This is a genomic window from Microcystis protocystis FBCC-A270 (assembly GCF_050500235.1).
In the GTDB taxonomy this organism is placed as follows: domain Bacteria; phylum Cyanobacteriota; class Cyanobacteriia; order Cyanobacteriales; family Microcystaceae; genus Microcystis; species Microcystis ichthyoblabe_A.
Genome location: NZ_CP191407.1, coordinates 4,498,126 through 4,728,811 on the forward strand (window position 1 = coordinate 4,498,126; position 230,686 = coordinate 4,728,811).

At 43.5% G+C, this 230,686-nt stretch carries 206 protein-coding genes, 1 tRNA gene and 18 pseudogenes (1 of these 225 cut by a window edge); 139 read left to right on the plus strand and 86 right to left on the minus strand.

What is annotated here, in order from left to right; translation table 11 throughout:
* Window positions 1–201: 201 nt before the first annotated feature.
* The 3 genes from ACQY1X_RS22005 to ACQY1X_RS22015 all read right to left on the minus strand — a co-directional run bounded on the left by ACQY1X_RS22005 (window position 202) and on the right by ACQY1X_RS22015 (window position 1,687).
* Entirely contained in the window at window positions 202–828 is a 627-nt protein-coding gene (locus ACQY1X_RS22005; RefSeq protein WP_002747032.1) for a TetR/AcrR family transcriptional regulator, read from the minus strand.
* Window positions 829–1,053: 225 nt separating this feature from the next.
* Entirely contained in the window at window positions 1,054–1,476 is a 423-nt protein-coding gene (locus ACQY1X_RS22010; protein WP_016516458.1) for a hypothetical protein, read from the minus strand.
* On the minus strand, window positions 1,469–1,687 hold the full coding sequence (locus ACQY1X_RS22015; protein ID WP_002747030.1) for a hypothetical protein: 219 nt from the start codon (window positions 1,685–1,687) through the stop codon (window positions 1,469–1,471). The genes ACQY1X_RS22010 and ACQY1X_RS22015 overlap by 8 nt, the downstream gene beginning before the upstream one ends.
* A 206-nt stretch (window positions 1,688–1,893) precedes the next feature.
* On the opposite strand from ACQY1X_RS22015, the gene ACQY1X_RS22020 reads away from it, so the two are divergent.
* The 4 genes from ACQY1X_RS22020 to psbC all read left to right on the plus strand — a co-directional run bounded on the left by ACQY1X_RS22020 (window position 1,894) and on the right by psbC (window position 5,841).
* Window positions 1,894–2,370, plus strand: coding sequence for a YbjN domain-containing protein (locus tag ACQY1X_RS22020; RefSeq protein ID WP_130758437.1), 477 nt, complete (start codon window positions 1,894–1,896; stop codon window positions 2,368–2,370).
* The gene (locus ACQY1X_RS22025; protein WP_002778839.1) at window positions 2,333–3,094 is read left to right on the plus strand and encodes a lipoate--protein ligase family protein; all 762 of its coding nucleotides are present in this window, start codon (window positions 2,333–2,335) and stop codon (window positions 3,092–3,094) included. Before ACQY1X_RS22020 ends, ACQY1X_RS22025 begins: the two co-directional genes overlap by 38 nt.
* Window positions 3,095–3,419: 325 nt before the next feature.
* On the plus strand, window positions 3,420–4,475 hold the full coding sequence (gene psbD, locus ACQY1X_RS22030) for a photosystem II D2 protein (photosystem q(a) protein) (protein WP_002737445.1): 1,056 nt from the start codon (window positions 3,420–3,422) through the stop codon (window positions 4,473–4,475).
* The gene (gene psbC / locus ACQY1X_RS22035; RefSeq protein ID WP_002801320.1) at window positions 4,459–5,841 is read left to right on the plus strand and encodes a photosystem II reaction center protein CP43; all 1,383 of its coding nucleotides are present in this window, start codon (window positions 4,459–4,461) and stop codon (window positions 5,839–5,841) included. Before psbD ends, psbC begins: the two co-directional genes overlap by 17 nt.
* A 62-nt stretch (window positions 5,842–5,903) precedes the next feature.
* Here psbC and cobD read toward each other — a convergent pair whose 3' ends face one another.
* The 3 genes from cobD to ACQY1X_RS22050 all read right to left on the minus strand — a co-directional run bounded on the left by cobD (window position 5,904) and on the right by ACQY1X_RS22050 (window position 7,724).
* Complete coding sequence (gene cobD, locus ACQY1X_RS22040) at window positions 5,904–6,968, minus strand: threonine-phosphate decarboxylase CobD (protein WP_002790903.1); 1,065 nt, start codon at window positions 6,966–6,968, stop codon at window positions 5,904–5,906.
* Between the two features lie 31 nt (window positions 6,969–6,999).
* Complete coding sequence (locus tag ACQY1X_RS22045) at window positions 7,000–7,284, minus strand: HU family DNA-binding protein (RefSeq protein ID WP_002739253.1); 285 nt, start codon at window positions 7,282–7,284, stop codon at window positions 7,000–7,002.
* 287 nt (window positions 7,285–7,571) lie between these two features.
* Entirely contained in the window at window positions 7,572–7,724 is a 153-nt protein-coding gene (locus tag ACQY1X_RS22050; protein WP_223211012.1) for a hypothetical protein, read from the minus strand.
* A 109-nt stretch (window positions 7,725–7,833) separates the two neighbouring features.
* On the opposite strand from ACQY1X_RS22050, the gene ACQY1X_RS22055 reads away from it, so the two are divergent.
* The 3 genes from ACQY1X_RS22055 to ACQY1X_RS22065 all read left to right on the plus strand — a co-directional run bounded on the left by ACQY1X_RS22055 (window position 7,834) and on the right by ACQY1X_RS22065 (window position 9,347).
* Window positions 7,834–8,319: a DUF4168 domain-containing protein gene (locus ACQY1X_RS22055; RefSeq protein ID WP_002738674.1), complete on the plus strand. Its 486-nt coding sequence runs from the start codon at window positions 7,834–7,836 to the stop codon at window positions 8,317–8,319.
* A 76-nt stretch (window positions 8,320–8,395) separates the two neighbouring features.
* Window positions 8,396–8,872 (plus strand): urease accessory protein UreE, encoded by a 477-nt coding sequence (ureE, locus tag ACQY1X_RS22060; protein ID WP_002747017.1) that lies wholly within the window; start codon window positions 8,396–8,398, stop codon window positions 8,870–8,872.
* Between the two features lie 271 nt (window positions 8,873–9,143).
* On the plus strand, window positions 9,144–9,347 hold the full coding sequence (locus tag ACQY1X_RS22065; protein ID WP_016516461.1) for a hypothetical protein: 204 nt from the start codon (window positions 9,144–9,146) through the stop codon (window positions 9,345–9,347).
* Between the two features lie 6 nt (window positions 9,348–9,353).
* On the opposite strand, the gene ACQY1X_RS22070 is transcribed toward ACQY1X_RS22065, so the two are convergent.
* On the minus strand, window positions 9,354–10,001 hold the full coding sequence (locus ACQY1X_RS22070) for a Uma2 family endonuclease (RefSeq protein ID WP_430015147.1): 648 nt from the start codon (window positions 9,999–10,001) through the stop codon (window positions 9,354–9,356).
* 72 nt (window positions 10,002–10,073) lie between these two features.
* The gene (locus ACQY1X_RS22075) at window positions 10,074–10,676 is read right to left on the minus strand and encodes a DUF928 domain-containing protein (protein WP_199309477.1); all 603 of its coding nucleotides are present in this window, start codon (window positions 10,674–10,676) and stop codon (window positions 10,074–10,076) included.
* On the opposite strand from ACQY1X_RS22075, the pseudogene ACQY1X_RS22080 reads away from it, so the two are divergent.
* The 3 genes and pseudogenes from ACQY1X_RS22080 to ACQY1X_RS22090 all read left to right on the plus strand — a co-directional run.
* Window positions 10,630–10,851: pseudogene (locus tag ACQY1X_RS22080) on the plus strand (transposase); the annotation flags it as partial. The gene ACQY1X_RS22075 and the pseudogene ACQY1X_RS22080 sit on opposite strands and share 47 nt — an antisense overlap.
* 147 nt (window positions 10,852–10,998) lie before the next feature.
* Window positions 10,999–11,115, plus strand: a pseudogene (locus tag ACQY1X_RS22085) (transposase); the annotation flags it as partial.
* 733 nt (window positions 11,116–11,848) lie between these two features.
* A complete protein-coding gene (locus tag ACQY1X_RS22090) occupies window positions 11,849–12,130 on the plus strand; it encodes a hypothetical protein (protein ID WP_002790909.1) in 282 nt (93 codons plus the stop codon).
* A gap of 23 nt (window positions 12,131–12,153) precedes the next feature.
* Here the strand turns inward: ACQY1X_RS22090 and ACQY1X_RS22095 are convergent, their stop codons facing one another.
* Window positions 12,154–13,134, minus strand: a complete 981-nt coding sequence (locus ACQY1X_RS22095; RefSeq protein ID WP_002738968.1) for an aspartate carbamoyltransferase catalytic subunit — start codon at window positions 13,132–13,134, stop codon at window positions 12,154–12,156.
* An 83-nt stretch (window positions 13,135–13,217) separates the two neighbouring features.
* Between ACQY1X_RS22095 and ACQY1X_RS22100 the strand changes: the two genes are divergently transcribed.
* The 8 genes and pseudogenes from ACQY1X_RS22100 to ACQY1X_RS22135 all read left to right on the plus strand — a co-directional run bounded on the left by ACQY1X_RS22100 (window position 13,218) and on the right by ACQY1X_RS22135 (window position 26,339).
* A complete protein-coding gene (locus ACQY1X_RS22100) occupies window positions 13,218–13,820 on the plus strand; it encodes a GUN4 domain-containing protein (RefSeq protein WP_002739340.1) in 603 nt (200 codons plus the stop codon).
* A 301-nt stretch (window positions 13,821–14,121) separates the two neighbouring features.
* A complete protein-coding gene (locus ACQY1X_RS22105; RefSeq protein WP_002750991.1) occupies window positions 14,122–15,579 on the plus strand; it encodes an efflux RND transporter periplasmic adaptor subunit in 1,458 nt (485 codons plus the stop codon).
* 5 nt (window positions 15,580–15,584) lie between these two features.
* Window positions 15,585–16,079: an ureidoglycolate lyase gene (locus ACQY1X_RS22110; RefSeq protein WP_430013559.1), complete on the plus strand. Its 495-nt coding sequence runs from the start codon at window positions 15,585–15,587 to the stop codon at window positions 16,077–16,079.
* Between the two features lie 446 nt (window positions 16,080–16,525).
* On the plus strand, window positions 16,526–17,476 hold the full coding sequence (locus tag ACQY1X_RS22115; RefSeq protein WP_430013560.1) for a hypothetical protein: 951 nt from the start codon (window positions 16,526–16,528) through the stop codon (window positions 17,474–17,476).
* A gap of 21 nt (window positions 17,477–17,497) precedes the next feature.
* Window positions 17,498–18,532, plus strand: coding sequence for a hypothetical protein (locus ACQY1X_RS22120; protein WP_430013561.1), 1,035 nt, complete (start codon window positions 17,498–17,500; stop codon window positions 18,530–18,532).
* 21 nt (window positions 18,533–18,553) lie between these two features.
* Window positions 18,554–19,576, plus strand: a complete 1,023-nt coding sequence (locus ACQY1X_RS22125) for a hypothetical protein (RefSeq protein WP_069475326.1) — start codon at window positions 18,554–18,556, stop codon at window positions 19,574–19,576.
* A 26-nt stretch (window positions 19,577–19,602) separates the two neighbouring features.
* Window positions 19,603–19,980 (plus strand): annotated as a pseudogene (locus tag ACQY1X_RS22130) (hypothetical protein); the annotation flags it as partial.
* A 134-nt stretch (window positions 19,981–20,114) separates the two neighbouring features.
* Window positions 20,115–26,339, plus strand: a complete 6,225-nt coding sequence (locus ACQY1X_RS22135) for a cadherin domain-containing protein (protein WP_430013562.1) — start codon at window positions 20,115–20,117, stop codon at window positions 26,337–26,339.
* Here the strand turns inward: ACQY1X_RS22135 and ACQY1X_RS22140 are convergent, their stop codons facing one another.
* Window positions 26,340–26,465 carry a hypothetical protein gene (locus ACQY1X_RS22140; RefSeq protein ID WP_002738347.1) on the minus strand — a complete coding sequence of 42 codons (126 nt, stop codon included), beginning with the start codon at window positions 26,463–26,465 and terminating at the stop codon, window positions 26,340–26,342. It abuts the gene before it with no gap.
* Window positions 26,466–26,847: 382 nt separating this feature from the next.
* Here ACQY1X_RS22140 and ureA point away from each other — a divergent pair, with 382 nt between their 5' ends.
* The 3 genes from ureA to ACQY1X_RS22155 all read left to right on the plus strand — a co-directional run bounded on the left by ureA (window position 26,848) and on the right by ACQY1X_RS22155 (window position 28,463).
* Complete coding sequence (gene ureA, locus ACQY1X_RS22145; RefSeq protein WP_002738360.1) at window positions 26,848–27,150, plus strand: urease subunit gamma; 303 nt, start codon at window positions 26,848–26,850, stop codon at window positions 27,148–27,150.
* Between the two features lie 19 nt (window positions 27,151–27,169).
* Complete coding sequence (locus ACQY1X_RS22150) at window positions 27,170–27,496, plus strand: urease subunit beta (RefSeq protein ID WP_002738732.1); 327 nt, start codon at window positions 27,170–27,172, stop codon at window positions 27,494–27,496.
* A gap of 82 nt (window positions 27,497–27,578) precedes the next feature.
* Entirely contained in the window at window positions 27,579–28,463 is an 885-nt protein-coding gene (locus tag ACQY1X_RS22155; RefSeq protein ID WP_024970817.1) for an S-methyl-5'-thioadenosine phosphorylase, read from the plus strand.
* A gap of 226 nt (window positions 28,464–28,689) precedes the next feature.
* Here the strand turns inward: ACQY1X_RS22155 and ACQY1X_RS22160 are convergent, their stop codons facing one another.
* The gene (locus ACQY1X_RS22160; protein ID WP_002739411.1) at window positions 28,690–29,646 is read right to left on the minus strand and encodes an RNA polymerase sigma factor, RpoD/SigA family; all 957 of its coding nucleotides are present in this window, start codon (window positions 29,644–29,646) and stop codon (window positions 28,690–28,692) included.
* 562 nt (window positions 29,647–30,208) lie between these two features.
* On the opposite strand from ACQY1X_RS22160, the gene ACQY1X_RS22165 reads away from it, so the two are divergent.
* Entirely contained in the window at window positions 30,209–30,847 is a 639-nt protein-coding gene (locus tag ACQY1X_RS22165) for an LON peptidase substrate-binding domain-containing protein (RefSeq protein WP_002739408.1), read from the plus strand.
* Window positions 30,848–31,031: 184 nt separating this feature from the next.
* Window positions 31,032–31,634, plus strand: coding sequence for a Crp/Fnr family transcriptional regulator (locus ACQY1X_RS22170; protein ID WP_002748318.1), 603 nt, complete (start codon window positions 31,032–31,034; stop codon window positions 31,632–31,634).
* Window positions 31,635–32,057: 423 nt separating this feature from the next.
* Here the strand turns inward: ACQY1X_RS22170 and ACQY1X_RS22175 are convergent, their stop codons facing one another.
* The 3 genes from ACQY1X_RS22175 to ACQY1X_RS22185 all read right to left on the minus strand — a co-directional run bounded on the left by ACQY1X_RS22175 (window position 32,058) and on the right by ACQY1X_RS22185 (window position 34,412).
* Window positions 32,058–33,266, minus strand: a complete 1,209-nt coding sequence (locus tag ACQY1X_RS22175) for a 4-hydroxy-3-methylbut-2-enyl diphosphate reductase (protein WP_430013563.1) — start codon at window positions 33,264–33,266, stop codon at window positions 32,058–32,060.
* 94 nt (window positions 33,267–33,360) lie between these two features.
* Window positions 33,361–33,834 carry a CRR6 family NdhI maturation factor gene (locus tag ACQY1X_RS22180; RefSeq protein WP_002738641.1) on the minus strand — a complete coding sequence of 158 codons (474 nt, stop codon included), beginning with the start codon at window positions 33,832–33,834 and terminating at the stop codon, window positions 33,361–33,363.
* Window positions 33,835–34,247: 413 nt separating this feature from the next.
* Entirely contained in the window at window positions 34,248–34,412 is a 165-nt protein-coding gene (locus ACQY1X_RS22185; RefSeq protein ID WP_223210779.1) for a hypothetical protein, read from the minus strand.
* Between the two features lie 581 nt (window positions 34,413–34,993).
* Here ACQY1X_RS22185 and ACQY1X_RS22190 point away from each other — a divergent pair.
* Window positions 34,994–35,863: a bile acid:sodium symporter family protein gene (locus tag ACQY1X_RS22190; RefSeq protein ID WP_430013564.1), complete on the plus strand. Its 870-nt coding sequence runs from the start codon at window positions 34,994–34,996 to the stop codon at window positions 35,861–35,863.
* Window positions 35,864–35,907: 44 nt separating this feature from the next.
* Window positions 35,908–36,504: a hypothetical protein gene (locus ACQY1X_RS22195; protein ID WP_430013565.1), complete on the plus strand. Its 597-nt coding sequence runs from the start codon at window positions 35,908–35,910 to the stop codon at window positions 36,502–36,504.
* Window positions 36,505–36,527: 23 nt separating this feature from the next.
* On the opposite strand, the gene recA is transcribed toward ACQY1X_RS22195, so the two are convergent.
* The 3 genes from recA to ACQY1X_RS22210 all read right to left on the minus strand — a co-directional run bounded on the left by recA (window position 36,528) and on the right by ACQY1X_RS22210 (window position 39,244).
* Window positions 36,528–37,595: a recombinase RecA gene (recA, locus tag ACQY1X_RS22200; protein ID WP_002739007.1), complete on the minus strand. Its 1,068-nt coding sequence runs from the start codon at window positions 37,593–37,595 to the stop codon at window positions 36,528–36,530.
* Window positions 37,596–37,722: 127 nt separating this feature from the next.
* The gene (locus tag ACQY1X_RS22205; protein WP_430015148.1) at window positions 37,723–38,676 is read right to left on the minus strand and encodes an aldo/keto reductase; all 954 of its coding nucleotides are present in this window, start codon (window positions 38,674–38,676) and stop codon (window positions 37,723–37,725) included.
* A gap of 412 nt (window positions 38,677–39,088) precedes the next feature.
* On the minus strand, window positions 39,089–39,244 hold the full coding sequence (locus ACQY1X_RS22210) for a hypothetical protein (protein ID WP_430015149.1): 156 nt from the start codon (window positions 39,242–39,244) through the stop codon (window positions 39,089–39,091).
* 163 nt (window positions 39,245–39,407) lie between these two features.
* Here ACQY1X_RS22210 and ACQY1X_RS22215 point away from each other — a divergent pair, with 163 nt between their 5' ends.
* Window positions 39,408–40,730: a pentapeptide repeat-containing protein gene (locus tag ACQY1X_RS22215; RefSeq protein WP_430015150.1), complete on the plus strand. Its 1,323-nt coding sequence runs from the start codon at window positions 39,408–39,410 to the stop codon at window positions 40,728–40,730.
* A 209-nt stretch (window positions 40,731–40,939) separates the two neighbouring features.
* Here the strand turns inward: ACQY1X_RS22215 and ACQY1X_RS22220 are convergent.
* Window positions 40,940–42,158, minus strand: a pseudogene (locus ACQY1X_RS22220) (ISAs1 family transposase).
* Window positions 42,159–42,507: 349 nt separating this feature from the next.
* On the opposite strand from ACQY1X_RS22220, the gene ndk reads away from it, so the two are divergent.
* The 6 genes and pseudogenes from ndk (at window position 42,508) to ACQY1X_RS22250 (ending at window position 50,952) form a co-directional block, all read left to right on the plus strand.
* Complete coding sequence (gene ndk, locus ACQY1X_RS22225; protein WP_042790998.1) at window positions 42,508–42,957, plus strand: nucleoside-diphosphate kinase; 450 nt, start codon at window positions 42,508–42,510, stop codon at window positions 42,955–42,957.
* Window positions 42,958–43,546: 589 nt separating this feature from the next.
* A pseudogene (locus tag ACQY1X_RS22230) lies at window positions 43,547–44,431 on the plus strand (RluA family pseudouridine synthase); the annotation flags it as partial.
* Between the two features lie 312 nt (window positions 44,432–44,743).
* On the plus strand, window positions 44,744–46,906 hold the full coding sequence (gene dnaK, locus ACQY1X_RS22235; RefSeq protein WP_430013568.1) for a molecular chaperone DnaK: 2,163 nt from the start codon (window positions 44,744–44,746) through the stop codon (window positions 46,904–46,906).
* Window positions 46,907–47,058: 152 nt separating this feature from the next.
* Window positions 47,059–47,934 (plus strand): DnaJ C-terminal domain-containing protein, encoded by an 876-nt coding sequence (locus tag ACQY1X_RS22240; protein WP_430013569.1) that lies wholly within the window; start codon window positions 47,059–47,061, stop codon window positions 47,932–47,934.
* Window positions 47,935–48,038: 104 nt separating this feature from the next.
* On the plus strand, window positions 48,039–49,181 hold the full coding sequence (locus ACQY1X_RS22245; RefSeq protein WP_002738734.1) for a quinone-dependent dihydroorotate dehydrogenase: 1,143 nt from the start codon (window positions 48,039–48,041) through the stop codon (window positions 49,179–49,181).
* A 181-nt stretch (window positions 49,182–49,362) separates the two neighbouring features.
* A complete protein-coding gene (locus ACQY1X_RS22250) occupies window positions 49,363–50,952 on the plus strand; it encodes a DUF3352 domain-containing protein (protein WP_430015151.1) in 1,590 nt (529 codons plus the stop codon).
* On the opposite strand, the gene ACQY1X_RS22255 is transcribed toward ACQY1X_RS22250, so the two are convergent.
* The 6 genes and pseudogenes from ACQY1X_RS22255 to psbA (ACQY1X_RS22280) all read right to left on the minus strand — a co-directional run bounded on the left by ACQY1X_RS22255 (window position 50,926) and on the right by psbA (ACQY1X_RS22280) (window position 56,076).
* Complete coding sequence (locus ACQY1X_RS22255; protein ID WP_430013570.1) at window positions 50,926–52,173, minus strand: bifunctional folylpolyglutamate synthase/dihydrofolate synthase; 1,248 nt, start codon at window positions 52,171–52,173, stop codon at window positions 50,926–50,928. The genes ACQY1X_RS22250 and ACQY1X_RS22255 overlap by 27 nt on opposite strands.
* 83 nt (window positions 52,174–52,256) lie before the next feature.
* Window positions 52,257–52,982, minus strand: a complete 726-nt coding sequence (locus tag ACQY1X_RS22260; protein WP_002759138.1) for a 2-phosphosulfolactate phosphatase family protein — start codon at window positions 52,980–52,982, stop codon at window positions 52,257–52,259.
* A 567-nt stretch (window positions 52,983–53,549) separates the two neighbouring features.
* Window positions 53,550–53,684 (minus strand): annotated as a pseudogene (locus tag ACQY1X_RS22265) (ISAs1 family transposase); the annotation flags it as partial.
* Between the two features lie 490 nt (window positions 53,685–54,174).
* A complete protein-coding gene (locus tag ACQY1X_RS22270; protein WP_002739429.1) occupies window positions 54,175–54,513 on the minus strand; it encodes a type II toxin-antitoxin system PemK/MazF family toxin in 339 nt (112 codons plus the stop codon).
* Window positions 54,503–54,742, minus strand: coding sequence for a hypothetical protein (locus ACQY1X_RS22275; RefSeq protein WP_002738503.1), 240 nt, complete (start codon window positions 54,740–54,742; stop codon window positions 54,503–54,505). Before ACQY1X_RS22275 ends, ACQY1X_RS22270 begins: the two co-directional genes overlap by 11 nt.
* 251 nt (window positions 54,743–54,993) lie before the next feature.
* Window positions 54,994–56,076 carry a photosystem II q(b) protein gene (psbA, locus tag ACQY1X_RS22280; RefSeq protein WP_002731626.1) on the minus strand — a complete coding sequence of 361 codons (1,083 nt, stop codon included), beginning with the start codon at window positions 56,074–56,076 and terminating at the stop codon, window positions 54,994–54,996.
* 275 nt (window positions 56,077–56,351) lie between these two features.
* Between psbA (ACQY1X_RS22280) and msrB the strand changes: the two genes are divergently transcribed.
* A complete protein-coding gene (gene msrB / locus ACQY1X_RS22285) occupies window positions 56,352–56,768 on the plus strand; it encodes a peptide-methionine (R)-S-oxide reductase MsrB (protein ID WP_002791726.1) in 417 nt (138 codons plus the stop codon).
* 52 nt (window positions 56,769–56,820) lie between these two features.
* On the opposite strand, the gene ACQY1X_RS22290 is transcribed toward msrB, so the two are convergent.
* The 4 genes from ACQY1X_RS22290 to ruvA form a co-directional block, all read right to left on the minus strand.
* Window positions 56,821–57,024 (minus strand): phycobilisome linker polypeptide, encoded by a 204-nt coding sequence (locus ACQY1X_RS22290; protein ID WP_002739162.1) that lies wholly within the window; start codon window positions 57,022–57,024, stop codon window positions 56,821–56,823.
* Between the two features lie 189 nt (window positions 57,025–57,213).
* Window positions 57,214–57,699 carry an allophycocyanin subunit beta gene (apcB, locus tag ACQY1X_RS22295; RefSeq protein WP_002738786.1) on the minus strand — a complete coding sequence of 162 codons (486 nt, stop codon included), beginning with the start codon at window positions 57,697–57,699 and terminating at the stop codon, window positions 57,214–57,216.
* 79 nt (window positions 57,700–57,778) lie between these two features.
* On the minus strand, window positions 57,779–58,264 hold the full coding sequence (locus tag ACQY1X_RS22300; RefSeq protein ID WP_002744263.1) for an allophycocyanin subunit alpha: 486 nt from the start codon (window positions 58,262–58,264) through the stop codon (window positions 57,779–57,781).
* Window positions 58,265–58,588: 324 nt separating this feature from the next.
* Window positions 58,589–59,218, minus strand: a complete 630-nt coding sequence (gene ruvA, locus ACQY1X_RS22305; RefSeq protein WP_002739332.1) for a Holliday junction branch migration protein RuvA — start codon at window positions 59,216–59,218, stop codon at window positions 58,589–58,591.
* 63 nt (window positions 59,219–59,281) lie between these two features.
* Here ruvA and ACQY1X_RS22310 point away from each other — a divergent pair, with 63 nt between their 5' ends.
* Window positions 59,282–60,511, plus strand: a complete 1,230-nt coding sequence (locus ACQY1X_RS22310) for a site-2 protease family protein (RefSeq protein WP_430015152.1) — start codon at window positions 59,282–59,284, stop codon at window positions 60,509–60,511.
* A 105-nt stretch (window positions 60,512–60,616) separates the two neighbouring features.
* Here ACQY1X_RS22310 and ACQY1X_RS22315 read toward each other — a convergent pair whose 3' ends face one another.
* Window positions 60,617–61,765 (minus strand): substrate-binding domain-containing protein, encoded by a 1,149-nt coding sequence (locus ACQY1X_RS22315; protein ID WP_430015153.1) that lies wholly within the window; start codon window positions 61,763–61,765, stop codon window positions 60,617–60,619.
* Window positions 61,766–61,985: 220 nt separating this feature from the next.
* Here ACQY1X_RS22315 and ACQY1X_RS22320 point away from each other — a divergent pair, with 220 nt between their 5' ends.
* On the plus strand, window positions 61,986–63,011 hold the full coding sequence (locus tag ACQY1X_RS22320) for a cyanophycinase (RefSeq protein WP_002738663.1): 1,026 nt from the start codon (window positions 61,986–61,988) through the stop codon (window positions 63,009–63,011).
* A gap of 77 nt (window positions 63,012–63,088) precedes the next feature.
* Window positions 63,089–63,691, plus strand: coding sequence for a chromophore lyase CpcT/CpeT (locus tag ACQY1X_RS22325; RefSeq protein WP_002738654.1), 603 nt, complete (start codon window positions 63,089–63,091; stop codon window positions 63,689–63,691).
* An 11-nt stretch (window positions 63,692–63,702) separates the two neighbouring features.
* Here the strand turns inward: ACQY1X_RS22325 and ACQY1X_RS22330 are convergent, their stop codons facing one another.
* Window positions 63,703–63,876 carry a hypothetical protein gene (locus ACQY1X_RS22330; RefSeq protein ID WP_002739017.1) on the minus strand — a complete coding sequence of 58 codons (174 nt, stop codon included), beginning with the start codon at window positions 63,874–63,876 and terminating at the stop codon, window positions 63,703–63,705.
* Between the two features lie 153 nt (window positions 63,877–64,029).
* Here ACQY1X_RS22330 and ACQY1X_RS22335 point away from each other — a divergent pair, with 153 nt between their 5' ends.
* Both ACQY1X_RS22335 and ACQY1X_RS22340 read left to right on the plus strand, forming a co-directional pair.
* Complete coding sequence (locus ACQY1X_RS22335; RefSeq protein WP_002777020.1) at window positions 64,030–64,398, plus strand: hypothetical protein; 369 nt, start codon at window positions 64,030–64,032, stop codon at window positions 64,396–64,398.
* A 43-nt stretch (window positions 64,399–64,441) separates the two neighbouring features.
* Entirely contained in the window at window positions 64,442–66,253 is a 1,812-nt protein-coding gene (locus ACQY1X_RS22340) for a sodium:solute symporter family protein (RefSeq protein WP_430015154.1), read from the plus strand.
* Window positions 66,254–66,563: 310 nt separating this feature from the next.
* Here ACQY1X_RS22340 and ACQY1X_RS22345 read toward each other — a convergent pair whose 3' ends face one another.
* Together ACQY1X_RS22345 and cynS are read right to left on the minus strand one after the other, a co-directional pair.
* On the minus strand, window positions 66,564–67,211 hold the full coding sequence (locus tag ACQY1X_RS22345) for an NAD(P)H-dependent oxidoreductase (protein WP_002750834.1): 648 nt from the start codon (window positions 67,209–67,211) through the stop codon (window positions 66,564–66,566).
* Window positions 67,212–67,372: 161 nt separating this feature from the next.
* On the minus strand, window positions 67,373–67,810 hold the full coding sequence (cynS, locus tag ACQY1X_RS22350; protein ID WP_002738671.1) for a cyanase: 438 nt from the start codon (window positions 67,808–67,810) through the stop codon (window positions 67,373–67,375).
* Between the two features lie 185 nt (window positions 67,811–67,995).
* Between cynS and psbA (ACQY1X_RS22355) the strand changes: the two genes are divergently transcribed.
* Together psbA (ACQY1X_RS22355) and ACQY1X_RS22360 are read left to right on the plus strand one after the other, a co-directional pair.
* Window positions 67,996–69,078: a photosystem II q(b) protein gene (gene psbA / locus ACQY1X_RS22355; protein WP_002731626.1), complete on the plus strand. Its 1,083-nt coding sequence runs from the start codon at window positions 67,996–67,998 to the stop codon at window positions 69,076–69,078.
* 535 nt (window positions 69,079–69,613) lie between these two features.
* On the plus strand, window positions 69,614–70,564 hold the full coding sequence (locus ACQY1X_RS22360; RefSeq protein WP_430013577.1) for an NAD-dependent epimerase/dehydratase family protein: 951 nt from the start codon (window positions 69,614–69,616) through the stop codon (window positions 70,562–70,564).
* A gap of 463 nt (window positions 70,565–71,027) precedes the next feature.
* On the opposite strand, the gene ACQY1X_RS22365 is transcribed toward ACQY1X_RS22360, so the two are convergent.
* Together ACQY1X_RS22365 and ACQY1X_RS22370 are read right to left on the minus strand one after the other, a co-directional pair.
* Window positions 71,028–71,699 (minus strand): choice-of-anchor R domain-containing protein, encoded by a 672-nt coding sequence (locus ACQY1X_RS22365; protein WP_430014705.1) that lies wholly within the window; start codon window positions 71,697–71,699, stop codon window positions 71,028–71,030.
* A 630-nt stretch (window positions 71,700–72,329) separates the two neighbouring features.
* Window positions 72,330–73,004: a choice-of-anchor R domain-containing protein gene (locus tag ACQY1X_RS22370; RefSeq protein ID WP_430013578.1), complete on the minus strand. Its 675-nt coding sequence runs from the start codon at window positions 73,002–73,004 to the stop codon at window positions 72,330–72,332.
* Window positions 73,005–73,214: 210 nt separating this feature from the next.
* Between ACQY1X_RS22370 and ACQY1X_RS22375 the strand changes: the two genes are divergently transcribed.
* The gene (locus tag ACQY1X_RS22375) at window positions 73,215–73,970 is read left to right on the plus strand and encodes a cobalt-precorrin-6A reductase (RefSeq protein WP_430015155.1); all 756 of its coding nucleotides are present in this window, start codon (window positions 73,215–73,217) and stop codon (window positions 73,968–73,970) included.
* A gap of 299 nt (window positions 73,971–74,269) precedes the next feature.
* Here ACQY1X_RS22375 and ACQY1X_RS22380 read toward each other — a convergent pair whose 3' ends face one another.
* Window positions 74,270–75,097: a DUF3598 family protein gene (locus ACQY1X_RS22380; RefSeq protein ID WP_016514764.1), complete on the minus strand. Its 828-nt coding sequence runs from the start codon at window positions 75,095–75,097 to the stop codon at window positions 74,270–74,272.
* Between the two features lie 37 nt (window positions 75,098–75,134).
* On the opposite strand from ACQY1X_RS22380, the gene panD reads away from it, so the two are divergent.
* The gene (gene panD / locus ACQY1X_RS22385) at window positions 75,135–75,554 is read left to right on the plus strand and encodes an aspartate 1-decarboxylase (protein ID WP_002758245.1); all 420 of its coding nucleotides are present in this window, start codon (window positions 75,135–75,137) and stop codon (window positions 75,552–75,554) included.
* A gap of 74 nt (window positions 75,555–75,628) precedes the next feature.
* Window positions 75,629–76,816 (plus strand): TRC40/GET3/ArsA family transport-energizing ATPase, encoded by a 1,188-nt coding sequence (locus tag ACQY1X_RS22390; RefSeq protein ID WP_287231710.1) that lies wholly within the window; start codon window positions 75,629–75,631, stop codon window positions 76,814–76,816.
* A gap of 375 nt (window positions 76,817–77,191) precedes the next feature.
* Here the strand turns inward: ACQY1X_RS22390 and ACQY1X_RS22395 are convergent, their stop codons facing one another.
* Window positions 77,192–77,521, minus strand: a complete 330-nt coding sequence (locus ACQY1X_RS22395; protein ID WP_002738864.1) for an NAD(P)H-quinone oxidoreductase subunit M — start codon at window positions 77,519–77,521, stop codon at window positions 77,192–77,194.
* Between the two features lie 184 nt (window positions 77,522–77,705).
* On the opposite strand from ACQY1X_RS22395, the gene rpsO reads away from it, so the two are divergent.
* From rpsO to ACQY1X_RS22430, 7 genes are all read left to right on the plus strand, one after another.
* Window positions 77,706–77,975 carry a 30S ribosomal protein S15 gene (rpsO, locus tag ACQY1X_RS22400; RefSeq protein ID WP_002741886.1) on the plus strand — a complete coding sequence of 90 codons (270 nt, stop codon included), beginning with the start codon at window positions 77,706–77,708 and terminating at the stop codon, window positions 77,973–77,975.
* A 24-nt stretch (window positions 77,976–77,999) separates the two neighbouring features.
* Window positions 78,000–78,464, plus strand: coding sequence for a PAM68 family protein (locus tag ACQY1X_RS22405; RefSeq protein WP_002738795.1), 465 nt, complete (start codon window positions 78,000–78,002; stop codon window positions 78,462–78,464).
* 58 nt (window positions 78,465–78,522) lie between these two features.
* Window positions 78,523–79,578, plus strand: a complete 1,056-nt coding sequence (gene aroF / locus ACQY1X_RS22410; protein WP_002750796.1) for a 3-deoxy-7-phosphoheptulonate synthase — start codon at window positions 78,523–78,525, stop codon at window positions 79,576–79,578.
* 65 nt (window positions 79,579–79,643) lie between these two features.
* Window positions 79,644–80,297, plus strand: coding sequence for a Uma2 family endonuclease (locus ACQY1X_RS22415; RefSeq protein ID WP_430013580.1), 654 nt, complete (start codon window positions 79,644–79,646; stop codon window positions 80,295–80,297).
* A gap of 7 nt (window positions 80,298–80,304) precedes the next feature.
* Window positions 80,305–80,961, plus strand: a complete 657-nt coding sequence (locus ACQY1X_RS22420; protein WP_069475708.1) for a Uma2 family endonuclease — start codon at window positions 80,305–80,307, stop codon at window positions 80,959–80,961.
* 381 nt (window positions 80,962–81,342) lie between these two features.
* The gene (locus tag ACQY1X_RS22425; protein ID WP_430013581.1) at window positions 81,343–82,701 is read left to right on the plus strand and encodes an SUMF1/EgtB/PvdO family nonheme iron enzyme; all 1,359 of its coding nucleotides are present in this window, start codon (window positions 81,343–81,345) and stop codon (window positions 82,699–82,701) included.
* Between the two features lie 662 nt (window positions 82,702–83,363).
* Window positions 83,364–84,785, plus strand: a complete 1,422-nt coding sequence (locus ACQY1X_RS22430) for an SUMF1/EgtB/PvdO family nonheme iron enzyme (protein WP_430015156.1) — start codon at window positions 83,364–83,366, stop codon at window positions 84,783–84,785.
* A 66-nt stretch (window positions 84,786–84,851) separates the two neighbouring features.
* Here ACQY1X_RS22430 and aspS read toward each other — a convergent pair whose 3' ends face one another.
* The gene (aspS, locus tag ACQY1X_RS22435; protein WP_430015157.1) at window positions 84,852–86,639 is read right to left on the minus strand and encodes an aspartate--tRNA ligase; all 1,788 of its coding nucleotides are present in this window, start codon (window positions 86,637–86,639) and stop codon (window positions 84,852–84,854) included.
* Window positions 86,640–86,859: 220 nt separating this feature from the next.
* On the opposite strand from aspS, the gene ACQY1X_RS22440 reads away from it, so the two are divergent.
* The 3 genes from ACQY1X_RS22440 to gorA all read left to right on the plus strand — a co-directional run bounded on the left by ACQY1X_RS22440 (window position 86,860) and on the right by gorA (window position 91,148).
* Window positions 86,860–87,642: an aldolase/citrate lyase family protein gene (locus ACQY1X_RS22440; protein ID WP_430015158.1), complete on the plus strand. Its 783-nt coding sequence runs from the start codon at window positions 86,860–86,862 to the stop codon at window positions 87,640–87,642.
* Between the two features lie 453 nt (window positions 87,643–88,095).
* Window positions 88,096–89,505: an IS4-like element ISMae7 family transposase gene (locus tag ACQY1X_RS22445; RefSeq protein WP_430014707.1), complete on the plus strand. Its 1,410-nt coding sequence runs from the start codon at window positions 88,096–88,098 to the stop codon at window positions 89,503–89,505.
* 290 nt (window positions 89,506–89,795) lie between these two features.
* Window positions 89,796–91,148: a glutathione-disulfide reductase gene (gene gorA, locus ACQY1X_RS22450; RefSeq protein ID WP_430013585.1), complete on the plus strand. Its 1,353-nt coding sequence runs from the start codon at window positions 89,796–89,798 to the stop codon at window positions 91,146–91,148.
* 212 nt (window positions 91,149–91,360) lie between these two features.
* Here the strand turns inward: gorA and ACQY1X_RS22455 are convergent, their stop codons facing one another.
* Entirely contained in the window at window positions 91,361–92,113 is a 753-nt protein-coding gene (locus ACQY1X_RS22455) for a slipin family protein (protein ID WP_002745305.1), read from the minus strand.
* A gap of 232 nt (window positions 92,114–92,345) precedes the next feature.
* On the opposite strand from ACQY1X_RS22455, the gene ACQY1X_RS22460 reads away from it, so the two are divergent.
* From ACQY1X_RS22460 to ACQY1X_RS22470, 3 genes are all read left to right on the plus strand, one after another.
* The gene (locus ACQY1X_RS22460; RefSeq protein ID WP_430013586.1) at window positions 92,346–92,831 is read left to right on the plus strand and encodes an allophycocyanin; all 486 of its coding nucleotides are present in this window, start codon (window positions 92,346–92,348) and stop codon (window positions 92,829–92,831) included.
* 222 nt (window positions 92,832–93,053) lie between these two features.
* The gene (locus ACQY1X_RS22465) at window positions 93,054–93,566 is read left to right on the plus strand and encodes a hypothetical protein (protein WP_430013587.1); all 513 of its coding nucleotides are present in this window, start codon (window positions 93,054–93,056) and stop codon (window positions 93,564–93,566) included.
* Window positions 93,567–93,590: 24 nt separating this feature from the next.
* The gene (locus tag ACQY1X_RS22470) at window positions 93,591–94,100 is read left to right on the plus strand and encodes a tetratricopeptide repeat protein (RefSeq protein WP_430015159.1); all 510 of its coding nucleotides are present in this window, start codon (window positions 93,591–93,593) and stop codon (window positions 94,098–94,100) included.
* A gap of 364 nt (window positions 94,101–94,464) precedes the next feature.
* Here the strand turns inward: ACQY1X_RS22470 and ACQY1X_RS22475 are convergent, their stop codons facing one another.
* A complete protein-coding gene (locus ACQY1X_RS22475) occupies window positions 94,465–95,619 on the minus strand; it encodes an ISL3 family transposase (RefSeq protein ID WP_430013357.1) in 1,155 nt (384 codons plus the stop codon).
* A 223-nt stretch (window positions 95,620–95,842) separates the two neighbouring features.
* Here ACQY1X_RS22475 and ACQY1X_RS22480 point away from each other — a divergent pair, with 223 nt between their 5' ends.
* Window positions 95,843–96,094, plus strand: a complete 252-nt coding sequence (locus ACQY1X_RS22480) for a hypothetical protein (RefSeq protein WP_430013589.1) — start codon at window positions 95,843–95,845, stop codon at window positions 96,092–96,094.
* Window positions 96,095–96,128: 34 nt separating this feature from the next.
* Here ACQY1X_RS22480 and ACQY1X_RS22485 read toward each other — a convergent pair.
* A pseudogene (locus ACQY1X_RS22485) lies at window positions 96,129–97,343 on the minus strand (ISL3 family transposase).
* 161 nt (window positions 97,344–97,504) lie between these two features.
* Here ACQY1X_RS22485 and ACQY1X_RS22490 point away from each other — a divergent pair.
* Window positions 97,505–98,845 (plus strand): cation:proton antiporter, encoded by a 1,341-nt coding sequence (locus tag ACQY1X_RS22490; protein ID WP_430014708.1) that lies wholly within the window; start codon window positions 97,505–97,507, stop codon window positions 98,843–98,845.
* A 403-nt stretch (window positions 98,846–99,248) separates the two neighbouring features.
* Complete coding sequence (locus tag ACQY1X_RS22495) at window positions 99,249–99,596, plus strand: NADH-quinone oxidoreductase subunit K (RefSeq protein ID WP_002796737.1); 348 nt, start codon at window positions 99,249–99,251, stop codon at window positions 99,594–99,596.
* 39 nt (window positions 99,597–99,635) lie between these two features.
* On the opposite strand, the pseudogene ACQY1X_RS22500 reads toward ACQY1X_RS22495, so the two are convergent.
* Window positions 99,636–100,963: pseudogene (locus tag ACQY1X_RS22500) on the minus strand (RNA-guided endonuclease InsQ/TnpB family protein).
* A gap of 90 nt (window positions 100,964–101,053) precedes the next feature.
* Between ACQY1X_RS22500 and ACQY1X_RS22505 the strand changes: the two are divergent.
* From ACQY1X_RS22505 to ACQY1X_RS22540, 8 genes are all read left to right on the plus strand, one after another.
* The gene (locus ACQY1X_RS22505; RefSeq protein ID WP_193977232.1) at window positions 101,054–102,490 is read left to right on the plus strand and encodes a cation:proton antiporter; all 1,437 of its coding nucleotides are present in this window, start codon (window positions 101,054–101,056) and stop codon (window positions 102,488–102,490) included.
* Complete coding sequence (locus ACQY1X_RS22510; protein WP_002738904.1) at window positions 102,487–102,870, plus strand: Na+/H+ antiporter subunit E; 384 nt, start codon at window positions 102,487–102,489, stop codon at window positions 102,868–102,870. Before ACQY1X_RS22505 ends, ACQY1X_RS22510 begins: the two co-directional genes overlap by 4 nt.
* On the plus strand, window positions 102,867–103,118 hold the full coding sequence (locus ACQY1X_RS22515; protein WP_002739224.1) for a hypothetical protein: 252 nt from the start codon (window positions 102,867–102,869) through the stop codon (window positions 103,116–103,118). Before ACQY1X_RS22510 ends, ACQY1X_RS22515 begins: the two co-directional genes overlap by 4 nt.
* Window positions 103,115–103,384, plus strand: coding sequence for a monovalent cation/H(+) antiporter subunit G (locus tag ACQY1X_RS22520; protein WP_002752066.1), 270 nt, complete (start codon window positions 103,115–103,117; stop codon window positions 103,382–103,384). Before ACQY1X_RS22515 ends, ACQY1X_RS22520 begins: the two co-directional genes overlap by 4 nt.
* Before the next feature lie 8 nt (window positions 103,385–103,392).
* Complete coding sequence (locus ACQY1X_RS22525) at window positions 103,393–103,935, plus strand: DUF4040 domain-containing protein (RefSeq protein WP_002738849.1); 543 nt, start codon at window positions 103,393–103,395, stop codon at window positions 103,933–103,935.
* Window positions 103,935–104,597, plus strand: a complete 663-nt coding sequence (locus ACQY1X_RS22530) for a Na(+)/H(+) antiporter subunit B (RefSeq protein WP_002738825.1) — start codon at window positions 103,935–103,937, stop codon at window positions 104,595–104,597. The genes ACQY1X_RS22525 and ACQY1X_RS22530 overlap by 1 nt, the downstream gene beginning before the upstream one ends.
* Window positions 104,598–105,144: 547 nt before the next feature.
* A complete protein-coding gene (locus ACQY1X_RS22535) occupies window positions 105,145–105,927 on the plus strand; it encodes a pentapeptide repeat-containing protein (protein ID WP_272103550.1) in 783 nt (260 codons plus the stop codon).
* 48 nt (window positions 105,928–105,975) lie between these two features.
* Complete coding sequence (locus ACQY1X_RS22540) at window positions 105,976–106,428, plus strand: hypothetical protein (protein WP_272103548.1); 453 nt, start codon at window positions 105,976–105,978, stop codon at window positions 106,426–106,428.
* A 17-nt stretch (window positions 106,429–106,445) separates the two neighbouring features.
* Here the strand turns inward: ACQY1X_RS22540 and ACQY1X_RS22545 are convergent, their stop codons facing one another.
* Both ACQY1X_RS22545 and gatB read right to left on the minus strand, forming a co-directional pair.
* Window positions 106,446–107,096, minus strand: coding sequence for a ParA family protein (locus ACQY1X_RS22545; RefSeq protein WP_430015160.1), 651 nt, complete (start codon window positions 107,094–107,096; stop codon window positions 106,446–106,448).
* A 297-nt stretch (window positions 107,097–107,393) separates the two neighbouring features.
* Entirely contained in the window at window positions 107,394–108,866 is a 1,473-nt protein-coding gene (gene gatB, locus ACQY1X_RS22550) for an Asp-tRNA(Asn)/Glu-tRNA(Gln) amidotransferase subunit GatB (protein WP_430015161.1), read from the minus strand.
* Window positions 108,867–109,476: 610 nt separating this feature from the next.
* Between gatB and ACQY1X_RS22555 the strand changes: the two genes are divergently transcribed.
* On the plus strand, window positions 109,477–111,006 hold the full coding sequence (locus ACQY1X_RS22555) for a pyruvate kinase (protein WP_430013591.1): 1,530 nt from the start codon (window positions 109,477–109,479) through the stop codon (window positions 111,004–111,006).
* 302 nt (window positions 111,007–111,308) lie between these two features.
* On the opposite strand, the gene ACQY1X_RS22560 is transcribed toward ACQY1X_RS22555, so the two are convergent.
* Window positions 111,309–111,503, minus strand: a complete 195-nt coding sequence (locus tag ACQY1X_RS22560) for a hypothetical protein (RefSeq protein WP_002738625.1) — start codon at window positions 111,501–111,503, stop codon at window positions 111,309–111,311.
* Between the two features lie 236 nt (window positions 111,504–111,739).
* On the opposite strand from ACQY1X_RS22560, the gene ACQY1X_RS22565 reads away from it, so the two are divergent.
* From ACQY1X_RS22565 to ACQY1X_RS22580, 4 genes are all read left to right on the plus strand, one after another.
* Window positions 111,740–112,315, plus strand: coding sequence for a hypothetical protein (locus ACQY1X_RS22565; RefSeq protein WP_002738922.1), 576 nt, complete (start codon window positions 111,740–111,742; stop codon window positions 112,313–112,315).
* 1 nt (window position 112,316) lies between these two features.
* Window positions 112,317–113,996 carry a glycosyltransferase family 39 protein gene (locus ACQY1X_RS22570; RefSeq protein ID WP_430015162.1) on the plus strand — a complete coding sequence of 560 codons (1,680 nt, stop codon included), beginning with the start codon at window positions 112,317–112,319 and terminating at the stop codon, window positions 113,994–113,996.
* An 11-nt stretch (window positions 113,997–114,007) separates the two neighbouring features.
* Window positions 114,008–114,217 (plus strand): hypothetical protein, encoded by a 210-nt coding sequence (locus ACQY1X_RS22575; RefSeq protein WP_002752080.1) that lies wholly within the window; start codon window positions 114,008–114,010, stop codon window positions 114,215–114,217.
* Window positions 114,218–114,578: 361 nt separating this feature from the next.
* Window positions 114,579–114,977 carry a hypothetical protein gene (locus ACQY1X_RS22580; RefSeq protein WP_287230906.1) on the plus strand — a complete coding sequence of 133 codons (399 nt, stop codon included), beginning with the start codon at window positions 114,579–114,581 and terminating at the stop codon, window positions 114,975–114,977.
* Between the two features lie 106 nt (window positions 114,978–115,083).
* Here ACQY1X_RS22580 and ACQY1X_RS22585 read toward each other — a convergent pair whose 3' ends face one another.
* The 5 genes from ACQY1X_RS22585 to rpmH all read right to left on the minus strand — a co-directional run bounded on the left by ACQY1X_RS22585 (window position 115,084) and on the right by rpmH (window position 117,722).
* Complete coding sequence (locus ACQY1X_RS22585) at window positions 115,084–115,578, minus strand: protein jag (protein ID WP_002739254.1); 495 nt, start codon at window positions 115,576–115,578, stop codon at window positions 115,084–115,086.
* A complete protein-coding gene (gene yidC / locus ACQY1X_RS22590; protein ID WP_002739053.1) occupies window positions 115,578–116,726 on the minus strand; it encodes a membrane protein insertase YidC in 1,149 nt (382 codons plus the stop codon). Before yidC ends, ACQY1X_RS22585 begins: the two co-directional genes overlap by 1 nt.
* A gap of 84 nt (window positions 116,727–116,810) precedes the next feature.
* A complete protein-coding gene (locus ACQY1X_RS22595; protein ID WP_002763099.1) occupies window positions 116,811–117,206 on the minus strand; it encodes a PH domain-containing protein in 396 nt (131 codons plus the stop codon).
* On the minus strand, window positions 117,196–117,558 hold the full coding sequence (gene rnpA, locus ACQY1X_RS22600) for a ribonuclease P protein component (protein ID WP_130758085.1): 363 nt from the start codon (window positions 117,556–117,558) through the stop codon (window positions 117,196–117,198). The genes ACQY1X_RS22595 and rnpA overlap by 11 nt, the downstream gene beginning before the upstream one ends.
* A gap of 26 nt (window positions 117,559–117,584) precedes the next feature.
* A complete protein-coding gene (rpmH, locus tag ACQY1X_RS22605; RefSeq protein WP_002739276.1) occupies window positions 117,585–117,722 on the minus strand; it encodes a 50S ribosomal protein L34 in 138 nt (45 codons plus the stop codon).
* Window positions 117,723–117,813: 91 nt separating this feature from the next.
* Between rpmH and ACQY1X_RS22610 the strand changes: the two genes are divergently transcribed.
* Both ACQY1X_RS22610 and ACQY1X_RS22615 read left to right on the plus strand, forming a co-directional pair.
* A complete protein-coding gene (locus ACQY1X_RS22610; RefSeq protein WP_430015163.1) occupies window positions 117,814–119,778 on the plus strand; it encodes an amylo-alpha-1,6-glucosidase in 1,965 nt (654 codons plus the stop codon).
* A gap of 90 nt (window positions 119,779–119,868) precedes the next feature.
* Entirely contained in the window at window positions 119,869–120,510 is a 642-nt protein-coding gene (locus tag ACQY1X_RS22615) for an HAD-IA family hydrolase (RefSeq protein ID WP_430015164.1), read from the plus strand.
* A 94-nt stretch (window positions 120,511–120,604) separates the two neighbouring features.
* Here ACQY1X_RS22615 and grpE read toward each other — a convergent pair whose 3' ends face one another.
* Entirely contained in the window at window positions 120,605–121,327 is a 723-nt protein-coding gene (gene grpE / locus ACQY1X_RS22620) for a nucleotide exchange factor GrpE (protein WP_002742600.1), read from the minus strand.
* Between the two features lie 240 nt (window positions 121,328–121,567).
* On the opposite strand from grpE, the gene ACQY1X_RS22625 reads away from it, so the two are divergent.
* The 3 genes from ACQY1X_RS22625 (at window position 121,568) to ACQY1X_RS22635 (ending at window position 126,205) form a co-directional block, all read left to right on the plus strand.
* Window positions 121,568–123,583 carry a GspE/PulE family protein gene (locus tag ACQY1X_RS22625; protein ID WP_430013595.1) on the plus strand — a complete coding sequence of 672 codons (2,016 nt, stop codon included), beginning with the start codon at window positions 121,568–121,570 and terminating at the stop codon, window positions 123,581–123,583.
* A gap of 159 nt (window positions 123,584–123,742) precedes the next feature.
* Window positions 123,743–124,849, plus strand: a complete 1,107-nt coding sequence (locus ACQY1X_RS22630) for a type IV pilus twitching motility protein PilT (protein WP_123231223.1) — start codon at window positions 123,743–123,745, stop codon at window positions 124,847–124,849.
* Between the two features lie 141 nt (window positions 124,850–124,990).
* Window positions 124,991–126,205 carry a type II secretion system F family protein gene (locus ACQY1X_RS22635; RefSeq protein WP_430015165.1) on the plus strand — a complete coding sequence of 405 codons (1,215 nt, stop codon included), beginning with the start codon at window positions 124,991–124,993 and terminating at the stop codon, window positions 126,203–126,205.
* A gap of 220 nt (window positions 126,206–126,425) precedes the next feature.
* On the opposite strand, the gene ACQY1X_RS22640 is transcribed toward ACQY1X_RS22635, so the two are convergent.
* Window positions 126,426–128,996, minus strand: coding sequence for a TIGR03960 family B12-binding radical SAM protein (locus ACQY1X_RS22640; RefSeq protein WP_430015166.1), 2,571 nt, complete (start codon window positions 128,994–128,996; stop codon window positions 126,426–126,428).
* Window positions 128,997–129,247: 251 nt separating this feature from the next.
* Between ACQY1X_RS22640 and ACQY1X_RS22645 the strand changes: the two genes are divergently transcribed.
* From ACQY1X_RS22645 to ACQY1X_RS22675, 7 genes are all read left to right on the plus strand, one after another.
* Window positions 129,248–130,030 carry an ABC transporter ATP-binding protein gene (locus tag ACQY1X_RS22645; protein WP_002752097.1) on the plus strand — a complete coding sequence of 261 codons (783 nt, stop codon included), beginning with the start codon at window positions 129,248–129,250 and terminating at the stop codon, window positions 130,028–130,030.
* 46 nt (window positions 130,031–130,076) lie between these two features.
* The gene (locus ACQY1X_RS22650; RefSeq protein ID WP_430015167.1) at window positions 130,077–131,408 is read left to right on the plus strand and encodes an MlaD family protein; all 1,332 of its coding nucleotides are present in this window, start codon (window positions 130,077–130,079) and stop codon (window positions 131,406–131,408) included.
* A 100-nt stretch (window positions 131,409–131,508) separates the two neighbouring features.
* A complete protein-coding gene (wecB, locus tag ACQY1X_RS22655; RefSeq protein ID WP_430015168.1) occupies window positions 131,509–132,612 on the plus strand; it encodes a non-hydrolyzing UDP-N-acetylglucosamine 2-epimerase in 1,104 nt (367 codons plus the stop codon).
* Between the two features lie 3 nt (window positions 132,613–132,615).
* Window positions 132,616–133,101 carry a crossover junction endodeoxyribonuclease RuvC gene (locus tag ACQY1X_RS22660; protein WP_002739294.1) on the plus strand — a complete coding sequence of 162 codons (486 nt, stop codon included), beginning with the start codon at window positions 132,616–132,618 and terminating at the stop codon, window positions 133,099–133,101.
* 269 nt (window positions 133,102–133,370) lie between these two features.
* Window positions 133,371–133,622 carry a hypothetical protein gene (locus ACQY1X_RS22665; protein ID WP_004161953.1) on the plus strand — a complete coding sequence of 84 codons (252 nt, stop codon included), beginning with the start codon at window positions 133,371–133,373 and terminating at the stop codon, window positions 133,620–133,622.
* A gap of 69 nt (window positions 133,623–133,691) precedes the next feature.
* Window positions 133,692–134,036: a type II toxin-antitoxin system RelE/ParE family toxin gene (locus ACQY1X_RS22670; protein ID WP_232306098.1), complete on the plus strand. Its 345-nt coding sequence runs from the start codon at window positions 133,692–133,694 to the stop codon at window positions 134,034–134,036.
* The gene (locus ACQY1X_RS22675) at window positions 134,033–134,356 is read left to right on the plus strand and encodes a helix-turn-helix domain-containing protein (RefSeq protein WP_002752110.1); all 324 of its coding nucleotides are present in this window, start codon (window positions 134,033–134,035) and stop codon (window positions 134,354–134,356) included. Before ACQY1X_RS22670 ends, ACQY1X_RS22675 begins: the two co-directional genes overlap by 4 nt.
* On the opposite strand, the gene secF is transcribed toward ACQY1X_RS22675, so the two are convergent.
* The 3 genes from secF to ACQY1X_RS22690 all read right to left on the minus strand — a co-directional run bounded on the left by secF (window position 134,353) and on the right by ACQY1X_RS22690 (window position 137,862).
* Window positions 134,353–135,285 (minus strand): protein translocase subunit SecF, encoded by a 933-nt coding sequence (gene secF / locus ACQY1X_RS22680; RefSeq protein ID WP_430013598.1) that lies wholly within the window; start codon window positions 135,283–135,285, stop codon window positions 134,353–134,355. The genes ACQY1X_RS22675 and secF overlap by 4 nt on opposite strands.
* Window positions 135,286–135,445: 160 nt before the next feature.
* Window positions 135,446–136,852 carry a protein translocase subunit SecD gene (secD, locus tag ACQY1X_RS22685; RefSeq protein WP_430013599.1) on the minus strand — a complete coding sequence of 469 codons (1,407 nt, stop codon included), beginning with the start codon at window positions 136,850–136,852 and terminating at the stop codon, window positions 135,446–135,448.
* A gap of 26 nt (window positions 136,853–136,878) precedes the next feature.
* The gene (locus ACQY1X_RS22690; protein ID WP_002739046.1) at window positions 136,879–137,862 is read right to left on the minus strand and encodes an alpha-ketoacid dehydrogenase subunit beta; all 984 of its coding nucleotides are present in this window, start codon (window positions 137,860–137,862) and stop codon (window positions 136,879–136,881) included.
* A 310-nt stretch (window positions 137,863–138,172) separates the two neighbouring features.
* Here ACQY1X_RS22690 and ACQY1X_RS22695 point away from each other — a divergent pair, with 310 nt between their 5' ends.
* The 12 genes from ACQY1X_RS22695 to ACQY1X_RS22750 all read left to right on the plus strand — a co-directional run bounded on the left by ACQY1X_RS22695 (window position 138,173) and on the right by ACQY1X_RS22750 (window position 146,346).
* A complete protein-coding gene (locus ACQY1X_RS22695) occupies window positions 138,173–139,741 on the plus strand; it encodes a YcjF family protein (protein WP_430015169.1) in 1,569 nt (522 codons plus the stop codon).
* A gap of 80 nt (window positions 139,742–139,821) precedes the next feature.
* Window positions 139,822–140,418, plus strand: a complete 597-nt coding sequence (gene yqeK / locus ACQY1X_RS22700; protein ID WP_430015170.1) for a bis(5'-nucleosyl)-tetraphosphatase (symmetrical) YqeK — start codon at window positions 139,822–139,824, stop codon at window positions 140,416–140,418.
* 55 nt (window positions 140,419–140,473) lie between these two features.
* Window positions 140,474–140,878 (plus strand): ribosome silencing factor, encoded by a 405-nt coding sequence (rsfS, locus tag ACQY1X_RS22705; protein WP_002739249.1) that lies wholly within the window; start codon window positions 140,474–140,476, stop codon window positions 140,876–140,878.
* A 5-nt stretch (window positions 140,879–140,883) separates the two neighbouring features.
* Complete coding sequence (locus ACQY1X_RS22710) at window positions 140,884–141,387, plus strand: CGLD27 family protein (RefSeq protein WP_002752122.1); 504 nt, start codon at window positions 140,884–140,886, stop codon at window positions 141,385–141,387.
* Window positions 141,388–141,409: 22 nt separating this feature from the next.
* Complete coding sequence (locus ACQY1X_RS22715) at window positions 141,410–142,363, plus strand: asparaginase (protein WP_430015171.1); 954 nt, start codon at window positions 141,410–141,412, stop codon at window positions 142,361–142,363.
* A 142-nt stretch (window positions 142,364–142,505) separates the two neighbouring features.
* Window positions 142,506–143,336, plus strand: a complete 831-nt coding sequence (gene dapB / locus ACQY1X_RS22720; protein WP_002739420.1) for a 4-hydroxy-tetrahydrodipicolinate reductase — start codon at window positions 142,506–142,508, stop codon at window positions 143,334–143,336.
* 151 nt (window positions 143,337–143,487) lie between these two features.
* A complete protein-coding gene (locus ACQY1X_RS22725) occupies window positions 143,488–144,345 on the plus strand; it encodes an Rpn family recombination-promoting nuclease/putative transposase (RefSeq protein ID WP_430015172.1) in 858 nt (285 codons plus the stop codon).
* Entirely contained in the window at window positions 144,333–144,428 is a 96-nt protein-coding gene (locus ACQY1X_RS22730) for a hypothetical protein (protein WP_002749813.1), read from the plus strand. The genes ACQY1X_RS22725 and ACQY1X_RS22730 overlap by 13 nt, the downstream gene beginning before the upstream one ends.
* Window positions 144,429–144,623, plus strand: a complete 195-nt coding sequence (locus tag ACQY1X_RS22735) for a DUF2887 domain-containing protein (RefSeq protein WP_081330820.1) — start codon at window positions 144,429–144,431, stop codon at window positions 144,621–144,623. It abuts the gene before it with no gap.
* Entirely contained in the window at window positions 144,572–145,330 is a 759-nt protein-coding gene (locus ACQY1X_RS22740; protein ID WP_430013609.1) for an Rpn family recombination-promoting nuclease/putative transposase, read from the plus strand. Before ACQY1X_RS22735 ends, ACQY1X_RS22740 begins: the two co-directional genes overlap by 52 nt.
* Window positions 145,323–146,132, plus strand: a complete 810-nt coding sequence (locus ACQY1X_RS22745; RefSeq protein ID WP_430015173.1) for an Rpn family recombination-promoting nuclease/putative transposase — start codon at window positions 145,323–145,325, stop codon at window positions 146,130–146,132. The genes ACQY1X_RS22740 and ACQY1X_RS22745 overlap by 8 nt, the downstream gene beginning before the upstream one ends.
* Window positions 146,133–146,136: 4 nt before the next feature.
* On the plus strand, window positions 146,137–146,346 hold the full coding sequence (locus ACQY1X_RS22750) for a hypothetical protein (protein ID WP_430015174.1): 210 nt from the start codon (window positions 146,137–146,139) through the stop codon (window positions 146,344–146,346).
* Between the two features lie 65 nt (window positions 146,347–146,411).
* Here the strand turns inward: ACQY1X_RS22750 and ACQY1X_RS22755 are convergent, their stop codons facing one another.
* From ACQY1X_RS22755 to ACQY1X_RS22770, 4 genes are read right to left on the minus strand one after another with little or no spacing between them, the layout of a single operon-like run.
* The gene (locus tag ACQY1X_RS22755) at window positions 146,412–149,696 is read right to left on the minus strand and encodes a tetratricopeptide repeat protein (RefSeq protein ID WP_430015175.1); all 3,285 of its coding nucleotides are present in this window, start codon (window positions 149,694–149,696) and stop codon (window positions 146,412–146,414) included.
* A 59-nt stretch (window positions 149,697–149,755) separates the two neighbouring features.
* Window positions 149,756–150,952 carry an LL-diaminopimelate aminotransferase gene (locus ACQY1X_RS22760; protein ID WP_430015176.1) on the minus strand — a complete coding sequence of 399 codons (1,197 nt, stop codon included), beginning with the start codon at window positions 150,950–150,952 and terminating at the stop codon, window positions 149,756–149,758.
* A 16-nt stretch (window positions 150,953–150,968) separates the two neighbouring features.
* The gene (locus ACQY1X_RS22765) at window positions 150,969–151,331 is read right to left on the minus strand and encodes a thioredoxin family protein (RefSeq protein ID WP_002774854.1); all 363 of its coding nucleotides are present in this window, start codon (window positions 151,329–151,331) and stop codon (window positions 150,969–150,971) included.
* 45 nt (window positions 151,332–151,376) lie between these two features.
* Complete coding sequence (locus tag ACQY1X_RS22770; RefSeq protein ID WP_002774855.1) at window positions 151,377–152,255, minus strand: ABC transporter permease; 879 nt, start codon at window positions 152,253–152,255, stop codon at window positions 151,377–151,379.
* 198 nt (window positions 152,256–152,453) lie between these two features.
* Here ACQY1X_RS22770 and ACQY1X_RS22775 point away from each other — a divergent pair, with 198 nt between their 5' ends.
* Genes ACQY1X_RS22775 through cobT form a run of 3 tightly spaced genes read left to right on the plus strand, consistent with a single transcriptional unit; the run spans window position 152,454 to window position 154,186 of the window.
* A complete protein-coding gene (locus ACQY1X_RS22775; protein ID WP_002739069.1) occupies window positions 152,454–152,687 on the plus strand; it encodes a hypothetical protein in 234 nt (77 codons plus the stop codon).
* On the plus strand, window positions 152,675–153,085 hold the full coding sequence (locus ACQY1X_RS22780; RefSeq protein WP_130756749.1) for a type II toxin-antitoxin system VapC family toxin: 411 nt from the start codon (window positions 152,675–152,677) through the stop codon (window positions 153,083–153,085). The genes ACQY1X_RS22775 and ACQY1X_RS22780 overlap by 13 nt, the downstream gene beginning before the upstream one ends.
* Window positions 153,086–153,112: 27 nt before the next feature.
* The gene (gene cobT, locus ACQY1X_RS22785; protein ID WP_069474195.1) at window positions 153,113–154,186 is read left to right on the plus strand and encodes a nicotinate mononucleotide-dependent phosphoribosyltransferase CobT; all 1,074 of its coding nucleotides are present in this window, start codon (window positions 153,113–153,115) and stop codon (window positions 154,184–154,186) included.
* A 187-nt stretch (window positions 154,187–154,373) separates the two neighbouring features.
* On the opposite strand, the gene dps is transcribed toward cobT, so the two are convergent.
* The 5 genes from dps to ACQY1X_RS22810 form a co-directional block, all read right to left on the minus strand.
* Complete coding sequence (gene dps, locus ACQY1X_RS22790; protein ID WP_002738563.1) at window positions 154,374–154,907, minus strand: DNA starvation/stationary phase protection protein Dps; 534 nt, start codon at window positions 154,905–154,907, stop codon at window positions 154,374–154,376.
* A gap of 258 nt (window positions 154,908–155,165) precedes the next feature.
* Window positions 155,166–155,393 carry a type II toxin-antitoxin system HicA family toxin gene (locus tag ACQY1X_RS22795; RefSeq protein ID WP_002739431.1) on the minus strand — a complete coding sequence of 76 codons (228 nt, stop codon included), beginning with the start codon at window positions 155,391–155,393 and terminating at the stop codon, window positions 155,166–155,168.
* Window positions 155,394–155,395: 2 nt separating this feature from the next.
* Window positions 155,396–155,602, minus strand: a complete 207-nt coding sequence (locus ACQY1X_RS22800; protein WP_002739432.1) for a type II toxin-antitoxin system HicB family antitoxin — start codon at window positions 155,600–155,602, stop codon at window positions 155,396–155,398.
* Window positions 155,603–155,817: 215 nt separating this feature from the next.
* Window positions 155,818–156,177 carry an HNH endonuclease gene (locus ACQY1X_RS22805; RefSeq protein ID WP_430013613.1) on the minus strand — a complete coding sequence of 120 codons (360 nt, stop codon included), beginning with the start codon at window positions 156,175–156,177 and terminating at the stop codon, window positions 155,818–155,820.
* 348 nt (window positions 156,178–156,525) lie between these two features.
* Entirely contained in the window at window positions 156,526–157,257 is a 732-nt protein-coding gene (locus ACQY1X_RS22810) for a glutathione peroxidase (RefSeq protein WP_002738486.1), read from the minus strand.
* Window positions 157,258–157,460: 203 nt separating this feature from the next.
* On the opposite strand from ACQY1X_RS22810, the gene ACQY1X_RS22815 reads away from it, so the two are divergent.
* Both ACQY1X_RS22815 and ACQY1X_RS22820 read left to right on the plus strand, forming a co-directional pair.
* Window positions 157,461–158,411, plus strand: a complete 951-nt coding sequence (locus ACQY1X_RS22815; protein WP_430013614.1) for an undecaprenyl-diphosphate phosphatase — start codon at window positions 157,461–157,463, stop codon at window positions 158,409–158,411.
* A gap of 154 nt (window positions 158,412–158,565) precedes the next feature.
* Window positions 158,566–159,279: pseudogene (locus ACQY1X_RS22820) on the plus strand (transposase); the annotation flags it as partial.
* A gap of 5 nt (window positions 159,280–159,284) precedes the next feature.
* Here ACQY1X_RS22820 and ACQY1X_RS22825 read toward each other — a convergent pair.
* On the minus strand, window positions 159,285–160,271 hold the full coding sequence (locus ACQY1X_RS22825) for an IS30-like element ISMae39 family transposase (RefSeq protein WP_430013615.1): 987 nt from the start codon (window positions 160,269–160,271) through the stop codon (window positions 159,285–159,287).
* A 99-nt stretch (window positions 160,272–160,370) separates the two neighbouring features.
* On the opposite strand from ACQY1X_RS22825, the pseudogene ACQY1X_RS22830 reads away from it, so the two are divergent.
* The 6 genes and pseudogenes from ACQY1X_RS22830 to thiD form a co-directional block, all read left to right on the plus strand.
* Window positions 160,371–161,108: pseudogene (locus tag ACQY1X_RS22830) on the plus strand (transposase); the annotation flags it as partial.
* Between the two features lie 139 nt (window positions 161,109–161,247).
* Entirely contained in the window at window positions 161,248–162,462 is a 1,215-nt protein-coding gene (locus ACQY1X_RS22835; protein WP_193979949.1) for an ISL3 family transposase, read from the plus strand.
* 240 nt (window positions 162,463–162,702) lie between these two features.
* A pseudogene (locus ACQY1X_RS22840) lies at window positions 162,703–163,744 on the plus strand (IS630 family transposase); the annotation flags it as partial.
* A 269-nt stretch (window positions 163,745–164,013) separates the two neighbouring features.
* The gene (locus ACQY1X_RS22845; RefSeq protein ID WP_430015177.1) at window positions 164,014–164,835 is read left to right on the plus strand and encodes a cell division protein FtsQ/DivIB; all 822 of its coding nucleotides are present in this window, start codon (window positions 164,014–164,016) and stop codon (window positions 164,833–164,835) included.
* A gap of 192 nt (window positions 164,836–165,027) precedes the next feature.
* Complete coding sequence (ftsZ, locus tag ACQY1X_RS22850; protein ID WP_002778450.1) at window positions 165,028–166,275, plus strand: cell division protein FtsZ; 1,248 nt, start codon at window positions 165,028–165,030, stop codon at window positions 166,273–166,275.
* A gap of 6 nt (window positions 166,276–166,281) precedes the next feature.
* Window positions 166,282–167,082 (plus strand): bifunctional hydroxymethylpyrimidine kinase/phosphomethylpyrimidine kinase, encoded by an 801-nt coding sequence (gene thiD, locus ACQY1X_RS22855; protein WP_002738816.1) that lies wholly within the window; start codon window positions 166,282–166,284, stop codon window positions 167,080–167,082.
* A 273-nt stretch (window positions 167,083–167,355) separates the two neighbouring features.
* Here thiD and ACQY1X_RS22860 read toward each other — a convergent pair.
* The 3 pseudogenes from ACQY1X_RS22860 to ACQY1X_RS22870 all read right to left on the minus strand — a co-directional run.
* Window positions 167,356–167,736, minus strand: a pseudogene (locus ACQY1X_RS22860) (ISL3 family transposase); the annotation flags it as partial.
* Window positions 167,737–167,854: 118 nt separating this feature from the next.
* Window positions 167,855–168,022: pseudogene (locus tag ACQY1X_RS22865) on the minus strand (transposase); the annotation flags it as partial.
* A gap of 241 nt (window positions 168,023–168,263) precedes the next feature.
* A pseudogene (locus ACQY1X_RS22870) lies at window positions 168,264–168,941 on the minus strand (transposase family protein); the annotation flags it as partial.
* 354 nt (window positions 168,942–169,295) lie between these two features.
* On the opposite strand from ACQY1X_RS22870, the gene ACQY1X_RS22875 reads away from it, so the two are divergent.
* A complete protein-coding gene (locus tag ACQY1X_RS22875; protein ID WP_430013616.1) occupies window positions 169,296–170,168 on the plus strand; it encodes an FkbM family methyltransferase in 873 nt (290 codons plus the stop codon).
* Here the strand turns inward: ACQY1X_RS22875 and ACQY1X_RS22880 are convergent.
* Complete coding sequence (locus tag ACQY1X_RS22880; protein WP_262382432.1) at window positions 170,154–170,288, minus strand: hypothetical protein; 135 nt, start codon at window positions 170,286–170,288, stop codon at window positions 170,154–170,156. The genes ACQY1X_RS22875 and ACQY1X_RS22880 overlap by 15 nt on opposite strands.
* Before the next feature lie 523 nt (window positions 170,289–170,811).
* On the opposite strand from ACQY1X_RS22880, the gene ACQY1X_RS22885 reads away from it, so the two are divergent.
* The 5 genes and pseudogenes from ACQY1X_RS22885 to ACQY1X_RS22905 all read left to right on the plus strand — a co-directional run bounded on the left by ACQY1X_RS22885 (window position 170,812) and on the right by ACQY1X_RS22905 (window position 176,135).
* A complete protein-coding gene (locus tag ACQY1X_RS22885) occupies window positions 170,812–171,690 on the plus strand; it encodes an Hpt domain-containing protein (protein WP_430013617.1) in 879 nt (292 codons plus the stop codon).
* Between the two features lie 361 nt (window positions 171,691–172,051).
* Complete coding sequence (locus ACQY1X_RS22890) at window positions 172,052–174,037, plus strand: BamA/TamA family outer membrane protein (protein WP_430014709.1); 1,986 nt, start codon at window positions 172,052–172,054, stop codon at window positions 174,035–174,037.
* 99 nt (window positions 174,038–174,136) lie between these two features.
* Complete coding sequence (gene lpxC / locus ACQY1X_RS22895; RefSeq protein ID WP_002738636.1) at window positions 174,137–174,949, plus strand: UDP-3-O-acyl-N-acetylglucosamine deacetylase; 813 nt, start codon at window positions 174,137–174,139, stop codon at window positions 174,947–174,949.
* A gap of 560 nt (window positions 174,950–175,509) precedes the next feature.
* A complete protein-coding gene (locus ACQY1X_RS22900) occupies window positions 175,510–175,803 on the plus strand; it encodes a nucleotidyltransferase family protein (RefSeq protein WP_002738918.1) in 294 nt (97 codons plus the stop codon).
* Window positions 175,800–176,135: pseudogene (locus ACQY1X_RS22905) on the plus strand (HepT-like ribonuclease domain-containing protein). Before ACQY1X_RS22900 ends, ACQY1X_RS22905 begins: the two are co-directional and overlap by 4 nt.
* Before the next feature lie 139 nt (window positions 176,136–176,274).
* Here the strand turns inward: ACQY1X_RS22905 and ACQY1X_RS22910 are convergent.
* Window positions 176,275–176,925 (minus strand): annotated as a pseudogene (locus tag ACQY1X_RS22910) (Rpn family recombination-promoting nuclease/putative transposase); the annotation flags it as partial.
* Between the two features lie 192 nt (window positions 176,926–177,117).
* Between ACQY1X_RS22910 and ACQY1X_RS22915 the strand changes: the two are divergent.
* From ACQY1X_RS22915 to ACQY1X_RS22925, 3 genes are all read left to right on the plus strand, one after another.
* Window positions 177,118–178,116, plus strand: coding sequence for a hypothetical protein (locus tag ACQY1X_RS22915; protein ID WP_430014710.1), 999 nt, complete (start codon window positions 177,118–177,120; stop codon window positions 178,114–178,116).
* Window positions 178,117–178,482: 366 nt separating this feature from the next.
* Window positions 178,483–178,680 carry a DNA-binding protein gene (locus ACQY1X_RS22920; RefSeq protein WP_430015178.1) on the plus strand — a complete coding sequence of 66 codons (198 nt, stop codon included), beginning with the start codon at window positions 178,483–178,485 and terminating at the stop codon, window positions 178,678–178,680.
* Window positions 178,681–178,697: 17 nt separating this feature from the next.
* A complete protein-coding gene (locus tag ACQY1X_RS22925; protein WP_430013618.1) occupies window positions 178,698–179,063 on the plus strand; it encodes a type II toxin-antitoxin system death-on-curing family toxin in 366 nt (121 codons plus the stop codon).
* Window positions 179,064–179,260: 197 nt separating this feature from the next.
* Here ACQY1X_RS22925 and gatA read toward each other — a convergent pair whose 3' ends face one another.
* The gene (gene gatA / locus ACQY1X_RS22930; protein ID WP_430015179.1) at window positions 179,261–180,712 is read right to left on the minus strand and encodes an Asp-tRNA(Asn)/Glu-tRNA(Gln) amidotransferase subunit GatA; all 1,452 of its coding nucleotides are present in this window, start codon (window positions 180,710–180,712) and stop codon (window positions 179,261–179,263) included.
* Between the two features lie 135 nt (window positions 180,713–180,847).
* On the opposite strand from gatA, the gene ACQY1X_RS22935 reads away from it, so the two are divergent.
* The 3 genes from ACQY1X_RS22935 to hetL all read left to right on the plus strand — a co-directional run bounded on the left by ACQY1X_RS22935 (window position 180,848) and on the right by hetL (window position 183,133).
* Window positions 180,848–181,858, plus strand: coding sequence for a DUF6398 domain-containing protein (locus tag ACQY1X_RS22935; RefSeq protein ID WP_430013620.1), 1,011 nt, complete (start codon window positions 180,848–180,850; stop codon window positions 181,856–181,858).
* A gap of 197 nt (window positions 181,859–182,055) precedes the next feature.
* Window positions 182,056–182,418: an ArsR/SmtB family transcription factor gene (locus ACQY1X_RS22940; RefSeq protein WP_002738764.1), complete on the plus strand. Its 363-nt coding sequence runs from the start codon at window positions 182,056–182,058 to the stop codon at window positions 182,416–182,418.
* 52 nt (window positions 182,419–182,470) lie between these two features.
* Entirely contained in the window at window positions 182,471–183,133 is a 663-nt protein-coding gene (gene hetL / locus ACQY1X_RS22945) for a heterocyst differentiation pentapeptide repeat protein HetL (protein ID WP_430015180.1), read from the plus strand.
* Between the two features lie 111 nt (window positions 183,134–183,244).
* On the opposite strand, the gene ACQY1X_RS22950 is transcribed toward hetL, so the two are convergent.
* The 3 genes from ACQY1X_RS22950 to ACQY1X_RS22960 are packed head-to-tail and all read right to left on the minus strand — an operon-like array spanning window position 183,245 to window position 185,064.
* Window positions 183,245–183,382 (minus strand): photosystem II reaction center protein K, encoded by a 138-nt coding sequence (locus ACQY1X_RS22950; RefSeq protein ID WP_002739211.1) that lies wholly within the window; start codon window positions 183,380–183,382, stop codon window positions 183,245–183,247.
* Window positions 183,383–183,432: 50 nt separating this feature from the next.
* The gene (tgt, locus tag ACQY1X_RS22955; protein ID WP_002738723.1) at window positions 183,433–184,557 is read right to left on the minus strand and encodes a tRNA guanosine(34) transglycosylase Tgt; all 1,125 of its coding nucleotides are present in this window, start codon (window positions 184,555–184,557) and stop codon (window positions 183,433–183,435) included.
* 45 nt (window positions 184,558–184,602) lie between these two features.
* Complete coding sequence (locus ACQY1X_RS22960) at window positions 184,603–185,064, minus strand: hypothetical protein (RefSeq protein ID WP_002738355.1); 462 nt, start codon at window positions 185,062–185,064, stop codon at window positions 184,603–184,605.
* A 463-nt stretch (window positions 185,065–185,527) separates the two neighbouring features.
* Here ACQY1X_RS22960 and ACQY1X_RS22965 point away from each other — a divergent pair.
* From ACQY1X_RS22965 to ACQY1X_RS22975, 3 genes and pseudogenes are all read left to right on the plus strand, one after another.
* Window positions 185,528–186,288, plus strand: a pseudogene (locus tag ACQY1X_RS22965) (RNA-guided endonuclease InsQ/TnpB family protein); the annotation flags it as partial.
* Window positions 186,289–186,347: 59 nt separating this feature from the next.
* A complete protein-coding gene (locus ACQY1X_RS22970) occupies window positions 186,348–187,781 on the plus strand; it encodes a TM0106 family RecB-like putative nuclease (RefSeq protein ID WP_272103575.1) in 1,434 nt (477 codons plus the stop codon).
* Window positions 187,782–187,883: 102 nt separating this feature from the next.
* The gene (locus ACQY1X_RS22975) at window positions 187,884–188,126 is read left to right on the plus strand and encodes a hypothetical protein (protein WP_002738501.1); all 243 of its coding nucleotides are present in this window, start codon (window positions 187,884–187,886) and stop codon (window positions 188,124–188,126) included.
* Window positions 188,127–188,136: 10 nt separating this feature from the next.
* On the opposite strand, the gene ACQY1X_RS22980 is transcribed toward ACQY1X_RS22975, so the two are convergent.
* The gene (locus ACQY1X_RS22980; protein ID WP_430015181.1) at window positions 188,137–188,517 is read right to left on the minus strand and encodes a hypothetical protein; all 381 of its coding nucleotides are present in this window, start codon (window positions 188,515–188,517) and stop codon (window positions 188,137–188,139) included.
* 240 nt (window positions 188,518–188,757) lie between these two features.
* Here ACQY1X_RS22980 and mtnB point away from each other — a divergent pair, with 240 nt between their 5' ends.
* A complete protein-coding gene (mtnB, locus tag ACQY1X_RS22985) occupies window positions 188,758–189,375 on the plus strand; it encodes a methylthioribulose 1-phosphate dehydratase (protein WP_123231240.1) in 618 nt (205 codons plus the stop codon).
* 48 nt (window positions 189,376–189,423) lie between these two features.
* On the opposite strand, the gene ACQY1X_RS22990 is transcribed toward mtnB, so the two are convergent.
* Window positions 189,424–189,494: transfer RNA gene (locus ACQY1X_RS22990), tRNA-Cys, on the minus strand.
* 134 nt (window positions 189,495–189,628) lie between these two features.
* Here ACQY1X_RS22990 and ACQY1X_RS22995 point away from each other — a divergent pair.
* Window positions 189,629–189,964: a hypothetical protein gene (locus tag ACQY1X_RS22995; protein WP_036402579.1), complete on the plus strand. Its 336-nt coding sequence runs from the start codon at window positions 189,629–189,631 to the stop codon at window positions 189,962–189,964.
* A gap of 194 nt (window positions 189,965–190,158) precedes the next feature.
* Here ACQY1X_RS22995 and ACQY1X_RS23000 read toward each other — a convergent pair whose 3' ends face one another.
* Window positions 190,159–197,991: a Calx-beta domain-containing protein gene (locus ACQY1X_RS23000; protein WP_430015182.1), complete on the minus strand. Its 7,833-nt coding sequence runs from the start codon at window positions 197,989–197,991 to the stop codon at window positions 190,159–190,161.
* Between the two features lie 160 nt (window positions 197,992–198,151).
* Window positions 198,152–199,084 (minus strand): Rpn family recombination-promoting nuclease/putative transposase, encoded by a 933-nt coding sequence (locus ACQY1X_RS23005; protein WP_430013624.1) that lies wholly within the window; start codon window positions 199,082–199,084, stop codon window positions 198,152–198,154.
* 27 nt (window positions 199,085–199,111) lie between these two features.
* Between ACQY1X_RS23005 and ACQY1X_RS23010 the strand changes: the two genes are divergently transcribed.
* From ACQY1X_RS23010 to ACQY1X_RS23025, 4 genes are all read left to right on the plus strand, one after another.
* Window positions 199,112–199,369 (plus strand): hypothetical protein, encoded by a 258-nt coding sequence (locus tag ACQY1X_RS23010; RefSeq protein WP_430014719.1) that lies wholly within the window; start codon window positions 199,112–199,114, stop codon window positions 199,367–199,369.
* A gap of 94 nt (window positions 199,370–199,463) precedes the next feature.
* A complete protein-coding gene (locus ACQY1X_RS23015; RefSeq protein ID WP_002738971.1) occupies window positions 199,464–199,676 on the plus strand; it encodes a DUF2281 domain-containing protein in 213 nt (70 codons plus the stop codon).
* Window positions 199,667–200,101, plus strand: coding sequence for a type II toxin-antitoxin system VapC family toxin (locus ACQY1X_RS23020; protein ID WP_430013625.1), 435 nt, complete (start codon window positions 199,667–199,669; stop codon window positions 200,099–200,101). Before ACQY1X_RS23015 ends, ACQY1X_RS23020 begins: the two co-directional genes overlap by 10 nt.
* A 680-nt stretch (window positions 200,102–200,781) precedes the next feature.
* Window positions 200,782–203,427 carry an efflux RND transporter permease subunit gene (locus ACQY1X_RS23025; protein WP_430015183.1) on the plus strand — a complete coding sequence of 882 codons (2,646 nt, stop codon included), beginning with the start codon at window positions 200,782–200,784 and terminating at the stop codon, window positions 203,425–203,427.
* A gap of 248 nt (window positions 203,428–203,675) precedes the next feature.
* On the opposite strand, the gene ACQY1X_RS23030 is transcribed toward ACQY1X_RS23025, so the two are convergent.
* On the minus strand, window positions 203,676–205,100 hold the full coding sequence (locus tag ACQY1X_RS23030) for an FAD-binding domain-containing protein (RefSeq protein ID WP_430015184.1): 1,425 nt from the start codon (window positions 205,098–205,100) through the stop codon (window positions 203,676–203,678).
* A 465-nt stretch (window positions 205,101–205,565) separates the two neighbouring features.
* Between ACQY1X_RS23030 and ACQY1X_RS23035 the strand changes: the two are divergent.
* Together ACQY1X_RS23035 and ACQY1X_RS23040 are read left to right on the plus strand one after the other, a co-directional pair.
* Window positions 205,566–205,750, plus strand: a pseudogene (locus ACQY1X_RS23035) (IS1/IS1595 family N-terminal zinc-binding domain-containing protein); the annotation flags it as partial.
* A 97-nt stretch (window positions 205,751–205,847) separates the two neighbouring features.
* Entirely contained in the window at window positions 205,848–206,576 is a 729-nt protein-coding gene (locus ACQY1X_RS23040; RefSeq protein WP_069474752.1) for a carbonic anhydrase, read from the plus strand.
* A gap of 26 nt (window positions 206,577–206,602) precedes the next feature.
* Here ACQY1X_RS23040 and ACQY1X_RS23045 read toward each other — a convergent pair whose 3' ends face one another.
* The 5 genes from ACQY1X_RS23045 to rimP form a co-directional block, all read right to left on the minus strand.
* Window positions 206,603–207,172: a low-complexity tail membrane protein gene (locus ACQY1X_RS23045; RefSeq protein WP_002738450.1), complete on the minus strand. Its 570-nt coding sequence runs from the start codon at window positions 207,170–207,172 to the stop codon at window positions 206,603–206,605.
* Between the two features lie 149 nt (window positions 207,173–207,321).
* A complete protein-coding gene (gene infB / locus ACQY1X_RS23050; protein WP_430015185.1) occupies window positions 207,322–210,354 on the minus strand; it encodes a translation initiation factor IF-2 in 3,033 nt (1,010 codons plus the stop codon).
* Between the two features lie 111 nt (window positions 210,355–210,465).
* A complete protein-coding gene (locus ACQY1X_RS23055; protein WP_024970683.1) occupies window positions 210,466–210,747 on the minus strand; it encodes a YlxR family protein in 282 nt (93 codons plus the stop codon).
* Complete coding sequence (nusA, locus tag ACQY1X_RS23060; protein ID WP_002738721.1) at window positions 210,744–211,940, minus strand: transcription termination factor NusA; 1,197 nt, start codon at window positions 211,938–211,940, stop codon at window positions 210,744–210,746. The genes ACQY1X_RS23055 and nusA overlap by 4 nt, the downstream gene beginning before the upstream one ends.
* A 144-nt stretch (window positions 211,941–212,084) precedes the next feature.
* Window positions 212,085–212,555, minus strand: a complete 471-nt coding sequence (gene rimP, locus ACQY1X_RS23065) for a ribosome maturation factor RimP (RefSeq protein ID WP_002756173.1) — start codon at window positions 212,553–212,555, stop codon at window positions 212,085–212,087.
* 213 nt (window positions 212,556–212,768) lie between these two features.
* Between rimP and ftsH the strand changes: the two genes are divergently transcribed.
* Complete coding sequence (gene ftsH, locus ACQY1X_RS23070) at window positions 212,769–214,664, plus strand: ATP-dependent zinc metalloprotease FtsH (RefSeq protein WP_149107547.1); 1,896 nt, start codon at window positions 212,769–212,771, stop codon at window positions 214,662–214,664.
* 84 nt (window positions 214,665–214,748) lie between these two features.
* On the opposite strand, the gene ACQY1X_RS23075 is transcribed toward ftsH, so the two are convergent.
* On the minus strand, window positions 214,749–215,537 hold the full coding sequence (locus ACQY1X_RS23075) for a response regulator transcription factor (RefSeq protein ID WP_002739319.1): 789 nt from the start codon (window positions 215,535–215,537) through the stop codon (window positions 214,749–214,751).
* Window positions 215,538–215,918: 381 nt separating this feature from the next.
* Between ACQY1X_RS23075 and ACQY1X_RS23080 the strand changes: the two genes are divergently transcribed.
* On the plus strand, window positions 215,919–217,214 hold the full coding sequence (locus tag ACQY1X_RS23080; RefSeq protein WP_002739113.1) for a Glu/Leu/Phe/Val family dehydrogenase: 1,296 nt from the start codon (window positions 215,919–215,921) through the stop codon (window positions 217,212–217,214).
* Between the two features lie 131 nt (window positions 217,215–217,345).
* Window positions 217,346–220,078, plus strand: a complete 2,733-nt coding sequence (locus ACQY1X_RS23085) for a cation-transporting P-type ATPase (RefSeq protein WP_430015752.1) — start codon at window positions 217,346–217,348, stop codon at window positions 220,076–220,078.
* 277 nt (window positions 220,079–220,355) lie between these two features.
* Here the strand turns inward: ACQY1X_RS23085 and ACQY1X_RS23090 are convergent, their stop codons facing one another.
* The gene (locus ACQY1X_RS23090; protein ID WP_430015186.1) at window positions 220,356–223,460 is read right to left on the minus strand and encodes an efflux RND transporter permease subunit; all 3,105 of its coding nucleotides are present in this window, start codon (window positions 223,458–223,460) and stop codon (window positions 220,356–220,358) included.
* Between the two features lie 76 nt (window positions 223,461–223,536).
* Window positions 223,537–224,214 carry a C40 family peptidase gene (locus tag ACQY1X_RS23095; RefSeq protein ID WP_002738550.1) on the minus strand — a complete coding sequence of 226 codons (678 nt, stop codon included), beginning with the start codon at window positions 224,212–224,214 and terminating at the stop codon, window positions 223,537–223,539.
* Between the two features lie 650 nt (window positions 224,215–224,864).
* Here ACQY1X_RS23095 and ACQY1X_RS23100 point away from each other — a divergent pair.
* The 6 genes from ACQY1X_RS23100 to ACQY1X_RS23125 all read left to right on the plus strand — a co-directional run.
* Entirely contained in the window at window positions 224,865–226,253 is a 1,389-nt protein-coding gene (locus tag ACQY1X_RS23100) for an LCP family protein (protein ID WP_002778390.1), read from the plus strand.
* A 2-nt stretch (window positions 226,254–226,255) separates the two neighbouring features.
* A complete protein-coding gene (locus ACQY1X_RS23105; protein ID WP_430015187.1) occupies window positions 226,256–226,756 on the plus strand; it encodes a pentapeptide repeat-containing protein in 501 nt (166 codons plus the stop codon).
* A 127-nt stretch (window positions 226,757–226,883) separates the two neighbouring features.
* The gene (locus tag ACQY1X_RS23110) at window positions 226,884–227,471 is read left to right on the plus strand and encodes an anthranilate synthase component II (RefSeq protein ID WP_043998719.1); all 588 of its coding nucleotides are present in this window, start codon (window positions 226,884–226,886) and stop codon (window positions 227,469–227,471) included.
* A gap of 210 nt (window positions 227,472–227,681) precedes the next feature.
* Entirely contained in the window at window positions 227,682–228,887 is a 1,206-nt protein-coding gene (locus ACQY1X_RS23115) for an RNA-guided endonuclease InsQ/TnpB family protein (protein ID WP_016516525.1), read from the plus strand.
* A gap of 212 nt (window positions 228,888–229,099) precedes the next feature.
* Complete coding sequence (locus tag ACQY1X_RS23120; protein ID WP_002739400.1) at window positions 229,100–229,909, plus strand: MBL fold metallo-hydrolase; 810 nt, start codon at window positions 229,100–229,102, stop codon at window positions 229,907–229,909.
* Window positions 229,910–229,988: 79 nt separating this feature from the next.
* Window positions 229,989–230,686, plus strand: partial view of an ABC transporter permease gene (locus tag ACQY1X_RS23125; RefSeq protein ID WP_002739216.1) — the 5' end (the start) only. It continues 940 nt past the right edge of the window; 698 of the gene's 1,638 nt are visible here — the first part of the coding sequence; its start codon is at window positions 229,989–229,991; the stop codon falls past the right edge of the window.

Below are 230,686 nucleotides of genomic sequence, written 5' to 3' on the forward strand. Positions count from 1 at the left end.
AAGTTAAAGAGGTCATTCTGTTATTCTTACTTCCCCTCCCGACGACCGGCTACTGACTCCTGACGACCGACTCCTAACCCCACCAATAAACTTTTTGCCGTAAACCCTACTTAAGTAAGCTAAAACGGATTTTAACCGCCTATCCTTAGATTAGCTGTCTCGGAGTCTCGGAGTCTCGACTAGGAAATTAATTTTGCACGACTACTTAACTAACACTCCATTCAGAAAAATTTCGGCAATACCTTCGGCCATTTCTTGTAAAGCTAAGGGGGAAGCATTACTATCTAAAATAGTTTCACTAGAAAAACCGGCAATTGCGAACATTCCTAGAAAAACCTGGGCTACAATTTTCGGATTCATGGGACGATAGATACCACGATCGATCGCTGTTTGAAAAAAAGCCTCAGCCACATCGGTCATTTTAGCAATTACCTCCGATTGAATCCGCTCTTTTAATTCGGGGTGAAATTGTGCCTCTATAAAACAAACTCGCAATAAATCGCTATTTTCTCGCATTCTCAACACCCTACGTCGCATCACCTGCGCTACCGCTTTATAACTGCCCATTTCGCTCAATTCCGTCAGCAAGTCGGTGAGAATGTCCACCCATCCCCTAGTGGCCACTTCGATTAAAATCGCCTTTTTGTTGGGAAAATAACGAAATAAAGTTCCTTCTGCCACATTTGCTTTTCCTGCTAGGTCTTTGGTCGTGGTTCCTTCATAACCCTTAGCGGCAAATAAACGTAAAGCGGCCTGTAGAATACGACTACGGGTATCTTCTTCCCCAGAATTGGTCTCAGTTAGGGAACGTTGAAAAAGACTTTGCATAATTATTGACAGCTAGAACGGGATAGAGCCATTGTCATCGATCAAGTTAGGTGTTTACTCAAATGCTTCATAAAATTTTGAGTAATTGGGATTAGAGATTGTTCGGTTATCGTTCCGCAGACTTCCCCAGAAATCAAGCTAGAAGCTTGTCCACCTAGCTAAAATCTTAATGAGTTTCATACGGTCGCTGTGCAAGCGGATAGTTAGACCGTAGCTCACCCCTTTTTATACAACCGTTCTGGGGCGAACTGCAAATTCAGACTGCGAACGGGAAAAACAAACATCAAACTCAAAAAGGAAATTAGCCTGCCCCAAAATTAAAGGTGTACTAGGAGCTTGAGTCCAGGCAAATGCTAGATTAACGGTGGGGAATGGGTTAACTTGGCCTTCAACAACGACGGCACGAGCTTGACAATGGGCTAAGTTCCCAGCCAAGATAACCGAAAGATTTTCATTCTCCCAGATAAAGCCTAGTTGTAGGCCCAACTCGTAGGGTAGAACGTTGACACTTGCTCCCGTATCAATCAAACCTTCGGTGTTTAAGGAGCGCCCATTCAGACCCAGCGTTATAGGCACATATGGCATTCGGTCAACCATGCTGGAACTGGTGTCAATAATTTTGTAGGGAAATTTTTGACCATCAAGCATTCTGTTCTTTTTGTTTTGTAGCCAGAAGGTTCATTAAGGTGTTGGCCGCTTCAGAACAGCCATAGGGAGACCAGATTGGGTACTCTTGACCTTCTACAAAAAAGTCTCCGTTCTCTTCTTTGACAAGCTCAGTGGCCAAGAATTGCATTAGTCGCAGCTTGTCAATTTTTGAAAGTTCCTGGATTTGAGATTTGAGTTCAGCCAAGGACATTTTGAGAGCCTCTTTTCTGAAATTTGGTGGCAAGGTAATGATACTGGCTTCTGGTTCAGGTACAGACCAGCAATCAATATTCTACCATCCAGACTGCTGAAAAATATCGTCAGTGCTGGGTTGTAACCAGTATTTTCCCCGATTTTTTTGACTTTTTACTTTTCTCTTGGGATAAGATTGTGATCGATCGAGTTTAGGGAATTTTTATGACCACAGAAAGTTTAGCGACTTCAGAAGCAATAGAGTCAATGACCGATGAATTTCTGGCTAGTACGAGCAGTCACCAAGAAATGATTGAAATGGTTATTTCTACTCTGCAGCAGAATGATACTGCTATGGTACAACATACAGAAAAAGGTTATCTGTGGAAGTTTCAGTATGGTAGCGTTGAGGTATTTGTGCAGTTAACTGGGGAAAGCGATGATGATTTTCTCACGGTGTGGTCTTCTGTGCTGAAATTGCCTGTTCAGGATGAATTGGGATTAACCCGCAAGTTATTAGCGATGAATTGTGCCGAAACCTTTGAATCTCATTTTGCCATTATGAATGATCAGGTGGTGGTGATTTCTCAGCGTACTGTGGCCGATTTGTCTCCCGGGGAGATTTCCCGAGCAATTACTCTCGTGGCGACGGTAGCAGATAATAATGATGAAATGTTACGAGAATCCTTTGGTGGCAGCTAAAATTTGGCGTTATATCCCTCCAATTATCTCATCGGCAGAGCTACAAATGGCGATCGATTCTTGGTTACTAGAACAACACCGTTGTGGTCATCATCCCCCGACTCTGCGTTTTTATCAATGGTCGCCCCCAGCTATTTCCTTGGGCTATCATCAACGGCAATATCCCGATTTTTGGCGTGATTTGACTTGGCAAGGTCAAAAAATCTCCCTAGTTCGTCGTCCTACCGGTGGCCGGGCCGTACTACATCAGGGGGATTTGACTTATATGGTGGTAAATTCGGGGATGAAGGGGAATGTTAGGAAAGTTTACTGTCAAATCTGTCAATTTTTAATCACAGGCTGGCAAAATCTCGGTCTAGAATTGTCCTACGGTGCTGCCGGCCGGGGATATATCCATTCTGCTAACTGTTTCGGTACAGCTACCGGTGCGGATTTAGTCGATAATTGGGGAAATAAATTTATTGGGAGCGCCCAACTGCAACGGGGTTCCTCGGTTCTCCAACATGGTTCGATGGTGTTAGAGCAAGATAATTCGCTGTTTGAGCAAGTTTTCGCCAGTGCTGCCCCTCAAAAGCTCAATTTAGCCCCAGATTTGACCCTAGAGACAATTATCGCTACCCTGAAAACCGCCGCCGAGGAATGCTTTGATTGTCAATTGCTAGAGCAACCCCTAGAGGATTGGGAATGGCGATCAATTAAAAAAATGAATATAAATACTCATTGACAAAAAAGTTTTTGTGTGTATAAAAAATCAATTATGAGTCAAGTTGTATAGATTTGTAATTTTTTGCTAATAATAGTTAAAGGTAGATAGAGGCCGCAAGGAACCAAAGTCTTACCGAACTCGAAATTATTGTCTAGCTTGTGCTAGTTTAAGAAACGTTAATCTTTTACAGTTTGTGAGGATTAACGAGCGATCGCAGCTAGTTTAGTTAAGCTAATCCAGTCAATCGATCGCGCCATCTTATAAGACAATGGGAGTAATCCCAGACTCAAAAAAGTTAAGAAATCTTGCCCGTGATTTCAGTTAAGCAAGAGGAAAAATACCCATGACCATTGCTGTCGGACGCGCCCCAGAAAGAGGGCTGTTTGATGCTCTCGATGACTGGCTCAAAAGAGACCGTTTCGTCTTCATCGGTTGGTCTGGTTTACTACTCTTCCCCTGCGCCTTCATGGCCCTAGGTGGATGGTTAACCGGCACCACCTTCGTCACCTCCTGGTACACCCACGGGTTAGCCAGTTCCTACCTGGAAGGCGGCAACTTCCTGACTGTAGCCGTCTCCACCCCCGCCGATGCCTTCGGTCACTCCATCCTCTTTCTCTGGGGACCGGAAGCCCAAGGTAACTTCACCCGTTGGTGTCAAATCGGCGGTTTATGGCCCTTTGTCGCTCTCCACGGTGCTTTCGGCCTGATTGGCTTCATGCTGCGTCAGTTTGAAATCGCCCGTTTAGTCGGCATTCGTCCCTACAACGCCCTCGCCTTCTCTGGCCCGATTGCGGTGTTCGTCAGTGTCTTCCTGATGTACCCCCTCGGTCAGTCTAGCTGGTTCTTTGCCCCTAGCTTCGGCGTGGCTGGTATCTTCCGTTTTATTCTCTTCTTCCAAGGCTTCCACAACTGGACCCTCAACCCCTTCCACATGATGGGTGTAGCTGGTATCCTCGGTGGTGCGCTTCTCTGTGCTATTCACGGAGCGACCGTAGAAAATACCCTGTTTGAAGACGGTGAAGGTTCCAACACTTTCCGAGCTTTTGAACCCACCCAAGCGGAAGAAACCTACTCCATGGTCACTGCGAACCGTTTCTGGTCGCAAATCTTCGGCATCGCTTTCTCCAACAAACGTTGGTTACACTTCTTCATGCTCTTTGTCCCCGTGACTGGTTTATGGATGAGTGCTGTGGGTGTGGTGGGATTAGCTCTTAATCTACGGGCCTATGACTTCGTTTCTCAGGAATTGAGAGCGGCGGAAGACCCGGAATTTGAAACCTTCTACACTAAAAATATTCTGCTTAACGAAGGTCTGAGAGCTTGGATGGCTCCCCAAGACCAACCCCACGAAAACTTTATCTTCCCTGAGGAGGTTCTCCCGCGTGGTAACGCTCTCTAATATCCCTACCGCTAGTGGTCGTGACCAAAGTTCCACCGGCTTCGCTTGGTGGTCTGGTAACGCTCGTCTTATCAACCTCTCCGGTAAACTGCTCGGCGCTCACGTCGCCCACGCTGGTTTAATCGTTTTCTGGGCCGGGGCAATGACCCTGTTTGAAACCGCCCACTTTATCCCCGAAAAACCGATGTACGAACAGGGTTTAATCCTGCTCCCCCACTTAGCTACCCTCGGTTTTGGGGTCGGTCCGGGTGGTGAAGTAGTCGATACCTTCCCCTACTTCGTCGCTGGTGTTCTGCACTTAATTTCTTCGGCTGTACTCGGTTTTGGTGGTATCTACCACGCTATCCGCGGACCGGAAACCCTAGAGGAATACTCTAATTTCTTCGGTTACGACTGGAAAGACAAAAACCAAATGACCAACATCATCGGTTATCACCTAATTCTCTTGGGTTGTGGTGCGCTGTTGTTGGTATTTAAAGCCATGTTCTTTGGCGGTGTCTACGATACCTGGGCCCCCGGTGGCGGTGATGTCCGCATCATCACTAATCCTACCCTCAACCCCGCAGTTATCTTTGGTTATCTGACCAAAGCTCCCTTCGGTGGCGAAGGCTGGATTATCAGCGTCAACAACATGGAAGATATCATCGGCGGTCACATCTGGATTGGCTTAATCTGTATCGCTGGCGGTATCTGGCACATTCTCACCAAACCTTTTGCCTGGGCGCGTCGCGCTTTCATCTGGTCTGGAGAAGCCTATCTGTCCTACAGCTTGGGCGCTCTTTCCATGATGGGCTTTATCGCCGCCGTTTACGTTTGGTTTAACAACACCGCCTATCCCAGTGAATTCTACGGTCCGACCGGCATGGAAGCTTCCCAAGCTCAAGCTTTCACCTTCTTGGTGCGTGACCAACGCTTAGGTGCTAACGTCGCTTCTGCCCAAGGCCCCACCGGTCTAGGTAAGTACCTGATGCGCTCTCCCACTGGCGAAATCATCTTCGGTGGTGAAACCATGCGTTTCTGGGATTTCCGCGGTCCCTGGTTAGAACCCCTCCGCGGTCCTAACGGTTTAGACCTCGACAAAATCAGAAATGACGTACAACCCTGGCAAGTGCGCCGCGCGGCTGAATACATGACCCACGCTCCTTTAGGTTCCTTGAACTCTGTGGGTGGGGTTATCACTGACGTTAACTCGTTTAACTATGTGTCTCCTCGCGCTTGGTTGGCTACCTCTCACTTCACCCTCGCCTTCTTCTTCCTGATTGGACACCTCTGGCACGCTGGACGCGCTCGCGCCGCCGCCGCCGGTTTCGAGAAAGGAATTGACCGCGAGACTGAACCCGCATTGGCAATGCCTGACCTCGACTAATTTCGGTTAGTTCGATGGCAGCGGCTCCCGTCTAGTTGGCGGGAGCCTTTTTGTTGTTAATATCAGACATTGACATCCTCAGACGCAGCTAAAACACTCTCTAAAGCCGATAATAATCGTTGATTTTCTGCCGGTAAACGGACAGCGACCCGAAAATAATTGCTGCCCAATTCGGGGAAACTGAGACAATCGCGGATAAAAATTCGATGATATTTTAATAAAGCTTCCTGTAGGGGTAAACAGGAAGATTGAGATTGTACTAAGAGGAAGTTAGCGGCACTGGTTTGGGGCTGTAATTGCGGAAAATTAGCTAATCCCTGCCATAAATCCTGGCGGGCTGCCGTTAACCAATCCCAAGTTTGTTGTTGAAAATCCCTATCTTCAATTGCCGCAATAGCGGCAACCACAGCCAAATTATTCACCGACCAAGGATCGCGCCATCTTTGCCATTGTAACAGGCGATCGGGATGAGCGAGGACGTATCCTAGACGCAAACCGGGGAGACTGTAAAATTTAGTTAGGGAACGCAAAATCACGAGATTGGGATATTCCGGCAACAGAGATATTAAACTCTCCTGTTGTGGCGGGGGTAAAAAATCCATAAAAGCTTCATCCACTACCACCAAACCAAATTGCGATAGATAGGGACGAATGGCCGCCACCGTCCAGAGTTTCCCGGTGGGATTATGGGGATTATTAAGTAATAAGCCTTGTTTTTCGGGATTAACCGGCTTTAAACTGGTTAAATCTAGGGAATGTTGGCAGATTTTTCCACCAAAACTTTTTAAGGCCCGTTCGTAATCGTTAAAAGCGGGTGTTAGTACATAAACACTATCAAATGAGGCCAATTCCCGACCAGCCCAGGTTAATAACTCAGCCGTACCATTGCCCGGGAGAATCCAATCTGGTCCGATATTGTGCCATTGACCGAGGGCAGAACGCAACTGCCAATACGCGGGGTCAGGATAACGAGTCAGACTGGTTAAATGGCTTTTAATAGCGGTTAGGGCGCTTTCCGGTGGACCGAGGGGGTTGATACTGGCAGAAAAATCGAGAATAGAGGAAACCGGACAGCCAGCAATTGCGGCCGCCCAGTCAAGATTACCACCATGTTTAGGTCTAGGCAAAAGACTTACAGCGAACGAAACTCAACAGTAATTATTCCTTATCCGGAGCCACTCTGTCTTTAAACAGTTTACCCGCCGAGAAAGCCGGGACGCGAGTAGCCGGAATCTCCATCTTATCGCCGGTTTTTGGGTTGCGTCCTTCCCGGGCCTGACGTTCCCGGGCCTCGAAGGAACCGAATCCTACTAGGGTTACTTTGTCCCCCTCAGAAACCGCATCGATAATGGTTTCGATGGCGGCAGTGAGAACAGCATCTGCTTGTTTTTTGGTCACAGAGGCTTTGAGAGCGATTTGATCGATTAATTCACCTTTATTCATGCGCTAACTCCTTTTTTTGCGGTTTTTCTGAGTTTAGGGTGGTTGTCAGTAGTTTATTATGGTTCCCCTGTTGAGGACTCGCCAGGATCGAGATCACTAAATAAAGCCTCAAATCCTCATTGGCTATATATTCCACTGCATTATTCTAAGCGGGAATTGTCTCGATCGGAATCGCTGAAACCTTTAATTTATCTAGATTTCCCCCCGATTCCCCGGTAAGAGGAGAGACAAAAGGGAATAAGCGAGAGATTTACGGCGATATAAGCTAATAAAAAGAGATTAGCAAGCTAAATTGCCGATAAATATTCTCTAAAAGCGATAGGCATCCTAACTTCCCAAAAATCGTTCATCGGTTCTCTCCCAGATTTTTGACTAATTTTGCCCCCAAAAACGTTAAAAAAGTTTACCAAAGCAATTTCTGCCCAAAAATTAAGGTTCATACCCAGGAGATATTCGCTAGAATTGGAACTTATGATCGTTAAAAATATTCAAAAAAGCAGGATTTAACTGGAAAGTTTGCTATCATTATCTATTCAGCGACAAACTCGCATGGTGATTTACTGCTATCCCCTAGCCGATCTAGGTCAAAGCTTAAGACGTTCTTTTATCGTGACTTTTTTGGCAGTAATCGCCATTCTTGGCGGTGTGATTCCCGAATTTTCTTGGACGACGGCGGTGGTTAGTTTCCGGTCTTCCGCTTATACTCAAGATTTTACGGCTGACCAAATTAAACGTTATGCGACCGCAGTTTTGTTGATCGAAACCCAAAGAAAACAAGCTTATCAGGCAATTTCGCAAATTTTAGGCAAAATTCCCCCAGCAATTACCTGTAACCAACGGGAAAGCTTTAATAATCTTCCCGCTAATGCCCAAAAAATTGCCGTCGATTATTGTAATAACTCAAAAAAGATTGTCCAAGACAGTGGACTGAATGCGACTGAATTTAACGCCATTACTAATCGGGTTCGTAGCGATGATAACTTGAGACGACGGGTACAAAATGAGATGATTCGTCTGCAGCGGGAAAATAAATAGAAAAAGTTCCTCAGTTTTTCCGGTCAAGTTGGAGTCAGGGCTACAATAAGAATGTTTTTTCCCATTGACCAATATCATGTTAACTTTTACCGAGCGCTTACCCCCCCGTCATACCGCTAGTCCACCTCCCCCAGAAACGGTGGTTTTTAGCCTCCTACTTACGGCCGAAGAACGCACCCGCAGCCGTTATCGTCTCGACAGTCCCGAAGGTTTTTCCCTCTGTTTTCGTTTACCTCGCGGCACCATTCTACAGGATCGCGATTTCCTGCGGGGAGAAAACGGCGAAATTGTTCAAATTATCGCTAAACCCGAACCAGTTATCACTATTACCGCCCCTTCAACCGATTTACTCCTCAAAGCGGCCTATCACCTCGGTAATCGTCATGTAGCCCTAGAAATTAACCCCGATTATCTGCGTCTGGCCCCCGATTCTGTCCTACAAGCAATGTTAGAAGGTTTGGGATTAACTGTAACTGAAGAAATCGCCCCCTTTAACCCCGAAATCGGCGCTTATCAGCATTATCATGACCTGGAAGAGGCAAAAAAGGGATAGTTAGCTAATCTTGCCCAATGCCCTTTCTGATTTAGAGTAAGCAAAAATCAAACTCGGTTTCGACTTACCTCTTTTCCTACCATAAATTGTAGTTTTTGGGCATTATCTTAACAAAATTTAACTGACAAGAAAACAGTAACTTTTTAACAGCCTCTACGGGATATTTTCTTAATCAAGAGGCTCTCATTCTGCTAGTTTCTAGAATTTTAATCGGCCTCGGTGAATTGATTAATCATCAAAGTAAAAATCGAACTACGAGGAATGAATAATCATGGTACTTTCAGAACTAGCACCAACGGCTGTAACCTCTGTCCTGTCTGATTTATCCACACCCACTGAGGTTAAAAAATTCCCTGCTCAAAACAATGATCTAATCTATTTTTGTGAACTAGATTCTAGTAATAAACTGATCATTGAACCGCAAGGGGTTTATACAACTCTCGACGGACGAATTTATCTTAGTCGAAAATGTTAGGATTTTTCAACTATTATCTATATTTTCCGTCAGCCAATTTTTAAAGTTTCTGATGGCTTCACTTCTCCCTACTTGTTGACTTTGTTTAACAAATTGATTAATTAATTCAATAATCGGGATCTGAGGAAAATTGGGACTGCTTAAAGACTCAATATATTCTCCTTCTTGTAATAAATTAATCTGTAGGCCACTTTGAGTATAACGCCACAGTTCGGGAACACATAACTGTCGATAATTATCTAAATAAGTACGGGAAGTAATATCAATTTCTAGGACTAAATCGGGGGGGGGATCACTTTCTAAATTAAGTCTATTTTTGCCAATAACGGCTTGATAGTTTTTAATATAAAAACAGGCATCAGGTTCAACCGCTTGATTCATCCGCTCGTTTTTAAATGTTGTTGATCCTAACGGTTCAAAATCAATATTGAGTGCTTCTAACAAAAACTGAACCATATAACTAATGATTTCTTTATCTTTTTCATGTTCGGGTAAAGGTACCATAATTTCTAATATTCCGTTACTGTAGGATAACCGAGAAGCACGACTTTCTCCTAATTCTGATAATATTGTCTCAAATTTTTGCCAGTTAAGCTCTTTTAAAAGTAACTGTTGACCGGGATTGACGATAATTTGTTCTAAGGCTAATTGCATGGCTTTAGCTGAAAATGTTGATTTCTTAGTTTAATTATACCCTTACTCATAGGATTGCAACAAAAATTAAGCCTATTTGTAATATTCTGCCAGTTTTATTAAAGTGTTATTTCGTCGAGTAATAATTTTGGCATCAACCCCTTCAGATGGATCTAAATGTTCAGATTCTACAAGAGATTTAATAAAATTGGAAACTTGAGGGTTTAATTCTCCTTGATGGGTTGAAGATAAGCTCGTCATTAAAGCATCATACCATAACCCATTTTCGGCATAGCGTTCTGCTTGTTCAGTTTTTTGAATTGGTGGTTGACTTAAATGAATGGGTATTTCAACCACTCGGAATTCTGCTCGTTGAATCATCCAAACGTCAGGACTTTGACGAATAGCGACTTGCCATAAATACTTTTTACCCACTTCTAAAGGGGTTTGATTACTGGGAAAAGAAAAGTTATGAATTCCTCCTTTTTGTTGAAATCTTAACGTTTCTCTCCTTTGTTTAATTTTTCCTTGCTCATTAAATTCAAATAAGCGAAAATCTACCTCATAATCCGTATTTTGATTACCCACTATGCAGACAAAAGAAGGGGTAACAGATACAGTTTGACCGACATAAACTTGCGATGCAATATTGGAAGAAGTATATAAAGTGTCTCCAAAACTTGGGGAAATGCACAAATTAAAAGAGTAATTTAGAGAAGTATTTGAGAAAAATACGGAGGGGAATGAGGGATTATTTGCCTTGAGCGATTGGATAAAAAAGGCGATGGCTTACTTTCCTAAAAGCTGCCAGACAATTCGTCGCTGGATTGACGAAATAACTGCCTATTTTGATAACCGAACAACCCAGGGAGGCTCTCCCAGGTTTGGTGGGTAAAATGTATTCTAAGATACATTCCTCCTAGCGAGGGGGTGGAACGAACCACAAAGACACAAAGGACACAAAGATCGATCATATAGTAAGTTAAACTTATCACACAGAACCTAGAAGAGCCCCCAGGGAACAGTGGAAGGAATTAACAATAAACTGAAGGTGATTAAAAGGAGAGGCTATGGATTTAGAAACTTTAAAAACTTTAGTCTTAGATGTTTATTAAATTGGCATTTTGCTAGTTGATTTTATATGGTAAGTTCGGAAGAACCCAAATTACCTCATTTGTTGAGGGGGGGACTGGATGAAATAATTTACTTCCTGATCCCGATCCTGCTACTTTAGGAGGGATAGGATTAGGTTTACGCTGGTTAGTGGCTAATGGTTTAACTGTTCGTTTAGATTACGGGATTCCGTTAGTTTCTGTCGATAATTCCGGAAATTCACTGCAAGAACAAGGGTTTTACTTTTCGGTGAGGTATAGAAAAGCATTCTAGCATATTCTGAGAGAATTATAATAATAGTTCTCAATTAACTTAATCCGAATCTTTATCTTTTGTCGCTTGGTTAATTTCAGCGTTTTTCTCAAAGATGAGGTATAATCAATGTGGTTTGTGCTTCGAGGCGAGCGCTCTGTTCAAACCCTCATTCTGTAAGGCTTCTGGGGTTGATGATCGCACTTTTTGATTTCAAAAAAGCCTAAAGATATTATCCAACCAGGTTTTTAGATTTATTCAGCCAAACCTAGTTAAAAAAGAGAGGAGTAGGTCGCCATATCTAGTCCCTTGAGAACGGAATTCGGTATCGGTCAAAGTTTCTAGAAAAGCCCTAGGGATAGCTTGAGTATTTATACTTATTGCCATCCAAGTATGCTTCCCCTAAGATATAGTTGATCGGTAATCGCGCCGAACTAATTACCGAAAATTTGGGTTTAAAACCCCTTGAATGATGTTTTTATTGTATTCAGGAAGTTGAAAAAATGAAGACCAAATCGATCATAAGCTTACTATCTCTTAGCATTATAGGAATGTCAATCTATGCAGGTCAAGCTAATAGCAGTGATTATCGAGCTTTGACCCCGGAAGAAAAATCGCAGTTGACCGATGCTTTGCTAAAACAGGGCTGTAGGAATCCTAAAGAGATGAAATTTGATGTTGAGACTAACCAGTTTGAAGCAGAAGATGCTGTGTGTGAGGGAGGAAGAAAGTATGATATTTACCTTGACAAAAACTTTAGGATTGTTTCAATGAAACCAGACTAAAAGAGCAAATCCCTGAGAAGCTTTTACCGGTCGCCGCGAAGATTACCAATGAGGTATAACAAAGCCATTCTAACAGCAACACCACTGGTAACTTGTTGGGAAATCAGACTAAAATCGGGATCGTCCATCAAATCGGAACTAATTTCCACTCCCCGATTCACAGGACCTGGATGAAGTACTTTCACCCCTGGTTGACAGGATTGCAAACGAGGACGAGTAATGCCAAAACTTTGATGATATTCGCGTAAACTGGGCAAAAGATTGGCAGTCATTCGTTCTTTTTGCAGTCGCAGGGTCATCACAAAATCGGCCTTTTCTAAAGCTGGTTCTAAATCCCAGTGGAGAAATAGGCGATCGCACAATTCCCCAAAATATTTCGGCAGTAGGGTAGGGGGTGCGGACAAATGTACTTCCGCCCCTGCCGTGGTTAAACTCCAGATATTGGAACGAGCCACACGAGAATGGAGTATATCCCCGACAATAGCGATTTTTTTGCCCTCTAACAGTTCTAAACGGGGATTTTCCTCATCTAACAGACAACAGATCGTAAACAGGTCTAAAAGTCCCTGGGAGGGGTGTTCGTGTTGACCGTCCCCAGCATTAAGAATACTGACCCCCGACTGCAAACGATCCATTTCTGCGGCAATTAAATCGGGAACCCCCGACTGTTGATGTCGGATAACAAAAATATCCGTACCCATGGCCACATAGGTTAAAGCGGTATCGAGAATCGTTTCCCCCTTAGTCAAACTGGAACTACCCGGGGCAAAATTGAGAACATCGGCCGAAAGACGTTTCGCCGCTAGTTCAAAACTACTACGGGTGCGGGTGGAAGGTTCAAAAAAAAGATTTGTCACCACTTGACCTTGTAGGGCCGGCACTTTCTTGGTACGTCGGGAAAGAACTTCACGAAAACTAGAGGCCGTTTGTAGCAGGGTTTGGTATTCTTCCGGTTGCCAGTCTTGCAATCCCAAAATGTGGTGTCGGATCCAAGTGAAAGCCATAGGAGTTGAGGAGGCGGTAAAAACGGCAAATTTCGTCTATGCTATTGTAGGATTTCTTTGCATCAAGTTAATAAATAGGGTTTATGAGAATTAATTTTTCCTTGTGTCAGGTCACTCTCGCGATCGCTTTATTTCTCAATCCCTTGCCGGCGATCGTTGCCCAGACTGCCACCTCTGGGGAAATGGTATCACCGACCACGGGCATTAATTACACTCGCCTGAAAAATTTCCTCGCTCAACAAAATTGGCGACAAGCTAACGATGAAACCCGTAATTTAATGCTGAAAGCGACCGGACGGGAATTACAGGGCTGGTTTACCATGGAAGACCTGCAAAAATTGGCCTGTTGGGATCTGCAAAAGATGGATCAACTCTGGAAAGAAGCTTCCGGGGGTCGTTTTAGTTTCAGTACCCAATTTCGTATTTTTATCGAGACAGGTAATCGACCGGGGCGCTTAGTGGCGATCGAAAATTTTCAAACTTTTGGCGATCGCATCGGTTGGCGTAAAGATGGTGATTGGATTATTTTTAAAGAAAATCTTAACTATACCCTCAATGCTCCCGTCGGTCATCTGCCGGCGCCCCGGGACGAATATCAGATCGCCGGTGGTCGTCTAGAATACACCACCCTCGCCCAAAGATTAGTCACCTGTAATATTGTTAGCTTAGGGCAAAGCAAACAATAGACCTCTTGTAAAAATCAAAAATTGTTGTTAGGGTTAGGAGTCAGTAGTCAGTAGTCAGTAGTCAGTAGTCAGGAGAATTAAGAATGAACAATAATCAATTAAATAGTCTATTTACGGATTTTATGCAATTTAATCCTTATTTTTGCCGTTTTTGAACCCTCAAAAATTAATTATGCCATAGGTTTAATAATCACGGCGATCAATTCTGTAGAGTAAAATTTAAGGAAAAGCTTCTCTCCTCACCTTCCCTTTTTTTCCGATTTACTAGCACTTTTTCTGCCAAAACTCCCTAAATTTAACAATGATTAAACGATCCGTTAACGTATCGAGAGCGATCGGTTCGTCGATCGCCGTTTCCCTAATTGTCACTGGTTGCGCCCCCCAGGGCCCCCAGGCCACCGGACCGGCGGCTGTTCCCGTCAAACTGCAAACCCTCGGCACCGACAAATTAGTGCAAAGTAGCGAATTTGTCGGTACTTTGATCGCCCAACAGCGTGTTAGCGTCTCTCCTCAGATTACTGGTCGGATTCGCTCTATTTTCGTTAAATCTGGCGATCAGGTAACTCAGGGACAAAAAATCGCCGAATTGGATCCCGAACAACAACAGCAACAGGTAAACGCCGGCATCGGCCAGGTAAATTCGGCCAAAGCGAACCTGAATGCGTCTGAGGCGGATTTAAGGCAAAGACAAGCGCAAGCGAGGGCAAATAAAGCCCAAATTGCCCAGAATCGGGCAAATGTGGCCAATGCTGAAGCCAATGTTAAAAGTCAGATCGCCACCTTGAGCGCCGCCGAAGCCGATTTACAGAGAGCGAGAGCTAATTTAGATTTGGCGGAAAAAAACCTAACAAGAGCCGAATTTCTGGTTAAACAAGGCGCACAGCCCCAACAGGACTTAGATGATCGCCGCCGCGACATTCAGGCCGCCAAGGCAGAAGTAGAGGCCCGGTCTCAAAATCGTGATGCGGCCCGTCAACAGGTGACGGCGGCTAGAGCTACCCTACAGGCAAACAAAGAAGCATTAAATATCGCTATTCAAAACGAATTAGCCTCAGGGCAACAGGTGGCGGCGGCGGCGGCAACAGTGAACAGTCGTCAAGCGGCAGTAGCCAGCGCTGAGGGACAATTAGGGGCGACGCGTCAGAATTTAGTTTTTAACACCATTACCGCCCCGATTGATGGTTTTGTCGGCGATTTTAATCAAAGAAAAGTCGGCGATATTATCTCCCTGGGTGAAGAATTAACCTCGTTAACTAACAATAAAACTTTGGAACTAAATGTGCAGATTCCCGTGGAATTACAACCGCGTCTGCGCGTCGGGTTGCCCGTGGAAATTATTAATCCCGATGGCAGCCCGGGGGTTCGCGGTCAAGTAACTTTTATTTCCCCCACCGTTTCCCAAGCTACCCAATCGGTTTTAGTGAAATTTGCCTTTACTAATGATGGCAGTCTTCGCAATAACCAATATGTGCGGGCGCGGTTAATTTGGGATCAAAAACCGGGGGTATTAGTTCCCACCACGGCAGTGACTAGCATCGGGGCGCAAAATTTTGTTTTTGTGGCCGAAAAAGAAAAGGCTAAAGAAGGTCAAGAAAATGCCAAGGAGCGTTTAGTGGTTAGACAAAAACCCATTCAAGTCGGCACGATTCAAGGGCAAGCTTATCAGGTTATTTCTGGAGTAAATGCCGGGGAAAGAATTGCTGTTAATAATATTCTTTCTCTCCGAGATGGTACAGCTATAACTGTTAGTCAGCAGTAATTTTTATGAGTAATTCGATTACCGTTCGTCCCCTGGCATCGCAACTAATTACCGCCGAGAGTTTCCGTCCCTACGGTCAATTAATAACCCCTGGCCATGACGGGAAACTGTTTGATGAAAGCGATGCACAACTGCATTTAAAAAATGGTGTGCCACGTTTTTATATTATGCATTTACAGACTCGCGGACGTAAATTTAAGCGAATTACTCGTCATAGTCAATGTACCCAATGTCTTGGTTCTTTGGGGGGACAAGAGTGGTTTTTAGGAGTGGCCCCCCCTAGTCCTCATCCTCAACCAGATTTAGAAAAATTAAAGGTTTTTCGCATCCCCGGGGACTGTTTTATTAAATTAGAGGTGGGAACTTGGCACGCTGGCCCACTTTTTGATCAACCAGAGATCAATTTTTATAATCTCGAATTGAGCGATACTAATATTATCGATCATTTTACCTATAATTTTGCCCAAGAGCAGTCAATAGAATTCGAGATTGTTGATTGAAAAAATTAATTTTTTTACCTAGGTTTTGCTGAATGTCGGTGAAAGCTGACAGGGAGAAAATGTGAGTTCGATGAAGTTAAAAAAGGGCAGAAGGTAGAGCAGGGAAGTCTTTTGCCTCTAAATCCAGAGAAGGCTTAATAGGATGATAAGTGTAAGCAATGAGACTCCCTAAAAGGTTAACTAGAAAATTCCAGATACTACTTTGAATTGGCACTATTTGTCGATTAAGTCTGAAAACGATGACCTATAGTCATTTCAGATAAGTATGATACAGTCTAGACCGACAAAATCCTTAGGAACTCTGGGATTGATATTCTCAATCTTAATTGAAATGACTATAGGTTGCTCTAATGGGAAGTTTTGTGACGACAAGTAGCATTGATGATATTTATGGGGAATAATAGATTTAGATGAGTGCCTAACTTTCCAATTGGTAGCGACTTGCCATGAACCCAACAACCGCCAATTATGATGAACCTTGGAAAGAAGCATTAAGCGAGTATTTTGAAGCGTTTTTATACTTCTTCTTTCCTGAAGTTCACCAACTAATTGATTGGACAAAAATTCCCGAATCCCTAGAAAAAGAACTCAAACGAATTACCGCTTCAGCAAAGACAAAAAAACGTTTCGCTGACAAACTCTATAAAGTCTGGTTACTCAGGGGTGAAGAAGTCTGGATTTTGATTCATATTGAAATTCAAAGTCAGTACGAAGAAAATTTCCCTCAGAGGATGTATATTTATAACTATCGTGCCTTTGATTTGTATCAGAAACCGGTTATCAGTCTCGCTATATTAGGAGATGAACGAGTAAATTGGCGACCAGATTCCTATAATTATACCATTGCTGGTTGTGAAGTCAGCCTCAAATTCCCAACAGTCAAATTACTGGACTACGAGGAAAGCTGGTCAGAACTAGAAACAAGTAGCAATCCCTTTGCTATAATAGTCATGGCACACCTGAAAACAAAAGCGACTACTGGGAAGCTGCCAGAACGGGAACAGTGGAAGTGGAGGTTAATCAGGGGATTATATGAAAAGGAGTTCGAGAGGGAACAGATAATTAAACTGTTTGAAATCATCGACAATATGATGACTTTATCCCCTGAATTACAGTCAAGTTTAGAGAGTAAAATTAAACAATTTGAGGAGGAAAGAACCATGCCTTTAATGAGTAATATGGAGTTACGAGGAATAGAACGCGGTAAGGAAATTGGAGCATTAGAAAAGGCTCGTAACTATATTAAAACGGTGCTGAAAACGCGATTGGGTGACATTCCAATAGACATTGAGCAAGCTGTGGATAAAATTGCTGTATTATCGATTTTAGACGAGTTACTGAAATCGGCATTAACCGTTAATTCTTTTGATGAGTTGCATCAACTTTTAGAACAATAGTCTCAGTAACTTTCTTCTCCAATGAACCCAACAACCGCCAATTATGATGAACCCTGGAAAGAAGCATTAAGCGAGTATTTTGAAGCGTTTTTATACTTCTTCTTTCCTGAAGTTCACCAATTGATTGATTGGACAAAAACTCCCGAATCCCTAGAAAAAGAACTCAAACGGATTACCGCTTCAGCAAAGACAAAAAAACGTTTCGCTGACAAACTCTATAAAGTTTGGTTACTCAGGGGTGAAGAAGTCTGGATTTTGATTCATATTGAAATTCAAAGCCAGTACGAAGAAAATTTCCCTCAGAGGATGTATATTTATAACTATCGGGCCTTTGATTTGTATCAGAAACCAGTTATCAGTCTCGCTATATTAGGAGATGAACGAGTAAATTGGCGACCAGATTCCTATAATTATACCATTGCTGGTTGTGAAGTCAGCCTCAAATTCCCAACAGTCAAATTACTGGACTATGAGGAAAACTGGTCAGAACTAGAAGCAAGTAGCAATCCCTTTGCTATAATAGTCATGGCACACCTGAAAACAAAAGCGACTACTGGGAAGCTGCCAGAACGGGAACAGTGGAAGTGGAAGTTAATCAGGGGATTATATGAAAAGGAGTTCGAGAGAGAACAGATAATTAAACTGTTTGAAATCATCGACAATATGATGACTTTATCCCCTGAATTGCAGTCAAGTTTAGAGAGTAAAATCAAACAATTTGAGGAGGAAAGAACCATGCCTTTAATGAGTAATATGGAGTTACGAGGAATAGAACGCGGTAAGGAAATTGGTAAGGAAATTGGGGAGTTACGAGGGATAGAACGCGGTAAAGAAATAGGCAAGGAAATTGGTAAGGAAATTGGTAAGGAAATTGGAGCGTTAGAAAATGCTCGTAACTATGTTAAAACGGTGCTGAAAACGCGATTGGGTGACATTCCAATAGACATTGAGCAAGCTGTGGATAAAATTGCTGTATTATCGATTTTAGACGAGTTACTGAAATCGGCATTAACCGTTAATTCTTTTGATGAGTTGCATCAACTTTTAGAACAATAGTCTCAGTAACTTTCTTCTCCAATGAACCCAACAACCGCCAATTATGATGAACCCTGGAAAGAAGCATTAAGCGAGTATTTTGAAGCGTTTTTATACTTCTTCTTTCCTGAAGTTCACCAATTGATTGATTGGACAAAAACTCCCGAATCCCTAGAAAAAGAACTCAAACGGATTACCGCTTCAGCAAAGACAAAAAAACGTTTCGCTGACAAACTCTATAAAGTTTGGTTACTCAGGGGTGAAGAAGTCTGGATTTTGATTCATATTGAAATTCAAAGTCAGTACGAAGAAAATTTCCCTCAGAGGATGTATATTTATAACTATCGTGCCTTTGATTTGTATCAGAAACCGGTTATCAGTCTCGCTATATTAGGAGATGAACGAGTAAATTGGCGACCAGATTCCTATAATTATACCATTGCTGGTTGTGAAGTCAGCCTCAAATTCCCAACAGTCAAATTACTGGACTACGAGGAAAGCTGGTCAGAACTAGAAACAAGTAGCAATCCCTTTGCTATAATAGTCATGGCACACCTGAAAACAAAAGCGACTACTGGGAAGCTGCCAGAACGGGAACAGTGGAAGTGGAGGTTAATCAGGGGATTATATGAAAAGGAGTTCGAGAGGGAACAGATAATTAAACTGTTTGAAATCATCGACAATATGATGACTTTATCCCCTGAATTACAGTCAAGTTTAGAGAGTAAAATCAAACAATTTGAGGAGGAAAGAACCATGCCTTTAATGAGTAATATGGAGTTACGAGGAATCGAACGCGGTAAAGAAATTGGTGAGGAAATTGGGGAGTTACGAGGGATAGAACGCGGTAAGGAAATTGGTAAGGAAATTGGAGCGTTAGAAAATGCTCGTGATTTTGTGAAAAAAGTTTTGGAAAACCGACTAGGCGATATCCCTGGAGATATTGGACAATGTCTCAATGATGCTTCAGTTATTTCGGTTTTAGAAGAGATGTTAAAAGCCGCACTTATAGTAAATTCTTTTGAGGAGTGTAGGAAGTCTTTTAGTATCATCATAAATAAGTAGTGTGGGTAATACCTACCTTACTTAGTAAACTGTTTGAAATCATCGACAATATGATGACTTTATCCTCTGAATTGCAGTCAAGTTTAGAGAGTAAAATTAAACAATTTGAGGAGGAAAGAACTATGCCTTTAGTAAGTAATATGGAGTTACGAGGAATAGAACGCGGTAAGGAAATCGGTAAGGAAATTGGTAAGGAAATTGGTAAAGAAATTGGCGCGTTAGAAAAAAGCCGCGATGACATCAAAACAGTTTTAACTGTGCGGTTTGGACAGATTTCTTCAGAAATTGAAGAGATAATCGGCAAAATGACTAACCCTACTATCTTAGAAGAGCTACTAAAATTAGCAGCTACCGCTAATTCTCTCGCAGAATTTAAGCAGTCTTTGGCAAGAATCCAATCCTAGAACTTCTTTAGAAAACGGGTTTCTTTGAGAAACCCGTTTTCTTGTAATAAATGTTAATTTATGTTACAGGGGTCTTGAGAAATTTGCGCTTGTTGAGCTAAAACTATTAGCAATAAACCTCTGCTGTTAATGTCATGACTTCTTCTCTTTTGCCGATTCTTCCTGCTGTTGACGATGTTTTGTTCAATTTTGCTCAATCTGATGGCTTTTGGGCGAATTTGGCTATCGCTTTTGGCACAAGTTATGATGTGGTTAAGGCGACAGAACTACAACAGCAGTGGAAAAGCCGAAATTTTAGTCAAATTCCCCCAATTGAGGTACTCAGTGATGAGGTTTTAGGGACGGCGAATGGTGCCTATTCCAGCAGTACCAATAAGATTTATCTATCAGCATCTTTTTTAAATACGGCCTCGTCAGCAGCGATAGTTAATGTAATTTTAGAAGAAATTGGGCATTATGTGGATGCTCAAATTAATCAGGTGGATACGGTGGGGGATGAGGGGGAGTTATTTTCGGCGTTGGCACGCGGGGTAAGTTTAAGTCCTTCGGGGTTGAGTCGGATTCAGACGGAAGATGATCATGCAGTGGTAGTAATTGATGGGCAAGAAGTTCTGATTGAGCAAGCCAGTCTTTCGGGCAGTGGTGGTGTAGGTGGAACTAACAAAACTCTTCAACTCGATCCTCTACCCCAAGGACAAACCGAAAGAAATGTTACTCTTACCTATTTCTACGAGCATTATTCTATTCCTGATCAATTTCAGGTCAGATATGCAGGAAAGGACATTGTCAATACTGGAGGACTTGTTTCGGGAAGTAAAACTGGAAATGTAACATTTAAGCAAGTGCAAGGGCAAGACTTTCTCAATATCGTTGTTACTGCTCCTCAATCAGGAACAGCTTGGGATTTTTCTGTTTCTACTGACAATGCTCAAATAAACTTCAATGGTCTTGTAGGAGATGTCATCAAACTCGATTTAGGTAAGCAAAGTGGGAATGTTACGCTGAAATCCCTACCAAATTCCTCCAAAGGTAAGTTGATTAATGAGAAAGGAGAAAATGCCATTGTAGGGAGTGTATATACAACTTTATACTATGTCCCTACTGTAAATGGTGCAATCTCTAGTTATGGTCAAGATAAGGGACATCCTGGGATAGGTCAAGTCACGTTTGATGTTGAAGATCAGGATCAGAAGTCTCTGACTGTCAGTGTGAATGTTACCGATGGTTTTTCTAAGACTGATGGAAGTAATCCAGTAAAAACTGGAACTGGAAAGCTTGATATTTATACTCAACAACAGCGACTAGCTTACCTTGGGTTTCCTGACAGCAGTGGCAGTCCTTTAGTTGTTGATGGAGTAACGGGGAAGAATACTAAATGGGCAAAGACTTTGTACGATATAGCAGTGAATCCAGCCACTTCGGGAAGGGGAAGGGTCTTTAACCTACTTGAGAATCCTAAGAATTTTAATGCTTATATTAATTCTCCAAATGCACCTAAGTGGAATTTATTGACGAGTGTTCCTGGAGTTGTTTTCAGTGGTACTGCAAGAATCTATGGAATGGATTTGTCCGGTCGTTTTATCCAAAGGGCGTCTACTAATTTTGGGACAACTCTAACTTCAACTGGGGTTACCGGAAAAGATGGAGATGGTTCAGGTTCTGCTGGGAGAAAAAAAGGTAGTAAAACCCATGATGCTGGACGCAGTATTGATATAGATGAAATTCCAGGTAGCTACTTTTTCAAAGTCAGGAATGGTTTTGTGGCATCTCCTGGTGGAAAAATTGTTGTAAAAGATGGCAATTCTTACAGGGCAGGTGATCCTAACAATCCTAATGATCGGGCAAACGGATTGAGCTATTCTACACTTACCTCACAAACCAATGCAACAATGGTAACAGCGATTGCAGGTCTAATTGAATATTCCCAGACCCGACAAGCAGTCCAATCCCTAATAGATGCGTTTACCGGAGCATCTATCATTTTTTACAACGATCCAAGATTTTTAGGAACTGGAGTAGTACAGTACTCAAAACCGCACTATGATCATATTCATTTCGGCATACCTTCGCCAATTAGTTCTTCTTTTTCTCCAAGACTAGCTAATCAAAATGAGACTTATATTTCTTCTGAAGATAGTTTTCAGTTGCCTCTGGCTTCAACATTTATAACTGCAAATAGTGTTTTGGATAGTGCTATTGACCTAGGGAAAATTGATGGAACAACCACAGTAACTGGAAACTTGAGTTCTTCCGATACAGAGCGTTACTATAAGTTCACGCTTGGAGATCCGGGAAGTCCCGATGACTATGATGAGGCTTATTTTATTACCACTAGAAACTTATCATTGCTTCTAGATAATCTATCTGATGATGCTGATATAGAAATATTTCAAGATTTCAATGGTGATGGAATTCGTCAGGATGATGATGTTTTATTTTCTTCCACAGAGTCAGGTACTTCTCCAGACTCCATATCTTTGACTGATATACCAGAAGGCAATTATTTCATCCGCGTTTTCCCCAAGGCATCTGGTGGTGGTAGTATAGATTACCGACTATCTGTAACTGTTCCCCCGCTACCAGTTCCCCCTGACAATGCGGGTAATACTACCACTAATGCTCAGGATTTAGGAACGCTCAATGGAAGTATTACCCGATCTGACTTCATCGGTACGGTTGATTCCGATGACTATTATCGCTTTAACCTGACAACTGTGAGCGATTTTAATCTGGAAGTTAATGGATTAGATCAGGGCGATCTAATTGCCACTTTGGGACAAGATACTAACAATAATGGGGTCATTGACTTTGATGAAACTCTTGCCATATCGGACGCTGAAGGAAATGACCCAGAAGTGATCGATATCAATGGGTTAGCTGCGGGAACTTACTATGTTTGGCTTTCTCGCAGCAGTGGTAATACAAACTACAACCTCAATCTTTCTGCAACCCCGTCAGTTATTCCACCTGATAAAGCAGGTAGTACCCTTACCACTGCCTTCAATCTTGGCACTTTAACTGCTTCCACCCAAAACGATTTTGTTGGTAATGTTGATCCGATTGACTATTACCGCTTTACCCTGACAAATCCTAGTGGAGTTACCCTCAATCTTAGTGGCTTATCAGCAGATGCCGATTTAGAATTGTCTCAAGATAAAGATGGAGACGGTGTAATCTCTTCTGATGAAGTGATTCAGCTTTCTGAAGGAACAGACAATCAAGATGAAAATATTAATATTACGGCATTACCCGCAGGAGACTACTTTGTAAAAGTATCCCAATACGAAGGTGACACCACCTACAATCTTGCTCTCACACCAACAGCAGCCACTGGAGTAGATCTACAAGTGAGTGTGACTCCAGTAACTAATTCTCTTACTTTAGGAGATCAAGTCAGCTACACCATTACCGTTAAAAATATCGGTGCTTCTAATGCAACAGGAGTCACACTCAGCGATAACTTGCCCCTTGAAAATATCCTTGATGTGTCTGCTGTTGCCAGTAAAGGTACGACAAGTATTTCTAGCAGTGCAATTACTGCAAATATTGGCAGCCTTAACGTCAATGAATCAGCAACAGTAGTTGTTTCAGGCAGATTGGTTGGTTCGGGTTCAACCAGTAGTTTGATTCAAGTCTCAAGCGCACAAGCAGACTTTAATCCAGACAATGACTCAGTAGTACAGCGTTTCAACGTTGCACCTGGTACAATTCAACCTGCTGATTTGGAACTTTCTCTAACTTCAGATAAAACGACAGCGAATATTGATGACCTAGTTACTTTCAAAATAACTCTAACCAATAAAGGTCCAGGGGCTGCAACATCAATTCAGGTAAAAAATGTTTTGCCTCAAGGATTAACTCTTGTTTCGTCAAATCCTCAACAAGGTTCTTACAACTCCACATCTGGCATTTGGGAAGCAGGGAATATCGCCAAGGATAATCAAGCTTTCGTAGATATCGTTACCAAAGTTACTTCTGGAGGAAGTCTTTCTAATACTGCTGAAGTGATTGCAGTAACTGAACCTGATCCTGATTCTACTCCCAATAACAATAATCCCAATGAAGACGATCAAGCTTCAGTTATTGTCACTATTGGCACCGATGAAACTCCCGGTAATCAAGCTCCCACAGATTTAGCCTTAAGTGCAACCACAGTAAATGAAAATGTCCCTGTTAATACAGTGATTGGAACATTTTCTACCACAGACCCCGATACTGGGAATACCTTTACCTATAGCTTAGTTGCAGGAACAGGAGATACAGATAACTCAGCATTCTCGATTGTAGGGAATCAATTACAGATTAATAATTCTCCCGATTTTGAAACCAAGAATAGTTACAGTATTCGGGTAAAAACCACTGACCAAGGGGGACTAAGTTTTGAGAAAACCTTGACAATTACTGTCAATGATGTTAATGAAACTCCCGGTAATCAAGCTCCAACAAATTTAGCCTTAAGTGCGACAACAGTAAATGAAAATGTCCCTGTTAACACAGTGATAGGAACATTTTCTACCACAGACCCCGATACTGGTAATACCTTTACCTATAGTTTGATAGCAGGAACAGGAGATACAGATAATACTGCCTTCTCGATTGTAGGGAATCAATTACAGATTAATAATTCCCCGGATTTTGAAACCAAAAATAGTTACAGTATTCGAGTAAAAACCACCGACCAAGGGGGACTAAGTTTTGAGAAAACCTTGACAATTACTGTCAATGATGTTAATGAAACTCCCGGTAATCAAGCTCCCACAGATTTAGCATTAAGTGCGACAACAGTAAATGAAAATGTCCCTGTTAACACAGTGATAGGAACATTTTCTACCACAGACCCCGATACTGGTAATACCTTTACCTATAGTTTAGTTACAGGAACAGGAGATACAGATAACTCAGCATTCTCGATTGTAGGGAATCAATTACAGATTAATAATTCCCCAGATTTTGAAACCAAAAATAGTTACAGTATTCGAGTAAAAACCACCGACCAAGGGGGACTCAGTTTTGAGAAAACCTTGACAATTACTGTCAATGATGTTAATGAAACTCCTAGTAATCAAGCTCCCACAGCCCTAATTTTCCAAAATGCTGTCACCGAGTTAGCTGAAAATGTCAATGTCACACCAGAATTTAAAGTCGCCGACCTCCTGATTGAAGATGATGGTTTAGGAACCAATAATCTCTTCCTCACGGGACGGGATAGGGAGCGCTTCTTAATTCAGAATTCAGCCCTTTTCTATGTCGGTTTTACCCCTAATTTTGAAGCCCAAAATAGTTACGAAGTCACCGTCAATGTCGATGATACAACCGTTGGTGTCACCCCCGATCTCACCCAAACCTTCACTTTAAACATCACCGATGTCAACGAAGCTCCCACAGCCCTAATTCTGGCCAATAGCACCAATGCGATCGCTGAAAATACCGATACCAGTCAAGGTGTCAAAGTTGCCGATATTCAGATCAGCGATGATGCCTTGGGGACCAATAGCCTTTCTTTGTTGGGCAGTGATCAGAGCAGTTTCCAGATTCGTGGCCGGGAATTATTCTTCATCGGTAAGGCTGATTTTGAAGCCCAATCCCTCTATAACTTGACAGTTGCGGTAACGGATACTACCCTCAACCCGGCTCCCAATGCCACGCCAGACGCAACGGTTAATTTCACCCTAGAAATTACCAATCTACCCGACCAAGCCGTTAATCCCCAGGCCCTCCAATTTAACAATACGGGTAATGGACAAGGTTCTCTGGTTTTCAACTTTAGTAACTTGCCCGGTAGCATACAGGTGACAGCCATTGAGGAAGGACTTAGACAGACGGGAGCTTTCTTTAATAACGTTGTCGGTCTCTATCCAGTGGCCGATGATAACGGAGCCGTTTTTGATAGCCTCGATTTAGATGGAGATGGCAACGTGACAGAGTTAATTCAACCCGGTCAAGCGGGTTATGCGCGTACCGCCTTAAGTCAAGCAGTGAATAACTTCTTTTTGCGGGCCAGTGGGGAAGGGGCAAACCAAAGCACCACCGCCGCTGAATTTGGGGATGTGTTGTTGGAAGGGGGGCGACGCTACGCACCCTTTGTGATTGCCAATGGGGGCAATCTGGGAGAAAGTCTGCAAGGGAGTGTTCAGGCATTTTTGACCAAGAATCCCGATAACGTGGCGGCTACCCTAGAAAACTATATAAGTCATGAAGTGGCCTACTTCTCCTTTGGGGCGGCAAATCCCGATGGGGCGGAACATTTACGGTCAAGGGGGAATAATATCTTTGGCTTTGAGGATTTACCCGGTAACTTACCCAATATCAGTGATAACGACTTTAATGATGGGATTTTGGCGTTTAATTTTATTGCTTAATCATCCCTTGCTGGTTTGACAAACCATTTCCTCTGGGAGTTGGCGGTGGTTGTCTTTTTCTAACTGCGAATCACCGTCATTTGTCGCCCCACAGGCCTCATTGCCGTTTCTGATTAATGGTGGCATGGCTGGCTTCCAATCCAGCCATGATTTATATAGCGTTTTTCAGTCTGCTGAGGTACAAAAGTTATGGGTTTTAGGCAAAAGGCAAGATGCAAAAGGCAAGATGCAAAAGGCAAAACGGAAGAAAATAGGTGTACCTCACTAGCTTGGGAAACGCTATAGTTATTTCAAATAAGAACGAGACACTAGCCTGAATTATTCACCAATTGCCAGCCGTTTTTTAGCCAGATCGCTGAAAGACTTTCCTAGCAAGACTTTTAAGTATCTTCCCAAATCTTCATCAATAAAGCAGGCTAAGTAAATAAAATTTCACAACTCGATCGCTACAACTATCCCGCCAACAACTACAATAACCCTAGGCATCTGTGTGAAAAAAGGCCCATCTATGCAACTTTCGCCCCAAGAAAAAGATAAATTACTCATTTTCACGGCGGCACTGCTCGCCGAAAGACGCAAAAACCGTGGTATCAAGTTAAATTATCCCGAAGCGATCGCCTATATTAGCGCCGCCATCCTCGAAGGTGCGAGGGAAGGTCGTAGCGTCGCTGAATTGATGAGTTACGGCACCACTTTGTTAACCCGCGAGGAGGTAATGGAAGGCATCCCGGAAATGATTACGGAAGTACAGATCGAAGCGACTTTTCCCGATGGTACTAAATTAGTTACCGTTCACAATCCCATTCACTAACAGGAGATTTTTAGCAGTTATGATTCCGGGAGAAATTATCACACCATCCGGAGCGATCGAGATTAATGTCGGTCGCGACACCCTGCGTATCTCTGTGGCTAATACAGGCGATCGACCGATTCAAGTGGGTTCCCACTATCATTTTTATGAAGTTAACCAGGCCCTGGAGTTCCAGCGCGAATTAACCAAAGGAACCCATCTGAATATTCCCGCAGGTACGTCCGTTAGATTTGAACCGGGAGACACGAAAGAGGTGGAATTAGTTACCATCGCAGGTACTGAAGAAATTTATGGCTTTAATGGTTTAATTAATGGTTCTCTCAAAGGCAAGAAAAAGAAAAAGTAGGGTCTTAACGGAAAAATTATCATAGTTCGATCGCTCAATTGTGGTAACATCAAGGCAACGATAACTAATTCTTTCCAAGACTATGACGACGGTAAAAATTGGCATCATTGGCGGCAGTGGTTTGTATAAAATGGATGCCCTCAAGGATGTGCGGGAAGTATCCCTCGATACTCCTTTTGGTTCTCCTTCCGATGCTTTAATTCTCGGTACTTTAGAGGGAACAGAAGTTGCCTTTTTAGCGCGTCATGGCAGAGGTCACCATTTTTTACCGACCGAATTACCCTTTCGAGCTAATATTCACGCTCTCAAACAATTAGGGGTTGAATATATTATTTCCGCTTCGGCCGTTGGTTCCCTCAAAGCCGAAGTTAAACCCCTAGATTTAGTCATTCCCGATCAATTTATTGACAGAACTAAAGAGAGAATAGCGACTTTTTTTGGGGAAGGAATTGTTGCCCACGTGGCCTTTGGTGATCCCATTTGTCCCCAATTAGCAAACATTTTAGGGGATGCCGTCGCTAGTTTAAACCTACCAGAAGTTACCCTGCATCGGGGGGGTACATACATCTGTATGGAGGGGCCGGCTTTTTCTACTAAAGCGGAATCAAATCTCTATAGAAGTTGGGGCGCAACCGTCATCGGTATGACCAATTTAACCGAGGCAAAATTAGCCCGAGAAGCGGAAATTGCCTACGCTACCTTAGCCCTAGTTACCGATTACGATTGTTGGCATCCCGATCACGATCATGTCACGGTAGAAATGGTGATCGAAAATCTCCACCATAACGCTATTAATGCCCAAAAAGTTATCCAAGAAACGGTGCGCCGTCTAGCAGCTAATCCCCCCGTTTCCGCCGCTCATTCTGCCCTTAAATACGCTATTCTTACCCGTCTAGATTCTGTTCCCGTCGCCACTAAAGAAAAATTAGCTCTCTTTTTGAAAAAATATGAAGAAGTAGAGAAATAAGAGCCGAGAAAAGTCGCCGATAAATCTAGAAATGGGTCATTTTTCTCGCTGTTATTCAGACGATCAATTTGACCCTTAACGAAGGCAGGAGGCCGTCGGCAGGAGTCAGTATTCAGGAGTCAGGAGATAGGAGATTATTTTATTTATTCTCCCCACACCCCACACCCCACACCCTACACCCCACACCCTACACCCTGTCCCCACGAACAGCTTTTTGCCGCAAACCCTAACTAGCTAGATATTCTCTGATCTTGGCCTTGCGTTTTCTTAATTTAGCGATCGCTTCTCGTTCGATCTGACGGACGCGTTCACGACTGATATTGAGTCGAACGCCAATTTTTGCTAGGGTGAGGGGCTGCCCATTATCTAAACCAAAACGCAGACAAATCACTTCTTTTTGTTGAGGGGTGAGGTCTGCCATCAGTTTTTCTAAGTCCACTTGCAGGGAAGAATAGGCAGTGTAATCTTCCGGGGAAAGTCCCGTATCTTCCAAGAGTTCCCCTAATTCCGTGTCTTGATTGTCCCCCACCTTTAAGTCAAGGGAAAGGGGTTGACGGGACCTTTCCAAGTAGTCTCGCACCTGTTTAGGAGTTAAGTCTAATTCCTCGGCTAATTCGGCAATGGTGGCAGCGCGACCTTTATCTTGAGCTAGTTGACGCTGGGCCTTTTTGATTTTATTCAGTTTTTCGGTGATGTGGATGGGCAGACGGATGGTGCGACTTTTTTCTGCGATCGCCCGGGTGATGGCTTGGCGAATCCACCAATAGGCATAGGTGGAGAAGCGATAGCCTTTGGTGGGATCGAATTTTTCCACCCCTCTTTGCATCCCAATGGTTCCCTCTTGGATCAGATCTAATAGATCTAGATTGCGTTTTAGGTATTTTTTAGCGACGGAAACCACTAGACGCAGGTTCGCTTCTACCATCTTACGTTTGGCGAAATCCCCTGCCCCCAATTCTCGACGCAGTTGTTCTTCACTAATTTCCGCCGCTTCTGACCACTGGCGATCGCTGGGGTCGCTGCCGAGTTTCGCCCTTAGGGATTCTTTGATTTTTTCCAGAAAAATTAATCTTTGTACCTGTTTCGCGTAGAGAATTTCTTCTTCATGGCTGAGAAGGGGAACTCGGCCAATTTCTCTGAGATAGGCGCGAACTGGATCGGTGGGGTTTTTCGAGGTTTTCATGAGTGCGCGTCGGTTGAGGGTTGATATTCAGGGATTGATGGCGTTTTTCAGATTGCTTCCCCAGGGCAGTAAAGGAGATGCTATCAGAGTTTTTTCTCGTTTTGTAAAGAGATAAGTGAGTGGTTACTCAACTATAGAGAGAAATCTCATTGACTATTTAATTGCCTCTATAGTCTTTTTTTTGGCTATATATAGATTTTATGGGCATAAATGGCGAGTAGTGAGAAGCTTGGTTATTTAACTAATATTACAACAATTATTAAATATTGTAAAGTTTATGAGAAAAAAATCACCCCTCTCAGGAAAGCACCAATGAAGAGGAGGTTTGAGTATCTCTACTCATAGATTAGCCAAAGGTTTCCGATCAGGATGCAATCTAGATGACAAAATCAGCAATTTTCTCAGATAGCGATCGCAGGGTAGGCAGTGAGGGAAGTATTTTCAGTCAACAGTGAACTGAAAACTCACAGCTGACGACCGTCTCCCGTCTATTGCCCTTGCCTAGCGGTTCAGGGGGGATTGTGTAAAAATAAGAGAAGATCGGTTTTTTTTTACTAAACCTATGGCCACTTCTTCCATTGCCGTTAGAGAATTACCTCTCTTTCCCCTACCCGAAGTTGTTTTATTTCCGGGTCGTCCCCTGCCCCTACACATCTTCGAGTTTCGCTATCGGATTATGATGAATACGATATTGGAAGAAGATCGCCGTTTTGGGGTCTTAATGGTAGATCCGGCCACGGGAGAAATCGCTAAAGTGGGCAGTTGTGCGGAAGTTGTCCGTTGTCAACGTCTTCCAGATGATCGCTTAAAAATTCTCACCATCGGTCAACAGCGCTTCCGTGTCCTAGAATACGTCCGGGAAAAACCCTATCGTGTCGGTTTAGTGGAGTGGATTGAAGATGTCCCCACCACCCAAGATCTGCGACCTCTGGCCAAAGAAGTGGATCGACTGCTGCGGGACGTGGTTCATCTATCAGCCAAATTAACCGCTCAAAAAATTGAACTCCCCGACGATTTGCCTAGTCTTCCCCTGGAATTATCCTACTGGGTGGCGGGTAATCTCTACGGTGTGGCCGGGGAACAACAAGCTTTATTAGAAATGCTCGATACAGTCAGTCGTCTCCAACGAGAATCGGAAATTCTCACCTCAACCCGCAATCATCTGGCCGCTCGCACGGCTCTTAAAGATGCTTTAAATTAATGATCTGTAGGTTTTTCAGCTGCGGCAGCGGATGTTATTTCAGTGAACAGTGATCAGTAAACAGTAATCGGTGAACTGATCACTGATAACTGATTACTGTTAACCTGGGGATTACCTAATGTTTACCTTGATACAGTAAAGTGGGGTTAAAATTGTTAGCCCCTCGCCTAGGAGAACTTTGATCATGTTGCTCACCTATAATCCCAACGTCTCACCCTTCCGAGAAGACTATAGCGAGAGTCGTCGGCTCCACTTTTATGAGCGCGGGGAGAATATTCCTCTGGTGGCTGATGGAGTCTGGCAAGTTTATCGGGGTATGGCGCAACTAAGTCAAGTATCTGAGAGTGGAGAGGAAATTTTACTAGGTTGGGTTCATTCATCCCACTTTTTCGGCTTAAATTTGACTCATCTGGAATCTTATCACGCCAGAGCCTTGTCGGAACTGTACCTAAAATGGTACACGATCACCGAAGTGGAAAATTCGGCGGAATTAACCAGGATGATGTTAAATCAAATGATCCGTCGTCAACAACAAACGGAATCGCTCCTTGCGATCGCAGGACTGAAACGAGTGGAGGAACGTCTTCAGCAGTTACTACAGTTATTAAAGCGGGAAATGGGAGAACCAATCGCCCAAGGCAGTCGTTTAAAGATACGTTTAACCCATCAAAATCTCGCCAATGCTATCGGCACCACAAGGGTAACGGTGACGCGTTTGTTAGGGGAATTTCAGCGTCAGGGATGGGTGAGCAGCGATTGCGACCGCCATTTGATTATTCACCATTAATCCCTCTTCTGTCACTCTAGGGAACGGGAAAACATAAATGACAGGGAAAAACGGATTCTAACAGAGAATTTATTCATCGATTAAGTTGATTATATAGAAAAGAAAAGTAGTGAATTAGTCCAGGGGTAAAGAAAAACCATAGCCAAGCTTTTCAGCGATTCAAGTAACCGAAAGGCTCGATAAATAACCAGGGTAAGCTCATCTTAACAATCCTTGACAAAATGGACTTGATGTGAGTTGCTTACCCGGAGAGTGCTTCAGGCATATTTGATGAGAATTAGCCATCTCAATTGTTAAGCAAAAATCGACCCGTTTAGTCGATTTTGTAACTATTTTGATTGACTGGTATCACTTGAACTGCCCATGCGGATCACAAAATTGGCCAATTGTCAATAGCGTTTGAGATGCTCTCACCCTGGCTAATTAACCCTGGACTAAAGAAGATTTGAGCGCAAAAATTTTCTCGATTACCTCTTCTACCACCTTATCGGGAGTGGAAGCACCAGAAGTCACTCCGACGATAATTTTTCCCTCATTTAACCAGTTATCAGTGATGATTAAATCGCCACCTAAAGGTTTATGTTCGATGCGATTACCGGGGAGAATGCGCTCGGCACTATCGATATGATAGGAGGGAATGGCACGCTCGAGCGCTATTTCCTGTAGGTGAGTGGTATTAGAGGAATTATAACCGCCAATTACCACCATTAAAGAAAGCGGTTCTTTCACCAGTTCAAACATGGCATCTTGACGCTCTTGAGTGGCATCACAGATGGTATTAAAACTCATGAAATGATCTTTAAAATTGATCGGTCCGTACTTTCTCAACATAGTATGCTCGAAGAGTTTGCCAATTTCCTCCGTTTCACTTTTCAGCATTGTGGTCTGATTGGCAATACCGATATAATCTAGATCGCGATCGGGATCGAAACCCTGGGAATGGGCATTTTTAAACTTCTCTAAAAACTCATTTTTATCACCACCGTGGAGAATATAATTAGCGACATAATTAGCTTGAGCCAAATTTAAAACGATTAGATAAGTGCCAGCAAAAGAGCTAGTGGCGATCGTTTCTTCGTGATTATATTTCCCGTGAATAATCGAAGTGTGGTCGCTTTTTTTGTGTTTTTCCACGGAATTCCACACCTTAGAAACCCAGGGACAAGTAGTATCCACAATCATGCAACCCTTATCGTTAAGGATTTGCATTTCCGAGGCACTGGCCCCAAAAGCAGGTAAAATCACCACATCCCCCGATTCCACCACAGTAAAGTCTTTTTGGCCATTTTCCATCGGAATAAAACCCACGGCCATGGAGCGCAGACGCTGATTAACCGAGGGATTGTGAATAATTTCGTTAGTAATCCAGAGACGTTCCTGGGGAAAATGTTGACGAGTTTCGTAGGCCATAGCAACAGCGCGTTCTACCCCCCAACAAAAACCAAAAGCTTGAGCGAGATAGATCGTCACCTCACCCCGTTGTAAACGGTAATTATTTTCACGAATTTCTTGGATCAGGTCGCTTTGATACTCATTGGTCATCGCATCCATTACTTCTTCTTTGTGACCGAATCCCTTGCGGTTATAGTTATCCGATTGCTGTAGGGTGCGTTTAAAGGATTTTGTATCCATGATTCTCTGATAGGGGTATTGGTGGTGCTAAATTGGGCGAGACAGTAGCTTGCCATATATTTAAAATACCTTATCTAGTCAGCGCAGGAAGCTTTTAGAGACTAGAGAGAAATTCCTCGTCGATATCGTAACCAAACTGTTGAGCGAAAAATTTTAAGCGAGATAAAGCAGGAATTTGCTGACTTTTCAGCCAATCAGACAAAATAAAGAGTTTTTGCATCACAAAAATCTCTAAAGCTTCGGGATTATATTGAATTCCTTCCCCGCGATGGAATTGATGGGGGACCAACATAGCAGCATAACGGGCGATTTCTCCCTGTTTTGGGTCAAGAATAAAGATTAACCAAGGATAAACTGCATCCAAACGCAAAAACCACAGCCTGACTTCCGGTATCTCCGATAATTCCCGCATATCACCCTCCGCACGAGGATAATCTATCTCTAATTGTAGAGCTTGTTCCAATTTTGCGATCGCTGCCCGCGACTGATAATCTTGAATAATAGTCTCTAAAGATGAGAGATCGAGATTTTGAATCTGATTGGGGTTAAGAGCGATTTTGACAGTCATAGGAGCAAATAAAAGGTTATATCGGGCAAAATTACCGTTTTTTATCCCTAGATCACAATGATCTATCTCAGAAAATACTCTCAATCGGGACAAAAAAACTGGCTATGACTATTCTCTCACTCCAGAGCGAGAGAGGGAAACCAGACAAAAATCCTCATGATTGGATTTCTCCCACAATTTAACCTCCCCTGCACACCGGGGTTTTTTAGATTGATAACTATTAGGGTGATATTGTCCTCGTTTGCTCATCAGTTCCGCTTGACAAAGAGCTAATCGATGACTAATTACTATTGATAGAGTTCCTATTCTCGATTAGCAGCAAGGGAGCCAGTCTTTTACTCAAAAATGAGCCATGCTAAGGATAATTATTTTAGAGGATTTAACCCTTTTTCTCTTAACTTAATTAAGTTCAATCAATCGGGATTATCAAAGAGAGTTATATCGGGTAAATTAGCTACTTTATCAATTACTTTACCCTGAACAAATCCTCGAACTCGATCGCGCAAAGAAGCAAAGAGTAAACCGGTAATCGTGCTGAGGGAATCGGTGAACAAGCTCAGGAAAATTAATCCGCTCACACTTGCGACTACATTTAAAACAAACAACGGTTGAGTCTTGTCTGACGAATAATACACATTATTACAGTCCCCGGCGCTCGAACCAGGGATAAAGGTACAATAGAACTGTAGAGATCTGGAGGGTTGCTATGTTTACACACAACTTAGATGACAAAAAACTGTCCCTCGATCTAGAAGGGAAAACACCGCAAAAACTCACCTATCGTTCACCAAAAATCTACCACCTTGATCGCCCTAGCAATTTATCAACAGAAAGGAATTCAAGGACGGCGGGATTTAGAAGGAAAATTTGCCCTCGTTATTCTTGATGGAAGTCCTGCGGCAAAATTCCCTAGGCATTGGTGATGTCGAAAGTGGCAGTCGCATCAGCAGTTCCCTAGCTGTGATCCCATGGTTGCCACCAAGCAACTGAAGTAAGACGAGGATATCATCCCGGATCGGCAAGGGAAACTGGACTAAAATCCCCAAGGTTGGATTTCTCCCACAATTTAATCTCCCCTGCACACTGGGGTAGTCAGCAAAATCGAGAACTAGGGACACGAATTATGGGAAAATAAGCTCATCTTCTCCGCTTTTATCCCATGCAAGCCAACTTTTTTACTAATATCCTCTTACCCGTTGCCCTAGGCGTTTTAATGTTAGGCATGGGATTAGGATTAATTCTCGCCGATTTTCAGCGTATCACCCGTTATCCCAAAGCAGTCCTGATCGGTTTAGTCAATCAAATTATTATTCTACCGATCGTCGGCTTTATTATTGTTTCTCTTTTGCCTCTCCGGCCAGAAATTGCCGTCGGTTTAATGATTGTCGCCATTTGCCCCAGCGGCCCTTCCTCCAATGTTTTAACCTATTTAGCTAAGGGAGATGTGGCTCTTTCTGTTACTTTAACCGCTTTTAGCAGCATCATCACCATTTTCACAATACCTTTTTTAGCTAGTTTCATTCTCCAGCATTTTATGGGAGAAAGTGCCGCCATCTCCCTACCCATTGGTTCCACTATGGCGCAGATATTTTTGATTATAGTTTTACCCATGGTTATGGGTATGACCATCCGCCATTACTTCCCTTTACTGGCGAAAAGTCTGGAACCGATAACTAATCGTTTGGCTGTGATTTTTCTAGCAGTTATTATCTTCTTATTAATCCTGAGAGAATGGGAACGTTTACCTTTATTTATCGCTCAAACTGGCCTGGCAGTGATTATTTTAAACACGATTGCTTCCCTAATTGGCTTTTTCAGTGGTCGTTTATTTCAATTAACTATTGCCCAAAGAATTTGTATCGCAATTGAAGTGGGTATTCAAAGCGGCACTTTAGCTATTGGCATTACTGCCGGTTTATTAAAGAATCCCGAGCTAGCCATTCCCGCAATGGTCTATAGTTTATGGATGTATGTCAGCGCTTTTGTCGCTGTTTATTATGGTCGCAAAAAAGCAGCTTTGGCAAAATAGCTAAATGGAGTGATAGGATATAGCTAAAAAACTGATAACTGATTATGTTAATTGGTAAATATTTAACCCTAGAAGAATTATCTACCTGTTCCCAAACCTATCAAAAGTATGCATCACAAATCGATCCCTATCCAAAAAATCCTGCAACGATAACCGCTTGGCAAAATCTCGCTCACTTTATTATAGATCCAATTATTGATAATTTTGGTCGAGAAAGATTCCAATTAACCTACGGATTTTGTTCCAATGATCTGAGAAAATTTCTCCAAAAAAAAGACCCGATCACTGGCTTAAAAAACGGTAGAATCGATCCCAGTCGTGATCAACATTGCGGCCACGAAATTAATCAAAAGGGTCAATATTATTGTCAGCGATTGGGGGCAGCCTGTGATTTTCGGATTATCAATTTAACTAGCGATCGCCTGATAGATTGGATTTTAACCGCAAAATTACCCTTTGATTCTCTCTATTTTTACGGAATTAATCGCCCAATTCATATCAGCTATGGACCCCAACATAAACGAGATCTATGGACTTTTACCACTAAAGGAACACCGACTAAAAAAGGTTTACAATCATGGTTAGAAGCCGCTAAATCTATCGATTCTGAAGCTAAAAAATCCCCCAAAATAGGGGGATAACCAAGACTTAAAACCGTCTTCTTTTAGATTTCTGGTTCCAGATCGTCCTCCTCGTCTTCATCGGCCGGTTCCGTGGGTAAAGGAACCGAACCCATGTCTAATTTATCCCGCAATAACTTCTCAATTTCTGCCGCTACTTCTGGCCTTTCTTCGAGATATTTAACGGCATTATCGCGACCCTGGGCAATATTTTCGCCATTATAGCTATACCATGCCCCTTTACGAGTAACCACGTTAGTTTGTTCGGCGATATCGAGCATACAACCCACCTGGGAAATGCCTTTACCGAAGATAATATCAAATTCAGCAATCCGGAAAGGAGGCGCGACTTTATTTTTAGCCACCTTAACTTTAGCCCGAATTCCGTATTCCCCTTCCGTGCCTTTTTTCAAAGTTTGAATGCGACGGATATCTAAACGTACCGAGGCATAAAATTTTAAGGCCGTTCCTCCAGTGGTCACTTCAGGATTGCCGTAGGTGACACCGATTTTTTGCCGCAGTTGGTTGAGGAAAATCACCACACAACCGGATTTACCAATATTACCGGCAATTTTTCGCAGGGCTTTACTCATCAAACGGGCCTGCAAACCCACCTGATTATCCCCCATTTCCCCCTCAATTTCCGCCCGCGGCACTAAAGCGGCCACCGAGTCGATGACGACGATATCCACGGCCGAAGAACGCACTAACTGGTCAACTATTTCTAAGGCTGCCTCCCCCGTATCCGGTTGTGCTACCAGTAAATTATTGATATCTACCCCTAAATCTTCCGAATAGGTGGGATCTAAAGCGTGTTCCGCATCGACAAAGGCCGCCACTCCCCCAGCTTTCTGCACTTCTGCGATCGCATGGAGGGCTAAGGTGGTTTTTCCAGAACTTTCCGGCCCGTAAATTTCGACGATGCGGCCCTTCGGTAAACCGCCACCCAACGCCATATCTAGGGTTAAAGCACCACTAGGCACGGTTTCCACCCGCATCCGGGTGGCGTCTCCTAAACGCATAATCGAACCTTTGCCAAAGTTGCGCTCGATTTGATTTAAGACTAAACCTAAGGCCTTATCTCGATCGGAATTATTTGTCATTGTCGCCATTAATTTTCTCCCCAGTTTTCTTAAGTAGTACAGCAGTATGCAAAGATTGTAGCCTGTTTTAATCTTGATCACCAAAAAGTTAGAGACTTTTTCCAGAATGGTGATCAAAAATTAAAAGTTTTGATTTTTACAGCCAAGGCCGGCTCATCTGTTCTAATTGCGTCACCTCTCGCGCTTCTAAACTCCATCCTAACGCCCCGGCATTTTCAATCGCTTGGGCCGCAGTTTTTGCCCCCGGAATGGGAATCACATCCCCTTGGGCGATTAACCAATTGAGGGCGACTTGTGCGGGGGTTTTTTGGTATTTTTCGCCCAATTCTTGCATTACCCTTAAAATTGGGGCTATTTTCTCCAAACCTTCTTTTTTGAACCGCGAGTCAACTTTTCTGGCTCCATCGGGCAAATTCTGGCTTTCTGGGCTATATTTACCCGTCAGTAGTCCTTGAGCGAGAGGGCTGTAGGCGAGGATGGTGACACCTAATTCCTTGGCCGTGGCTAAAATTCCCTTAGTTTCTATTTTGCGATACAAAAGCGAATACTGCACCTGATTGACCGCTAAGGGAACCTCTTTTTTCGCCAAAATCTGGCTTGCTTGACGCATTTGCTCGGCGGAATAATTACTTACACCCACGGAACCAATCCGGCCGCGTTTTACTTCTTCCCCTAGGGCATTCATTAGGGTTTCTTGGCTAATTAGGAAGGTGAAGGGCCAATGTACTTGATAAAGAGCCATTTTATCGGTTTTTAGACGGTTTAAGCTCTCGGTAATGGCATTATGCACCGCATTCGCCCCCAATCGCCACGGTACGGGGGCAAATTTGCTGGCAATATCGATGGGAATATCGGTCTGTTGGGTAAATTTTCCTAAGAGTCGTTCCGATTCCCCCAGTCCATAGACTTCGGCAGTGTCAAAAAAGGTGATTCCTGCCTCTACTGCCGCTTTAAAGGCCTCCTCTACCTGACTAGCTCCGTATTCCTTGCCATAGTTCCAGAATAGTTTATCTCCCCATGCCCAAGTCCCAATTCCCAAGGCACTGACGGAAATTCCTGTTTGTCCGAGATTAGCGGTTTGTCTAGTCATATTCCCTACAAAGAATGACAGCGTTTCCCATTAAAGATGAAGTGTAACCTATATTTGGTCTGACTCACCACTAACCCCCTTTTTTGATTCCGGGAAATTCGCACCCATAATTAATGGGAAAGGACTTGACTTTGCCGGCGACTTGCGCTATGCTTTTCTCATAATGGGAATCCGTGCAAAAATTTTTTAGATGCAAAGATTTCTATTATGAATAAAATCTTTTAAAAATATTATCCCAAAATCTCCCGACAAAAGCAAGCAAAATTTTGCCGATAATTGTTAAGTTTTGTTAACAAAGAAATACAGAGATCAGCAAGGTAAAAAAATCGAAGTCTCTTGCTGATCCTGTTTGTCGCCTAAGCTATGATTAGGTTAGGCGAATTTGGCGCTTTGACTAATTGTTAGTGCTAACTTACGTGGTTTCAACAATTGCCGTCGGTTGGCAGGGAGTGGGTTGAAATTTCTCTGGAAAAGAGAAGCCTAAAAATGATGCGATCGCAAATATGGTGCTGATAATTTTGGCAAGACTAACAACGTCTTCTCTATACTTTAACCAATATTTATACATAATCATCAATCCTTTTACTTAGGAGGTGAACTATCTCTAGATTAAAAAAAATCTGATTATTTGTCGTTACTCAAAAGTCATGAAAATGGTACTTTTTTTAGGTACTCTCAAGTAACCTGACAGGGTACTGAAAAGTAATCTTAAGTCCTGTTACCCTTAAAAAATGATGATAAATGAACTAAAAATGACTGAAATTAAACCCCTTTCATGGACTGAATTAGAAATGCTGGTTAATGATCTGAAAAAAGAGCATACAAACAAGGGATTAACGGACGTGGAAACAAAAATATTAAAAGGTGTTTTTGATGATAAAACATATCGTGATCTAGCGGAAGAAATTAGGACAGAAGAACAGTCAATCAAGAATGCGGCTTCTAGTTTATTTAAAATCTTGTCAGCGCAAACAGGTGAAAAGATTGGAAAGACTAATCTGATTACTGCTTTGGCAAGGTATAGAGATAATTCTCAGACATTTGATCATAACAATAAACCTCAACCTCAGCAATCAGATAAAGTTTTTGAATTAGTTATTGAGGTAGATATAGACGACCTGACACCAGAGAAAATTGATAAGATTAACAACCTTATTCAAAAAATCGCCAGAGACAACACGATCAAGCCTATTATGAAACTTAAAGGCAGTATTCGGCTATTTTTAGAAGGTTCAGAAGATGGACTACAGCGCCTAGCAGATTTACATCAATCGGGGGAATTGCAAGCCCTTCTCAATGAACTTAAATCAGACGATATACCCGAAATTATCGTCAAAAAAGCAGAGTTCACTACAGATGCAAAAGTTATTCAAAAAGCCGAGTTAATTAAAGCAATTCGAGAGGGAACAATCGATAAGACAACTCTACAACAAGTTGATTTAAGTGGGGCTGACCTGAGAAGGGCTAACCTGAGAGGGGCTAACCTGAGTGAGGCTGACCTGAGTGGGGCTGACCTGAGTGGGGCTGACCTGAGTGAGGCTATCCTGAGAGAGGCTGACCTGAGTGAGGCTGACCTGAGTGGGGCTGACCTGAGTGGGGCTAACCTGAGAGGGGCTAACCTGATATGGGCTGACCTGAGTGGGGCTAACCTGAGAGGGGCTAACCTGATATGGGCTAACCTGATATGGGCTAACCTGAGAGGGGCTAACCTGAGTGAAGCTGACCTGAGTGAAGCTGACCTGAGTGGGGCTGACCTGAGTGGGGCTATCCTGAGTGGGGCTGACCTGTGGGGGGCTATCCTGAGTGGGGCTATCCTGAGAGAGGCTATCCTGAGTGGGGCTTTCCTGGGTTGGGCTATCCTGAGAGAGGCTGACCTGAGAGAGGCTGACCTGAGAAGGGCTGACCTGAGTGAAGCTGACCTGAGTGGGGCGAAAGTTGAAAAGGCTATCTTTATCGGTGCAACGGGGATCACCCGTGAACAAAAACAGGATTTAATTCGACGAGGGGCAATTTTTGGGGATAATTCTAACGATCGCAGTAAAGTATTAGTTTAAAACAGCCTTTGATCTCCACCTTCAGCAGAGATTTAGGTAGGGTTGGCTGAATAAATGTGAAATATAGACGAGATAAGGGGTTTGGCGGCCTGTTTGACCAAGCAGCTGCAAGATTTTCAAGCTGGTGGCTCAAAAACCTTGTATCTTAACCAGCGATCGCCCCTACTTTTTCAGCCAACCCATAATTAATCAGGGTAAGAGCATCTCAATTAGGCTTGACAAAAGGCTTTCAGCACAGCCATCATATAGTCATTATCCATGGCCGCCCGTTTACTTTTTTGTGCCAGACCACGTCGGTAAGTAGATTCCTGGTTAAGAGCGTTAAGTGCTACTCGTCTCAAGAAGGCTCCCATTACGAGGGCTGTGACCGGAGCGAATCCGAGATTTATCTTCATTAAAAGTAACATCTAAAATCCAATGAGCCTGATTTTCAATGCCCCAATGTTTACGAATAGCATTACCTATTTTTTGAGCATCAGCGGGGAGAGAACTGAGATAAAATTGGACTTCACAAGTGGTTTTATTCCAAAGATGACGAACTCGTTTAACCATGATAATACTTTGAAGTCCTTGCCATTGAGCCTGTTGATAAAGACCGCCGAAAGCTTCTAAGGGTACAGCCCAACACCAACGTTTTTCGAGGCGATGATGACCTTTTTCCAGACGGTAATCATAACTAAATTGAATACCATCAAATTGATGTGCTTGAGCTTGCTCAAACCAGTTTTTGACCTGAGTATAAAGAGTCGGATGATTAGCTTTAAGGGCGACAACGTAGTCAGCTTTTTTGGCTTGAATATGATTAATAATCGCCGTTTGAGTTCCCAGAGCATCAAGGGTGATAATTGCCCCTTGAAGGTCTAACAGTTCTAGTAAAGCGGGAATAGCAGTAATCTCATTGGATTTATCTTCCACCTTGACTTGTCCTAAAACTAATTTCTGCTCCCCCGCCCAAGCCGTCACTAAATGCAAGGCTTTAATTCCTTGATTACGGTCGTAAGAACCTCTGAGACTTTTCCCGTCTATGGGAACTATTTCCCCCGAAAGAGAACCGATTAAATGGGGCAGCCATTGAGACAAAACTTTGGCCAAAACTTCCGGGTTAATCCGTTCAAAAACCCGCCGAAAAGTATCATCAGAAGGAATGCCATTAGGTAATTCTAAAAACTCAGATAACCAAGACTGCTTACTGAGTCCATAATTTTCCATGTCTTCCCAACCTTCGGCTCCTGCTATAACGGCTAAAATAGCAATGACTAAAATATCAGTTAATAAATGTTTTTGGGTTCGGGACACTCTCGGGTCAGGAATATCTTGAAGATAAGTCAATAAACTAGCTTGAATTTCATTGATTGATGTTAAAGGAAGCTCAGGTTTTAGTTGAGCTTTATTTCCGGTGGGGAGAACGGGAGCAAAACCTTTACCCATGAGCTATTTCCTCATTAATTTTCATCAACAACAGTGAGACTAAGGCTAATTATAAATTATACAGAGGTAGCAGCGGCTAAGTCTGGGTACTGGCAGTGCGGGACGGTGCTATGGCGATTTGATTGCCCTATTCAGAAATCTTTGTCAACTACAATGATTAGCCGACAATGAATCGCCGATAGCTGATAGCAGGCGTTGGGTTTCATACTTCAACCCAGCCACTTAACTGCTGTAAATCCGACAGCAAGCTGACTCAGCAATTTAAGCGAAAATTCTGCCATTCTCTAGAATGCCATTCCGGGTTAATCTGGGTTTTGTGACAATTTATGGCTAAATTTTAAGAGGCAGTATGGAACGCACTTTCTTAATGATTAAACCCGACGGTGTACAACGCAATCTGGTGGGGGAAATTATTCAACGCTTTGAAGCTAAAGGTTTTACGCTGGTTGGGTTGAAAATGATGCAGGTTTCTAGCGAATTAGCGGAAAAACACTACGCTGTTCATAAAGAAAGACCTTTTTTCCCTTCGTTGGTCGATTTTATTACTTCCTCCCCCGTGGTGGCTATGGTTTGGCAAGGAGAAGGAGTAATTGCCTCCGCTAGAAAAATTATTGGCGCCACTAATCCCCTCAATGCCGAACCTGGTACGATTCGCGGTGATTTTGGTATTAGTGTCGGACGCAATCTTATCCATGGTTCCGATGGTCCAGATACCGCCAAAGATGAAGTTAGTCTCTGGTTTAGCGATGCAGAATTGGCTAATTGGACTCCCTCCATCACTCCCTGGGTCGTAGAGTAAATCCCTTTGAAGCAGTCAGGAGTCAGGAGATAGGAGTCAGTATTCTCCGAGTCAGCTTTTTTCTCCCTTCTCCCTTCTCCCCTCTCTGCAATAACTACTGCTGCATACTTTGTGCTTTTTGTCAAAAAAACTTTTTTTTTGCAACAAAACTACACAAAAAAAAGATCATCGTTGTGGGTGAAATTGACTGATTTACCTGTCTGAATTAGGATCACTCTCTAGGTGTGGCAAGGGTTTCAACCATTGCTGCCTAAGAAAGCACAAAATACCCCATTATGAAATTCAGTAAAATCGCTGTAACCATGATAACATCGTTGTCAAATAAAAATCTTTCTCAATTAATTCTTAAGAATTTGTAAATATTGCGAAATGTTAATTTAAATATTCTCAAGTTTTTGGAGTCAATAAATAACTTTTGCTTATCTTTGTCTAACATTGAGTTAGGAGATAGGAGTCAGGAGATAGGAGATTATTTTATTTATTCTCCCCACACCCCACACCCCACACCCTACACCCCACACCCTACACCCTACACCCTACACCCTACACCCCACACCCCACACCCCACACCCCACACCCCACTTCCCCAATGGCCAATCAAGGTTGGATTTATCGAGATAAAATTAGCAAAAATCAGGCAGGATTAAGCCTATTAGCCTACTATGCGGGCAAATATCCCCATTCTAGCCCAGAAGAATGGCTCGATCGCATTTTATCAGCAGCAATTCTCGTCAACGGTCGTCCCGCTTACCCCGATACAGTCTTAGAAATCGGGCAGCAATTGACCTATCAGCGCCCGCCTTGGACAGAACCGGATGTACCGCTCTTTTTTGAGGTACTCTACGAGGATACCGAGGTGTTAGTGGTGGCGAAACCTTCGGGATTACCCGTGTTAGCGGGGGGTGGATTTCTCGAACATACTCTCATCCATTTGGTACATCAGCATTATGCCGAGGTCACTCCCTATCCAATTCATCGTCTTGGTCGCGGCACTTCTGGCATAGTCTTAATGGCGAAATCAAAGCCCGCTAGAGCTAAATTGAGTCAACAGATGCGAGAGGGGAAAATTACCAAAATATATCGAGCTTTAGTTGGTCAGGGCGACATACCGGATAATTTTAGTATTAATCAAGCGATCGGGAAAATCGCCCATCCCATTTTAGGCTACGTTTACGGTGCGCTCACAGATGGGTTATCGGCCCGCAGTGATGGTCGAGTCTTAAAAAAACATCCCGATAGTACACTATTAGAAGTAGAAATTTTTACGGGCAGACCCCATCAAATTCGCATTCATCTGGCCTTTTTTGGCTATCCCTTAATCGGTGATCCCTTGTATGGTCTGGGGGGATTACCGCGACCGGATGCAGTGCCAGGAGATTGTGGTTATTATCTCCATGCCAATCAAATCGTTTTTAATCATCCCAGTACAGGGGAAAGAATCTCTATTTGTTGTCCAGCGCCGCCGGAATCAGTTATCAGTTATCAGTTCACCGAGAAAACTCCCCACATCCTACACCCCACACCCTACACCCCACACCCTACACCCCACACCCTGCCACCACCGAAAAACTTTTTGCCGCAGACCCTATTTAAAACTCCCCAAGCTCGATCGCCAGCGATCACTAAAAGACTACTTCGGTAATCACACCCTGAATCGCCCCGAACCGAGAGCGAGAACCTAAGACAATTCGATACAATATTGTCAACAAGCATTAAGCGATTTAAACTATCGATCGAAGGTAAAAGTCCCGAAGTTATCGAAATCTAGGGGGAGACAAAAACAAGCATGGGTAGAGTAGTAGGCATTGATCTAGGGACAACTAACTCCGTCGTCGCCGTGATGGAAGGCGGAAAGCCAGTGGTCATCGCCAACTCGGAGGGCATGAGAACCACCCCTTCTGTGGTCGGTTTTAATAAAGATGGCGAGTTAGTCGTCGGTCAAATGGCCCGGCGACAAGGGGTACTCAATCCCCAAAACACCTACTATGCAATCAAACGCTACATAGGTCGTCGCTACTCGGAATTAAACCCCGAATCGAAGCGCGTCCCCTACACCATCCGCCGGGATGAGATGGGCAATATCAAGATTAAATGCCCCCGTCTGCAAAAAGAATTCGCCCCCGAAGAAATTTCCGCCCTAGTTTTACGCCGATTAGCCGAAGAAGCCAGCCGTTATCTAGGGGAAGAAGTCACCGGGGCCGTCATCACCGTCCCCGCCTATTTTAATGACTCCCAACGTCAAGCCACCCGGGATGCGGGCCGAATTGCGGGGTTAGAAGTGATGAGGATTCTCAACGAACCCACCGCCGCTGCCCTAGCCTACGGTCTCGATGAACAGGAAAGCAAGAAAATCCTCGTTTTTGACCTGGGGGGCGGTACTTTTGATGTTTCTATCCTGGAAGTGGGTGACGGCGTTTTTGAGGTGAAAGCCACCAGTGGCGACACCCAATTAGGCGGTAATGATTTCGATAAAAGAATCGTCGATTGGTTAGCCAATCAATTTTTGGAACAGGAAGGCGTGGAGCTGCGCCAAGACCGGCAAGCACTACAAAGACTGACAGAAGCGGCAGAAAAAGCCAAAATTGAACTATCTGGGGTCAGCGTCACCGATATTAATCTACCCTTTATCATCGCCACGGAAGACGGACCCAAACACATCGAAACTCGCCTGAGTCGGGCCCAATTTGAGGAATTATGCGGCGATTTAATCAGTCGTCTCCGTCGTCCTCTCAAACGGGCCCTTTCCGATGCCGGTTTGTCCCCCGTCCAACTAGACGAAGTGGTACTGGTGGGCGGCGGCACGCGGATGCCGGTGGTGAAGGATTTAGTGGGGAGTTTTATCGATAGGGAACCCAATCAAAATGTTAACCCTGATGAGGTTGTAGCGGTCGGGGCGGCTATTCAAGCGGGAATTTTGGGCGGCGAGGTCAAAGACGTGCTGCTCCTCGATGTGACCCCTTTATCCTTGGGTTTAGAAACCATCGGCGGTGTGATGAAAAAGTTAATCCCCCGCAATACCACTATTCCCGTCCGCAGATCTGACCTTTTTTCCACTTCCGAAAATAATCAAACTGTGGTGGAAATTCATGTTTTGCAGGGGGAAAGGGAAATGGCCAGCGATAATAAATCCCTGGGACGTTTTAAATTAACCGGTATCCCCCCCGCACCCCGGGGCATTCCCCAAGTGCAGGTGTCCCTCGATATCGATGCTAACGGCATTCTACAAGTCACCGCTAGGGATAAAATGACCGGACGGGAGCAAAGTGTCACCATTCAAGGCGCTTCTACCCTCAGCGAAGGGGAAATTAACCGCATGATCGGTGATGCTGCCCGATTTGCCGAAGCAGATCGTACCCGTCGCGAAAAGGTGGATAAACGCAATCGCGCCCGCTCTCTGGTGGATCAAGCCCAACGACGCTTAAAAGATGTTACTCTCGATTTTGGTAATGAGTTCACCCGTTCCTATCGTCGTCAAATTGAGTCTTTGAGTACGGAAATTATCGACGCTTTGGAGAAAAATGATGACCGTCGCATCGATCGCGCCCAGGCAGACCTACAGGATGTTATCTATGAATTAAATCGCGAGGTACGCCTACAATACGACGAGGAAGACGAGGGCTTTTTTAGCGCTATTCGCAAGACTTTTACTGGAGATAAGGAAGATGATCTTCCCTCCGAACCGCGTCGCGATCGTTATCGTCAGGATTATCGTCCCAGTACACCGGGTTATCAAAGTGATTATCGACCCAATTATTCGGCTAATCAAGATAGTTATCGCCCCCGCAATCAGGACAATTACTATAATGGCCGCGATAGCGATTGGCAAAGTCCCCCCCCTTCGGAGGAAAAAAGTTATAACAATAGTAAAAGTACCCGCAGCAGCGGCAATCGTTCCCGCAATATTCCCCCCCAAAATAACTGGGATGATGACGATGATGATTGGTTTTAATCAGTGATCAGTAAACAGTGATCAGTAATCAGTAAAAAGACAGTGGGAAACTACTATTTAATACTGCTCGCTTAATACATACTGCTCACTTAAAACTCAAATCTGATAACTGATAACTGATAACTGATAACTGATAACTGATAACTGAATATATGCCACAATTAGTTAATTATTATGATGTTTTAGGAGTATCTCGCACGGCTACTGGTGACGAGATAAAAAAGGCTTTTCGACGACTGGCGCGTCAATATCATCCTGATGTTAATCCGGGGGATAAATCGGCCGAAGAAAAGTTTAAAGATATTAATGAAGCTTATGATGTTCTCTCCGATGAAGAAAAACGGGTTGAGTATAATCGTTCCTTGACGGGGATTAAGCGCCGCGGGATACGTCCGGGGGAAAAAGCCAATAGTAACGGGAATGGAAAAATACCCCGTACAGAACAGGATTTATGGAAGTTTAGAGATTTTAATAACCTTAATACTAAGCGCGCTAAAATTGCCTCCTCTCCCCGTTTAACTCGTCGAGATGTGGAGGCAAAATTGACTTTACCTTTGGAGAAAGCCTATCAAGGTGGCCGACAAAGAATTCGTCTGGAAGATGGTAGATCAATAGAGGTTGATATGCCAGCATCTATGATCGATGGGCAGAAAATTCGTCTCAAAGGTCAGGGTATTGAAGGGGGTGATTTATATTTAAAAATAACTATCGCTAGGCATCATTTTTTTAGGATTCAAGGTTCTGATATTGTCTGTCAAGTACCAATTACTCCTAGCGAGGCAATTGTGGGCGGTTTTGTGGAAATTCCCACCATTGACGGGTTAGTTAAAATGATGATTCCTAAGGGAGTTAAAAGCGGTCAAAGATTACGTTTGGCTAATAAAGGTTATCCCACTTCCCAAGGAGAAAGGGGCGATCAATTAGTGGAAATTATCTTAGTTAATCCTCCCAATCCTAGCCCAGAAGAATTAGAACTTTATCAAAAAATACGGGCGATCGAAACTTTTAATCCTCGTCAAGGTTTATAAAGATTATGCTAGGTGGGTTACGGCAAATTGGAAATTTTTTGTCAAAAACATAACTTGTTCTTGCCTAACCCACCCTACACCTAACCCTTAATTCCTGTCTTTTTATGATCAATATAATTGACACAATTAAACCTTTTTATCCTCTAGCTTTCAAGGCTATTCGGGGCAATTTAGAAGGAACACAAAAACAATTATTAAATACTCTGCAAAAAATCGATCGCTCGCGGGGGGAATTTTGGGGACAATGGCTAATCTCACAATTATCAGAATCCCTCAGTTTTAGCGATTCTCGCCTATCGCAAAGCCTCTGGGGGTTAAATTTCCCCAATCCCGTCGGATTGGCGGCAGGATTCGATAAAGACGGTTTAGGGGCAGGACTTTGGCATAATTTCGGCTTTGGTTTTGCCGAGGTGGGTGCTGTCACCCTAGAAGGGCAACCGGGCAACCCAAAACCGAGATTATTTCGTTTACCGGAAGATTTGGCGGGATTAAACCGTATGGGGGCAAATAACCTCGGTGCGCCGGTTCTAGCGGCAACTCTCCAACAATCTTGGCAACGACAACCCCGACAGATTCCCATCGGTATTAACCTCTGTAAATCGAAAAATACGCCCCTAGAAAAGGCCCCGGAGGACTATTTAGGCAGTTTTCGCTATTTATTCCCCCATGCTGATTATTTTGTCGTTAATGTTAGTTCTCCCAATACTCCCGGTTTGCGTTCCCTGCAAAGTGGGGAACAACTCGATAAAATCCTCGACATTTTACAAACAGAAAATCAAGGCAGAAAACCCCTATTAGTGAAAATTTCTCCCGATTTAGAATGGGAAGATATCATAATAATTATTGACCTAGCTTTCTCCTATCAATTAGCTGGAATTGTCGCTACTAATACCACCACTAAACGCACGGGATTAAAAACCACAATTCTGCCCGAAACCGGTAAACCAATCACTGAAGAAGCAGGGGGAATTAGTGGGCAACCTTTGCGGGAACGTTCCACAGAAGTGATCCGTTTTATCTATCAGCAAACCCAAGGCAATTTACCAATAATTGGAGTGGGAGGCATTTTTTCTCTCGATGATGCTTGGGAAAAAATTACCGCCGGTGCGAGTTTATTACAGATTTATACCGGTTGGTTATATCGAGGACCATGGCTAGTATCAAATATTTTACAAGGATTAACAGAAAAACTAGAGGTCAATGGGTTGACTAACATTAATCAAGCGGTGGGGTTGAAATCTGACTAAGGATGAGCCAATTTTCTCTGGTAATTAGCAATAATTTCGGAAAAATTAGCTGAAATGTTGTCTGTCACCTTTGGGGATAAGATAAGATAATTAGGATAACTACAATAGGACTAATCTAGAGACTACAACCGCAGACAAATCGATCGCCAAGTATGGAACTTTTTAACCAAACCACAATTCTATGTCAAAAAAATCATTTTTACCCGGTTGTTTAGTCGTCCTAGGACTAACAGCAGTAACCGCAGGAGGTGTCTATCTTTATCTACGAGGACAGCTACCTTGGCAAAGATTCACCCCCTTGCAATCGGCAAAAGTTATCCCAGAAACTGCCTTTGCTAGTAGTTTTGTCTCCACGGATGCAAAAGCTTGGTCAGTGTTAGCTAAATATGGTACACCAGAATCGCGAACTGCGGTTAGTCAGGGACTAGAAGAATTACAAAAAAATATCTTCACTGATAAGATTGATTATCAACGGGATATCGAACCTTGGATCGGTAGTATTAGCTTTGCTTTTCTTCCCGCAGCTACCCCCGGACAATCGGAATTATTAACGGTTATCGGGATCAAAGATAAAATTAAAGCGTCAGAATTCCAGAAAAAACTAGGACAACAAGTTAATCGCAAAACTAGCACCAGTGACTACAAAGGTATTACAATTACTTCTATAGATTGGCAGGATAATACCACCATTTATACTGCCGTTACTGGTGATTTTTTGTTGATATCCTACGATAAAAAGGTGTTAGAAGCGGCGATCGATACCTATCAAGGACAGCCATCTTTTAGCAGTAAACCGGAAGTGAGAAAACTGCTTTCCCAATCCCTCAACCTACCCAATACCCTAGCGACAATTTATATTGATGATTATGCCAAAATCTTGGAACCAGATGCTAATTTATCTCCCCAAAGTCGGCAAGAATTAGCAAAAATTCAAGATATTGTCGCAGGAGTGGGTGTCACCGATACGGGATTACAATTACAAATGGTGGCTAAACTTGCTCCTGAAACTATTTCTAACCTACCTTCCCCTAGCAGAAATCAAGTTTTAAATTATTTACCCGGAGATACCATCGCACTTTGGAGTGGGAATAATCTTAAACAGGGATGGGAAGAAGCAGAAAAACAGTCCCAAACTAACCCAGAATTACAAGCTTTTCTGCGTCAGATCCGTGAGAATTTTCAGATGGCAACTCTTGACGCGGATAAAGAAGTTTTTAACTGGATGGATCGAGAATTTGCCTTCGGAATTATCCCTAACCAGCAAGCAGTGGGAGGGTTAGGTTTTGGGGGAATGATGATCTGGCAAACTGGCGATCATAAAGCGGCAAAAACTACCCTCGATAAGTTAAATGAATTGGTGAAAACTGTTCCCTTTATCACCATAAAAAACAGTCAAATTTCTGGCCAAGATGTGACTGAATGGAAAGCGGAAGAACAAGCTATTTTAACCTATGCTTGGCCTAATAATGATACCCTAAAAATGACCGTCGGAATTCCCTATCAACCCCAACCGAATCAACCGATTAGCAAAAGTGAGAATTTCCAAGCATCGATCGCAAATTTGCCTAAAAATAATCTCGGTTATTTCTTCATCGATGTGGAGCAAATTATCGCTAAAGCAGGGGGAATTAATAATCTTCCTGCCACGGAATTAACCCCGGAAGCAAAGGCCTTTTTAGAATCGGTACGCGGCATCGGAATTACTGCCACTATGCCTGATAAAACCACCAGTAAAATTGATGTTTTATTTTCCCTGAAACAAACTCCCTAAAAAGTAACCAACTAAATAAAGCGATCCACAGAGAATTATCTGACTATCGGCAGATTCTTGGATGGCTTTTTTTAGTCCTAAAAATACATCAGAACAAGTCTCTAGGTGAGATAATTCTGAACAAATTGAAGCCGCTAATTCCGCTAAGGTTTCAGGATTAGCACTGCTATGATCAGGAACAGGAACTAAATATAAACTATCGCCTTTTCTTAATAAAGCTTGGAATATTTCCCGATGATCTTTGGTCGATAAAATTCCCATCACCCAGATAATTTTTGGAGCCTTTAAACTATCTACATAATGCCTTAAACCAATGGCAGCAGCGGGATTATGAGCGCCATCTATTAAAATTTCTCGCTGACACCAATTAACGGTTTGTAAACGTCCTAACCAGCGAGTTTTTGCCATTCCTTCCCGCACGACTTCATCGCTAATTTGCCAACCTTGCCGACGTAAAATATTAACAACAGCGATCGCTATAGCCGAATTAGTTAATTGAAAATCTCCCGCTAAGGATAAAGGGTATTCTAAACCTTGATATTTAGCCCGATTATCGGCAATTTTTTCGGCAGCTTCTACCCATACCGTTGGACAATTTAACAGCTTGATTCTCTCCCTAACTACTCCCTGCGCTGATTCCGGTAATTGTCCGATAACTGCGGGACAATTCGCTTTTAATATCCCCGCTTTCTCCCCGGCAATATCGGCAACCGTGGGACCTAAATTTTGCCAATGTTCCCGACTAATAGAAGTGATGACAGTAACTAAAGGTTGAGCGCAAACATTAGTCGCATCCAATCTTCCTCCTAAACCCACTTCCATCACGGCAATATCCACCTTTTCCTGGGCAAAATACAGCCAAGCAGCGGCAGTAATTACCTCAAATTGAGTAGGACTTTCCTGCTGGGGATCGATAAGCGATTGTATATATTTAAGCAGGTTTTCTAAAGTCGCGGTTTCAATATTTTCGCCATTAATAGAGATTCTTTCTGTCCAATCAATTAAATGGGGAGAAATATAACGTCCGACTTTGTAACCGGCGGTACTGAGAATAGAGGATAGATAGGCACAAACTGAACCTTTGCCATTAGTTCCCGTGACATGAATAATCGGAATTTTATCTTGGGGATTGCCTAAAATCTCCAGCAGATTTTTTATTCTTTCTAAACCGAGATTGACACCAAAACGCTGAAAAGATTGCAGTAAAGAATCGATAGTCATGGTTAGCAAACTATAAATAAAGGAATCCGGCTAGGATCGATACTCCTACCGGCACTGATGACCCTTTCTGTGGGTAGTAATGTCTAAAGTTTGACTAAAATGCTCGGTTCTTTTTGGATCGGTAAAACATCAAGAGAGTCAATATTAGCGCAGTATTTTAAATCTTCTTGACAGTGGAGACGCAAGAGGCGCTGACCATGACTACAACTGTGGAACATTCCTAAAAGATCATTTTGCCATTGACGATAAAGAGCGATCGAGGCGATAACCTCATCATTACCGATCGCCATTTGCCCCGATTGTTCTTGTAGCGCATCGGCGATCGCTCCAGCACAGGCCGTATCTTCCAAAGAATAACCCCCTTCCCAACCAGAGCCAACAATCCAGACGGTTTCGGGCTGCCTATCCAATAAGTAATTAACGGCAGCTTGCCGATTGATCATGGCCGCAGTGATCACGATCGGGGATTCTTCCACTCTTTGCAGAGCGCGAGTGCCGTTAGTGGTACTGATAAACAGACGACGACCTTTCATTAAATCAGGGGTACAATCGAGGGGAGAATTGCCCAGATCGCAGCCTTCCACTTTCGCGCCGCCTCTTTCTCCTGCTCGGAGACGTTTTTCTGGTTGCCAGGTATCGCTCACCTGCATCAGGGTTTTCAGATCGCTAAAGGTTTGCACTGCTTCCGCACCGGCATTGAGGGCAGTGGCGATCGTGGTTGTCGCTCTTAAAACATCGATAACGACGGCGCAATCGGGTAGAGTATGGACGGGGGTAAGTTCGGGAGTATGATAAATGAAAACCTGCACGAGTTATACCAAGTAAAAAGTAAAAGGGGGAATAAGCTCAACATACCGCCGCTCGGCGTTGCGCTGGCAGAAGAAAGACAAGGCCGATTTTATCACGATGGATGTCAGCTAGTTAAGCTGTTCTTAATTCAAATTGCTTGTTGAGATCAGGCAAGGGGGGGCTAATCTCAGAATAAGCGGTTTAAATACGTCTTAGCTTATTACTTGAAATACCCACGCGGGGCTCTTCTGGTTTATGTGTGGAAACGAAGCCTATACTGATAGTTTCTTCGGCAAAATAGTCGTAAAAGTCCTTCTCAGTCAACATTTCACGATTCCATAAGCAAAAATTATCACACAAAGTCGAGAAGAGCCGTATAGCTGATTTTGAGTCAATAAATTTGATCGAGGATTCTCAAGTTTATCTTTTTTTAATCAAAAGAGTTAGTCATAATAACTAATCTTTAATCTTCTGCCAATATTTATTATGAATAGATTGATAAAGCCTGTTCCCAAGCCACTAAAAGCCTATCTCTCTTGAAATTGTCTGAGAGTACATCCTGTTAATTTAGCTAATTTTTCTGCTTCTTACGTCGATAAAACTATCAGTTTTTCCCAACGTTCAGCTAACCACCTCTGTCCCTCCGTTATTGAGAGAAAACCCAAACCTCTGAAAAGATTCAATCCTATGGTTGTGAGAATTGACCAATTGCTTGCCGGCTCTTCTCGACTTTGTGTGATAATTTTTGCTTATGGAATCGTGAAATGCTTATCGGGTAACACTTTTAGGACTATTTTGTCGAAGAAACTATCAGTATAGACCTCGTTTCCACACAGAAACCAGAAGAGCCGAGGTTTAAAGACTGATTCGAGCCAATTATTTTTATTAATAAACATTTTACACAATTCATACCAGGTAAGCAACAGAGCTACGCCACTACTACCGAATCATTACCGATTCCCTTTTAAATCTTCGCTATTTATAGAGGAATATGAGTAATCCGGTCTTGATAATCTTGGGCATCTCCTAATCAAGCAATGAGAATTACTTAATACTGATTAATAATTTTCTGCCGCTGCCCTTTCTGCCTTTAATTTCCGCATTTTCTCCACAAAAGCGGGGGGTTCATACTAAATCCGTTGAGTATAGGCTAGTTATACAGAGAAAAACAAACGTTCGCCTCTAGCAAGATTTACCTAATTTAAAGGTATATTAGGAACGTAGAATATCGGACAAAATATCTATAATTAAAGTTTGAGTTTTTAATGATAATGAGCCTAGTTCACGCTGAATCAGTGAAGATCGAAGTGTTACTAAATGATCAAGTCTGATGGCTGAGGATTGGCGAAGACCACTTATCATAAAATCTGGACTTTCTGGTCTCAGAATAATATCTGTACGAAGGGGATTTTCGGGAATACGACTGGTGATCAGAGCAAAGATAATGTGTTGATAGCCTCCAATTTTATTGGTTAAGCAATAAGCGGGGCGAACTTTACTGGAAGATAAATCGTCGAAGGGAAATTGAATTAAAACGATTTTACCCTTCATTGCTTACAGGTTGTCCATCGTTTAGAGTATAAATATCTTCTTCGGTATCATGCAGAAAAGCAAAGCTAGGGTTATGAGAAACGGCATCTAGCCAGTTTTTTTCGTTCAGTTCATCCTCCGACATCAAAAGAATGACGCGCACAAACCGATCTTTTTCTTGGGGAATAGGATGATCAAGTTGAATTTGCCCTTGGGTATTGAGGATACCAGTGGTTTCAATCGCACGCATAGCAAAGTCTAAAGGGAGTAACTCGATTCTAACATTAAAAATGTGGCTACTATGAAATTAGGATTAAAGGAACGGGGAATGGGGAACAGAGTAAAGTAAATGTTTACAGATAGTTCTAACAATCCAAAAAAAGACTTCAGGATGATCAATCCAAAATTATCAAATCATCGCCTAATTCAGCAACGCTTATCATAATTCTAACAACAAAAAAGCACCCCCTCGCGGGAGTGCCTTTTCGTTCAGACTAGAACTTAACCATTGATAGCAGGAGCAGTCAGAGCTACAGGAGCCTGTTCACCACTAGCCAAGTCTAAGGGGAAGTTGTGAGCATTACGCTCGTGCATTACTTCCATACCGATACCAGCGCGGTTTAACACATCAGCCCAAGTACCGATTACACGACCTTGAGAATCGAGAATCGACTGGTTGAAGTTGAAACCGTTGAGGTTAAACGCCATGGTGCTAACACCCATTGCCGTAAACCAGATACCGATTACCGGCCAAGCACCCAAGAAGAAGTGCAGGGAGCGGCTATTGTTGAAAGAAGCGTATTGGAAGATTAAACGTCCGAAGTAACCGTGAGCGGCAACGATATTGTAGGTTTCTTCCTCTTGACCGAATTTGTAACCGTAGTTCTGAGATTCGATTTCAGTGGTTTCACGCACTAAGGAAGAAGTTACTAGAGAACCGTGCATCGCGGAGAACAGAGAACCGCCGAACACACCAGCCACACCTAACATATGGAAGGGGTGCATCAGAATGTTATGTTCTGCTTGGAACACGAACATAAAGTTGAAGGTTCCAGAGATTCCTAAAGGCATACCATCAGAGAAAGAACCTTGTCCGATGGGGTAGATTAAGAATACAGCAGTAGCGGCGGATACAGGTGCAGAGTAAGCTACACAGATCCAAGGGCGCATTCCTAAACGGAAAGACAGTTCCCACTGACGACCGAGGTAGCAGAAGACACCTAGTAAGAAGTGGAAAATGACTAACTGGTAGGGACCACCGTTGTATAACCACTCATCTAAGGAAGCAGCTTCCCAGATGGGGTAGAAGTGGAGTCCAATCGCGTTGGAAGAGGGAACAACAGCACCAGAGATGATGTTGTTTCCGTAGAGTAGAGAACCAGCTACAGGCTCGCGAATACCGTCGATATCTACAGGAGGAGCGGCGATAAAGGCGATGATGAAGCAGGTGGTGGCGGTGAGCAGGGTGGGGATCATGATCACACCGAACCAGCCGACATAAAGACGGTTGTTGGTGCTGGTGATCCACTGGCAGAACTGCTCCCACAGGGAAGCGCTCTCGCGCTGTTGTAGAGTTGTGGTCATTGGTTTATGATTCCTATTAAGTTATCGAGGTACGATTGATTGATGATGTCTCTATCTTAAGGAGTTTGTAACGGTTTGTAAAGGGGTTTGACAATATTGTTACTTATACCATTGATAAGCTGAGGTTATGTTAAGTCTATAGGGTTTCCTGGCCAAGTTTTCCTTTTGGGGAGTACGTCGTCAGAAGGCGATGCTAAATCAGGTCATACTTCATGTTTATGAAAAAAACCTAGATCTCGAACTCAGGTTAGACTAAAAAGGGAAATTTAATCATAATGGCGGTTGTCCTGACTATGGTAGAAAAAGTTCGTAAAACCGAGGCGGAATGGCAGGCCCAGCTAACTCCCGAACAGTTCCAAGTTACTCGCAAAAAGGGAACAGAACGGGCTTTTACGGGTAAATATCACGATAATAAAGAAAAAGGTATTTACAAATGTGTCTGCTGTGGTACGGAGTTATTTACTTCTGACAGCAAGTATGATTCGGGTACTGGTTGGCCGAGTTTCTGGACTGCTGCTAACGGGGCCAATATTAAGTACGAGCGAGATGTTAGTTTTTTCATGGTGCGGACAGAGATTGTTTGTGCCGCCTGTGATGCTCATCTCGGTCACGTTTTTAATGATGGTCCACCCCCGACGGGAAAACGCTATTGTCTCAATTCTGCCGCTTTGCAGTTTGAAAAAAATCCCTAAAGCAAAAAGAGGTCTGGAAAGACCTCTTTTTTTAAGTTCTAGTGGCAGCCGATTACAGTAAACCTGTATTAGTTCCCGGTTTGCCAGTGGCTAACTGCACTTTGACAATTTTGCCGCCCATTTTCATGATGCGTTGTTGCTCACGAAACCAATTATCGTAGGGAACGAGTTTGGTAAAATAGGTATTTTGTAATTCCCGTTGTGTCCGAATGCGGCTTTGGCTTGGAACACAAGCGGTGATTTTGAACATCCGCATGGATTGACTTCTCCTAATCGCTGAAAAACTTGTCGCTCAAACTAACGAAGGCCTTTTTCTAAAATAACAAAGGTCGGGAGTCAAGGATCAATACTAGCTCGTCAAAACCTATCTTGGACAGATTCAGCCTTTAAAGACCTAGCACTCATCCTCGGCTTCCCGAACCTATTTTGTCCGAGTTCGTTATTTCTAGCTTAAGCCAGAGCTAATGTAGTCGAAGTAAATCCCCATTTCTTTACCCGCATCAGCACCAACTAAACTAGCGGTGACTTCTTTCATCGCTTGGATAGCTTGAACGGTGGAGGAGATGGGTACACCTAAAGAGTTGTAGGTTTCTTTCAGTCCGTTGAGAACGCGCTCGTCGAGGATAGAAGGATCTCCAGCTAACATAGCGTAGGTAGCATAACGGAGATAGTAGTCGAGGTCACGGATACAAGCGGCGTAACGACGGGTGGTGTACATATTGCCACCGGGACGGGTTACGTCAGAGTATAACAGGGACTTAGCCACAGCTTCCTTAACGATACCGGCAGCGTTGGCGCTAATGACACTAGCGGCGCGCACGCGCAGTTCACCGGTGGCGAAGTAGCCTTTCAGTTTGCCGAGAGCAGAAGCGTCAAGGTATTTGCCTTGAACGTCAGCAGAGTTGATAACAGAAGTAATTGCGTCTTGCATGGTGGTTCTTCCTTGGGTTTTGCTTAATCTTAAGAGGTTTACGGGGGGTGTGTCTAGAACAATTCACAAAGGAATTATTCTACGACATAGAGCCGATCACGTAATCGAAGTAGGAAGAAGCTTCAGAAGCATCGTCAGAAGACATAAGACCAGTAGCAACTTCTTTCATTTCGCGAACGCTTTGAGCTACGGCACCGATGTCGGTTCCTAAAGATTTGTACATTTCACGCACACCGACTAAACCGATTTCTTCAATCGGGGTGACATCACCAGCAACTACTCCGTAGGTGATTAAACGTAGGTAGTAGTCCATGTCACGCAGACAGGTAGCGGTCATTTCTTCGCCGTAAGCGTTGCCACCGGGGGAAACGATGTCAGGACGTTTTTGGAATAAGCGATCGCCAGCTTGTTTGACGATGGTTTCGCGAGCGCCAGTCAGGGTTTCAGCGATGCGTAAACGAGCGGCACCACTGGTAACGAAGGCTTTAATTCTGTCTAGTTCGCCGGGGCTGAGGTAACGAGCTTCAGCATCAGCATTCACGATCGATTTCGTGACGATACTCATTGATGGATTCCTCCCAACTAAGTGAGATTAATAAACTTAATCTGACATTTTATAGCAGTCGTGGTCACTACGCTTAAGTTATCTCGTTTCCGCCTCAGCGTCTCAAGACTTCCCTAGCTAGAGCGACCTAACGCAACTATTTTGCGGCATCTGGTTCACCTTCTCACTATTTTCGTAATACTTTTTAACATTTGCCCTGAGAAAGGAGCACCGGAGTGGGGTATGAGGTGTGGGGTGTAGGGTGTAGGGTGTAGGGTGTAGGGTGTGGGGTGTGGGGAGAATACAATGAAACTGTCTCCTGTCTCCTGCCTCCTGACGACTGATTTAGCCTAGCCAATTAATTGCCCCTTTAATCCAGTCTTCTGGCTGAGTATTTTTACTGAATAAAGCATCTTGACTGAGGACTGCGATAGCTCGATCGATCTCCTCCCGGCTGTATCCTAAAGCTAAAAGGGTCATCTGCACATCTTCGAGGATTTCCGCTGCCGGTAGTATTGCCGTGGTTGTCGTCGTCGCTTCTTTTAGCTGTCGCCATGCTGCCAATTTAGTTTTTAACTCTAAAGCGATTCTCTCTGCTGTTTTTAAGCCGACTCCGGGGGTTTTGCTCAAAATTTTGGTATTTCCTGTCACTATCGCCACCACAAGTTCCTCAATCCCCAAGGTATCGATTAAAGCTAGGGCTAATTGCGCTCCAACTCCATTGACGGAAAGCAGTTGACGAAACAGATCTCGCTCTGGGGCGGTGCCGAAACCGTACAATAAAGGCTGCTCCTCGCGAAGGAGTAGGTGAGTAAAAATCTGACGACTATCATTGTTATCTTTGCCGATGTCTAGGGCTAATCGCGAGGGAATTTGGATTTCGTAACCGATCTGGTTTACGTCTAAAATCAAGATCAGTCGGTTATTGGGGGTTTTGATCACCTCGATCGCTTGTCCGCGTAAATAATTAATCATTAATTTAGTTCTCCTACGAAAATAACCGAACCACAGCAATGACGGTTTTTACTCCCTGAAGGAATGCCGGAGAGATTTTCATTTTTGTTACAATTGTTAACAGAAGTGAATGGCGTAATTGATAACCTAATCTTCTTGGCGTTAGTCCCCAATAATTGGAGAAGATACAAAATGAATGGCAACATTAGAGTCGGGAATCTCTTTGGAATTCCCTTTTATATTAATCCTTCTTGGTTCTTTGTTCTGGGGTTAATTACCTTAACCTATGGGGGAGATTTAAGTCAGTTTCCCCAGTTAACGGGAATCATGCCCTGGCTCTTAGGATTTTTTGCCGCTATTCTCCTATTTGCCTCCGTGGTTGCCCACGAATTAGGTCATAGTTTTGTTGCCATCGCCCAAGGTATTGAAGTCAAATCAATTACCCTCTTTTTATTCGGTGGTTTGGCAACTCTCGGCAGAGAATCGAAAACTCCTCTAGAAGCTTTTCTCGTAGCAATTGCTGGCCCTTTAGTTAGTTTACTGCTCTTCGGTATCTTCCTAATTATTGGTCTCAATATTAGCTTAAATGGGCCGATGGCGGCGATTCTTTCTCTGCTTGCCTATATCAACCTCGCCCTAGGGTTATTTAACCTAATCCCCGGTTTACCTTTAGATGGTGGTAATATCCTTAAAGCCATCGTTTGGCAAGTAACGGGTAATCCCAATAAAGGGGTTTTATTCGCTAGTCGCTTCGGTCAATTTTTTGGTTGGTTAGCGATTGTCATCGGTGCGCTATCAATTCTCGGAATCAGTCAATTTGGCAGTTTTTGGACGCTATTAATTGGCGTTTTCCTCCTACAAAATGCTGGCTTTTCCGCTCAATCAGCTAAGGTTCAAGATTTCCTAAGTCGCTACACCGCTAAAGATGTTATCTCTCCTAATAGTCCTGTAGTGCCGATTAATTTAACCCTGCGCGATTTTGCTAATAATTATGTTATCGGTAAACAACAATGGTCTAAATTCCTAGTTACCGATAGCGAAGGTAAACTATTAGGAGTGATTAATTTAGAGGCTCTGAAAACAATTCCCACTTCCCAATGGACCCAGGTAAATATCGGCCAGTTATTACAAACTAGCGAAAGTCTCAAACTGGTTTTGTCTAATACTTCCCTCCTAGATGTGGTGAAAATTTTGGAAGGAGAAAATTTATCTCAAGTGACAGTGGTAGAGGAAAACGGCAGGGTTTTGGGGTTAATTGAGAAAGCTTCTATCCTTACTTTTCTCGCCCAAGAAACCCAAAGTCAAGCTGCTTAATCAGTTATCAGTTATCAGTTATCAGTGAGCAGTTATCAGTTATCAGTTAGGTAAATGTAATTTTCACCTCAATATTCTCGCAGAATTTTGTCTAGTATCTCCTGACTATACTAACTGTCGCATTGCTTGCCATAATTGCTCGTATTCTTGCTCGGTTGCTGGCGATAAAGGGTTGAGAAAATCGCTTTTTTTGACTGCTTCTGGATTGACAAGTAAAGGATTATTTCTAATATCTGGGGAAATTTGGTCGGGATTTTCAGTGAGAATTAGGGGTGATAATCCAGAGGTAAATAAAGAAATTTTAGTGGCGGATTCTGGTTGCCAACAAAAATCAATCCATTGCTGGACAAGAGAATTAGGAGTAGTTAAAACTGGTTTTACCCACACATCCGACCAGAGAGAAGTACCAGATTTGGGGACAACAACTTTAATTTTATTATAGCGATTGCTCACTGGTAAAATATCATTAGACCAACCCACAGACACCCAGACATCACCGAGTATCAGGGGTTGTAAATAATGTTGAGAACTATAAAATTTTACCTGTTTTTGTAAAGCGAATAGCTGGTCTTTTAGTCCCATAACTTGCTTTAAATCACTAGAATTATAAGAATAACCCAATTTTTTTAGGGTTAAACCGATGACTTCGCGACGATTATCAATTAGGGCAATTTTACCGGTTAATTCTGGTCGCCATAAATCAGACCAATCCTGTGGTCGCCAGTCAAATTGAGCGAATTTTTCCTCATTATAGGCAATTACTGTCATTCCCCAACGGTAGGGCGCACCCCAGACTTTACCCTCTGTTTGCGGTTGTCCTTGAGCATTGCGAGTCATATTTTCTTGCCAACGGGGGGGCAGTTTTGACCAATTAGAGAGTTGAGAAGTATCTAGGGGTTGAATTAAGCCGTTGCTAATCGCTTTTCCTAGCCAAGCATCCCCTAGGGTGACTAAATTACCCATCGCTGGGTTTTGTTCCCTAAAAGGGATAGGAATCGGAAATTGTGAGGCTGGTTGATCCTGATTTTTTAACCATTTTTCCAACAATTTTAACAGCTCTTTCAGCTGCCTTTCCGACTGAAAATTGACTTTTTTTTCGGCAATAGTTTTCTGAAAATCTGTTAGTAATCGCGGCGGAATCGAACCGGACAGGAGAAAAATGCTCGGCTCGCCGCTTCTGGAAGCGCAGCCATTTAAACCCCCCGCTAAGGCGATTGTACCTAATCCTTGCAAAAAAGAACGTCTATTTAACATATCGCCCGCCGATTCTCAACTTTAACAGTAATAATTGCCAGTTTCTAGCCTTGAATTATTATAGGACGATTTTTAACAGAATGTAAACTAGGGAGTTTTGCCGCTACCGATTTCAGCCATAGAGAGGCTTTGTTGTTAACTTTTATGGTATAAAACTCTGATTTTGTCCTAGTTAAAGCTAGGATAGAAGGAGTAAGCTAAGGGGAGAGGTTATAAGACTATGTCAAACAATCATGATCGAGATTTCCATTATTCTTGTCGTTGTGGAAAAGCCAATTTTCAGTCTGTAAAACATCGATCGGGTATTTTATTAATCGGGGGAGCGGAAGGAGGTAAGTTAGGAGAAGATCAAGCGACCACATGGTTATTAAATCGAGCTAAAGGCGGTAATTACTTAGTGCTGCGCTTTGGTGATCTTGGCGGTCAAGCCGATTGGATTTGCGACAATTATCCCTCCCTGATCGGCTCGGCAGCGGAACTATCAATTGATAGTCGTGAAGGGGCGAATCATCCTGATGTTATCGAATATATTCGTAATGCCGATATCCTTTTTTTTGCCGGTGGTGATCAAAATCAGTACGAGGATTTGTGGGAAAGCACAAAGGTGGAAACAGCGATCAATTATCTGATCAACGACAAAAAAGTTCCCGTGGCGGGAACCAGCGCAGGAATGGCTATTCTGGGGGATTTTTACTATGCGCCTACTCACGAAGGAGTACTGAGTTCAGAAATATTAAATAATCCCTTTCACTTCAACACCAAAGACTTCTATCGGAGTGATTTTATTCGGGTTCCTTTTCTCAAAAAAGTGGTGACAGATACCCATTTGGATCGACTCAATCAAGATCATCCCGAAACAAGATATGGTCGCCTTTTTGGTTTTTTAGCCCGTAATGTACACGATAATCACAATCAACTACCTGCCTACGCTATCGGTTTAGAAGAAGGTGCTTTTCTGGCGATCGATGAGCATGGTATCGCCAAAGTCTATGGCAACGGCACCGATAAGGGACAAGATGCCTATTTTCTGCAAACTAACGGGACTCTACCCGAACAGATGGAGCCGGATCGGCCTTTAATCTGGAATAACAACGGTCAAGCGGTGAAAGTCTATCGCATCGCAGGAACCCCCTCCGGCAGCGGTGAATTTGACCTCAAGGATTGGTCTAGTGCGGCTGGCGGTGGCTGGGAATATTGGTACACTAAAGGGGGAATGGCAGGGGTTAAGCGGGTTCCGGTAGCCTGAAGGTCATTTTTGTCAAAAAAGTGATTTCTATGGGTGTTAGGATTAATTTTGAGGCAATAAGGAGAATTTTTTGAGCTATGACCCCTGAATTAATCACTTTTGGTCGGTATCTCGCGGGTGAATTTGAAAATCAACGGCAAGCGCAAGCAGAACCGGTGTGGTACGTTCACCTGCGTTTATGGTTACGTCCGTTGCCTTTATTTCGGGAAGACAGCATCGCGCTTTTTGCCGAACAGGCCAGTATCATCAATTTAGACCAACCCTACCGACCGCGACTGTGGCGATTAACGCGCTCGGAATCGGGAGGGTTAGAGGTTAGGCACTATATGTTTAATGACCTGAAATCCGTGCAAGGTGCGGGCAAAAATCCCGATATTTTGCGAAAAATTAGCTTAGAAGACCTAACTTTCCTGCCTACTTGCACTTTAGCGGTCAAAGTCCATACCCTCGCTGATAATCAATACCAGTTTATCGCCCAACCGCAACCGGAACAGCACTGTCAATTCACCTATGAGGGTACAACCTATCAGGTGGCTTTGGGTTTCGAGGTGACGAGTCATAGCCTAAAAACCTACGATAAAGGTCTAGATCCCGGCACTGGCAAGGGAATTTGGGGCGCTCTGCTCGGCCCCTATCAATACGAGAAAAAACAGGATTTTTCGGCAGAATTGGAGGTGTGAGGAAGATTGCATCACATTAGGTCAAAATGACGGCAGATAACACCGCAAACAGCCGCTAAAGCGGTAATTCCTAAAGCTGTACCGATGTCTTGTCCTTGATTGACGGCAAAAGAAGTGACGATTCCCGCACCTAAACCGGCTGTGATTGCTGCTCCGAGAAAATCTTTATCTGAGTTTTTATACATAGAGATAAGGCCAAATTTCCACAAAATCGTGTTTTTTACCTTATCATCCTCTTTTGAGCAACTAATCACCCAGGGGCGGAATTGCAATCAAGCTTTAGATTTAGCCACGTTTCTTAACATTAAGCCGGGTCAGATAGATAGGGGGTAAAATCGATGAAATTAGCTAAAATCTCTTTTTCTGGCTTTTTAATGCTGATTATCTCCCTTTTGCTAATACTGAGTTTTGTTAATGCCAGCAAGGCACAATCGGATACGGCGGTAAGATCGGAGTTAATTAGTCTCCGCAATCGAGTTGAGCGCCTTGAAAGTCAGGTCCGAGGAATATCCATCCGCGGGGAAAATGCCGCTCCGATTCCCCAACGGCGATCGGGAACGGGTATAGTAAATGGGGAAGTAGTCGGGGAAAGTGACCCACTGTTCCAGCGTTTAGCCACTTTAGTAATTGAACTAAAGGAAGATTTAAAAAAGCTGGAGCAACGGGTGCAAATCTTAGAAAAAGAAACCGTTAGCCAGAAATCGTAGTCAATTGATGCTATAACGATCGAAAGTTAAATTGATCCAAACTATGCAGTTAATTGATTATGTAATTGTGCTGCTTTATCTGGCAGGAACCCTAATAATCGGGATTATCGCCGAGAAAAAAGCTTCTCAAGGTCTAGAATCCTACTTTTTGGGTAATCGCAATTTGCCCTGGTGGATGTTAGGGGTGTCGGGAATGGCGGCTAACACCGATTTAGCGGGAACTATGGTCATTTCTGCCCTAATTTACGCCGTCGGACCCAAAGGACTATTTATCGAAATCCGCGGCGGTGTTGTCCTAATTATGGCCTTTCTCATGGCTTTTATGGGCAAATGGAATCGCCGGGCCCAAGTTATGACCATGGCGGAATGGATGCAATTTCGCTTTGGACCGGGAAAACAGGGAAATTTTGCCCGAATTATTAGCGCCGTCGCCACTCTCTTATTCTCTATCGGTGCGATGAGTTATTTCTCCGTTGCGGGGGGGAAATTTTTAGGGCAGTTTCTGGGTATGGATGATCGTCTTGCTTCGGTGATATTAATTCTTCTAACCTTGATTTATACGGTGGCCAGTGGTTTCTATGGTGGGGTAATTACCGATTTATTTCAAGGGTTTCTGATTTTTGTGGCGGTCATTTATGTATCGACAGTGGCCTTTTTTACTGTTAATCTTCCCGATAGTTTCACGGTAGCAATTCCAGGGGCAGCAGAGCCAAAAACTTGGAATTTAAGCGACTGGTCTAGTATTTTCCCTTCGATGACTTTGGATTTACCCGGAGATTATGCCATCTTTAATTTGTTTGGTGGGGTGATTTTCTTTTATTTAGTTAAAACCATCATCGAAGGTTGCAGCGGCAGCGGTGGTTATATGTTACAACGATACCTAGCGGCCAAAAGCGATCGAGATGCCGGTTTATTATCTTTATTCTGGATTATTCTGCTTTCTTTCCGTTGGCCTCTAGTCACAGCTTTTGCGGTTTTAGGTATTCACTACGGTTTAACCGAAGGCACGATTACAGATCCAGAAAGAATTCTGGCCACGGTGATTACTCAATACATTCCGGTGGGGATGAAAGGGTTATTAATTGCTGCTTTTTTAGCGGCGGCTATGTCCACTTTTAACGCAGTTATCAACGCTAGTGCCGCCTATTGGGTCAAAGATATCTATCAAGCTTTTTTGAAACCAAATGCGGGAGAACAGGAGTTAGTTTTTCAAGGTCGTCTGGCCTCGGTTTTTGTGGTCGTAATTGGCTTAGTTTTGAGTTTTAATATCCAAAATGTCAATGATATTTGGGGTTGGTTAACCACGGGATTAGGGGTAGGATTAGCAGTTCCTCTCCTATTACGTTGGTATTGGTGGCGCTTTAATGGTTATGGTTTTGCAGTGGGAACTTTAGCAGGAATGATTGCGGCTATTGCCTCACAAGCGATAATTTTACCTTTCTTTCGTCACAGTCAATATCAGGAACTTATTCTCTTTCTTGTGCCGAGTTTGTTCGCTTTAGCTGGCTGTATTATCGCTACTTTGTTAACTCCTCCCACCGATAGTTTAGTTATGGAAAATTTCTATAATGTTACCCGACCTTTTGGCTTTTGGGGAGAAGTCCGTCACAGTGTTAAACCTAACCTACAGGCAAAAATTAAAGCGGAAAATCAACGGGATATCATCGCCGCTTTTCTCACCGTTCCTTGGCAATTAGTCCTCTTTATGATGGGGATTGTTTTAATCATCAAGCAGTGGCAAAGTTTGAAGATTTTGGCTTTGGTTTTTCTTTTGCTTTCCATCGGTCTCTATTTTACTTGGTATCGACATTTATCTAAGGAAATTACCGTCACTAAAGACAGAGATTTAGGTTAGGCAGTTATCAGTTATCAGTTATCAGTTATGAGTAAGATCTCGTTCCCAGGTTCTACCTGAATACTATTTTAAGGCAGAGCCTTAGATATTGTGTTCCAAGGCAGAGCCTTGGAACAAGGGAAACTCGCAATCCAAAATCTAAAATCTAAAATCCCAAAAAGAGTGGAGGAGCGGGTATCATTTCTCCACGAAAATCTAGTAATTGCACTAGAATTAAATAAGCAATCGCAATCGCAATCGCTCTAGTAATGATCGCAACCAGTTTTCCTCGATTCATAAACAATCCCTCAACTGATATAGTCTTATTGTACTAATGCCAGACAATAACATCATCGCAATCAAAGCGAACTTTCTTCAACAGTTGATATTTGTCTTCTAAGGAGCGATAGCCGAGAGCCACTGCTGCTACTGCTGCATAGCCGCTACCTTCTAATTGCAGAATACGATCATAAGCCGCTGGCTCGATTCCTTCTAGTGGACAAGCATCAATATCGAGCAAGGCGGCGGTTTCCATCAGCATTCCCATCGCAATATAACTCTGTCGCTGAGACCACCATTGAACAATTGCTGAGCGTGGCCCATTAACTAAATCTGACACCATCAGATTCTTATAATTCTCCAGAGAAGCGACATCTAATTCTCGAACTTGAGCTATTTTTGCAACGAATTTCTCGACATATGCTACTTCAATTTTGGTAAGAGTAGCAAGTACCACATAGTGGGAGCAATCCTCTACTTGAGTTTGATTCCAACTGACCGGAGTAAGTGCCGCACGAATTTTTGGATCTTGAACGACAATAAATTTCCAGGGTTGCAAACCATATGAAGAAGGAGCCAGTCTCAAGCTTTCTTCTAAGATAAACCAATCTGCTTCAGAAATTTTTTTAGACGGGTCAAATTTTTTGACAGCGTATCTCCACTGAAGCTTTTCTAAAATTTCTTGAGGTTGAATCGTCATTATATCTCCTGGGCGATTGAGCGCTGGAATCTATTTTAAATTCTCTCAAAATCTGCAAAAAAAAAGCAAGCAAAATTTTGCCGTCAATTGTTAAGTTTGGTTAAGAAAAATAGCAAGAGCGGCAAGGAATAGAAATCCCTTACCGTTGACTTTGGCCGGACTCACCACTTCTTATAGGGTAAAAACTTACCCGACATGGTAATTTTAACGCGATCGCCTTTAGGGTCTTCCTCCTTATCCACGTCGAGGGTAAAATCGATCGCACTCATAATACCATCGCCGAATCTTTCATGAATCACCGATTTTAGGGGCATTCCATACACCTGCATGATCTCGTAGAAACGATAAATCAGGGGGTCGGTGGGGACAACCGGACCCAATCCCTTGACAGGATACTCGGTTAAGGATGCGACGATTTCGGTTCCCAGTCCCAAAGCTGCCACAATTTTCGTTGCTTCCTCTGGGGAGGCGCTCGCTTGCCGGTAAAAAACAGCGGCAATCCACACCTCATCTCGTCCTAGAATCGCTTCTAGGTCAGCGAAACTCAGTCCTTTTTCCTTCTTCGCTTCCAATAGTTTTGCAGTAATTTCGGGTATCATCGCTTATTTTTGCAGAATTTGTCTGCTTCTAGTTTACCTGAACATCAATTATATAAGTAAAAGTTATGACATTGATAAAAAAACATTTCTTAAAACCCCTTTACATAACTATAAAAAGCCGATAGTATTAACTCATGTCAAACAACGAACCTTGACAACCTAATACATACAGAAATTATCCAACCATGACTACAACTCTACAACAGCGCGAGAGCGCTTCCCTGTGGGAGCAGTTCTGCCAGTGGATCACCAGCACCAACAACCGTCTCTATGTCGGCTGGTTCGGTGTTATCATGATCCCCACCCTGCTCACCGCCACCACCTGCTTCATCATCGCCTTTATCGCCGCTCCTCCCGTAGATATCGACGGTATTCGCGAGCCTGTAGCTGGTTCTCTGCTCTACGGAAACAACATCATCTCCGGTGCGGTTGTTCCCTCTTCCAACGCGATTGGACTCCACTTCTACCCCATCTGGGAAGCTGCTTCCTTAGATGAGTGGTTATACAACGGTGGTCCCTACCAGTTAGTCATTTTCCACTTCTTACTAGGTGTCTTCTGCTACCTCGGTCGTCAGTGGGAACTGTCTTTCCGTTTAGGAATGCGTCCCTGGATCTGTGTGGCTTACTCTGCACCTGTATCCGCCGCTACTGCTGTATTCTTAATCTACCCCATCGGACAAGGTTCTTTCTCTGATGGTATGCCTTTAGGAATCTCTGGAACCTTCAACTTTATGTTCGTGTTCCAAGCAGAACATAACATTCTGATGCACCCCTTCCATATGTTAGGTGTGGCTGGTGTGTTCGGCGGTTCTCTGTTCTCCGCGATGCACGGTTCTCTAGTAACTTCTTCCTTAGTGCGTGAAACCACTGAAATCGAATCTCAGAACTACGGTTACAAATTCGGTCAAGAGGAAGAAACCTACAATATCGTTGCCGCTCACGGTTACTTCGGACGTTTAATCTTCCAATACGCTTCTTTCAACAATAGCCGCTCCCTGCACTTCTTCTTGGGTGCTTGGCCGGTAATCGGTATCTGGTTTACGGCAATGGGTGTTAGCACCATGGCGTTTAACCTCAACGGTTTCAACTTCAACCAGTCGATTCTCGATTCTCAAGGTCGTGTAATCGGTACTTGGGCCGATGTGTTAAACCGCGCTGGTATCGGTATGGAAGTAATGCACGAGCGCAACGCTCACAACTTCCCCTTAGACTTAGCTAGTGGTGAACAGGCTCCTGTAGCTCTGACCGCTCCCGCTATCAATGGTTAATTCCTAGTCTGAACGAAAAGGCACTCCCGCGAGGGGGTGCTTTTTTGTTGTTAGAATTATGATAAGCGTTGCTGAATTAGGCGATGATTTGATAATTTTGGATTGATCCTCCTGAAGTCTTCTTTTGGATTGTTAGAACTATCTGTAAACATTAGAGTTCTTGCATAATTAATTTTTGATAGTTTAAAAATGAGAAGAATAGGCATAAAATTGCATAAAATCCCTGAATAGAGCATTTAATTGATTAATGATCATTCTTAATTCTCCTGACTACTGATACTAAATCCAGTTATTAAAAACTGATTATTTATTCCCCTTTGCCTTTTGCCTCTCCTCATAACTAGCCTGTACTCAACGGATTTAGTATGACTACTGGCTCGTGACTCCTCACCTAAAGAAAGATTTTTGATTTTTGCAAGAGATCTAATCTATCGATTTTGATCCCTAAAAGCTGACAGCGGACGGCGGAAATTAATTGCGGTAAAAAGAACAAAAATGATTACAATCGATACAAAATATCAACGACTAGGATTAAATGGCTACTCATATTGTTACTGGTGTCGCGGGTTTTATAGGTTCTAGCTTGGCAGAAAAGCTTTTAGAACAAGGAGATCAGGTGATCGGTATCGATCAATTTAACGATTATTACGACCCCAGTTTAAAGCGCCAAAATGCCCATATTCTAGCAAAATATCCCGAATTTAAGTTAATTGAAGCGGATATACAATCCCTCGACTGGAGACAACTGTTGCAAGGAGTAGAAGTATTATTCCATCAGGCAGCCCAAGCAGGAGTCAGAGCAAGCTGGGGTGATGGATTTCGTCAATATACCGAAAGGAATATAAATGCTACTCAAATTATCCTTGAGGCCGCTAAGGAAACCCCTTCTTTACAACGGATGGTTTTTGCTTCCACTTCCTCGGTGTATGGCAATGCGGAAACGATGCCGACTCCGGAAACCCTTTGTCCCCAACCAGTTTCACCCTACGGCATCACCAAATTAGCGGCAGAAAGACTCTGTTGGCTATATCACCAGAATTTTAACGTTCCCGTCACTGCCTTGCGTTATTTCACCGTTTATGGACCGCGGCAACGTCCCGATATGGCTTTCCATAAGTTTTTTCAAGCAGCGATCGCTGGTAAACCAATCGGCATCTACGGGGATGGCAAACAAACCCGCGATTTTACCTTCATTAGCGATGCTGTAGCCGCTAATTTAGCCGCTGCCGTCGTGCCGGAAGCGGTGGGTGAGGTGTTTAATATTGGTGGTGGCAGTCGCGTGGTTTTACTGGATGTCTTGGATACCATGGAAAAAGTCATCGGTAAACCGATCGAGCGACTGCATCAAGGATTGGCCCGGGGAGATGCCCGTCACACCGCCGCCGATGTCACCAAAGCGCGTACTATTCTAGGTTATAACCCCCAAGTCTCTTTAGCCGAAGGATTAACCCAAGAATGGCAGTGGATTCAGGGATTATATTGTTAAGTTAATTAGGGTTGGCTGAATATCAGTGGAAGCCTTGCTAAAAAATGGTTTCAGGGTTCCGCTTCCCAGTGCGCGAGGTTATTGTCTGAGTAACGCACAGAAAAGGGGTTTCTCCGAGAAATCCCTTTTCTACTCAAAAACTATCATATCCCCCCGCCTACCGGCACCCCCCTTATCAAGGGGGGCAGGGGGGATCGAACCCAAAATCTATCTTCAATTTAATTATAACCAGCCACTTATGTAATTAATTGTGTCCAGCTACTTAGAAACCATTTTTTTCAATTCTTGGCTCTCTCCCTTGTGGTGAGCAGTAGAGAAAGACTTTTTCTCGATTACCTCGTTTCCAGAGGTTCTAGCTCTTGTGTAACCTATCGGGGAAGGGAGGGAGACGCTGACTTTTCCTATTGTCAGGTGGAACCTTGGCACGAGACAAGAGAATCGAGTCGCCCCCACCCTACTGTTCCTATTTCCGTTTCTTCAGGCTAGAAGCTAACCCTAATCCTCCCAATCCTAACAAGGCAACCACGGAACCCGGTTCAGGGACGCTAGTGGGAGGAGCGTTCTCTGTTCCCTCAAGGCTAAATTGTAAAGGGCCACCCGTAGGAAGAATAATCCAAGATGCTGATTGATCGGAACTGGCAACGAAACCATCATCAATCGTCCAACCAGGGAGTCCTGTTTGATTGTTAGAGTTAGCAACACCCCATAAATACCCCAATCCAGTAAGTGAAGAAATACCACTGACTAACCAGTAAGTGGTATTAGCGGCTAATGCTTGCGGAGTAGTCAGGGTAAAGGTGTTATTGGCGAGAGTGGTAGTAATGGAAGCAGGGTTAGTAAAATTCGTTATCACAGTACCAGGTTGTCCACTGTTGTCGCTATAGAGACGAAGAAACAAGTTGGGACTGGCGCTGCTGATTTGTTGGAACAAAAGAGTAGCAGAATTAAGGTTATAACTGCCACTGCCAGTTGTAAAGCTTTTTCCTGTCCACTGGAAAAATGATACAGTCTCAAAAAAACTATTTGATTGACTTAAGTTCTCAACGAGGGTGACAGCAGAAGCTTGTTGTCCTAAACTTAGGGAAAGAAGGAGAGCAAGGCTACCCCCCCCCGATTTTTGCCAGAATTTGCTGATTTTGGGTCATTTTTGGAAGTCCTAAAGACAAAAAGGTTGAAATTGTTCTTGATTGATGATCTATCTTCTGAGCATCTGCTCGGAAAAAAGGTTTGTAGTAACTTAGCACAGATTAACTCGCTAGGTTGTACGGCCTCGTCCGCAGAATATAGAATTTAGTGTAGAAATGTCAAGTTTTTAAGATAGGTAGATGATAAGTACCTAAGCAAAATTAATTACACATTTCGATAAAGCTTTTGCCTCTTGCCTATTGCCTCTTGCCTGTCTTCACTAGGAAATTTATTTTGCATGACTACTTAAGTAGGGTTTGCGGCAAAAAGTTTGTTGGTGGGGGCAGGGTGTGGGGTGTGGGGTGTGGGGTGTGGGGTGTGGGGTTTTACCCATTTTCAGGCGGTCAATTACCTAATTTTCAGGGAAAAAGTGCCTAAATTTCCCCCCGATCACTCCCATATCCGGTACTTTTTGATTTCAAAAAGTCTAAAAGTCTTACCCAACAAGGTTTTTAGCTTTATTCAGCAAACCCTACATATATAACCTATCAGGTAAGGGAGGGAGACACTCCTTTTTCCCATTGCCAGATGGAACCTTGGCACGAGACAAGAGAATCGAGTCGCCCCCACCCTACTGTTCCTATTTCCGTTTCTTCAGGCTAGAAGCTAACCCTAATCCTCCCAATCCTAACAAGGCAACCACGGAACCCGGTTCGGGGACGCTAGTGGGTGGAGCGTTCTCTGTTCCCTCAAGGCTAAATTGGTAAGGCCCACCCGTAGGATCAGTGTCCCAAGATGCTGATTGATCTGAACTGAAAACGTAACCATCACCAATCGTCCAACCGGGTAGTCCTGTTTGATTGAAAGATTTAGTATAACCCCAATAATACTCCCCTCCACCAGTTGTACCACTGACTAACCAGTAAGTGGTATTAGCGGCTAATGCTTGCGGAGTAGCCAAGGTAAAGGTGTTATTGGTGAGAGTGGTAGTAATGGGAGTAGGGTTAGTAAAATTCGTTATCACAGTGCCAGGTTGTCCACTGTTGTCGCTATAGAGACGAACAAACAAGTCGGTACTGGCGCTGAATTCTTGGAACAAAAGAGTAGCAGAATTAAGGTTATAACTGCTACTGCCAGTGGTAAAGCTTGATCCTTGCCACAAGTAGTCAAAGGTTATACCTCCTGTGTCTGAATTTGATTGACTTAAGTTCTCAACGAGGGTGACAGCATAAGCTTGTTGCCCTAAGCCCAAAGAAAGAAGGAGAGCAAGGCTACCTCCCCCGATTTTTGCCAGAATTTGCTGATTTTTAGTCATTTTTGGAACTCCTAAAGACAAAAAGGGTGAAATTGGCCTTGATTGATGGTCTATCTTCTGAGCATCTGCTCGGAAAATAAACTTTGTGGTAACTTAGCACAGATTCCTCGTTTTTGGGAAAAAGTAGAGTGACCTAACCCCCAAAATCTCTTTCCTTTGCAAGGGAAGGTAGGAAGATGGAAAATTAGTTAACCTTTTGGCGATTGCTAGATGACTAAAAATAAAAGAGTGCTGATTTTAGGGGGAACAGGGGAAGCGGCGGTATTAGCGGCTAAAATTGCGGCAATTCCGGGTATAGATGCCATCGCTTCCTTTGCCGGTCGCACGAGAGAACCGATTACTTTCACAACTCCCTCTCGCCGGGGGGGGTTTGGTGGTGCCACTGGGTTAGCCAATTATCTGCGGCAAGAAGGCATTGATTGTTTAATTGATGCCACCCATCCCTTTGCCGCACAAATTTCCTTTAATGCCGCTCAAGCCGCCTCGGATTGTGGTATTCCTCGATTAATGTTAAGTCGTCCAGCTTGGGAAAAAGTATCTGGAGATAATTGGATTGAAGTAGAAAACAATCAAGCGGCGGCGAATATTTTACCAGAGTTAGCACCGAGGATATTTCTCACTATTGGTCGGCAAGAACTGGCAAGTTATGCACATTTAAACAATATCTGGTTTTTGATGCGGATGATTGACCCTCCGGAACCAGATGCCATCGTACCGATTGGAAAATTATTATTGGAACGGGGGCCTTTTTCCTTACAGTCAGAGCGCTCTCTTTTACAAGAATATAAGATTGGGGTGATCGTGAGCAAAAATAGCGGCGGTGATGCCACTTACGCCAAAATTATCGCCGCTAGAGAGTTGGGAATAACCGTGGTCATGGTACAACGTCCACCTGTACCTGAAGGAGAAAAAGTGGCGGATGTTCAAAGTGTCCTAGCATGGTTAGAAAAAAGACGGCTCTCTTGATGAGACCTCTTGCAAAAATCAAAAATCTTCCCTTAGGTGAGGAGTAGGGGGCTAGTATATTAGTAAGTAGTCGTGCAAAATTGATTTCTTGGTTAGGATAGGCACTCATGCAATAGGCAATAGGCAAAAGTTTTATCGAAATGTGTAATTAATTTTGCTTAGGTACTTATAATAGACTGGAACTTAATATAGCACTTTTCACATCACTGAGGTATCGACAAGTTTTGCCAACAAAGGGTTTAAGCCCCTTGCCTATGGCTCATGCTAATGAAAACTGCTATAGTATAATAGATAATAGTCTAATAGTTTTCTTTTTCCTCCGTCACCAGAGTAATACCCGTCCATTCTCCCTTCTGATCATAAGAACGAATTAGGCGCTGTCTTTGAGTAGGAGAAAGTAACCAACCTACCTCTAAAACAAAAGGATGACCGGCAGTAATTTTCAGAGGTGTATTACAGGAAGCTCCATCGGGCAGCAGTAGAATTTGCATCGGCAGCGGACTATTTTCAAACACCAATCTTTGTCCCTCAATACGAGCGCTAGAAGTGATTTGATGATCACCAAAAGTCAAAGTTTGCGAGAGATAATTATCCCCCTGACGCTCGATCGAGATATGGGTAGAATAGGCAGCAGAATTATAAAAATCCCGTCCCGTTGTCACTGCTTGTCCTCGCCATTGACCCAGTAATTGCTCCACCGTTAACATCGGTCTTTCTGGTGACTGAGAATCAACTAATTTTTCCCGAATTAAAGTCAAGCGATCGAACTCACAGCGTTCATTAAATAACTGTACGATTCTTAATCGTCTTTCTCCAGAGATTAAGCCAAATTCTGCTCCGAATTGTGAGGAAAAACTACTAAAATATAGAGAACCTTGACAAAAAGCTCCCGTCTGGCTAAATAGAATACCCTGATGCAGAGAACTATACTCTAAAATTAAATCTTCCGGCTCTCGATCGCTGTAGAGACGGCGAACCAATTGACGAATCGATTGATTATTATTAATGCCTTGCAAAGATACCAAAGTCGGGGTATCTTCGATCAAGTCGCCTTGGGGAGACAGACGAGTAAAAGAACCTTGCCATTGACCGAGATTTTTTAGTAAACATTCCCACTGGGAGAGCATAATAATTGAGGTAATTGGGGGAAATAGGAAAAAATACATGGGAACAATTCGATTAATGCACGCCAAACTCCATCGAGTGCGCGTCAGCGAGGCTAACGTCGATTATGTCGGCAGTATCACTATCGATCGAGAATTGATTGAGCGGGTCGGTATTTTGCCCCTTGAAGAGGTGGATGTGGTCAATCTTAGCAATGGTAAGCGCTTTTCCACCTACGTTTTTCCTGGCCAAACCGGGGAAATTTGCCCTAACGGTGGTGCGGCGCTGCTCTGTCAACCCGGAGATATTTTGATTATCTATGCCTACGAACAACGTCCGAGGCAAGAAGTTCTCGAAAACGGTCATTTTGCCAAAGTTCTCGTCGCTGATGCCGAAAATCGCTGTCAGCAATTTTTTGAACAGAGCCTAATTCCCCGGGGTGATGGTCAAGGAGTTGAATTTTATAGCCAAGAATGCTGATTCTTGTCCTCAATTTGTTAACTTTCCCGTCATAATAAGAATAAGTAATGTAAACTTTCTTAGAATCAGCCCCCATGCGTGTAATTCTCATGACCGGTAAAGGAGGCGTGGGTAAAACCTCCGTCGCCGCCGCTACAGGACTCCGCTGCGCCGAACTTGGCTATAAAACCCTAGTTCTCAGCACCGATCCCGCTCACTCTCTCGCTGACAGTTTCGATCTCGAATTAGGTCACGATCCTCGTTTGGTACGTCCCCATCTTTGGGGAGCAGAATTAGATGCACTAATGGAGTTAGAAGGCAACTGGGGCGCAGTAAAACGTTATATTACTCAGGTATTGCAAGCTAGGGGTTTAGATGGAGTGCAAGCGGAAGAATTAGCGATTTTACCCGGAATGGATGAGATTTTCGGCTTAGTTCGCATGAAACGCCATTACGATGAGGGTACTTATGATGTGTTGATTATCGATTCCGCACCCACGGGGACAGCTTTACGATTGTTGAGTTTGCCAGAGGTGGGCGGTTGGTACATGAGAAGATTTTACAAACCTTTACAGGGAATGTCGGTGGCATTGCGACCACTGGTGGAACCTTTTTTTCGACCGATCGCCGGTTTTTCCCTACCGGACAAGGAAGTTATGGACGCTCCCTACGAGTTTTATGAGCAGATCGAGGCTTTGGAAAAGGTTTTGACCGATAATACTCAAACCTCGGTACGTTTGGTGACAAACCCCGAAAAAATGGTGATTAAGGAGTCTTTACGCGCCCATGCCTATCTAAGTCTCTATAATGTTTCTACCGATTTAATTATTGCTAATCGGATTATTCCCGACAAAGTAACCGATCCTTTCTTTGCTCGTTGGAAAGAAAATCAACAGGGTTATAAACAGGAAATTTACGATAATTTTCATCCCTTACCAGTTAAGGAAGTTCCTCTCTACTCCGAAGAAATGTGTGGTTTACCCGCTTTAGAAAGACTGAAAGAAACTCTTTTTGCTGGGGAAGATCCGACTAAGGTTTATTACCACGAAAACACCATTCGGGTAGTTCAACAGGAAAATAACTACAGTCTGGAATTATATTTACCCGGCATACCCAAGGAACAGATACAACTAAATAAAACTGGAGACGAGTTAAATATTCGCATTGGTAATCACCGTCGTAATTTAGTTTTACCCCAAGCTTTGGCAGCCCTGAAACCTTCCGGAGCAAAAATGGAAGATGATTACCTGAAAATCTCTTTTAGCAACGTGGTAAAAGTGTAATTTCCCTAGATTGGGTGGGAAGTGGGGAGGTTTTCAGTGATCAGTAAACAGTGAACAGCGAACTGAAAACTCAAATCCTATCTCTGATAGCTGTCTCCCCTCAACCGTCTCGACTAGGAAATTAATTTTGCACGACCACTTATCTCTTGGATTTGGTGGGTAAAATGTACTCTAAGATATATTCCCCCTAGCGCGGGGGTGGAACGAACCACAAAGACACAAAGGACACAAAGATCGATCCTATGTAAGTTGAACTTATCACACAGAACCTAGAAGAGCCATTGTTCCCTCACCCCAATTCGTGAAATTCCTCATTGCTGCGATGCAAATTCCCCACCTGCCTAGGTGTCCGGGTGGGGACTGACGCGGGATCGTTCACCCTAATTTTGGTAAACCCATACTATAGTTCTGGACTCTGGCATTGAGATTATAGCTGATTTCGCCTTTTTGCAGGAGAGAACGGATAAAATGTTCCAGATCTGAACCGATGCGACGGAGATTATATTCGCTCAGTTCTTCCCCATTGTAGGACTCTACCAATTCATCAAACTTACTATAAACCTTATTGAGAGCCACTTCTTCCCAATTAAATTCATTATCGGGATCCACATCAAGAGTCAAAACATTGTTACTCTCGATTAATTGATTATTTTTTACTTCAGCCGTATAAATGCGAATATGACGGGTCGTGGATTTTAACAGCATGGAATCTTCAGGGTAAGTTAGACGCTATGTCTAAGATTTTGCCATGATTTGCGGCAATGGGGAAATGGGGTGTGGGAAGTGGGGAAGTTGTCTCATCACCCTATCACCCGAACAATGTTTACGGATCGACCAGAAACGTGATACTATAATAGATTGCAGTGTTTAAGCAGAGATCACGAGTCCTATGGCCTTAACCCAGACCAAAAAACAAGAACTAATCAGCCAATATCAGTCCCACGAAACCGATACAGGATCATCGGAGTTACAGGTAGCTTTCTTAACCGAGAGAATCAACCAACTGACCGAACACCTGAAAGCTAACCCAAAAGACCACGCTTCCCGCCGGGGATTACTCCAGATGATCGGTCGTCGTCGGGGACTGTTAACCTATATTCAGAAGAAAGATCAACAACGTTATCAAACCCTGATCGGTCGTCTCGGAATTCGCCGTTAAGCTTACCCCCCTTGCATCCCTACCATGGCCTCTGAATCGAAATCGACGGAGAAAAAAGAGCGTCTTCCCTTTGAGCCGCGCCAAAATAAGCGAAAAACCCCGAAAATTGCCCCTAGTCCCGTGCCACCGCCGATAAAGAATCGCTCCGAGGAAACCAGCTTAAAGGCAATTCCCCAAGCGGTCAGTCAACGGATGGCCAAACGGATGGCGGTATTTTGTGGCATTCCGACAGTATTGGGGATAACTTCCTTTTTTGGCTTCTACTGGATTATTAGCCACAATCTTCTCGAAATCCCTTCCTACGTCGCCATGCTCGTCAGTTTAAGCCTATTTGGTCTAGGTTTTATCGGTCTGAGTTATGGCATCTTCTCCGCTTCTTGGGACGAGGATCGGGTGGGGGATTGGCTAGGATGGCAAGAATTTCAAGCTAATTTTGGCAGAACGATCGCTGCTTGGCGGTCCGGCAAAAAAGAAGTGGAAGAAAAATAGATAACCTCTAGAAATCGTCAACAATAGAGATTAAAGGAAAAAATAAAGGGTTAATGCCATGATTATTGTCATGAAAGTTGGTTCCCCGGAAATTGAAATCGAGCGCGTCAGTGCCGAATTCGAGGCATGGGGATTAAGTCCCGAAAAAATCGTCGGTAAGCATAAAGTTGTCATCGGTTTAGTCGGAGAAACCAGGGAATTAGACCCCCTACAAATCCAAGAATTAAGCCCTTGGATCGAAACCGTCCTGCGAGTCGAACAACCCTTCAAACGCGCCTCTTTAGAATACCGTCACGGGGAATACAGCGAGGTTTTAGTCCCCACTCCTAACGGTGTTATCCCCATCGGCAGAAATCATACCGTTAGCATTGTCGCCGGCCCCTGTTCGGTGGAAAATGAGGCGATGATCGTGGAAACTGCCAAACGAGTGGCAGCAGCCGGAGCGCAATTCCTCCGGGGTGGTGCCTACAAACCCCGCACTTCTCCCTATGCTTTCCAAGGTCACGGGGAAAGCGCTTTAGAATTACTAGCGGCGGCTAGAGATGCCAGTGGTTTGGGTATTATCACGGAAGTAATGGACGCGGCGGATCTCGATAAGATTGTCGAAATAGCCGATGTGGTGCAGGTGGGGGCCCGCAATATGCAGAATTTTTCCCTCCTGAAAAAAGTTGGGGCGCAACCGAAACCAGTCCTACTCAAGCGCGGCATGGCGGCCACTATTGAAGATTGGTTGATGGCGGCAGAATATATCCTCGCGGCAGGAAATAGCAATGTCATTCTCTGCGAACGCGGTATCCGCACCTTTGACAGTAAATATACTCGCAATACCCTAGATTTATCCTGTATTCCCGTTTTAAGAACTTTAACCCACCTGCCGATCATGATCGATCCTAGCCACGGTACGGGTAAATGGGAATATGTCCCGACCATGGCCATGGCTTCCCTGGCAGCTGGGGCTGATTCCTTGATGATCGAGGTGCATCCTAACCCAGCGAAGGCCCTATCTGATGGGCCGCAATCCTTGACCCCCGACCGATTCGATCGATTAACTCAGGAGTTAGCGGTCATTGGTAAGACGATCGGGCGTTGGCCCCAGGTTCCGGCACTGGTTTAATTAAGATGGTCAGGGGGTGAATCAACCCCCTTTTTTGGGCATAAATTTCGCTTTTCGGGGCAGTTATGGTGACAGTTCCTCTGGAGTTAAATACTGAGCAAATTAGGGGCGAAAAACGGGTAGTTTTTAATCATCTCAGTTGGTTATCCTATCGGCAAATTTTACAGGCCCTAGGGGAAAATAATCGCGCCCATTTATTTTATGATCGTGGCACTTTAGAGATTACTATGCCCCTAGAAGAACACGAGTTTTATCGAGAATTAATTGGACGTTTTATCTATTTTTTAGTGTCCGAATTGGGTTTAAAAATTAAAAGTCTGGGTTCCACAACTCTAGCTAGGGAAGATTTAGAACAAGGGGCAGAACCCGATAATGCTTACTATATTCAAAATCAAGCTAAAGTGCTAGGAAAAAGAATTAATTTAACTGAAGATCCGCCCCCAGATTTAGTGGTGGAAGTGGATATAACCCACACGGATATTAATAAATTAGCACTTTATGCCCGTTTGGGAGTGCCGGAATTATGGCGTTTTAATGGACAAATCTGGCGCATTTATCGGTTAGAAAAGGAAGGTTATCAGGAAGAAGAATTTAGTCCCACTTTTCCCCTAGTTCCGAAAACTAAACTCTATGAATTTTTAGCCACTGCTCAAGAGGATGAAGTCAGGGCAGAAAAGAATTTAAGAGCATGGGTTGTTAGTCAACTAGCTGAAAGTTGAGGTAATTATGGTGACAGTTCCTCTGGAGTTAAATACTGAGCAAATTAGGGGCGAAAAACGGGTAGTTTTTAATCATCTCAGTTGGTTATCCTATCAGCAAATTTTACAGGCAATAGGGGAAAATAATCGCGCCCATTTATTTTATGATCGTGGTACTTTAGAGATTACTATGCCCCTAGAAGAACACGAGTTTTACCGAGAATTAATCGGATTATTTATTCGGATTTTGGTGGTAGAATTGGGTTTAAAAATTAAAAGTCTGGGTTCCACAACTCTAGCTAGGGAAGATTTAGAACGGGGGGCAGAACCTGACAATGCTTACTATATTCAAAATCAAGCTAAAGTGCTAGGAAAAAGGATTAATTTAACTGAAGATCCGCCCCCAGATTTAGTGGTGGAAGTGGATATAACCCACACGGATATTAATAAATTAGCACTTTATGCCCGTTTGGGAGTGCCGGAATTATGGCGTTTTAATGGACAAATCTGGCGCATTTATCGGTTAGAAAAGGGGGTTTATCAGGAAGGAGAATTTAGTCCCACTTTTCCCCTAGTTCCGAAAACTAAACTCTATGAATTTTTAGCCACTGCTCAAGAGGATGAAGTTAAAGCAGAAAAGAATTTAAGAGCATGGGTTGTCAGTCAACTAGCTAAAAATAATTAACTAGGGTTTGCGGCAAAAAGTTTGTTGGTGGGGTTAGGAGCCGGTCGTCAGGAGACAGGAGACAGGAGAATTAAGAATGAGTAATAATCAATTAAATGGTTTATTTAGGGTTGGCTGAATAAATGTGAAATGTAGGCAAGGTAAGGGTTTTGTGGCTCTTCTCTTGAAACAGGTGCCAGATTTTGAGAGAATCGTCCTTCAAAACCTTGCGTCTTCATCGGCCTGCGTCCTGTAGGGGCGAAGCATTCGGGCAATAACCTATCGGTGAAACTGGAGATTTTCTATCCGAATGCTTCGCCCGTACTTTTTCAGCAAGCCCTATTTAGAGATTTTCTGCCAGTTAATCTGGCTCTCCCCTACTTGTGGTCATAAGAAAAAGTTATGAAAAAGTCAGAGATTCAAATTTTCCTAGCTCACGCTAGTGAGGACAAACCAGCAGTTTTGGCACTGCATGAGCGCCTTAAGCAAGCGGGATATAAACCTTGGTTGGATGAAAAAGACCTGATTCCGGGTCAAATTTGGCGAGATGAAATTCCGAAAGCGATTAAAGCTAGTCAGATTTTTCTCGCCTGTCTGTCAGGGAAATCGGCTAATAAGCAGGGATACATCCAACGGGAGTTGAGGATTGCACTTGATACCTTGGGAGAGATGCTACCGGGGACAATTTTTTTTATTCCCATGAGGTTAGAAGAATGCGAAATTCCTGATCTGCGACTTGCAGAAGTTGGCTTGAATCTGCGAGATATTCACCGGCTTGATTATTGGGAAGAAGACGGATTTGAGCAACTAGAAAGAGCAATTGGCTATCAGTTCAAGCTTGAACCAGAAGAGCTAAAACAACCCTTATCAATATTTAACTTTGAGATCGTGCGAGTAAATGCTAAGGGTGAGCAAATTAACAAAGAGTCGAAACAGTCCCAATATTTCAGGGAAGATCTGGGCAAAGGCATCACCCTAGAAATGGTTGCCATACCGGGGGGAACTTTCCTGATGGGAACAGAAGATGAGGAAATCGAAAGACTGGTTAAAAAATTTAATTGGGAAGGATTTAGAAGGGAAAGACCACAACATGAAGTAACTGTCCCACCCTTCTTTATGGGTAAATACCCCATCACCCAGGCCCAGTGGAAAGCGATCGCCTCTCGCACGGATTTAAAAGTTAAACAAGACCTTGATTTCAAGCCAGCCTATTTTAAAGACCGTCCCGATAGCGATCGCCGTCCCGTGGAACAAGTCAACTGGTACGATGCGATCGAATTCTGTGCGAGATTATCAAAACTAACGGTTCGGGAATACCGACTACCGAGTGAAGCGGAATGGGAATACGCTTGTCGTGCTGGAACCACCACCCCGTTTTACTTTGGGGAAACCATTACGGGGGAATTGGCTAACTACAATGCCAGTAATACCTACGCCGATGAACTGAACGGAGAATATCGAAACGAAACAACTCGCGTGGGACAATTTCCCCCAAACGCCTTTGGACTGTACGATATGCACGGCAATGTCCGGGAGTGGTGCGCCGATACTTGGCACGATAACTATGACGGTGCGCCGACGGATGGCAGTGTCTGGATAGAAAATGGTAATGATAATCGTTCTCCTCTGCGGGGCGGTTCCTGGGGCTACAATCCTACTTACTGCCGTTCCGCGATTCGCTACGACTACTACTTCCGCCGCGTCAACCGCATCAACAATTACGGTTTTCGGGTGGTGTGCGGTGCTGGGAGGACTCTCTAACCCTTTTTCCTTTTTCCCCTTTTACCCTCATTCCCTATTTTTTCTTTTTTCTTTTCTTTCCCGCCCTTAGGCGGGTCGATTTTGTAGGGGCGAACTCGACCCATTTGGTCGATTTTTGCTTAACAATTGTCAAGGATTGTTAAGATGCGCTTACCCTGCACTTTTCCCCTAGTTCCGAAAACTAAACTCTAGGAATTTTTAGCCACTGCTAAAGAGGATTAAGTGAGGGCAGAAAAGAATTTAAGAGCATGGGTTGTTAGTCAACTAGCTAAAAATAATTAACTAGGGTTTGCTGAAAAAGTTTGTTGGTGGGGTTAGGAGCCGGTCGTCAGGAGTCAGGAGACAGGAGAATTAAGAATGAGTAATAATCAATTAAATGGTTTATTTAGGGTTGGCTGAATAAATGTGAAATGTAGGCAAGGTAAGGGTTTTGTGGCTCTTCTCTTGAAACAGGTTCCAGATTTTGAGAGAATCGTCCTTCAAAACCTTGCGTCTTCATCGGCCCGCGTCCTGTAGGGGCGAAGCATTCGGGCAATAACCTATCGGTGAAACTGGAGATTTTCTATCCGAATGCTTCGCCCGTACTTTTTCAGCAAGCCCTATTTAGAGATTTTCTGCCAGTTAATCTGGCTCTCCCCTACTTGTGGTCATAAGAAAAAGTTATGAAAAAGTCAGATATCCAAATTTTCCTAGCTCACGCTAGTGAGGACAAACCAGCAGTTTTGGCACTGCATGAGCGCCTTAAGCAAGCGGGATATAAACCTTGGTTAGATAAAAAAGACCTGATTCCGGGTCAAAACTGGCGTTCAGTCATCCCCAAGGCGATCGCAGATAGTCAACTGTTCATCGCTTGTCTCTCCCAACGCTCGATTGCTAAACAAGGATTCGTGCAGCGGGAATTTAAAATGGCCCTCAATCAATATGCTGACAGACCGCCGAATTCAATCTACCTCATTCCGCTGAGATTGGATGAATGCGATATACCCGACCTGCGACAGGAGGAGTATGGGTTGAACCTGCGAGACCTCCACTGGCTTGATTATTGGGAAGAAGACGGATTTGAGCAACTAGAAAGAGCAATTACCCATCAGTTCAATCCTGAACCGGAAGAGCCAAAAAAACCCGTAATCGTTCCAGAAGAACCAAAACAACCGGTAATCGTTCCAGAAGAACCAAAAAAGACCGTAATCGTCACGCCACCGTTATCAGTATTTAACTTTGAGATCGTGCGAGCAAATGCGAAGGGTGAGCTAATTAAAAAAGAGTCGAAACAGTCCCAATATTTCAGCGAAGATTTGGGCTACGGCATCACCACCCTAGAAATGGTTGCCATACCGGGGGGAACTTTCCTGATGGGAACGGAAGGCGAGGAAATCGAAAGACTGGTGAACAAATTTAACTGGGAAGGATATAGACGGGAAAGACCACAACATGAAGTAACGATTAAACCCTTCTTCATGGGCAAGTATCCCATCACCCAGGCCCTGTGGGAAGAGATCGCCTCTCGCACGGATTTAGAAGTTGACCTTTACCTAGACCCTTTCAAAGCCCGTTTCGACAGCGATCGCCGTCCCGTGGGAAAAGTCGACTGGTACGATGCGATCGAATTCTGCGCGAGATTATCGAAACTAACGGGAAGGGAATACCGACTACCGAGTGAAGCGGAATGGGAGTACGCCTGTCGTGCTGGAACCACCACCCCATTTTACTTTGGGGAAACCATTACGGGGGAATTGGCTAACTACCGTGCCAGCGAAACCTACGCCGAGGAAGTGAAGGGAGAATATCGAAAAGAAACGACTGCCGTGGGACAATTTCCTCCCAACGCCTTTGGACTGTACGATATGCACGGCAATGTCTGGGAATGGTGCGCCGATACTTGGCACGATAACTATGACGGTGCGCCGACGGATGGCAGTGCTTGGATAGAAAAGGGAAATGATAATCGTTCTCCTATGCGGGGCGGTTCTCGGTGCAACAATCCAGATAGCTGCCGTTCCGCTTACCGCCGCAGCCTCAACCGCCTCGACGACGACAGCGGCAGCGGTTTTCGGGTGGTGTGCGGTGCTGGGAGGACTTTGTAGCAGAAAAGAATTTAACTTAGTGTCAACAGACTTGCAAAAATTAGGTGGGCATTGCCCACCCTAATCTTAGGATGGCGGTTTGTAGGTAGAAGCAACGGATAATTCCTTTAATTGCTTCGCTGCCACTGTTGAAGGTGCAGAAGTGAGTAAACAACTAGCTTGCTGGGTTTTCGGGAAAGCAATCACATCGCGAATCGATTCTTCTCCTGCTAACAACATCACCAAGCGATCTAAACCGTAGGCGATGCCACCGTGGGGAGGGGTTCCGTATTCAAAAGCTTCTAACAAAAAGCCGAATTTATTATAGGCTTCCTCTGGGGATAGACCGATGGTGGCGAAGACTTTTTCCTGTACTTCCCGTTGATAGATCCGCAAACTGCCGCCACCGATTTCAATACCATTAAAAATCATATCGTAGGCTAGGGCGCGAGCGTGGGCTAGATCGTCTAAATCTTCGGGATTAGGGGCAGTAAAAGGGTGATGCAATGCTTCTAGGCGTTTTTCCTCGGCGTTGTATTCAAACATCGGGAAATCCGTCACCCAGAGGAGGTTGATTTTCTCGGGATCAATTAATCCCAATTGTTCCCCTAAAACTAAGCGTAGGCGGGATAGGGATTTATTGACTGTATCGGTATCTCCTGCCCCAAATAAGAGCAGATGCCCCGGTTTTGCGCCAGTCTTCTCGATTAAAGCCTGTTTTTGTGCCTCTGTTAGGTTATCTTTAATCGCACCGATGGTATCAAAATCGTAATCTTCGCGCACGCGGATGTAGGCGATTCCCTTCGCACCCGCATCGGTGGCTTCTTTGAATAAATCCCCACCCGGTTTGATTCTGACGTTAGAAATCGCCTCGTTACCGTTGGGAATCGGTAAAACTTTCACCGTCCCACCACTAGCGATCGCACCTGAAAACACCTTAAATCCCGAATCGGCAAAAATCTCCGCCACATTGACCAATTCCAAGCCAAAACGAGTATCGGGGCGATCGACCCCATAGCGATCCATAGCCTCAGCATAGGTTAAACGGGGCAGGGGCAGGCTTATATCGATATTTTTGACTTTTTTGAAGATATGAGCGATCAAAGCCTCATTGAGGGCTAAAATCTCAGGTAAGGAGAGAAAACTCATCTCCATGTCCAACTGAGTAAATTCCGGTTGACGATCAGCGCGTAGATCTTCATCGCGGAAACAGCGAGCGATTTGATAGTAGCGATCCATTCCCGACACCATTAATAATTGCTTAAATAGTTGCGGTGATTGGGGTAAAGCGTACCATTGGCCCGGGCTGACACGGGAAGGGACTAGATAATCCCGCGCTCCTTCGGGAGTCGATCGAGTTAAAATTGGCGTTTCCACTTCGATAAAATGCTGTTCATCTTCGAGAAAACGGCGCATTTCTTTGACAACTTGGTGACGTAGTTGTAAATTCTGACTCATACGCTCCCGGCGTAGGTCTAGATAACGGTATCGCAAGCGCACATCTTCCCGGACCGATTCACTTTCGGAACTGGAGACGACAAAAGGCAATTGTTTAGTAACCCCGTTGAGAATCTCGATGCTAGTGGCGTAAATTTCGATTTCTCCGGTGGCAATGCGCGGGTTAAGGGATTCGGGGGGACGTTGACTGACTGTTCCCGTCACCTTGAGGACATACTCGTTTCTGACGGTTTCAGCGATGGGATAGGAAGCGGGAGTTCGTTGGGGATCACTGACGATCTGGACAATACCACTGCGATCCCGCAGATCAATAAAAATAACGCCACCGTGATCGCGACGGCGATCGACCCAACCGAAGAGGGTGACACTTTTTTCAATTTCGATCGCGCTAAGGTCGCCACAGTAGTGAGTTCGCATAGTCTAACTAGAGAATTACTTATATTACGAATGTAGTATAGAAAGGATGTGGCCAGAAAAAAATCAGACGGCCTTGTTCATTATGCCGGTATTTTGTCGCTTTTGTCCTCTTGTTTAGGGTATTTTTATGGTCTTCTAGTCCTCAGCTATCGGCTTTTCGCAGATGGGCTATAATCAACAAGGCTCCTCTAGCAGTTACCAATTTTGAACGATTAAAAACATGAATTGCTTAGAAAAAAAAATGGTGCAACTGTTAAGAGAACTCAGGGAAGATCACCATGTTTCAGGGGTAAAAGCGGAATTCGAGACGGAAGGAACCCGACTGACGGAAGCGATGCGGTTGAAAGAAATTAGTCTGAAAGCGGGGGTGGATTTTAATCTGAAAATCGCCGGTTGCGAAGCGATCAGAGATATCTTTGATGCGGTTAATTTAGGAGTTGATCGCTTGATTGCTCCCATGGTAGAAACAGCCTACGCTTTACAAAAATATCTGCGGGCAGCTAGGAGGATTTTAGCTGATCAAGGGGTGGAAGATGTGGAGTTATTAGTTAATATCGAAACGATTACTGCCTGTGATAATTTTCAGGAAATGTTGGCGATTCCAGAGATAAAATCTCTCCATGGTATCGTCATCGGACGGATGGATTTAGCCTGTTCTTTGGGATTAACTCGCCGGGATGTGAATAGCGAGCAAGTTTTGGATCTGGCTTTACCTTTGGCAAAAAAAGCTAAGGCCGCCGGTTTGACTGTTGCCATTGGGGGTGGGGTTTCACTAGATTCTTTACCGTTTTTCAAAATGTTCTGCCAAGGACATTTTGACCGCTTCGAGACGCGCAAAGTTATCTTTGATTGTCCCCAAGCTTTGGATAATTTCAGTTTAGCTTTGCCAAAGGCGATCGAGTTTGAATTACTCTGGCTAGAGAATAAGAAAAATTATTATGGTGCTATTGTTCGTGAAGATGACTGGCGTTTAGAAATCCTCCATAATTTACTTTTTGGTTAAAGATATTGCTCCTTCGATCGACCGCTCAAAACCTAGGCAGCAAAGTTATACGGATGTGGATTCATTGGCTCTTCTCGACTTTGTGTAATAATTTTTGCTTATGGAATTGTGAAATGCTTATCGGGCAAGACTTTTATGGCTGTTTTGCCGAAGAAACCATCAGTATAGACCTCGTTTCCACACAGAAACTAGAAGAGCCAAGAAAGCCACTTATTATGAATAACTTCTGTTAAGTAAGTAGTTATAATTAAATTGAAGATAGATTTTGCCTCTGATCCCCCCTGCACCCCTTGATAAGGGGGGTGCCGATAGGCGGGGGGATCCCCCCTGCCCCCCTTGATCTATCCATTAGTCAGATCTTTCTTAACAAAAAGAGAAGAAACTTAAAAAAAGGGGAAACGATTGATAGGTATAGTTTTGAAAGAAGGAATTAAGGTGGAGGTAAGCAAAAAAATGGAGAAATGGGCAGCCCAAGAATTACAGTATGCAGACCTAGGGGACACCAGAAGAAAGAAAAGGTTAATCAGTATCGTAGAAAACTTGGCCAGCCAACCTAGTACAAGTGTGCCACAAGCTTCGGGAAATCTAGCCGCAGCGAGTGCCACCTACGACTTTTGGAATTCCCCCTATTTTCACCCCTCAGATATAATTGCCGCCCAAGCCAAAAGTACAGTAGAAAGAATCAAAGAACATCCAATAGTTTTGGCAGTGCAAGACACAACAAGTTTAGACTTTACGACGCAAAAAGCCAAAAAAGGAATGGGTTATCTAGATTATAAAAAATCCTTTGGTCTCAAAGTTCATACCACCTTAGGAGTGTCACCGCAAGGAATAGCTTTAGGACTGATTAATCAATATGTCTGGGCAAGAGAAGAAAAGAATTTAGGGATTGCCAAGCAACGCAAAAAAAGAGAAACCGAAGAAAAAGAAAGTCAAAGATGGTTAGATTCTTTGTCAGAAACACAACAACAAACACCCGAAGAAATTCAAGTAGTAACAATCGGAGATTGTGAGGCAGACATATTTGATTTATTTGCCCAATCAAGAAGTCCTAACTCTCATTTATTAATCCGAGGAACTCATAACCGAAAAGTTAACTATCTCGAAGACAAGCAAAGGTCAGGGCATCCAGAACCTAAATATTTACATCAATCCATCAGAGAAATAAAAGCCTGTGGTAGCCTAGATGTGCAAGTAAAACGCAATCCTAATCACGAGGCTAGACTAGCTAAACTAACAGTTAGATTTGCCAGTTTTGAAATACAAGTACCTAAGCATCACTCGAAAGCGAACCCTCGTCAACCGGTCAAATTACAGGTAATTTTAGCTGAAGAAGAAAATCCGCGTCCTGGAGTTAATCCTATCAGTTGGCTCCTCTTAACTAGCCTAGACATTAGTAGCTTTGAATCAGCGATAACCTGTGTGCGCTGGTATAGTTATCGCTGGTTAATAGAACGCTATCATTTTGTTTTAAAAAGTGGTTGTGGATTAGAAAAACTGCAATTAGAAACGGGTCGTAGAATTGAGATGGCCTTAGCTACCTATTCAATTGTAGCTTGGAGATTACTCTGGTTAACCTATCAAGCACGCTTACACGGAGAGGAGAGTTGTGAAAGTTTTTTGGAAGAACATGAATGGCAATCTTTGTGTGCCACTATTCATAAAAAGAGTCCGCCACCTGAAAAGCCGCCCTCCTTTCGAGAAGCGGTCAGAATGATTGCTTCTCTTGGGGGGTTTTTAGGTAGAAAAGGTGACGGTGAACCAGGTGTTAAAACTATTTGGTTGGGACTGCGAAGGTTACATGATATCAGCCAGACTTGGAAACTATCTCATCAAATTAGTCCCCCCATAGAACCCCCTTGAGCCATCTTGCACACTTTTCTCTTTTTGTCAAATTTTATGTTAAGAAAGATGTGACTAATGGATAGCTTAATAAGGGGGGCAGGGGGGATCAAAGACAAAATCTATCTTCAATTTAATTATAACCAGCTACTTAGTAAATAAATTGGCTCTAATTTAGCAGCATTAGTGACTATATTGTGCTAGTTACTCGATAGATTCAGTTAGGGATTGATCCGAGATATTCGCTCCCCTTTTTGCCCAGAAAGTTTTTTGATTCCGTCAAATTTCTATACATTCGCGAGGATATTTTTATGAGTTATGATTTTGATTTATTCGTGATTGGTGGTGGTTCTGGGGGTATTGCCACCGCTAGACGGGCAGCCGAATACGGGGCAAAAGTGGGATTAGCAGAATATGATCGCTTGGGAGGAACCTGTGTTAATCGCGGTTGTATTCCTAAAAAATTAATGGTTTATTCTAGTCGTTTTCCGCAACTATTTAAGGATGCGGAAGGTTACGGTTGGAGTCCGGTAGAGAGTCAGTTAAATTGGCAAAAATTAATTAGCGCGCTTAATCAGGAAACTATCCGTTTAAATGGCATTTATCAAAAGATGCTCGATAATTCTCAAGTGACGATTTTTCCTAATTATGCCAAGTTTCTTGATAGCCATACCCTAGAGGTGGGAGAGGAGAAAATTACTGCCGATAAAATTTTAATTGCCGTGGGGGGACATCCGGTTAAACCCGATATTCCAGGGATCGAACATACGGTAGTTTCTGATGCCATGTTTCAACTGCCAGAACAACCGAAAAGAATTATAGTTTTAGGGGCGGGATATATTGGGGTAGAATTTGCTGGTATTATGCACGGATTAGGGACGGAAGTGGTGCAGTTAATCCGTAAAGACAAGATTTTAAGAGGGTTTGATGAGGATATCCGCGATGAGATTCAAGCAGAAATGATCCGTCAGGGAATTAAAATTATGCCCGAAACTTTCCCCACTTCGATCGAGAAAACTGCTGAGGGTTTAAAAGTACATATTCAGGGTAAAGAAACCTCAGAAATGCTCTTTGTTGATGCCCTAGGTTTAGCCGCTACGGGAAGAATTCCTAAGCTGGAAAAATTGGGCTTAGAGAATGTCAATGTCGAGGTAAAAAAAGGGGCAATTGTCGTCAACGAGTATAGCCAAACCAGTGAAGATAATATCTATGCCGTGGGCGATTGTACCGATAAAATTAATTTAACTCCCGTGGCGATTAATGAGGGGCGAGCTTTTGCCGATACAGTCTTTGGTAATAAACCCCGGTTAATGAGTTATGAAAACGTTCCTTCGGCAGTATTTTCTACTCCTGAAGCGGCGACGGTGGGATTAACAGAATTGCAAGCAAAAAAACAATATGGTGACACGGTAATTAAAGTTTATCGGTCTAAATTCCGCCCTGGTTACAATGTTTTACCAGGCCGAGAGGACAAAACTTTGATGAAATTAGTTGTCCATCAGGAAAGTGGTAAAATCCTTGGGGCGCACATGGTGGGAGATCACGCAGCCGAAATTATTCAAGGAGTAGCCATTGCCGTAAAAATGGGGGCGACAAAAGCCGATTTTGATGCCACTGTCGGCATTCATCCCAGTGCTGCCGAGGAATTTGTCACCATGCGTTAATTAAGTAGGTAGGCGTTAAAAATTATCAGACACCCCCCTTATCAAGGGGGGAATAAGGGGGGATCCCCCCGCCTATCGGCACCCCCCTTATCAAGGGGGGCAGGGGGGATCAAAAACAAAATCTATCTTCAATTTAATTATAACCACTTACTTAAACCAACCTAACACACTGGAGAAAATTAACCTTTTTGGCTATTGACAACTGAGCCATTTTATGATTTTTTTTCAGTTAATTTTTGAGCGAGATTTAATATATCGGAGGGAAGCATAATCACGGTACTGGTGTTATTTTCCGCTCCAATTTCCGTTAACATTTGTAGGCGGCGTAATTCCAAAGCGGCGGGATTTTCCATGATTAATCGGGAAGCTTCCGCTAATTTTAGCGAAGCTTCCTGTTCTGCGGCAGCTTTAATCAAACGGGCCCGTTTTTCTCGCAATGCTTCCGCTTCCTTGGCCATAGCTCGCTGCATACCAGTGGGAATTTCCACATCTTTCATCTCCACCCGTTCGATATCGATGCCCCAAGGTTCGCTAATTTCATCGACAATTTGTTGAACCGCTTGATTAATTTTGTCTCGTTTTTGCAAGACATCATCGAGATGATTTTGACCGACGACATTTCTTAAAGTGGTCATGGCCGCTTGATAAACGGCCGCGGGATAGGATTCGACTTTATTAATCGCTTTGCTAGGATCGATAATGCGATAGTAGAGAACCGCATTAACCTTAATTGTGACATTATCGGCGGTGACAGTTTCTTGCGGGGCGATATCGACGGTTTTGGTGCGAATGTCCAGCTGCATTTTTTGGTCAACTAGGGGAATGATCCAGTACAGTCCGGGGCCTTTGGTGTCTTGATAACGACCTAGGCGAAAGATAACACCACGCTGGTATTCTCGATCAATTTTAAAGCCATTTAACCCCAGAATGCCCGCTATCAACAGCAAGGGTGCCAGAAATTCCATATTAATTACCACTTATCGGGTTCAAGTTAATCAGTGTGCGGTGACATCTCAATTGCCATCTCCTCGCTCCTGACCACTAATACATTCATTCTAGAGAGTAACCGGGCTGTCGGGGAAACTCATAACGAAATATTACAATTTTTAGGAATTGCCCACCCAGCAGGGATGACTCGACTTCCAGACCCCGACCTGAGATAAACTACAGAATGTTATCAGAATTTACCTTGATATTATGAGCGTAGTTAGCCAAGTCATCCTCAAAGCCGACGACGAACTTCGTTATCCTAGTAGTGGTGAACTACAGGGTATCGGGCAATTTTTAAAAACTGGCGAGCAGAGAATTCGCATTGCCGAGACTCTCGCTGAAAATGAGAAAAAAATCGTCGATCAGGCTCAAAAACAACTGTTCAAGAAACGTCCCGATTATAGAGCGCCGGGGGGTAATGCCTACGGTCAGCGTCAATATAATCAATGCTTGCGCGATTATGGTTGGTATCTGCGTCTAGTTACCTATGGGGTATTAGCCGGAGATAAGGGTCCGATCGAACAAACTGGCCTGATCGGGGTCAAAGAGATGTATAACTCTCTTAATGTTCCCATCCCCGGCATGGTGGAGGCGATTCGTTGTCTCAAGGAGGCCGCTTTAGGTCTTTTGACTCAAGAAGATGCCGTGGCAGCAGCCCCCTACTTCGACTTTATCATCCAGTATATGTCCTAAGCGATCGGGACAGTCCCAGGGGCCTGAAGTCTGAAAAGGGGCAATTCTCCCCTCTTTCAGGGTTCAGGCTTGACTTTTTTCGGTGGTCAGTAAACAGTGATCAGTAAGCAGTAATCAGTGAAAAGACAGTAGTAAACTGGCATTTGATCAGACTCACTTAATACATACTGCTCACTTAATACTCAAAACTGATAACTGATAACTGATAACTGATAACTGATTATGTTTTGGCGCATTATACTACTTACTTTTCTAATACCATCGGTCTATGGGCTGTTTGGCTGGTCGATCGCCCAGGAGCGTTTATCATGGAGTGATTGGTTACTTGCCCGTGGTGATGAGATGAATTGGACTCTCACTAGCGAATGGCTAGAAATCATCATCTATATCCTAGCAGTAGCGGTTATCCTCTTAATTGCCCTAGGATTAACTCTGTTTAGTAACTTAATGCCGCTATTTTTCCGCAGTTGGTTTAAAAATGATATTAGCGCTGTATTATCAATTCTTGGCTGGTCCTTGGCGGTAGTCTTTATCTTCCACAAGTGGGCGGTATTTACTCGAGCTTTAATTCTGTTAGCTGCTGCTATCCTCGGTCGTCTAGAACTTCAGGAAGCGGGTTACAATAGGTGGCAAGTTTTCCTGACGATCACCATTCTCTGCTTAGGTAGTTTTAGCTTGGGAATTTGGGCTTATCATCTTTGGGGTCACGAATTTCATCAAGTTACTACTGATTAATCTTATCTCTAATCTTGAAAAAGTATGCCCAAAAAAAATAACGATACCCTCAAACGAGTCTTAATTGTTTCCTCTGGTTTAGTATTTTTGGCTTTAATGGTGGTGCCAACTTTAGGTTTATGGAAAAATAATAATTCTAATTCCCCCCAAGGCAGTCAACCCGGGCAAGAGGCAACTATTGCCCCCGAAAAATTACAAGAAATGGTCAAAGGTTACGAGAAAATTCTCGAACGCGAACCAGATAACCCCACTACTTTGCAAGGACTAGCCCAAGCTCGCCTACAGTTAAAAGATTTTATCGGAGCTAGAGAACCTTTAGAAAAGTTATATCAAAAATATCCCAACAATCTGGAAGTTATGCTTGTTCTTTATGGAACAAGATTACAAACTCAAGACGTTTCTGGAGCGAAAAGTCTCCTGGAAAAATTAGTCAAAAATTATCCCCAAGAACCGAAGTTTAAAGAAGAATTAACTCGTTTAAATCAAGCGATTGCGGCAGCTTCCAAACAGCAAACCCCAGAACCTAAAAAGTAATGAAAAAAGAATTAATGGCTCTCCTAGACTGAGTAGGATCGATTAGTAACAAAACGCCAATTTAGGAGGACTCTTCGCCTAAAGTTATCAAAGTTGTTTAACCGATAAGCCTGACTGCTTGACATAAGTGGGTGAAAGCTAGTAGCAGAGGAACTGGGAGAAAAAAGGGTAGAGAGATATAATTGGTTGAAGTAATCACACTTTCGCGCTCCTTTAAGTTTTGATAAGCTAAGACGCATTTAAAACGCTTATTCTTAGATTAGCCGAACCTTCCCCAATCCCTTTACTGTTGCCTTTTGACTCTTGCCTCTTGCCTCGTCTCAACAAGCAATTGGCTCTCCTGGTTTTCGTGTGTTAATTTTTGTTATAAATTAAAGCAAGCAAACAGCTTAAGTCGAAGATGTTCAAAATTGGTAAATCCATAACTCATTCTTTTAATAAGCTTGATTTTGGTATTCATTCCCTCAATTAATCCGTTGGTTGTATGATTTTCAAAGTAATTACAAATACCAGGCAAATGCTTCTGGATCATGCTGGCACTACTTTGATATAATATCCCGCCTATTCTTATCCATTTTTCCAATTTTCTCTCAGCACCTCTGAACGTTCTACTACTTTGATAAATTTGTCTAATTTCTTCTTTCATTTCCCAGGCTATTCCCAAGCAGGGATGTTCTTTCAGGATAACTTCTAGTTGTTGTTTTTGCTCGTCCTTTAAGTCCTCTTTATTCTTCCATAATAAATGAGGTAATCCTTTTTCATGCACCCCCATTAACTTTCTCAATTTATTAAGCTCGTCATTAATGATATCCATTACATGAAAACGGTCATAGATGATTTTAGCATTGGGAAATAATTCCTTGCTCACTGCTGTAAATCCTGACCACATATCGACGCTCACTTCTTTCACCTTCTCCCGAACTGCGTCTGGCTGTGCCTTTAAGGCTTCCATTAATTCTTCTTGCTTATGTCCTTTAATCACATCTAGTAAAATTTTTTTGTCCAGATCTACGACCGTTGTTATGAAATCTTTATGTCCTTTTAAGTTACTAAATTCATCCAAGCTTATTCGTTCTGGTGCTTCCCACTCTTCCTTTTCTAGTTCTTTAGCACAGTGATTAAATATTAACTCAACTTCTGACCATCCTAACCCTTCTTCTCGACTTATTTCTTCGATGCTACAATTTTTTACTCTCTCATAAATCATCGATTCATAGCGAATTGTCTGAGGCTGTCTTAATCTCATAAAACTCAGTCTTTCGCTGATATACTTTTGGCACTTTTGACAATGAAACTGGCGGCGTGGTACTTCTAAATATACCGGATTGCCTAATATTGACAAATCTCTGACTAGATTATACTCTGTCTGATTGATTCTGTCCAAGGTTTGATGGCAATTCGGACATTCAATTGTTTCATTTAAAAGAGCGAGCTTTAGGAAAATTGTCTGAGCAATTTTTTGATAATTGACCACTGTTACATTTGGTAAATCGAGGAGTTGATCAAAATTTATCCACATAACCCACCTCCTGTTCTGTGTTACTATTATACCATGCTCACACAGAACCTAGAAGAGCCAGCAATTTAAATTACGAACAGCTTAATCCATATTTTTGCTAATAAACATAGCAAAAGTATGGATAATTTCTTGACCTAAGATCACATCACATTTTATTCTTTTTTCCACTTCTATCTAAAAATCGAGAAAAAAGCAAGACCTTCCGTTATACCATAAAAAAATCATGCAAGAAGTCTATTATAGAACCAAAACAATCTATTTGCCACCCGAAAAATTCTTGATCAATAGGACTCGATCGAGGATAATTAGAGAAAGTATCTTTGCTGGTGAAATTGAGCAGATTAGTCTAGGAAAACCCTGCCCTAGACAAAGTAAAGATCAGAAAATCCTACACCATCAATACTCTAACGATCGCTTGGATAGTCGTTCCCTTTTTGAGCGGCTTTATTGGCTATTTACTGTCTCGCTGGGCTAAATATCTGTGGCTCTTCGTTACTCTTTATGCTAAATCAACATACAAGATGCCAAGACAACATACTTCTAACCCAAAAATTCCGAAAGTTTCTAAAGCCATAGGCTCTCCGTTTTATTAGTTTAAGTTTATTGTTGATTCCCTCGACCATCCCATTCGTTGTCCTTCGCTCGAAATAACTAATTATTTCTCCAAACCAGTTTCGGATTGTTTGACAACTCTTAGTAAAAACACTGGAGGATTTTGCCAACCATTCCGAGATGGATAGCATTCCCTCTGTCGGATTCTCTGAGGTTTCATAAATCTTTCTAAATTCTTCCTTTAATTCCTGCATCTTTTGCAAATTTGGGAATTTTTCTTTGATAGCTTCTAGTTTGATTTTTTGAGTTTCCGTTAAATCTTCTTCATTTTTTAACAGACTATATTTACTTCGCTTTAAAATTTCTAGCTTTGCTTCTTTTTCCGTTTTCTGTTTTTTATTTTTCTGCGCTTCTACGGCTCTTTTTTCCGCTCTTCTCTGTTCGTCTAACTCTTGATTAATTTGTTTCATTACATGAAATCTATCGGCGACTACCTCGGCCGATGGCATCAATTCTTTCACCAAATTTTTATAGGGCAACCAAAAATCTATGCTGACTTCTTCAATTTGCTCTAACACCTCTTTTCCCCAGCCTGTCAGCGTTTTCCTCAATTCTTCTTGTGTTCGCTTCTCTAGAATAGCTATTAGTTTTCCCGTATCTAAATTTACTAAAACTGCACAGTAATTTTTTTGCCCTTTGACTAGAGCGATTTCATCAATTCCTAGTCTTTTTAATTCCGATAGGTCTGGCTCTGTAATTTCTTCGGCGATGTCCTCTATCATTCTTTGAATCTCTTCTTCCGTTACGTCATTTCTTCGGCTAACATTTAAAATATCTCCTTCTTTTAATTGTTCGAGTATATTCTCGGCTAGTCTTTTCGTATAGGTTCGTTTCTTGGCGACAAAATCTAACTCTTCGCTAAAGGGTTTCTGACAATTACCGCACTTAAATTGACGACGATTAACTTGTAGGTACACTGGTTGACCTGAGATTGGTAAATCTTTGACTAAATGTCGATGATTTTGGTGGAGTTTATCGCTCTCTAACCCACAACGAGGACAGATTGCTTTTTGATTTTTCGATTCGACTGGTCAAACTATACCGATATTTTCTAGGTGTCGATAGCCTTGAATACAGGTTCCTTGTAGGTTCAAAAATTTGTCAAGTATCATAAGTAAAATAATCTCGTTTTTGGCAATTATATCAAATCTTAACTCAATTGTCTATCTTTTGGCATTAACCTGTTTGTGCCTTAAGTCCTTCCCTGTATGGATTTCAGCTACTTTTGAGCTTAGGTACTCTCATCGAATTTTATTTTAAGTTAATTATTTGCATAACAATTCCCGAAGAGCCATATCTGTCCTTAATTACTTCTGTTATCTCTCTCGCCTATTCTCTCCTTCTATTTAGCCAATCCGCCCCCATAACCCTCAACCTACTGGATAATTATGGCGTGAAACTGGTAGCCGATCAGTTAAGTGCCTATTTTATCCTCACTAATGCCCTGGTGACGATGGCGGTGATCCTTTATAACTGGGAAAGTAGCAAAACCGCCTTTTTTTACGCCCAAGCTATCATTCTCCACGGCAGCATTAATTCTGTCTTCGTCTGTGAAGATTTTATTAGCGTTTACGTTGCCTTAGAAGTAATTAGTATTGCCGCTTTTCTGGTGATTGCCTATCCTCGCAGCGATCGCTCTCTCTGGGTTGCCCTGCGTTATCTGTTTATCAGCAATGTGGCGATGTTATTTTACCTTATTGGCGCAGTTTTAGTCTATAAAGCCAATAATTCCTTTGCTTTTGCTGGTTTAAAGGGCGCACCTCCCGAAGCCTTGGCTTTAATCTTCATGGGATTATTAGTCAAAGGGGGAATCTTTGTCTCGGGATTATGGCTACCGATGACACACTCGGAATCGGAAACCTCTGTCTCGGCGCTGATGTCAGGGGTGGTGGTAAAAGCGGGCATTTTTCCCCTCCTGCGCTGTGCTTTAATCCTAGAGGATTTGGATGGACTAATTCGGCTTTTAGGGGTGCTAACGGCGATTTTTGGCGTACCCTATATGATTTTTGAAAAGGATAGCAAGCGGATGTTAGCCTTTAGCACGATCGTGCAGCTGGGTTTTATTTTGGCTGCCCCACCGGTGAGCGGTTTTTATACCCTTACCCACGGATTAGTTAAATCTTCCCTATTTCTGTTAGTGGGAGTTTTACCCAGTCGCAATTTTAAAGAATTACAGCAACAAGCGATCCCTAATTCCCTCTGGATTGCCTTAGTGGTTGCTAGTTTTTCCATCTCTGGATTCCCCCTATTATCCGGTTTTGGAGCGAAAGCGTTAACGATGAAAAATTTAGTCCCTTGGCAAGAGGTAGCCATCAATTTAGCAGCCTTAGGTACAGCGATCGCCACTGCCAAATTTATCTTTTTACCCCACGCAAAAGTTACCACTGGGAGAAAGTTAACCTTGAGTGGATGGTTAGGAATAATACTATTGTTAACTGCCTTATTTGTAGCCAATGCTGTCTATTTCGATGCCTACAATCTGGGAAATATCAGCAAAGCTTTAGGGATTATTGCTATCGGTTGGGGGTTGTATCTAGGGATATTTAAAAAGCTGTCCTTACAATTATCGGTTCTTCGGTTTGTCTTATGCAACGGACAGGATCATAAGAGATAAAACCTTTATAGAGAAAGACATTTGCTGATTTTTGTCAATTGTTTTCGATCTAGAGCGAACTAATCAATTAAATCTCTTGCCAGACAAGGATTTAGTCGATTTATGCCCCCCTATCGAACCATAACAAGTAACGAAGAACCCAATTATCAACAGCTTGGGAACAATTTGATAATCTCGTCGGTATGATGGCTGTTATATTAATGCTGTTGTTCCTTTCAATTCTAGCCCAATTAGCTCCCTCATTCCTAGCTTTTAGCTAATAGTAACTATAGATCTTCACCAATTCACCGATGATTCAAGGAAGAAGCGGCAAAGCCTGAGAATTTTTTGATCAATTGGGACTCGATCGAGGATAATTAGAAAAAGTATTTTGACTCATAACCAAATCTAATCAAGAAGCCCAGTGACGATTCCCCTGCTAGAGTTGTTTGTATTCGCCACCGTTTTGTGCGGATTTTTAGGAACATTCCTGAAAAAAAACTTAATCATGAAGATTATCGCCATGGATGTCATGAGTACGGGCGTTATCGCCTACTATGTGGTGATTTCTTCCCGTGACGGTTTATTTACTCCCATCCTCGGTACAGTTAAACAGCAAAATTACGCCGATCCTGTACCCCAAGCAGTGATTTTAACAGCGATCGTCATCGGTTTTTCCATTCAGGCGTTAATGCTGGTGGGAGTGATGAAATTAGCCAAAGATAACCCCACCCTCGACAGCAGTGAGATAGAAAAAAATAACACACCTTGACATCCTCGCCGCCGTAAAACGGACGGCGATTCCCAAACCTCACGATTTAGGTTTCTGCTTCTTTCCCTTGCGGGGTTCCGCACCTGCCTTAACAGATTTACTCTGTTCTGGTCTTATGGTCGCTCTACAGACGGCTCTTCTGGTTTCTGTGTGGAAACGAGGTCTATACTGATAGTTTCTTCGACAAAATAGTCCTAAAAGTGTTACCCGATAAGCATTTCACGATTCCATAAGCAAAAATTATCACACAAAGTCGAGAAGAGCCTACAGACTGACACCGCAAGCCCTGCGGCCAAAATATTTTTACTAGCGTTAACATCTCGGTCATGGTGTGTTCCACAGTCTGGACAGTCCCATTCTCGAACATTTAACGGCATTTTCTCAGCAATATACCCGCAATTACTACACCTTTTAGAGCTAGGAAACCATCTATCTATTTCGATGTAATTTCTCCCATACCAACGGCATTTATAGGCTAATTGTCGAGTGATTTCTCCCCAACTAACGTCAGATATTGCCTGAGATAATTTCGGGTTTTTGACCATATTCTTGACGGCTAAATTCTCAACCATAATCGTTTGGTTTTCACGAACTAATTGAGTGGTTAGCTTGTGTAAATGGTCTTTTCTACTATCGTTAATTTGAGCGTGAATTCTGGCTACTGTGATTCTCGCTTTTTCCCGATTCTTTGAGTCTTTTTTCTTCCTAGAAAGATTTTTTTGTGCCTTTTGCAGTCTCCGATAATGTTTCTTAAAATGCTTAGGATTAGATACTTTGTCACCATCGCTGGTAATCACAAGGCTACTAATTCCTAAGTCAATTCCGATGGCTTTATCGGTTACTGGTAATGGCTTAATCGTTGGGTCATCAAATCTAATTGAAATATGCCAACGTCCAGAAGGATGTAATCTGACTGTTACTGTACTTGGCTCACAGCTTTCTGGGATTTGTCTTGACCATCGAATAGGTAAAGATTCTGTGCATTTGGCTAAATAGATTTGTTTGTCTTTAAATTTAAAAGCAGATTTGGTAAATTCGGCACTTCCTCCCTGATGTTTTTTCTTAAAGTTAGGATACTTAGTACGACCAGCAAAGAAATTAGTAAAAGCTGTTTGTAGGTGTCTTAACCCTTGTTGTAAAGGTACACAGCTAACTTCATTGAGAAAGTTTAATTCTTCTTGTTTTTTCCACTCGGTTAGCATTGAAGACGTTTCAGCATATCCTACTCTTTCTTGTCTTTCATACCAAGCTTGTGTTCTGAGATGGAGAGCTTTATTGTAAACTAATCTTACACAGCCCAAAGTGCGCCGCAATAGCGACTCTTGTTCTGGTGTGGGGTAAAATCGAAACGAATAGGCTTTTTCCATGCCTCACATTCTAGAATATATCTTCTAAATGCGCTAGTATTTAACAGTAAAGCCAACCTAGAACAACGGGGTTTCAGACCCAAATTTTCGATGAATACTTTAACGATCGCTTGGATAAGTTTACCCTTTTTGATCGGCTTTATCATCTATTTATTGCCGCGATTAGACAAATATCTGGCTCTCGCCGCCACTATTATCTCTCTCGCCTATTCTCTCCTTCTATTTAGCCAATCCTCCCCCATAACCCTCAACCTACTGGATAATTATGGCGTGAAACTGGTAGCCGATCAGTTAAGTGCCTATTTTATCCTCACCAATGCCCTGGTGACCATGGCGGTGATCTTTTATAATTGGGAAAGTAGCAAAACCGCCTTTTTTTACGCCCAAGCTATCATTCTCCACGGCAGCATTAATTCTGTCTTCGTCTGTGAAGATTTTATTAGCGTTTACGTTGCCTTAGAAGTAATTAGTATTGCCGCTTTTCTGGTGATTGCCTATCCTCGCAGCGATCGCTCTCTCTGGGTTGCCCTGCGTTATCTGTTTATCAGCAATGTGGCGATGTTATTTTACCTTATTGGCGCAGTTTTAGTCTATAAAGCCAATAATTCCTTTGCTTTTGCTGGTTTAAAGGACGCACCTCCCGAAGCCTTGGCTTTAATCTTCATGGGATTATTAGTCAAAGGGGGAATCTTTGTCTCGGGATTATGGCTACCGATGACACACTCGGAATCGGAAACCTCTGTCTCGGCGCTGATGTCAGGGGTGGTGGTAAAAGCGGGCATTTTTCCCCTCCTGCGCTGTGCTTTAATCCTAGAGGATTTGGATGGACTAATTCGGCTTTTCGGGGTGCTAACGGCGATTTTTGGCGTGTCATACGCAGTGTTTGAAAAGGATAGCAAGCGGATGTTAGCCTTCCATACTATTTCCCAGTTAGGTTTTATTTTAGCTGCCCCGGTAGTCAGTGGTTTTTATACCCTTACCCACGGTTTAGTTAAATCTTGCCTATTTCTGTTAGCGGGAGTTTTGCCCAGTCGCAATTTTAAAGAATTACAGCAACAATCGATCCCTAATTCCCTCTGGATTGCCCTAGTGGTTGCTAGTTTTTCTATCTCTGGATTCCCCCTATTATCCGGTTTTGGGGCGAAAGCGTTAACGATGAAAAATTTAGTTCCTTGGCAAGAGATTATGATCAATCTTGTGGCGGTGGGGACGGCGATTTCCTTTGCTAAATTTATCTTTTTACCCCACGCGGGTGGCGAAAGTAAACAGAAGTTAACTATCGGTTTCTGGACAGCAATAATTCTGCTCCTTGCCGCCCTATTTTTATCCAATGCCGTCTATGTTGAAGCTTATAATATCCCCAATATTATCAAAGCTTTAGCCGTCATCGGTGCCGGGTGGTGGTTATATCTGGGAGTTTTCAAAAAGTTATCCCTAAAATTATCGCGGGTCTGGGAACAATTTGATCATCTCATCGGTATGATGAGTATAATGTTAGTTCTATTATTTTGGATGGTTTTAGCATGATTGGACATATAATTCTGCGTTTAACTATGTGGTTTTTACTCACCGCTAATTTTACCCCCGCTAATATTATGATCGGGGTGGCTATTGCTTTTCTTTTGCCCCGTAATTTCGCCTCTAGCGAAACTTTAGGCGATTGGTTAAAGGTAATAATTAAAGTCTTTATAGCTATTCCCCAAGCTTATAAAGAAGCGTTTGAAATTATCTTTCGTCCCCACAAGGAAGAAGAAATTATTTTAGAGAGAATTTCGGGTAAACGTTCACCCAGATTGGCTTTTTGGGATATATTTCTGATTACCTTTACCCCGAAAACTATCGTCACCGAATACAAGGAAAATGAGGGTTATGAAGTTCATGTAATTAAACGGAGTACCCAGGGATGAATATTGTTCTCATTGCCATGATTGTCGCCCTATTAATTCCCCTTTATGAAGTGGCAAAAAATGATGACATCTGGCAAAAAATGGCCGCCTTTGCCAGTGCTTCCAGTAAATCATCGATTATTATTCTAGTGGTGTCGGTTCTGCGGGATGATTGGATGATTGGAGTGGTAGCAGTGATTATTCTCAGTGTTGGTAATGCCGGTTTTATGTTATTAGCACAAATTCTTAAACGATTGAACGAATCATGATTGACATTTTCAGTTATATCTGCATCGCTATCGGAGTTTTTTTCTGGTTTTGGGGAACGGCGCATCTTTTAGACAAGCGCTCGGTATTATATAAATTACATGGTCTATCTGTCGCTGATACTTTGGGTTCGATGGCGATTATTTTCGGGCTACTTTTGAAAGTTCCCCAAAATTGGCCTTTATTATTATTGGCAATAATTTCCCTAGCAATTTGGAACACCATGTTAGGCTACGTTTTGGCTTATACTTCTAGCGATCGAGAGTAGAATTAAAGATGAATGAAAGTTATCTCTATGTTATTGTTGCCCTCTTGCCTTTAACTGCGGCGATGGTGATGTTACAATCTAATCCCTACCAAGCTTTAGTAATTCGCGGGGTTTTAGGGGCAATAGCCGCTTTAGTTTATGCTTTATTAGGGGCAGCAGATGTATCTTTAACCGAGGCTTTGATGGGAACCATGTTAGCCGTAACTCTCTACGCGGTGGCGATTCGTTCCTCTTTAGTGATGCGTTTAGGAGTAATTGCCGAGGAAACCGATACAGTTTTAGAACAGTTAAAAACTCAACTACAAACGGTTTTAAGTAAACGTTTTATGCGTTTAGAATTAGTTGCCTACAGTGATAAACAAGCTTTGCAACAGGCACTTATAGATAAGGATATTCATGCCGTCTGTATCCGTCAAGACAATCCAGAAACCATCCCCTACGAAACCACAATTAGATTACCCTATCTCTACGATATTTTTAAAAATGAATTAACGGCAGCCAACACGATTTTAACCTGTATTGAAACCCCAAAATTAGAGGAGAAACACTAATGAAATGGATTTATACTCTAGCCGCTATTGCCTTCGCTGTCAAAATGGTAATTATTCCCAATACTGCTTCCTCTATATCATCCTTAGAAATTGTTGAATCCCTGGTGCGCGATGGCGGTGTTCCTAATGCGGTTTCGGTGGTTATTTTTCGTAATCGTCTCTACGATACCATCTATGAAGTGGTTGTTTTTACCATTGCCATTATGGGGGCGAATTTTCTTTTAGCCACCGAAAAACCCGCCAGTAAAATCCATCAATTTACCGACCAACCTTCAATTATTTTAGCCCGTTTAGGGTCAACAATTGCCGCTTTAGTGGGCATTGAATTAGCTATCCGCGGACATTTAAGTCCGGGGGGAGGTTTTGCCGCCGGAGTCGCCGGAGGTACAGCAATTGGTTTAATAGCAATTACCTCGTCTCCCGAATGGATGCAAGCAATTTATCGCCGTTGGCAAGCGGCAACATGGGAGAAAATTTCCGTCTTAGTTTTTATTGTTTTAGCCGCCATTACTCTCTCAGGATTTGAGTTACCCCACGGGGAATTAGGGGCGCTATTTAGTGGCGGTATTTTACCGATACTAAACATTTTAGTCGCCGTTAAAGTAGCTTTAGGTTCTTGGGCAGTAATCCTCGTTTTTATCCGTTATCGCGGTTTATTGTGAGAGGTTAATATAGTCATTTCAATTAAGATTGAGAATATCAATGTCGGGGTAAGCGCATCTTAACAATCCTTGACAAAATGAACTTTATGTGAGTTGCTTACCCAGAGGACGATTCAAGCATATTTGAGTAGAATTTACCATCTCAATGGTGAAGCAAAAATAGACCAAATGGGTCGATTTCCTAACTATTCTAATCGACTGGTATCACTTGAAAGTCCCACGCGGATCACAAAATTGGCCAATTGTCAATAGCGTTTGAGACGCTTTCACCCTGCTCGCTTCCCCACTTCTCTCTCCCTAACCCCCAACAGCAAAAATTAAGTTTTGTATCAAAAATTTGCTAATTTTGCTGTTATGTGCTATACAGTTACGCGTCAAAACAGGATAGAAAAACGAGATTTTCTTAATTACCAGACATTTTCTCAAATTTTATGGCAACTCTCCCAGAGTCAAATTATCCTGAAAGAAATCCTCTCCTAGAAAATCCGACAAGACTCAGAGAAATTGTAGCCATTAATGCTTTTATCCTTGTATTAGGACTTCGATAATGAAAGAATTGGAGCGATACTATAAAGTTTTAGGGTTAGATCATGGGGCATCTCTCGATGAGATCAATCAAGCCTACAAAGATTTGGTGTTTATTTGGCATCCCGATCGCATTCCCAAAGATAATCAGCGTCTTTTGGAAAAAGCCACCGCTAAACTGCAAGAAATTAACCAAGCTAGGGAACAATTGCGGCAAATTCATCAAAATTCTCCTAAACGCTCCAATTCCGCCCCTAAAACTGAAACACAGCCCGCCCACGCCTATAAAACTGCTTCTCCCTATCAGCCTCACCCTAGCCAACCCGGCCAAAATTCCCAAACCCACAGTCAACAAACCCACAGTCAACAAACCCATAGTCAACACAGCCACTCCCAGAATAACCATCAGGTTCACAATCATGGCGCCTGGCGCCCTCACTATCGGGATTTAAACGGAGCCGATTTACAGGGAGCTAACCTGAAAGAAAAAGATCTCTCTAGTCGCAGTCTCATCGGGGCTGATTTAAGCCATGCCGACTTAAGCGATAGTTTCCTGCACAAAATTAACCTAGAAAAAGCTAATCTGTACAAAGCTAATCTTTTTCGCGCCAATCTCCTCGAAGCGAACCTTAAGGGCGCAAATTTACAGGAAGCCAATCTCATCGGGGCGGATTTAAGCGGGGCGGATCTGTCGGCGGCGGATTTACGCGGGGCAAAAATTGGCTTTGGTAAACGTATTATGGTGAAATTAACCGGGGCAATTTTAACAGGAACAATTCTCCCCGATGGTTCGATTCATCAATGAATAACCTCCTGCTAATTTTGATTTTTCTTTAATAGGAACTATCACCCGATGGGCATTTATTACACAATCGCTGCTGTTTTTCTAGGAATGCAATTAGCCACAGGAGAAAATTTATCGGCGGTAAATCATGATTTTCTCCGACTGCAAAAAGCTCTAGAAAAACATAATTTTATCGTCAAAATTGCCCCGCCACCAGTGCGAGGAGCCTACGGTTTATTTGATAGTAAAACTAGAATTATTTGGATTCATCCCCTAGTTTTTGACTTAGGTATTGCCCGACCAACATTAATTCATGAAGCTGTCCATGCCGCTCAACTTTGTCATGGAGGCAAAACAGTTAAAGCTCTTAATTTAGCCATAGAACCACCAGCAATGACCAGAAGATTTTTTATGAATTATCAGGGTTTTAGCAGACAAATTGAAGCCGAAGCCTATACTATTCAAGTTCAGCCCGATGGTCTAGATTTAGTCATTTCTTTACTACAAAAATATTGTCCTTAGAAAACCTGTTCATAAATCTACCAATCCCGTTCTAATTCTTCGGCCACACGACGATAATCGGCGCTGGCTTCCTGGGCATTTTTACCGCGCCAATTGGTAATAACAACCCCGTCTAAAACGGCTTTTTCGTGGGCCTTATAATTTCTGACAAAAGCATGACAGGCAGGAATACCTAATTCTAATAAAGTATTTTGTGCTTCTAAAGTTTCCTTAAGACTACGAGAATCCACTTTTGTTAATAAAACCCGATAGGCAATTCCTAGGGGTTTAACTGCCGTCCGTACCGTGTCAATTAAAGCCATTAAATCCATCGGTGCGGGAGGAGTCGGTAAAATTAAATAATCTGATTCTGCTATTACTGCCGTAAGTAATTCGGAGCGCAAAGCTGGTGGTGTGTCAATCACGATCAGATCGTACTCGATAATTTGACGCAATTCTCCTAATTTCTCTGTATTAATTTGCTTGGCTAAATCAAATACCATACCCGCTTGATTTCTTTCTACCCACCAAGTGGAGGAACCCTGCGGATCTGCATCCACCAGCAAAACACGCTGATTCTCCCCCCAAATTGCCGCTAAATTGACCGCAGTTGTGGTTTTACCCACACCACCTTTACCATTGACAACAGCGAGAATTTTTGGGCTATTAGACTTTAATTGCGAGGTCATTTTCAGTTATTAGTTATCAGTTATCAGTTAAGTAAGTAGGCGTTAAAAGTTATCAGATGCCCCTCTTATTAAGGGGGGATCCCCCCGCCTACCGGCACCCCCCTTATCAAGGGGGGCAGGGGGGATCGAACCTAAAATCTATCTTCAATTTAATTATAACCAGCTACTTATCAGTTACCAGTTATCAGTTATCAGATTTGAGTTTTAAGTTCACTGATTACTGTTTACTGATTACTGATTACTGAAAAAAAGCTCCCCACTGATTACTGTTTACTGATTACTGATCACTGAATATAACTAACCAGAAAGTTTTTGATCTAAGATTTGGCTAGTTAATTTAGGATCGGCTTTACCGCCGCTTTTTTTCATGACTTGACCGACAAAAAATCCCTTAAGATTGGTTTTACCAGCCCGGAATTTTTCTAACTCACTTGGATGGGCGGCGATAATTTCCTCGATCAGTTTTTCGATCGCAGAACTGTCAGAAATTTGTATTAATCCTTTCTTTTCCACCAGCGCTTTGGGTGAACCGCCTTCGGTGAGAAGTTCCGGTAAAATTTCCTTAGCAATTTTGCCACTAATTGTTCCCGTTTCAATCAGTTTAACTAATTCGGCTAAGTCTGACGCTTGCAGGGAAATTTCTGTGATCGTCAGCTTATTATTATTCAAATAAGCGGCGATATCTTGACTGATCCAGTTAGCGACTAATTTCGCATTGGCCCCCGCAATTACAGCAGTTTCAAAATATTCGGCCACGGTGCGATCATCGGTTAAAACCCTGGCATCGTAGGCGGAAAGACCAAATTCTTCTTCATAACGACGACGTTTACGAGCGGGTAATTCCGGTAATTCTTCTGCCCAAGCTTTTAACTGTTCGGGGGAGACTTCCAGGGGGGGTAAATCCGGTTCGGGAAAATAGCGATAATCGCTAGAACCTTCTTTTTTCCGCATACTAATCGTCCGTTGAGTAGCTTCTTCCCAAAGACGGGTTTCCTGTACGATTAGTTCGCCATTTTCGATCGCTTCAATTTGTCGATCGATCTCGTATTCTATGGCTTTTTGGATAGCACTAAAGGAGTTCATATTTTTAATTTCTACCTTAGTCCCGAACTTTTTAGTGCCTTTTTTGCGAACAGAAATATTGACATCGCAGCGCAGGGAACCCTCCTGCATATTGCCGTCACTGATGCCGAGATAACGCACTAAACGCCGTAATTCTTGGGCATATTCCGCCGCTTCGGCCCCGGTGCGTAAATCCGGTTCCGAGACGATCTCCAATAATGGTACACCTGTACGATTAAAATCCACGAGGGAATGGGTGGAACCGGAGAGACGTTCGCTGCCAGCATGAACCAGTTTTCCCGCGTCTTCTTCCATGTGCAGACGGGTAATGCCGATAATTTTGCGGCTAACTTCCTTAGTTTTTTTATCGACGATCTCGATTTCTAGTTGACCCTGTTCGACAATAGGGAGATCATACTGGGAAATTTGATAATTTTTCGGCAGGTCGGGATAAAAATACTGTTTGCGATCGAATTTGCTATGAGGTGTAATTTTACCATCGATAGCTAATCCCAGTTTAACGGCACTGGCCAGGACTTCTTGGTTAAGGACGGGTAATACCCCCGGATAACCCAAACAGATGGGACAGACGTTAGTATTGGGGGGACTATCGAAGTTGGTGGGACAGGAACAAAATATCTTGCTTCTGGTGTTCAGTTGACAGTGGGTTTCTAAACCGATAATTGCTTCGTATTCAGTGGCAGACATATTTTCTCGCTCTCGCCGACACAGGAATGATCTGTTTAATCATTATAGTCGCGATTCTGGATCATTCCCTCCCTTCATAAAACTTAATACTGTAGTTACTAATAACTTTATGCACCTTTAATATAGCTCAAAAAAGATAATTTATTCAACCAATGTCCGCCATTATTTTAATAATATCAAAGGTATAAGACAGGGAAGCTTATCGATAATTTTTCACCGATAAACCTAGCTTTTTTAGTAGCGACCACCGACCAGCGACTCCCGAAAACGAAAACTTCCCAACTCACCATGAAGATAACCGCCACAAATCGTAGCAAAAATTAACTTCTAGAGGCGGGATATTCGCTTAGTATAGAAACAGAGAGATTATGTCCAAGAACTGACCCCATAGCCGGACAAAAGCAATATAAGCGGCGAAAGTGAGCATTTTCTAGGCAAATATTGCCTTAGTAAGTAGGTGGATGTTAAAAATTGTCAGATACCTCCCTTATTAAGGGGGGATCGGCACCCCCCTTATCAAGGGGGGCAGGGGGGATCAAGGACAAAATCTATCTTCAATTTAATTGAAACCACTTACTTAATTGACGATTTTTACTTTTTACTTGATTTTATGTCTTTAACTCTCTCAGAACAACTCAAACGAGAACAATTATCCTACCCTCAAACTCTCCTCCATCATCTGCAAAAGTTACGGCATTTTGTGACAGTAGAAGGAGAGGAGAAATTGCAGCAGTGGAAAAACCTGATTGAAAAGGATAATTTTCAACCTAGCACCCGTAATTTAGCCTATTATCTCGCCCTGAGACAAGAAGATATCCGGGATTTACAATTAGCTTTAATGCCCTGGGGATTATCTTCCCTAGGCCGGATTGAATCGAAAGTTTTACCGACTCTCGATGCGGTAATTGCCACTTTAGGGGCGGTTTGTCATCAAGAAGCCTCATTATTACCCAAACATCCCCCTTTAGAGGCATTTTTCCAAGGAGATCAACTTTTAGCCTCCCATAGCGCCGAAGTTTTTGGTCTGTCTTCCCCCCGGCGTCGGGTGCGAATTATGGTGACAATGCCGACGGAGGCGGCAACCGACCCCGATTTTATCGCCCAATTACTGCGTTGCGGGATGGACTGTATTCGCATTAATTGCGCCCATGATAGCCCGAAAGAGTGGCAGGGAATGATTGAAAATCTGCGCGAGGCAGTCAAAAATCCCGAAAATTTAGTCAATGGACATACCTGTAAAGTTTATATGGACTTAGCCGGTCCAAAAATCCGTTTAGAAGAGATTTTAGCCCCCCAGTCCCAAACCAGACTATATCAAGGGGATTTTCTCCTCTTAACCACCCAACCGCCCCATACTGCCCATCCTCAGTATTTTCAGGCTAATTGTTCCCAACCGGAAATTATTCCCCAAATTCCCGTCGGGGCGAAAGTTTGGATTGATGATGGTCATATCGGGGCTGAAGTTATTGCCATAATGCCAGAAGGTCTCTTACTAAAAATTACCCACGCCAGGGAGAAAGGGGAAAAACTCAAAGCAGATAAAGGCCTAAATTTCCCCGATACCGTCTTAAATATCGATCCTTTGACCGCAAAAGACCGGCAAGATTTAGATTTTATTGCCGAAAATGCCGATATTATCGGTTACTCTTTTGTACAAAAAGCCAGCGATATCGAGACACTACAGCTAGAGTTACAAAGTCGTTTGGGGGATGCTTGGCGACAAAAAGCAATTGTGGCCAAAATAGAAACACCTTTAGCCGTGAAAAATCTACCCGAATTAATCATCCATGCCGCCGGTAAACAACCTTTTGGGGTGATGATTGCCCGGGGTGATTTGGCTGTAGAAATTGGCTATCAAAGATTAGCAGAAATTCAAGAGGAAATTCTCTGGTTATGCGAAGCGGCCCATATTCCAGTAATTTGGGCTACCCAAGTCCTAGAAAATCTGGTCAAGAAAAGTATTCCCTCCCGGGCCGAGATTACCGATGCCGCTATGGCCGAAAGGGCTGAATGTGTCATGCTGAATAAGGGGGAATATATCCGCGAAGCGGTGACAATTCTCGATGATGTTTTACAAAGAATGCAGACCCACCAAGCTAAAAAAACGCCCCAATTACGCGCTCTCCATTCTTGGGTTTAGGCAGTTTCAGTTATCAGTTATCAGTTATCAGTTATCAGTTATCAGTTATTAGTTATCAGTTATCAGTTCACTGTTTACTGTTTACTGTTTACTGTTTACTGACCACTGAAAAAACTCCCACTCCCCCACACCTTTTCAACAGGATTGAGAATCAGAGGCTCTTCTGGTTTCTGTGTGGAAACGAGGTCTATACTGATAGTTTCTTCGACAAAATAGTCCTAAAAGTGTTACCCGATAAGCATTTCACGATTCCATAAGCAAAAATTATCACACAAAGTCGAGAAGAGCCAATCAGAGGCAAATTAACGCATATTATTGACCGCACCGCTAACCAAACCAGCGCTAACATAGCGACCATAACCATCAAGACGGTTTTGTTGAGCGATTCGGGAGGGATTATTGACGAGATCGGCAACTCCCACACCCATCATCACCACGGAGATAACTGCGATTAAGTAGTTACGGACAAAAGTTGGATTTTGGTGGCTGACTAACATGGTTGTTACCTCTCTTTCCTGTCGATAACCTTAGAATACGAGAGGGTTTGGGGTGATGTCAGTCCCATAATTCCGGGTGACAGAAGTGGAAAAAAGTGGAATCCACAGATAAGCTATGATTTTTTGTCGATTAGAATCGGTAAATAGGGAATCGGGAACAGGAAAAGGGCAATATTCGTCGCTTATATGGTTAAATAATCAGTAAATTGCCTAAAAACTGACATATTCTCCAGAATATGACCCTAGAAACAGCGATTATGACCATAAAATTTTTCTGGCCTTTAGTTTTAGGATTATCTATTGTTATTATTGACAATGGGCAATATTTGAGAGCAGAAACGGTAACTTTGAGCGCCAGTCAACGGCAACAACTGCGATCGCTAGATGCTAAGATTATTTTACCTAACTATATCCCCCCCGGATTTCGGGCCAGCGAGATTAAAATCCTCGCAGAAGAGGGGAAAGGATACGCAGTCCTCTTTGAAAATGCCGAGAATAGCTGTTTTTTGGTGGAAGGAATCGAAAACGCCAGGGGCGATGATGGTTTAGAATTAGAGGGAACCCTAGCGCTCAATTCCCCACTATTTGGAGAAGGATACTGGCTTAATTATGGTACACCCAAAGACTCGGAATTAAGGCAACAATTCCCCGAACCCGATTTATATTCCGATTGGATGAAAATGGGAGAATATTTTTATCGTCTCAGTGGGGCATTAATTGCCCGGGAGGAGTATGATTATCCTAATTGCCGTCAAGATATTTCCCCATCGGAAGCGGTTAAAATAATCGAATCTTTTGGAGATAACAATTAAATTGAATTTATCTACAGTCATTTCTAATCTAAAACAAAAAGGCAAGGAGCGGTTAGCTTGGTCTGATTTTTGTTGGTTAGGATTAGTAATAATTTTGGGACTGGTTATTAGGTTAACACAATTAACGAGCAAACCTCCCTGGACGGATGAATTTGCCACTATGGTTTTTAGTATTGGCAATAATTACCAGATAGTGCCGTTAAATCAAATAATTTCCCTAGACACTTTATTAGCACCTCTCCAGAGCAACCATCAGGCAACTATTGCCGATGTAATTAAATTAGTTATTCAGGAGGACAATCATCCACCTTTATATTTTATTTTCGCCTATTTCTGGAATAAATTATTCTTTGATCGGGGAGAATATGTATCTTTAGCAGGAATGCGATCGCTGGCAGTATTTTGGGGAGTTATTTCGATTCCTCTAATTTATTTTATCAGTAAATTGGTCTTTAAATCTGGCTCGATCGCTTTTCTGTCGGCGATTTTAATGGCGGTTTCTCCCTACGCGGTTTTTATCTCCCAAGAAGCGCGTCATTATACTTTAGCGGTTGTATTTGTCCTCATATCTTTAGGCTGTTTTCTGAGGGCAAGCAGCAAAATTATCGACCATAAGAGAATATCCCATACTTTGGTTTTTTTCTGGTTAATTGTCAACTGTCTAGGGTTATTAGTCCACTATTTTTTTAGTTTAACTATCCTAGCGGAAGTGCTAACTTTATTATGGATTTTATTCAAGCAAATCAAACAAAAAAACTTTTGGATAACTAATTGGTGGCGTTTAAGTTTAGTTTTTTTAGGTAACTTGAGCTTTATTATTATTTGGTTTATCAGCTTTGTACCCAAAGATTATGGCAATCAGATGACTGGTTGGATTCAGAGAGACAATGATAGTTTTTTAGCCGTAATTAGCCCCTTTTTTCAGTTACTGGGAACATTAATAACTATGCTTTCCCTGCTCCCCGTTGAATCAGAATCTTTAATAATTATCTTGATTTCTGGGGCAATAATGATCGGTTTTTTTCTCTGGATTATCCCACAATTAAAAACAGCATGGCTAGACTCCTATAAACCAGAATTAGGCATTCTCTCGGCATTTTTTCTCAGTTCAATTGCCATTTTCTTTGTCATCACCTATCTGCTTTCGATCGATATTACCCGGGGAGCTAGATATAGTTTTGTTTACTTTCCCTCGGTAATTTTAATTCTGGCAATTTTATTAGACAATTGTTGGCAAAGGCAGCAGAAAAGAATAGTAATTATTGTAATTATCATGGCTTTAGTTAGTTCCCTAAGTGTGACTTTTAATTTAGGCTATCGTAAGTATTATCGCCCAGATAAATTAGTTACCACTATCGAAAATAATAGCCGTTATCCGTTAGTAATTGCCACTAGCTATAGGAGTTTGGTGCAGGTGGGAGAAATGATGGGAATTGCTTGGGAATTTAACCAAAGATTTCCCGATAAAAACCCTAAGTTTATCTTAGTTAACCCAGAAGAAAAGCCAAATTTTAATCGGTCATCTTCTCCCCCTTTTGAATTATGGTTAATCAATTTCCATTCTTCAATAGATTTATCGGACTGTCAACCTTCAGAGTTGTCCTCCAATTATGTAACAGGTTATCAATATCAAAAGTTTCTCTGTGGGCGATCGATGAATTATAATAATAAAGTTAAGTAGGGCTATTAACTATGATTATTTGGGTAAATGAACAGATTGATCCCTGTGGTTTAGTACAAGCTTGTATTGCCTGTCAAGACGAACAAGCGGCAAAAGATTGTCATCAAAGTTGGTTAACCAATCTTACGGACGAACAAAAACAAGCGGGATGGGTAGCAGTTTTAAGAACCGTAGAATCCTGGGATGATGTACCAGTAAATGCTCTGAAGTTAAGTTATTAACTAGGGTTTGCGGCAAAAAGTTTGGCGTGGGTGTGGGGTGTTTTTAAAGTTGAATAGGGAGTTAATCCCACTATTAACAACGTCAATCGATGACAAAATTTTGGCTGCCAGAGCTTTGAGAGCAAAAACAGGCGAAAAGACAGAAGAGAAAGGAGATATCTGGCTAAAATAACGTCAGTTCGGGTTAAGCAGATCTTGCCATGACTTTCAGGAAAGAATAGGACTGACTGGCTACGGTAAAATTAGGGTTTCGGCTTATCTCGAACTGAGGTTAAAATAAAAAATATTTCAGTTATCAATAGTAAAGCCCACTAAAATGATAACTGTCCTTCATTCCTACTCAAAACAGGGGCTATTTTTCGTGAATATCAGAAAAGAAATCACTTTATTGATGATGTGCATGGCATTTTCGGGTACATTTTTCGGTGAGGTTTTCGCTGCTCCACGTCTTGACTGGCACAGTGCCGATTTTGAAGGTCTGCGAGTAATTGCCGAGTCAGCTTGGAAGACCGAATACGAAGCAAAGAAACGCGGGGAAGAACTACACTTCAAATATGGATTTCAAAATCTGGGTATTCTTTGGATTCCTTACTATAGTAATCTATCGGGAAAATCGCTCTATCAAACAATTATCGTTCCAGAGGGCAATTGTGATCGATTTTTACAAGAGAATATTCGACGAATCAATCGCGATGCCTACTGCTTTACACCCAGTAATCGTGGTTTAGCTCCCAACCGTCGAGGTGGTCGTATTTTCTAATTTTATATCTCCATGGCTGTGGTAATTCTCAACTCAATTTTAGAGTGAGCAAGAAGGCTAAAGCCTAAAATAAAAAAGAGGGCAGGTTTTACCCCACCCTTTGATCCTACTTTAAACGAATTACTAACCGGCGATCGGGTTCCACGCCGCGACTTTCCGTGGTTAAATCGTTTTCTTCCTGAAAAAAGGCATGGATTTGGCGACGTTCCGCCGAAGATAGGGCTTTTAATTCTATTTCCTGTCCTGTTTGCCGCACTTGCGTCGCCGCTTGATTAACCCAGTCGAAAAGTTCTGACTGTCTTTGTTGACGATAGCCATTGATTTCGACAATATAGAACTGATGTTCTGCCGACTCGACACCAATATTCAGAATCGTATTAGCTAGGGATTGAATCGCATCCAGTCCCTCACCCTTGTTAGCGAGGAGGAGTTCCACTTGTTGGGGACTCAATTGACTGCTATCAATAATTAACCAACAGGAGGAAGGTCCAGTTCCCAATTCCTGCACACCAATCTGGACATCTGTGGGCATGGCCATCAACTTTAGCAGTTTTTCCAGCCATTGTTTAGCTTTCTCGCTATTTTGCTCCCATATACTCATTACGATGTTTTTTCCTTTTTCTTGCTAGAACGTTTTTCAAAGGGGAGAGCATCGCGGGATTTTTCGGTTTTTTCCTGTTCCGCTACCAATTTTTGCAGGTTTTCCGGTAAAGGTTCCCGCATCAAAATTACCGTTTGAATAGTTTGGAAGATGTTCGCAGTTAGGATATACATCAATACCCCCGCCGGTAAGGGGAAAAACAGGAACATCATACTAAAAATTATCGGGGTGATTTTATTCACCGTTTGCTGTTGTTGGGCTGCTCCCCCCGAAGGAGCGCCGGCGCCGGATAACTCTTGGTTAACATAGATACTAATACCGAAAGCGATCACCATCGCCAAGATATCCCAGTGAATTTCACCATTGGCACCGGTTGCCCCAATTCTTCCCAGGGCCTCAATAAAGAGAAAACCCGTATTAGCGGCAATCCCCGGCACGATAACTTTAATACTGGCATCTCCGGGGGCTAAAGCGACGATAGAACCGTCTTCATTAACTTGCACCAGTTCTTGACCTTTAACCACCTCGTAGGTGGGTTTTAGGTTATTTTCGGGTGCTTCCGTGGCTAATTGGCTTAAAGACTTGCCCTGGTCGTTTTGCAGGTCGATTTTTACCTGTTCTCCCGGGGCGATTTTATTGCCTTGGGGTAAAAAAGCGGTGATGGGATAGTGGAGAGACTCGTCAATATAAACGTTTTGGGGTTTGGTGCCATAGGGTTGGCGCTGGACGAGGGCGATTTGTTCGCTCGGTAACACCTGTAAATCGACGGTGTAGTTAATATCCGAGAAGGGGGAACCCCGCAGCGTCGCAAATAAAGCCAAAAGAATCGGCATTTGTAATAACAGGGGTAAACAACCGGCCAAGGGATTGCCCAACTCCTGCATTAATTTGCCCATTTCCTCCTGTTGTTTTTGGGGGTCGTTTTTGTAACGTTGTTGAATTTCTGCTTGTCTTTCCTTCATTAAGGGTTGAGTGATTCGCATTTTTCTCATATTGCGAATCTGGCCGGCGCTTAGGGGAAAGACGGCAAATCTGACCACCAGCGTTAAAGCAATGATGGCGAAACCGTAACTATGCACAATCCGAAAGAAAAAATCTAGGATTGGCAACATGATATTTGTGGAAATAAATCCGACTCCAAAATCCATGGCTTTAATCTATGCCTTCTCGTTTAATGGGGGTTCACTTTGACAAATCTAATTTATCGAATCGCGGTGATCGATTATTTTGTTTTATTGACTGATGATCGATTCTAGGGGACGACCGGTTTTATCGGCGACTCTTTCGGCAATGTAGTCATGAATTTCCCGGAATTTCGGCATCGCGCGCATTTCTAAACGACTTCTATCCTTGAGAGTTACGACAATGTCTCCCCAAATACCAATTCCTCTCGGCATTTTTGCCACTTTTGCCACTTCTGAATAGATAATATCTGTGCGATCGCGTCCCATCCAACCCCCAGTGATTGAAATCCGCCGATCGGTTATCTTATATCTTAACCAGATTGCCCGCACCACTGCCCCAACGGTTAAAGGTAAACAAATCACTGTAAATCCTAGCAGTATATTGATGATTAGGTCGCCGATGTGCGGACCGCCTTCATAAAAAGTTTCTTCTTTAATGCCCATGAATTATATTGGCCTTCACTAACAACTGCTTTAATTCTCGCAAAAAATGTTCATAATTGCACTCGATCGCCCCGGGACGGATAATGATTATTCCTCGCCATCCTGTCGCTATTTCTGGCAATAACTGCCGAATTACCGCTCTTATTTGCCTTTTTAGTCGATTACGAACCACCGCTTTTTTACTAACTTTCTTGCTAATCGAGATGCCAAAACGACTGGGAAGAGCCTTATCCGGGCCAGAATCCTCTAAACTAATTAAGGTTAAGTGGGAACCGTGATAACGCTTCCCTGTTCCATAGACAGCTTGAAAATCCTGTCGATGTTTTAAGCGATGAACTTGGGGTAATCCCACGAAAATTAGTCGGTTCCCAGAATAACCTAAACACTTAAACGATAGCGTCCTCTTTTCCGACGAGCTTTAATCACTTTACGTCCGTTGACGCTACGCATTCTCGCTCTAAATCCGGAAGTGCGCTTCTGTTTGCGCGTGGTTCCTTCTAAAGTACGTTTACTCACTGCTGATTTTTCTCCTTAAGATAGAGTTAGTCTATAGATATTAAAGACACAATTTTTGATTATAACAAAATTCCTAGGAATTTGGAAGCCTATGGTCAAGCTCCGTTTTGGTCGGGATATCTGTAATTGTCTCCCGGTGGCTGAAAAGCGCGAATGGTTAGTCACTAATGGTATTGGGGGTTTTGCCTCGGGAACTGTGGCCGGATTGCTAACGCGCTGTTATCATGGCCTGTTGATCGCTGCTTTGGCTCCACCGACGAAAAGAACACTTCTAGTGACTAAAATCGATGAATCGGTACAATATAACCAGAAACTCTATCATCTGGCCAGCAATCGCTGGTTAGGTGCTACGATCGAACCGCAAGGCTATATTAATATCGAAAGTTTTCATCTGGAAGGGACAATTCCCGTCTGGACTTTTATCTGTGGGGATGCCTTACTAGAAAAGCGTATCTGGATGGAACAGGGAGAAAATACCACCTATACCCGCTATACCTACCTTCGCGGCAATTCTCCTTTAACCCTGAATCTGACTGCTTTTGTCAATTATCGTGATTTTCACGGCAATACCCAGGGTTTTAACTGGCAAATGGCTATTAGTCCCCTAGAAAAAGGAGTAAGAGTGATTGCCTATGACAATGCTGTACCTTTTTATCTATTAATCAGTCAGGGACAGGTTTTTCCCGCTCATATCTGGTATTATCGCTTTGATTTGGCCGTGGAACGTTATCGTGGTTTAATCGATCGGGAAAATCATCTCCATGCCGCCAGTTTTTCGGCTACTCTTAAAGTGGGAGAATCGGTGACAATTGCCGCTAGTACCCGTCCCGATCCGAATTTAGACGGTCAATCTTCTCTAGAGTCTCGCTATCGCTACGAAAATAGTCTGATTAATCCCCAGCAGCCGCCATGGATTCAACAACTTACCCTCGCTGCCGACCAGTTTATCGTTAGTCGTCCTCTCCGGGATCAACCGGACGGCAAAACGATAATCGCGGGTTATCCTTGGTTTGGTGATTGGGGTCGCGATACGATGATCTCCCTAAGAGGATTAACTTTGACTACAGGCAGATATGCGATCGCCCGTCAGATTTTACTAACTTTTTCCCGTTATCTAGACCGGGGTTTATTGCCCAATTTACTGCCCGATGGCGGAGAAATGCCCGAATATAACGCTGTCGATGCTATTCTTTGGTATTTTGAAGCCATTCGTTCCTATTTTAACCAAAGCCAAGATTTTGAGTTTCTCAAAACTATTTATCCCGCTTTAACGGAAGTGATCGCTTGGTTTCGTCGCGGTACTCGCTACAATATTCACCTAGATGACGATGGTTTGATCTATGCCGGCGAAACGGGAGTACAGTTAACTTGGATGGATGCCAAAGTTGATGATCTGGTGATTACTCCCCGCATCGGCAAACCCGTAGAAATTAATGCCCTTTGGTTCAATGCCCTAAAAATTATGGTTCAATTTGCCCATTATTTGGGCATGGATGCCACTGATTACGAAAAAATGAGAGAAATGACCTTAAAAGGGTTTTCTCGCTTCTGGGACGATTCTCTAGGGTACTGTTACGATGTTTTAGATACGGACAAGGGTAATGATGCCAGTTTACGACCGAATCAACTTTTTGCCCTGTCTTTGTCGGTGGAGGAGTTATTAAATTCCCCACAGAAAAAGGCCATTCTCGATATTTGTGCTTTAAAACTTTTGACTTCTCGCGGTTTGCGATCGCTAGATGCCGATCATCCTGATTACCTTGGCGTTTACAGTGGGGATCGCTTAAAAAGAGATAGTGCCTACCATCAGGGGACAGTCTGGGGATGGTTATTAGGGGCATTTATCGAAGCCCATCTAAAAGTCTATCGCGATCCCATCCTAGCCCAGAGTTTTTTAACACCGATGATTGACCATCTTCGGGATAGCTGTATCGGTAATTTAAGTGAAATTTTCGATGGTAATGCTCCTTTTACTCCTAGGGGTGCTTTTGCCCAAGCATGGACGGTGGCAGAGGTATTAAGGGTTTGGCAAGGGATCCAAGAATTTCGGCCATAATCCTTTAAAATAAGCAATGGTTAGGTGTGTTAAACCCCCCAAAAGACCGACCCTAAAAACCTCAGTTAGACCGTTAAAGACAAAACTCTTATGCAGAAACCGCAAGTTATTTTTCTCGATGCTGTGGGAACCCTTTTTGGGGTAAAAGGCAGTGTCGGAGGAATTTATAGTCAAATAGCGGCGGATTTTGGGGTAGAGGTGGCGGCCGAGAGTCTAGAACAGTCTTTCTTGGCTATTTTCCCCACTTCTCCCCCCCTAGCTTTTCCTAAGGTTGAACCGGCACAAATTCCTGAGTTAGAGTATCGCTGGTGGCGATCGCTGACTGGGGCAGTTTTTAATAATTTAGGTTATCTGGAAAGATTTCCCGATTTTGAGGCTTTTTTTGGCGAACTTTATCATCATTTTGCCACGGCCGAGCCTTGGGTGCTGTACGAGGATGTCATTCCCGCTTTAAGACTCTGGCAGAGTCAGGGGATCGAGTTGGGCATTATTTCTAATTTTGATAGTCGTATCTACCAAGTTTTGGCCGAATTAGGCTTAGAATATTTTTTTCGATCGATCACGATTTCTTCCCAGACAGGAGCAGCTAAACCCGATCGGGAAATTTTTCAAATTGCCCTGCAAAAACATGATTGTCCCCCCGCACAAGCTTGGCATATTGGCGATAGTAAAAAAGAAGATTACCAAGGAGCAAAAGCCTTGGGTATAGAAGCGTTTTTAATTAAAAGATAAAAGCGAGAAAAAGTCTTTCAGTGGGAAGAGGGGATAGGGAGGAAACACATATCCCCAAAACCAAAATATCTGAACACTTTTTGATGTGGAGGTGTTAGAGGGATTCCTGGGATGGAATGGAAGTAGATTCGGACTGATCAGCGTTAGGATCTGTCTCTTTGGGGGCGGCCACTTTTACCAAAGCATGACGCAAAACATCTTCTCCGAGAGTGTATCCTCGCACTAGCTGCTCGACTACCGTGCCTTCGGGATGTTCATCGGTGTACTCCCGCATCATCGCTTCGTGGTAGCTAGGATCAAAGGGTTGACCTTCCGGACGCATGGGGGAAACGCCCAAACGCTTGAGACTGTCCACTAAGGTTTTATAGACCCCTTGGTAACTCTTGTGAATACCCATCTCGCCATCGTTAGCTGGTTTAATTTGAGTACGAGCGCGCTCAAAATTATCCACCACACCAAGAATTTCCATCAGGGTTTTGCCCTTGATTTTTGTTTCCAGTTCCTCTTTTTCCTTGGCCGTGCGTTTGCGAAAATTGTCGAACTCGGCTGCTAGAGTGATATAGCGTTTCTTATAGGCATCAACCTGTTGGGTTTGTTCCTCTAACTGCTGTTTGAGAGTATCAATTTCCTCTTGTAGAGTATCGATAGTCATTCCACCTAGAAAGGAAAATTCCTCGCTAGAGGCGGCCTTGTCCGTCACCGTTTTGGCTTCATCGGTGACACTGGCTTCTGATTCGTTTGTAGGAGATTCAGGGGAATTAGAAGAGGATTCTTGGTTTTCGTCGAAAATTGCCGAGGTATTTGGTTCTGCACTCATGGTATAGGATTTTAGTGGGGAATTTGGCAATATATGACCATTTAATGCTGATTTTGGTCTTTAAGTACCAGCTAATAATCAAGGTTTAACCCTTAATGTAACATTTTGTGGACAAGATCCGTAACTAGATATAAGCGGCCCCGATAGATAATCAGTGATCTAGAAAAATTTTTGCTAGAATGCAGTTTTCTCGGTAAAATTGGGAAGATTAAAGGGTAGTGAAGAGGTTAGGAATCGTCTATGACATTTTCTTCCAAGAAAACCCGTGCTGTCGCCCTACGCAATTACTTTTCCCCTTTTGGTAACAAGTTAGTGCAGTCGGGCTATATCGGTGCCGAGCAAATGCAACAGGCCCTGGTAGAAACGCGGAAATCGGGACGATCGCTAGTAGAAATATTGCAAAAACTAACCGGGCGGCCTTTGCCCCCGGATTTACAGCGACAGTATAAGAAAAACCAGTTATTTGAACTAAAAATTCTCTACGGAGTCGAATCGCTCGACCCAGAATTGAGCGATGTGGATGGACTGGAAATAGCCAGGCTGATCGATTCTTTGATTCCGATCGATCTTTGTCGTCGCTATCGTCTCATCCCCCTGCGTCGAATCGAAGGAGAGCCAGCCGCGATTTTGATAGCCATGGTCGATCCCGACAACCTCGCGGCTACTGACGATATAAATCGTATCCTCCGCCCCAGGGAGTTAGGTTTACAGCGTTTGGTGATTGCCGGGGAAGATTATGAAAGATTACTGGAAAAATTCCACTCGGCTCAATCGGAACTAGAACGGGAGAAAGCCCGACTGCAAAAAGAAAAAGAACTGGAAAAACTCTCGGATCTGACCGATATTGTCGGCAGTCTTGATTTGACCTCTGGTGTTGCTAACGATGAAGTGGCCGATGATCTCGGAGAAGGGGATGCTAATCAAGCCCCCGTCATCAACCTTGTCAATAAAATTATAGCTAAAGCTCTACAGGAAGGATCCTCCGATATTCACATCGAACCCCAAGAAGAATTCCTGAAAATTCGCTTTCGCAAAGATGGAGTTCTTCATCAAGCTTTTGAGCCACTGCCGAAAAAAATCGCCCCGGCGGTCACAGCCCGGTTTAAAATCATGGCCGATCTCGATATTTCCGAACGTCGTCTTCCCCAGGATGGTAAAATTCGGCGGATGTATCAAGGACGAAAAGTAGATTTTCGGGTTAATACCCTGCCCAGTCGCTACGGGGAAAAAGTCTGTTTAAGGATTCTCGATAACTCGGCTACCCAGTTGGGTTTAGATAAACTAATCACCGATCGAAATACTCTGCAAATCGTCCGAGACATGGCTAGTCGTCCCTTTGGTCTGTTGCTGGTGACAGGCCCCACCGGTTCAGGGAAATCCACAACTTTATACTCGGTGTTAGCGGAAAGAAATCACCCCGGAATTAATATTAATACCGCCGAAGACCCGATCGAATATTCTCTGCCAGGCATCACCCAGGTGCAGATAATTCGCGAAAAAGGCATGGATTTCGCCTCAATTCTGCGGGCATTCCTGCGACAAGACCCGGATGTGATTCTGGTGGGAGAAACTAGGGATAGGGAAACGGCTAAAACGGTGATCGAGGCCGCCTTAACCGGTCACTTGGTCTTAACTACCCTACACACCAACGATGCCGCAGGTGCGATCGTTCGTCTTGATAAGATGGGGATTGAACCGTTCATGATTTCTGGTTCTCTGTTGGGAATCTTGGCCCAGCGTCTCGTGCGGCGCGTCTGTACCCAGTGTCGGGTCGCCTATCACCCTAGTCAAGAGGAATTAGCCCGTTTTGGTCTTTCCGCTGCCAATGAACAGGAAGTGACTTTTTATAAGGCTAATACCCTAACTATGGAGGAAATTCAACAAGCGCGAAAACAGGGCAATCTCTGCCTTAAGTGTGCTGGCAGCGGTTACAAAGATCGCATCGGTGTCTATGAGGTAATGCAGAATAGTGAACGAATACAGCAGTTAATTAACCAAGGGGCGACAACCGATCGCATTAAGGAGGCGGCCGTTGATGAGGGCATGGTGACACTCCTAGCCTATAGTTTAAATCTGGTGCGCGAGGGTTACACCACCCTCGAAGAAGTAGAACGGGTGACACTGACCGATTCTGGTCTAGAAGCGGAATTAAAAGCCAAACGGAAAAGCGGTTTAATCTGTCGTGGTTGTCGCGCCGAACTACAACCAGAATGGCTCGATTGTCCCTATTGTATGACACCGCGATTTAGTTATTAAGACAGTTTTTCAGTTATCAGTTATCAGTTATCAGTTATGAGATTTGAGTTTTAAGTAAGGAGTATTAAGTGAGTAGTCTTAAATAGCACTTTCCCAATGTCTTTTCAATAGTTACTGGTTATTGTTAACTGATTTTACCTTATAGATGGAGTTTAACTTATGGAATTAATGATCGAAGATTTAATGGAACAATTGGTCGAGATGGGCGGTTCCGATATGCACATTCAGTCTGGGGCGCCGGTCTATTTTCGCATTAGTGGCAAACTGTCCCCGATTAATGAAGAATCTTTAACCCCGCAAGATTGTCAGAAATTGATTTTTAGTATGCTCAATAATACCCAAAGAAAAGAGTTAGAGCAGAATTGGGAATTAGACTGTTCCTACGGGGTGAAAGGATTAGCAAGATTTAGGATCAATGTTTATAAAGAAAGGGGAGCCTATGCAGCTTGTTTACGCGCTTTGTCCTCTAAAATGCCTAACTTTGAACAATTAAATTTACCAGAAGTGATCCGAGAATTATCGGAAAGACCGAGGGGATTAATTCTCGTAACTGGCCAAACAGGTTCAGGTAAAACTACCACTTTAGCGGCAATTTTAGACTTAATTAATCGGACTAGGTCTGAACATATTTTAACTGTAGAAGACCCAATTGAATACGTTTTTCCTAATATAAAAAGCCTGTTTCACCAACGACAAAAAGGAGAAGATACCAAGAGTTTTGCTAACGCACTAAGAGCAGCTTTACGAGAAGACCCTGATATTATCCTTGTGGGAGAAATGCGGGATTTAGAAACAATTAGTTTGGCAATTACGGCGGCGGAAACCGGTCACTTAGTCTTCGGAACCCTACACACTAGCTCGGCAGCGGGAACAGTGGATCGGATTATTGACGTTTTCCCCGCTAACCAACAGGCACAAATTCGCGCCATGTTATCCAATTCTTTACTAGCAGTTTTTAGTCAAAACCTAGTCAAGAAAAAAAATCCCAAACCGGGGGAATTTGGCCGGGCAATGGTACAGGAAATCATGGTGGTAACTCCAGCGATCGCTAACCTAATTCGCGAAGGAAAAGCCCCCCAAGTTTACTCGGCAATTCAAACGGGAATGAAGCTAGGAATGCAAACTATGGAACAGGGATTAGCTAATTTAGTTGTTAGCGGTGTTATATCCTTTGAAGAGGCAATTTCTAAAAGTAGTAAACCCGATGAATTACAACGTCTGGTCGCTGGGTCCGTTGCTAACGCCAAAACTAAAGCCCGTTTCTAATGATAAATACTGTTTAAAAGGCATAGGAGATTGGGGAGTACCGAAGCAGGGACAATAAATAAAAATAATCTCCTGACTCCTGATGGCTAACAGCTAACAGCTAAAAAACTGATAACTGATAACTGATAACTAATTTGTCCTATGCCTACTTTTGTCGCACAAGTTAAAAGCAGCTCTGGAAAAGTTTTCCAAGAGAAAGTTGAAGCTATGTCTCCCGATCATGCTCGAATGATACTGAAGGCAAAATATGCCGCCGTCGGTAAAGTCAAAAAAGCGGGAGGAGAGATCGATCTTTCTAGTTTAGAGTTGATATTTGCCAAGATTTCCATCAAAGATAAAGCGGTTTTTTCCCGTCAATTTTCGGTAATGATTAATGCTGGTGTGCCGATTATGAGATGTTTGGGAGTTTTGGGGGATCAATCCAGTAATCCCAAGATGAGAAAAGCACTACAAGCGATTAGCACCGACGTACAGCAAGGGAGTCCGTTATCGCAAGCGATGGCCAAACATACCGAATGTTTTGATGAACTTTATGTCAGTATGATCGAAGCTGGAGAGACGGGGGGGGTACTCGATGAAGTGCTGCTCCGTCTCTCGAAACTTTTGGAAGATATGGCCCGCTTGAAAAACCAGATTAAATCAGCGATGACCTATCCGGTAGCGGTGGGAATTTTGGCGATAATTGTGTTTTTCGGGATGACGATCTTTTTAATTCCCGTGTTTGCGAAAATTTTCACCGATTTGAAGGTGCCACTACCAGCTTTAACGCAATTTATGCTCTTTTTAAGTGGTGTGATGCGTAGTTGGTTGATTTTAATTCCGATTGTCACCATTGCTGCCACGGTTTTTTTGCTGCGTCGCTATTACAAAACCCCGATAGGTCGTCTGCAAATTGACTGGTTTTTCCTTAAAATGCCCCTTTTTGGCGATTTGAATAAAAAATCGGCTGTGGCTAGATTTTGCCGGGTTTTTGGGACTCTGACGCGTTCTGGTGTCCCGATTTTGAATTCCCTTGATATAGTTTGTAATACGGTGGGTAATCAGGTAATTGCTAATACGATCGCTAGTGCTAAGAAGGAAATTCAGCAGGGGGGAATGATGAGTTTGTCCCTACAAAAAGCCAATGTTTTCCCACCTTTGGCCATTCAAATGATTAGTATTGGTGAAGAAACAGGAGAATTAGATGCCATGATGATGAAAGTGGCGGATTTCTACGAAGATGAGGTGGAACAGGCCGTTAAAGCTTTAACCAGTATCATTGAACCCTTGATGATGGTTGCTATTGGGGTGATGGTGGGAACTATTCTTGTGTCTATGTACCTACCCATGTTTAAAGTCTTCGACGCCTTGCAATAAGTTTATCAGTGATCAGTTATCAGTGACTATTGCCGGTAGCCTGAAATCAACCAGATTTTAATTTTCATCTCCTTTTATTTGATTAGGTGAATCTGTCTCTTAGGAAACTTTTGGTTGTTCAAAATTACCGGCCAGCTTTGGTTGATGATTCCTTGGAATTAGTCGATCAAGATTAGCTGACTTTCTGGGGTTAGAGCATAAAGGGAACAATTTACGATGGTTAAGCTCCTAAAATCAAGCGCTGACGATGAAAATTAAGCAGCGAAATCTCTTGGCCAGAAACCCTTTCTAACATCTCGACGATATGATCGGGCTGTAGTAAAGTGCCATCATTGCGACAACTGCCCACATAGCACAAAACGGCTTCCTTGTCAACAGTTTTTAACTCTAATTCATATAATTGTTCTCGCAGATTAATCGTGACTTTTTTGCCGGATTTGGTGGTTTTTTCCCGTTCCATCACCGTTGCTTGTTTAATTGCCTCGATCCAATTTTGCCACTGTTGGCAGTCAATTCCCTCGCTATTAAAAGTGAGCAAATACTCGGCTTTTTCCAACAAACGGGTGGCAGCAGGAGCATTTAAGGGAATTTCTTCCACCTGATAAACCGGCAAATCTGCGGGTAATTGTGCGGTTAACTGCTGTTTAAACGTCTCTAAATCCATCACTTTTGTCAATTCAAAATCGACAATCTCACCGCTACTGGTTGCTCCCAAGGATAAAGCATTGGCGATCGAAATGCGCGGACCGGGGTGAAATCCACCAGTAAAGGAAATGGGAATAGCAGCCCGACGGACGACGCGATCAAATAAACGCACCAGATCCAAGTGGCTAACTAGAGCCATTTCGCCAATTTTGCCAAACCAAACCCGAATTCTTTGGGTGCGTTCTTGATTGGGTTGAAAATGTCCGGCAAAAGCGGGAATCGGGGGCGCTTCAATGACGATATTATGACCAAAATCGACGCTACAAACGCCACAATGGGAACAACCCTCAAAAGAACAATCGGGAACCGTTGCCGCGTCTAGAGCGCGTTTTAAGTCCTCCTCTAGCCATTTTTTATCGATACCGGTATCCAGATGATCCCAGGGCAAAGGACGCTCTAAAATATCTTTGTCTGTATCGGCAAAAATATTCCATTCTCCCTGTTCTACCTGACGATATTTCCAGGTTAAACCGGATTCTTCGATCGCCTGTGACCATGCTTGATAGGCTTTTTCCGTATTATCCCACCAAGCATCCATCCCGGCTCCCAATTGCCAAGCGCGCAGCACCACTTTCCCTAAACTTCTGTCACCGCGACCGATAAAATCTTCCATGGCCGAGATGCGGACATCGGTATAATTGACTTTTACCCCTCTCATGCCTTGGAATTCCTGTCTTAATAACTCCTGTTTGCGGATAAATTCGGCCGTCGAGACGGAATGCCACTGGAAGGGGGTATGGGGTTTAGGCGTAAAATTCGAGATAGTTAGGGTAAAATCGAGGGGTTTCCGCTTCGGTAAACGACATTCCCGACGCAACCAACGCACCGTTTCCGCGATACCAATCACATCCACATCGGTTTCCCCCGGCAAACCGATCATAAAATAGAGTTTAACCTTATCCCAACCCTGTTCGACGGCAGTTTTTATCCCTCTGAGTAATTCTTCGTTGGTTAACCCTTTGTTAATCACATCGCGCATTCGTTGGGTTCCCGCTTCCGGTGCAAAGGTTAAACCCGATTGACGATTGCCCCCAATGATGTTAGCAATATTTTCGTCAAAGCGATCGACTCTTTGACTGGGTAAGGATAGAGATATATTCTCATTCTGGAGACGGTTTTTAATCTCCATACCCACGGCAGGTAAAGCTAGATAATCGGAGCAACTGAGAGATAATAAGGAAAATTCGTTATATCCCGTCGCTCGCATTCCTTTTTCAATCGATTCGATTACTGCTTCCGGTTGCACATCCCGCGCGGGACGGGTTAACATCCCCGGTTGACAGAAACGACATCCCCTCGTGCAACCGCGACGAATTTCCACCACTAGGCGATCATGGACTGTTTCGACGAAGGGAACTAAACCGATAGAATAGGCTGGGATAGGAGTGGCTACCCGGCGTAAAATTCTTTGCGGTACATCGTCACGATTGGGGATAACTGCACCGATTGGGGTGACATCGTAGAAACGCGGCACATATACCCCCGGAATTTGGGCTAAATCTAGCAATAGTTCTTCTTTGCTTAGATTAGCTAGTTTACCTTCTTCTAAAATTAAACCGATTTCTGGCAATAATTCTTCGCCATCACCAAGGGCGATAAAATCAAAAAAGTCGGCGTAGGGTTCGGGGTTAGAGGTGGCAGTTTGTCCCCCGGCAAAAATTAGCGGATAGTTACCCGCATCTCTTGCTCTCCAAGTCAAGGGAATTGCCGCTAGGTCGAGCATTTCTAAAATATTGGTGGCTCCTAGCTCGTAACTGAGGCTAAAACCCAGAATATCAAAATCTGTGAGGCAACGACGGGATTCTAGGGCAAATAAGGGGGTTTTTGTCTGTTTGAGTTTTTGGGCTAAATCCGGTGCGGGTAAATAAGTGCGATCGCAGAGTTGGCGGGGTTGTGCATTGAGGATATTGTAGAGGATAATATGGCCGAGGTTAGATGCCCCCACTTCGTACACTTCCGGATAGGTTAACACCCAACGAACCACCGCACTTGCCCATTCTTTATGTTTAGCACCTAACTCGTTGCCCAAATAACGCGCTGGTCGAAAAATGTCGGGGGTAAGCAGTTGGTCTAAAGCAATAGTCACGGCAATCTACCTCAGATATCGTCAGCAATGGGTGCTTTTCTACTATAGCAGCCAGAATCGAGTCAGTATTCAGGAGACAGGAGATAGGAGACAGGAGATAGGAGATAGGAGATAGGAGACAGGAGATAGGAGGCAGCTTTATTCTCCCCACACCCCACACCCCACACCCCACACCCCACTTCCCCCCACACCCCACACCCCACTTCCCCATCTCCCTAAAATTCCAGAGGTTATAAGATAATTAAGCGACGATGAAAGAACCGTTAATTGAATTGAGAGGAGTATCGAAAAGATTCGGGGATAATGTTATTCTCGATGGTTTAGATTTAACCATTTATCGAGGGGAGGCCCTGGTAATTATCGGGCCGTCGGGGACGGGAAAATCAACGGTTTTACGGTTAATTGCGGGATTAACGGGGATAAATGCGGGAGAAATTCGTATTAAAGGCCAATTGCGTCAGGGATTGCTAGAAGATGGTCGAGAAGCGATGCGAACTTCCTTAGTTTTTCAACAAACAGCCCTGTTTGATTCTCTCACCGTCGGGGAAAATGTCGGTTTTTATCTCTACGAACAAACTAACTTAAAAAAAGCCAGAATTAGGGAATTAGTGGAAAAAAGCTTGGAAATGGTCGGTTTACAGGGAATTAGTGACCTTTATCCTTCGGAACTATCGGGGGGAATGCGTAAACGGGTGGCTTTTGCCCGCGCTATTATCACTAATCCCGATAATCCGGCTGATAATCCTGAATTACTGCTGTATGATGAACCTACCGCCGGATTAGACCCAATAGCTTCTACAATTATCGAGGATCTAGTGCGGACTCTCCATGAAAAATCAGGGTCTGCGAACACTTATGTGATGGTTTCTCACCAACAAAGTACCATCCGACGCACCGCCGATCGAGTAGTATTTCTCTATCAGGGAAAAGTGCAATGGCAGGGAGTGGTGGCAGATATCGATCGTACCGATCATCCCATGATTCGGCAATTTTTTAGCGCCAGCATTGAAGGCCCGATTAGGACAATCGTTTAAGCTAGATTAAGCTAAATTAAGAACTATCGAGAATGAGAGAAAAATCATGCAGAGTTCGCGAGCTTTACGGGAAGGAAGACTAGGTTTGTTTGCCCTAGGCGGATTATTGGTCTTTGGGGTGCTCGCTATCTGGGTTCGCGGGGGAGGATTTGGTCAAAGAACCTATCAATTAATCTTCGAGTTTGCCGACGTGGAAGGGTTACAAGTCGGGGCGCCGGTGCGTTTTCGCGGGGTGAGAGTGGGAAGAATTACGAGTTTTATCCCGGGGAGTAATCAAGTGGAAGTTATTGCCGAAATCGCTTCTGCTACTTTAGTTATGCCTAGGAAGGTAACTGTTACTACCAATCTTTCCGGATTAATTGGGGAGGCAGCCATCGATATCACTCCCTTAGTTTCTTTAAGTGCTGAGGCCAAAAATCTCGACCCTCTTAGTCCCGACTGTGATCAACAGTTAATTCTCTGTAATAATAGCCGTTTACAGGGGAAAACAGGAACACAATTAATGTCTAGTGTTGGTCGTTTAGTGGATACTTTTACCAGTCCTGAATTTGTGGGTAATCTCAATGATGTCACCAAAAATACCGCTATAGCAGCTCAAAAAATCGCCCGTTTATCCGATGATACCTCCCAGACTATCCGTAATGCCCAAAGAGAAATCTCTCGTCTATCTTTGGAATTAGCTACCACCAGTCGCTCGGTGACTAATACGGCTAATAATGCCTCCCGTTTTGTCAATACTTTAGATAATACCGTTCAGGAAAATCGCAGTCAAATCAGCAGAACTTTTCAACAATCTTCCCAATTAGTTGCTAATCTTAATGCTGTTCTCAGCGAAAATCGGGGACAAATTGTTAATACTCTCGATAATATTAATCAAGCTAGTTTAGGTATTGGCAGTCTCGCTAATAATCTCAATAATACCGCCATGAGGTTGAATGCTGGTTTAGATGAAATTGATACTAAACAAGTCATGCAAAATGTCGAGACTATTTTGAATAATGCAGTGGAAACATCGAATAATTTACGAGAAATTACTAAAACTATTAACGATCCTGCTACAATTGTCGTGCTGCAAAAAACGCTCGAATCCGCTAGGGTGACTTTTGAAAATACTCAAAAAATCACCTCCGATATCGATGAGTTAATCGGTGATCCCCAATTTCGCGAGAATTTAAGACGTTTAATTGATGGCTTAAGTAATTTGCTTTCTTCCGGGGAACAATTAGAATATAATTTGCGTATCGCTCAAACTTTAGATACCATGACTCAAGAGTTAGCTAAACAAAAAGTTTTGACCATCTCTCGACCTTTAAATCCTAAGCAAATGCAACTCTATCCCCAATTTATCGTTCAACAACCACCCACGAGTGAAAAATGACAAAACAGCACAATTCAAGCGATTTTCAGTGATCAGTAATCAGTGAACTGAAAACTCACATCTGATAACTGATAACTGATAACTGATAACTGATAATAATATGTTGAAATCAATTTGTATTACTCTTGGAACTCGTCCCGAAGCGATTAAATTAGCTCCCGTTATTCGTGCTTTTCAAGAATCGGAACAGTTTCAAACCCATGTAATTCTGACGGGACAGCATAAAGAAATGGTAGCGCAGGTGATGGAATTATTTGCTTTAAAAGCAGATGAAAATCTCGATATTATGCAAACCCGTCAAACTTTAACTGATATTACTTGCCGTAGTTTACGCGGTTTAGAAACGGTCTTTGAGCGCATAAAACCAGATTTAATTATTGTGCAAGGTGATACTACTACCGCTTTTGCTGCTGCTTTAGCGGCTTTTTATCAACAAATTCCTATCGCTCATGTGGAAGCAGGATTAAGAACTAATGATATCTATAACCCCTATCCCGAAGAAGCTAATCGCCGCCTAATTTCTCAACTGACGACCCTACATTTTGCTCCCACTACTTTAGCCGTAGAAAATTTGCAAAAATCTGGAGTGACAGGAAGTATTCACCACACTGGCAACACGGTTATTGATGCTTTATTAACCGTAGCTAAAACCGCCCCAGAATGTCAAATTGCGGGCTTAAATTGGTCAGATTATCGGGTTTTATTAGCCACGGTTCATCGCCGGGAAAATTGGGGCGAACCCTTACAGGATATTATCAAAGGATTGACTTTGTTGTTAGAAAAATATGCCGATACAGCCATATTATTACCCCTCCATCGCAATCCCACCGTCCGAGAACCAATAAAGTCTGTTTTGGGCAATCATCCTAGGGTATTTTTAACTGAACCTCTCGATTATGCCGAGTTAGTGGGGGCGATTCAACGCTGTTATTTATTATTAACTGATTCTGGAGGCATTCAAGAAGAAGCCCCTAGTTTAGGAAAACCGGTTTTAGTATTGCGAGAAACCACGGAAAGACCGGAAGCAGTACAAGCGGGAACAGCGAAATTAATTGGGACTAATCCCGAGCAAATTTTAGCCGCAGCGGGAGAATTATTAAGGGATAAAATCGCCTATGATCGTATGGCTAATGCCATTAATCCTTTTGGAGATGGACAAGCATCCCAAAGAATCCTCCAAATCGTCCAAGATTTTTTGGCTTAATTTATGACTACTTGGTTGGGTATCGACCCCGGATTAGCGATTGTCGGTTGGGCTATTCTCCGGGATAATAGTGAGTTAGTGCCGATCTTAGTCGATTACGGCACGATCGAAACTTCTAAAAATCTTTCTACTGCCCAGCGTTTGATCGAAATTGAACGGGATTTAAAGGAGTTAATCGCAGAATATAAACCGGGGGAAATTGCCGTGGAAATGCCCTTTTTTAACCGGCAAATCAAGGCAGCCGGTGGAGTCCTGCAAGCATTGGGAATTATCAATCTAGTTAGCTGTCGCGATGGAGGAATTGAACCGATTTTCCTCCATCAAGCTAGTTGGAAATGTCATCTAGGCCATGGTAGGGCCACTAAAGCGGAGGTGGCCGAACAAATTAAGTATTTATTCGGATTGACAAAAATGCCTATTAATGATGCTGTAGATGCTATAGCGATCGCATACGCCGCTTTTAGTGGTGTTCGCAATCAAATCTCTTGAAGCAATTTGACGAAATTGGCGCAAAAATTTAGCTGACAACTAAAAGCCATCTTTAAGCTTGCACTATCTTAGTTCGATGGGACGGTTGAAGATAATAAGGCCTTCAAATATCTTTGATTAGCGTTGGGTTTCCTTCCTCAACCCAACCTACCATATCAGCGATCGCACCAAAGGGTTTAAGTGTGGAATTGTGATAATTGTCATCGTCAATGCTAATAAAAATATGGTATAGTTCTTAAACGATTATAAGTTTAAAATAATGAAAATAAATGAAAATAAAAGTTTCCCAAAAAAAGGGATCATCAAACGAAGTTAACCCTCAGTTAAAGGATATTGCCTATTCGATGGACGCACTGATTCCAGGCTTTTATATTTGGTTGGGTTCTTTTTGTTGGCGATTGGGGGGTAGTGATGCAGAAGAAAGTTATCCAGGAACAATACATAGTTTTGCGGGTATCAGCTTAGTTTTACCTGGTTATCAAATTTTTACAACCTATAAAGGGAGTTATGACCCAGGGTAAGCATCAAATTGATGGTCTTTAGGTATAATGGGGCTTGACCGGTGGTATCAGTTATATCACCATAAGCGAATGCGTAATACCCGTCCTATATCTTGGATTAAAGCGGCACGGAAAGATTTTCAAAAGTTTCCCAAGGAAGCCCAAGAAATTGTACTTGACGCTTTAACTATTGCAGCAGAAGGGGCAAAATCATCCCTAACCAAGCCTTTTAAGGGGATAGGTTCTGGTGTGTTCGAGATTGCTCTACCTTTCAAGGGGGATGCCTATCGAACTATTTATGCTGTCCAGTTAGGTGAGGCTATCTGGGTGATTCATGCCTTTCAGAAAAAATCCCCAAAAGGGATCAAAACACCACAGCAAGAAGTCGAAGTTATCAAAGCACGGCTCAAGCGATTGAAGGAGGAACTCTCATGAGTGAAGAACAATTTGAACTGGTACAAGGTAGCGGGAATGTGTACCGCGATTTTGGCGATGTAGATGCGGACGTGCGACAAGCGAAAGCACTGCTTGCTGCTGAAATTATCAAGGTTCTGGAGAAGGAAGACTTATCAACCCGCGATGCTCAAGTGCGAACTGGAATTAATCACAGTGAATTTGTCCAGATTCGCCGTGCTAATTTGGGACGCTTTACTATTGACCGTTTGATCTCAATTTTGGGTCGTCTCAATCAACAGGTTGAAATTACTATTACGACCCATCCAAGAACCACTGATTCTTCACCAATGGCATCCTAACTGTAATTGAGTGTGGGTCGATGGGAACGACTGCGCCACCAAGCTAGTAGGGTACTAGCGATAAAAATACTCGAATAGGCCCCCGCTACAAAGCCAATAATTAAAGCTAGGGCAAAATATTTTAAAGTCGTGCCACCAAAGAGAAAAATCGCCACCAGAGGCAATAAAGTGGTCAGGGTGGTATTAATCGAACGAGTTAGGGTTTGACTCACCGCATTATCGACAATTTCATCCACGGATAATTCGGGGGTATTAGCAAAATTTTCCCGCACGCGATCATAAATTACCACTGTGTCATTAACAGAAAAGCCCACAATTGTCAAGAGGGAAACCAAAAATAAACTATCCACTTCTACCCCCGCAATTAAGCCTAAAACCGCAAAGACCCCTAAAGTGATCAAAACGTCGTGCAGCAGGGCGACAATGGCGAAAAAAGCGTAATCCCGTTGAAAACGGAAGCTTAGATAGACAGCAATGCCAAAAAATGACACTAATAAAGCTAAAAATCCCGACCTAAATAATTCTTGACCGATGGTGGGACCAACTGTATCGATTTGACTGGTTTCGGGGTCAAAGGTGCCAATTTTCTCATTTAAGGTGTCGAGTAATTTTGTTCTCTGTTCTTCTGCCAGGGTTTTCGTCCGCACCGATAAAGTATATTTATCCAACACCTGCACACTACTGTTACCCAATCCCTCCTCGTCTAAAATCCCTTGCACTTCGGCAGTAGTTAAGGGTTTCTCACAGTTATTCTTTTTGGCACAGGCTAATTCTATCTGAATTCTCGTGCCACCAACAAAATCTAAACTCGGTCGCAAAGGCGCTTGAATAGTGAACCAAGAAATCACCATGGCCAAAATACTACCAATCGTCAGCAAGGCCGAGACTGTCCACCAAAAATTACGCTGTTTTGTAACGTTAAATGCCATATAGATTAAGTAAAAAGGAAAAAAGGAGACAGGAGTAGGGATATTTTTCAGTTATCAGTAAGCAGTAATCAGTGGGGGAATAACTGGTAACTGATAACCGATTAACACTGTTAACTTAAAACTCCAATCTGATAACTGGTAACTGATAACTGATAACTGATTATTGATTTGCCGGTAAATTAGGGCAGAAAAGTTGCGGTTTTTGACGGACGCTGGGGACGTTTAACACGGTGATTAACAGGAGAGTACGACTACAGGTTAAAGCGGTAAACATACTCACAGCTACCCCAATGGCTAAAGTTAAAGCAAAACCCTTGACTAATCCCGAACCCAACCAAAATAGGGCAGCACAGGCGATTAAAGTAGTGACATTACTATCGAGAATACTGGAAAAAGCCCGATAAAATCCCGACTCCACCGCCCGAAATAGGGATTTTCCCGCCCTTAATTCCTCCCGGGTACGCTCAAAAATCAGTACATTTGCATCAACTGCCATGCCGATACTGAGGATAAATCCGGCAATACCGGGTAACGTCATCGTGACTCCCACTAGGGCAAAAGCCCCCAGAGAGAGAATAGTATAGATAATCAGGGAAACATCGGCAATAATCCCGGGTAAACGGTAATAAACCGCCATGAAGATTAAAACTAACAGTAAACCCACTAAACCAGCGTAGATACTGCGACGGATGCTATCCTGGCCTAAAGTTGCCCCGACAGTGCGAATTTCTTCCACTTTAACGGGGAAAGGTAGGGAACCACCGCGCAATTGAATCGCTAGATCGTTGGCAGTTTCGGCGGTAAAATTACCGGTAATCACGGCCCGGCCTCCTGTAATTCCCGTTTGGGCAAACTGCACATCAACCACAGGGGCGCTAATTAATTCATTATCGAGGAAAATCCCAATACTGCGACCAGTACCAGCGATCGCTTTAGTCAGTTTGGCGAATTTATTGCCCCCTTCCGAATCGAAAGTAATGGCCACTTCCCAGTTAGTGCCTTGGGTGGAACTAATAGTGGCATTTTGCAGATTTTTTCCGGTTAAGTCCACCGATTCAAATAAATTTAAAATTGCCTCTTTAGATTTTTGCAGAGATTGTTCTAGTTCGGCAATTTTAGCGGCATTTTCGGGTTTATTCTCGGCTTTAAGGGCGGCTAATTCCAGCTTTTTTTGTTGAAAAATTGAATATTCAGCCCGAAATTCTCCTTCTGTACCTTGTTTTTGCTGACGAAATTCTAATTGGGCCTGAACATTTAGGTTTCTCTCAGCTTCTTTGGGATTTGTGACCCCGGGTAGTTGCACGATTACCTGATTTTTACTGTCCACAGTCTGCACTAATGATTCAGAAACACCGAGGGCATTAACGCGATTTTCAATCACATTTTGTACGGCTTTTAAATCATTAGGTTGAATGGTTGTCACGGTTTCAGTGGGTTTAACCTGAATGGTTAATTGACTACCACCGCGCAGGTCTAAACCTAATTGTAGGGGTAACTTAATCAGGATAAAGATCGAGGCAACAACTAGGCCGATGATCAGTAACAATAACCAATTTTGTCTCTGCATAACTTCAGTATCAAAAGGAGAATTTTTTAAATGCGATCACCGACCATTTTTTGGACAGCTTCGACAATTTGATTAGGTTGAATAATCGTCAATCTTTCTAGATTACCGTTATAAGGTGTGGGGATATCTTGGGAAGATAATCTTAACACGGGGGCATCTAATTCATCGAATAACTGCTCGTTAATTAAAGCAATTAACTCGGAAGCAATTCCCGCCGTTTTCATACATTCTTCCACGATAATCACCCTGTGAGTCTTGCGAATCGAAGCGGCAATCGTCTCCATATCAAAGGGTTTCAGGGAAATTAAATCGATAATTTCTGGATCATAGCCATCTTTTTCTAACTGTTTTAATGCCTGTAAACAGTGATGACGCATCCGCGAATAGGTGAGAATAGTTATATCTTCTCCCTTGCGAACGATTTCCGCTTTATCGAGGGGTAAAAGATACTCGCTATCAGGTAAATTTTCCTTGAGATTATAGAGAAGAACGTGTTCAAAGAAAAGCACGGGGTTATTATCTCTAATCGCCGATTTTAATAAACCTTTGGCATTGTAGGGAGTGGAACAAGCGACAATTTTTAGTCCGGGTACCGCGTGAAAATAGGCCTCTAAACGTTGGGAATGTTCCGCACCTAATTGTCTGCCCACACCCCCCGGACCACGGATAACCATGGGGATTTTAAAATTACCGCCGGAAGTATAACGTAACATCCCGGCATTGTTGGCAATTTGGTTAAAGGCAAGCAGAAGAAAACCCATATTCATGCCTTCAATAATCGGACGTAATCCCGTCATGGCTGCCCCCACTGCCATGCCCGTAAAACTATTTTCAGCGATGGGAGTATCTAAAACCCTTAAATCGCCATATTTTTTGTAGAGATCTTTGGTAACTTTGTAGGAACCACCGTAATGACCCACATCTTCACCCAAAACAAATACTGTCTGGTCGCGGACCATTTCCTCATCGATCGCCTGTCGCAAAGCATTAAATAATAGGGTTTCTGCCATATCAAGTCCCCGCTTACAATTCGGTCATCTTATCACTAAACTTATTATCTTACCCCTTTTCTGGTCCGAGGGAATAGGAAGTGGGGAAGTGGGGAGGTGGGGAAGTGGGGAAGAACGTAGGTTGGGCTGAAGCATGAAACCCAACGCCCGATTATGTTACGCTACCGCTAACCCATCCTACAAATAATTGTGCTTCCCTACTGATGAATAAAAACAATTATGACTATAGATAATAGTCTATTCTAGTTCCCGACAATCGGCCGGCAAAGAACTAAGATCAAGATCAAGCAATCCCCTACCGTTAAAGCTGATGAAATTACCCCGTCTTGCCGCTTTAATCATTGGTCTGAGCTTTATTTTCGGATTAATGTTGTGGTTAGTCAACTCTATCTATCGTCTTTACATCCAGATCGCCTTTACCGCTCCCCTACTAGCCAATATTCTGCTTTTACTGATTATCGGACTGCTGGGCTTGCTGATCTACATTCTTTTGTACTACTTTTATCTGCTGCCCCAGCAGCAAAAAAGTCGCCGCGGGTTGCGTTCTTCCTCCCGTCCACCCCTAAAATTACCGGTAGAAAAAACCGAGGCCGCCGGGGAAACCTTAAAAGCTATCCGGCAACAAGTGGAGCAAATTCAAGATAAAGTAACCCAACAGGTTTTTATTAATCGTTCCCAAGAAATTGAGCGAAGTTTAGCCAGAAAAGAAGTTAAAATCATTGTTTTCGGCACGGGATCTGCGGGAAAAACCTCCCTAATTAACGCCCTCATCGGTCAAATGGTGGGCAATGTGGAGGCAACCATGGGAACCACGGAAAAAGGGGAAACCTATAGTTTAAAAATGAAAGGTGTGAATCGGGAAATTCAAATTACCGACACTCCCGGCATTCTTGAAATTGGTGCAGCTGGAGGTCAAAGGGAACAGTTAGCGCGACAATTAGCCACGGAAGCAGATTTACTTTTATTTGTCATCGATAACGATATTCGACAATCGGAATACGGCCCTTTATTGGGTTTAATTGATATTGGTAAACGTTCTCTCTTAGTCTTTAATAAAATCGATCTCTATAGCGACGAAGATCGAGACATTATTTTAAAACAATTACGAGAACGTCTAAAAGGAGTGATCCTTTCCGCCGATATTATTGCCGTCGCCGCTAATCCCCAACCAGTACAGTTAACTGGTGGACAAATGATCACACCAGAACCAGATATTTTAGCTTTAATTAAACGTTTGGCTTCAGTTTTACGCGCCGAAGGGGAGGATTTAGTGGCGGATAATATCCTCTTACAATCCCAAAGATTAGGGGAAGAAGCTAGGAAAATTATTGATCGCCAACGTCGTCGCCAAGCTGATAAAATTATCGATCGCTATCAGTGGATCGGTGCGGGAGTGATTGCGGTGACTCCCTTACCAGTGTTCGATATGTTAGCAACGGCGGCGGTTAATGCTCAAATGGTTAAGGAAATTGGTCAAGTTTATGGCTGTGAAATTAACAGCGATCGAGGCAAGGAATTGGCTCTATCTTTGGGTAAAACTCTAGTTAGTTTGGGAGTGGTGAAAGGAGCAGTAGAATTATTAGCCAGAATCCTACAATTAAATTTTACTACCTATATAGTCGGTAAGGCAATTCAAGGAGTCAGTGCCGCCTATTTAACTCGCATTGCTGGCAAAAGTTTTATTGAATATTTCCGTCAGGATCAAGACTGGGGTGATGGTGGTATGACGGAAGTGGTACAAAGACAATTTCAACTTAGTCGCAAGGAAGAATTTATTAAGTCTTTTGTGGCCGATGCGATCGGTAAAGTGGTACAACCTTTTCAGGATGATTGGCAGCAAGAAGAAGTTTTAGAAGCTAGTCGCGAGGATGATTGGTAAAGATCGAACCCGGGAGCGATAGGCAAAATTGTATAGTAATTGTTACAATCGTTTTGGGGTTCCACAAGGGCAAAAAAAAGATGCGACAGCAAGTTATCGACTGGTTAAAAGAAAACGTCAACGAACACCGTCTGCGACATATTCTCGGTGTGGAGACCATGTGTATTGATTTAGCTCGTCATCACGATCTCGATCCCGTCCAAGCAGGGCAAGCTGGGTTGTTACACGATCTGGCTAAATTTTTCAAGCCCAAAAAACTGCTAAAAATGGCAGAATCGGCGGGAATAGAGGTGGATAATATCTGTTTATCCCATCCCCACTTACTCCACGCCGACGTGAGCGCAATTGTCGCCCAAAAAGAATTTAACGTTACCGATAAGGAAATTCTCGAAGCGATTCGCAATCATACCCTCGGTAAACCCAATATGAGCGATCTTAGCTGTATAGTCTTTATTGCCGATGCCTTGGAACCCAATCGCGGCGATACACCCGAATTAAACGCCCTACGACAACTCAGCTATCAAAATCTCCATAAAAGCCTTCAACAAACCTGTGATTATTCCCTAAAATATCTTTTAAGTAGCCATTGTCCCATTCATCCCCGCACCGTGCTAACCCGCAACTGGGCGTTACAAATTGTTAAAGAACAACTAACGGAAACTAAAACCATTGATTAACATAATCTCAAGACTCGCTTAAAACCACCTCACCCAAAGGATAACCACAACCTGAATGACCAATCCCACTGGAATTATTACCCCCGTCGCCGAAAATCTCAAGACCGAAAATTTTCTAGAGACAATTGTCACCGCTGCCGAGGACAAGAAAGCAGGGGACATCGCCATCCTGAAAGTCGCCGATATCTGTTATTTAACCGATTATTTTCTGATTATTACCGGCTATTCTACCACCCAAGTGCGAGCGATCGAGGATGCGATCGAAGCCGCTATGGAACTAGAATGGCAACAATCCCCCCGACAAGTGGAAGGAAAAAGCGAGGGTAGCTGGATCCTGATGGATTATGGCGATATCATTGTCCATATCTTTTTACCAAAAGAGCGAGAATTTTATAATTTAGAAGCATTTTGGGGTCATGCTCAACGGATTCCTCTACCTAGCGACCATTTGGAGGAGTAGAATCCATGAAATCCTCCCTTGATTTCTGTCCCGTCCCGGAAGAACAGCAACCGGTTAACGAGTACGAACAATTAAAAGAATCTTGGTTTTTCCGTTGGGCAACGCTAGATGTAGCCTCTTATACAAAAAAAATTGTCTGGTTATGGTTGTGGACATGGTTAATTGTCGGACCGATTGCCGCCGCTAGTTTTCCCCTTAAAAAAGCCCCTTTTCTCTTCTTCTGCGCGGGGATTTTTGGCTCGACAATTTTGGTAGGATTGGTGTTATTGCGCTTGTATCTAGGCTGGATCTACGTCTATGACCGCTTACAATCAGAGAAAGTATTTTATGAAGAGTCGGGCTGGTATGATGGCCAAATCTGGACAAAAACCGCCGCTATTTTAACCCGCGATCGTTTAATCGTCTCCTATCAAATCCAGCCCATTCTCCGCCGTTTACAAAAAACCGCCCTGATTTTAGGGGCAATTGTCGCTATCAGTGGTCTTTTCTGGCTATTTTTCACTCACTAACCGCAACCAATCACCAATCTGAATGAATAGGGTAAAACGTTCACCAACCCACCGCTTAGAAATTCATCTCCTCCGGGAAGGTATTATTGAATCGGTTCATAATGTCGAGGCCGCTATTTGCGATGACCGCGGCCGGGTATTATCCACCGCGGGCAGCGCTGAAACTAGCGCCTTTATTCGTTCGGCCCTAAAACCTTTTCAAGCACTGGCTGTCATCAGTACCGGCACCCTCGAACGCTACGATCTCAACGATAAGGATCTAGCCATTATCTGTAGTTCTCACCAAGGCACGGTGGAACACGCCCGTCAAGTCTTTAATATTCTCTGGCGTGCCGATATCGATCCCAACGCTCTGCAATGTCCCCTCCCGTCCGGTAAACCCAGTCGCCTCCAGTACAATTGTTCTGGTAAACACGCCGGGATGTTAGCAGTGTGTCAACAGCGTGGCTGGCCGTTAAATAGCTATCTGCGGCGTTCTAGTCAGATACAGAAGCTAATTTTAAGCAAAATTGCCGAATTATTGGGGATGCCGGGAGATGAATTAATCAGCGCCCACGATGACTGCGGTGCGCCCACCTATTCAATGCAGTTGGGGCAAATGGCCCATCTCTACGCCCAGTTAGCCTCTGGCAACCGTTTAGACTTAGAAAGAATCGTCCGGGCGATGACCTATCATCCCCGCATGGTAGCAGGAGAAGGGGCTTTTGATACGGAATTAATGCAGGTTAGCCAAGGGGAAATCGTCAGTAAAGCCGGGGCTGAAGGGATTCAATGTATTGGGCGCGTCGGTGAAGGTTTAGGATTAGCAATAAAAGCTTTAGATGGTTCCAAACGGGCTAAATATGCCGCCGCTTTGCAAATTCTCAAACAGTTAGGCTGGATTACTCCCAATGTGGCCGAATCTCTCTCGGAAAAATTCCTCAAAATCGGCAGTTATACCCGCTTGGAAGTGGTGGGAGAAATGGCTTTATTATAAGTAGTGGGTTGACCAAGGGTAACACATCAAAAAGTTTTTTTTGGTGTATTAGGGCAGTATTTATATCTTGATTTTTTTCCCTAAAAAACGTTATTACCCATTTACAATCTATAATCGCCATACATAAGGAGAATAATTAACTATGACCGAAAATAGAAACCCGATTCCCGTGGTTGTCAACGGTGCAGCCGGCAAAATGGGACGGGAAGTCATTAAAGCCGTTGCTCGTGCCGACGATATGATCCTAGTGGGTGCAGTGGATCGAAATCCAGCTTTTCGAGGTCAGGATGTGGGAGAAGTGGCCGGTTGTGAACCCCTAGAAGTGCCGATTCTCGACGATTTACAGAGTGTTTTAGTCCTGGCAACTCAGGAAAAAGTGCAGGGGGTGATGGTGGATTTTACCCATCCCGACGGTGTTTATGACAATACCCGCAGTGCGATCGCCTATGGAGTGCGTCCGGTGGTGGGAACTACGGGATTATCGGCGGCACAACTGCAAGATTTAGCCGAATTTGCCGAAAAAGCCAGCACTGGCTGTTTAGTTATCCCCAATTTTTCCATTGGCATGGTTTTACTACAACAGGCTGCCGTGCAAGCATCTCGCTACTTTGATCATGTAGAAATTATCGAACTGCATCACAATCAAAAAGCAGACGCACCCAGTGGCACAGCGATTAAAACCGCCGAATTACTGGCAGAATTGGGTAAAATCTTTAATCCTGCTCAAGTTTCCGAAAAAGAAACCATCCCCGGCGCTAGAGGCGGTTTAACTGCCGAGAACATCCGTATTCATAGCGTCCGTTTACCCGGTTTAATTGCCCACCAAGAAGTCATTTTCGGTTCCCCCGGAGAAATCTATACCCTTCGTCATGATACCAGCGATCGCTCCTGTTATATGCCGGGGGTTCTCCTTTCTATCCGCAAAGTTACTCAGCTGCAATCCCTCGTTTACGGTTTAGAAAAAATCCTCTAAATCGAGATATTTGAGAGGAAGGAGAGGAAAAGGGCAAAGAAGAGAAATCTCGACAAATTGCCCTAAAAATGCTATCTGCTGGCTTTCCTATACCCAAACTTTAGACTTAGAGATTGAACAAGTACCACAAGTCATTGAGGGACAAAATTGAGTGAAAACGGACAGTATTTTCTATCGTCTCTTTGAGACTTTTCCTGAAAGTTTCTTTGATTTGCTCAATCTTCCCCCGGAAACCGTCAATCATTATCAATTTTCCTCCCTAGAAGTTAAACAACTCGCTTTTCGTTTAGATGGGGTTTTTCTTCCCGATAACCTGAATGACCCGATTTACTTTGTTGAGGTACAATTTCAAAAAGATGAACGGTTTTACTCGCGCTTTTTTAGTGAAATATTTCTCTATTTTCATCAAAGTGAGATTAGTAACAATTGGCAAGGGGTGATCATTTATCCCCATCGGGAAATTGAAAATAGTCCCAAATCTCGTTATCAAGAATTCTTTGAGTCAGGCCGGGTTAACTGTTATTATCTGAATCAGTTAGATGAGGGGGATTCTCTGGGGGTAAAAGTGTTACAATTAATTGTGGAATCGGAACAAAATACCTTAGCTCAAGGAAAACAACTGATTCAACAAGTTAGACAACAATTCCAGGAGTCTTTAAAAAGACAGGACATTCTAGAATTAATTGAGACAATTCTCATTTATAAATTGCCCAAATTAAACCGTAAGGAGATAGAAAAAATGTTTAGTTTAAGTGATTTAAGAGAAACTAAAGTCTATCAAGAAGCTTTAGAGGAAGGGCGAGAGGAAGGCAGAGAGGAAGGCAGAGAAGAAGGAGAATTATCTGCTAAAAAAAGCCTAATTTTGCGTCAGCTAAATTTAAAACTAGGTTCTATTCCTTTAAAGGTAGAACAAAAAATTAAACAGTTAAATCCTAATCAACTGGATAATTTAGCTCTTGCTTTATTGGACTTTTCGGATTTGGAAGATTTGCAACAATGGTTAAATTAATAGTATTAACTATAGAACAAATTGCCCAAACTTTAGACTTAGAGATTGAACAAGTAGCACAAGTCATTGAAGGACAAAATTGAGTGAAAACGGACAGTATTTTCTATCATCTCTTTCAGACTTTTCCCGAAAGTTTCTTTGATTTGCTCAATCTTCCCCCAGAAACAGTCAATCATTATCAATTTTCCTCCGTCTCTTTCAGACTTTTCCCGAAAGTTTCTTTGATTTGCTCAATCTTCCCCCAGAAACAGTCAATCATTATCAATTTTCCTCCCTAGAAGTTAAACAACTAGCTTTTCGTTTAGATGGGGTTTTTCTTCCCGATAACCTCAATGACCCGATTTACTTTGTTGAGGTACAATTTCAAAAAGATGAACGGTTTTACTCGCGCTTTTTTAGTGAAATATTTCTCTATTTTCATCAAAGCGAGTTAAGCCAGAATTGGCAAGGGGTGATCATTTATCCCCATCGGGAAATTGAAAATAGTCCCAAATCTCGTTATCAAGAATTCTTTGAGTCAGGACGGGTTAACTGTTATTATCTGAATCAGTTAGATGAGGGGGATTCTCTGGGGGTAAAAGTGTTACAATTAATTGTGGAATCGGAACAAAATACCTTAGCTCAAGGAAAACAACTGATTCAACAAGTTAGACAACAATTCCAGGAGTCTTTAAAAAGACAGGACATTCTAGAATTAATTGAGACAATTCTCATTTATAAATTGCCCAAATTAAACCGTAAGGAGATAGAAAAAATGTTTAGTTTAAGTGATTTAAGAGAAACTAAAGTCTATCAAGAAGCTTTAGAGGAAGGCCGAGAGGAAGGCAAAGAAGAAGGTAAAGAGGAAGGCAAAGACGAAAAAGCTCGACAAATTGCCCTAAAAATGCTATATGCTGGCTTTTCTATCCCAGAAATCGCCCAATTTACCGATTTATCCCCCGCAACTATCGAGCAATTACAAAGACAAAACGCTCACGATGTTTGATAATATTTGTAAATTTATTGCCGAAAACTTCTCCGATGATTTAGCCACTTGGTTATTGGGTTCTCCCCTCTCCTTAACCGTCCTCGACCCGACGGAATTACAATTAGACCCCATTCGTGCCGATTCTCTGATTTTTTTGCAGTCAGAGGAATTGATTCTCCATACCGAATTTCAAACCGACCCCGACTCCAAAATTCCCTTCCGAATGCTCGATTATCGGATTCGCGTCTATCGTCGTCATCCCCAAAAACAAGTGCGTCAAGTGGTAATTTATCTGCGACGCAGTGATTCCCCCCTAGTACAAGAAAATACCTTCCGTCTGGGGGAAACCTTTCATTCCTTCCAAGTCATCCGTCTTTGGGAAGAAAATACACCACAATTTTTCCATCATCCCGGTTTATTACCCTTTGCCGTCCTCAGCAATACCGATGACCCTGAACAGGTGTTAAGTCTGGTGTCCCGTTCTTTAGAAACTATCTCCCAAAAACAGGTGCAAAGCAATCTCGCTGCCGCTACCAGCATTCTCGCCGGGTTAGTATTAAATCGAGAGACGATTAAAAAAATCCTTCGGAGTGACATTATGAGAGAATCCGTCATCTATCAAGATATTTTAGAGGAAGGCAGAGAGGAAGGGGAAGAAAAGGGACTACAAAAAGGTAAAGAGGAAAAAGCTCGACAAATTGCCCTAAAAATGCTATCTGCTGGCTTTTCTATCCCAGAAATCGCCCAATTTACCGATTTATCCCCCGCAACTATCGAGGAATTACAATCGAGAGACGATAAAAAAAATCCTTCGGAGTGACATTATGAGAGAATCCGTCATCTATCAAGATATTTTAGAGGAAGGCGAGGAAAAAGGACTACAAAAGGGCAAAGACGAAAAAGCTCGACAAATTGCCCTAAAAATGCTATCTGCTGGGTTTCCTGTCCCAGAAATCGCCCAATTTACCGATTTATCCCCCGACGCAATCGAGCAATTACAACCGAGAGAAGATCAGAAATATCTTTTGGAGTAGGATTATGGGAGAATCCGTCATCTATCAAGAAATTCTCGAAGAAAATGAGCGAGAAGGTTGACAATTTAGAAATTATCCGAAATAAGCTCGATAAATCGGGGGTCTTGACGAATTTTATCGAAGTCAGAATCTTTTTTCGCCTGTTCTCTATCACTGGGTCTTAATTGAATCGCCTTGGCGAGATATTCGACCGCTAAAGGAATATTATCCTGAATAGCGTAGTAGCAGGCTAGGTTGTAGTTTGTATTAGGGTGGTTTGGATTAATGGCTAGGGCTTTTTGTAAAATTTGTTCTACTTCCTCATATTGTCCTAAGCAAGTTAGAGAAGCGGCATAGACATTCCAAAAATCAATTGTTTGATTGTCTTTGTTTTTATACTGCTGACAAGTTTCAATAATTAAATGGAATTGCTGATTTCCAATATCTTGATGACCTAATTTTTTTAAAAGTATTGCTTTATTGAAGATTGCTTCAATGTAGTCCGCTTTAAGCTTAATCGCCTCATCATAGGCGGCGATCGCCTCTTCATACCTCTCTAAATTCCCTAATTGACTACCTTTACAAAACCAAGCGGCCTCATAATCAGGTTTCAATCGAATGGCTTCCTCGTAAGCAGACAGCGCCTCTTCGTATCTTCCTAAATTTGCTAGTTGGTTGCCTTTAACTGCCCAAGCAACTTCATAATCAGGTTTCAATTTAATCGCCTGATTACAAGCAGACAGCGCCTCTTCATATCTTCCTAAATTCGCTAATTGATTTCCTTTCCCATTCCAAGCGTAATCATCATCAGGTTTCAATCGAATAGCTTCTTGGTAAGCAGATAGCGCCTCTTCATATCTTCCTAAATTTGCTAGTTGATTACCTTTACCAAGCCAAGCGGCTTCATAATCAGGTTTCAATCGAATGGCTTCATCGTAAGCAGACAGCGCCTCTTCATATCTTCCTAAATTCGCTAGTTGATTTCCTTTACCAAGCCAAGCGGCTTCATCATCAGGTTTCAATCGAATAGCTTCTTGGTAAGCAGATAGCGCCTCTTCATATCTTCCTAAATTCGCTAGTTGATTTCCTTTACCAAGCCAAGCGGCTTCATAATCAGGTTTCAATCTAATAGCTTCATCGTAAGCAGAAAGCGCCTCTTCATACCTTCCTAAATTTGCTAGTTGATTTCCTTTATTATGCCAAGCGGCTTCATAATCAGGTTTCAATCGAATGGCTTCCTCGTAAGCAGAAAGCGCCTCTTCATATCTTCCTAAATTCCCTAATTGATTGCCTTTCCCATTCCAAGCGTAATCATAATCAGGTTTCAATCGAATGGCTTCTTCATAAGCAGACAGCGCCTCTTCATATCTTCCTAAATCCGCTAGTTGATTACCTTTACCAAGCCAAGCGGCTTCATAATCAGGTTTCAATCGAATGGCTTCATCGTAAGCAGACAGCGCCTCTTCATATCTTCCTAAATTCGCTAGTTGATTTCCTTTACCAAGCCAAGCGGCTTCATAATCAGGTTTCAATCGAATGGCTTCTTCGTAAGCAGACAGCGCCTCTTCATATCTTCCTAAATCCGCTAGTTGATTACCTTTACCAAGCCAAGCGGCTTCATAATCAGGTTTCAATCGAATGGCTTCATCGTAAGCAGACAGCGCCTCTTCATATCTTCCTAAATCCGCTAGTTGACTACCTTTATTAAGCCAAGCGGCTTCATAATCGGGTTTCAATCGAATAGCTTCTTCGTAAGCAGACAGCGCCTCTTCATACCGTTTTAACTTTCCAAATGTAAGTCCTTTATTAAGCCAAGGGAGTTCAGAATTAGGTTTTAATCGAACGACTTGCTCGTCAGCAGAGAGAGCCTCTTCATATAATTCCAGACAATATAAATTGTTTCCTCGCATCTTCTGAAAAGTTTCATCTTCAGGAAAATATTTAACTAGAGAATCATAGCCCCGCAACGATTCTGTATAGTTTTGCTCGTCGTACAACTTATTGCTCACTTTATCCAGCGCCTCTTTGACCTCGACGGGAAAGCGGTCTAACAGCGCTAAAAATAACCCGAGTAGCTTTTCCAAATAATCCTCTAGACTCAGTAACTTGCCCTTTCCCTCGATCTGCCCATCGCGGGGGGATAAAATTCCCTCCCTCGCTTCTAATTTTTCTAAGGCCTTTTTAATCCGCCACTGATAGCGAACTTTTTGCCAGCGATTTCCCCGGACTAACATCAATGCGACTCGCTCCACCACAAACGCCTTTAGGGGGATATTCGCCTGTTGTAATAAATAAACAGCGTCGTATAACTCTTTAGCCAAAGGCTCTAACTTAAACGCGTCTTGATAACACTTTTCCCAAGATCCCCGGAGAGTATCCTTAAAATTTTCTCGACTTAGGGACAAAGAACGACCCTCCTGACTGTCGCCAGCCAGTAAAATTTCAAAATTGTTCACCAGATTTTGAAATGTTCCGTCATTACACCCTGCGATCTCTTCCGGGGGGCATTCCAGTTGAATTCCCGTAAGATTCGACACTCTTTCTAACCAGGACGCGACCGCCTGATTTTCCGGTTTGGGTAATCGATAGCGCGTAAACCGGCGCCAGAGGGGGTATCGCTCCCATTGCAACATCTCCCATGGGCTAACCAATCTGGGATCATCGCTGACGGTTTCATCTCTAGCGGTCGCCAAAACCTTGATCCGCCTATCGGGAATATAAAAGCGATCGCAATGATCCAGCGCCGCCAATAATCGTTCTTGTAACGGTCGGTCGGTCGGCAAGGATTGCTCTTCTGTCGCTCGATTTTCCCGAGTCGGTTGACTGCGCCTCATTTGAATATGCAAATCGTCAAACACAAAAAGCACATTTCTTCGCACATCTTGAAACTGTTCTTGAGGAAAGCGATCTCCCTCCAAGATACCGGTGAAGACCATTACCGTCCAACCCCGACGGCTGAAACGGTGAGCGACTTCCGCCATCTCTCTCGTTTTACCGATCCCAGTCGGTCCCGTAATGATCACCCACTTGTCATCATTTAAAAACTTTATTATTTCAGCTAAATGGTTGATATCCAGTTCCCGATCTTGAAGGGGAATATCCCAGTCAATCAGGCTAGGATAGAGATATTCTGCCCTCTCCCGTCCAAAGATCGCGGGAAATACATCCTGGTTTGGACGCACGACTCTAAAGGGCAAGCTATCGCCTGCGATTCTTGCGCGGCGCCGTTTTTGCTGTTTTTCGCGCCACCAATTCAGCCCCGTCAAGCCAAAGCCGGAAAAGGCGGTGGTTAAGAGTAGGTTCACCGGATCTTTATGGACGTTATAAAACTCCCAAAGTATCCGGGCCGCATTAACGACGGGATCGAGCATAAGCTGTGTGCCTTAACTTAAGCTAAATTGTAAAATCAGGGTTTCACTTTAGGACAAAATCAGGTTAAATGTCGATTTGATCCCAAAAAAGCCCCAATTTTCTCCACGGCAGCCTCTAGAATATCGGGATCGTGAACTAAGGCAAAACGCACATAACCCTCACCACCCTTACCAAAACCGGAACCGGGGGAAACAGCGACACCGGTTTGGGCCACCAATTGCCGACAAAAATCGACGGAATTACCCGGCCAACTGGGGGGAATTTTTGCCCAAACGTACATAGTAGCAGCCGGAGTGGCCACTGGCCAACCGATGCGATTTAGGGCATTAATAAACACATCCCGGCGTTTTTGGAAGATAGCGACGGTTTCCTTGACCGAATCTTGATTACCAGTTAAAGCAGCGATCGCACCGTTGAGAATGCCCAAATACTGATTAAAATCAACCATGGCTTTAATCTGTCGCAAAGCCATAATTAACTGCGGGTTGCCAATGGCGAAACCGATGCGAAAACCGCCCATATTATAGGACTTGGAAAAGGTAAAAAACTCGATCGAATTAGTTTTATCTCGATCGGCCTGTAAAATTGACGGGGGGGGCGATGTTCCCGCAAAAAAGATGTCTAGATAGGGAAAATCGTGGATTAAAACTAAATTATGCTGACGGCAAAAGTCAACCGCTTTTTGAAAAAATGCCAAAGGTGCGATCGCTGTAGTGGGATTATGGGGATAACTCAAGACCATCAGCTTCGATTGTGCCAGCACTAGCTCAGGAATGTCCTCTAAAACCGGCAGAAAGTCATTTTTTGCCAAAATTGGCATTCCGTAGATTTGACCGCCAGCAAGGGCAACACCGCCCAAATGGGAGGGATAACCCGGATCGAGAAGCAGGGCAAAATCCCCGGGGTTGAGAATGGCCAAAGGTAGATGGGCCGTGCCTTCCTGAGAACCAATTAGGGGTAAAACCTCCGTTTCCGGATCAACGGCAACCCCAAAGCGATCGCTATACCAGTTAGCGGCAGTTATTCGGAAGTCTCTGGTCCCATTATGGAGTAAATAGCCGTGGGTGTGAGGATCGTGGAGAGATCGCTCAATAGCATCGACAACGTGGGGAGCAGCCCCAAGATCGGAGGAACCGAGCGAAAGATCGATAATGATATTACCCGCTTCTCTACTGGCAGCTTTTGCCCGATCCATATCGGCAAAAACGTTGGATTGGAGTGCCTGTAAGCGGTGTGCTAGGGTTAAGTTATTCATAACCACAGATACCTAATTAGCTGACATAGGTATCGATAAAAGATTGTAATTGTTGTTTGCCGATCGCCCCTTCATGAGTGGCAATAAGTTTTTTATCTTTAAAGATGCGTAAAGCGGGAACACCTTTCACATCACATTTAGCCACCGAGTTGGGGTTAGGGTCCACCTCTAGTTTAACTACTTTTAGCCGTTCGCCGTAGGTGTTGGCTACCCAATCGATCGAGGGGGATATCAGACGACACGGACCGCACCAACTCGCCCAAAAATAGACTAAAACGGGTTTTTCGACCTCAAAAACCTCTTGGTCAAACTTCTGATCGCTAATGACAGTTACGCTACTCACAGTATTTATTTCCTCGCCATCGTTACTGATCATCATAGAGGTTCTGGGTACTTTTCGGCAATTATCCAGTTCCACAGTTCCTCAAACATGAGGATCGAAGACATCGCGTAAACCATCACCGATAAAATTAATACTTAACACCGTGATCACGATAGCCAGAGCGGGAAAAATGACCAAATGGGGGGCAGTTGTCAAGTAATCTTTAGCTTTAAATAACATTTGTCCCCAAGTCGGCACATCGGGGGGGAAACCCAAACCCAAAAAACTCAGGGTTGACTCGGTAATAATCGCATTACCCACCGCTAAAGTGGCCGCCACGATAATCATTCCCAAAACATTAGGTAATAAATGCACCCAGATTAAACGGAAAGGAGTGGCCCCCAAAGCAATCGCAGCCGAGATAAACTCCATCTCTCGTAATTTTAAGAAATTTCCCCGCACCAATCTGGCCACCGACATCCAATTTAAACCCCCGATCACCAAAACCACGAGGATAAAAATACCCGTTTCCGGTCCGGCGATTTTCTTGATACTATCGCGAAATAGATAGACAATCAGTAAAAGTAGGGGTAATTGGGGCAAAGATAGGAATAAATCCGTTAATCGCATCAATAAGCCATCGATCGCCCCCCCGTAAAACCCGGAAATAGCCCCGATCGCTGTCCCCAGAATCATCGCGACTATCATAGCAGCAATGCCCACCGCCAGGGAAATTCGACCCCCCACCAAAATCCTCGCCAATTGATCCTGTCCCAGATCATTAGTGCCGAAAAGATGTTTTAAACTAGGGGGAGCAGTGGTTTGACTAAAATCAATGGTATCGATGGGGACCCGATAAAAAATCGGACCGAATAGGACGGCAAGAATAATTATAATTAATGCGATCGCTCCTATTGTTGCCAGGGGATCTCGGTAAAAACGTCGCCAAGTATCGATAATTGCAGAAGACAGGAGAGACATAAGCTGTTAAGTGTTTAAATTACTTTTTGAGACGAGGCACTCTTGCATTAGGGGAGATTCCGCTAATCTAAGAATAAACGGTTTAAATGAGTCTTTTTAGTCTGCTGTATTTTAGGTAAAATCTCAAGATGAGTCCCTTTATTGAAGGAACCGTTGTGTTATAGTATAACTCAAGTTCAGAAAATAGAGAGTAAAACTATGACTGTTAAAGAACTTATTCAAACAGCAATTGATAATTTACCTGAAGAACAACTAGATGAACTTTATCAATTAATTAAAAATTTCACCGCCAGCAAAAACAACTTATTAGAAGAAAAACCATCCTTATTCAAACGTCATTTTCCAGTTGAGAATATGGTGGGTAAAGCTAAAATACTAGGTGATATGGTCAGTCCTATTGTAGATGAAGAAGATTGGGAATGTCTGAAGTAATTGTGCTTGATACTCATATTTGGTTGTGGTTAATAAATGGCAATTTTGACAGATTTCCCGAGCATTGGCTAGAAAAATTTGAGTTAGCAGAATCTCTCGGAGTTTCCCCCATTTCTTGCTATAAAATAGCCCTTGCTAACCAACGGGGGAGATTAGAATTAAGTTATCCCCTTCAAGAGTGGATTCAACAAGCTTTAACAGTAGCTAAAATAGATATATTTTCAATTACCCCCGAAATTGCCATTAGAGCCGTTAATTTATCTCCCATTCACAAAGATCCTTTTGACCGTATTATTATGGCTACAGCCTTAGCATACGGGGCAAAACTGGCTAGTATTGATAACTTATTTTCTAAATATCTTGAAATCAAAGATCATCTCATGGAGAGAGGGAAATAGTAATAAGTAAGAGGACAAAATCAACAGATGATTAAAATTTACACGGAAATCGAACGGGGGCAAAATTGGTTAGAGCGCCATCAAAAATCTTGTCCGATATTTGCCCTAGTTTTAGGTTTTACCGAGACGGGATTAATCCCCGGAATCTCCACCGCTGGTGCTACCCCGGAAGATAGAAAATATACAGCGATCGCCGATGCCGAATTTATCGTTAAAGGAGTTTCACCCCATCCCCGTTATCCCTTACCCCCCCTAACGGTGGGAGCCTCTCCTGCCTATATTACCCGCGCCGTGGTGGAAAAATTAGCCATTCCCGTCCTCGTTTTTAACGCCGGTTTACCCTTGCCCCCGGCCGTCGATTATATCGAACTGGGGGGACAACCGGCCCGTTGTCTCTCCACCGGCCGCGCCCTAGATCTCCCCATAGTAAAACACCTGTTCGCCCAAGGACTAACCTGGGGCGAAAAACTAGCCCGCCAGTCTAGTTATCTAATTATCGGCGAGTGTGTGGTCGGTGGCACCACCACCGCCCTCGCCATCCTCACCGGATTGGGTTATCGAGCCAACGGCAAAGTTAACAGCAGCCATCCCCAGTGCAATCATGCTCAGAAACAGGCAATAGTTGAGCAGGGATTAGCCGGAAAAGAAATTTTTGATCCTTTTGAGGTAATCGCCGCCCTAGGCGATCCTCAGCAGATTTTCGTCGCTGGCATGGCCATCGCCGCCAGTGGGCAGGGTGGGGTACTTCTCGCCGGAGGAACCCAAATGTTAGCCGTTTCTGCCCTAATTCAAGCTCTAGTGACTAAATATGCCTATCCGGTTAACTGGGAAAATATCATCGTCGGCACAACTCGTTGGGTAGCGGAAGATAAAACAGGGGATACGGTGGGATTAGCCAGCCTGATCGGAAAAATACCCCTATTAGCCACACAATTAAACTTTTCCGCCTCTAAATACCCGGTTTTGCAAGCTTATGAACAGGGTTTCGTCAAGGAAGGAGTCGGTGCGGGGGGATGTGCGATCGCTGCTTATCTGTACCAGAATTGGACTAATCAAGATTTGGTCAAGGCGATCGAAAATTTAATCGGGTTTCAACTATAGTAGTTATAGTCATTTCAGATAAGTCTGATACAGTCTAGACCGACAAAATTCTTCAAAACCCTTATGAACTCTGGGATTGATATTCTCAATTTTAATTGAAATGACTATAAGTGATTGGCTACGTTTACCGATTACGAGAATTTAAGGTGTATTAAGCTACGTTAACACACCCCAAATTTATCTATATTTAACCGATAACATCTTCCGATTTAATCAGATGCGCTTCTAGGAACCAGAGACGTTTATCGATGTCTCGGGAGATTTCCGTATAGAGATCTGCTGTGTCGGCATCCCCTTGATTGCCAGTGCTATCAATCGCAGAACGAAGATGGGCGGCGTATAATGCATAACGTTCGGCTAAAGCAACGATATGTTCACTACCATCGACGATATCAGCCGGATATTCTGGCAGAATCGAGTTAGCGGCAGCGATGCGTGCTGTTCCCAAAGCGGTTCCACCTAAAGCGGTAATCCGTTCTGCTACCATGTCCCCATAGCCTTCTAATTCCGTGGCCATTTCGTCGAAGAGGCTGTGCAATTGGTAGAAATTTAAACCTTTTACATTCCAGTGGGCTTGTTTAACCTGAGTTTTTAGGTCTAAACTAGCGGCAAGGGTTTGGCTTAGGATTTCAACAATAGCTTTGCGGATATCTAATGCTAAATCGATACGAGTGGCGTAGTATTGTCCCGTGGTTTTGGTTTTGACTGGAATGGCTACCATAATCTTTCTCCTTGATCAGTTAACAGAATACTCGATAATTTTTGTGGGTGCATAAGGGACTGATTTTGATCCTATTGGACGTTGATAATAAACTGAAAAACGGCCAATTAATTCGGAAAACAAGTAGCTGATAACTGATACTTCCAATGCGCTCAGTACAAGTAACGGCTCGAATCAGCGGCATCAGACAACCTTGAACTGAGCATCAGCAGCCCTCGTCCGTCTGCTGCACTCGAATTGTTAGACCTCTCTTATCGCTCATCTCATGCCAGAAACAAATTCTTGTACCGTAATTCCAGCAGTACGAATAAGACTACGAAGCGTACCCTTTGCCACTTCACGATGATCAGGAACAGAGAGTGTTACCTGTTCGCCCTCCTTAACCATGATAATATGGCTGGCACTTTGACGCGCAACTTGCCAGCCGAAGGTTTCAAATACTCGGACTACCTCACGTCCGCTGAGAACAGGAAGAGCAGAGGACATGATTATGCCATTACCTCTACTTGGTGAGTTTCAATCGTTAGGGGTAGCCCACGTTCTGCACGAACTTGAAGGCAGGCGATAATTGCATCTCTGATATTTTCAAGAGCTTCTGCTCTCGTTTTACCTTGGCTGACACAACCCGGAATGCTGGGGCATTCTACAACCCAAACTCCATCTTCGTCACGGTCAAGTGTTACAGTCAACTTCATAAGTTTTCACCACAATCTCCCAGCTTATAGTTTACCTCGTGTTCTCACCTACCTATTAGTGGATGACAAGAACCTTCAGTAATCAAAGCTACATCAAGGAAGATACCGAATTGGGTTTTGCCCACCTTCAGCAAACTCAACCCAATTTACGCAGCAATTCTCATTTTAAGGTTTCATGACATTAAAACCCCTGCACCTAGAGGGGTTAATAATTCTTAACGAATCTCTAGATCGCTGAAACAACGCAAAATCGTTTCAAAATGAGAATTGCTGCAATTTACGGATGTTGCCCCTATGTACTGAACATGAGTTAATCGAATGTCGTATCGACCTTCCCTGTCTGCTGGCTCTGCACCAGCATGGTTCGCTATGTACAAATTATTCGCATTATTCTCATAATCACGATGATAAAGAATAATACGGTCAACTTCACGATTGGGATCGATCTTCCACTGACCCGTTGAACCAGTGTTGTCATCGTGGAGAACAAAGTGTTTTCCCTCTGTAAAGATAACGACTACCTTTTCATTTGGCTTTATGAAGTCACGGGCTTTCACAAAATCAGCAATTCTCATACTTGTGAGGCACAAAGTTTCTGGTTTTAGTTAGGGAACAGGCAACAGATGGTGTACTTTATAAGACTGAGAAACGCTATAAATGATTAACGAAATACATCAGACTACAATCACACCCAACAAAAAAGCTCTAACTTGCCCGGGCAAAACCTCTCACAGATATCTCTCCAGTTGCAATGGAAAGATAACGGCTCTTCTCGACTTTGTGTGATAATTTTTGCTTATGGAATCGTGAAATGCTTATCGGGTAACACTTTTAGGACTATTTTGTCGAAGAAACTATCAGTATAGACCTCGTTTCCACACAGAAACCAGAAGAGCCAGATAACTTGAGGTCTAACTGATTGATTATGCTCCTAAATGAGCCGCTAATTCTTCCGAACCGCCAATTAATTGGCCGTTAATGAAGACTTGTGGGGTGGTGGTATTACCACTCATAGCCCGCAGAGAACGACTGGTGGCATCGCGTCCGAGGATAATTTCTTCGTATTGTAGGCCTTTTTCTTCTAACATTTTCTTGGCCCGGAGGCAGTAGGGACAACCCACTTTCGAGAAAAGAGAGACTAAAGGCGGTTTTTTGGCTTCTGGGTTGATGTAGTGTAACATCGTTTCCGCATCGGAGACTTTGAAAGGATCTCCCGGTTCTTCTGGTTCGATGAACATTTTCTCGATAACACCATCTTTGACTAGCATCGAATAGCGCCAAGAACGTTTACCGAAACCTAAGTCAGCTTTATCGACTAACATCCCCATTCCTGCGCTAAATTCGCCGTTACCGTCGGGAATTAAGACGACATTATCACATTCTTGATCTTTTGCCCACTCGTTCATGACAAAGGTATCATTCACCGACAAGCAAACAATAGCATCTACGCCATTTTCCCGAAAAACAGGGGCTAATTCGTTATATCCGGGTAAATGGGAGGTGGAACAGGTGGGAGTGAATGCCCCGGGTAAGGCAAAAAGAACAACGGTTTTTCCTTTGAATAATTCCTCGCTGGTGATGTTCACCCATTGATTATTTTGACGCACGGGAAAGGTGACATCGGGAACTCTCTGTCCTTCTCGGTTTGGTAGCATAATCTTCAACTCCTAATTACTAAGTCGTACTCATTTCGAGTTTGTCTAAATTAAGTGTACTCATAACGACTATGAGTTGTCAACAAGTATTTATACTTAAATTAGGAGATAGGAGAATGGGAAATAGACAAAAGGCAGTAATATTGATTAGTTAATTTACCTAACCCCCCACACCCAACACCCAACCCTTTTTTTACTGAAAAATGATGTTTTCCTTCCTGAAAAAAAGCTATAAATGGCTAGGACTAGCGATAATAACGGTGATTTTGGCGATTACACCCGCAGTCATTGCCCAATCAACCACTAGCACCATACCTCTGGCAAAAATTAACTGGTTACAGGCGATTTTTTTGGGATTTGTGCAGGGAGTGACGGAATTTTTGCCGATTAGCAGTACCGCTCATCTAAAAGCGATTCCCGTCTTTTTGGGTTGGGGAGATCCCGGTGTCACCTATACGGCAGTGATTCAATTGGGCAGTATTGCGGCGGTATTGTCCTATTTTTGGCAGGATTTAAGGCAAATATCCACAGGAATGGTGAAAGCGGTGGCTAGTTCCGATTATCGTTCCCAGGATTTTCGTTTAGCCGTGGGGATTATCCTAGGCACAATTCCGATCGTTTTCTTCGGTTTGTTAATGAAACTTTTCATTCCCGATTTAGATAATTCCCCCCTGAGAAGCATGACAGCGATCGCCAGTGCCTCCATAGTCATGGCTTTACTCTTAGGTACGGCCGAAAAAATCGGGAAACATAAACGCAGTTTTGAGACTTTGCGACAAAAAGACGGGGTTTTAATGGGATTAGCCCAAGCTTTAGCGCTCATACCGGGGGTATCTCGTTCTGGGTCCACCTTAACTGCCGGGTTATTCATGGGTTTAGAAAGGGCCGTAGCGGCGCGATTTTCCTTCCTGTTGGGGATTCCGGCGATAACTTTAGCCGGTTTAGTGGAATTTAAAGGAGTTCTCGACCAGATTAACACCAGTGAATTAATTCCCCTCGCTATTGGGGTAATTTCTTCGGCGATATTTTCCTATCTTTCGATCGCTTGGTTATTAGATTATCTCAAAAAACAGAGTACCTGGGTTTTCGTCTGGTATCGTCTCTTTTTCGGGGTTACTATCCTGATTGGTGTAGCCTTGAGGCGTTTTTCCTGACCTTTTGGCATTCTAATTAGGGTTTGCTGAATAATGGTAAAAACCTTACAGGAAAGGGCTTTTAGCTTGATTGAGAGCTTCCCAAATGCACTTAAATCTGCTAGAATCTCTTAAAACCCTTGCATCACCCTTGCATCTTCTCTAATTAGTGCTAATGTACCGTAAAAGCGAGTTACCCTCAACCCCACCAGAAAACTTCGAGCTGCCCTTTGAGGGGAAATTATCCCAAGATAATCGTTGGGTAATTATGGCCAACCTCATTCCCTGGTCAGAATTTGAAGCGGAATACGCATCACTTTTTTCAGAAGAAATGGGCGCACCCGCCAAAACATTTAGGATAGCAATGTCCGCATTAATTATTAAAGAAAAATTAGGAACAAGCGATAGAGAAACGGTAGAACAAATCAAGGAAAATCCTTATTTACAATACTTCTTGGGGTTTTCATCCTACAGCAATGAACCCCGGTTTGAAGCGTCAATGTTGGTTAACTTTCGAGAAAGAATCACTCTGGAACTAATTAATAAAGTGAATCACTTTATGGTCAAAAATTCGAGAGAAATAAAATAAGGAGAAAACACCGAAAAAAAGTTAGAGAGCGAAACCCAAAGTCAACCCGAAAATCGAGGTAAATTAATTTTAGATGCCAGTTGTGCGCCCGCAGATCTTAGTTATCCTACGGATTTAAACCTGTTAAATCAAGGAAGAAAACAAACCGAAAGAATTATTGATATTCTCTAGGAAACTTTAAAAGGAAAACTTGTTCAAAAACCGAGAACCTATCGTCTCCTAGCCAGAAAAAGTTATTTAGAAGTAGCAAAAAAAAGAAAACCTACCGTCAAACAAAGACGAAAAGCTCTGAAAAGACGGCCAATTCAAGTCTGAATTGCATCACTGTCTGATCTACCTTTATAGAATACCTCATTCGGGGTACGATAGTCAAGACATTTTCGAGGACGATTGTTAATCAAGTTTACGGCTCTTTCCACCTCCTCTGGCTTAACGATTTTAAAATTCGTTCCCTTAGGGAAAAATTGTCTTAACAGTCCATTGGTATGCTCGTTTAATCCCCTCTCCCACGAATGATAAGGAGTAGCAAAATAAAAATCTGCTCCTAGTTTCTGACTCAACTCTTGATGTCCACAAAATTCTTTGCCGTTGTCACAAGTAAAGGTTTTTCTTTTGTCAGGGTGAATCTCTTGAAAAAGTTTTTCTGTGACTCTATTGATTTCCGATGCGGTTTTGTTTTTGGCTAATCCTGCTACTAAAAATTTCGAGGCTTTATCTACATGAGTAACGAGAACTCCTAGATGATTGCCTCCAATCATTGTGTCACTTTCCCAATGACCGATTTCAGTTTTCTGGTCAGCAATTACTGGTCGCTCGCTGATATCTACACGCCCTGGAATCCCTCCACGCTTACTTTTTGCTCCGCCTCGACTCTTTCTTTGACAAAGCCCCCGGCGTAAATATTTCTGGTACTCTCCACATCTGTGATAGTTCTGATAGATCATTTGATAGATGGTTTCGTGACTGAGAGATTCTTGACTGGCTCTTTTCAGACGACCTGCTATTTGTTCGGGACTATGATAATCTTTCAATCCTTCTTTGACCAACTCTAAGGCTGACTCGCTGACATTTTTAAAGGGTTGTTTGGCATTTTTTCGCCTTGTCTCGCTTTCAGCTTGTGCTGTGTCAGGTAGATAGCAGCCAAGAGAACTTTGATTCCTTTTTAATTCCCGTGATATTGTGCTTTGATGACATCCGAGCCAGACGGCCATTTGCCGTTGAGATAAATTTCCCTCCTGACTAAGTTGGTAGAGCAAGTTTCTTTGTTCTATGTTAAGATGTTGGTGGCTCATTTTGGGTCTGATTTGTTTTTGTTAATGATCAGACAGTACCTGATGAGCCTTTCTTTGTCAACTCTTGAGGTTGATGCGTTTCATTTTTGAATTGGCGGACAACTGCAATATCTGAAAAGAAATCTCGACCATATTGAACAACTTTTAGCAGAAGGAGCCTCTCTACAAAGCTTGAAAAAAAGAGACTATAAACTGTTATTAGTAGTCACAGAAGTTTATCGCCAACAACTCTGGATGTACCAAAATAACAAACAGAGTATTGAAGACAGAATTGTCAGCTTAACTCAACCCCATATCCGTCCGATAGTCAGAGGAAAAGCTGGAAAACCCGTAGAATTTGGGGCTAAATTCTCAGCAAGCTGTATAGATGGTTACATATTTTTAGACCGGATTAGTTGGGATAACTTTAATGAATCGGGAGATTTAAAAGCACAAATAGAAGCTTATTATGACTATACAGGATACTATCCAGAATCAGTTCATGTGGACAAAATTTATCGAACCAGAGAAAACCGAGCTTGGTGTAAAGAAAGGGGAATCAGAATCAGTGGTTCCCCATTAGGAAGACCAGCCAAAAATGTTAGTAAAGAACAAAAGAAACAAGCTACCGATGATGAGAGGATTCGGAATTGTATAGAGGACAAATTTGGACAAGGGAAAAGAAGATTTAGCTTAGGTAAAGTGATGGCTAAACTTCCTCATACTTCCTTTTCAGCGATTGCTATTACTTTTTTAGTCATGAATCTTTCTAGCCTGTTGAGGCAGGTTTTTTGGGCTTTTTTATGTCTGAAATGGGGCTCTTCGGGAATTGTTATGCAAATAATTAACTTAAAATAAAATTCGATGAGAGCAACTACGCTCAAAAGTAGCTGAAATTCATACAAGAAAGGACTTAAGGCACAAATAGGTTAATACCAAAAGATAGACAATCGAGTTAAGATTTGATATAATAGCCAAAAACGAGATTATTTTACTTATGATACTTGACAAATTTTTGAACCTACAAGGAACCTGTATTCAAGGCTATCGACACCTAGAAAATATCGGTATAGTTTTCCAAATCGAATCGAAAAATAAAAAAGCAGCCTGTCCTCGTTGTGGGTTAGAGAGCGATAAACTTCACCAAAATCATCGACATTTAGTCAAAGATTTACCGCTCTCAGGTCAACCAGTGTACCTGCAAGTTAATCGTCGTCAATTTAAGTGCGGTAATTGTCAGAAACCCTTTAGCGAAGAGTTAGATTTTGTCGCCAAGAAACGAACCTATACGAAAAGACTAGCCGAGAATATACTCGAACAATTAAAAGAAGGAGATATTTTAAATGTTAGCCGAAGAAATGACGTAACGGAAGAAGAGATTCAAAGAATGATAGAGGACATAGCTGAAGAAATTACAGAGACAGACCTATCGAAATTAAAAAGACTAGGAATTGATGAAATCGCTCTAGTCAAAGGACAAAAAAATTACTGTGCGGTTTTAGTAAATTTAGATACGGGAAAACTAATAGCTATTCTAGAGAAGCGAACACAAGAAGAATTGAGGGAAACGCTTACAGGGTGGGGAAAAGAGGTGTTAGAGCAAATTGAAGAAGTCAGCATAGACCTTTGGTTGCCCTATAAAAATTTGGTGAAAGAATTGATGCCATCGGCCGAGGTAGTCGCCGATAGATTCCATGTAATGAAACAAATTAATCAAGAGTTAGACGAACAAAGAAAAGCAGAAAAAAGAGCCGTAGAAGCGCAGAGAAATAAAAAACAGAAAGCGGAAAAAGAAGCGAAGCTAGAAGTTTTAAAGCGAAGTAAATATAGCTTGTTAAAAAATGAAAAAGATTTAACGGAAACCCAAAAAATCAAACTAGAAGCTATCAAAGAAAATTTCCCAAATTTGAAAAAGATGCACGAGTTAAAGGAAGAATTTAGAAAGATTTATGAAACCTCAGAGAATCCGACAGAAGGACTGCTATCCATCTCGGACTGGTTGGCAAAATCCTCCAGTGTTTTTACCAAGAGTTGTCAAACAATCCGAAACTGGTTTGGAGAAATCATTAGTTATTTCGAGCGAAGGACAACTAATGGGGTGGTCGAGGGAATCAACAATAAACTTAAACTAATAAAACGGAGAGGCTATGGCTTTAGAAACTTTCGGAATTTTTGGGTTAGAAGTATGTTGTCTTGGCATCTTGTCTGTTGATTTAGCATAAAGGGTAACGAAGAGCCGGAAATGGAAAAACAGCACTTTTTCTCGGTCAATGATTAGGATAAGTTATAATTTAAAAAATTAATCAACAAGTAAAGCTTATGCTTGTAGCTAAGTGAAATCATTGATTAAGAGACCTGTACTTTTCAATGACTTTTTGCCGCAAACCCTAATACCAAATTTCAAAAACTATGGCATACTTATAGAAAAGATTATTAAGTGGATAAATTGGCGATGCCGGTCGTACCCAAAATTGATATTGTTGAGTCAGTAGAAGATTTAAAAAAATTAATGAAACAACAAAAAAGTAGTTTAGCCTACGCTAAAGTACAGTCCTTATATTTTTTGAAGATGGGGGAGGTAGAGACGGTTCGCCATTTAGTGGTATTAATGGGACGAGGGGAAAGAACAATCCATCGCTGGTTAAGTTTTTACAGAAAAGGAGGAATCGAGCGATTATTATCTGAAGGAAACCCACCAGGAAGACCGAAAAAGATTTTGGTAGAAGAAGTCGCTCTTTTACAAAACGAATTAAAAGACCCAGTGGGTTTTACCAGCTATAAAGAGATTTATTTTTGGCTCTCGGTCGTTCGAGAAATTTCCGTCAGCTATACAACAGTTTATCGTCTCGTTAGACAGGAATTAGAAGCTAAATTAAAAGTACCTAGACCAGGAAATCCGAGACAATTGCCTGGCGAAGTAGATGAGTTTAAAGCGAACTTATCTAAACGACTAAAAGCTTTACTAGACAGGGAAAGCGAGAAAGTAAAGCGTTACGAGAAAGTAAGTTTTTGGTGCGAGGATGAAAGTAGATTTGGTTATCACACTATTGCTCGGAATAAAATAACTCTTTTCGGAGTTAAGCCGATTGGTAATTTTTAATATAACTTCCAATGCTTTTGGCTGTACGGGGCTGTAGAGCCTCGACAGGGCAGAAGCTTCTTCTATGAATTCTCCCATTTAGATGGGGATTGTTTCGGAGAATATCTATTACAACTATCGCAAGCTTTTCCCAATGAATTACATATTTTACAAGTAGATAACGCTCCTGCACATATGGCGGGACACTTAGAAATTCCCGACAATATTATCTTGTTTTATCAACCTTCTTGTTGTCCTGAAGTTAACCCCGCAACAGAGAGTTTGGCTGTACCTGAAAAATTTTCTGGCATGGGAAACTTTTGAATCTCTTGATGCTTTAAGAGATAAACTCGATGCTCTTTTAAATCGTTTATCCAATGACACTAGGCTCTTCGTTACTTGGTATGGTTCGATAGGGGGGCATAAATCGACTAAATCCTTATCTGGCAAGGGATTTAATTGATTAGTTCGCTCTAGATCGAAAATAATTGACAAAAATCGCTAAATGCTTTTCTATATAAGGGTTCCATCCCTTATAACCCCCGTTCATTGCATAACACAAACCGAAGAGCCTGACACTATCGGGTATTTAACGGGATGGTCTTGGATTTTAGAAGCTCTATGTCTGTCAGGAATTTAGAAATTTGGTATAAGATAACAGCAAAACTGTCCGAGATTTTCCCTATGAGCGATCAAATTCTTTCATCCCTCTCCCTGGAACAAAAACGACAAAACCTGCGCCACCAAAGGCGATCAAAGGTGTGGCAAGCTCTAGGTCGCTTTCTGGTGGTTAGTGGTTTAGCGACGGGATTAGCTTGGGGGATGACTTCACCCTATTGGACAATTACCAAGGCCGGACAGGTGGAAATCGCAGGTACGGAGTTAATGTCGTCCGAGTCGATTCGCGCTTGGCTGAAATTAAGCTATCCTCTATCTATCTGGGAATTACCCACCCATCAATTGCGAGAAAAATTAGCTGCTATTCCCGCTATTGCCGACGTTAAGATCGAGCGGCAATTATTACCCCCGAAAGTGATTGTTTCTATTCAAGAAAGAAAACCTGTTGCCCGTTGGCGTTCTCATCAACAGCAAGGTTTTTTAGATGCCTCGGGAACGATAATTCCTCAAAACTATTATGGTCGAACTCTGCCCAAAAGCCAATTACCTAGCCTAGAAGTGCTTGGTTACGACCGACAATATCAACAACAGTGGCAAAAAATTTATCCCTTAATTAATAACTTATCCATTAAAATTACCGCCATCGATTGGCGCAATCCTAGTAATCTTGTACTAAAAACCGAACTGGGGCAGGTCTATTTAGGTTTTTATAAAGATAGATTGCCGGAAAAATTAACCGCTCTCGTACAATCGCGGCAATTGTCATCCAAGATACCTCTAGCGCGAATTATCTACATTGATCTGAGCAATCCCGATGCTCCCACTGTACAATTAAAGCCACAGCCAGCCCCTAGGGTTGCCAAAGTAACGGCAACCGGTCGGGATTAACTGGAATTGATCAGTAAATAACCGCAATTATTCCCTTTAGGTATTGGCAAAAAAACCAAATTATGATTTTATGAACAAGAAACTGATACTGTAGATACTGGAACCGACATAATATTAGTGATAGTGTTAACAGTGCATCTCTAATTCATCAAATCAATAACAGAATCTTGTACTAAGAGTGTTCCAATTCCAATGACATCGATTAATGAGATCGTTCCCACCTATCCCAATCTGAACAGTAACGATTATGCCAGTTCAGCTATGAGCGAAGATAATCATTACTCTCAGAATAATGCTGGAGTATTATTTACTCGTCCCCATGAATCACAGATGACACCCCGAGAAGAAAGTCGTAGTAATCGCATCGTGCCGAGCAATGTCGCCAAGATCAAGGTGATCGGGGTCGGCGGTGGGGGCTGTAACGCCGTTAACCGCATGATCGCCAGTGGCGTGACCGGAATCGAATTTTGGGCAATTAACACCGATGCCCAGGCCCTGGCCCACTCCTCCGCCCCCCAGAGGTTACAAATCGGGACAAAATTAACCCGCGGCCTAGGGGCGGGGGGCAATCCGGCGATCGGACAGAAGGCGGCGGAAGAATCCCGGGATGAAATCGCCCAAGCATTGGAAGGAACTGATCTAGTCTTTATTACCGCTGGCATGGGCGGCGGTACGGGAACAGGGGCTGCTCCAATTGTGGCCGAAATTGCCAAAGAAATCGGCTGTTTGACCGTGGGAGTTGTGACTCGTCCCTTTACCTTCGAGGGTCGTCGTCGCACTAATCAGGCCGATGAGGGGGTGGGCGGTTTACAAAGTCGGGTCGATACCCTGATTATTATCCCCAATAACCAGTTATTACAGGTAATACCCGCCGAAACTCCCCTACAGGAGGCTTTTCGCGTCGCTGATGATGTGCTGCGGCAAGGGGTACAGGGTATCTCGGATATTATCACTATCCCCGGTCTGGTCAATGTGGATTTCGCCGATGTGCGGGCAGTGATGGCCGATGCGGGTTCAGCCCTAATGGGCATCGGCATCGGTTCCGGAAAATCTCGGGCTAAGGAAGGAGCGATCGCTGCTATTTCCTCGCCGTTACTGGAATCCTCGATCGAAGGGGCGAAAGGTGTGGTCTTTAACATCACCGGTGGTCAAGACCTAACCCTACACGAAGTCAATGCCGCCGCCGAAATTATCTATGAAGTGGTGGATCCCAACGCTAATATCATCTTTGGGGCAGTAATTGACGAGAAAATGCAGGGAGAAGTCAGAATTACCGTCATTGCCACTGGTTTTTCTGGGGAATCCCCCTCTCGTCCCACCAGTAGCAAGGTGGTGATCAATACCCCCGCACCCAGTCCGGCACCCACTCCTGAACCACCAAAACCGGCGGGATTAGATATCCCCGATTTCTTGCAACGTCGTCGTCCTTTTGATCGCTAACGGCCTATGACTGCCATTGCCCTCACCATCGCCGGTTCCGATAGTGGTGGCGGCGCGGGAATTCAAGCTGATTTGAAAACCTTCGCCTTCCACCGAGTTCATGGCACCAGCGCCCTTACCTGCGTTACCGCCCAAAATACCCTGGGGGTCGAGCGCGTCGAATCCTTAAGTCCAGAAATGGTAACAGCCCAAATCGATGCGGTGGTCAGGGATTTCGGTGTGCAAGCGGTCAAGACGGGAATGCTGTTCAGCAGCGAGATTATCGAAGCGGTGGCCGAGGCGATCGAGCGCTGGCGTTTAATCAGTTTAGTGGTGGATCCGGTTATGGTTTCGCGGGTAGGAGCCAAATTAATTGATGATCGGGCTATAGATAGTCTTTTTAATAGTTTAATTCCTCTGGCTTCGATTGTTACCCCTAATCGTTACGAAGCACGGCTTTTAAGTGGCATCGAGATCAATGATTTTGAGACGATGAGAGCGGCCGCCGAAATTATTTTCCAGAAGTCAGCCACACCGGTATTAGTGAAAGGAGGAGCCATGAAAGGCCGGCTGCGTGGGGTTGATATCTACTTTGATGGGGAGGAATGGCAAACTTTTAAGACCAGAAGCGTCGAAACCAATAACACTCACGGGACTGGTTGTACCCTATCGGCAGCGATCGCGGCTAACCTCGCTTTGGGTGATGACCTAAAAATAGCGGTGAAAAAAGCCAAGGAGTACGTTACTAACGCCCTTGAGCATTCCCTCGCTATCGGTAGCGGAACCGGTCCAGTAGGCCATTTTTACCGCTTAAAAGCCCTAAATTAGTCAATTCATAACCACTACTCCGCGTATTTCCCCCAAGTACCCCAGAGTTGCACTGGTCGCCCCTCGGTTCCCCTCTCGGTCTATCGGGAATTAGTCAAAGAATTGCAGTCCACCCAGGCACGGGTGGAATTTCTAGAAGCACAAAACCAGCGGTAATGATTCGGTAGTAAGCTAAAACGCACTTAAACCACCTAAAATAGAAATAGTAACTTGAGAAAAATTCTACTTATGCCAGCTAAAGATTTCCGGTTCTTCCGAACTTACCATGTAAAATCAACTGGCAAAATGCCAATTTAATAAACATCTAAGACTAAAGTTTTTAAAGTTTCTAAATCCATAGCCTCTCCTTTTCATCACCTTCAGTTTATTGTTAATTACTTCCACTGTTCCTTGGGTTGTTCGGTTATCAAAATAGGCAGTTATTTCATCAATCCACCGCCTCATTGTCTGGCAGCTTTTAGGAAAGTAAGCCATCGCCTTTTTTATCCAATCACTCAAGGCAAATAATCCCTCATTCCCCTCCGTATTTTTCTCAAATACTTCTCTAAATTCCTCTTTTAATTTGTGCATTTCCCCAAGTTTTGGAGACACTTTATATACTTCTTCCAATTTTTTCCTTTCTTTCTCTACTAAGTCTCCTTCATTCTTTAATAATACCAATTCTCCAAAGTCTGACTACAGAAGTTTAATCCCCCTAAATCCCCCTTAAAAAGGGGAACTTAAAGGGGGATTTAAATTCGATGTGTAGTTTTCATTTAGAGAAATGGTATAAGGCATATTTGCTCTTGGCTATTCCTGCTAAGATATTTTCTTTATTTTTCTTATTTTTTATCTTAGCTGCCTCTCTTTTTACCTCCTTTCTTGCTTCATCTAGCTCGTTATTTACTTGTTTCATTACATGGAATCTATCCCCTACTATTTGAGCTTGAGGCATTAGTTTTTTCTCTGACAGGGGGACAAGCGAGCTAGAAAACTTGCCAACACAGGCTTCTGGCTTCTCTCGCTAGAAATAGATCTAGCGATTCTAGGCAAAAAGCTAACGAAAGAATTAGGGATAGGAGCGAGCTTACTAGGAATTATTATTAATAAGTGAGAGATGGTGCGGCGAACTTTTTAGAGCTAAAACCATGAAAAGCTTATGATATATGGATTTCAGCCTTCTTGTCCCCCTTTCAGGTTTTTTCTGCCACATTTTTATACCCTATCCACAGGTCTATACTTACTTCCTCTATTTGGCTCAAAACCTCTTCTCCCCAGTGTTTCAGATATTCTGTTAATGCTTCTTCTGTTCTTTTTTTCACTAAGCCTATAATTTTTCCTGTGTCTATATTTACTAACACAGCATAGTAATTTCCTTTTCCCTTTATCATGGCTATTTCATCTATTCCTAGTTTTTTTAGCCCTTGAGGTTTTGCGGTTATTAACTCTTCTCCTAAGTCTTTGAGCATCGTCTCTATTTCTTGTTCGCTTACTCCATTTCTTTCTGCCGTATTTTTGAGATCACTATTCAGGACTTCGGCCACTATTTTTTTTCTAAATCTGTCTGTGTAGGTTCTTTTCTTCGGCAAATAATTTAGTTCTTCTGTGAATTTTTTCCCACATTTCTCGCAGCTCATCTGACGACGATTGATTCTCAGATATAATGCCTGTTCTCCAAAGGGTAAATCTCGGATTGTTAATTCATTGTTTTGATGAACTTTTTCCGTTTTACTTCCACAATGAATGCACTGGCTTTCTCTTGACATATTTTCTAAATGTAAAACAATTCCTATATCGGTAATAATTTGATAATTGGTAACGACAACTCCTTCTAGGTGAAGTAGCCCGGTCATTAACTTTAATTGTGGATTTGATGGCATAAGTATAGCTTGTGTCTAAAATTGCTGGTCTTGGCTGTCTATATTTTAAACAATAAATTGCTGTATTGCAAGCATAGTCAGCTTTTAAAGATAAATTATTGTTTTTATTGGTCAGCAATAAGTGTCTGTTTTTTCTTTGATTTTACACGACAAGTTCGGAAGAGCCATTAAAATCGGGAGTTCATAATTACCTAGTCACCGATAGTGATTAGACCCCACAGTGCGGTATTGGGTTTTATTGAGGGGGTGTCGGACCGATGGGGTAGGATAGTAGGACAGAGGAGGAGGCTCGACCGCAGAGAGCGGTATAATTAATATTTAGATGCCTTCATGCCTAACTTGAAGTGAGAGTATATGTTTAAAGAAACTACTTATTGGCATAAGTTCAGTTATTTTCTTGGATTGGTTCGAGAGATTGGTGGCTGGAATTTCCTATACCGCTATGTAATACGAGCATTTTATAAGATAACCAAGCTCAACCAGAAAATGGTTCTATTTAATAATGTAGAAATGACTCTGCCCTATGATAGTCGATTCGGAACGGAAATTTTCCTCAAGGGAAGCAAGTTAGATTGGGGATCTGAAATTATCCTTCATCGGTTCTTAGATATTAATAAAGACTTTATTGATGTTGGGGCTAATATTGGTTATTACAGTTTACTGGCTGCTCCTTCATCCAATCAGGTTTATGCCTTTGAACCCGATCCGAGAATGGTTGAACACTTAAAGAGAAATCTTTCCCAGTTTCAAAATTGTCATATTCTAGAAGAAGCACTTTTTTCCGAGCCTGGCACTATGGATCTTAATTTGAACTCAATGCCTGAACTAAATTCGCTGGTTAGGTATAGTCCCCAAGAGAACAAGGTGACAGTCAAGGTAAATACTTTAGACAAATTGATGTCTGATTATCCGTTACTAAGTGTTTCCTGTATCAAAACAGATGCTGAAGGAGCAGATTTCGATATACTAATGGGTGGCAAAAATCTTCTCATTCGAGATCAGCCTTTGGTCTTGTCGGAAATTTATCCAACAAAGAAGCTCCTCGAATTTATTAAATCTATTGAATTTACCTGTTTTGCTTTCGTCAAATCTAAGGATGAGAATGGAGATAATTTCCAACCAAAATTCATGAAGATTGAAACAAAACCGACAAACTCTCGTGTTAAAATGATTTTCTTAGTTCCTCATAGGCTCTTGTCAAGGTTTGAAGAGCTAAAAGATGTCTAACACTTCGTTGCTGCGGACGGAACAGAGCTTATTTCTAGGATAGCGATCATCATAGCTATAGTGTGCGTTCCTTGATGTGGCTCCTACTGCCGGACCGATAGATTTTGGGGAACGCACCATGCTCATTAAACATCTCCAAAAATTATAACCTGATCACAGCCTGCTTTGGGTGTATATAGCGGTTCTCGCATCTGTGCGGCACACTTAAACCTTTGCTGATTAAGCTGTTCAGGATCGGGAATGTACCTCTTGTGAATCAGAAACGCTATATACTAACTAAATAGTTCGATAGCTCAAATGTATATCTATCGTTGCTAATTCAATTTCACTGAAAAAATATCAGGGCTCTTCTCGACTTTGTGTGATAATTTTTGCTTATGGAATCTTGAAATGCTTATCGGGCAAGACGTTTAGGGCTATTTTAACGTTCGGCGATGACTTCGGCGTGAGATCAGTAGTTCGACAAGCTCACTAACACGAACGCTCAGTCGAGCTGCGGAAGAGACTATCAGTATAGATCTCGTTTCCACACATAAACCAGAAGAGCCGCCAGTTTTCCTAGCCATTGCCTGATAAGTGATATATTTACTGAAAAACTGGGCAATCTAGAACTAAACAGCATCGTGATGAGGGGGATAAGACTTTGGACTCTGCTAACGCTCAGAAAATTCTCGGCTATTTCATCGAAGAAGCAAAAGAACACCTGGAAACTTTAGAACAGGGTATTTTAGACTTAGGCAATCTCGTCAACAACAATGAACAGATGAACGAGATGTTTCGTGCCGTCCATTCCGTCAAGGGGGGGGCGGCCATGTTAGGTTATAGCAGTATCCAAAAAACTGCTCACCGTCTTGAGGATGCTTTCAAAATACTAAAAGAAAATCCTATAGAAGTCGATCAAAAATTAGAGTCTTTGTTCCTCAAGGGTTATGATCTGCTTCAGGTATTAATCGATAAGCTGCGGGAGCCCTTAGGTTTGCAAAGCGAGGAAGCTAACGCCATCGTTAAAAACGGTGAAGCGACTTTTGCCGAATTACAGGCCCATCTTAACTATCTTCTCGGCCAGGGAAAATCTACCTCTGCTATTGCGGCAGCCCCTTCTATCTCCATTAGCGTCAGAGATATACTCAAACAGATGTTACAACTGTTTAAACAGCAAGAAACCAGCGCTTCCCGTCAGCAATTACAAAAATTAATTTCATCTCTGTCTCAATTGGCCTCAGAACAGCAACAATGGCAATATTTAGTTAAAAATGCTCAATCGGCTCTGGCTAACCCCAAACATTCCTACCGTACTCTCGCCCCAGTTATCATTAAAGAATTAAAACAAGCCAGTGATTTATTAGCATGGGGTCGCGGGGAAGAAATCACCGTCAGTCAAGAATTGCAATTATTAGCCACCGCCAAATTACCACAAATCCTGATTACCCTAGAACCCGAATTAGCAGCTAGTACCCTGCGGCAAATGTTCAGTCGCCAACAGGTCTCGCAACTGGTACAGTTATTACAAAAAAGACGTTAACAGCTGCCCCAGCGTAATTAATTGTGCGCCAACCGAGGTGGCAATAATTCTCGATGGTGAATTGGGATAGAGCCAAACCAGAAAAAGCTAAGATATGGCAAGATAAAAACTTAATGCTGACGGCTGACAAATATCAGACCTGAGGCAGCATCTCTTGAATCACCGGTCAAGCTGGGATTTACTGAGAGTAAGCGATCTGCTAGAGTTTTAACGTTCGTTAAATTTCTCGGGCAGAGAAAACAAACAAAACCATAATGGTGTTACTGGGTGTGTGGAAGTGCTTAAAAATCTCAATTTTTCGAGGCGATACTCCTCGCTGGCCCTGCTGCTGGCTATTTTCGGATTATTTCACGGGACGGTCATGGCCGAAGAAGAACCCACAGAGACGGTTTTTCCCCGCGTCGAGCAGCTAGTACAGTCTCCTCCTGCGACGGGAGAAACTACTCCACCCGTGGCACCACCGACGGAAACTCCGACGGAAAACCCAATCCCTACAGAAACTCCCACCGCAGCTCCACCGGCACCGGCGGAGGAGTCGCGGGTTTTGGTGGCTGAAGTGGTAGTACAAGGGGCTAATCGAGAATTAGAAAATCTAGTTTATAATACCATTCGCACCCGACCTGGACGAAGCGCGACTCGATCGCAATTACAAGAAGATATTAACGCCGTTTTTGCCACGGGCTTTTTTGCCGATGTGCGGGCAGTTCCCCAAGATACGCCCCTAGGGGTGCGAGTTACCTTTGAGGTGCAACCTAACCCCGTTTTTCAGGGTGTACAAATTCAAATTGCCCCAGAAACCGTGGACAAATCGATTTTACCTGCCGGGGTGGTCGAGGAAATTTTCGCTAGTCAATACGGCAAAACCCTGAATTTACGGGAACTACAGGCGGGGGTAAAAAAAATTAATGACTGGTACAGCAAAAACGGCTATGATCTAGCCCAGGTGATCGGTGCGCCGCAAGTCAATCCCGATGGTCGGGTTATTCTGGTCATTTCCGAAGGTTTAATCGAAAAAATTCAAGTACGTTATTTTAACGTCGAACAGGAACCAGTCAAGGCTAAAACCAGAGAATTTATCATTACTAGGGAAATGCGCCTAAAAGCGGGGGATATTTTCAACCGTAATACTGCCCAACAGGATTTACAGCGTGTTTTCGGTCTCGGTTTATTCGAGGATGTGCGTCTGTCTTTTTCCCCCGGCAGCGACCCAAGGGAGGTGATTGTTAACGTCGATGTGGTGGAAGGTAATACGGGTTCCCTAGCCGCTGGGGGCGGTATTAGCTCGAATGCAGGCTTATTCGGCACTGTCAGCTATCAGCAGCGCAATTTTGGCGGTAATAACCAAACTTTAGGGGCAGAAGTTCAGTTAGGGGAACGGGAATTTTTATTCGATCTGAGTTTTTCCGATCCTTGGATTGCCACGGATAATTTCCGTACTTCCTACACGGTCAACGTTTTCCGGCGACAGTCGATTTCTCTAGTTTATGATGGGGAAGATTCCTCAATTCGGACGCTTAACGATAATGATAGTCCCCGTATCGTCCGCACGGGTGGCGGTATTACTTTTGTCCGTCCTTTGGCCCCTGATGTTTTTACAAAACCAAAATGGGTGGTTTCCCTAGGTTTTAACTATCAACAGGTACAGGTGCAAAATGCCAATGGTGACATCTCCCCCCTGTCTGCACCTCTCAATGGTTTTGGCAGTCAAAAACTGGCGTTTAGTTCCTCTGGGACCGATGATCTACTTTCCCTCAATATTGGCGCTATTCAAGATTTTCGCGACAATCCCCTGCAACCCACCAGTGGTTCTTTCCTGCGTCTAGGTTTAGAACAAACTGTCCCGGTTGGTTCTGGCAGTATTTTCGGAACTCGTGTTCGGGGTAGTTACAGTTACTTTATCCCCGTTCGGTTTATTAATCCCTTTAATCTCTTTGAAACCGATATTTTTAAAGGTCAGCAATCCCTAGCTTTTAATGTGCAAGCAGGGACAGTATTAGGCGATTTACCCCCCTACGATGCTTTTATTGTTGGGGGTAGTAACTCTGTACGGGGTTACGCCGAGGGAGAAGTGGGTAGCGGTCGCAGTTATTTCCAAGCGACGGCCGAATATCGTTTTCCCATTGTGGCAATTATCGGGGGGGCGTTATTTGTCGATTTCGGCACTACTATTGGTTCCCAAGGTGATGTCCCCGGTCAACCCGGGATTGTCCGGGATTTACCCGGTACTGGTCTCGGTTACGGTTTAGGTGTTCGGGTACAATCTCCTGTCGGCCAAATTCGGGTTGACTACGGTTTTAATGTCGATGGTAGTTCTCGTATCCATTTCGGTATCGGGGAACGATTCTAATCAGTTATCAGTTACCAGTTATCAGTTATCAGTTACCAGTTATCGATGAATTTAGTTATTTTTGCTGTTCACTGATAAAAGCTTTATTACTTGATAATTATGGTTTCTACTATCTCTAAACAATTTGAATTATCGGGAATTGGACTGCATTCGGGGGAGATAACACGGGTGCGCGTCTGTGGGGCAAATCCAGGAGAAGGACGTTATTTTGTCCGCAGAGATCTAGCCAATCAACCGATTATTCCCGCTCTAGTTTCTTCGGTTTACCAAACGACTTTATCAACAGAATTGGGACGAGGAGAAGCAAAGGTTAGAACTGTTGAGCATTTATTAGCGGCCTTAACCGCTTTGGGGGTAGAGGATGCTCGCATTGAGGTGGATGGTGCGGAAATTCCTCTCCTCGATGGTTCGGCTAAAATCTGGGTGGAAGCGATCAAAAATGCTGGTTTAAATAACTCTTTTTCTCCATCAGATTTAACCATTTCTCAACCGATTTGGTTGTACGAAGGGGATGCTTTTGTAGCGGCGATTCCTTCCCCTGAATTACGTTTTACCTACGGCATCGATTTTACTTATAAACCGATCGGTAATCAATGGTATAGTTGGAGTCCTAATCAAGAAAGTTTTCAAAATGCGATCGCAGATGCTCGGACTTTCGGTTTTGCCGATCAAATTGAATATCTGCAAAAGGCTGGTTTAATTAAAGGAGGCAGTTTAGAAAATGCTTTGATCTGCGATCAAAATCAATGGTTAAATCCTCCTTTACGCTTTGATAATGAGCCAGCAAGACATAAATTATTGGACTTAATTGGTGATTTGAGTTTACTGGGAACCATTCCCACCGCTCATTACATGGCTTTTAAAGCCAGTCATAAACTTCACGTTCAACTAGCTAAAGCAATTCAGGGTTAATTAGGGTTTGCGGCAAAAAGTTTTTCGTGGGGGTAGGGTGGAGGGATTCCCCTTCCCTTAATTCCTCGAGATAAAAACGTAAAATCCTGCTGGAGTTGATTAACTCCCCATAACGAGCAGTATTAACATTTAGTTTAAATGCTCCTCGTGGGCATTTGCCACGATTAGCATGGAGAGACTGGTATCTTGAAGAATACGAATGTCTGTTTTAGGGTATGGTCTTCTTTTTTTATTGTATAGTTTAATCGCCGTCTTGTCGCTTTGGTTTGGTTAAAGGCAAGAAACCCAACACTATCGGAAGCAAGATTAAATAGGGTATGATGGACGTTGGATAGAAGGGTTTAATGAAAGTGCAAGGGTTTTAAGTCCCTCAGATCGATTCCTCAACCTTTGTTTCTTGCACTTTTTTTGAAAAAAAAGCACATAACCCTTTTCTAGTAAAGCTTTTACCAATATTCAGCAAGCCCTAAATAAAGAGTGAGAAACAAACTAAATCCCTACCCCAAGAATCGGTACAAGGAAGCTTTTTTCGACAAAATTTATCGCAAACTAAGTAGATCATGAAAATTGACGAATTACTCAAGAACAAACGAGAAAAAATCCTTGCTATTGCTGCTAAACACGGCGCAAATAACGTGCGAATCTTTGGTTCTGTTGCACGGGGAGAAGCTGACGAAAAAAGCGATATTGATTTATTAATTGATTATTGTAGCGAACGTCGGAGTCCCTGGTTTCCCTTGCCGTTAATTCGAGAACTGGAAGACTTGTTAGGCTGCAAAGTTGATATTGTTACCGAACAGGGACTTAAAGATAGGATCAGAGAGCGCGTACTTAAAGAAGCAATACCACTATGAGGGATGATACCGAACGCTTGCGGGATATTTTAGAAGCAATTGAGCGTGTAGAAAAGTATGCTCGACAGGGAAAAACCGTGTTTGAACAACAAGAATTAATTCAAACTTGGATTGTCTATCATTTACAAATTATTGGTGAAGCAGCTAGAGCAACTTCTTAAGAATTTAAAGCAAGATATCCCGCAGTTCCTTGGCGAGATGCCAGCGATCTAAGAAACTTAACTATTCATGAATATTTTCGTATTAATCTAGAGATTATTTGGGATATTGTTGAAAATGATATTCCTCCTCTAAAAGGACAAATCGAAGCTATTTTACAGGAATTTATTTGACTAAACCCAACCCAATTACTTAAATTTCGGGTTTCACTATCGTTCAACCCCACCTACTTTATTCTTCGATTTACTTGATGGCTACCGGCAAAAGATAGCCACCAGCAATTATATTAATTTATCAAAGTTTGAACTTTTCCTATTCCCCTTGAGTCGCTTGTCTAACCTGTTCGATCTCTAATTCTAAAGCTTGTGCTATCTGTTCAAAGTTTAATCCTAAGGCCAATAAGCGAGGAATAGAGGCTAATTTTGCCGCTAATTCGCCTTCTTGTCGGCCTTCCTCTCTACCTTCCTCTCTACCTTCCTCTCTACCTTCCTCTCTACCTTCCTCTCTACCTTCCTCTAAAGCTTCCTGATACACTTTAGTTTGTTTTAAATCACTTAAACTAAACATCGCTTCTATCTCCTTTCTACTGACTTGGGGTAACTTATAAACCAAGATTGTCTCTATCAATTCTAAAAGTTCTTGCTGTTGTTTGAACTTAGGGAATTCTTGTCTAATCCGTGGAATTAATTGTTTTCCCTGCTCGATCGCTCTGGCGGTTGGTGCTATAATTAATTGTAACATCGATATTCCCTGGGATTCCACTTCCCTTAATTCCTCGAGATAAAAACGTAAAATCCTGCTGGAGTTGATTAAATCCCCATAACGAGCCGTCTCTACGCTTTCCACTGAACGCCGAGGATAAATAACTACTCCCTGCCAGTTGTTGCTTAAGTCTGTTTGGTGGAGATAGAGGAAGATTTCACTGAAGAAACGGGAATAAAACCTAAATTGTACTTCTAGGAAATTGTCTTCTTTGGCAATTTTTAAAACCTAGAACTAGGCTAACTTGTGGATAGGTGCATTCATTAGTATTCATATCTTGATTCAGCAACGCCATTTTTGATTACCACCGCTGACCATGGCCGTTAGCTGTCTTACTTGGGTTCAGTTTTAACTGTATAATGTATAAATCATTGTCTAAAGCTAGTGGAACTCATGCCTCTCTATACTTTCAAAGATAAACAAATTACTGAAGTCCAGAACACACAGTTTGGCATAGAGAAAATTCAAGAGCGTTCTGACCTCCAAGCTGCTCTAAGAGATAAAATCACAGTCATCTCTCCAGATACGTTGGTCATTTCTGAAGAGTTTTCAGAATGGACTGAAGGAGCTAGAAGAATTGATCTGCTCGGCATTGATAAACAAGCGAACTTAGTAGTCATTGAACTTAAAAGAGATGACACTGGTGCCCACATGGAACTTCAAGCACTTCGCTATGCCGCGATGGTTTCTACATTGACCTTCAAAAGAGCTGTTGAAATTTACCAGCAATATCTTGAAAAACGTTGTATTGGTAAAAATGCTGAGGAAGAAATCCTCAACTTTTTGGGCTGGAGTAATGCCCTAGAAGAGCAATTTCCAAAGGATGTCAGAATTGTTTTGGCATCGGCTAACTTTTCTAGAGAGCTAACCACAACGGTAATGTGGCTAAACGATCGAGATTTGGATATCCGTTGTGTTCGGCTACAACCCTATAAGCTTGGGGAAGAGCTTCTGCTTGACATTGAACAAATTATCCCATTGCCAGAAGCAGAAGAGTACCAAGTGAAGGTGAGAGAGCAAGCATCGGCTCAGAGAACGGCTGCCAGTTTTAGTAAAGATAAGACGCAATATCAGTTCCTTGGAAATATTTACAATAAGCGCCAGCTCGTACTAGCTATCGTTACTCATCACCTCCAAACAAATCCGGACACAACTTTCGACCAATTACGCCAGATATTCCCTGATGAAATTCATCCTAGCTTTGGTGTTGTTGCCCTACTAGAAAAAGCGACGGAAAAGGGAGGGGCTAAACGCTACTTCTTAAACGAGGAGCAGTTACTCCAAACCGGAGATGGTCAGACAATTGCCGTTTGTAATCAGTGGGGGATTGATAACATCAACCCAATCCTTGAAATTGCCAAGAGACAGGGATATCAAGTAGAAGAACTCTAAAAAATGGGTCACATCTACCAGCAGATAATCCGGTCAAGTTGGCAGTTGCGTTATTGCCAGACAGCTAACTTCACCCTTAGAGTGAGATGACAAAGTGAAAGCTTTTTTGGCAAATTGTCCCCAATTAAAATATAGCGTTTCCTAAGCTAGTGAGGTACACCTATTTTTCTTCCCTTTTGCCTCTTGCCTTTTGCCTAAAACCCATAACTTTTGTACCTCAGCAGACTGAAAAACGCTATATCAACTTTAGAGCATTGCTGGGCCACAGAGAAGACTTGAGGGGTGCGTTAATTAACTGTAACAGGTTCCATATTTAGGTTGACGGAGGTTATAATGTTAAATATTTAGACTATTGAGAGGTTTTTGATGGCTTCCATTACTGTTAATATCTCAGATGAGCAGTTTCGACGATTACAACAGTTAGCTCAGAACAGCCAAGTTTCCCCTGAAGACTTACTCAGTGCCAGCATAGAAGATTGGTTGGTTGGTCGTAAAAACGAATTTACTCAAGCATCAAGCTATGTACTCAAGAAAAACGCTGAACTTTATCGTCGTTTAGCATGATACGCTATCTAACATTAGTGGAAGTCCTCGATTTACATCATCAAATTATTCAACAGTCCCAAGGAGCTATGGGTATTCGTGACCTAGGTTCTTTAGAGTCTGCTATTGCTCAACCACGCATGACATTTGGCGGGCAGGATCTTTATCCGACAATTGTTGATAAAGCTTCAGCTTTGGGATTTTCAATTGTGATGAATCACCCATTTCTTGATGGCAACAAGCGCACTGGTCATGGGGCAATGGAAACATTTCTTGTGTTGAATGGACTGGAGATTAATGCTGTTGTAGATGAGCAAGAACGAGTCATTTTAGCTTTAGCCTCTGGTGAATTAGAACGTGTTGCCTTTACCAATTGGTTACGGCAAAACGTTGGAGCAAGCTAACACTGCATTGGATTCGACCTTACCAAAGTGATTTATAAAAGCCAAAGTTTGGCGGCTGCCGCTCAACTTAGAATGGGATGACGAAGTAACAGCTTTTTCGGTAACTTTTCCCCAATTAAAAGAAGACTTGAGACATTTTCAGGGTTGCTGATTTTTACTTGATGGCTACCGGCAAAAGATAGCCACCAGCAATTGTATCAATTTGTAAAAGATGGTTGACGTTTGTGCCAATCGGTGGCCTGTTCGTAGGCGTGGGCGACGTGAAATAATTGATCTTCGCGCAGCACATTACCCACTAATTGTAAACCAATTGGCAAACCTTGCCCATCAAAACCGCAGGGAAGACTTAACCCGGGTAAACCGGCTAAATTGACGGGAATAGTCATTAAATCCGATAAATACATACTCAGAGGGTCCGCCGTTTTTTCCCCGGCTTTAAAAGCTGTGGTCGGTGAAGTGGGAGAAACTAACACATCTACCGATTGAAAAGCTCGATCGAAATCCTCTTTGATCAAAGTCCTCACCTTTTGTGCTTTCAGGTAATAAGCATCATAATAACCCGCCGAGAGGGTATAGGTTCCCAACATAATCCGGCGCTTGACTTCCGCACCAAAACCCTTGGCGCGAGTCTTGGTGTACATATCAATCAAACTATCGGCATCTTCCCGAATACCGTATTTAACCCCATCGTAACGGGCTAAATTCGCCGATGCCTCCGAGGGGGCGATAATGTAGTAGGTGGGCAATCCGTAACGGAAACGGGGACAGGAAATCTCTTTAATCGTGGCACCGAGGGCCTTTAACTGCGCTAAAGCTTGATTAACTGCCTCAGCAACCACCTGATCCAAACCTTCCCCGAAAGTTTCCTTAATTACGCCAATTTTTAACCCTTTTAAACTGGTTTTCAGGAATTGGCTATAGTCAGGAATCGGCAGATTGAGACTGGTAGAATCTTGGGGATCGTAACCTGCGATCGCTTGTAATAAAATCGCCGCATCTTCTACGGTACGACCAAAGGGACCGATCTGATCAAGAGAAGAAGCGTAAGCCACCAAACCAAAGCGAGAAACTAAGCCATAGGTCGGTTTTAGCCCAACAACGCCACAAAATGAAGCCGGTTGACGAATTGAGCCACCGGTATCCGATCCTAGGGCCACCACGCATTCTTGAGCGGCCACAGCCGCAGCCGAACCCCCGGAAGATCCCCCCGGCACCCGGGATAAGTCCCAAGGATTAGCAGTAACGTGATAACCGGAGTTTTCCGTTGAACTACCCATGGCAAACTCGTCTAAATTGGTTTTACCGACGATAACTGCCCCTAAATCCCGTAATTTTTGGGTAACGGTGGACTCGTAGGGGGGGACAAAATTCTCTAAAATCCGAGAAGCGCAGGTGGTGGGGATACCCTTGGTGCAGAGATTATCTTTTAGCGCGATGGGAATACCTGCTAACAGATGCAGCGATTCACCCCTGGCGATTTTCTCGTCCACTTTTCGGGCTTGTGCGAGGGCTAAATCCGGGGTTAAATGGAGAAAGCTTTTTACTTGTGGTTCGATCGCTTGAATACGAGCGAGAAATTCTGTAGCGATTTCGACGGCTGTTTTTTCTTTATTAACGAGTTGTTGATGCAGTTGACGAATCGAAGTCATGTTCAGTTACCGGTTACAACCACCGTCAGGAGCAAGCAACAACCCCGGACAGCAAAGACTATTTTAGCGTCAGTTTGGCTGTCGGTCAGCTAATCCCCTAAAATTAAAGGAAAGCCTCGCAGGAAAACTAGAGTTATGACTTTTAATATCCGACAATTAGATAATTTAGACTACGATGAAGCCGAACCCTTACTAGAAGATTATATTACTGGAGCGATCGAAGAATATATCAATTCGCCCGAGGGAGAGGCCTATTATCAAGAAAAAGAAGAAGGTGGTGGTTGGATTGCTACCTTTGTCGAGTTGGGCTATCTCTATGAAGGTTATACCCTTGCTACCATGACTAAGGCAGATGTGCAGATCTTAATGGAGAAGATTTTACCACGCAAAATTACTATCCTCGATCCGACGGAAACCGAAGATGCTATCCCTGAATTAATTAGTTTTTGGCAATTTTTGGGACGAGAATATAAATTAACTCAGGCTAAGGCTATTATTAAATATTTAGAGCAATTAGGCGATCGCTTTAGTCAACTGATGAACGATCCCAACAGTGGCGGTTTTATGAAAAATCTCCTGTTACAAGCGCATCAGCAGGGTTTTGATATCACCAGTCAGGAGGGTTTAACAGCTTTTCAAGAAAAATATAATGCTGAACAACGCGCCAAACAGCAAGCGGCAGCAATATTGAAACAAACGCCTCCAGTTGTTCCTAAATCGGAAAATGTTCCCAAGGCAATGCAGGCCAAATATCAAGAAATTACCGCTATTACCGATAAATTTGCCGCTCAATATCTTAATGAAGAATACGCCCAACTTATTCGCCAATTAACTGCAACTTTAGCTCGTAAGCGTCCCTCTCCCCTAGAAAAAGGTAAAGCCAATTCCTGGGCTGCTGGCATTACTCACGCCCTAGGAATGGTCAATTTTCTCTTCGATCCTACTCAAAATCCCCACATTTCGGCCACAGAACTTTATCAGGCTTTTGGGGTTGCTCAAAGTACAGGACAAGCTAAATCAAAACAAGTGAGAGATTTACTGAAGATGTCCTATCTTGACTCAGAATGGGCTTTACCAAGCAATTTAGAGAACCATCCTAGCACTACTGTCCGGCAGTTAATCAGTACCATGCTCGGTGATAGTTAGGGTTTGCGATAAAAAGTCTGTTGGTGGAGTCAGGAGGCACTCTTGCAGCAGTAGATTTCTGAATGACCCAATCTCGATCGAGCTTGCAGACTAGACTCTAGTTACCTTTCCAGTTAAACTATAGTAGTCAATAGTTATAAAGTTTTAAACGATAACCTATTGTCAGCCTTTTTAACTGGTCACTTTATTACCCACCTATGTTAGACAGTTTCTCCCCCCAAACCTCTAGCGTCGTCCTCGCTTCCGTGGCGGACTATTTCAAAGTCCTGTCGGAAGTCAGTCGCCTACAGATTCTCAGTTGCTTGCAATTAGGCGCGATGAATGGTAAAGAAATCGCTGAAGCTACCGGACTAGGTCAAGCCAATCTCTCCAAACACCTGAAAGCTTTAACCCAAGCGGGAATTATCTCGCGACAACCCCAAGGAGTCAGCGTTTACTATCAAATTACCGACCCCGTGATCTATGATCTCTGTCAGGTGGTTTGCGATCGCATTAGTCAACAAATGCGTCAACGGGCCCGAGAATTCGAGAGTCTGCCGGCTTTCCATCTCCCTAAATAAAAATCGCTAAACCCTTGACATTTTACCTCAATTATGATAGAGAAAAATTTCCATGCTCGTAGAAAAACTTTGTCAACGCTATCGGGTGGGAGAAAGAGATTTTCAGGGGATTAATTTGCGGGAAGGCGACTTAACTAATATTTCCCTCCCAGGAGTCAATTTTTGCCGTGCAGATCTGCGACAGGCCCGGTTAGGAAAAATACGCCTCGCGCGATCGCTGCTGAGGGAAGCGGATTTAAGTGAGGCGATTCTCTGGGGAGCAGATTTAAGTCAAGTGGACTTTTATCGAGCTTGTTTACGCGATGCGGACCTAAGCGGAGCTAATCTGCTCGAAGCCAATTTAGAAGCCACTTATTTAACCAAAGCCGTCTTAAACGGTGTTAATCTCAACAGTGCTAATCTCCAGCAGGCCCTATTAATTGATACGGATTTTCGCTCCACTTCCGACCAACGCACGGACTTGGGCAAAACTAACTTTTGCGGAGCCGATCTCAACTATGCTAATCTGAGCGGATCCCTGTTATATCGAGCCAATTTCGCTAATTGCCGACTTTGCCGGGTTAATTTTCGTGCTAGTCCCGAAAGAGACGGATTTATCACCGATCTCACCGGGGCCAGTTTCCGGGGTGCGGATCTCAGTTATGCGGATTTGCGCGGGGCAATTTTAGAAGATGTGGACTTGACTGATGCTGATTTAACCGGGGCTTTGTTTTAATCTGGGAAGCTTTTTCAGTAAACAGTAATCAGTAAAAAGATGTCATTTCACTGAAAACTCAAATCTGATCACTGATAACTGCTCACTGATAACTGATAATTGAAAGTCGATTTATTTAAAACCGACGGATGCTTGCCAAACAAAGGCCAGCAAGAGGAAAAATAGGGGAATCAGGGGCAAGACATCGACTAGGGGGTCGAAAATTTGGTATGCTTCCGGCAATTTGGCGAACAAAAGTGCAGTTTCCATCTCTCTATCTACCTTGACAAGAAAATTTTTAAACGTTTCCTGAAATTTTATCACGTTGGGGTAACATCTACGGCATCCTCAAGCCAAGGGGCAAAATCTTGGGCAAAAGTCCCCCCTAGGATAGATTGACGAATTTCACGGGTAAATCTGATTAATTCGGCGATATTGTGCAGAGATAAGAGAATATAACCCAACATTTCCCCCGATTTAATTAAATGATTCAGATAGGCACGGCTAAAGTGTTGACAGGTGTAACAGGGACAAGTCTCGTCTAAAGGGGCGAAATCCTCCTTAAAACGGGCATTTTTGAGGTTCCAACGCTCTCCCCGCACCAAAGCTGTGCCATGGCGACCAAAACGGGTGGGAATAACGCAATCAAACAGATCTATGCCACTAGCGATCGCCTTGGCCATTTCTCGATAGGTTCCCACTCCCATCAGATAACGGGGTTTATTTTCGGGGAGTAAAGGGGCAGTTATCTGGACAATGCGATGAATTAGGCTCGTTTCTTCCCCCACACTCACGCCACCGATAGCATAACCGGGTAAATCGAGTTTTACTAAAGATTGCGCCGCCGCTGCCCGTAAATCCTCATAGATTCCCCCTTGGACTATGGCGAATAAAGCCTGTTCTTGAGGTCGTTGATGGGCCGTCAGACAGCGCTCTAACCAGCGATAGGTGCGTTCTATAGATGCTTTCATGGTCTCATGACTGACTCCCGTGGGGGGACATTCATCGAAGGCCATAATCACATCAGCACCGAGGGCATTTTGAATCTGAATCGATTTTTCTGGCGTGATTTCGATTATTCTACCGTCCCGGGGCGATCGAAAGGTGACTCCCGACTCTTTAATTTGCCGCAGTTGACTAAGGCTAAATACCTGAAATCCACCCGAATCTGTTAATATTGGCTGATTCCATGCCATAAAATCGTGTAAACCTCCGGCTTTCTCGATAATACTTTCTCCGGGCTGCAGATGCAGGTGATAGGTATTAGCGAGAATCATTTGCGCCCCCGTGCTGGCGATTTGAGCGGGGGTCAAACCTTTCACTGTGGCCAAAGTTCCCACAGGCATAAAACGGGGTGTTTCTACCGGTCCGTGGGGAGTATGCCAAACCCCAACCCGCGCACCAGTTTGGGGACACTGGGCGATTAATTCAAAGGAAAATCCCACTGTTTCAGTTATCAGTTATCAGTTATCAGTATTTTTGCTCGCTGCCTAAAAGGGGCAATCGTTGTCGTCTTCGTCTTCAAACTGCACATCCCACTTAGCAGAAAGTACCTGAGTAACCATAGCTTCAAGGGTATCGGCATTGAGACGGGCTTTCATATCGGGATCTTGCAGTGGATTACTCAGGGGAATTAGCCGTAATTGCCGATTGTCTTGAACCAGATCAAAATAGGTTTCACCGTCGGGAGAGCGGGTTAGACGCAGATAATCGAAGCTATAGGTATTCAGATAAAGACTGTAGTTAGCAACTAGGGTGCTTTGCTGATAATCGGCGAAAACTTCCACTATCCATCCCTCTCCTTCACTCTGAATCACCCCTTCGAGACTATGGATGTAGCGAACTCGTCCGATATCATCGAGGAGACGACGCATATCTTCTTTAGCGATGACCACGCCAGAGTCAATAATACAGGGGGCGGGCAGGGGCTGTGAGGGCGGATGATAGTTCATAGGGATTGCCAGTAAAAAAATTTCCGTTAATAACCCACCGGAGGGGTTTCCACCGATTCCTGTTGCAATTTTTTTCGGGTTACGTCTCGATCTTAACCCAATCCGCTAGAACTTTTCACTGTTACTTAAGATTAAGACCGAAGAGGGATGATTAATTTCTGCTTACTAAATATTTACCTAAAATGTCGGCTTGAAGGAACCCTCGGTTTTACCCTATCCCTTATGGATAACTTTCTTAACAATTTTGTCAGTAAGCACTCCAACCCTTATCCTGACTTGATTTCAGTTTTTTCTTTGTCAGTAAGGGTGTCAACAAGGAATATTACAGATTGTTAACCGAATCTTGAAAGCGCTGTGGTACAAAGGGTTGAAATGTTAAGAAAGATGTGACTAATGGACAGGGTTTTACCGAGGGATGAAAGGCCAACCAGTATAGAACAGCACTTCGACACATTTCGACTGCCAGCTAATGCTAAAACTCGATATTAGAGATATAACCCCACAATTAGAGCCTACTAAAAAATGTGTAGGTTTAGACGTGGGACTAAAAGATCTTGATGCTGACAGCAACGGGAATACAGTAGAGCCTCCTAAGTATTATCGAAAATCAGAAAAACGCCTTAATAAACTGAATAGAAGAAAGTCGAAAAAGTTTAACAGAAGACAAAAGCAGTCAATAACTACAAAAAAGCTAGACAAAAGTACGCCAAGGGACATTTTAAAGTAAGTAGGCAGCGAGAAGAGTTTGCTAAAAAATTGGCACTCCGTTTAATTCAGTCAAACAACTTGATAGCTCAGGTCGATTTAAAAGTCAAAAACCTTGTGCGTAATCAAAAACTAGCCAAGAGTATTAATGACGCAGGTTGGTCGCCATTAAGAAAATGGCTTGAGTATTTTGGTATTAAATATCGCCGATTAACTATTGCAGTTAATCTAGCCTATACAAGTCAAGAATGCCTTAACTGTGGTCGCTTAGTCAAAAAGTCTCTATCAGTCAGAACTCATGTTTGTTTGTGTGGGTATATGGAAGATAGGGACAAGATGGCGCCATTAAATATACTCAAAAAAGCTACGATAGGGCATATTGGAAACTGGCACCTCGACTTGCGCTCAGTTTGGGGAGATTTAAGCTCTATCTTGGTTGGTAGTAATACGGCTCGAGTGAGCCTTACCGAACTCCTACCAAGACAACTTAAGTCAATCAACCAAGAATCCCTCGCATGATTGCGATGGGAGTGTCAACTCACTGGTCCAGGAAAGCTTAACTTTTCTCCTTGTATATAATGCTACTGACCGATGATCTACTTCTAGACTACCAACGTTGTCAACGCCGTGGGTTTTTAAATCTCTACGGCAATAGCCAAGAAAAAGACCCTGAGCGAGATTTTTTGCTTAAATTGCGTCAGGAGAGTCAAAGTCACGTTAAAAAAGTCCTGCAAGACTCCTATCCGGATTATTGTTCCTTGACTACTCCCAGCACGGATATTTTAGCCGCCGCTAGGGAAACGGAAGCTTTGATGGGTCAGGGGGTACCCTGTATTTATCACGGAGTCCTTTTACAATCCGGCTATCCCGTCTCTTTAACCGGTTCCCCCCATTTATTAATTAAACAGACAGGAGAGTCGAAATTTGGCGATTGGATTTATTACCCCCTCAATATTCAACTCGGTCGCCGTCCTAAGCCTGAATATAAGATGCTGGCTACTTTTTACGCCTATTTATTAGCCAGTATGCAGGGAGTTTTTCCCAGTTATGCCGAAATTGTCCTACGTCGTCATAATCGCTATCGGGTGGAATTGAATCTCTGGTTAACTAAACTAGAGGAAATAATCAAAAAGTTCGGCGAAATGGTGATTAATCGGCAAGAACCAGAAGTTTTCATCTCGCGTCAGCGTTGCAGTTTATGTCATTGGTATAGTCACTGTTATGGTATCGCCCAAGCGAGTCAACATCTTTCTTTAGTCCCGGGGGTAACTCCCAGTCGTTACCAATTTTTACAGTCTTTGGGGGTTTCCACCATGGAATCCCTGGCACTTACCTGTCCTACTCGTACGCGGGAGGGGATGGGGTTAGAGGTGGCTAATCAGTTACAATTACAGGCCCAAGCAATTATTGAAAATCGGGCCTTTCGCAAAAGCAACGGCAAAACTGCCTATTTGTCCCCCCTACCGAGGGCCGAGATTGAATTTTATTTTGACATCGAAGCGGAACCAGAACAGAATTTAGATTATCTTTTGGGGGTTTTACGGGTTGACCATCGAGTTAATACCCAGCAATTTTATCCCTTTTTGGCAGAAAAGCCAGAAGATGAAGGCAGGATTTGGCAGGAATTCTTAACCTTAGTCATGCAGGATTATCAAGCACCAATTTTTCACTTTTCTGAGTACGAAGTGGAAACAATTAAACGATTAGGTTATCTTTATAAAACCCCTTCTTCTTTGATTAATCAGTTAGTTTCTCGCTGTTTTGATCTGCACTATCATGTAGTTAACTCGGTAACTTTTCCCGTGGAAAGTTATTCTTTAAAATCCCTGGCTAACTGGATTGGCTTTCAATGGCGCGATCGAGGAGTAAGCGGGGATCAATGCGTTTGGTGGTATGACCAGTGGTTAAAAACAGGAGATCGGACTTTATTGGCGGCTATTTTACGTTACAATGAGGATGATTGTCGTGCCACCTTTAGGCTAAAAGACTGGCTTGTAAACTTTTTCATTTGATTCTAAAGATTTATGACAAATAGGGAAGAATGTAACCGCTGCTACCCGTAGCCGTCAAGGGAAAATGATAGGCTATGGATGTGAAAACAGTCCCCTCACCCAATGGTGATCCCCATGTTCTCCCCACTTTTTCCGCTTCTACTCCTACTGCTTTCCTTCCTTAGTCTTCTCTGGTATCAAAAGACCGATAATGATATTTTTAAAGCTCTTGCCGTTAGTAGTTTGATTTTTGCAATTATTTGGGGCTTAGTTCTCGTTCATTGGTCAATTCACCTGCTGGGACTGCTGTTATTGTTAAAATTCAGAACCCCCGCTTTCAGTTTGGTGCGCGTGCCTAGATGGTGATGGTTTGACCCTAATCTTCTAACTGTTGGCTAGGTACTTCGATCGCCTGTACATCGATCGTACCGGGAGGGGTGGGAATAATAAACTTACCCCCTGCCACTTTTAATGGTTCACCACAGTTAGGACATTGGCATTCCGTGCGATTAAAACCCGTAAATTCGTAGCTACAGACGGGACAGCTATCTTCAACTAAATTGCGTCGCAACCACCAGCGAAAAATTCCCCAAGCAATCACAGGGGAAAATATCAGGAATGCCACGAGAATTAAAAAACTATTGACTAACCAACCCAGTCCGATCGAGCCTAACAACAATCCGACTAAAATCAAAGATAAGAAACAACCCAAACCAGAATCATTGACAGAATAGCTGCGGAAAAAGTTGTTATTCACGGCTCAACCCTCGATTCATCAAAGCTGCAATTATCTTTAACCTAACACACTCCCAACACATTGCCACGGTTAAATTTTCTTTTTGACTCACCGGTTCCTCACTCTATTCTGCCTTGGCTTTAGTTTTGAGCGAGATTATCCGGAATAAACTACCTCAACCCGCTATGCTGAGGAGTGGGTCGTCTGCTGGCTTCAACTTGTTATAATAGTTACTCCCTATCCACCATATCTCTAAAAACCATGAGTGATCCTCGTTTATCTCTAGTGGCAGCTGCCCGAAGATTTTATCAACTGGGTTGGATGCTTGGCACGGCAGGTAATTTGTCCGCTAAAGTTGATGATCATAGTTTTTGGATTACTGCCAGTGGCAAAAGTAAAGGTAAACTCACAGAAGAGGATTTTGTGCGCGTGGATCTGACGGGAAAAGTCAGGGAATTAGCTCATCTGGATAATCGTCCTTCGGCAGAAACTAGCATTCATCAGGTGATTTATTGTCTCTTTCCCGAAGCACAAGCTTGTTATCATGTTCACTCGGTGGAAGCGAATTTAGTTTCCCGTTTTGCTCGTGAGGACAAGTTATCTTTACCTCCCTTAGAAATGTTGAAAGGTTTAGGTATTTGGGTAGAAAATCCTCAAGTATTTATGCCGGTTTTTGCTAACTATCTCGATGTGCCGAAAATTGCCGCAGAAATAGAAAGTAGATTATCAACTTTCCCCCCAGAAATTCCCGCTTTACTCATTTCTTACCATGGCGTGACGGTGTGGGGTGAGTCTCTAGAAACTACCGAGAATTATTTAGAGATAGTCGAGTATATTTTTCGCTATTTAGTGGCAGCCTATCAAGTAAAACCTTGGTAAACCTTCATTTAGACAAGGCAATCAGAAAAAAATTGCCGATATTTGCCAAGGCGCCACCCAGATTCGAACTGGGGGTAAAGGTTTTGCAGACCTCTGCCTTACCACTTGGCGATGGCGCCGATCAATCATTATTCATCTTAGCATAACAGATGACAGTTTGCCAAGAGTGGAACCCAAGAGTCAAGCGATCGATCTATAATTTAGGCAGCGGTTCTCTAATCTAGTGGGGTATTTTAGGCTTTAAAAAGCGATTATGATGAGAAATCCAGGATATTTACTAACTTTTATCGGTTTATTGGCTTTATCCTTGCCAGTAAAGGCTAATAATGCCGTTTACCTTAGCCAAAGTTCTAATACTGCCGCTACTTTCGACAGTTATCGTCAAGAATGTTTACAAAGAGCGCGTGGGGAGGGGTTAGCTGCTGATGTGGCAAAAGATCTATGCGACTGCACGATTAAAAAATTCCAGGCTCGTTACAATCTACAGCAATTCCGCGCCCTCGTGCAGAAGTCGAAAACCGATAAGGCTGCCGCTAGGACTTTATCCAGTGTGGGAGAAGCTTGTTTTGATGAGATTTTGTATGAATAGCAGTTATCAGTGATCAGTTATCAGTAAACAGTTATCAGTTATTAGCTTTTTCTCTCCCTTCTTCCCGCTCCCTTCTCCCTTCTCCCCAATTCATAATTCATAATTCATAATTCCCCTTTCCCCTCTCCTAGGGTGTTGAAAACGCTTACAGACCTTTTTAACCGCAAACACGCACCCTACAAGCTGTATTAAGATTAAACTAATACAAGTATATCAGAGGCGGTAAGAGTGGGTTTAGAACTAAGAGTTGCAATTTGAATAGCTGCTAGTGTACCTGTCCCGTCCCCATCAAAGAATAATCCTCCAGTGATTGTATTATAAATAAAGCGATTGCTGGCATTTAATGCAGTTGTTCCTAACACAAATTGAGCAGATGTAAGGGGAACTCCTGCGGCTAAACCACCGCCAAAACCCGCAGCAGAGACAGTAATTTTATCCCCCTGACTGGAGAGAAAATCAGTAATTGTGTCAATCCCTTCATTGCGGTTGTTGAAGGTGAATTTATCGCCACCCGCACCCCCTGTTATGGTATCGTTACCAGTACCACCAATCAAGGTATCATTCCCATCACTACCATTAAGGATATTGTTACCACTATTACCGGTGATAATGTTATTTAAGGTGTTACCAGTTCCATTAATATTTGTAGTACCAGTGAGGGTGAGGTTTTCTAGGTTATTACCGAGGGTATAAGTAACCGATGATTGAACAGTATCTGTACCTTGGTTGGCATTTTCCGTAATCGTATCGGTAGTAGTATCAACTTGATAAGTATCATTCCCTAAACCACCTACCAAAGTATCAATTCCTGTTGCACCATTAAGGATATTGTTACCACTATTACCGGTGATAATATTATTTAAGGTGTTACCAGTTCCGTTAATATTTGTAGTACCAGTTAACGTGAGGTTTTCTAAGTTATTTCCCAGGGTATAAGTAACCGATGATTGAACAGTATCTGTACCTTGGTTGGCATTTTCTGTAATGGTATCGGTAGTAGTATCAACTTGATAGGTGTCATTTCCTAAACCACCGATGAGGGTATCAATTCCTGTGCCTCCATTAAGGGTATCATTTCCCGCACTTCCTGTAAGGATATTTTTACCACTATTACCCGTCAGGATATTGTTAGCAGCGTTACCTGTCCCGTTAATATTTGTAGTCCCAGTTAGGGTCAAATTTTCCACATTAGCAGGTAGGGTAGTGGTGACATTAGCGTTTAAGGTGTCGCTGATGGTGACAATTCCCTTGTTATTGGTAAGAGTTGCATTGACGGGATTACTGAGGTTAATGGCAAAAGTTTCGTTTGCTTCATTAAGGTTATCATTGAGGATGGGAATGGTAATAGTAGCAGTGGAAGTATTAGGTGCAATGGTGATAGTTCCAGTTTTGCTAGTGTAATCTACATTAGCGGTAGCGTTAATGGGTGCAGTAGTATAATTGACGCTAATTGGTTGTGGATTGGGGTTGTTGACAGTGACGGTGAGGATGGCATTATTATCTTTACCCTCGACAACGGTGATATTATTGATGGAGAGTTTGGAGAAATCATCATTGGTGATTGTCCCAGTAACTGGAGTGGTTGTACCTACTTTATAACCTGTCCCCGCAGCGAGGGTTAAAATAACAGTTTCGTTACTTTCTACTATTGTGTCAGGAGTGGGGTCAATTGTTACGGTAGCAGTGGTTGAATTAGCAGCAAAGGTGACTGTATTGTTAGTCCCTGTACGAGTGTAGTCGGTATTAAGAGTCGCTGTCCCTCCCAGGGTGTAATTGACGGTTAAGGGATTAGTGGTTACTCCGTTACGGGTGAAGGTATAAATCAGATTTGTTGTCCCGTCTTCGGTAACGCTTGCGGGAGCAACTGCTAGGGTGATATTACTTATAACATCACCGACACCGAATAATTGAACTGAATCAATTTCTTCCCAAGTCCTAGTATCATGATCAATATCAACGTTTATTTTTGCGCCAACAACCAGATAATTAGTTGGCTGAAAATTGACTCTAAAATTGACTGGATTTCCTGGTAAACTAGGATCAACTCCAGACCAAATAGAGTGATAAACACCTTGATTATCTAATAAATCAATGCTTCTGACAAATCCATTTCCATAGGTTTCACGAATTTCTATACCGTCAGCATAAACTGGTGTAGAAAAACCAAGGGTGATAAATTCATCAGCTTGTGCATCTCCATCACCATTTGGTGTGGATGGGGCCCATGATGTTGAAATATCTCCATAGCTAAAAGTATTGGGTTGACCTAAAGCTTGTTCTGCACTCCATGAAGATGAAGAATATTGAGAACTAAAAGCAATAACACTAGAAGCATATTGTCCAGTTGCAGAAGCGTTGGTAATTGTCCCCGTCACTGGAGTGGTGGTCCCTACTGTATAACCTGTCCCGGCAGCGAGGGTTAAAGCGACGGTTTCGTTACTTTCTACTATTGTGTCAGGAGTGGGGTCTATTGTGACGGTAGCAGTGGATGAACCAGCAGCGAAGGTGACTGTATTGTTAGTCCCTGTACGAGTGTAGTCGGTATTAAGGGTAGCTGTCCCTCCGAGGGTGTAATTGACGGTTAAGGAATTAGTGGTTAATCCACTACGGGTGAAGGTATAAATCAGATTTGTTGTCCCGTCTTCGGTGACACTTGCGGGGGAAACTGCAAGAGTAATACTAGGGAGTTCATCATCATTAATTGTCCCCGTAACTGGAGTAGTCGTACCTACTGCATATCCTGTCCCCGCAGCGAGGGTTAAAATAACAGTTTCATCGGGTTCAACTATTGTGTCAGCAGTGGGGTCTATTGTGACGGTAGCAGTGGATGAACCAGCAGCAAAGGTGACTGTATTGGTAGTCCCTGTACGAGTGTAGTCGGTATTTAAAGTAGCTGTCCCTCCGATGGTGTAATTGACGGTTAAGGAATTAGTGGTTACACCAGTACGAGTGAAGGTGTAAATGAGGTTCTGGGTGCCATCTTCTTGAAGACTGCTAGGAGAAACAGCCAGGCTGACACTGGCATCGTCATTGATAATTGTTCCTGATACCGCGTTCGTCGTTCCAATTTTATAGGAACCAGATGTCAAGGTAAGGGCAACAGTTTCATCTGGCTCTACAGTGGTATCTACGGTAGGATCAATTGTGAGAGTGGCTGTACTAGAACCAGCAGCAAAGGTCATTGTCCCAGAGGTGGCGGAAAAACTCGTCCCTCCGGTTTGGCTGTAATCCGTATTAAAAGTAGCCGTACCGCCAACTGTGTAATTGACTGTTAAGGCCTCGCTTGTATTGCCCGATCGAGTGAAGGTATAGATGAGATTGGGTGTACCGTCTTCTTGGACATTGCCGGGAGAGACCGCCAAGGTAACGGTAGAATCGTCATCCGCGATCGCCCCCGCTACAGCGCTTGTGGTACCGATGTCGTATCCTGTACCCAGTGCCAAGGTGAGAACTACGGTTTCATTGGCTTCAATTGTGCTATCGGCGGTGGGGTCAATCGTTACGGTCGCTGTACTTGAACCCGCCGCAAAGGTAACAGTGTCAGCCGTCGCGGTATAAGTTGCGGCTCCGGTTTGGGTGTAGTCAGTGTTGAGGGTCGCTGTACCACCAACGCTGTAGTTGACGGTTAGAGGCGTTGACAGCCCTCCTCTGCGGGAAAAGGTGTAAACGAGGTTGGTTACACCATCTTCAGTGACAGAGGAAGGGGATACAGCGAGGGTAACAGCCCAGTTATTGCCGACTTCAACCGATCCCCCCTCATTGAAAATCCCGTTCAGTGTTTGATTGCTGAGGATTGCACCGGAATTGTAGATAAACTCCCCTAAAGCAACGCCACCTATACCCGCTGTTCCTGGATTACCACTGATTGCATAACTCCCACTAGCATTGCGCCCACCTGAGCCTCCTGAACCGGCGGAGCCGCCACTACCAGCAGTAACGGAATGGCTGCCGACGACGACATTGGTGAGCGTTGCCTGGCCAGCATTAAAGATACCACCACCCCGTGCATCACCGCCATCACCGCCATCGCCGCCATTGCCGCCGCGTCCACCGATAAATGGAGGACCAAAAAAGCCGGCCCAACTTCCACTACCGCCACGACCGCCATTGCCACCGCGACCTCCGATCGCCTGATTGTTGCTGATGGCGGTGTTAGTCATCGTGATGATGCCACTGTTGTAGATCGCACCACCGCTGGCATCACCACCGCTGCTGCCACGGCCACCCATTCCCCCTGCTCTTGGATTACCGCCACTGGGGAGACCATTGCTACCCGCTGCGCCATTCACCCCATCGATCCCCCGCGATTGGTTGTTCGTGATGGTGCTGTCGCGGATCGTGAGCGTTCCTGCGTTAGCGATCGCCCCACCGAAAGCGGCTTTCCCGTTAGTCACAGTGACTCCAGAGAGGATAACCGTGGCGCCGCTATGAATTTCAAAGAAACGATCCAAGCTGTTACCATCAAGAATAGTTAGATCCTTGCCTTGTCCTTGAATCGTTAGGGTTTTGCCTTGAAGTTGAATATCAAGGTCATCGGCGGTGGCGAGTGTGTATCTTCCCTCTCCAAGTAAAATTGTGCTGTCATTATTGGTAGTATTAGCTTGGGTAATAGCCTCTCGAAGCGATAAGAACCCATCCGTACTGCTTGTTACATCTTGTAGGGTTGTGACGATTTGGGTTGGCGTCGCAGATGAGACTACGCCAATGGTGAAGGCTTTATCAAAACTCAAACCGCCCTGGTCGGTGGTGCGAAGGCGGATGTTGTAGCTATTTTTAGTTTCAAAGTCAAATACAGCGTTGGTTTTGAGTTGGTTATTGGTAATGGTGAAGGCGTTGTTGTCGGTGCTTCCCGTCCCTGCGACTAGGCTATAGGTGAAGGTATTGCCAGTGTCGGGATCGGTACTGATCAGTTCACTGACCACTGTACCCACTGGTTGATCTTCAAGAATGTTCAGGTTAGCGAGGATGAGGTTTGTCGGTGCGTCGTTGTTAAGAATCGTGCCAGTGACGGCGTTAGTAGTGGCGATCGAATAGCCCGTTCCTGAAGCGAGGGTTAAAGCAACGCTCTCGTCACTTTCTACTTCAGCATCATTCGTGGGGTCAATGGTTACTGTGGCTGTACTTGCGCCTGCCGCAAAGGTGACTGTTCCTGTCGTCGTTGTGTAGGCTGTCGCGCCAGTTTGGCTGTAGTCGCTGTTGAAGGTGGCAGTACCGCTAACCGTATAGTTGACGCTGAGGGCGTTGCCAATAGATCCTGTGCGGGTAAAGGTATAAACCAGATTGGCGGTGCCTTCTTCGGTGACAGTGGAGGGAGAAACCGCTAGGGTAACAATCGTATCATCGTTGACAATCGTGCCTGTTACTGGGGTCGTCGTACCAATGGTGTAACCGGTTCCTGATGCGAGACTTAAAATAATCGTTTCATCAGCTTCAAAATTGTTGTCAGCAGTAGGGTCAACTGTAACTGTAGCGGTGGATGAACCAGCAGCAAAGGTGACACTTGAGCCAATGCTACTGTAGTCGGTTCCATGGGTTGCCGACCCCCCAATGGTGTAGTTTACTGTTAGAGCATTACTGGTGAATCCATTGCGAGTAAAGGTATAAACCAGATTTGTAGTGCCGTCTTCTGTAACACTGGTAGGAGAAACCGCAAGGGTAACAGAGGTAAGTTGTGGGGGAACCAGGCGATCGTCATTAAACGAGTCTGCGAAGGACACCACCCCACTGGTCAATTGACTCGCCACACTACTGCTGTTCCCTCCATAGCTGGTGCCCGAACTATCGCGGTCAAGCCCCCAGGTAACAACAGCGCCATCGCTTTTTAGCGCCGCAAAGGCAAAAGCAGTGGTGAAAATCTGGGTCACACCAGATGCCAGTCTGCTGCTCACACTATTACTGTCCCCCCCACTGCTGGAGTCACCCCAGGTAACAACAGAGCCATCGCTTTTTAGCGCCGCAAATGCACCACCATAATATTCATCAGTAGTGGAGAAAATCTGGGTGACATCGGATGCCAGACTGCTGCTCACACTACTGCTGTCGCCGCCAAAGTAGGAGTCACCCCAGGTAACAACAGAACCATCGCTTTTTAGTGCTGCGAAGGCACGCCCAGTGGAGAAAATCTGGGTGACGCCGGATGCCAGTCTGCTGCTCACACTACTACTGTCCCCTCCACGGCTGGAGTCACCCCAGGTAACAACAGAGCCATCGCTTTTTAGCGCCGCAAATGCACCACCATAATATTCATTAGTAGTGGAGAAAATCTGGGTGACACCGGATGCCAGTCTGCTGCTCACACTACTGCTGTCGCCGCCAAAGTTGGAGCTACCCCAGGTAACAACAGAGCCATCGCTTTTTAGTGCTGCGAAGGCATGCCCACTAGAGAAAATCTGGGTGACACCGGATGCCAACCTATTGCTCACACTACTGCTGTCCCCCCCACTGCTGGAGTCACCCCAGGTAACAACAGAGCCATCGCTTTTCAGCGCCGCAAAGGCAGATCCATTAGACATAGACAAAATCTGGGTGACACCGGATGCCAGTCTGCTGCTCACACTGGAAATAAATTCATGTTGGTCTGTTTGTGAATTGTAGCGATAAACACCCATACTTCCTCCATAATGGGAGGCACCCCAGGTAACAACAGAGCCATCGCTTTTTAGAGCCGCAAATGCAAATTTATTGGAGATAATCTGGGTGACACCGGATGCCAGACTGCTGCTCACACCACTGCTGTCCGCTCCAGAAAAACCAGCACCCCAGGTAACAACAGAGCCATCGCTTTTTAGAGCCGCAAATGCCCAACTATTAGAGAAAATCTGGGTGACGCCGTAAGCCAGACTGCTGCTCACACTACTGCTGTCTCCAGCCCAGTAGTGACCCCAGGTAACAACAGAGCCATCGCTTTTCAGCGCCGCAAATGCACCCGAACAGGAGAAAATCTGGGTGACACCGGATGCCAGTCTGCTGGCAACGTTGTTAACAAGATCATATCTGTCTGTTTGTGAATTGTAGCGATAAACACCCTTACTTCCTCCAAAGATGGAGTCACCCCAGGTAACAACAGACCCATCACCTTTTAGTGCCGCAAACGCATAACGATTACGAACCTCATGCCATGTTCTGTTATATCGACTCTTTGGAATACTCCCTCTGACCACAGTTCCCGGCGCCACATCATTATCCAAGATAGTTCCAGTCACCGCTCCAGCATTGCCCACCGCATATCCCGTCCCCGCCGCCAGGGTCAACGCCACCGTTTCATTCCCATCACTGACCACATCCGAACTGGGATCTAAACTGAGAATGACGACATTAGAACCTGCGGCAAAGGTGACACTACCTGTGGTCGTACCAAAACTGGTGGCTCCCCGTTGCCCATAGTCGCTGTTAAAGGTGGCATTTCCACTGACGGTGAAGTTAACCGTTAGGGAATTGGTAGTATCCCCAGTACGACTAAATACATAAAACAGATTTTGGGGGCCATCCTCTGTGACTCTGGTGGGTGAGGTGAGGGATAAACTCACTGTGGGGTTGTTATACTCTACCTCTAGCTTTTGACCATTTACCTCTAGCCAACCTCCATCATCTTCGGTCTTCAATTCCGCTAATACACTGGGAGATAACACCTCACCCTGCACTAATGCCGCAAAAATCGCCCCCTCATCTCCCGCGCTATCCACCTGATTAACTTGAGCATCCACGTAATGCCCAATTTCTTCTAAAATTACATTAACTATCGCTGCTGGCGAAGCTGTATTCAAAAAAGATGCTGATAGATAAATCTTATTGGTACTGCTGGAATATGCACCATTCGCCGTCCCCAAAACCTCATCACTAAGTACCTCAATCGGGGGAATTTGACCAAAATTTCGACTTTGCCACTGTTGTCGTAATTGCGTCGCTTTAACCACATCATAACTTGTGCCAAAAGCACTTTCTAAATTCACCCAAAAACCATCAGATTGAGCGAAATTGAACAAAACATCGTCAACAACAGGAAGAATCGGCAACAGTGAAGAAGTCATGACATTAACTGCAAAGGTTTATTGCTAACAGTTTTAGCCCAACAATCCCGAATTTGTCAAGGGTGCTATCACAAAAATTAACATTTATTACAAGAAAACGGGTTTCTCAAAGAAACCCGTTTTCTCATTTGTTGCGAAGATGCGATCGCTAACGTCAAAACTAGGCAGTTAAAGTATTTAACCAATTGATTAAATCTTCAACTGTAGAGAAATCGAATAAAGCTTCTGCTAATGCTTCGACATCATCAATACTTAACTCCATAATTTTAGTTTCTAATGAAGGATTAATCTCCCCTAACTTGCGTTTAAGTTGACGAAGAATCAATGTCTTTTCACGTTCAATACCTTGTTCGATACCTTGTTCGATACCTTGACGCATCCAACTGGTGGTAATTTGCATAACTCCCTCCTGTACAGGTTGACTAAATGTGCTAATCTCTTCTTGAAATTGTCTCTCTTCCACTGGATTAAGATTAAGATATGTATCAATAAATCCGGAAATTAATTGCATTCTCGCTGAATCTAACCTTAAAGTAATTAACAAGCGCAGACATTCCGCTTTTACCTTGGCTCGCTCTTTCTCGGCAATGTTCATCCTAGCCATCAAAGCTGAAGCAACCGGATTCGGTTGATTGAGAAAATCTCGCCAATTTAATCGATTTAACTGCACTACTTGATAGTTAAATTCTAAGACCTTAAAATCGGGAAAATCGACTACATATTGACTAATTGCTTCTCTTTTTGGCTTTGAATAAGAAAAAATTACAATCGGATAAATCGGTAGGACAAATTTCTCATGAAAGCGAGCAAAATAAGTAAACATTCGCCGATTAAACCATTTTCGAGAACTTTCCTGCGCCTCGACATGAATCAGAAAAAAAGATTCTTTTCCTCGAAACTTAACCTGTGCGACTAAATCGCTTTCATATCTTTCTCCTTCCGTGACATCGGTAAATACTTCTTTGTCTAAAAAAGTAATCGAGTCCCTATCTAAATAATCCATCAATTGAGGAAAAAATAACTCGATAAATTCGACAAAAAAGGTGGAGATTAACTCCTTAAATAAGCGGTCATGGTCAATATTATTAGTCATGTAATGTCATCTTAACTAATCTGAGCGATGAATGACTACTCTTATCTATTGTATTCTGAAAAGTCGGTTTTGGCAACGGATTGTTATGACCTCACCCCCTTAACCTACAGCGATTGCCAAATTCGTCCAAAAGCCATCAGATTGAGCAAAATCGAACAAAACATCGTCAACAGCAGGAAGGCTCGGCAACAGTGTAGAAGTCATGACATTAACTGCAAAGGTTTATTGCTAACAATTTTAGCCCAACAATTGCCAATTTTTCAAGGATGCTATCACAAAAATTAACATTTATTACAAGAAAACGGGTTTCTCGTAATGTTCACTACCCGATGAAATTGCTATGGTAAAATGTCCATAATAGACAAGAGAGAATTTACTTATGAGTGTAGCCGACGAAATTTACAAAATCGTGAAATCAATGCCTGAAGATCGAGCGAATAAAATTTTGGATTTTGCAAAGTTTTTGCAAGCTAAACCAGAGTTAGAAGATAAGCCATTAGATTTCCGCGATGCGGCGGGATTGGGGCAAGAAATGTGGCAATCAATTGATGTAGATGCTTATATTCAGCAGGAGCGATCATCATGGGAATAGTTTTACAACCTGAAAATATTGTATTTTTAGATACGGCTCCTTTTATTTACTTTTTCGAGCAACATCCCATCTTTTTTCCTTGTATGGAAAAGTTATTTTATGATGTCTCCATTTATCAGGTTAAGGTTATCACTTCGATGATCACTTTTATCGAAATTGTTACCCATCCAGCAAGGATAGGTAATCAGGAGTTGGTAGAACAATACCGGACATATTTCACCCGTTCGAGCCAAATTACTCTGTTACCAATCGATTTATCTATTGCTAATGAGGCGATCGCTCTTCGTACCCAATACACTCTCAAAACACCCGATGCGATTCAACTGGGAACAGCGATCGCATATTCAGCAACCTACATTATCACTAATGATAGGCAATGGAAACAGTTAACTCCTCAAAATGTATTGCTAGTAGATGAAATGTAGCGAATCAGTTCTGGAAATGAATGATTTGACCTCTCCCCCTAACCCCATCTCCTCGTAGGAGAGGGGGAATTGCGACTCCTGCGAGGAGATGGGGAACTACACTGATAACTGTTAACTGTTATCAGAAAACGGGTTTCTCGAAGAAACCTGTTTTCTAAATAAAGGTAATCACTCTCCCCAATTCATAATTCCCCTCTCCCGTATCATGCTTTGTGCTTTTTGTCAAAAAAACTTTTTTTTTGCAATAAAACTACATAAAAAAAAGATCATCGTTGTGGGTGAAAATGACTGATTTACCCGTCTTAATTAGGATAACCTTCTAGGTATGGCAAGGGTTTCAACCATTGCTGCCCAAAAAAGCACAAAATAACCCACTATGAAATTCTATCAAATCGCTGTAACCATGATAAAGTCGTTGTTAAATAAAAATCTTTCTCAATTAATTCTTAAGAATTTATAAATATTGCGGAATGTTAATTTAAATATTCTCAAGTTTTTGCAGTCAATAAATAATTTTTGCTTATCTTTGTCGGAAAATAGAACTTCTGCAAAAATCCAACATCTACCATTGGGTTAGGAGTCTCCGAGTCAGGATTCAGGAGTCAGGATTCAGGAGATTATTTTATTTATTCTCCCCACACCCCACACCCCACACCCCACACCCCACTTATTCAACAAAGATGAAAGAATCATGGCGAGAACGTCTGAATATCTCTCGAATAGCGATTAATGCCCCGAGGTTAACCATTGCTTTCTGGTTAGCGGTGGCCGTGGCGGGAATTTTGGCTTTTAGTTCCTTAAAATACGCGCTTTTCCCAGATATCAGCTTTCCAGTCGTCATAATTAACGCTCAAGCGGATTTAGCTACTGCTATCACCACGGAACAGCAATTAACTAAACCCCTAGAAAATCCTCTTTTCTCTCTCCCCGGTCGTCGTGATATTTCTTCGACTACTGCCCCCGGACAGTCAGTAATCAGCGTTTTCTTTAAAATTGGCACAAATTTAGACAAGGCCACCGCAGCAGTTAAACAGGCTATCTCGCAAGTCCCTTTACCCCCTCAAGCTACCACAGAAGTTATCCCCGTTGATTTAAATGAGTCGGCAACAGTCACCTATGCGCTGGTGAGTGAGCAGAAAAATCTAGAAGAATTAAGCCAAATCGCCCAAGATAATTTAATTCCGCCCTTAAAAGCTCTCCCAGGTACGGCTAAAGTTAATTTACTCGGTCAAGGTACAGTTAGGGAAGATAATCCCCATAAAAGCTTAACCCGACCATTACCCACGCTGGTACGCTTTAATGGCCAAGAAGCAATCGCAGTGCAGGTAATCAAAAAAGGTGCCGCCAATAGTCTCGATCTGGCCGCGGTCGCAGAAAAACTGGTTAAAGACATAGCACAAAAACTGCCCGATGTCAAGATAATTTTAGCTGAAACCCAAGCGGAATATATTCGCGCTGCCCTACAAGGCACGATCGATGATTTACTTTTGGCAGTTTTGCTGTCGGTGCTGGTGATCTTGATATTTTTAGGCAGTTTCGCCGCTACAATCATTTCTGCTCTGGTTATCCCCCTATCTCTTTTGGGGACTTTCATTATCATGGCCATCTATGGGTTTAATCTGGAAACCCTGACACTGCTGGCTCTCGCTTTAGTGATTGGCATTGTCGTGGATGATGCGATCGTCGATGTGGAGAATATTTCCCGTTTAATCGACGCGGGGGAAACCCCGAAAAATGCGGCACTCAAGGGGACAAGGGAGATCGGATTAGCTGTGACTGCTTCCACTTTAACCATTGTTGCGGTGTTTATACCCGTGGCTTTTATGGGGGGTGCGGTGGGACAGTTTTTTCAACCTTTCGGTTTAACTGTCTCGGCTGCGGTGATTTTTTCTCTGTTGATCGCCCGAACTTTATCGCCCGTTTTGGCAGTATATTGGCTGAAACCGCAGTCACAGGCAAAAATGACGAAACAAAAGCGACCGGTTGAGAATGCCTATCGACGGCTCTTAAACTGGTCACTGCGTCATCGTTTGCTGGTCATTGCTATTGCCCTAATTACCTTTTTTGCGGGTATTGCCCTAATTCCTTTTATTTCTAGGGGATTTATTCCCCGACTCGATCGCGGCGAGTTTAATCTGGTTTATACGTCTCCTTTGCCGAAAATAACGCAAATTAGCCCTAATAAACCGACGGCTAAGAGTTATAGTGATAGTTTCGCTTGGATTTCCCAGTTAGCGAGTTCTCCCGAAAGTTTTCTTTTGCGTCGCACTATCCGCGATGGCAGCAAATTAGAAGCGCCAATTTTGCGGGATGGGGAAGTGGAATCGACTTTTATGATCGCCGGTTTACGCGGTGAGCCGAATCGGGGCAAAATTCACGTTACACTGAAGAGCGATCGTAAATCTCACACCAGTGCCGTGCAGCAACGGATTCGGCAAATTTTACCGCCAATTAGAGGGGTGAATGTCAGTATCGAGGACATTCCTTTTGTGCAAACGGAAGCGGAAAAGCCGATCCAAATTGCGATTAAAAGCGATAATTTGCAGCTATTGCGCGATAGTGCCGAGAAATTGCGGGTTGAGGCTGCTAAAATCGCCGGTTTGAAGGATATTTCCCTATCATCTAGATTAAATGAGCGGGGGGATTTTTTGGCGATCGAGCGTTTAAATGGTCAACAGGCGATTTTTCTCAGTGCTAATCTCAGTCCCGATTTAGGATTAGAAGATGCGGCGATTAAAATTGAAGGGATTCCTTTACCGGAAGGGATAACTTTACAGCGTTGGGGTACTTCTTCTCAAAGTAGCGATGTTTTGGGCAGTTTTGGTCGCACTTTAATCCTAGCGACAATTTTAATGTTAGGAGTTTTATGGCTATTATTCAGAAGACTGCTAGAAACTATCGTCATCGCTTTATGTTTACCTTTAGCGATTGTGGGGGCAATGTTGGGGTTATTGGTAACGGGTAGTGAGTTTAGTATGATTTCTCTGATCGGGTTTATTTTCCTCTTGGGATTACTGGATAAAAACGCTGTGTTATTGCTGGATTATACTAACCAATTGCGTCAACAGGGTTGGAGTCGGGAGGAAGCGGTTTTAGAAACGGGAATGATTAGGTTAAGACCGATTTTAATGACCACTTGTTCGACAATTTTAGGCATGATTCCGATCGCTTTGGGATTGGGTACTGGTGCGGAATTGCGGCAACCCATGGCGATGGTAATTGTGGGAGGTTTAGTCACTTCTTCCCTGTTGAGTTTAATTGTTGTGCCTGTGTTATATCTAAGTTTAGAGGATGTTTGGAACCAGATTAAAGCCGGTCAAAAGTAGCTAGTTTTACCGTCGCTTTAGTTAGGGTTGGCTGAATAAATCTAAAAACCTTGTTGGGTAAGGCTTTTATACTTTTTGTCAATCAAAAAGTACCGGATATGGGAGTGAGCGGGGGGAAAATTCCGGGACTTTTTCCCTAAAAATTAGGTAATTGACCCCCTCAAAATCGGTAAAACCCCACACCCCACACCCCACACCCCACACCCCACACCCTGTCCCCACGAAAAACTTTTTGATGCAAACCCTAGTTATTGTTTTGGCTTCTGATTACTATAGAGTCGTTTGAACTCTTTTTGTTGTTGATTATGATCGACAATTGGCTCAGGATAACCACAACGATGTCTTTCTAAACGGGGGATTTTCCCGGTTACTAAATATTCCGTATCTACGGAAGCTAATTCCGGCAACCATTGACGAATATATTCCCCTTCTGGATCGAATTTTTGTGTCTGACTAGCGGGATTAAAAATTCTTAAAGGTTTCGGATCCATGCCACTAGAGGCACTCCACTGCCAACCACCATTATTAGCGGCTAAATCGCCATCAAAAAGTTTCTGCATGAAGTATTTTTCGCCTTTTTGCCAGTTAATAATTAAATCTTTGGTTAAAAAACTCGCCACAATCATGCGACAACGATTGTGCATCCATCCCGTTTCATTTAATTGTCGCATCGCCGCATCAACGATCGGATAGCCGGTTTTTCCCTGGCACCAAGCTTGAAAATGTTCTTCGTTATCCTGCCAAGGAAAATGACGAAATTCTTTTCTATAAGCACCGACCGCCAATTCTGGGAAAAAATAGAGACAATGCTGGTAAAATTCCCGCCAAGCTAACTCTTGCTGCCAAGTGATAATACTATCTTTTGCTTCCTCGGCGCGGCAATTTTCTAATAACTCTAGGGTTGCGGTCCAAATTGTGCGAATGCCAATCGCCCCAAATTTTAAAGCGGCACTCAAGCGCGAGGTGCCATCGAAAGCGGGGAAGTTACGATCTTCTTGATAATTGTTAATAACCCCTTGACAAAATTCTTCTAATCTGCTATCGGCGGCTTTTTCTCCGGGGGTGAGGGGTAAGGGGTTTTGCCAGGTAAAACCTAAATTTTCTAGGGTTGGTAAGTTAATAGTTTCTGCGAGTTTCTCCCCCTCATTTTCGTCTAATCCTTGCAGGTTTTCTAGGGTTTTGGGGCTGGCTTTGGCTAATTGGCTCCAATTTTTCCAAAAAGGAGTATATACGGTGTAGGGACTTTTTGAGAGGGTGAGGACTTGTCCTGGAGCGTGGAGAAGTTGATCCCAGAAGGTTTCTACTTCAATTCCTTTTGTTTGTAAAGCGGCGATTACCTGTTGATCCCGTTGACGCGCGTAGGGTTCGATATCGAGGTTAAAAAAAACTGCTTTTGCCGATAAATCGCTGGCTAAGTTGACGAGTGTTTGACTGGGGTTGCCGCGAATAATCACTAATTGACTACCTTTTTGGCGATAATTTTTTTCTAATTCCTCTAGACAACCGAGCAGATAGGCAACTCTAGCAGGGGCGATATCATCCCCTTCTAAAATAGCAGGATCGAGGCAGAAAACCCCGATGATTTTCGGACTACGCTCCCTAGCTTTACTCAGTCCAATATTATCCGAGAGACGTAAATCGCGACGATGCCAGAAAAGGATTAGGTTTGACATAAAGTAAGGTGATGAGAAGATTATCAGGAGGGAGATTATTTTACATTGAGCTTGTCGAAATGTGGGGTACAGTTAAGAACAAATACAATTCAAAAATACTCTTTCTGTCATTATAGGACAGTGGATCAAGAATAATTGTCTAATTGGGTGCATCTCATTTTTGTAAATCTACTGAGTTGGGATTTTTAAAGGGAAACTATCTTCTAAAGTTGGTCATTACTTCCGATTTTATCATTCAATGCAAGCCTTTGGGGGGTAGAACCCCCCAAACCCACCGTCGGGGGTAGGGCTGTTTCATTCTCCCATCAGAATATCAAAAGTAAAAGCGATCACAGTCAGATAAAATGAGGGTAATGATTCGGTAGTAGTGCCGTAGCCCTCTTGCTTATCTGGTATGAATTGTGTAGAATATTTGTTAATAAAAATAATTGGAACCCGATCAGTCTTTAAACCTCTAGCTTGAACATGACTTTTCTGATAAATATCTTTTTCTGGCTCCTGTCTGGCTTACTCAAATATCAGTCTAGCACCGAACAAAATCCCCCCCTAGTTCACCTCTATTCCCCTGTCCTAATTGTGGTTCTCACCATACGATCAAGAATGGTTCTACTCATAATGGAAAACCCAAACGTCAATGTAAAGAATGTGGTCACTGAGCCTTTACATTGAGCTTTTACATTGAGCTTTTACATTGAGCTTTTACATTGAGCTTGTCGAAATGTGTCGAAATGTGCTGAATTTAATCCCATGTATAGACGAGAATTACTGCAATTTATAGGCTCTCATGCTCTTTTTGGGGCTATTAATCCAGAATTTACTTGGAATTATCAAAATATTGACCATTGGGGCGAATTATCAACGAATTATCGCCTCTGCACCACGGGAAAGCAACAAACACCGATCAATCTGAGTATAGTGACTGAAAAAGAGCTATACCAACCCACCTTTAATTATCGTCCTATACCCCTAAAAATTCGCCATAACGGTCATACAATCTTGGTTCAGGCCGAAAAAGTTGGAAACATGAGTTTTCACGGCGAAAACTGGGATTTATTGCAGTTCCATTTTCATCACCCCAGCGAACATCAGATTAAAGGTCAGTCTTTCCCTCTAGAAATTCATTTAGTGCATCGAAATGGGAAGGGAAATTTAGCGGTTGTGGGCATCTTAGCCGAAATTGGTGCTTTTAATCCCTATTTACAAACCATTTGGGATTATTTGCCCCAAGAACCTTCTCCTGAAATGATTATCCCCGATACTTGGGTCAATGTCGGGCTTTTACTGCCGGAAAATAGCGGTTTCTATGAATATCAGGGGTCTTTGTCCACTCCTCCCTGTAGCGAGGATGTTCTCTGGTTAGTCTGGCAAAATACGATCAAAATTTCTCCCCAACAACTGCAACAATTGGCCGCAATTTTGCCCCGTAATGCGAGGAATATTCAACCCTTAAACGGGCGATCTATCCTGCATTCTTAGGCGAAATTGTCGGCATTTTGGCTAATTTAGATAATTTTATTAACTTTTAGACCAAAAATGGTAAATAACTCAGGAATGCGCTCAATAACTAAAGCTTCGGTCGCTGTCCAATCACTTTCTTTAGTGGCTAAAACCCCCAGAACACTCAGAGGAACCTGTAGAAATAGGTGACTTAAGAGGAGAGCGATCGCAGCAATGACTAAACCTAAAAGCCGCCATTGGGGGAGATAGGCGGCCACGGCAGCCGCTAGAGGGGCAAAATTATAGATAGGCCAAGCGATGAGAATTAAGAGGACGACTCCCAAAAGAGTCAGAAGACGATGGCGAGGACGTTGAAAAAGAGAGAGAATTTTTAACTGTTCGGGGGTGAGTTGACTCGGTTTCAGGGCGACCAACAAAAGACTAAAGATATCAAAAGGTTTTGTCCACTGCATCCAAAAGACGGGAATAATAGCGATCGCTCCCAGAAATAGCCATTCTAGCCAAAGAAAAGGCAAGGGATCGCCCACAGCTAAACCAATCCAAGCGATTTGTAAAAAGATTGGCAAAGCCGCTAACCCTGCCAGATGAATCCACAAAAAAGGTTCTGATTTCATAGAGGGAAATGAGAATTATAAATTATAAATTATGAATTATGAATTATGAAGTGGGGAGATGGGGGAGTGGGGGAGTGGGGGAATTATGACTGATAACTGATAACTGATAACTGATAACTGACTCCCGACTCCCGACGGTTCAAGTGTAATTAACTGGATAAAGTGCGACGTTTCATGACCATTTCGTAGGCTTCGATAATGTCGCCTTCTTTCCAGTCATTGAATTTAGAAACACCGACACCGCACTCGAAACCGGTGGCCACTTCTCGGGCATCTTCCTTCATCCGTTTGAGGGAATCAAGAACCCCCTGATAAACAATTTCCTTGCCGCGACGCACGCGCAGGAAGCGATTCCGCACCAGTTTACCGGATTGGACATAACAACCGGCCACGGCCCCACGACCGACGGTGAAGACGGCCCGCACTTCGGCAAAACCGAGGTGTTCTTCCACTTCTTCGGGGTCGAGAAGACCTTCCATCGCCCCTTGAATATCATCGAGAAGCTTGTAGATGATATTGTAATCGCGGATATCAACTCCTTCCCGATCGGCGGATGCGCGCGCACCACTGGCAAGGGTGGTATTAAAGCCTACCACCACCGCACCACTAGCGGCGGCCAGATCCACATCGGTTTCGGTGATTTCCCCCGGAGAGGCGAGGAGAACCCGAATCTGTACTTCGTTTTGGGGTAACTGTTTGAGCGCACCGAGGATGGCCTCGACGGAACCTTGCACATCTGCCTTGAGGATGAGATTAAGTTCCTTGAGTTGTCCTTCTTGAGCTTGGATAGAGAGGGTGCTAAGGCTAACGCGACGGGAGGAGAGGGCCTGTTGTAAACGGGTGTTGCGTTGTTCGATCGCCCGTTGATCAGCGATCGATCGGGCCTCTTTTTCACTTTCATAGACATCGAACTCATCGCCGGCGGCCGGAACATCACTAAGACCGAGGATTTCCACGGCAAAGGAGGGGGTGGCCGCTTCGACTTTTTGGCCGCGATCATCGATCATCGCCCGAATTTTGCCGAAAACCGAACCAGCGACGATGCTATCACCGACGCGGAGAGTGCCATTCTGGACGAGCAGGGTAGCCACGGGACCTTTGGTGCGATCGAGGTTAGCTTCGATCACGGTTCCCTTAGCCAAGCGATCGGGGTTAGCAACCAGTTCCTCTACTTCTGCCACCAAGAGAATCATTTCCAGCAGATTATCGAGATTTTCACCCCGCAGGGCGCTAACGGGAACCATGATCGTCTCACCGCCCCAATCTTCGGCCACCAGTCCCTGTTCGGTCAATTCCTGTTTAATTCGGTCGGGGTTAGCCGAAGGTTTATCGACTTTGTTAATCGCCACCACGATGGGGACTTCGGCGGCCCTGGCGTGACTAATTGCCTCTTTCGTTTGGGGTTGTACACCATCATCGGCGGCCACCACCAGCACCGCTATATCGGTGACTCTCGCCCCACGGGCCCGCATGGCGGTAAAAGCTTCGTGACCGGGGGTATCCAAAAAGACAATCTGTTCCGGTTTGCCGTTATGTTCCACATCGACGTGGTAAGCGCCGATGTGCTGGGTGATGCCGCCGGCTTCTCCTTGGGCGACTTTGGTTTTGCGGATCGAGTCGAGGAGGGTGGTTTTACCGTGGTCAACGTGACCCATAATGGTGACGACGGGGGGACGACGCTGGAGACTTTCCCAGTCGGAGACATCGATCATCTCCGTGGTTTTGATCGCCGCCGACTGGGTGCTGGGGGTTTCCACGGTCATCTCGAAGTCCCTGGCGATCATTTCGATCGTGTCCACGTCGAGAGTTTGGGTGATATTAACCGCCATCCCTTTAAAAAATAGGGTTCTGATGATCTCGGTTTCCGGGACTTTCATCAATTCCGAGAGGTCGCGCACGGTGAGACTGCCGGTGATGACGATGCTTTCCGGGCGTTTTTCCTCTTGGGGTTCTTGACGCTCGCTTTTCGGGCTGCTGGTGTGGGCGGTTGGTTTACTGGGCCGCTTAACTTTGACTGCTGTTGGGGTGCTGGGGGTGGCAGCTTTAGCGCTGGGCGGTTTGGGGGGACGAGCGGTGGAAAGGGTAAAACTGGGGCTATTGATTAACCCGGATAGTTCCGATTCTAGATCATCGTCATCTTCAAAGAGAGCTTGGGTGCGGCGTTTGTTTTTGCCAGCAGTTTTGGCGGTTTTGGCCGCTTTTTTCTCTTCTTCTTCTTCTTCTTCCCAGCTAGATTTTTTGGCCATGCGAAGGGGCATGGTCGGTCGTTTGAGTTTTTTGGGCCCGTCTGCTCCGAGCAATCCGGTATCTGTATCGATTTCTGTGCCATCAACACCGGATTTCTTGGTGGTGTCGGTTTCTTCCTCGCCAGTAGCCGAGATTTTAGCGGGCATACCGGGGCGAACCGGGCGCTTCAATTCCACCGTCTCCCGCACTTCTCTAGCTGGTTCCGCCAGTTTCGGGCTTTTTCCGTCGGGTTTGCGGTTGAGGGTCGGTTTTTCTGGTTTAGCCAAGCTAACCCTGCGCTCAGGACTAGGGGCGTTTTCACTCTCGCCGCGCTCGCGTTTTTCTCCCCGCGGCCTGTCGTTACTGCCGGCGGCATTTTTAGATCGGGGTTCTGGCCGGCCCGAGGCGATGCCCGGGCGTGGTTTCGGGGTGAGGGAGGGTCGATTAGGTGGGGCGATTAAGCTGGGGGATACTTCTGGCACTAGCGGGGTTTCGGTCGGGGTTTCTTTAACACTGGCGGACTGAGATGGCATCTGTGCAGCGGTGGGGGGAGTTTTTTCGGCCGCACCGTCGCGCCCTGGGGCAGCAACGAGGGGTTTAACTGGGGGACGGGGAGGACTGATTAAAGTCGGTTTAGCTGAGGAACCGGCAGGTCCGGGATAGATTTCCCCTTCTTCGCCAGTTTCGGGGCGGTTGTGTTTATGCAGGGCTAAAATCTTTTGTTTTTTTTCTTCGGTAGGACTAACCGATTCTCGCTGACCCGTGCTATTTTTGCTGGTACTCGAAACAACTCCCTTCGCAGCAATTGCCTTGATGCGTTGGGCATCCTCTTCGCTGATCGTGCTACTGTGGCTCTTGTACTCGATGTTCAACTGGTCACAGATGTCCAAAATGTCTTTGTTGTCTAGATTCAATTCTTTTGATAAATCGTAAATTCTGACTTTCGCGTTACTCATCCATTATCCCCCGGCTAAAGTGTTAGTGATCCTATAAGTTGGCTGATTTTTTGATCCTGTCAGGACTGCCCCCTTTCCATGGTAACGATTTTGTGGCTATGATCGTCAATTTTAATCCTGATTTGGACGACCTTGTTTGGCAGTCCCGATGCGCTCTTGCAAGGATTCATAGAGCGTTTCGGGAATATTGGCTTTTAGGGCCCGTCCGAGACGATTTTTTTGCCGGGCCAGTTGTAGGCAGTTAGGTTGCGGACAGATATAGGCCGCTCTTCCCATGCCTTGATCTAATTGTATCTGTCCGGATGGGTGTAGTCGGACAATTCGCCAAAAGGATTCCTTCGGGGCGAAGAGACGGCAGCTAATACAGCGTCGATAATTGACGAAGGGGTTCATTCTTGGTCTAAATCCTGCGCTTCTGGGTCGGTTTCATCGGTTTTTACCTCTTGTTCTCCTTTATACAGGGCGATATCCTTAATATCGATTTTCCAGCCAGTCAGACGGGCGGCTAAACGCACGTTCTGCCCTTCTTTGCCAATCGCTAAACTTAATTGATCCTGGGCCACCAGTACCAATGCTTGTCTTTCTTCGGCATTAGTGAACAAAACTTGGTCAATACGGGCGGGACTAAGGGCATTGGCGATGTAGGTGGCGGGATCTGGAGACCAGCGAATCACGTCGATTTTTTCGCCCCGCAATTCGTTCACCACGGCTTGAATCCGCGAACCTCTGGCCCCAATACAGGCCCCAACCGGATCCACGTCTCTTTCTAGGGTATCGACGGCGATTTTTGTCCGCGAACCAACGTGACGGGAGGGGGGATTAGCTTCCCGGGCGACGGCGACAATACGCACGATTTCCTCCTCGATTTCGGGAACTTCGTTGGCGAACAAATATACTACCAAGCCTGCCGCCGCTCTGGAAACAATTAATTGCGGGCCGCGTTGAGAACCTTCCAAGACTTTTTTGAGCAGAACTTTAAAGGTGGCGTTGGCGCGATAGTTATCGTTGGGCAGCTGTTCCCGTTTGGGTAGTTCTGCTTCCACTTCCGGTTGACCGTAGGTACTTTGTACCATGACAATGGCGGCCTGTCTTTCAAAACGGACGACCCGGGCCTGTAAAACGGTTCCTTCCAGATCTTGGAACTCCTCTTGAATCATTTTGCGTTGGTTATCCCGCAGTTTTTGCAGTAAAACCTGTTTAGTTTGAATCGCCGCCATGCGACCAAATTCTCTTTGGTCGGGGGTGACATCAAGAACTACTTCATCCCCTAATTGGGCTTCATCGGCCACTTCCTGCACCTCTTTGAGACCGATGTGATGGTCGGGATTGGTCACTTCTTCCACAATAGTTTTAGTAGAAAGGATGCGAAACCCTTCTTCTTCTACGTCTAATTCCACATCAAAGTTATTGAAATAATCTTCATGAAATTGAGCGGCTTTTTCTAAACTTTGGGCGCGTCGATAACGTTCGTAACCCTTGATCAGGGCTTCACGCAAGGCTTCCTGTACGGCATTTTTGGGCAGATTATGTCGTTGGCTAATTTCTTCGAGCATTATTTTTAAACCGGGCAAATTAACGGTAGCCATAATTATTTTTTCTCCTTACTTTTGAGTTATTAGTTTTTTATCTGTCAGCCTTGTATCAGTTATCAGATGTAAGTTTTAAGTTAATCAGTTAGTTAGTTAGTTAGTTAGTTATCTTCATCTTTATCCCTGATTATTGTTTACTGTTTACTGATTATTGCGCTGCTCATCTAAACGGACGCTGATGACGGTAGTGCGATCGATGGTCAGGGCGCGACCCTTTTGGTTAAGATAAATAGATTGCTCATCTCTACCTTGCAGTTTTCCGCGCCATTCTTTTGGTTTTCCCTGGCTATCTTGGCCGGTAATGATGACGGGAAAACCTTTAAAAGACTGAAATTCACGCTCACTGCTCAGTTGTCGAGAAATGCCGGGGCTAGATATTTCCAAAACGTAGGCACCGGGTAAGATTTCTTGACTGTCGAGGGCGGTTTCTAAAGACCGACTCATCTGCTCACAGTCCTCTAAACCAGTATCTCCCGCAAGATTGCGAATATCAACGCGCAGGACGGGAGGCCTTTTATTGGTTTGGAAAACGATATCGACCACTTCTAGCCCCAAGTTTTCAGCGATAGGGGTGGCTAGGTGCAGCAGGTCGGGGATGAGCGGATGGGTCATGATTTAGACAATAAAAAAAGCGGGCGAAACCCACTTCCCTAAACTGTTAGTGATTGGGATAGGCAGTTGTTAGACCACCTAGCTGAATACAGTATAGCAAAAAACCGTCATCACTATTTGCCCTCAGGGTCTTGCCGGGGAAAAACAGAACAGTGGTCACGATCAAGTCGATCTGTCACAATGAATACAGGGTAACTAGATATAGAGTCAATTATGGATCAAAAATCTCCGCTCACCGTAGTTAGAGCCAAGTCAGCTAAGAATCGTGGTCATCGGCCAGTATGGAAAGGGATTGTCAGCACTTGGATGATTCTGCAAACCTTTGGCCATGTCAATCCTGCTTGGAGTCAAAAAAACCCAAATACCCTCACCTACGGTGAATTGTTAGAGAAAATCGAGCAAGGCAAGGTAAAAAAGGTGGAAATCAATCCTTCTTTGCAGCAGGCAGCAGTTACCCTCGTCGGTCAAACGGATAAGGATACCCCGAAAGAAGTTAATTTATTTGACCAAAATCCCGAATTAATCAAGAAACTCGATGCTAAAAAAATTGAGTATGGTATTCTCCCCACCACTGACAATTCGGCCTTGATCAATGTTCTCACTAACCTGTTAGTGATTATTATCGTCTTGGGATTATTGGTGTTTATTATCCGTCGTTCTGCCAATGCTTCCGGTCAAGCGATGAACTTCGGTAAATCAAGGGCGCGGTTTCAGATGGAGGCGAAAACTGGCATAGAATTCAATGATGTGGCCGGTGTGGATGAGGCCAAGGAAGATCTAGAGGAAGTGGTAACATTCCTCAAACAACCGGAAAAATTTACGGCTATTGGTGCGAAAATCCCCAAAGGAGTCCTGTTAATTGGTCCTCCGGGGACGGGAAAAACTTTACTGGCTAAAGCGATCGCAGGAGAGGCGGGAGTACCTTTTTTCAGCATCTCCGGGTCGGAATTTGTGGAGATGTTCGTCGGGGTTGGTGCGTCGCGAGTGCGAGATTTGTTCCGAAAAGCCCAGGAAAATGCCCCTTGTTTGGTTTTTATCGATGAAATTGATGCCGTTGGTCGTCAACGAGGGATCGGTTATGGGGGAGGTAATGATGAACGGGAACAAACCCTGAACCAATTATTGACGGAAATGGACGGTTTTGAGGTCAATACTGGCATTATCGTCATTGCCGCCACCAACAGGCCTGATGTTTTGGATTCGGCCTTGCTGCGTCCGGGTCGTTTTGACCGACAGGTGGTGGTGGATTATCCAGATTCTAAGGGACGTTTGGCCATTTTGGAGGTCCATTCTCGCGATAAAAAGGTGGCTGCTGATGTGGCTCTGGAGGCGATCGCCAGGCGCACCCCCGGTTTTACTGGGGCAGATTTGGCGAATATGCTCAACGAAGCGGCGATTTTTACTGCCAGACGGCGCAAAGAGGCGATTACGATGGAGGAGGTCAACGATGCGATTGATCGGATTGTGGCCGGTATGGAAGGGCGTGCTTTAGTGGATAGTAAAGCCAAGCGTTTGATCGCCTATCATGAAGTTGGCCATGCGATTGTCGGTACTCTCTGTCCTGGCCACGATCAAGTGGAAAAAGTCACCCTGATTCCCCGGGGTCAAGCGCAGGGGTTAACTTGGTTCACTCCCGATGAAGAACAGGGTTTAACCAGTCGTTCCCAGTTGTTGGCCCGAATTGCGGGATTATTAGGGGGACGGGTGGCGGAGGAATGTGTCTTCGGTGAGGATGAAGTGACCACCGGTGCTGGTAATGATATTGAAAAAATTACCTATCTGGCCCGACAGATGGTAACGCGTCTGGGAATGTCGGAATTGGGATTGATTGCCCTAGAGGAGGATGGTAATTCCTATCTCGGTGGTGCTGGCGCTGGTTATCATGCCGACCATTCTTTCGCGATGATGGCGAAAATTGATGCACAAGTGCGGGAACTTGTCAAGCAATGCCACGATTTAGCAACAAAACTTATCCTTGACAATCGTATGGCGATTGATCGCTTGGTGGAGATACTGATTGAACAGGAAACCATTGACGGCGACGAATTCCGGCGTTTATTGAGGGAATTTCAGCAACAAGCGGATCGGTCAATGGTGACTATGGTTTAATTTGCCCTTCGTCTCCTTGCTTCATTCAGTGCTTAGGAGACGATTTCAGCCAAAAATCTGCTAATCAGTCGGACAAAGCCAGAATTAACGACTAACATTGTGAGCGGGGATTTTACTCATGGAATGACCGTTATGATTGCCTTTGGTGGAAGCAATAATATTAGCTTCTAAAGCTGAATTGATCTCGGCCAACATTTCTAGATTGAAACGATAGCCGACGTTGCGGACGGTTTGAATTAAATTAGGTTGTCTGGGATCGGTTTCGATTTTTTTCCGCAGAGAGAGAACATGAGTATCAATTGTCCGGGGGTTATCGATTTCCTCGGGCCAAGCGCGACGCAGTAAATCGGCTCTTGATAGGGGTGTTCCCTCCGCTTGGGCTAAAACGTAGAGTAGGCTAAATTCTTGGGGCGTTAATTCGATATACTCCCCGCGAAATTGTACCCGTCTTTGGGCTAAATCTATTTTTAATTGTCCATAATCCAAGTGTAGGGGAGCAGCCCTACCGCCTAAACGACGGGTTAACACTTCTACCCTAGCCATAAATTCTTGCATTCCAAAGGGCTTTTTCAGGTAGTCGTCGGCCCCGGCTTTTAAACCATTGACCACATCTTTTTCGCCATTGCGGGCCGAGAGAATCAGTATTAGAGAATGTTTTTGTTGATAAAGCCAACGGCAGAGTTCGATTCCATCCCCGTCGGGTAAGTCGGAATCGATAATTGCTAAGGTTGGTTGACGGTGAAGGAAAGCTTGACGCGCACTTTGCAGGTTTGCTGATTGATTGACCAAATAGCCGGCCTGTTGCAGATGCCAAGCTAATAGCGATCGCAAGTGCGGGTTGCCCTCAACAATAGAAATATGGATCGATACCACTTGAGTTTCTGCCCCATTACTGCACAGATTGACACATTGTCAGGGTATCAGAATTAATGTCAAGATGTTGTAACAATCGTAACATTCGTCAGCCGTCAGCTTTTTAGCTATCAAGCATCGGTGGTCGGTGGTCGATGGCAAATTAGGTTACATTTCATCTTTGTATCGTTGACAATTAAAATTAAATGGAATTAAGCGATCGCATCCTCTTGGTGGATGATGTACCAGAAAATCTCTTACTCACTGAAGTTAACTCAACACTAACCTTGTTTGAGAACACTGGTAGGCAATTCCCGCCCATGGTTAATTAAGAAAAATAAACTGTAGTGAAATATACGGTTTTGACCTGTTCTAATGGGGATAGATAGGGGAAAAAAAATCATGTCGAAATCACTCTTTACCGATGCCAGCAGTCGCTTAGAACGGGCCCTTAAGTATGTCTCCATTTCCGATGATGCGATCGAGCGGTTAAAATATCCCAAAGCTAGTCTTAGCGTCTCCATACCCGTCCGTATGGACAACGGCACTTTAAGAATCTTCCAAGGCTACCGCGTCCGCTACGATGACACCCGCGGCCCCGGCAAGGGGGGTGTGCGCTATCATCCCAACGTCAGCATTGATGAGGTGCAGTCCCTGGCCTTTTGGATGACCTTTAAATGCGCCCTGCTGGATTTGCCCTTTGGTGGGGCTAAGGGCGGCATTACCCTAAATCCGAAAGAATTGTCAAAAGCCGAGTTAGAACGCCTTAGCCGGGGCTATATCGAGGGTATAGCCGACTTTATCGGTCCCGATGTCGATATTCTTGCCCCCGATGTCTATACCAACGAGATGATCATGGGTTGGATGATGGACCAGTACAGCATCATTCAGCGTAAAATTAGTCCGGCGGTGGTGACGGGGAAACCTTTAACCATGGGAGGCAGTCGCGGCCGCGATACGGCGACGGGAACGGGGGCTTTTCATGTTATTAACTCTCTTTTGCCGAAATTAGATAAAAAACCCGCTAATACTACCGTAGCCGTCCAAGGATTCGGTAACGCTGGGGCTGTAGTAGCGGATCTCCTCGCCAAAGCCGGTTATCAAGTGGTGGCGGTAAGTGATTCCCAGGGCGGCATTTATCGGGAAAAAGGCCTAGATATTGCCAGTATTCGTGAGTATAAACAGGAACATCGCGGAATTACTGCTATTTACTGTGAGGGTACTGTGTGTAATATCGTAGAACACGAGGCGATTAGTAATGAGGAATTATTAGCCCTAGATGTGGATGTTTTGATTCCGGCTGCCCTAGAAAACCAAATTACCGCCGAAAATGCCGATCGCGTGCGGGCAAAATATATCTTTGAAGTGGCCAACGGTCCGACTACCTCAGAAGCCGATCGCATTTTAGACTCAAAAGGAATTCTCGTTTTCCCCGATATTTTGGTTAACGCGGGTGGGGTAACGGTGAGTTATTTTGAATGGGTGCAAAATCGCAGCGGTCTTTATTGGCAATTAAACGAGATAAATGAGCGCTTAAAAGAAAGAATGGTGACAGAAGCCGAAAAAGTCTGGTCTTTCGCCCAGGAATTCGATATATCTCTGCGTACCGCCGCCTACGCCCACGCCATTGATCGTCTCGGTGAAGCCCTAGATGCCAAGGGAACCCGCGACTATTACCAAAATAAGACGAGAGCTTAAGGTCGTCGGTCGTCAGGAAATAGGGTGATAGGGTTTTGGGGTGATAGGGTGATGAGACAGCTTCCCCACTTCCCCACACCCTGTCCCCAGGAAAAACTTTTTGCCGCAAACCCTAAATATGGTCGAGCATGATGCCAGTCCAATTATCGTTGCCCTTATATCATCAACTTTCTCAACCAGAGGTGATTGAATACTTGACCAGCGATGGGTCAGCGGGCTTATCAGCAGAAGAAGTGGCCAGTCGCTACGAAAAATATGGCCAGAATGAACTGCGATTTAAGCCGGGGAAACCAGCTTGGTTGAGATTTTTGGGGCAATTTCATCAGCCACTACTCTATATTCTCCTGCTTGCGGGTACTATTAAGGCATTTTTAGGGTCTTGGACGAATGCCTCGGTGATTTGGGGAGTTACCCTGATCAATGCCATTATTGGCTATGTGCAGGAAGCTAAGGCGGAAGGTGCGATCGCTTCCCTAGCCAAAGCCGTAACCACAGAAGCGACCGTGTTGCGAGAGGGACAAACCCTGCGGATTCCATCTCGGGATTTGGTGCCGGGAGATATCGTTTTATTGGCATCGGGGGATAAAGTACCGGCGGACTTGAGGCTGCTGAAAGTCCGCAATTTGCAGGTGGATGAGTCTGCCCTGACCGGGGAATCCTTGCCCGGGTCAAAAGCGATCGAACCCTTACCCGGGGATACGCCCCTAGCAGAAAGGACAAACATGGCCTACGCAGGGAGTTTCGTTACCTTTGGACAGGGCAAAGGGATCGTTGTCTCTACGGCCAACGCCACCGAAGTGGGGCAGATTTCCCAGTCGATGGAAAGCCGAGTCAGCCTTAGCACACCCCTGACCCGTAAATTTGCCCAATTTAGCCGCACCCTACTCTACGCAATTTTGACCCTAGCAACCTTGACCTTTGCCATCGGGTTAGGACGGGGGAAATCTTGGATCGATATGTTTGAAGCTGCCGTTGCCCTCGCAGTGAGTGCGATTCCAGAAGGGCTGCCGGCAGTGGTAACGATTACCTTGGCCATTGGGGTCAACCGCATGGCCCGTCGCAATGCGATTATTCGTAAACTGCCCGCAGTGGAAGCATTGGGGAGTGCGACCGTCATTTGTTCCGACAAAACTGGAACCCTGACCGAAAATCAAATGACTGTACAGTCGATTTATACTGAAGGGCAATATTACGCCGTTAGTGGTGGTGGCTATAGTCCCAAGGGCGAAATTAGTCTGATTACCGATGGCAACCCCAGCAGCCCATTTGCAGAGGAATTACCGCCGGCCCTGGGGGATTGTCTGGTAGCTGGTTTGCTTTGTAATGACTCCGGGCTAAAACAAAGGGGAGAAGATTGGTCAGTGGTGGGGGATCCTACGGAAGGGGCGCTGATTGCGGCCGCTGCCAAAGCAGGTCTCAGTCAATTGGGGCTATTGTCTTTAACCCCACGATTGGATGCAATTCCCTTTGAATCTGAGTACCAATACATGGCAACCCTGCATGATGGGATACCTCGTCTGATCTATGTCAAGGGATCGGTTGAGTCGCTGATGCGTCGTTGTTCCCAGATGATCGATCGCTATGGTCAGATGACCGCGCTGAACGCCCAACAGATCGAGCAAGCGGTAGAAACGATGGCAGAGCAGGGTTTACGGGTGCTTGCCTTCGCCAAAAAAGCAGCCGCGACCCATCAGCATTCTATCGACCATGAGGATATCGAAACAGGCTTGGTGTTTCTAGGATTACAGGGCATGATTGACCCGCCTCGTCCAGAGGCGATCGCTGCCGTTCATGCCTGTCAAACTGCCGGGATTCGGGTCAAGATGATTACTGGTGATCATCTTGTCACGGCGCGGGCGACCGCGGAACGGATGGGCATTAAAACGGCAGCACAAGTCTTAGCATTTGAGGGAAAACAATTAGCGCAAATGGATAATCATCAACTGGCCCAAGCGGTGGTCGATGGATCGGTATTTGCCAGGGTTGCCCCTACCCAAAAACTGCAACTGGTGGAAGTACTCCAGTCTCAAGGGGAAATCGTGGCGATGACCGGCGATGGTGTCAATGATGCGCCGGCTCTCAAGCAGGCCGATATCGGCATTGCCATGGGGAAAGGGGGAACGGAAGTCGCCAGGGAATCTGCTGATATGCTCCTCACTGATGATAACTTTGCCTCGATCAAGGCCGCTGTCGAAGAAGGACGCACCGTTTATCAAAATTTACGCAAAGCGATATCTTTTCTCTTACCTGTCAATGGTGGCGAATCGATGACCATTCTGATCAGTACTTTACTGGCGCGAGATTTACCCATCCTCTCCCTACAAGTACTCTGGTTGAACATGATCAACTCGGTCACGATGACTGTTCCCCTGGCCTTTGAAGCAAAATCCCCCGGCATTATGCAGTCACCACCACGCAATCCCAATGAACCTTTGATCACCAAAAAACTATTGCGCCGAATTTTGGCTGTTTCATTGTTTAACTGGATTCTGATTTTTGGTATGTTTGAGTGGGCTAAATCGACCACAGGAGATATTGCCGTTGCCCGCACAATGGCAATTCAATCCCTTGTGGCAGCACGGGTTATCTATCTGCTCAGTATCAGCCAATTAGGGATGAGCCTAGTGGACTACCTGCGTGGTCAGTCAACCTCGATTACTAATGCACCGATCCTAATTTTGGGGATTGTGGCTGCTGTTGTCCTACAAATTTTGTTTAGTCAATGGGGGGTGATGAACAGTCTGTTTGCAACGGCGACCCTAACCGGTCATCAATGGCTAATCTGTTTGTTGCCGATGCCGCTCATGGTACTTTGGGCAATTTTTGCCAATGTTATCGATCCTCCTCATTGTCATGGGAAATAACTAGGGTTTGCGGCAAAAAGTTTGTTGGTGGGGTTAGGAGTCAGGAGCCGGTCGTCGGTCGTTTGAGGCTTTGTTGCCCTCTCTTTTTGTACCAGTTTATGTACTAAAAGAAGGATAATGCAAGGTTTTTGAGAGTCCCAATCCGATTTTCGCAGCATGAACATCGGATTTTAACAGGTCAAAAGCCTCATTTTAAGCTGAGCTCACGGCCGAAGCCCACACCCCACACCCCACTTCCTCACTTCCCCACTTCCCCACTTCCCACTGTGCAGGGGGATTATTTTCTAGAGAATAAAACGTAAAAACAGGGAATAATAAACAGAGTTAACAGAGTTGCTAAAGACAAACCCGAAAAAACGACAATTCCTAAAGGTTGCAGGAATTCTCCCCCCTCTCCTAATCCTAAAGCGAGGGGAAATAAACCTAAAACCGTGGTCACGGTAGTCATTAAAATCGGTCGTAAACGTTGGGGAGCGGCCTTTAAAATAGCTTGTAGTCGAGTAAAACCGAATTCTTGCCGCAATTGATTGGCTAATTCCACCATAATAATCCCGTTATTAACCACAATGCCCACCAATAACACCACCCCGACGATGACAATGGCATTAATCGGGGTTTTGGTCAAATATAGTCCAAAAATTCCCCCCGCTAGGGCCAAAGGAACGGTTAACATAATCACCAAAGGGTCTATGAGCGAGTTATACTGGACGGCCATGACTACAAAGACTAAAAATACCGATAAACCCGCTAATAAACCCAAAGAACCCTGAATTTCTTGATTAGAGATGGCAGCAGCACTGGGTAAAATGCTGATACCATCGGGTAAGGGAGTGGAATTTAAAAGCGATTGTACCCCCGCGAGTGCGTCACTTAATTTCGCACCCTCGACTAAACTGCCGATAATAATAAAAACTTGACGCTGATTAATTCTCTGGATGACTGCTGGGGTTTTTCCCCCTTCAATCCTAGCGATATCTGCTAATTTTAAGTCTTCTTGCCTATTGACAAAAATAGGTATTTGTGAGATGTCACTAATTTTTTGCCGCGAGTTGGGGTCCAATTGCACTCGGATATCGATTAATCTTTCTCCCCGTTGCAGTTGGGTGGGGATTGATCCTTGAATAGCGGTCCGTAGCGTTTGTCCCACTTCCAGGGTACTCAATCCCAAACTATTTAAGCGGGTCCAATCGGGTTTAATCTGGATTTCCGGTTGTCTGGGGTCAGCATCGGCACGAAAACGCGCACTAGGGACTTTTTCATCGAGAATACTGAGGATTTCTTCACCAGCTTGCTCTAAAGTGTTCCCATCGGGTCCCTGTAACATCACATCCACGTCAGCACCAACGGAGGGAGAGTTATTAAGAATAATACCGCGCACTTGACCGGGAGTGAGACGCAAACGCACGTTAACGAGGTTTAATTGCTCTAGTGCTTTGCTCATGCGTTCGATATATGCTTCTGTATTAGTGCCTTGTTTGAGATTAATCGTACTAGAAGCACGCAAAATATTTTCATTGGTAGTTGTGCCAAAAAGAGAACCGCCACTGGTAGTAAAAACGTACTTAGTCTCTGGTTGTGATAATAAAATCTTTTCTACTTCCCGCATCACCTGACGGTTAGTATTTAAATTGGTACCAGGAGGAAATTGAGCAAAAACGTTCACCTGTCCGGTTTGAATACGACTAAAGACTTCCTGGGGGATATATTGCCAGAGATAGAAACTACTTCCCCCTAAAATTAAAAAGGCCAGCAGGATAACAGGTATTCTGTAGCGGATGATTTTAGCTAAAAAACGACCGTAGAGGATGGTTAAAGCTTCTAGACGTTGACTAAAGACTTTTAAGAGCCAAAATCGCTGAATACCACTAGAAAACCGCATATTTAACAAACGACTGGCTAACATGGGAACAACGGTTAACGCACACAGGAGAGAAGCAGCCACAGCAAAACTGATAGTGAGGATAATCTCGTTAAACAGCAGGGAGATAAAACCACCCAGTAATAAAAATGGCAGGATAGAGACGAGATTAGTCGCAGTGGAGGCCAATAAAGCAGATTCTACCTCTTGGCTGCTATTCCGGGCAATTTCTAAAAAATCTCGCTTATTTTGGTTTTGATTAACTTTGAGGGCAATATTTTCCAGCATGACGATGGAATTATCCACCACGATACCCACCCCTAGGGCCAATCCTCCCAAACTAAACACATTTATCGATAACCCGAATAACTTCATACAGATGATTGCGACGAGGGTAGAAAGAGGAATCGCTAGGGTAATGATAAAAGTCTGTCGCAGGGAACCGAGAAAGACGAATACAGTCAATCCTGCTAGAATTGTCCCCGCTAGTCCCGAAGAAACCACGTTATTAACCGCATTTTGGATAAATACAGACTCATCGCTAGTGGGGACGACTTGTATTCCCCCGGTCATTAACCCGGATTTTTTTAATTCTGTAATGCGTTTTTTGACCCCTTCTACCACAGCAATCGTGTTCGCATTCGGTTGTTTTTGGACGCTAACCCTGACGGCATTTTTTCCATTTAGGGTGACAAAAATTCTTTGTTCTTCTGTCCCATCGATAACTCTGGCCACATCCCGCAGATAGATTTTTTCTTCGGGATTATTACTATCGGTCAGTGCTAAATCTTGGATATCCGCTACGTTTTTAAATTTCCCCACCGCACGGGTTAAAGGTTCCCCAGTTTCTCCCTCTAGTCGGCCCCCAGAGATGTCCTGATTGCGTCTTTTTAGGGTGTCTAAAACCTGATTTAATCCCACTCCTAAAGATTGTAATCGCTGCAGGTCAATATTAACTTGAATTTCTTCTCTAACTCCCCCAATCACGTCCACCACTGCAACTCCTCCCACAAATCCTAATTCTCTCCCTAATTCTTCATCAGCAAATAATCTTAAATCTTTTAGGGGTAGGGTATCAGAAACGAGAGCAAATTCATAGACGGGTAAACGAGAGGGTTCAAATTTGTTTAAGCGCGGTTCCTCAATAATATCGGGTAAATTTTGTCGGACACGATTAAAACTTTCGGTAGCTTCATTTAAAGCGACATTTAAATCTCCCCCCGGTTGAAAAAATAAATCTACTCGCATCCTTCCCTCGCGAGTTTCTGAATAAACTTGCACTACTCCCTCGGTGGCACTCATTCCTTCTTCTAGGGGTTTAGTTACTTCTTCGAGAATAACTTCCGGGGAAACTCCCGGGACATTCATCCTTAAACTAATGCGAGGATAAGTGATAGAAGGAAGCAAATCTACTTGTAAACGATTTAGAAAAAAAAGACCGATGATGATAACTGCTATAGTTAACATCAATACTCCTATGTGACGACGAATTGATAGACCGCTTAGGGAGATGTTTTCTAACATGATTACCTATGGGAGAGAGTAAACAGTGAACAGTAAACAGTAAACCCATAACTGATAACTGATAACTGATAACTGATTAATTGTGCATAACTCGACCGAAACTCCATAATTTTTGATAATAATGACGACTGACGCTATCCCTATCATCGGTGAGTAGATTGATAGCGATACCATTGTTACCTGTTTCTTTTCCTGAACTGTGGATATATTGATTATTCCCTAGATATAAAGCCACATGATTAACTCTTTTATCACCAAAGAAAATTAAATCTCCTGGGAGTAATTCCTCTCGGTTTATTTTTTGACAAAAAGCCTCCTGTTGATAGGAATCCCTCGGCAACCAAATGCCAAAAGTGGCAAAAGCAGCCTGGATTAATCCTGAGCAATCGTAATTAGGTGCAAGGGTTCCACCCCAGAGATAATGATTGGTACAATTCATTGCTTCCTGAGTAAAAGAGATAATCTCAGGAATATGTTTTTCTATGTCCGAACGAGTTAGAGGAATTTTTTGATAAGCTGTGGTGGCCGCCGCAATTGCATCTAAATCTTCTCTGCATAACCAAGCTAAATAATTATCTTCCCTTAGCTGAATTTGTAGCCCTTTTTCGGTAATTTCTAGGGAAATAAATTTTAATTTTCTTCCCCGTTGTGCTTGGGTCGCTAACTCTTGACAACTGGGAGAATTGTAGAGATTTAAGTCTCTTAGACAGAGATATTCCTGGGTAGATGATGGGGGAAGGGAGATGATTTGCATAAAAAATAGCTCAGAATTTATTGACAGAAAAAACTGCATTACTAGCCAAAAGCAAAGGGATAACAACGAGGAGAATAACCTTAGTTCGTTCTGTCATCTTCAAGTTTCCACCTCTCTTAATTCGGCTCTCTTATTCTTTGTGTGAGCAGTTTAACTTACTATAGAAGCGATCAATCTTTGTGTCCTCTGTGTCTGGAGTGGTTCCTTCCACTCGCTCGCCAGCAGGACTGTATCTTAGAATACATTTTACCCACCAAACCTAAGAGAGCCTTAATTCTTGGCCATAAAGATAATCTATAACCGAACTGAATCCCTGAAAAATTATTAAACCTATGGCATAATTAACCTTTCAGGGTTCAAAAACTGCAAAAATAAGGCTTAAATGGCATACAATCGGTGAATAGAGCGTTTAATCGTTTATTATTCGTTTTTAATTCTCCTGACTACTGGCTACTGGCTACCGACACCTAACCCTAACAACAATTTTTGATTTTTACAACAGGTCTAGGATAGCCAGTTCCTTAACAATATGTTACAATAGCCGGCGAGAGGGGGTGGCCAATATCTGGAACTTTTGCTCTAGAGATAGATTCTAGGGATCAACAGTCACCTCCTAGAGTAAGCTTTTAATCAGATGTTGAGGTTAGTCTATGGCCAATGTTTCCGGGCGGTTTGAAAAGCAAGAATACAGCCAAAACTCAGAAAATACCGTCGCGGTGGTCAGTTCAGTCATGTCCGGTTTAAAAAAAGCATCTCCCCTGCAAAAGGGCTTATTTTGGGGAATAACCCTCAGTTTTACCGCCCTAGTTTCCGCCACTGTTGGGGCTGCCGTCGCTTTAATTAGTCCCTTACCCGCACCAATTGGGGCCATCTTCCAAAAAACATCTTTTCCCACCCAAACAGACATCCTTGAGGATCAAGCTTGGAATAGCTTAATCAATCAGCAGCTTTCTCGTCCTGTTAATATTTTAGTTATGGGCATCGATCGAGTTTTAGATGCCAAAAACGGCGATGATGTATTTAAAGGTCGCAGCGACACCATGCTCCTAGTGCGCTTCGATCCTAGCGATAAAACCGTGAGAATGCTGTCTATCCCTCGCGATAGCCGCGTCAGAATCCCCGGCCACGGTTTCACTAAAATCAACGATGCTAACGTTCACGGTGGACCAACTCTAGCGGCAGAAGTTGTCACTAATACTTTAGGGGATGTCACCATTGATCGCTATGTGCGGGTGACTACCGATGCCTTTAAGGAATTAGTCGATTTAGTCGGGGGTGTAGAGGTTTATGTACCCGAACGAATGTATCATAAAGATGTCACCCAAAAATTAGAAATTGATTTACAAGAGGGTTGGCAAAATCTCAACGGCGACCAAGCAGAACAATTTGCCCGTTTTCGTAACCCGCAATACGGCGATATTGGTCGCGTACAAAGACAACAAATTTTATTAAAAGCACTTCAAAAAAAGATTTTTAGTCCGACAATTCTCCCCAGTCTCCCGAAAGCAGTACAGGTTTTACAACAATATATCGATACGAACTTAAGCGTCGAGGAAATGCTGGCTATCGCCAATTTTGGCCGGGAAATTAAACAGGATAACTTAAGAATGATCCTACTCCCCGGCCGGTTTAATAGCCTCGAGGAATACGATGGTCGCAGTTATTGGATTTTGAACCGTCGCGAAATTAGAACCATTGTGGCTAATAATTTTACCGATAACCACGCGGGGGGAGAAACCTCCGTTTATAGTCTGGGGATTGCCATTCAAAATGCCACCAATACCAAAGGTTTAGCCCGTCGTACTCGTGATTATCTGGCCAAACAGGGCTACACAAATGTTTATATTAGCGATGACTCCTCCCAAAAGCTAGAAACCACGGCGATTATTGCCCAAAAAGGTGATATTCAGTCCGCTAACCTCTTGAAAAATCAATTGGGAATCGGTAAAGTAGAATCATCCTCCACTGGTGCTTTAGACTCAGACCTAACTATTCGGGTGGGTGATGATGTGGCCCAGTTTCTCGACGCTCAACAGTAACAATGTTGAAAAATTTTTTCAGTCTGGTTTTAATTATTTTGCTGGCGATTCTGTGGCTACTTTTCGCGGCCCGTCCGGTGGCTTTGGCCCAAGATAAAACGATTAACTATAGTTTTGCCCAGCTGCAAGATCGGGATTTTTCCCATCAGGATTTGCGCGGAGGGGTTTTCGCAGCTGCCGCAATGCGGGGAGTTAACCTAGAAGGGTCCGATTTATCCTATAGCATTCTCACCGAGGCTGTCCTCTTAAAAGCTAACTTAAAAGGGGCTGATTTAACCGCCTCTTTGGTAGATAGAGTTACCCTCGATTTTGCCGATTTAACTAACACTATTTTTACCGATGCGATCGCCACTCGCAGCCGTTTTTATGACACAATTATTACTGGGGCCGATTTCACTAACGCGGTAATTGATGCCTATCAGGTCAAGTTAATGTGTGAACGGGCCGATGGCATTAATCCAGTCACGGGAGTGGCCACCAGGGATAGTTTAGGCTGTAATTAGCAATTCCGGCCAGATTCTAACTGACTGCTCAAAAATAGCCTACCCCCTACACCCCGGCTATCTCGATCGAGACAGCAGAGGTGTAGAATGAAAATACTGAGCGAGGCTAGAGAAAGGAGAGGGACTCTTGATAATCGTCATCGATAACTATGATAGTTTTACCTACAATTTGGTCCAGTATTTGGGAGAATTAGCCTCCGAGTTCCCGATCGCTGTGCCGATCGAGGTCTATCGTAATGATAAAATAGACTTGGCCACGATCGAACAAATGCGGCCGGATGGGATTGTCATTTCCCCCGGTCCTGGTCGTCCGGTCGATGCGGGCATATCTCTGGAATTAATCGCCAAATTTGGCCCCCATTTGCCGATTTTGGGGGTCTGTCTGGGTCATCAAAGTATCGGTCAGGTATTCGGGGGGGATGTGGTCCGGGCCCCGGTCTTGATGCACGGCAAAACTTCCCCAATCTATCACAACAGTGAAGGGGTATTTCAAGGCTTAGAAAATCCTTTTACTGCCACCCGTTACCATAGTTTAGTGATCGATCGCTCCACCATGCCGGATAATTTAGAGATCACGGCCTGGGTGGAAGATGGCACGGTCATGGGAGTCCGTCATCGGGATTACCCCCAGATTCAAGGGGTACAATTCCATCCCGAAAGTATTTTAACCACTGCCGGCAAGGAACTTTTAAGAAACTTTCTCCGATCCCTCTAGTGTTTACCTATAATGTCGGCTTGAAGGCTCTCGGTTTCACCTCGGAGATGAAAAGCCGACCAGCATAGAACAGCACTTCGACACATTTCGAGGGGCTTCGATGTAAAGGCTCAGTGACACGAGCACGACTAAAAATAACTCTAATCTATAGTTGCCAATTTAATTTTAGTATGCTAGAATAGTTTGCGATCGTTGGGTCGATAACGCAAAATGTTTGTTTTAGAGTACAAGCTTAGAGGAAAACCATCTCAATATCAAGCCATTGATGAGGCTATTCGGACAGTCCAGTTTGTTCGGAATAAATGTCTTAGATATTGGGAAGACAATAAAGGTGTAGGACAAAAGGATGTATATAAATATGTCACTCAATTAAGAAGTCAATACCCTTTTGTTCAAGACCTTAACTCTACAGCTTGTCAACAGGCTTGCGAACGGACTTGGACTGCTATTCTTAGGTTCTATAATAACTGTAAGAACAAAATTGCTGGTAAGAAAGGATATCCTAAATACTCTAAACGTACTCATTCTGTTGAGTTTAAAAAGTCAGGTTGGAAACTTAATCGAAATTCCAAGAGAATAACTTTCACTGATGGAAAAAACATTGGGGAGTTAAAACTAATTGGTAGTCGAGACTTGTTTTATTTTCAAGAATGGCAAATTCAACGGATAAGAATAGTTAAAAGGGCTGATGGATATTATTGCCAGTTAATGCTAAAACTCGATGCTAGAGATATAACCCCACAATCAGAATCGACGGGTCATTGCGTAGGATTAGATATGGGGTTAAAATATCTTTATGCTGACAGCAACGGGAATACAGTAGAGCCTCCTAAGTATTATCGAAAAGCCGAAAAGCGTCTTAATAAACTGAATAGAAGAAAGTCGAAAAAGTTTAAGAGAGGACAAAAGCAGTCTAATAACTACAAAAAAGCTAGTCAAAAATACGCCAAGGGACATTTAAAAGTAAGTAGGCAACGAGAAGAGTTTGCTAAAAAATTGGCACTCCGTTTAATTCAGTCAAACGACTTGATAGCATATGAAGATTTAAAAGTCAAGAACCTTGTGCGTAATCGAAAACTAGCTAAGAGTATCAATGATGCTGGTTGGTCACAATTGAGAAAATGGATTGAGTATTTTGGCATTAAATACGGCAGATTAACTATTGCAGTTAATCCTGCCTATACTAGCCAAGAATGCCTTAATTGTGGTCGGTTAATCCAAAAGTCTCTATCAGTTAGAACTCATGTTTGTTCCTGCGGATATGTGGAAGATAGAGACAAAATGGCGGCCTTGAATATACTCAAAAAAGCTACGATAGGGCATATCGGAAGCTGGTCGTCAGACCTAAACGCTTGGGGAGATTTAAGCTCTATCTTGGTTGGTAGCAATACCTGTCAAGACAACTTGAGTCAGTGAACCAAGAATCCCTCGCATAAGCGCGATGGGAGTGTCAATAATCCCCAACCCCTGAAATTAACCTTAAGTGGGTGGGTGGAATTAAATAGAAGATGAACGTAGGTTGGGTTGAAGCATGAAACCCAACACCCGCTCATGTTACGCTACCGCTAACCCATCCGACAAATAATTGTGCCTCCCTACTTAACTTGATTAATTCTGCATCTATATTTATGAAAAGGCGAGATTTTATCTTATCGGCGGGGACAAGTTTCTTAACCGTGGCAGTAAGCTCTGTTTTAGCGGAAACTAAACCCAAACCCACTAACCCCACTCCCGCTCAAAAACCCGATGATTCCCTCTTAGTTCAATGGTTGGGTCATAGTTGCTTTTTATTCACCGGAGGAGGACAAAGAGTCCTAGTTAATCCCTTCCGGGCCATTGGTTGTACGGCGGGTTTTCCTTTGCCAAAAGTAGAAGCAGATATCGTTTTAATTAGTAGTCAACTGTGGGATGAAGGGGCTGCCGAGGGTTTACCCGGTAATCCGAAAATTTTGTTTGAGCCGGGGGCCTACGATCTGGGTAAATTAAAATTCCAGGGTATTAGTATCGCCCATGATCGCATGGGAGGGCAACGTTTCGGCATGAATGTGGCCTGGCGTTGGACCCAAGCGGGGATTAGTATTGTCCATTTAGGGGGGGCAGCGGCCCCAATTGAATTAGAACAAAGAATTCTGCTGGGTTCGCCGGATTTAGCTTTTATTCCCGTGGGAGGTGGTCCAAAAAATTATAATCCCCAAGAGGCAAAACAGGCGATCGAAGTTTTACAACCGCGAATAGCTGTCCCGACGCAATACTTCACCAGTGCCGCCGATAAAAATGCCTGTGAATTGGTGTCTGTAGATGAGTTTCTCAAGTTAGTCAAGGATAAAAATATCCGTTTAATCGGGGACAATAAATTACGGATTCGTGCCGCCGATTTACCGAAAAAAGGGACGCTCATTCGCGTGTTTGACTACCGCAATCTGTTAGAGAAATCCTAACTTTTAGGAGCCATTGACCTAGGACTGCTTTAGAGCATCTCCTAGTTCTCTAAAAATTGCTTTAACAATCTTATTAAAAATGTTTTTGCTGAAAGAATCTCGCTCTTTTTTTAGACAGGGATGGACAATTGCAGTTTTACTAATTGCCCTGCTTGTTTCCCTGCCAATTTTATCGGTGGCCAGTAGTTTATTAACTAATTCCAGTCAAGTCTGGCAACATCTGATCGAAACTGTTCTCTGGGATTATCTAGTTAATTCTTTTTGGTTAATGGGTGGGGTGGGTAGCGGTGTTTTAATCATCGGTGTTGGCACTGCTTGGTTAATAACGATGTGTCAATTTCCCGGTCGTCAACAATTTCAATGGTTATTATTACTACCCCTTGCCGCTCCTGCCTATCTCTTGGCCTATACTTATACCAATATGATGGACTATTTTGGTCCGGTGCAGACGTTCTTAAGAAGTGTTTTCGCTTGGAATAGTGTCGAAGATTATTGGTTTCCTAATATCCGTTCTCTTTGGGGGGGGATTCTGATGTTAATACTGGTGCTTTATCCCTACGTTTATCTGTTAGCAAGGGTCGGTTTTTTAGAACAATCTGTCTGCACAGTGGAAGCAAGTCGCTCCTTGGGATGTAACCCTTGGCGCAGTTTTTTTACCGTCGCTTTACCCCTAACAAGACCGGCAATTATGGCAGGATTAGCCCTAGCTTTAATGGAAACTCTGAATGATTTTGGTACGGTGCAGTATTTCGGTATTAATGCTTTTACCACGGGGAT

Coding starts and splice junctions, on each gene's coding strand:
- ACQY1X_RS22005 (WP_002747032.1), bottom strand. CDS start 828: ATGCAAAGTCTTTTTCAACGTTCCCTAACTGAGACCAATTCTGGGGAA.
- ACQY1X_RS22010 (WP_016516458.1), bottom strand. CDS start 1,476: ATGCTTGATGGTCAAAAATTTCCCTACAAAATTATTGACACCAGTTCC.
- ACQY1X_RS22015 (WP_002747030.1), bottom strand. CDS start 1,687: ATGTCCTTGGCTGAACTCAAATCTCAAATCCAGGAACTTTCAAAAATT.
- ACQY1X_RS22020 (WP_130758437.1), top strand. CDS start 1,894: ATGACCACAGAAAGTTTAGCGACTTCAGAAGCAATAGAGTCAATGACC.
- ACQY1X_RS22025 (WP_002778839.1), top strand. CDS start 2,333: ATGATGAAATGTTACGAGAATCCTTTGGTGGCAGCTAAAATTTGGCGT.
- psbD (WP_002737445.1), top strand. CDS start 3,420: ATGACCATTGCTGTCGGACGCGCCCCAGAAAGAGGGCTGTTTGATGCT.
- ACQY1X_RS22045 (WP_002739253.1), bottom strand. CDS start 7,284: ATGAATAAAGGTGAATTAATCGATCAAATCGCTCTCAAAGCCTCTGTG.
- ACQY1X_RS22050 (WP_223211012.1), bottom strand. CDS start 7,724: ATGAACCTTAATTTTTGGGCAGAAATTGCTTTGGTAAACTTTTTTAAC.
- ACQY1X_RS22055 (WP_002738674.1), top strand. CDS start 7,834: ATGGTGATTTACTGCTATCCCCTAGCCGATCTAGGTCAAAGCTTAAGA.
- ureE (WP_002747017.1), top strand. CDS start 8,396: ATGTTAACTTTTACCGAGCGCTTACCCCCCCGTCATACCGCTAGTCCA.
- ACQY1X_RS22065 (WP_016516461.1), top strand. CDS start 9,144: ATGGTACTTTCAGAACTAGCACCAACGGCTGTAACCTCTGTCCTGTCT.
- ACQY1X_RS22070 (WP_430015147.1), bottom strand. CDS start 10,001: ATGCAATTAGCCTTAGAACAAATTATCGTCAATCCCGGTCAACAGTTA.
- ACQY1X_RS22090 (WP_002790909.1), top strand. CDS start 11,849: ATGAAGACCAAATCGATCATAAGCTTACTATCTCTTAGCATTATAGGA.
- ACQY1X_RS22095 (WP_002738968.1), bottom strand. CDS start 13,134: ATGGCTTTCACTTGGATCCGACACCACATTTTGGGATTGCAAGACTGG.
- ACQY1X_RS22100 (WP_002739340.1), top strand. CDS start 13,218: ATGAGAATTAATTTTTCCTTGTGTCAGGTCACTCTCGCGATCGCTTTA.
- ACQY1X_RS22105 (WP_002750991.1), top strand. CDS start 14,122: ATGATTAAACGATCCGTTAACGTATCGAGAGCGATCGGTTCGTCGATC.
- ACQY1X_RS22110 (WP_430013559.1), top strand. CDS start 15,585: ATGAGTAATTCGATTACCGTTCGTCCCCTGGCATCGCAACTAATTACC.
- ACQY1X_RS22115 (WP_430013560.1), top strand. CDS start 16,526: ATGAACCCAACAACCGCCAATTATGATGAACCTTGGAAAGAAGCATTA.
- ACQY1X_RS22120 (WP_430013561.1), top strand. CDS start 17,498: ATGAACCCAACAACCGCCAATTATGATGAACCCTGGAAAGAAGCATTA.
- ACQY1X_RS22125 (WP_069475326.1), top strand. CDS start 18,554: ATGAACCCAACAACCGCCAATTATGATGAACCCTGGAAAGAAGCATTA.
- ACQY1X_RS22135 (WP_430013562.1), top strand. CDS start 20,115: ATGACTTCTTCTCTTTTGCCGATTCTTCCTGCTGTTGACGATGTTTTG.
- ACQY1X_RS22140 (WP_002738347.1), bottom strand. CDS start 26,465: ATGCCACCATTAATCAGAAACGGCAATGAGGCCTGTGGGGCGACAAAT.
- ureA (WP_002738360.1), top strand. CDS start 26,848: ATGCAACTTTCGCCCCAAGAAAAAGATAAATTACTCATTTTCACGGCG.
- ACQY1X_RS22150 (WP_002738732.1), top strand. CDS start 27,170: ATGATTCCGGGAGAAATTATCACACCATCCGGAGCGATCGAGATTAAT.
- ACQY1X_RS22155 (WP_024970817.1), top strand. CDS start 27,579: ATGACGACGGTAAAAATTGGCATCATTGGCGGCAGTGGTTTGTATAAA.
- ACQY1X_RS22160 (WP_002739411.1), bottom strand. CDS start 29,646: ATGAAAACCTCGAAAAACCCCACCGATCCAGTTCGCGCCTATCTCAGA.
- ACQY1X_RS22165 (WP_002739408.1), top strand. CDS start 30,209: ATGGCCACTTCTTCCATTGCCGTTAGAGAATTACCTCTCTTTCCCCTA.
- ACQY1X_RS22170 (WP_002748318.1), top strand. CDS start 31,032: ATGTTGCTCACCTATAATCCCAACGTCTCACCCTTCCGAGAAGACTAT.
- ACQY1X_RS22175 (WP_430013563.1), bottom strand. CDS start 33,266: ATGGATACAAAATCCTTTAAACGCACCCTACAGCAATCGGATAACTAT.
- ACQY1X_RS22180 (WP_002738641.1), bottom strand. CDS start 33,834: ATGACTGTCAAAATCGCTCTTAACCCCAATCAGATTCAAAATCTCGAT.
- ACQY1X_RS22190 (WP_430013564.1), top strand. CDS start 34,994: ATGCAAGCCAACTTTTTTACTAATATCCTCTTACCCGTTGCCCTAGGC.
- ACQY1X_RS22195 (WP_430013565.1), top strand. CDS start 35,908: ATGTTAATTGGTAAATATTTAACCCTAGAAGAATTATCTACCTGTTCC.
- recA (WP_002739007.1), bottom strand. CDS start 37,595: ATGGCGACAATGACAAATAATTCCGATCGAGATAAGGCCTTAGGTTTA.
- ACQY1X_RS22205 (WP_430015148.1), bottom strand. CDS start 38,676: ATGACTAGACAAACCGCTAATCTCGGACAAACAGGAATTTCCGTCAGT.
- ACQY1X_RS22210 (WP_430015149.1), bottom strand. CDS start 39,244: ATGTATAAATATTGGTTAAAGTATAGAGAAGACGTTGTTAGTCTTGCC.
- ACQY1X_RS22215 (WP_430015150.1), top strand. CDS start 39,408: ATGATGATAAATGAACTAAAAATGACTGAAATTAAACCCCTTTCATGG.
- ndk (WP_042790998.1), top strand. CDS start 42,508: ATGGAACGCACTTTCTTAATGATTAAACCCGACGGTGTACAACGCAAT.
- dnaK (WP_430013568.1), top strand. CDS start 44,744: ATGGGTAGAGTAGTAGGCATTGATCTAGGGACAACTAACTCCGTCGTC.
- ACQY1X_RS22240 (WP_430013569.1), top strand. CDS start 47,059: ATGCCACAATTAGTTAATTATTATGATGTTTTAGGAGTATCTCGCACG.
- ACQY1X_RS22245 (WP_002738734.1), top strand. CDS start 48,039: ATGATCAATATAATTGACACAATTAAACCTTTTTATCCTCTAGCTTTC.
- ACQY1X_RS22250 (WP_430015151.1), top strand. CDS start 49,363: ATGTCAAAAAAATCATTTTTACCCGGTTGTTTAGTCGTCCTAGGACTA.
- ACQY1X_RS22255 (WP_430013570.1), bottom strand. CDS start 52,173: ATGACTATCGATTCTTTACTGCAATCTTTTCAGCGTTTTGGTGTCAAT.
- ACQY1X_RS22270 (WP_002739429.1), bottom strand. CDS start 54,513: ATGAAGGGTAAAATCGTTTTAATTCAATTTCCCTTCGACGATTTATCT.
- ACQY1X_RS22275 (WP_002738503.1), bottom strand. CDS start 54,742: ATGCGTGCGATTGAAACCACTGGTATCCTCAATACCCAAGGGCAAATT.
- psbA (WP_002731626.1), bottom strand. CDS start 56,076: ATGACCACAACTCTACAACAGCGCGAGAGCGCTTCCCTGTGGGAGCAG.
- msrB (WP_002791726.1), top strand. CDS start 56,352: ATGGCGGTTGTCCTGACTATGGTAGAAAAAGTTCGTAAAACCGAGGCG.
- ACQY1X_RS22290 (WP_002739162.1), bottom strand. CDS start 57,024: ATGCGGATGTTCAAAATCACCGCTTGTGTTCCAAGCCAAAGCCGCATT.
- apcB (WP_002738786.1), bottom strand. CDS start 57,699: ATGCAAGACGCAATTACTTCTGTTATCAACTCTGCTGACGTTCAAGGC.
- ACQY1X_RS22300 (WP_002744263.1), bottom strand. CDS start 58,264: ATGAGTATCGTCACGAAATCGATCGTGAATGCTGATGCTGAAGCTCGT.
- ruvA (WP_002739332.1), bottom strand. CDS start 59,218: ATGATTAATTATTTACGCGGACAAGCGATCGAGGTGATCAAAACCCCC.
- ACQY1X_RS22310 (WP_430015152.1), top strand. CDS start 59,282: ATGCCGGAGAGATTTTCATTTTTGTTACAATTGTTAACAGAAGTGAAT.
- ACQY1X_RS22315 (WP_430015153.1), bottom strand. CDS start 61,765: ATGTTAAATAGACGTTCTTTTTTGCAAGGATTAGGTACAATCGCCTTA.
- ACQY1X_RS22320 (WP_002738663.1), top strand. CDS start 61,986: ATGTCAAACAATCATGATCGAGATTTCCATTATTCTTGTCGTTGTGGA.
- ACQY1X_RS22325 (WP_002738654.1), top strand. CDS start 63,089: ATGACCCCTGAATTAATCACTTTTGGTCGGTATCTCGCGGGTGAATTT.
- ACQY1X_RS22330 (WP_002739017.1), bottom strand. CDS start 63,876: ATGTATAAAAACTCAGATAAAGATTTTCTCGGAGCAGCAATCACAGCC.
- ACQY1X_RS22335 (WP_002777020.1), top strand. CDS start 64,030: ATGAAATTAGCTAAAATCTCTTTTTCTGGCTTTTTAATGCTGATTATC.
- ACQY1X_RS22340 (WP_430015154.1), top strand. CDS start 64,442: ATGCAGTTAATTGATTATGTAATTGTGCTGCTTTATCTGGCAGGAACC.
- ACQY1X_RS22345 (WP_002750834.1), bottom strand. CDS start 67,211: ATGACGATTCAACCTCAAGAAATTTTAGAAAAGCTTCAGTGGAGATAC.
- cynS (WP_002738671.1), bottom strand. CDS start 67,810: ATGATACCCGAAATTACTGCAAAACTATTGGAAGCGAAGAAGGAAAAA.
- psbA (WP_002731626.1), top strand. CDS start 67,996: ATGACTACAACTCTACAACAGCGCGAGAGCGCTTCCCTGTGGGAGCAG.
- ACQY1X_RS22360 (WP_430013577.1), top strand. CDS start 69,614: ATGGCTACTCATATTGTTACTGGTGTCGCGGGTTTTATAGGTTCTAGC.
- ACQY1X_RS22370 (WP_430013578.1), bottom strand. CDS start 73,004: ATGACTAAAAATCAGCAAATTCTGGCAAAAATCGGGGGAGGTAGCCTT.
- ACQY1X_RS22375 (WP_430015155.1), top strand. CDS start 73,215: ATGACTAAAAATAAAAGAGTGCTGATTTTAGGGGGAACAGGGGAAGCG.
- ACQY1X_RS22380 (WP_016514764.1), bottom strand. CDS start 75,097: ATGCTCTCCCAGTGGGAATGTTTACTAAAAAATCTCGGTCAATGGCAA.
- panD (WP_002758245.1), top strand. CDS start 75,135: ATGGGAACAATTCGATTAATGCACGCCAAACTCCATCGAGTGCGCGTC.
- ACQY1X_RS22390 (WP_287231710.1), top strand. CDS start 75,629: ATGCGTGTAATTCTCATGACCGGTAAAGGAGGCGTGGGTAAAACCTCC.
- ACQY1X_RS22395 (WP_002738864.1), bottom strand. CDS start 77,521: ATGCTGTTAAAATCCACGACCCGTCATATTCGCATTTATACGGCTGAA.
- rpsO (WP_002741886.1), top strand. CDS start 77,706: ATGGCCTTAACCCAGACCAAAAAACAAGAACTAATCAGCCAATATCAG.
- ACQY1X_RS22405 (WP_002738795.1), top strand. CDS start 78,000: ATGGCCTCTGAATCGAAATCGACGGAGAAAAAAGAGCGTCTTCCCTTT.
- aroF (WP_002750796.1), top strand. CDS start 78,523: ATGATTATTGTCATGAAAGTTGGTTCCCCGGAAATTGAAATCGAGCGC.
- ACQY1X_RS22415 (WP_430013580.1), top strand. CDS start 79,644: ATGGTGACAGTTCCTCTGGAGTTAAATACTGAGCAAATTAGGGGCGAA.
- ACQY1X_RS22420 (WP_069475708.1), top strand. CDS start 80,305: ATGGTGACAGTTCCTCTGGAGTTAAATACTGAGCAAATTAGGGGCGAA.
- ACQY1X_RS22425 (WP_430013581.1), top strand. CDS start 81,343: ATGAAAAAGTCAGAGATTCAAATTTTCCTAGCTCACGCTAGTGAGGAC.
- ACQY1X_RS22430 (WP_430015156.1), top strand. CDS start 83,364: ATGAAAAAGTCAGATATCCAAATTTTCCTAGCTCACGCTAGTGAGGAC.
- aspS (WP_430015157.1), bottom strand. CDS start 86,639: ATGCGAACTCACTACTGTGGCGACCTTAGCGCGATCGAAATTGAAAAA.
- ACQY1X_RS22440 (WP_430015158.1), top strand. CDS start 86,860: ATGAATTGCTTAGAAAAAAAAATGGTGCAACTGTTAAGAGAACTCAGG.
- ACQY1X_RS22445 (WP_430014707.1), top strand. CDS start 88,096: ATGGAGAAATGGGCAGCCCAAGAATTACAGTATGCAGACCTAGGGGAC.
- gorA (WP_430013585.1), top strand. CDS start 89,796: ATGAGTTATGATTTTGATTTATTCGTGATTGGTGGTGGTTCTGGGGGT.
- ACQY1X_RS22455 (WP_002745305.1), bottom strand. CDS start 92,113: ATGGAATTTCTGGCACCCTTGCTGTTGATAGCGGGCATTCTGGGGTTA.
- ACQY1X_RS22460 (WP_430013586.1), top strand. CDS start 92,346: ATGAGCGTAGTTAGCCAAGTCATCCTCAAAGCCGACGACGAACTTCGT.
- ACQY1X_RS22465 (WP_430013587.1), top strand. CDS start 93,054: ATGTTTTGGCGCATTATACTACTTACTTTTCTAATACCATCGGTCTAT.
- ACQY1X_RS22470 (WP_430015159.1), top strand. CDS start 93,591: ATGCCCAAAAAAAATAACGATACCCTCAAACGAGTCTTAATTGTTTCC.
- ACQY1X_RS22475 (WP_430013357.1), bottom strand. CDS start 95,619: ATGTGGATAAATTTTGATCAACTCCTCGATTTACCAAATGTAACAGTG.
- ACQY1X_RS22480 (WP_430013589.1), top strand. CDS start 95,843: ATGCAAGAAGTCTATTATAGAACCAAAACAATCTATTTGCCACCCGAA.
- ACQY1X_RS22505 (WP_193977232.1), top strand. CDS start 101,054: ATGAATACTTTAACGATCGCTTGGATAAGTTTACCCTTTTTGATCGGC.
- ACQY1X_RS22510 (WP_002738904.1), top strand. CDS start 102,487: ATGATTGGACATATAATTCTGCGTTTAACTATGTGGTTTTTACTCACC.
- ACQY1X_RS22515 (WP_002739224.1), top strand. CDS start 102,867: ATGAATATTGTTCTCATTGCCATGATTGTCGCCCTATTAATTCCCCTT.
- ACQY1X_RS22520 (WP_002752066.1), top strand. CDS start 103,115: ATGATTGACATTTTCAGTTATATCTGCATCGCTATCGGAGTTTTTTTC.
- ACQY1X_RS22525 (WP_002738849.1), top strand. CDS start 103,393: ATGAATGAAAGTTATCTCTATGTTATTGTTGCCCTCTTGCCTTTAACT.
- ACQY1X_RS22530 (WP_002738825.1), top strand. CDS start 103,935: ATGAAATGGATTTATACTCTAGCCGCTATTGCCTTCGCTGTCAAAATG.
- ACQY1X_RS22535 (WP_272103550.1), top strand. CDS start 105,145: ATGAAAGAATTGGAGCGATACTATAAAGTTTTAGGGTTAGATCATGGG.
- ACQY1X_RS22540 (WP_272103548.1), top strand. CDS start 105,976: ATGGGCATTTATTACACAATCGCTGCTGTTTTTCTAGGAATGCAATTA.
- ACQY1X_RS22545 (WP_430015160.1), bottom strand. CDS start 107,096: ATGACCTCGCAATTAAAGTCTAATAGCCCAAAAATTCTCGCTGTTGTC.
- gatB (WP_430015161.1), bottom strand. CDS start 108,866: ATGTCTGCCACTGAATACGAAGCAATTATCGGTTTAGAAACCCACTGT.
- ACQY1X_RS22555 (WP_430013591.1), top strand. CDS start 109,477: ATGTCTTTAACTCTCTCAGAACAACTCAAACGAGAACAATTATCCTAC.
- ACQY1X_RS22560 (WP_002738625.1), bottom strand. CDS start 111,503: ATGTTAGTCAGCCACCAAAATCCAACTTTTGTCCGTAACTACTTAATC.
- ACQY1X_RS22565 (WP_002738922.1), top strand. CDS start 111,740: ATGACCCTAGAAACAGCGATTATGACCATAAAATTTTTCTGGCCTTTA.
- ACQY1X_RS22575 (WP_002752080.1), top strand. CDS start 114,008: ATGATTATTTGGGTAAATGAACAGATTGATCCCTGTGGTTTAGTACAA.
- ACQY1X_RS22585 (WP_002739254.1), bottom strand. CDS start 115,578: ATGAGTATATGGGAGCAAAATAGCGAGAAAGCTAAACAATGGCTGGAA.
- yidC (WP_002739053.1), bottom strand. CDS start 116,726: ATGGATTTTGGAGTCGGATTTATTTCCACAAATATCATGTTGCCAATC.
- ACQY1X_RS22595 (WP_002763099.1), bottom strand. CDS start 117,206: ATGGGCATTAAAGAAGAAACTTTTTATGAAGGCGGTCCGCACATCGGC.
- ACQY1X_RS22610 (WP_430015163.1), top strand. CDS start 117,814: ATGGTCAAGCTCCGTTTTGGTCGGGATATCTGTAATTGTCTCCCGGTG.
- ACQY1X_RS22615 (WP_430015164.1), top strand. CDS start 119,869: ATGCAGAAACCGCAAGTTATTTTTCTCGATGCTGTGGGAACCCTTTTT.
- grpE (WP_002742600.1), bottom strand. CDS start 121,327: ATGAGTGCAGAACCAAATACCTCGGCAATTTTCGACGAAAACCAAGAA.
- ACQY1X_RS22625 (WP_430013595.1), top strand. CDS start 121,568: ATGACATTTTCTTCCAAGAAAACCCGTGCTGTCGCCCTACGCAATTAC.
- ACQY1X_RS22630 (WP_123231223.1), top strand. CDS start 123,743: ATGGAATTAATGATCGAAGATTTAATGGAACAATTGGTCGAGATGGGC.
- ACQY1X_RS22635 (WP_430015165.1), top strand. CDS start 124,991: ATGCCTACTTTTGTCGCACAAGTTAAAAGCAGCTCTGGAAAAGTTTTC.
- ACQY1X_RS22645 (WP_002752097.1), top strand. CDS start 129,248: ATGAAAGAACCGTTAATTGAATTGAGAGGAGTATCGAAAAGATTCGGG.
- ACQY1X_RS22650 (WP_430015167.1), top strand. CDS start 130,077: ATGCAGAGTTCGCGAGCTTTACGGGAAGGAAGACTAGGTTTGTTTGCC.
- wecB (WP_430015168.1), top strand. CDS start 131,509: ATGTTGAAATCAATTTGTATTACTCTTGGAACTCGTCCCGAAGCGATT.
- ACQY1X_RS22660 (WP_002739294.1), top strand. CDS start 132,616: ATGACTACTTGGTTGGGTATCGACCCCGGATTAGCGATTGTCGGTTGG.
- ACQY1X_RS22665 (WP_004161953.1), top strand. CDS start 133,371: ATGAAAATAAAAGTTTCCCAAAAAAAGGGATCATCAAACGAAGTTAAC.
- ACQY1X_RS22670 (WP_232306098.1), top strand. CDS start 133,692: ATGCGTAATACCCGTCCTATATCTTGGATTAAAGCGGCACGGAAAGAT.
- ACQY1X_RS22675 (WP_002752110.1), top strand. CDS start 134,033: ATGAGTGAAGAACAATTTGAACTGGTACAAGGTAGCGGGAATGTGTAC.
- secF (WP_430013598.1), bottom strand. CDS start 135,285: ATGGCATTTAACGTTACAAAACAGCGTAATTTTTGGTGGACAGTCTCG.
- secD (WP_430013599.1), bottom strand. CDS start 136,852: ATGCAGAGACAAAATTGGTTATTGTTACTGATCATCGGCCTAGTTGTT.
- ACQY1X_RS22690 (WP_002739046.1), bottom strand. CDS start 137,862: ATGGCAGAAACCCTATTATTTAATGCTTTGCGACAGGCGATCGATGAG.
- ACQY1X_RS22695 (WP_430015169.1), top strand. CDS start 138,173: ATGAAATTACCCCGTCTTGCCGCTTTAATCATTGGTCTGAGCTTTATT.
- yqeK (WP_430015170.1), top strand. CDS start 139,822: ATGCGACAGCAAGTTATCGACTGGTTAAAAGAAAACGTCAACGAACAC.
- rsfS (WP_002739249.1), top strand. CDS start 140,474: ATGACCAATCCCACTGGAATTATTACCCCCGTCGCCGAAAATCTCAAG.
- ACQY1X_RS22710 (WP_002752122.1), top strand. CDS start 140,884: ATGAAATCCTCCCTTGATTTCTGTCCCGTCCCGGAAGAACAGCAACCG.
- ACQY1X_RS22715 (WP_430015171.1), top strand. CDS start 141,410: ATGAATAGGGTAAAACGTTCACCAACCCACCGCTTAGAAATTCATCTC.
- dapB (WP_002739420.1), top strand. CDS start 142,506: ATGACCGAAAATAGAAACCCGATTCCCGTGGTTGTCAACGGTGCAGCC.
- ACQY1X_RS22730 (WP_002749813.1), top strand. CDS start 144,333: ATGGTTAAATTAATAGTATTAACTATAGAACAAATTGCCCAAACTTTA.
- ACQY1X_RS22745 (WP_430015173.1), top strand. CDS start 145,323: ATGTTTGATAATATTTGTAAATTTATTGCCGAAAACTTCTCCGATGAT.
- ACQY1X_RS22750 (WP_430015174.1), top strand. CDS start 146,137: ATGAGAGAATCCGTCATCTATCAAGATATTTTAGAGGAAGGCGAGGAA.
- ACQY1X_RS22755 (WP_430015175.1), bottom strand. CDS start 149,696: ATGCTCGATCCCGTCGTTAATGCGGCCCGGATACTTTGGGAGTTTTAT.
- ACQY1X_RS22760 (WP_430015176.1), bottom strand. CDS start 150,952: ATGAATAACTTAACCCTAGCACACCGCTTACAGGCACTCCAATCCAAC.
- ACQY1X_RS22765 (WP_002774854.1), bottom strand. CDS start 151,331: ATGATGATCAGTAACGATGGCGAGGAAATAAATACTGTGAGTAGCGTA.
- ACQY1X_RS22770 (WP_002774855.1), bottom strand. CDS start 152,255: ATGTCTCTCCTGTCTTCTGCAATTATCGATACTTGGCGACGTTTTTAC.
- ACQY1X_RS22775 (WP_002739069.1), top strand. CDS start 152,454: ATGACTGTTAAAGAACTTATTCAAACAGCAATTGATAATTTACCTGAA.
- ACQY1X_RS22780 (WP_130756749.1), top strand. CDS start 152,675: ATGTCTGAAGTAATTGTGCTTGATACTCATATTTGGTTGTGGTTAATA.
- cobT (WP_069474195.1), top strand. CDS start 153,113: ATGATTAAAATTTACACGGAAATCGAACGGGGGCAAAATTGGTTAGAG.
- dps (WP_002738563.1), bottom strand. CDS start 154,907: ATGGTAGCCATTCCAGTCAAAACCAAAACCACGGGACAATACTACGCC.
- ACQY1X_RS22795 (WP_002739431.1), bottom strand. CDS start 155,393: ATGTCCTCTGCTCTTCCTGTTCTCAGCGGACGTGAGGTAGTCCGAGTA.
- ACQY1X_RS22800 (WP_002739432.1), bottom strand. CDS start 155,602: ATGAAGTTGACTGTAACACTTGACCGTGACGAAGATGGAGTTTGGGTT.
- ACQY1X_RS22805 (WP_430013613.1), bottom strand. CDS start 156,177: ATGAGAATTGCTGATTTTGTGAAAGCCCGTGACTTCATAAAGCCAAAT.
- ACQY1X_RS22810 (WP_002738486.1), bottom strand. CDS start 157,257: ATGCTACCAAACCGAGAAGGACAGAGAGTTCCCGATGTCACCTTTCCC.
- ACQY1X_RS22815 (WP_430013614.1), top strand. CDS start 157,461: ATGATGTTTTCCTTCCTGAAAAAAAGCTATAAATGGCTAGGACTAGCG.
- ACQY1X_RS22825 (WP_430013615.1), bottom strand. CDS start 160,271: ATGAGCCACCAACATCTTAACATAGAACAAAGAAACTTGCTCTACCAA.
- ACQY1X_RS22835 (WP_193979949.1), top strand. CDS start 161,248: ATGATACTTGACAAATTTTTGAACCTACAAGGAACCTGTATTCAAGGC.
- ACQY1X_RS22845 (WP_430015177.1), top strand. CDS start 164,014: ATGAGCGATCAAATTCTTTCATCCCTCTCCCTGGAACAAAAACGACAA.
- ftsZ (WP_002778450.1), top strand. CDS start 165,028: ATGACATCGATTAATGAGATCGTTCCCACCTATCCCAATCTGAACAGT.
- thiD (WP_002738816.1), top strand. CDS start 166,282: ATGACTGCCATTGCCCTCACCATCGCCGGTTCCGATAGTGGTGGCGGC.
- ACQY1X_RS22875 (WP_430013616.1), top strand. CDS start 169,296: ATGTTTAAAGAAACTACTTATTGGCATAAGTTCAGTTATTTTCTTGGA.
- ACQY1X_RS22880 (WP_262382432.1), bottom strand. CDS start 170,288: ATGGTGCGTTCCCCAAAATCTATCGGTCCGGCAGTAGGAGCCACATCA.
- ACQY1X_RS22890 (WP_430014709.1), top strand. CDS start 172,052: ATGGCCGAAGAAGAACCCACAGAGACGGTTTTTCCCCGCGTCGAGCAG.
- lpxC (WP_002738636.1), top strand. CDS start 174,137: ATGGTTTCTACTATCTCTAAACAATTTGAATTATCGGGAATTGGACTG.
- ACQY1X_RS22900 (WP_002738918.1), top strand. CDS start 175,510: ATGAAAATTGACGAATTACTCAAGAACAAACGAGAAAAAATCCTTGCT.
- ACQY1X_RS22915 (WP_430014710.1), top strand. CDS start 177,118: ATGCCTCTCTATACTTTCAAAGATAAACAAATTACTGAAGTCCAGAAC.
- ACQY1X_RS22920 (WP_430015178.1), top strand. CDS start 178,483: ATGGCTTCCATTACTGTTAATATCTCAGATGAGCAGTTTCGACGATTA.
- gatA (WP_430015179.1), bottom strand. CDS start 180,712: ATGACTTCGATTCGTCAACTGCATCAACAACTCGTTAATAAAGAAAAA.
- ACQY1X_RS22935 (WP_430013620.1), top strand. CDS start 180,848: ATGACTTTTAATATCCGACAATTAGATAATTTAGACTACGATGAAGCC.
- ACQY1X_RS22940 (WP_002738764.1), top strand. CDS start 182,056: ATGTTAGACAGTTTCTCCCCCCAAACCTCTAGCGTCGTCCTCGCTTCC.
- hetL (WP_430015180.1), top strand. CDS start 182,471: ATGCTCGTAGAAAAACTTTGTCAACGCTATCGGGTGGGAGAAAGAGAT.
- ACQY1X_RS22950 (WP_002739211.1), bottom strand. CDS start 183,382: ATGGAAACTGCACTTTTGTTCGCCAAATTGCCGGAAGCATACCAAATT.
- ACQY1X_RS22960 (WP_002738355.1), bottom strand. CDS start 185,064: ATGAACTATCATCCGCCCTCACAGCCCCTGCCCGCCCCCTGTATTATT.
- ACQY1X_RS22970 (WP_272103575.1), top strand. CDS start 186,348: ATGCTACTGACCGATGATCTACTTCTAGACTACCAACGTTGTCAACGC.
- ACQY1X_RS22975 (WP_002738501.1), top strand. CDS start 187,884: ATGGTGATCCCCATGTTCTCCCCACTTTTTCCGCTTCTACTCCTACTG.
- mtnB (WP_123231240.1), top strand. CDS start 188,758: ATGAGTGATCCTCGTTTATCTCTAGTGGCAGCTGCCCGAAGATTTTAT.
- ACQY1X_RS22995 (WP_036402579.1), top strand. CDS start 189,629: ATGATGAGAAATCCAGGATATTTACTAACTTTTATCGGTTTATTGGCT.
- ACQY1X_RS23000 (WP_430015182.1), bottom strand. CDS start 197,991: ATGACTTCTTCACTGTTGCCGATTCTTCCTGTTGTTGACGATGTTTTG.
- ACQY1X_RS23005 (WP_430013624.1), bottom strand. CDS start 199,084: ATGACTAATAATATTGACCATGACCGCTTATTTAAGGAGTTAATCTCC.
- ACQY1X_RS23010 (WP_430014719.1), top strand. CDS start 199,112: ATGAATGACTACTCTTATCTATTGTATTCTGAAAAGTCGGTTTTGGCA.
- ACQY1X_RS23015 (WP_002738971.1), top strand. CDS start 199,464: ATGAGTGTAGCCGACGAAATTTACAAAATCGTGAAATCAATGCCTGAA.
- ACQY1X_RS23020 (WP_430013625.1), top strand. CDS start 199,667: ATGGGAATAGTTTTACAACCTGAAAATATTGTATTTTTAGATACGGCT.
- ACQY1X_RS23025 (WP_430015183.1), top strand. CDS start 200,782: ATGAAAGAATCATGGCGAGAACGTCTGAATATCTCTCGAATAGCGATT.
- ACQY1X_RS23030 (WP_430015184.1), bottom strand. CDS start 205,100: ATGTCAAACCTAATCCTTTTCTGGCATCGTCGCGATTTACGTCTCTCG.
- ACQY1X_RS23040 (WP_069474752.1), top strand. CDS start 205,848: ATGTATAGACGAGAATTACTGCAATTTATAGGCTCTCATGCTCTTTTT.
- ACQY1X_RS23045 (WP_002738450.1), bottom strand. CDS start 207,172: ATGAAATCAGAACCTTTTTTGTGGATTCATCTGGCAGGGTTAGCGGCT.
- infB (WP_430015185.1), bottom strand. CDS start 210,354: ATGAGTAACGCGAAAGTCAGAATTTACGATTTATCAAAAGAATTGAAT.
- ACQY1X_RS23055 (WP_024970683.1), bottom strand. CDS start 210,747: ATGAACCCCTTCGTCAATTATCGACGCTGTATTAGCTGCCGTCTCTTC.
- nusA (WP_002738721.1), bottom strand. CDS start 211,940: ATGGCTACCGTTAATTTGCCCGGTTTAAAAATAATGCTCGAAGAAATT.
- rimP (WP_002756173.1), bottom strand. CDS start 212,555: ATGACCCATCCGCTCATCCCCGACCTGCTGCACCTAGCCACCCCTATC.
- ftsH (WP_149107547.1), top strand. CDS start 212,769: ATGGATCAAAAATCTCCGCTCACCGTAGTTAGAGCCAAGTCAGCTAAG.
- ACQY1X_RS23080 (WP_002739113.1), top strand. CDS start 215,919: ATGTCGAAATCACTCTTTACCGATGCCAGCAGTCGCTTAGAACGGGCC.
- ACQY1X_RS23085 (WP_430015752.1), top strand. CDS start 217,346: ATGCCAGTCCAATTATCGTTGCCCTTATATCATCAACTTTCTCAACCA.
- ACQY1X_RS23090 (WP_430015186.1), bottom strand. CDS start 223,460: ATGTTAGAAAACATCTCCCTAAGCGGTCTATCAATTCGTCGTCACATA.
- ACQY1X_RS23095 (WP_002738550.1), bottom strand. CDS start 224,214: ATGCAAATCATCTCCCTTCCCCCATCATCTACCCAGGAATATCTCTGT.
- ACQY1X_RS23100 (WP_002778390.1), top strand. CDS start 224,865: ATGGCCAATGTTTCCGGGCGGTTTGAAAAGCAAGAATACAGCCAAAAC.
- ACQY1X_RS23105 (WP_430015187.1), top strand. CDS start 226,256: ATGTTGAAAAATTTTTTCAGTCTGGTTTTAATTATTTTGCTGGCGATT.
- ACQY1X_RS23115 (WP_016516525.1), top strand. CDS start 227,682: ATGTTTGTTTTAGAGTACAAGCTTAGAGGAAAACCATCTCAATATCAA.
- ACQY1X_RS23120 (WP_002739400.1), top strand. CDS start 229,100: ATGAAAAGGCGAGATTTTATCTTATCGGCGGGGACAAGTTTCTTAACC.